This window comes from Rhizobium favelukesii (assembly GCF_000577275.2).
GTDB classification, from domain to species: Bacteria; Pseudomonadota; Alphaproteobacteria; order Rhizobiales; family Rhizobiaceae; genus Rhizobium; species Rhizobium favelukesii.
Genome location: NZ_HG916855.1, coordinates 1,026,120 through 1,256,805, shown reverse-complemented (window position 1 = coordinate 1,256,805; position 230,686 = coordinate 1,026,120). Strand labels below are relative to the sequence as shown.

At 58.1% G+C, this 230,686-nt stretch carries 192 protein-coding genes and 20 pseudogenes (1 of these 212 running past the window's edge); 87 read left to right on the top strand and 125 right to left on the bottom strand.

Going from position 1 to position 230,686, the window contains the following annotated elements:
* Positions 1-303 carry the end of a GlxA family transcriptional regulator gene (locus LPU83_RS69435; RefSeq protein WP_024315927.1) on the top strand. Its footprint begins 672 nt before the window's first position, so the window shows 303 of its 975 coding nt (coding positions 673-975); its start codon lies off the left edge, out of view; its stop codon occupies positions 301-303.
* Between the two features lie 59 nt (positions 304-362).
* On the top strand, positions 363-1,361 hold the full coding sequence (locus tag LPU83_RS69430; RefSeq protein WP_024315926.1) for an MDR family oxidoreductase: 999 nt from the start codon (positions 363-365) through the stop codon (positions 1,359-1,361).
* A gap of 38 nt (positions 1,362-1,399) precedes the next feature.
* Here the strand turns inward: LPU83_RS69430 and LPU83_RS73565 are convergent.
* The 17 genes and pseudogenes from LPU83_RS73565 to LPU83_RS74935 all read right to left on the bottom strand — a co-directional run.
* Positions 1,400-1,648: pseudogene (locus LPU83_RS73565) on the bottom strand (ArsR/SmtB family transcription factor).
* Positions 1,649-1,718: 70 nt separating this feature from the next.
* On the bottom strand, positions 1,719-4,667 hold the full coding sequence (locus tag LPU83_RS69420; protein WP_024315925.1) for a 2-oxoglutarate dehydrogenase E1 component: 2,949 nt from the start codon (positions 4,665-4,667) through the stop codon (positions 1,719-1,721).
* Positions 4,668-5,575: 908 nt separating this feature from the next.
* Entirely contained in the window at positions 5,576-5,806 is a 231-nt protein-coding gene (locus LPU83_RS69415; protein WP_157997405.1) for a hypothetical protein, read from the bottom strand.
* 68 nt (positions 5,807-5,874) lie between these two features.
* Positions 5,875-6,951: an alginate lyase family protein gene (locus LPU83_RS69410; protein WP_024315923.1), complete on the bottom strand. Its 1,077-nt coding sequence runs from the start codon at positions 6,949-6,951 to the stop codon at positions 5,875-5,877.
* Positions 6,952-9,684 carry a tetratricopeptide repeat protein gene (locus LPU83_RS69405; RefSeq protein ID WP_176703588.1) on the bottom strand — a complete coding sequence of 911 codons (2,733 nt, stop codon included), beginning with the start codon at positions 9,682-9,684 and terminating at the stop codon, positions 6,952-6,954.
* Between the two features lie 9 nt (positions 9,685-9,693).
* A complete protein-coding gene (locus LPU83_RS69400; RefSeq protein WP_157997404.1) occupies positions 9,694-10,329 on the bottom strand; it encodes an alginate O-acetyltransferase AlgF in 636 nt (211 codons plus the stop codon).
* Positions 10,330-10,334: 5 nt separating this feature from the next.
* Complete coding sequence (locus LPU83_RS69395; RefSeq protein ID WP_029710145.1) at positions 10,335-11,678, bottom strand: alginate O-acetyltransferase AlgX-related protein; 1,344 nt, start codon at positions 11,676-11,678, stop codon at positions 10,335-10,337.
* Positions 11,675-12,436 (bottom strand): SEL1-like repeat protein, encoded by a 762-nt coding sequence (locus LPU83_RS69390; RefSeq protein ID WP_024315919.1) that lies wholly within the window; start codon positions 12,434-12,436, stop codon positions 11,675-11,677. The genes LPU83_RS69395 and LPU83_RS69390 overlap by 4 nt, the downstream gene beginning before the upstream one ends.
* 4 nt (positions 12,437-12,440) lie before the next feature.
* On the bottom strand, positions 12,441-13,538 hold the full coding sequence (locus LPU83_RS69385) for an alginate O-acetyltransferase AlgX-related protein (protein ID WP_024315918.1): 1,098 nt from the start codon (positions 13,536-13,538) through the stop codon (positions 12,441-12,443).
* 7 nt (positions 13,539-13,545) lie between these two features.
* Positions 13,546-14,976, bottom strand: coding sequence for an MBOAT family O-acyltransferase (locus LPU83_RS69380; protein WP_024315917.1), 1,431 nt, complete (start codon positions 14,974-14,976; stop codon positions 13,546-13,548).
* 4 nt (positions 14,977-14,980) lie between these two features.
* Positions 14,981-16,501, bottom strand: a complete 1,521-nt coding sequence (locus LPU83_RS69375) for a right-handed parallel beta-helix repeat-containing protein (protein ID WP_024315916.1) — start codon at positions 16,499-16,501, stop codon at positions 14,981-14,983.
* Positions 16,494-17,936 (bottom strand): mannose-1-phosphate guanylyltransferase, encoded by a 1,443-nt coding sequence (locus LPU83_RS69370; RefSeq protein WP_024315915.1) that lies wholly within the window; start codon positions 17,934-17,936, stop codon positions 16,494-16,496. The genes LPU83_RS69375 and LPU83_RS69370 overlap by 8 nt, the downstream gene beginning before the upstream one ends.
* Positions 17,933-19,036 carry a hypothetical protein gene (locus LPU83_RS69365; protein ID WP_024315914.1) on the bottom strand — a complete coding sequence of 368 codons (1,104 nt, stop codon included), beginning with the start codon at positions 19,034-19,036 and terminating at the stop codon, positions 17,933-17,935. Before LPU83_RS69365 ends, LPU83_RS69370 begins: the two co-directional genes overlap by 4 nt.
* Before the next feature lie 16 nt (positions 19,037-19,052).
* Complete coding sequence (locus LPU83_RS69360; RefSeq protein ID WP_024315913.1) at positions 19,053-20,519, bottom strand: glycosyltransferase; 1,467 nt, start codon at positions 20,517-20,519, stop codon at positions 19,053-19,055.
* A gap of 9 nt (positions 20,520-20,528) precedes the next feature.
* The gene (locus LPU83_RS69355; protein ID WP_024315912.1) at positions 20,529-21,848 is read right to left on the bottom strand and encodes a nucleotide sugar dehydrogenase; all 1,320 of its coding nucleotides are present in this window, start codon (positions 21,846-21,848) and stop codon (positions 20,529-20,531) included.
* 246 nt (positions 21,849-22,094) lie between these two features.
* Positions 22,095-22,793, bottom strand: a complete 699-nt coding sequence (locus tag LPU83_RS69350) for a response regulator transcription factor (RefSeq protein ID WP_112334155.1) — start codon at positions 22,791-22,793, stop codon at positions 22,095-22,097.
* 581 nt (positions 22,794-23,374) lie between these two features.
* A pseudogene (locus LPU83_RS74935) lies at positions 23,375-23,543 on the bottom strand (3'-5' exonuclease); the annotation flags it as partial.
* A 162-nt stretch (positions 23,544-23,705) separates the two neighbouring features.
* On the opposite strand from LPU83_RS74935, the gene xth reads away from it, so the two are divergent.
* Complete coding sequence (gene xth, locus LPU83_RS69345; protein WP_024315910.1) at positions 23,706-24,497, top strand: exodeoxyribonuclease III; 792 nt, start codon at positions 23,706-23,708, stop codon at positions 24,495-24,497.
* A gap of 127 nt (positions 24,498-24,624) precedes the next feature.
* Here xth and LPU83_RS69340 read toward each other — a convergent pair whose 3' ends face one another.
* Positions 24,625-25,506: a hypothetical protein gene (locus LPU83_RS69340; RefSeq protein WP_024315909.1), complete on the bottom strand. Its 882-nt coding sequence runs from the start codon at positions 25,504-25,506 to the stop codon at positions 24,625-24,627.
* Positions 25,507-25,903: 397 nt separating this feature from the next.
* Here LPU83_RS69340 and LPU83_RS69335 point away from each other — a divergent pair, with 397 nt between their 5' ends.
* On the top strand, positions 25,904-26,737 hold the full coding sequence (locus LPU83_RS69335; protein ID WP_029710140.1) for a class I SAM-dependent methyltransferase: 834 nt from the start codon (positions 25,904-25,906) through the stop codon (positions 26,735-26,737).
* Positions 26,738-26,927: 190 nt separating this feature from the next.
* Here LPU83_RS69335 and LPU83_RS69330 read toward each other — a convergent pair whose 3' ends face one another.
* On the bottom strand, positions 26,928-27,569 hold the full coding sequence (locus LPU83_RS69330; protein WP_024315907.1) for a DUF1062 domain-containing protein: 642 nt from the start codon (positions 27,567-27,569) through the stop codon (positions 26,928-26,930).
* A 54-nt stretch (positions 27,570-27,623) separates the two neighbouring features.
* Positions 27,624-28,703, bottom strand: coding sequence for an IS630 family transposase (locus LPU83_RS69325; protein WP_037069542.1), 1,080 nt, complete (start codon positions 28,701-28,703; stop codon positions 27,624-27,626).
* A 631-nt stretch (positions 28,704-29,334) separates the two neighbouring features.
* Between LPU83_RS69325 and hflK (LPU83_RS69320) the strand changes: the two genes are divergently transcribed.
* Genes hflK (LPU83_RS69320) through LPU83_RS69305 form a run of 4 tightly spaced genes read left to right on the top strand, consistent with a single transcriptional unit; the run spans position 29,335 to position 35,349 of the window.
* Positions 29,335-31,371: a protease modulator HflK gene (gene hflK / locus LPU83_RS69320; RefSeq protein ID WP_024318340.1), complete on the top strand. Its 2,037-nt coding sequence runs from the start codon at positions 29,335-29,337 to the stop codon at positions 31,369-31,371.
* Positions 31,368-32,363, top strand: coding sequence for a protease modulator HflC (gene hflC, locus LPU83_RS69315; protein WP_024318339.1), 996 nt, complete (start codon positions 31,368-31,370; stop codon positions 32,361-32,363). Before hflK (LPU83_RS69320) ends, hflC begins: the two co-directional genes overlap by 4 nt.
* A gap of 2 nt (positions 32,364-32,365) precedes the next feature.
* The gene (gene hflK / locus LPU83_RS69310) at positions 32,366-33,406 is read left to right on the top strand and encodes a protease modulator HflK (RefSeq protein WP_024318338.1); all 1,041 of its coding nucleotides are present in this window, start codon (positions 32,366-32,368) and stop codon (positions 33,404-33,406) included.
* Positions 33,403-35,349: a heavy metal translocating P-type ATPase gene (locus tag LPU83_RS69305; RefSeq protein ID WP_029710439.1), complete on the top strand. Its 1,947-nt coding sequence runs from the start codon at positions 33,403-33,405 to the stop codon at positions 35,347-35,349. Before hflK (LPU83_RS69310) ends, LPU83_RS69305 begins: the two co-directional genes overlap by 4 nt.
* Positions 35,350-35,668: 319 nt before the next feature.
* Here the strand turns inward: LPU83_RS69305 and LPU83_RS69300 are convergent, their stop codons facing one another.
* The 5 genes from LPU83_RS69300 to LPU83_RS69280 are packed head-to-tail and all read right to left on the bottom strand — an operon-like array spanning position 35,669 to position 41,628.
* Positions 35,669-37,183 (bottom strand): ABC transporter substrate-binding protein, encoded by a 1,515-nt coding sequence (locus LPU83_RS69300; protein WP_024318336.1) that lies wholly within the window; start codon positions 37,181-37,183, stop codon positions 35,669-35,671.
* 19 nt (positions 37,184-37,202) lie between these two features.
* Positions 37,203-38,903 (bottom strand): dipeptide ABC transporter ATP-binding protein, encoded by a 1,701-nt coding sequence (locus LPU83_RS69295; protein ID WP_024318335.1) that lies wholly within the window; start codon positions 38,901-38,903, stop codon positions 37,203-37,205.
* Entirely contained in the window at positions 38,900-39,751 is an 852-nt protein-coding gene (locus LPU83_RS69290) for an ABC transporter permease (RefSeq protein ID WP_024318334.1), read from the bottom strand. The genes LPU83_RS69295 and LPU83_RS69290 overlap by 4 nt, the downstream gene beginning before the upstream one ends.
* Positions 39,748-40,686, bottom strand: coding sequence for an ABC transporter permease (locus LPU83_RS69285; protein WP_024318333.1), 939 nt, complete (start codon positions 40,684-40,686; stop codon positions 39,748-39,750). The genes LPU83_RS69290 and LPU83_RS69285 overlap by 4 nt, the downstream gene beginning before the upstream one ends.
* A gap of 51 nt (positions 40,687-40,737) precedes the next feature.
* Positions 40,738-41,628, bottom strand: coding sequence for a proline iminopeptidase-family hydrolase (locus LPU83_RS69280; RefSeq protein WP_024318332.1), 891 nt, complete (start codon positions 41,626-41,628; stop codon positions 40,738-40,740).
* A gap of 122 nt (positions 41,629-41,750) precedes the next feature.
* On the opposite strand from LPU83_RS69280, the gene LPU83_RS69275 reads away from it, so the two are divergent.
* Together LPU83_RS69275 and LPU83_RS69270 are read left to right on the top strand one after the other, a co-directional pair.
* A complete protein-coding gene (locus tag LPU83_RS69275) occupies positions 41,751-42,533 on the top strand; it encodes a LuxR family transcriptional regulator (RefSeq protein ID WP_024318331.1) in 783 nt (260 codons plus the stop codon).
* A gap of 53 nt (positions 42,534-42,586) precedes the next feature.
* Positions 42,587-43,501: a proline iminopeptidase-family hydrolase gene (locus tag LPU83_RS69270; RefSeq protein WP_029710438.1), complete on the top strand. Its 915-nt coding sequence runs from the start codon at positions 42,587-42,589 to the stop codon at positions 43,499-43,501.
* Between the two features lie 213 nt (positions 43,502-43,714).
* Here LPU83_RS69270 and LPU83_RS69265 read toward each other — a convergent pair whose 3' ends face one another.
* Entirely contained in the window at positions 43,715-45,259 is a 1,545-nt protein-coding gene (locus LPU83_RS69265; protein WP_024318329.1) for a Fic family protein, read from the bottom strand.
* Positions 45,260-46,316: 1,057 nt separating this feature from the next.
* On the opposite strand from LPU83_RS69265, the gene LPU83_RS69260 reads away from it, so the two are divergent.
* Positions 46,317-46,709, top strand: a complete 393-nt coding sequence (locus LPU83_RS69260) for a hypothetical protein (RefSeq protein WP_141652613.1) — start codon at positions 46,317-46,319, stop codon at positions 46,707-46,709.
* A 143-nt stretch (positions 46,710-46,852) separates the two neighbouring features.
* Here the strand turns inward: LPU83_RS69260 and LPU83_RS69255 are convergent, their stop codons facing one another.
* Together LPU83_RS69255 and LPU83_RS69250 are read right to left on the bottom strand one after the other, a co-directional pair.
* Positions 46,853-48,151, bottom strand: a complete 1,299-nt coding sequence (locus LPU83_RS69255; protein ID WP_024318327.1) for a cytochrome c — start codon at positions 48,149-48,151, stop codon at positions 46,853-46,855.
* Complete coding sequence (locus LPU83_RS69250) at positions 48,148-50,364, bottom strand: xanthine dehydrogenase family protein molybdopterin-binding subunit (protein ID WP_208247402.1); 2,217 nt, start codon at positions 50,362-50,364, stop codon at positions 48,148-48,150. Before LPU83_RS69250 ends, LPU83_RS69255 begins: the two co-directional genes overlap by 4 nt.
* A gap of 149 nt (positions 50,365-50,513) precedes the next feature.
* On the opposite strand from LPU83_RS69250, the gene LPU83_RS69245 reads away from it, so the two are divergent.
* Entirely contained in the window at positions 50,514-51,896 is a 1,383-nt protein-coding gene (locus tag LPU83_RS69245) for an IS701 family transposase (RefSeq protein ID WP_037068948.1), read from the top strand.
* Here LPU83_RS69245 and LPU83_RS69240 read toward each other — a convergent pair.
* The 3 genes from LPU83_RS69240 to LPU83_RS69230 all read right to left on the bottom strand — a co-directional run bounded on the left by LPU83_RS69240 (position 51,845) and on the right by LPU83_RS69230 (position 55,392).
* Positions 51,845-52,342: a (2Fe-2S)-binding protein gene (locus LPU83_RS69240; RefSeq protein WP_082321359.1), complete on the bottom strand. Its 498-nt coding sequence runs from the start codon at positions 52,340-52,342 to the stop codon at positions 51,845-51,847. The two genes, LPU83_RS69245 and LPU83_RS69240, sit on opposite strands and share 52 nt — an antisense overlap.
* 395 nt (positions 52,343-52,737) lie before the next feature.
* Positions 52,738-54,309 carry a Na+/H+ antiporter gene (locus tag LPU83_RS69235; protein ID WP_024315181.1) on the bottom strand — a complete coding sequence of 524 codons (1,572 nt, stop codon included), beginning with the start codon at positions 54,307-54,309 and terminating at the stop codon, positions 52,738-52,740.
* A gap of 222 nt (positions 54,310-54,531) precedes the next feature.
* Positions 54,532-55,392, bottom strand: a complete 861-nt coding sequence (locus LPU83_RS69230; protein WP_024315180.1) for an alpha/beta fold hydrolase — start codon at positions 55,390-55,392, stop codon at positions 54,532-54,534.
* A gap of 469 nt (positions 55,393-55,861) precedes the next feature.
* Here LPU83_RS69230 and LPU83_RS69225 point away from each other — a divergent pair, with 469 nt between their 5' ends.
* From LPU83_RS69225 to LPU83_RS69200, 6 genes are all read left to right on the top strand, one after another.
* On the top strand, positions 55,862-56,488 hold the full coding sequence (locus LPU83_RS69225; protein ID WP_024315179.1) for a hydrolase: 627 nt from the start codon (positions 55,862-55,864) through the stop codon (positions 56,486-56,488).
* A gap of 10 nt (positions 56,489-56,498) precedes the next feature.
* On the top strand, positions 56,499-56,972 hold the full coding sequence (locus tag LPU83_RS69220; protein ID WP_024315178.1) for a MaoC family dehydratase: 474 nt from the start codon (positions 56,499-56,501) through the stop codon (positions 56,970-56,972).
* Between the two features lies 1 nt (position 56,973).
* Positions 56,974-58,482: an MFS transporter gene (locus tag LPU83_RS69215; RefSeq protein ID WP_024315177.1), complete on the top strand. Its 1,509-nt coding sequence runs from the start codon at positions 56,974-56,976 to the stop codon at positions 58,480-58,482.
* Between the two features lie 14 nt (positions 58,483-58,496).
* Entirely contained in the window at positions 58,497-58,916 is a 420-nt protein-coding gene (locus LPU83_RS69210; RefSeq protein WP_024315176.1) for a hypothetical protein, read from the top strand.
* Positions 58,917-59,335: 419 nt separating this feature from the next.
* Complete coding sequence (locus LPU83_RS69205) at positions 59,336-63,409, top strand: trifunctional serine/threonine-protein kinase/ATP-binding protein/sensor histidine kinase (protein ID WP_040680959.1); 4,074 nt, start codon at positions 59,336-59,338, stop codon at positions 63,407-63,409.
* Positions 63,410-63,943: 534 nt separating this feature from the next.
* Complete coding sequence (locus LPU83_RS69200; RefSeq protein ID WP_024315174.1) at positions 63,944-64,582, top strand: response regulator transcription factor; 639 nt, start codon at positions 63,944-63,946, stop codon at positions 64,580-64,582.
* Here LPU83_RS69200 and LPU83_RS69195 read toward each other — a convergent pair.
* The 6 genes and pseudogenes from LPU83_RS69195 to LPU83_RS69170 all read right to left on the bottom strand — a co-directional run bounded on the left by LPU83_RS69195 (position 64,573) and on the right by LPU83_RS69170 (position 71,957).
* Positions 64,573-64,971 carry a response regulator transcription factor gene (locus LPU83_RS69195; RefSeq protein WP_024315173.1) on the bottom strand — a complete coding sequence of 133 codons (399 nt, stop codon included), beginning with the start codon at positions 64,969-64,971 and terminating at the stop codon, positions 64,573-64,575. The two genes, LPU83_RS69200 and LPU83_RS69195, sit on opposite strands and share 10 nt — an antisense overlap.
* Positions 64,972-65,045: 74 nt before the next feature.
* Positions 65,046-65,288 carry a DUF2188 domain-containing protein gene (locus LPU83_RS69190; RefSeq protein ID WP_024315172.1) on the bottom strand — a complete coding sequence of 81 codons (243 nt, stop codon included), beginning with the start codon at positions 65,286-65,288 and terminating at the stop codon, positions 65,046-65,048.
* A 34-nt stretch (positions 65,289-65,322) separates the two neighbouring features.
* Positions 65,323-67,586: pseudogene (locus LPU83_RS69185) on the bottom strand (CDC48 family AAA ATPase).
* Positions 67,587-68,475: 889 nt separating this feature from the next.
* Positions 68,476-69,681, bottom strand: a complete 1,206-nt coding sequence (locus tag LPU83_RS69180) for an MFS transporter (protein WP_024315171.1) — start codon at positions 69,679-69,681, stop codon at positions 68,476-68,478.
* A gap of 207 nt (positions 69,682-69,888) precedes the next feature.
* Entirely contained in the window at positions 69,889-71,100 is a 1,212-nt protein-coding gene (locus tag LPU83_RS69175; RefSeq protein WP_024315170.1) for an MFS transporter, read from the bottom strand.
* On the bottom strand, positions 71,097-71,957 hold the full coding sequence (locus LPU83_RS69170; RefSeq protein ID WP_040680957.1) for an MBL fold metallo-hydrolase: 861 nt from the start codon (positions 71,955-71,957) through the stop codon (positions 71,097-71,099). The genes LPU83_RS69175 and LPU83_RS69170 overlap by 4 nt, the downstream gene beginning before the upstream one ends.
* 183 nt (positions 71,958-72,140) lie before the next feature.
* Between LPU83_RS69170 and LPU83_RS69165 the strand changes: the two genes are divergently transcribed.
* The gene (locus LPU83_RS69165; RefSeq protein WP_024315168.1) at positions 72,141-73,637 is read left to right on the top strand and encodes a mechanosensitive ion channel domain-containing protein; all 1,497 of its coding nucleotides are present in this window, start codon (positions 72,141-72,143) and stop codon (positions 73,635-73,637) included.
* An 11-nt stretch (positions 73,638-73,648) separates the two neighbouring features.
* Here the strand turns inward: LPU83_RS69165 and LPU83_RS69160 are convergent, their stop codons facing one another.
* Together LPU83_RS69160 and LPU83_RS69155 are read right to left on the bottom strand one after the other, a co-directional pair.
* Complete coding sequence (locus LPU83_RS69160; RefSeq protein ID WP_024315167.1) at positions 73,649-74,500, bottom strand: LysR family transcriptional regulator; 852 nt, start codon at positions 74,498-74,500, stop codon at positions 73,649-73,651.
* Between the two features lie 13 nt (positions 74,501-74,513).
* Positions 74,514-75,092, bottom strand: coding sequence for a helix-turn-helix domain-containing protein (locus tag LPU83_RS69155; protein ID WP_024315166.1), 579 nt, complete (start codon positions 75,090-75,092; stop codon positions 74,514-74,516).
* A gap of 124 nt (positions 75,093-75,216) precedes the next feature.
* Between LPU83_RS69155 and LPU83_RS69150 the strand changes: the two genes are divergently transcribed.
* The 5 genes from LPU83_RS69150 (at position 75,217) to LPU83_RS69130 (ending at position 79,583) form a co-directional block, all read left to right on the top strand.
* Positions 75,217-75,930: a response regulator transcription factor gene (locus LPU83_RS69150; RefSeq protein WP_309475096.1), complete on the top strand. Its 714-nt coding sequence runs from the start codon at positions 75,217-75,219 to the stop codon at positions 75,928-75,930.
* A gap of 109 nt (positions 75,931-76,039) precedes the next feature.
* Positions 76,040-76,414, top strand: coding sequence for a response regulator transcription factor (locus LPU83_RS69145; RefSeq protein WP_082321356.1), 375 nt, complete (start codon positions 76,040-76,042; stop codon positions 76,412-76,414).
* Positions 76,415-76,450: 36 nt separating this feature from the next.
* Positions 76,451-76,726: a UBP-type zinc finger domain-containing protein gene (locus tag LPU83_RS69140; RefSeq protein WP_082321355.1), complete on the top strand. Its 276-nt coding sequence runs from the start codon at positions 76,451-76,453 to the stop codon at positions 76,724-76,726.
* A gap of 107 nt (positions 76,727-76,833) precedes the next feature.
* Positions 76,834-78,570, top strand: coding sequence for a ubiquinone-dependent pyruvate dehydrogenase (gene poxB, locus LPU83_RS69135; protein ID WP_024315162.1), 1,737 nt, complete (start codon positions 76,834-76,836; stop codon positions 78,568-78,570).
* Between the two features lie 125 nt (positions 78,571-78,695).
* On the top strand, positions 78,696-79,583 hold the full coding sequence (locus tag LPU83_RS69130; protein WP_024315161.1) for a helix-turn-helix domain-containing protein: 888 nt from the start codon (positions 78,696-78,698) through the stop codon (positions 79,581-79,583).
* A gap of 8 nt (positions 79,584-79,591) precedes the next feature.
* Here LPU83_RS69130 and LPU83_RS69125 read toward each other — a convergent pair whose 3' ends face one another.
* The 14 genes and pseudogenes from LPU83_RS69125 to LPU83_RS69060 form a co-directional block, all read right to left on the bottom strand.
* A complete protein-coding gene (locus tag LPU83_RS69125) occupies positions 79,592-81,247 on the bottom strand; it encodes an FAD-dependent oxidoreductase (protein ID WP_024315160.1) in 1,656 nt (551 codons plus the stop codon).
* Positions 81,248-81,331: 84 nt separating this feature from the next.
* On the bottom strand, positions 81,332-81,850 hold the full coding sequence (locus LPU83_RS69120) for a Dps family protein (RefSeq protein WP_024315159.1): 519 nt from the start codon (positions 81,848-81,850) through the stop codon (positions 81,332-81,334).
* Between the two features lie 29 nt (positions 81,851-81,879).
* Entirely contained in the window at positions 81,880-82,065 is a 186-nt protein-coding gene (locus LPU83_RS69115; protein WP_024315158.1) for a hypothetical protein, read from the bottom strand.
* Positions 82,066-82,181: 116 nt separating this feature from the next.
* The gene (locus LPU83_RS69110) at positions 82,182-83,282 is read right to left on the bottom strand and encodes an MBL fold metallo-hydrolase (protein WP_082321354.1); all 1,101 of its coding nucleotides are present in this window, start codon (positions 83,280-83,282) and stop codon (positions 82,182-82,184) included.
* Positions 83,283-83,313: 31 nt separating this feature from the next.
* The gene (locus tag LPU83_RS69105) at positions 83,314-83,994 is read right to left on the bottom strand and encodes a YoaK family protein (RefSeq protein ID WP_024315156.1); all 681 of its coding nucleotides are present in this window, start codon (positions 83,992-83,994) and stop codon (positions 83,314-83,316) included.
* A gap of 102 nt (positions 83,995-84,096) precedes the next feature.
* Positions 84,097-84,939 (bottom strand): alpha/beta fold hydrolase, encoded by an 843-nt coding sequence (locus tag LPU83_RS69100; RefSeq protein WP_208247368.1) that lies wholly within the window; start codon positions 84,937-84,939, stop codon positions 84,097-84,099.
* Positions 84,940-85,210: 271 nt separating this feature from the next.
* Complete coding sequence (locus LPU83_RS69095; protein ID WP_024315154.1) at positions 85,211-86,611, bottom strand: alginate export family protein; 1,401 nt, start codon at positions 86,609-86,611, stop codon at positions 85,211-85,213.
* Between the two features lie 67 nt (positions 86,612-86,678).
* Entirely contained in the window at positions 86,679-87,584 is a 906-nt protein-coding gene (locus tag LPU83_RS69090; RefSeq protein WP_024315153.1) for a hypothetical protein, read from the bottom strand.
* Between the two features lie 4 nt (positions 87,585-87,588).
* Positions 87,589-88,041 (bottom strand): DoxX family protein, encoded by a 453-nt coding sequence (locus LPU83_RS69085; protein ID WP_024315152.1) that lies wholly within the window; start codon positions 88,039-88,041, stop codon positions 87,589-87,591.
* A 10-nt stretch (positions 88,042-88,051) separates the two neighbouring features.
* A complete protein-coding gene (locus LPU83_RS69080) occupies positions 88,052-89,929 on the bottom strand; it encodes an amidohydrolase (RefSeq protein ID WP_024315151.1) in 1,878 nt (625 codons plus the stop codon).
* Between the two features lie 90 nt (positions 89,930-90,019).
* Positions 90,020-90,307, bottom strand: a complete 288-nt coding sequence (locus tag LPU83_RS69075; RefSeq protein ID WP_024315150.1) for a XapX domain-containing protein — start codon at positions 90,305-90,307, stop codon at positions 90,020-90,022.
* Between the two features lie 126 nt (positions 90,308-90,433).
* Positions 90,434-90,676, bottom strand: a pseudogene (locus LPU83_RS69070) (hypothetical protein); the annotation flags it as partial.
* Positions 90,677-90,989: 313 nt separating this feature from the next.
* Entirely contained in the window at positions 90,990-91,862 is an 873-nt protein-coding gene (locus LPU83_RS69065) for a helix-turn-helix domain-containing protein (protein ID WP_024315148.1), read from the bottom strand.
* An 87-nt stretch (positions 91,863-91,949) separates the two neighbouring features.
* A complete protein-coding gene (locus tag LPU83_RS69060) occupies positions 91,950-92,906 on the bottom strand; it encodes a helix-turn-helix domain-containing protein (protein WP_157997403.1) in 957 nt (318 codons plus the stop codon).
* A 265-nt stretch (positions 92,907-93,171) separates the two neighbouring features.
* Here LPU83_RS69060 and LPU83_RS69055 point away from each other — a divergent pair, with 265 nt between their 5' ends.
* Entirely contained in the window at positions 93,172-94,830 is a 1,659-nt protein-coding gene (locus tag LPU83_RS69055; protein ID WP_024315146.1) for a PAS domain-containing sensor histidine kinase, read from the top strand.
* 186 nt (positions 94,831-95,016) lie between these two features.
* On the opposite strand, the gene LPU83_RS69050 is transcribed toward LPU83_RS69055, so the two are convergent.
* Positions 95,017-95,892 (bottom strand): SDR family NAD(P)-dependent oxidoreductase, encoded by an 876-nt coding sequence (locus LPU83_RS69050; protein ID WP_024315145.1) that lies wholly within the window; start codon positions 95,890-95,892, stop codon positions 95,017-95,019.
* A gap of 85 nt (positions 95,893-95,977) precedes the next feature.
* On the opposite strand from LPU83_RS69050, the gene LPU83_RS69045 reads away from it, so the two are divergent.
* Positions 95,978-96,463 (top strand): MarR family winged helix-turn-helix transcriptional regulator, encoded by a 486-nt coding sequence (locus tag LPU83_RS69045; RefSeq protein ID WP_157997402.1) that lies wholly within the window; start codon positions 95,978-95,980, stop codon positions 96,461-96,463.
* Positions 96,464-96,612: 149 nt separating this feature from the next.
* On the opposite strand, the gene LPU83_RS69040 is transcribed toward LPU83_RS69045, so the two are convergent.
* Positions 96,613-97,644 (bottom strand): LLM class flavin-dependent oxidoreductase, encoded by a 1,032-nt coding sequence (locus LPU83_RS69040; protein ID WP_024315143.1) that lies wholly within the window; start codon positions 97,642-97,644, stop codon positions 96,613-96,615.
* Between the two features lie 360 nt (positions 97,645-98,004).
* Between LPU83_RS69040 and LPU83_RS69035 the strand changes: the two genes are divergently transcribed.
* The 3 genes and pseudogenes from LPU83_RS69035 to LPU83_RS69025 form a co-directional block, all read left to right on the top strand.
* Positions 98,005-98,292 carry a hypothetical protein gene (locus LPU83_RS69035; RefSeq protein WP_024315142.1) on the top strand — a complete coding sequence of 96 codons (288 nt, stop codon included), beginning with the start codon at positions 98,005-98,007 and terminating at the stop codon, positions 98,290-98,292.
* On the top strand, positions 98,292-98,729 hold the full coding sequence (locus LPU83_RS69030; RefSeq protein WP_024315141.1) for a DoxX family protein: 438 nt from the start codon (positions 98,292-98,294) through the stop codon (positions 98,727-98,729). The genes LPU83_RS69035 and LPU83_RS69030 overlap by 1 nt, the downstream gene beginning before the upstream one ends.
* A gap of 530 nt (positions 98,730-99,259) precedes the next feature.
* Positions 99,260-99,486, top strand: a pseudogene (locus LPU83_RS69025) (integrase core domain-containing protein); the annotation flags it as partial.
* Positions 99,487-99,709: 223 nt separating this feature from the next.
* Here LPU83_RS69025 and LPU83_RS69020 read toward each other — a convergent pair.
* Positions 99,710-99,985 (bottom strand): XapX domain-containing protein, encoded by a 276-nt coding sequence (locus LPU83_RS69020; protein ID WP_024315140.1) that lies wholly within the window; start codon positions 99,983-99,985, stop codon positions 99,710-99,712.
* A gap of 69 nt (positions 99,986-100,054) precedes the next feature.
* Positions 100,055-100,738: a hydrolase gene (locus LPU83_RS69015; RefSeq protein ID WP_024315139.1), complete on the bottom strand. Its 684-nt coding sequence runs from the start codon at positions 100,736-100,738 to the stop codon at positions 100,055-100,057.
* 700 nt (positions 100,739-101,438) lie between these two features.
* Between LPU83_RS69015 and LPU83_RS76025 the strand changes: the two genes are divergently transcribed.
* The gene (locus LPU83_RS76025; RefSeq protein ID WP_024315138.1) at positions 101,439-101,666 is read left to right on the top strand and encodes a hypothetical protein; all 228 of its coding nucleotides are present in this window, start codon (positions 101,439-101,441) and stop codon (positions 101,664-101,666) included.
* A gap of 67 nt (positions 101,667-101,733) precedes the next feature.
* On the opposite strand, the gene LPU83_RS69005 is transcribed toward LPU83_RS76025, so the two are convergent.
* From LPU83_RS69005 to LPU83_RS68975, 8 genes and pseudogenes are all read right to left on the bottom strand, one after another.
* On the bottom strand, positions 101,734-102,258 hold the full coding sequence (locus tag LPU83_RS69005; protein ID WP_024315137.1) for a GNAT family N-acetyltransferase: 525 nt from the start codon (positions 102,256-102,258) through the stop codon (positions 101,734-101,736).
* Between the two features lie 3 nt (positions 102,259-102,261).
* Complete coding sequence (locus LPU83_RS69000) at positions 102,262-102,561, bottom strand: type II toxin-antitoxin system TacA family antitoxin (RefSeq protein ID WP_024315136.1); 300 nt, start codon at positions 102,559-102,561, stop codon at positions 102,262-102,264.
* A gap of 518 nt (positions 102,562-103,079) precedes the next feature.
* Positions 103,080-104,015, bottom strand: a complete 936-nt coding sequence (locus LPU83_RS68995; protein WP_024315134.1) for a pirin family protein — start codon at positions 104,013-104,015, stop codon at positions 103,080-103,082.
* A 164-nt stretch (positions 104,016-104,179) separates the two neighbouring features.
* On the bottom strand, positions 104,180-105,055 hold the full coding sequence (locus LPU83_RS68990; RefSeq protein WP_029710045.1) for a LysR family transcriptional regulator: 876 nt from the start codon (positions 105,053-105,055) through the stop codon (positions 104,180-104,182).
* 40 nt (positions 105,056-105,095) lie between these two features.
* Complete coding sequence (locus LPU83_RS68985) at positions 105,096-106,127, bottom strand: LLM class flavin-dependent oxidoreductase (protein WP_024315133.1); 1,032 nt, start codon at positions 106,125-106,127, stop codon at positions 105,096-105,098.
* A 123-nt stretch (positions 106,128-106,250) separates the two neighbouring features.
* On the bottom strand, positions 106,251-106,745 hold the full coding sequence (locus tag LPU83_RS68980; RefSeq protein WP_231052094.1) for a nuclear transport factor 2 family protein: 495 nt from the start codon (positions 106,743-106,745) through the stop codon (positions 106,251-106,253).
* 21 nt (positions 106,746-106,766) lie between these two features.
* A pseudogene (locus tag LPU83_RS76020) lies at positions 106,767-106,861 on the bottom strand (MoaF-related domain-containing protein); the annotation flags it as partial.
* Between the two features lie 349 nt (positions 106,862-107,210).
* The gene (locus tag LPU83_RS68975) at positions 107,211-107,864 is read right to left on the bottom strand and encodes a hydrolase (protein WP_024315131.1); all 654 of its coding nucleotides are present in this window, start codon (positions 107,862-107,864) and stop codon (positions 107,211-107,213) included.
* A gap of 150 nt (positions 107,865-108,014) precedes the next feature.
* Between LPU83_RS68975 and LPU83_RS68970 the strand changes: the two genes are divergently transcribed.
* Positions 108,015-108,911, top strand: coding sequence for a LysR family transcriptional regulator (locus LPU83_RS68970; RefSeq protein WP_024315130.1), 897 nt, complete (start codon positions 108,015-108,017; stop codon positions 108,909-108,911).
* 86 nt (positions 108,912-108,997) lie between these two features.
* On the opposite strand, the gene LPU83_RS68965 is transcribed toward LPU83_RS68970, so the two are convergent.
* The 3 genes from LPU83_RS68965 to LPU83_RS68955 all read right to left on the bottom strand — a co-directional run bounded on the left by LPU83_RS68965 (position 108,998) and on the right by LPU83_RS68955 (position 113,106).
* Complete coding sequence (locus tag LPU83_RS68965) at positions 108,998-109,954, bottom strand: quinone oxidoreductase family protein (RefSeq protein ID WP_040680954.1); 957 nt, start codon at positions 109,952-109,954, stop codon at positions 108,998-109,000.
* A gap of 318 nt (positions 109,955-110,272) precedes the next feature.
* The gene (locus LPU83_RS68960; protein WP_024315128.1) at positions 110,273-112,036 is read right to left on the bottom strand and encodes a monovalent cation:proton antiporter-2 (CPA2) family protein; all 1,764 of its coding nucleotides are present in this window, start codon (positions 112,034-112,036) and stop codon (positions 110,273-110,275) included.
* Between the two features lie 329 nt (positions 112,037-112,365).
* Positions 112,366-113,106 (bottom strand): SDR family NAD(P)-dependent oxidoreductase, encoded by a 741-nt coding sequence (locus LPU83_RS68955; protein ID WP_024315127.1) that lies wholly within the window; start codon positions 113,104-113,106, stop codon positions 112,366-112,368.
* A gap of 171 nt (positions 113,107-113,277) precedes the next feature.
* Here LPU83_RS68955 and LPU83_RS68950 point away from each other — a divergent pair, with 171 nt between their 5' ends.
* The 5 genes and pseudogenes from LPU83_RS68950 to metG all read left to right on the top strand — a co-directional run bounded on the left by LPU83_RS68950 (position 113,278) and on the right by metG (position 118,975).
* Positions 113,278-114,171, top strand: a complete 894-nt coding sequence (locus tag LPU83_RS68950; protein ID WP_225040117.1) for an AraC family transcriptional regulator — start codon at positions 113,278-113,280, stop codon at positions 114,169-114,171.
* A gap of 606 nt (positions 114,172-114,777) precedes the next feature.
* Positions 114,778-115,614 carry an alpha/beta fold hydrolase gene (locus LPU83_RS68945; protein ID WP_024315125.1) on the top strand — a complete coding sequence of 279 codons (837 nt, stop codon included), beginning with the start codon at positions 114,778-114,780 and terminating at the stop codon, positions 115,612-115,614.
* Between the two features lie 132 nt (positions 115,615-115,746).
* Positions 115,747-116,097 (top strand): ethanolamine utilization protein, encoded by a 351-nt coding sequence (locus tag LPU83_RS68940; RefSeq protein WP_024315124.1) that lies wholly within the window; start codon positions 115,747-115,749, stop codon positions 116,095-116,097.
* Positions 116,098-116,130: 33 nt separating this feature from the next.
* A pseudogene (locus LPU83_RS68935) lies at positions 116,131-117,124 on the top strand (alpha/beta hydrolase).
* Positions 117,125-117,409: 285 nt separating this feature from the next.
* Positions 117,410-118,975: a methionine--tRNA ligase gene (gene metG / locus LPU83_RS68930; RefSeq protein ID WP_024315123.1), complete on the top strand. Its 1,566-nt coding sequence runs from the start codon at positions 117,410-117,412 to the stop codon at positions 118,973-118,975.
* 114 nt (positions 118,976-119,089) lie between these two features.
* Here metG and LPU83_RS68925 read toward each other — a convergent pair whose 3' ends face one another.
* Entirely contained in the window at positions 119,090-119,923 is an 834-nt protein-coding gene (locus LPU83_RS68925) for an enoyl-CoA hydratase/isomerase family protein (protein WP_024315122.1), read from the bottom strand.
* A gap of 126 nt (positions 119,924-120,049) precedes the next feature.
* Here LPU83_RS68925 and LPU83_RS68920 point away from each other — a divergent pair, with 126 nt between their 5' ends.
* A complete protein-coding gene (locus LPU83_RS68920; protein WP_024315121.1) occupies positions 120,050-120,436 on the top strand; it encodes a winged helix-turn-helix transcriptional regulator in 387 nt (128 codons plus the stop codon).
* Between the two features lie 536 nt (positions 120,437-120,972).
* Here the strand turns inward: LPU83_RS68920 and LPU83_RS68915 are convergent.
* Positions 120,973-121,548 carry a TetR/AcrR family transcriptional regulator gene (locus LPU83_RS68915; RefSeq protein WP_029710042.1) on the bottom strand — a complete coding sequence of 192 codons (576 nt, stop codon included), beginning with the start codon at positions 121,546-121,548 and terminating at the stop codon, positions 120,973-120,975.
* Between the two features lie 103 nt (positions 121,549-121,651).
* On the opposite strand from LPU83_RS68915, the gene LPU83_RS68910 reads away from it, so the two are divergent.
* The gene (locus LPU83_RS68910) at positions 121,652-122,338 is read left to right on the top strand and encodes a glutathione S-transferase family protein (RefSeq protein ID WP_024315119.1); all 687 of its coding nucleotides are present in this window, start codon (positions 121,652-121,654) and stop codon (positions 122,336-122,338) included.
* A gap of 93 nt (positions 122,339-122,431) precedes the next feature.
* A complete protein-coding gene (locus LPU83_RS68905; protein ID WP_024315118.1) occupies positions 122,432-123,400 on the top strand; it encodes an alpha/beta fold hydrolase in 969 nt (322 codons plus the stop codon).
* A 211-nt stretch (positions 123,401-123,611) separates the two neighbouring features.
* Here LPU83_RS68905 and LPU83_RS68900 read toward each other — a convergent pair whose 3' ends face one another.
* Positions 123,612-124,016 carry a hypothetical protein gene (locus LPU83_RS68900; RefSeq protein ID WP_024315117.1) on the bottom strand — a complete coding sequence of 135 codons (405 nt, stop codon included), beginning with the start codon at positions 124,014-124,016 and terminating at the stop codon, positions 123,612-123,614.
* A 199-nt stretch (positions 124,017-124,215) separates the two neighbouring features.
* Here LPU83_RS68900 and LPU83_RS68895 point away from each other — a divergent pair, with 199 nt between their 5' ends.
* From LPU83_RS68895 to LPU83_RS68885, 3 genes and pseudogenes are all read left to right on the top strand, one after another.
* Entirely contained in the window at positions 124,216-124,641 is a 426-nt protein-coding gene (locus tag LPU83_RS68895; RefSeq protein ID WP_024315116.1) for a MarR family winged helix-turn-helix transcriptional regulator, read from the top strand.
* 68 nt (positions 124,642-124,709) lie between these two features.
* Positions 124,710-125,603 (top strand): NmrA family NAD(P)-binding protein, encoded by an 894-nt coding sequence (locus LPU83_RS68890; protein ID WP_024315115.1) that lies wholly within the window; start codon positions 124,710-124,712, stop codon positions 125,601-125,603.
* Positions 125,604-125,810: 207 nt separating this feature from the next.
* Positions 125,811-126,075 (top strand): annotated as a pseudogene (locus LPU83_RS68885) (SDR family NAD(P)-dependent oxidoreductase); the annotation flags it as partial.
* Between the two features lie 270 nt (positions 126,076-126,345).
* Here LPU83_RS68885 and LPU83_RS68880 read toward each other — a convergent pair.
* From LPU83_RS68880 to LPU83_RS68870, 3 genes are all read right to left on the bottom strand, one after another.
* On the bottom strand, positions 126,346-127,371 hold the full coding sequence (locus LPU83_RS68880) for an ABC transporter permease (RefSeq protein WP_024315113.1): 1,026 nt from the start codon (positions 127,369-127,371) through the stop codon (positions 126,346-126,348).
* A 42-nt stretch (positions 127,372-127,413) separates the two neighbouring features.
* Positions 127,414-128,955, bottom strand: a complete 1,542-nt coding sequence (locus LPU83_RS68875; protein ID WP_024315112.1) for a sugar ABC transporter ATP-binding protein — start codon at positions 128,953-128,955, stop codon at positions 127,414-127,416.
* Positions 128,956-129,031: 76 nt separating this feature from the next.
* Positions 129,032-129,997 carry a sugar-binding protein gene (locus LPU83_RS68870; RefSeq protein WP_024315111.1) on the bottom strand — a complete coding sequence of 322 codons (966 nt, stop codon included), beginning with the start codon at positions 129,995-129,997 and terminating at the stop codon, positions 129,032-129,034.
* Between the two features lie 210 nt (positions 129,998-130,207).
* Between LPU83_RS68870 and LPU83_RS68865 the strand changes: the two are divergent.
* Positions 130,208-130,438: pseudogene (locus LPU83_RS68865) on the top strand (integrase core domain-containing protein); the annotation flags it as partial.
* 36 nt (positions 130,439-130,474) lie between these two features.
* Here the strand turns inward: LPU83_RS68865 and LPU83_RS68860 are convergent.
* From LPU83_RS68860 to LPU83_RS68835, 6 genes and pseudogenes are all read right to left on the bottom strand, one after another.
* Positions 130,475-130,786: pseudogene (locus LPU83_RS68860) on the bottom strand (transposase); the annotation flags it as partial.
* A gap of 264 nt (positions 130,787-131,050) precedes the next feature.
* Positions 131,051-131,323 (bottom strand): hypothetical protein, encoded by a 273-nt coding sequence (locus LPU83_RS68855; RefSeq protein ID WP_024315109.1) that lies wholly within the window; start codon positions 131,321-131,323, stop codon positions 131,051-131,053.
* A gap of 103 nt (positions 131,324-131,426) precedes the next feature.
* Positions 131,427-131,768, bottom strand: a complete 342-nt coding sequence (locus tag LPU83_RS68850; RefSeq protein WP_225040121.1) for a hypothetical protein — start codon at positions 131,766-131,768, stop codon at positions 131,427-131,429.
* A gap of 762 nt (positions 131,769-132,530) precedes the next feature.
* On the bottom strand, positions 132,531-133,343 hold the full coding sequence (locus LPU83_RS68845; protein ID WP_024315107.1) for a transglutaminase-like domain-containing protein: 813 nt from the start codon (positions 133,341-133,343) through the stop codon (positions 132,531-132,533).
* 96 nt (positions 133,344-133,439) lie between these two features.
* Positions 133,440-134,312: a transglutaminase family protein gene (locus tag LPU83_RS68840; RefSeq protein WP_024315106.1), complete on the bottom strand. Its 873-nt coding sequence runs from the start codon at positions 134,310-134,312 to the stop codon at positions 133,440-133,442.
* 8 nt (positions 134,313-134,320) lie between these two features.
* A complete protein-coding gene (locus LPU83_RS68835; RefSeq protein WP_024315105.1) occupies positions 134,321-134,632 on the bottom strand; it encodes a hypothetical protein in 312 nt (103 codons plus the stop codon).
* 1,162 nt (positions 134,633-135,794) lie between these two features.
* Between LPU83_RS68835 and LPU83_RS68830 the strand changes: the two genes are divergently transcribed.
* Both LPU83_RS68830 and LPU83_RS68825 read left to right on the top strand, forming a co-directional pair.
* Positions 135,795-136,070, top strand: a complete 276-nt coding sequence (locus LPU83_RS68830) for a hypothetical protein (RefSeq protein ID WP_141652557.1) — start codon at positions 135,795-135,797, stop codon at positions 136,068-136,070.
* A 587-nt stretch (positions 136,071-136,657) separates the two neighbouring features.
* A complete protein-coding gene (locus LPU83_RS68825) occupies positions 136,658-137,962 on the top strand; it encodes a mechanosensitive ion channel family protein (RefSeq protein WP_024315103.1) in 1,305 nt (434 codons plus the stop codon).
* Positions 137,963-138,258: 296 nt separating this feature from the next.
* On the opposite strand, the gene LPU83_RS68820 is transcribed toward LPU83_RS68825, so the two are convergent.
* From LPU83_RS68820 to LPU83_RS68805, 4 genes are all read right to left on the bottom strand, one after another.
* Positions 138,259-139,092: an FkbM family methyltransferase gene (locus tag LPU83_RS68820; RefSeq protein ID WP_024315102.1), complete on the bottom strand. Its 834-nt coding sequence runs from the start codon at positions 139,090-139,092 to the stop codon at positions 138,259-138,261.
* A 416-nt stretch (positions 139,093-139,508) separates the two neighbouring features.
* Positions 139,509-140,411 (bottom strand): hypothetical protein, encoded by a 903-nt coding sequence (locus LPU83_RS68815; RefSeq protein WP_024315101.1) that lies wholly within the window; start codon positions 140,409-140,411, stop codon positions 139,509-139,511.
* Positions 140,412-140,882: 471 nt separating this feature from the next.
* Positions 140,883-141,971: a glycosyltransferase family 4 protein gene (locus LPU83_RS68810; RefSeq protein WP_024315100.1), complete on the bottom strand. Its 1,089-nt coding sequence runs from the start codon at positions 141,969-141,971 to the stop codon at positions 140,883-140,885.
* 73 nt (positions 141,972-142,044) lie between these two features.
* Positions 142,045-143,388: an NAD(P)-binding protein gene (locus tag LPU83_RS68805; RefSeq protein WP_024315099.1), complete on the bottom strand. Its 1,344-nt coding sequence runs from the start codon at positions 143,386-143,388 to the stop codon at positions 142,045-142,047.
* Positions 143,389-143,682: 294 nt separating this feature from the next.
* Between LPU83_RS68805 and LPU83_RS68800 the strand changes: the two genes are divergently transcribed.
* Entirely contained in the window at positions 143,683-145,650 is a 1,968-nt protein-coding gene (locus LPU83_RS68800; protein WP_024315098.1) for a hydrolase, read from the top strand.
* A gap of 133 nt (positions 145,651-145,783) precedes the next feature.
* Positions 145,784-147,223: an oligosaccharide flippase family protein gene (locus LPU83_RS68795; protein ID WP_024315097.1), complete on the top strand. Its 1,440-nt coding sequence runs from the start codon at positions 145,784-145,786 to the stop codon at positions 147,221-147,223.
* A 12-nt stretch (positions 147,224-147,235) separates the two neighbouring features.
* Here LPU83_RS68795 and LPU83_RS68790 read toward each other — a convergent pair whose 3' ends face one another.
* The 4 genes from LPU83_RS68790 to LPU83_RS68775 form a co-directional block, all read right to left on the bottom strand.
* Positions 147,236-148,270 carry a glycosyltransferase family 2 protein gene (locus LPU83_RS68790; RefSeq protein ID WP_051166661.1) on the bottom strand — a complete coding sequence of 345 codons (1,035 nt, stop codon included), beginning with the start codon at positions 148,268-148,270 and terminating at the stop codon, positions 147,236-147,238.
* Entirely contained in the window at positions 148,267-149,931 is a 1,665-nt protein-coding gene (locus LPU83_RS68785) for a Wzz/FepE/Etk N-terminal domain-containing protein (protein ID WP_040680953.1), read from the bottom strand. Before LPU83_RS68785 ends, LPU83_RS68790 begins: the two co-directional genes overlap by 4 nt.
* A 5-nt stretch (positions 149,932-149,936) precedes the next feature.
* On the bottom strand, positions 149,937-151,955 hold the full coding sequence (locus tag LPU83_RS68780; protein ID WP_024315094.1) for a glycosyltransferase: 2,019 nt from the start codon (positions 151,953-151,955) through the stop codon (positions 149,937-149,939).
* A 191-nt stretch (positions 151,956-152,146) separates the two neighbouring features.
* Positions 152,147-152,860 carry a sugar transferase gene (locus tag LPU83_RS68775; RefSeq protein WP_024315093.1) on the bottom strand — a complete coding sequence of 238 codons (714 nt, stop codon included), beginning with the start codon at positions 152,858-152,860 and terminating at the stop codon, positions 152,147-152,149.
* 326 nt (positions 152,861-153,186) lie between these two features.
* On the opposite strand from LPU83_RS68775, the gene LPU83_RS68770 reads away from it, so the two are divergent.
* From LPU83_RS68770 to LPU83_RS68760, 3 genes are all read left to right on the top strand, one after another.
* Positions 153,187-154,257, top strand: coding sequence for a glycosyltransferase (locus LPU83_RS68770; protein ID WP_037070674.1), 1,071 nt, complete (start codon positions 153,187-153,189; stop codon positions 154,255-154,257).
* A gap of 153 nt (positions 154,258-154,410) precedes the next feature.
* Positions 154,411-155,673, top strand: a complete 1,263-nt coding sequence (locus tag LPU83_RS68765) for a polysaccharide biosynthesis/export family protein (protein ID WP_024315091.1) — start codon at positions 154,411-154,413, stop codon at positions 155,671-155,673.
* An 84-nt stretch (positions 155,674-155,757) separates the two neighbouring features.
* The gene (locus tag LPU83_RS68760) at positions 155,758-156,045 is read left to right on the top strand and encodes a hypothetical protein (protein WP_024315090.1); all 288 of its coding nucleotides are present in this window, start codon (positions 155,758-155,760) and stop codon (positions 156,043-156,045) included.
* On the opposite strand, the gene LPU83_RS68755 is transcribed toward LPU83_RS68760, so the two are convergent.
* Together LPU83_RS68755 and LPU83_RS68750 are read right to left on the bottom strand one after the other, a co-directional pair.
* Complete coding sequence (locus tag LPU83_RS68755; RefSeq protein ID WP_024315089.1) at positions 156,042-157,055, bottom strand: NAD-dependent epimerase/dehydratase family protein; 1,014 nt, start codon at positions 157,053-157,055, stop codon at positions 156,042-156,044. The genes LPU83_RS68760 and LPU83_RS68755 overlap by 4 nt on opposite strands.
* Positions 157,045-158,586, bottom strand: coding sequence for a GMC oxidoreductase (locus LPU83_RS68750; protein ID WP_231052093.1), 1,542 nt, complete (start codon positions 158,584-158,586; stop codon positions 157,045-157,047). Before LPU83_RS68750 ends, LPU83_RS68755 begins: the two co-directional genes overlap by 11 nt.
* Positions 158,587-158,873: 287 nt before the next feature.
* Between LPU83_RS68750 and LPU83_RS68745 the strand changes: the two genes are divergently transcribed.
* The 3 genes from LPU83_RS68745 (at position 158,874) to LPU83_RS68735 (ending at position 162,350) form a co-directional block, all read left to right on the top strand.
* Positions 158,874-160,019, top strand: coding sequence for a glycosyltransferase (locus LPU83_RS68745; RefSeq protein WP_024315087.1), 1,146 nt, complete (start codon positions 158,874-158,876; stop codon positions 160,017-160,019).
* A gap of 99 nt (positions 160,020-160,118) precedes the next feature.
* Positions 160,119-160,982, top strand: a complete 864-nt coding sequence (locus tag LPU83_RS68740; RefSeq protein ID WP_225040210.1) for a glycoside hydrolase family 16 protein — start codon at positions 160,119-160,121, stop codon at positions 160,980-160,982.
* Positions 160,983-161,033: 51 nt separating this feature from the next.
* Positions 161,034-162,350: a UDP-glucose dehydrogenase family protein gene (locus LPU83_RS68735; protein WP_040680951.1), complete on the top strand. Its 1,317-nt coding sequence runs from the start codon at positions 161,034-161,036 to the stop codon at positions 162,348-162,350.
* A 78-nt stretch (positions 162,351-162,428) separates the two neighbouring features.
* On the opposite strand, the gene LPU83_RS68730 is transcribed toward LPU83_RS68735, so the two are convergent.
* Positions 162,429-163,934: a hypothetical protein gene (locus LPU83_RS68730; RefSeq protein ID WP_024315084.1), complete on the bottom strand. Its 1,506-nt coding sequence runs from the start codon at positions 163,932-163,934 to the stop codon at positions 162,429-162,431.
* A gap of 402 nt (positions 163,935-164,336) precedes the next feature.
* Here LPU83_RS68730 and LPU83_RS68725 point away from each other — a divergent pair, with 402 nt between their 5' ends.
* From LPU83_RS68725 to LPU83_RS68715, 3 genes are all read left to right on the top strand, one after another.
* Positions 164,337-164,630, top strand: a complete 294-nt coding sequence (locus LPU83_RS68725) for an exopolysaccharide production repressor protein (protein WP_225040125.1) — start codon at positions 164,337-164,339, stop codon at positions 164,628-164,630.
* Positions 164,631-164,982: 352 nt separating this feature from the next.
* Entirely contained in the window at positions 164,983-165,138 is a 156-nt protein-coding gene (locus tag LPU83_RS68720; RefSeq protein ID WP_157997401.1) for a hypothetical protein, read from the top strand.
* Complete coding sequence (locus LPU83_RS68715) at positions 165,135-166,562, top strand: mannose-1-phosphate guanylyltransferase/mannose-6-phosphate isomerase (protein ID WP_040680949.1); 1,428 nt, start codon at positions 165,135-165,137, stop codon at positions 166,560-166,562. Before LPU83_RS68720 ends, LPU83_RS68715 begins: the two co-directional genes overlap by 4 nt.
* A gap of 313 nt (positions 166,563-166,875) precedes the next feature.
* Here LPU83_RS68715 and LPU83_RS68710 read toward each other — a convergent pair whose 3' ends face one another.
* Both LPU83_RS68710 and LPU83_RS68705 read right to left on the bottom strand, forming a co-directional pair.
* Positions 166,876-168,861 (bottom strand): CHASE2 domain-containing protein, encoded by a 1,986-nt coding sequence (locus LPU83_RS68710; RefSeq protein WP_024318895.1) that lies wholly within the window; start codon positions 168,859-168,861, stop codon positions 166,876-166,878.
* A complete protein-coding gene (locus LPU83_RS68705) occupies positions 168,861-172,631 on the bottom strand; it encodes a FecR domain-containing protein (RefSeq protein ID WP_024318894.1) in 3,771 nt (1,256 codons plus the stop codon). Before LPU83_RS68705 ends, LPU83_RS68710 begins: the two co-directional genes overlap by 1 nt.
* 112 nt (positions 172,632-172,743) lie before the next feature.
* Here LPU83_RS68705 and LPU83_RS68700 point away from each other — a divergent pair.
* Positions 172,744-173,282, top strand: a pseudogene (locus tag LPU83_RS68700) (Pycsar system effector family protein).
* Positions 173,283-173,795: 513 nt separating this feature from the next.
* Here the strand turns inward: LPU83_RS68700 and LPU83_RS68695 are convergent.
* Positions 173,796-174,731: pseudogene (locus LPU83_RS68695) on the bottom strand (HEPN domain-containing protein).
* Positions 174,732-174,963: 232 nt separating this feature from the next.
* On the opposite strand from LPU83_RS68695, the gene LPU83_RS73330 reads away from it, so the two are divergent.
* A complete protein-coding gene (locus LPU83_RS73330) occupies positions 174,964-175,113 on the top strand; it encodes a hypothetical protein (RefSeq protein WP_024318892.1) in 150 nt (49 codons plus the stop codon).
* A 350-nt stretch (positions 175,114-175,463) separates the two neighbouring features.
* Here LPU83_RS73330 and LPU83_RS68690 read toward each other — a convergent pair.
* A pseudogene (locus LPU83_RS68690) lies at positions 175,464-176,031 on the bottom strand (UPF0149 family protein).
* The gene (locus LPU83_RS68685; RefSeq protein WP_157997400.1) at positions 176,028-176,174 is read right to left on the bottom strand and encodes a hypothetical protein; all 147 of its coding nucleotides are present in this window, start codon (positions 176,172-176,174) and stop codon (positions 176,028-176,030) included. Before LPU83_RS68685 ends, LPU83_RS68690 begins: the two are co-directional and overlap by 4 nt.
* Positions 176,175-176,268: 94 nt before the next feature.
* On the opposite strand from LPU83_RS68685, the gene LPU83_RS68680 reads away from it, so the two are divergent.
* A protein-coding gene (locus tag LPU83_RS68680) for an IS630 family transposase (RefSeq protein ID WP_112334154.1) occupies positions 176,269-177,329 on the top strand; the annotation gives its coding sequence in 2 pieces (ribosomal slippage) (positions 176,269-176,761 and positions 176,761-177,329; 1,062 coding nt in all).
* Positions 177,330-177,354: 25 nt separating this feature from the next.
* Here LPU83_RS68680 and LPU83_RS74930 read toward each other — a convergent pair.
* Positions 177,355-177,630 (bottom strand): transposase, encoded by a 276-nt coding sequence (locus LPU83_RS74930; RefSeq protein WP_231052092.1) that lies wholly within the window; start codon positions 177,628-177,630, stop codon positions 177,355-177,357.
* A 272-nt stretch (positions 177,631-177,902) separates the two neighbouring features.
* Between LPU83_RS74930 and LPU83_RS68670 the strand changes: the two are divergent.
* Positions 177,903-178,067, top strand: a pseudogene (locus LPU83_RS68670) (transposase domain-containing protein); the annotation flags it as partial.
* Positions 178,067-178,651 carry a plasmid pRiA4b ORF-3 family protein gene (locus LPU83_RS68665; RefSeq protein WP_024318993.1) on the top strand — a complete coding sequence of 195 codons (585 nt, stop codon included), beginning with the start codon at positions 178,067-178,069 and terminating at the stop codon, positions 178,649-178,651. The pseudogene LPU83_RS68670 and the gene LPU83_RS68665, both read left to right, overlap by 1 nt.
* 231 nt (positions 178,652-178,882) lie before the next feature.
* Here LPU83_RS68665 and LPU83_RS68660 read toward each other — a convergent pair whose 3' ends face one another.
* The 3 genes from LPU83_RS68660 to LPU83_RS68650 are packed head-to-tail and all read right to left on the bottom strand — an operon-like array spanning position 178,883 to position 181,681.
* Positions 178,883-179,611 carry an ABC transporter ATP-binding protein gene (locus tag LPU83_RS68660; RefSeq protein WP_024318992.1) on the bottom strand — a complete coding sequence of 243 codons (729 nt, stop codon included), beginning with the start codon at positions 179,609-179,611 and terminating at the stop codon, positions 178,883-178,885.
* A gap of 1 nt (position 179,612) precedes the next feature.
* Positions 179,613-180,437 carry an ABC transporter permease gene (locus LPU83_RS68655; RefSeq protein ID WP_037071579.1) on the bottom strand — a complete coding sequence of 275 codons (825 nt, stop codon included), beginning with the start codon at positions 180,435-180,437 and terminating at the stop codon, positions 179,613-179,615.
* Positions 180,437-181,681: a glycosyltransferase gene (locus tag LPU83_RS68650; protein ID WP_157997399.1), complete on the bottom strand. Its 1,245-nt coding sequence runs from the start codon at positions 181,679-181,681 to the stop codon at positions 180,437-180,439. Before LPU83_RS68650 ends, LPU83_RS68655 begins: the two co-directional genes overlap by 1 nt.
* A gap of 328 nt (positions 181,682-182,009) precedes the next feature.
* Here LPU83_RS68650 and LPU83_RS68645 point away from each other — a divergent pair, with 328 nt between their 5' ends.
* On the top strand, positions 182,010-182,501 hold the full coding sequence (locus LPU83_RS68645) for an ISAs1 family transposase (protein WP_024318989.1): 492 nt from the start codon (positions 182,010-182,012) through the stop codon (positions 182,499-182,501).
* Positions 182,502-182,504: 3 nt separating this feature from the next.
* Here the strand turns inward: LPU83_RS68645 and LPU83_RS68640 are convergent.
* Positions 182,505-183,269: pseudogene (locus LPU83_RS68640) on the bottom strand (transposase); the annotation flags it as partial.
* 214 nt (positions 183,270-183,483) lie between these two features.
* On the opposite strand from LPU83_RS68640, the gene LPU83_RS68635 reads away from it, so the two are divergent.
* The gene (locus LPU83_RS68635) at positions 183,484-184,650 is read left to right on the top strand and encodes an FkbM family methyltransferase (RefSeq protein ID WP_024318986.1); all 1,167 of its coding nucleotides are present in this window, start codon (positions 183,484-183,486) and stop codon (positions 184,648-184,650) included.
* Between the two features lie 190 nt (positions 184,651-184,840).
* Here LPU83_RS68635 and LPU83_RS68630 read toward each other — a convergent pair.
* The 10 genes and pseudogenes from LPU83_RS68630 to LPU83_RS68585 all read right to left on the bottom strand — a co-directional run.
* A pseudogene (locus tag LPU83_RS68630) lies at positions 184,841-185,088 on the bottom strand (transposase domain-containing protein); the annotation flags it as partial.
* 189 nt (positions 185,089-185,277) lie between these two features.
* Positions 185,278-186,612, bottom strand: a complete 1,335-nt coding sequence (locus LPU83_RS68625; protein ID WP_037069090.1) for an ISNCY family transposase — start codon at positions 186,610-186,612, stop codon at positions 185,278-185,280.
* 138 nt (positions 186,613-186,750) lie between these two features.
* Entirely contained in the window at positions 186,751-186,912 is a 162-nt protein-coding gene (locus tag LPU83_RS68620; protein WP_244656178.1) for a hypothetical protein, read from the bottom strand.
* Positions 186,913-186,967: 55 nt separating this feature from the next.
* Positions 186,968-187,287: pseudogene (gene tnpB, locus LPU83_RS68615) on the bottom strand (IS66 family insertion sequence element accessory protein TnpB); the annotation flags it as partial.
* Positions 187,288-187,440: 153 nt separating this feature from the next.
* Complete coding sequence (locus LPU83_RS68610) at positions 187,441-187,746, bottom strand: hypothetical protein (protein WP_037069005.1); 306 nt, start codon at positions 187,744-187,746, stop codon at positions 187,441-187,443.
* Complete coding sequence (gene tnpC / locus LPU83_RS68605) at positions 187,746-189,311, bottom strand: IS66 family transposase (RefSeq protein WP_037069003.1); 1,566 nt, start codon at positions 189,309-189,311, stop codon at positions 187,746-187,748. The genes LPU83_RS68610 and tnpC overlap by 1 nt, the downstream gene beginning before the upstream one ends.
* A gap of 72 nt (positions 189,312-189,383) precedes the next feature.
* Positions 189,384-189,731 (bottom strand): IS66 family insertion sequence element accessory protein TnpB, encoded by a 348-nt coding sequence (gene tnpB / locus LPU83_RS68600; RefSeq protein ID WP_037069001.1) that lies wholly within the window; start codon positions 189,729-189,731, stop codon positions 189,384-189,386.
* Positions 189,728-190,111: an IS66-like element accessory protein TnpA gene (gene tnpA, locus LPU83_RS68595; protein WP_037068998.1), complete on the bottom strand. Its 384-nt coding sequence runs from the start codon at positions 190,109-190,111 to the stop codon at positions 189,728-189,730. Before tnpA (LPU83_RS68595) ends, tnpB (LPU83_RS68600) begins: the two co-directional genes overlap by 4 nt.
* Before the next feature lie 88 nt (positions 190,112-190,199).
* Positions 190,200-190,478 carry an IS66-like element accessory protein TnpA gene (gene tnpA, locus LPU83_RS76015; protein WP_082321349.1) on the bottom strand — a complete coding sequence of 93 codons (279 nt, stop codon included), beginning with the start codon at positions 190,476-190,478 and terminating at the stop codon, positions 190,200-190,202.
* Positions 190,479-190,652: 174 nt separating this feature from the next.
* Positions 190,653-191,765: a glycosyltransferase family 4 protein gene (locus tag LPU83_RS68585; protein WP_024319231.1), complete on the bottom strand. Its 1,113-nt coding sequence runs from the start codon at positions 191,763-191,765 to the stop codon at positions 190,653-190,655.
* A 249-nt stretch (positions 191,766-192,014) separates the two neighbouring features.
* Between LPU83_RS68585 and LPU83_RS68580 the strand changes: the two genes are divergently transcribed.
* A complete protein-coding gene (locus tag LPU83_RS68580) occupies positions 192,015-192,383 on the top strand; it encodes a phosphomannose isomerase type II C-terminal cupin domain (RefSeq protein WP_082321348.1) in 369 nt (122 codons plus the stop codon).
* A gap of 625 nt (positions 192,384-193,008) precedes the next feature.
* Here LPU83_RS68580 and LPU83_RS68575 read toward each other — a convergent pair.
* Positions 193,009-193,772: pseudogene (locus tag LPU83_RS68575) on the bottom strand (IS5 family transposase).
* 120 nt (positions 193,773-193,892) lie between these two features.
* Between LPU83_RS68575 and LPU83_RS68570 the strand changes: the two are divergent.
* The 6 genes from LPU83_RS68570 to LPU83_RS68550 all read left to right on the top strand — a co-directional run bounded on the left by LPU83_RS68570 (position 193,893) and on the right by LPU83_RS68550 (position 199,574).
* On the top strand, positions 193,893-195,107 hold the full coding sequence (locus tag LPU83_RS68570; protein WP_082321218.1) for an IS701 family transposase: 1,215 nt from the start codon (positions 193,893-193,895) through the stop codon (positions 195,105-195,107).
* Positions 195,108-195,711: 604 nt separating this feature from the next.
* Positions 195,712-196,485 carry a DUF899 domain-containing protein gene (locus LPU83_RS68565; protein WP_024318995.1) on the top strand — a complete coding sequence of 258 codons (774 nt, stop codon included), beginning with the start codon at positions 195,712-195,714 and terminating at the stop codon, positions 196,483-196,485.
* Positions 196,486-196,872: 387 nt separating this feature from the next.
* A complete protein-coding gene (locus tag LPU83_RS73325) occupies positions 196,873-197,022 on the top strand; it encodes a hypothetical protein (RefSeq protein WP_024318996.1) in 150 nt (49 codons plus the stop codon).
* A gap of 378 nt (positions 197,023-197,400) precedes the next feature.
* Positions 197,401-197,568, top strand: a complete 168-nt coding sequence (locus LPU83_RS73320) for a Thivi_2564 family membrane protein (protein ID WP_112334153.1) — start codon at positions 197,401-197,403, stop codon at positions 197,566-197,568.
* 353 nt (positions 197,569-197,921) lie between these two features.
* Complete coding sequence (locus LPU83_RS68555) at positions 197,922-198,167, top strand: hypothetical protein (protein WP_024318997.1); 246 nt, start codon at positions 197,922-197,924, stop codon at positions 198,165-198,167.
* A gap of 471 nt (positions 198,168-198,638) precedes the next feature.
* A complete protein-coding gene (locus tag LPU83_RS68550; protein WP_024318999.1) occupies positions 198,639-199,574 on the top strand; it encodes a HEPN domain-containing protein in 936 nt (311 codons plus the stop codon).
* A 503-nt stretch (positions 199,575-200,077) separates the two neighbouring features.
* On the opposite strand, the pseudogene LPU83_RS68545 reads toward LPU83_RS68550, so the two are convergent.
* Positions 200,078-200,182: pseudogene (locus tag LPU83_RS68545) on the bottom strand (integrase core domain-containing protein); the annotation flags it as partial.
* A gap of 582 nt (positions 200,183-200,764) precedes the next feature.
* Positions 200,765-202,693, bottom strand: a complete 1,929-nt coding sequence (locus tag LPU83_RS68540) for an adenylate/guanylate cyclase domain-containing protein (RefSeq protein WP_024319000.1) — start codon at positions 202,691-202,693, stop codon at positions 200,765-200,767.
* 228 nt (positions 202,694-202,921) lie between these two features.
* Here LPU83_RS68540 and LPU83_RS68535 point away from each other — a divergent pair, with 228 nt between their 5' ends.
* The 8 genes from LPU83_RS68535 to LPU83_RS68500 all read left to right on the top strand — a co-directional run bounded on the left by LPU83_RS68535 (position 202,922) and on the right by LPU83_RS68500 (position 212,123).
* Positions 202,922-203,827, top strand: a complete 906-nt coding sequence (locus LPU83_RS68535; protein WP_040680778.1) for a tyrosine-type recombinase/integrase — start codon at positions 202,922-202,924, stop codon at positions 203,825-203,827.
* A gap of 3 nt (positions 203,828-203,830) precedes the next feature.
* Positions 203,831-205,024, top strand: a complete 1,194-nt coding sequence (locus LPU83_RS68530) for an IS91 family transposase (protein ID WP_040680946.1) — start codon at positions 203,831-203,833, stop codon at positions 205,022-205,024.
* Positions 205,025-205,807: 783 nt separating this feature from the next.
* A complete protein-coding gene (locus LPU83_RS73635) occupies positions 205,808-206,005 on the top strand; it encodes a hypothetical protein (RefSeq protein ID WP_231052091.1) in 198 nt (65 codons plus the stop codon).
* A 3,855-nt stretch (positions 206,006-209,860) separates the two neighbouring features.
* Positions 209,861-210,124 (top strand): DUF982 domain-containing protein, encoded by a 264-nt coding sequence (locus tag LPU83_RS68520; protein WP_024316289.1) that lies wholly within the window; start codon positions 209,861-209,863, stop codon positions 210,122-210,124.
* 98 nt (positions 210,125-210,222) lie between these two features.
* Positions 210,223-210,486, top strand: a complete 264-nt coding sequence (locus tag LPU83_RS68515) for a DUF982 domain-containing protein (protein ID WP_024316290.1) — start codon at positions 210,223-210,225, stop codon at positions 210,484-210,486.
* 81 nt (positions 210,487-210,567) lie between these two features.
* Complete coding sequence (locus tag LPU83_RS68510; protein WP_029710178.1) at positions 210,568-210,750, top strand: hypothetical protein; 183 nt, start codon at positions 210,568-210,570, stop codon at positions 210,748-210,750.
* Positions 210,751-210,855: 105 nt separating this feature from the next.
* Positions 210,856-211,593, top strand: coding sequence for a hypothetical protein (locus tag LPU83_RS68505; protein ID WP_024316291.1), 738 nt, complete (start codon positions 210,856-210,858; stop codon positions 211,591-211,593).
* Between the two features lie 368 nt (positions 211,594-211,961).
* On the top strand, positions 211,962-212,123 hold the full coding sequence (locus LPU83_RS68500; RefSeq protein ID WP_157997398.1) for a hypothetical protein: 162 nt from the start codon (positions 211,962-211,964) through the stop codon (positions 212,121-212,123).
* Between the two features lie 238 nt (positions 212,124-212,361).
* Here LPU83_RS68500 and LPU83_RS68495 read toward each other — a convergent pair whose 3' ends face one another.
* A complete protein-coding gene (locus tag LPU83_RS68495; protein ID WP_024316293.1) occupies positions 212,362-215,247 on the bottom strand; it encodes a DEAD/DEAH box helicase in 2,886 nt (961 codons plus the stop codon).
* A gap of 468 nt (positions 215,248-215,715) precedes the next feature.
* Between LPU83_RS68495 and LPU83_RS68490 the strand changes: the two genes are divergently transcribed.
* Positions 215,716-215,943, top strand: a complete 228-nt coding sequence (locus LPU83_RS68490; protein WP_024316294.1) for a DUF6894 family protein — start codon at positions 215,716-215,718, stop codon at positions 215,941-215,943.
* Positions 215,944-216,263: 320 nt separating this feature from the next.
* Here LPU83_RS68490 and LPU83_RS68485 read toward each other — a convergent pair.
* From LPU83_RS68485 to LPU83_RS68475, 3 genes and pseudogenes are all read right to left on the bottom strand, one after another.
* Positions 216,264-216,470: pseudogene (locus LPU83_RS68485) on the bottom strand (Na+/H+ antiporter); the annotation flags it as partial.
* Between the two features lie 536 nt (positions 216,471-217,006).
* Complete coding sequence (locus LPU83_RS68480; protein WP_024316296.1) at positions 217,007-217,258, bottom strand: hypothetical protein; 252 nt, start codon at positions 217,256-217,258, stop codon at positions 217,007-217,009.
* A 54-nt stretch (positions 217,259-217,312) separates the two neighbouring features.
* Positions 217,313-217,789: an Hsp20 family protein gene (locus tag LPU83_RS68475; RefSeq protein ID WP_024316297.1), complete on the bottom strand. Its 477-nt coding sequence runs from the start codon at positions 217,787-217,789 to the stop codon at positions 217,313-217,315.
* A 610-nt stretch (positions 217,790-218,399) separates the two neighbouring features.
* Here LPU83_RS68475 and LPU83_RS68470 point away from each other — a divergent pair.
* From LPU83_RS68470 to LPU83_RS74915, 3 genes are all read left to right on the top strand, one after another.
* Positions 218,400-219,098 (top strand): glycosyl transferase, encoded by a 699-nt coding sequence (locus LPU83_RS68470; protein WP_024316299.1) that lies wholly within the window; start codon positions 218,400-218,402, stop codon positions 219,096-219,098.
* A 141-nt stretch (positions 219,099-219,239) separates the two neighbouring features.
* On the top strand, positions 219,240-219,422 hold the full coding sequence (locus tag LPU83_RS74920) for a hypothetical protein (RefSeq protein ID WP_024316300.1): 183 nt from the start codon (positions 219,240-219,242) through the stop codon (positions 219,420-219,422).
* A 27-nt stretch (positions 219,423-219,449) separates the two neighbouring features.
* A complete protein-coding gene (locus LPU83_RS74915) occupies positions 219,450-219,665 on the top strand; it encodes an acyltransferase (RefSeq protein WP_225040132.1) in 216 nt (71 codons plus the stop codon).
* Here LPU83_RS74915 and LPU83_RS68460 read toward each other — a convergent pair.
* The 4 genes from LPU83_RS68460 to LPU83_RS68445 form a co-directional block, all read right to left on the bottom strand.
* Positions 219,572-220,360 carry a hypothetical protein gene (locus tag LPU83_RS68460; RefSeq protein ID WP_024316301.1) on the bottom strand — a complete coding sequence of 263 codons (789 nt, stop codon included), beginning with the start codon at positions 220,358-220,360 and terminating at the stop codon, positions 219,572-219,574. The two genes, LPU83_RS74915 and LPU83_RS68460, sit on opposite strands and share 94 nt — an antisense overlap.
* A 257-nt stretch (positions 220,361-220,617) precedes the next feature.
* A complete protein-coding gene (locus LPU83_RS68455) occupies positions 220,618-220,812 on the bottom strand; it encodes a hypothetical protein (protein ID WP_141652576.1) in 195 nt (64 codons plus the stop codon).
* Between the two features lie 234 nt (positions 220,813-221,046).
* Positions 221,047-221,295: a hypothetical protein gene (locus LPU83_RS68450; protein ID WP_024316302.1), complete on the bottom strand. Its 249-nt coding sequence runs from the start codon at positions 221,293-221,295 to the stop codon at positions 221,047-221,049.
* Positions 221,296-221,363: 68 nt separating this feature from the next.
* The gene (locus tag LPU83_RS68445) at positions 221,364-221,777 is read right to left on the bottom strand and encodes a hypothetical protein (protein ID WP_040680945.1); all 414 of its coding nucleotides are present in this window, start codon (positions 221,775-221,777) and stop codon (positions 221,364-221,366) included.
* On the opposite strand from LPU83_RS68445, the gene LPU83_RS68440 reads away from it, so the two are divergent.
* The 5 genes from LPU83_RS68440 to LPU83_RS68420 all read left to right on the top strand — a co-directional run bounded on the left by LPU83_RS68440 (position 221,776) and on the right by LPU83_RS68420 (position 225,713).
* Entirely contained in the window at positions 221,776-222,015 is a 240-nt protein-coding gene (locus LPU83_RS68440) for a hypothetical protein (RefSeq protein ID WP_024316304.1), read from the top strand. The two genes, LPU83_RS68445 and LPU83_RS68440, sit on opposite strands and share 2 nt — an antisense overlap.
* Positions 222,016-222,194: 179 nt before the next feature.
* Positions 222,195-222,422 (top strand): hypothetical protein, encoded by a 228-nt coding sequence (locus LPU83_RS68435; RefSeq protein WP_024316305.1) that lies wholly within the window; start codon positions 222,195-222,197, stop codon positions 222,420-222,422.
* Positions 222,423-222,932: 510 nt separating this feature from the next.
* Entirely contained in the window at positions 222,933-224,036 is a 1,104-nt protein-coding gene (locus LPU83_RS68430) for a flavodoxin family protein (RefSeq protein WP_024316306.1), read from the top strand.
* A 9-nt stretch (positions 224,037-224,045) separates the two neighbouring features.
* A complete protein-coding gene (locus LPU83_RS68425) occupies positions 224,046-225,335 on the top strand; it encodes a cation:proton antiporter (RefSeq protein WP_024316307.1) in 1,290 nt (429 codons plus the stop codon).
* Between the two features lie 132 nt (positions 225,336-225,467).
* Complete coding sequence (locus tag LPU83_RS68420; protein ID WP_024316308.1) at positions 225,468-225,713, top strand: hypothetical protein; 246 nt, start codon at positions 225,468-225,470, stop codon at positions 225,711-225,713.
* Positions 225,714-225,750: 37 nt separating this feature from the next.
* Here LPU83_RS68420 and LPU83_RS68415 read toward each other — a convergent pair whose 3' ends face one another.
* The 3 genes from LPU83_RS68415 to LPU83_RS68405 all read right to left on the bottom strand — a co-directional run bounded on the left by LPU83_RS68415 (position 225,751) and on the right by LPU83_RS68405 (position 230,435).
* Positions 225,751-226,623 (bottom strand): alpha/beta fold hydrolase, encoded by an 873-nt coding sequence (locus tag LPU83_RS68415; protein ID WP_024316309.1) that lies wholly within the window; start codon positions 226,621-226,623, stop codon positions 225,751-225,753.
* Positions 226,624-226,632: 9 nt separating this feature from the next.
* Complete coding sequence (gene ligD, locus LPU83_RS68410) at positions 226,633-229,272, bottom strand: DNA ligase D (RefSeq protein WP_024316310.1); 2,640 nt, start codon at positions 229,270-229,272, stop codon at positions 226,633-226,635.
* Between the two features lie 77 nt (positions 229,273-229,349).
* The gene (locus tag LPU83_RS68405; protein ID WP_024316311.1) at positions 229,350-230,435 is read right to left on the bottom strand and encodes a YihY/virulence factor BrkB family protein; all 1,086 of its coding nucleotides are present in this window, start codon (positions 230,433-230,435) and stop codon (positions 229,350-229,352) included.
* Positions 230,436-230,686 lie beyond the last annotated feature (251 nt).

The following is a 230,686-nucleotide window of genomic DNA, read 5'->3' as shown; positions in this document are numbered from 1 at the left end:
AACATTGCCAATGATCTGTCGGTCGAAACGCTGGCGGCGCGCCTCGCGATGAGCAGTCGCAATTTCGCGCGGACATTCAAGCGTGAGACGCACATGACGCCTGGAGACTACGTCGAGGCAGCCAGGGTCGAAGCCGCGCGAAGAATGCTTGAAGAGAGCGATACACCTTTGAAAAGAGTGCCAAGCATGTGCGGGTTTGCAGATCAAAGTGGCCTGCGCCGGGCATTCATGCGGCGGATCAACGTTACGCCGATTGAATATCGCCAGCGCTTTCGTCCGGCCGAGACGGTCGCCGCAGCTTGACGACGCCGTGACGATGCCAGTTCCTCTGTCACTGAAAGTTATCGGAGCAGGAGGTTATTATGGACAGAAGCTTCACGGCGATGGTGATCGATACCGTGGACGGTAAACCAAAAGGTCTCTTCAAGGACCTCTCCATTGGTGATCTGCCCGACTACGACGTCCTCGTTGAAATCGCCTACTCGGCGCTCAACTACAAAGACGGCTTGGCGATCACCGGCAAAGGTCGGATAGCTCGACGAATGCCCATGATTGGCGGCATTGACCTTGCTGGGACGGTCCTGGAAAGCAGATCCCCGAAATGGCAGCCGGGTGACAAGGTCATCTTGAACGGCTGGGGGCTTTCTGAAACCGAATGGGGAGCCTACGCCCGGTATCAGCGCGTCAAGGCGGAGTGGCTGATCCCCCTGCCCGAGGCTTTTTCAATGCAGGAGGCCATGGCGATTGGGACGGCCGGCTATACGTCGGCCCTTTGCGTCGATGCACTCGAGAAATGGGGTTCGATAAAGCCTGGAGAGGGTGAAGTGCTGGTCACGGGAGCGGCCGGCGGGGTCGGCTCCGTGGCGATCGCGCTGCTTTGCGCGCAAGGCTACAATGTTACTGCGTCGACTGGTCGTCCGCAGACCCACGAGTATCTCGCCATGCTCGGCGCGACAGGGTTTATTGACAGAGCAACGCTTCAGGAAAAGGGCCCGCCTCTTCAAAAGGAACGTTGGACGGGCGGCATCGACAGCGTCGGTTCGGACACCTTGGTCAATGCGCTTGCTCAGACGGTTCGTGGCGGCGCGATCGTCGCTTGTGGACTTGCTGGGGGTGCAGATCTCAATGGCACAGTAATGCCCCATATACTTCGGAGCGTGACGCTGATCGGCATGGATTCCGTTGTGGCTCCGCTCGAGCAGCGCCTAGCGGCATGGAAACGCCTGGCACGCGATCTCGATAAAGAGAAGCTCAACAAGATGACAACGGTCGAACCAATGTCAAAGCTTCCGCAACTCGCCGAGGACATTATTGCGGGGAAAATTCGCGGTCGCGTCGTCATTGACGTCGCTCAAGTCTAGCCTGCGCCCCGCCTGCCGCCGGCACGGGACGCACAGCTTTATAGATCACGCATTAGCCCTTTTAAGAAAACCGCGATCGTTTCTTCGTTGCGCTTGTAGAAGATCCATTAGCCAATGCGCCTGGTGGTCACGAGTCCTGCTCGGCTCAGTGTCGCGAGATGACCGGACACGGTCGACTGCGCCAAACCACAACGCTGGAACTGGTTGGCGCAGACGCCCATCCCCACCGGATGCTCCTGAATTCCGAAGTGTTTCTCCGGCTCCTTCAACCACTTCAGGATGTCCATCCGTACAGGGTGTGCAAGAGCCTTCACGATTTTCAACTCGTCCAAATGTCTTTCCTCGAAATTCAAACGCTTACGGTGCGAAGGCCGTGTCCATGAACAAGCCGACCTCAGCGAGATGCCGGGACATCTGACCCGTCGCCGTCGATGCAGACGCCGGACGACCGACGTACTCGGGCCGATCCAGTGTTCCTCGAGCATGTCTTAGGGCCCATTCGACGTAGGGTTCGACAAACGACCAGGCGCCCATGTTCTTAGGCTCCTCCTGGCACCACACGATGCTCGCGGTGGGAAACCGCGCGAGCTCCGCTGCCAGCGCTCTAGCCGGGAAGGGGTAGAGTTGTTCGACACGCAACAGATAGACGTCGTTGATCGCGCGCTTGGATCGCTCCTCCTCAAGGTCGTAGTAGACCTTGCCCGAGCACAGCAGCACCTTGCGGATCTTGGCGTCCTTGACCAGCTTCGTCGAGCTCTCGCCGCCCATCTCGCTGTCATCACGCAGTATCCGCTGGAACCGCGCGCCAACGTCCAATTCCGATAGATCCGATTTGCACCGCTTGTGCCGCTGGAGGCTCTTCGGGGTCATGAGGATCAGCGGCTTGCGGAAATCGCGCGTCAATTGCCTTCTCAGAACGTGGAAATAGTTGGCTGGCGTCGAACAGTTGGCTACCTGCCAATTGCCTTCGGCCGAACTCTGCAGGTAGCGTTCCAGGCGAGCCGAAGAGTGTTCCGGCCCCTGACCATCATATCCATGAGGAAGAAGGCAGACGAGACCCGACATCCGGAGCCACTTGCGTTCGGCAGACGACAGGAACTGGTCGAACACCACCTGGGCCCCGTTTGCGAAGTCGCCAAACTGAGCCTCCCAGACAACCAAGGCTCTCGGCTCGGCAAGCGAGTAGCCATACTCGAAAGCGAGAACCGCCTCCTCCGACAGCATCGAGTTGAACGTCTCGCAGGGCGCCTGTCCAGGGCGGATGCTGCTCAGCGGCATGTAACGTGTGCCGGTCTCCTGATCGATGATCACTGAATGGCGCTGCGAGAACGTCCCGCGTTCGCTATCCTGGCCCGACAGTCGGACAGGATAGCCGTCGTCGGCCAGTGATCCGAGCGCGAGCGCTTCTGCCGTCGCCCAATCCATACCCTTGCCCGCCTCGATAGTCTTCCGCCGCGCCTCGATGAAGCGACCGACTGTCGGATGCACGTTGAATCCTTCGGGAAGGGTCGTGATCTTTTCCCCGATGGTTCTCAGCCTGGTCGTGTCGACGCCCGTCGGACTGTCGGGTTCCTCATCGCTCTCCGATTTGCCCGACCCGAGCCCGGCCCATTTTCCATCCAGCCAGTCGCCCTTCTTGGGCTTGTAGGATTTCGATGCTTCCAGCTCGGCGTCGAGATACTCAGACCACCTTGCGCTAGCGTCCTCGATTTCGCTCTTCCCGACGAGGCCTTCTAAGATGAGACGCTCCGCATAGATTTCCAGCGTGGATTTATGTGAGCGGATCTCCTTGTACATCGCCGGCTGAGTGAACGATGGCTCGTCGCCCTCGTTGTGACCGAAGAGCCTGAAACAAATCAGATCGATGACGACCGGTTTGTGGAATGTCTGGCGATATTCGATCGCGAGCCTTGCAACACGAGCCACCGCCTCAGGATCGTCGCCGTTCACATGGAAGATCGGCGCTTCGACCGTCTTCGCCACGTCAGACGGATATGGCGACGACCTGGAGTAGCTCGGATCCGTCGTGAAGCCGACCTGGTTGTTGATGATCAAATGAACCGAGCCGCCGGTTCGATACCCCTTCAGACCCGACAGGCCAAGGCTCTCGGCCACGACCCCCTGCCCGGCGAAGGCCGCGTCCCCGTGGATGAGGAGAGGCAAAACTGTCGCTCGCTCGACCGAATCGTTGCGCTGCTCCTGCTTCGCGCGAACCTTGCCTAGAACCACCGGATCGATGATCTCGAGATGGGACGGGTTTGCAACCAAGGACAGGTGAACCGTCTTGCCGCCGAATTCCCGGTCCGATGACGTGCCGAGATGATACTTCACATCGCCGGATCCCTCGACCTCGTCGGGGAAGAACGAACCACCTTTGAACTCGCTGAAGAGTGCGCGGTGAGGCTTGCGGATCACTTGACTAAGGACGTTTAAGCGTCCGCGATGTGCCATTCCGAAGACGACCTCGGCCACGCCGAGCGCGGCACCGCGTTCGAGGATTTCTTCCAGCGCAACGATTGTCGTTTCCGCACCGTCGATGCCGAAGCGGGTCGTGCCTACGAACTTCTTATTGAGGTAGCGCTCGTACCCCGTGACCTCGACGAGCTTCTTCAGAATTGCGCGCTTGCGGTCCGGCGTCAGCTCCGGAGTTGTGTTCCTTGCTTCAACGCGCTCTTGAATCCATCCTCTTTGAACCGGATCGGAAATGTGCATGTACTCATAGCCGATGGTACCGCAGTAGGCGCTACGCAAAGCCGCCACTATCTCTCTGATCGTAGCGCTCTCGACCCCGAGGGCGCCGTCGATGAACACCGCACGATTAAGAACATCGTCACCGAACCCGTATGACGTAGGGTTCAGTTCCTCATCATTCTCCGGGGCCTTTAGGCCCAACGGGTCGAGGTTGGCGTGGAGATGACCACGCATCCGGTAAGCGCGGATCATCGTCAAAGCGCGGGCGGTATCGCGGTTCACGGTGAGCATTTCGCTTTCGGACACGGCACCAGTTCCGGCCTTTCCTTGACGGTAAGCATCCTTGTCCGCCCGCGCCCAATCCCCGTCCAGGGCGGAAACCAGGTCGCCATTCAATGGAATGGGCCAATTTGCCAATTTCCAGGAGGCGCCCTCCACGGTGCGTCTTACGGCTGTTGCATCATCATCCAACGAGCTGAAAAAATCCCGCCACTCTGCACCGACCGAGCTGGGATCCTCCAGATAGCGGGCTTGCAAACTCTCGATGTAGGATGCGTTGACGCTATCGAGAAACGATGTCTGCGAGAAGATTTCATTGGCTGGTTGCCGATCGATCGCATGGTTCATCTCAGCATTCCTTGTCTTCCAATCATTCCAGGCACAAACGGCAGTGAATGAATGGCGGCTCTCTACAGTGTTGAAACAGGCAGCGCGGGACCACCACGCGGTCTCGATCGGCGATCTGCAAGCCAGACTGGCTTAAAGAGCCCATCTGCGCATCGCAGAGAGGAGTATAACGGTGGCGCGGTTGTCCGACATTGGAATGAAAGGGCAAAACCGGACAAACTTGGCTCATATACCGCCGAGGTCGGTGTTCGTGGCGTCAAGCCGCGAAGATCGCCGTTGCAAACAGCGCGCCTCATGCGACAAGGAGGAGGATCGCTGAAATCTGAGCGAATGCCAATTGTACGAAGGTGTCGAACGATCTGGTCCGGCGAGGCCCTGATCAGTTGGAACCCGAATCTCGCGGAAGCCGTCCTTCTCCAATAGCATGACCTACCATGATCCCAGCCGACCCTAAGGAGCCGCATCCAAGGGCACATTGAAGGAGTATCACGGCGGCGGCGTCGCGTTTGGCAGCCGGAAGGCTACGCGCTGCCAGTCGGTTCTGAGGGTCGCGACGCATTCTTTTGGAGCCTACCGCTCGCGGAAATCCGCGAGAGCCAGCGCGCAATCCTAGGCGCAGCCTAATTTAGTTGCCGCTTCTTCCGGAAAAGCACCCAAACCGCAGATGACTTGCGATCCGATCTCGGCGAGGACGCCAGGTCGTTGATCGCCTGCTCGCAGTTCGGGCAGTTTAGTTTTCGGCAACGGATGACCGGCTTTCGATTTGTCGGAACACGCGCTTGCGTCAATCGGTATCGCTGCTCGCGTTCGCGAGAGTGCATCCGGGCTTGGCTCGCTTGAGACAACAAGTCATGTCGGCACGCATGTTCCGCCTGTCCCACCCTCGGCATCCTCACCTAAAAAATGCATCCACGGGATGCAAGCTGCATCTTTCGGCGAATGATAATGTTCATGCTCTTGCCGGAGTTCTTTGCTTTCGTCAGCAGTTTAGCGCAAGTTTTCGGGCTAAGCTTGCCGTCAGGATTTTTCGGAGTTGTTTGCTCGGAGATTGTCGGGCGTGCTGCCATGCCTTGGGCGGCGACATATGCCGGCACGAAAAAAAAGGTGGCAAGGCTGATCACCAGCACATATCTAACCTTAAGCATTTGTGGGCTTTCTTATTCCTCGAGTGACGTGTGATTGATGACGAACTATCTCAATCCCCAGAGTATTGCTCGGTCAGATTGCCCCCAAGATTGGAGTTCGATAGTGGCCTGTACTTCTTAGCAAGGCGCAGTGCCCTCTCATCTTTTTCATATGTCAGATAAGGCTCCAGCCATGCGAGCTGAAAGGGCTCCAACGTCTCGCTGCCCATGGAAAAGGACTGCTCAGTTCCGGCCTTAGCCGCTGCGAGTTCCGGTTTTTCGACCGCCGAAAGCGTGAAATCCACGATCTTGGCAAGCTTTCCATCACACACGGCAAAGCTATCGGCTGAGTGGCCTTTCAGGAGTACTGCATTGACGACCAGGGGCGCCACCGCGTGCAATTGATAATGCAAGGCTTTGTCTCCTCTCTTCATTTCGAAGGGAAGCGCTCCAGCCTCGTCGGCCGAACAGACGACCATCTCCGTTGACTTCGCACCCCAGGCAACCTGCTCATCGTCATTTGTCGCCAGACCGATTTGCGCGACCGCAAGTCCGGCCCAGGCGCGAAGGTTGTTCTGCGACGCCATCGGTGGCGCGTCATTGTCGAAGAAGGATTCCAGCTTGCGGCCAAGGGACGCCAACCACGCCTCGATTTCCACTTTCTGCTTGCTCGGCGGTGGCGTTAGGGCCTTCGCTTCATTGTAGGCAATTGCGATCCCGGCCAGTCGCGGGGAAATGGCGAGCTTCGCATTCATCGTGCCGAGATCGGACAACGCGCCGGCATTTGCCCATGTAGCCAGTGCGGTATAGAGACACCGGCGTTTCTCGATGTCGGAGGGCTTGGTGGCAGACGATCCGTGAGAGAGTGCGGCTACTGACCTGACAAAGAGATCTATGGGTCGTAGGGCCTTGTTGACAGCTGCGTTGCTTTCCTGGTCAAGCTCCGAGCGGGACGCGTCACCCTTTTCATAACGGCTGCCAAGCTCAAGGCTTGTAACCGGCGTGGGCACTCTCGGGCACTTCTGTTCGGCCTGTGCAGGATGGTCGCAAACGGCGAGCAACCCCAGTGCCAACGGCGAAACAAGAGCACCCTGACGAAGCTTGCCAAGCCCCTTAATCCATACCGGGCGGGAAACATACCTTCTCATCTAGTTCACCTTCATTGCCATGACAGCCAGCATTTCGTTTGCTTGCTTGTTGCCGAGACGCGCTGCCTTTTCCAGCCAGGCCTTCGCCTGAGGCAACGACGGCTGCGTGCCTATTCCGTAGGCGTAGTTCTGCGCCAGCAGCACCATTGACTCCGCATCGCCTTTGTCCGCCGCCTTCTGAAACAGATCCGTGGCGTTTGTGGCGGCCTCCGCACCGGCATTGGTCGCAAGCTTCAGCTTTGCGAATTCGCGCATCCCGATAGGGTCGCCCGTATCTGCCGATCGTTTGTAGATCGACGCAAGATCAACGCGTGCCAAAACAAGTTGGTAGATGCTCTTGTGCGATCGCGCCAAGCCGGTCAGGCGGCTAGCAACCCGTTCGGCCGGAGCATGTTCGATAACATCGACCATCAGTTCGGTTGCTTTCTCAGGCGAGAACTGTTGGTTCTGTTTGTCGGTGTAGGTTTTCAAGAGGTGCTGCTCGGCCTTCGCGTCGCCACCACGAGCCGCGATTTCGAACAGGCGCATGGCGCTGTTGCGTGCCTCTGCCGATGCGACTGCAGCATAGGCTTCGGCCAACAGTCGTGCTCTCCACGGTTTTCCTTCCGAGAAAGCTTCGCCAACATCCATCCAGGCGCGCGATCTTATTGGCTGACCGAGATCCGAATAGGCATGCGCCATTGAAAGTGCCGAATCGAACGAGCAGTCCATGACGCTTTGAGCGCGCAGCAGGTAACCCTGTTTCAAATTGACATCGTTCACCTGCCGGGCCGCGAAAATCAGTGCGTCAGCATCCCCGCGATCGGAGATGGCCGGCAGGTATTGCTTGTAGACGTCAAGGGGCACAGCAAACTTTTCGGCAAGCAGTTGCATGGCCCTTCCGTTGCCGTTTGCAGCTTCCAAACGCAGGTTCTTTTCGGCTGAGGCCGCAAGGGTAGGGTCATCCCTGAACGAGGACAGGATCAACTCGCCAGCCCCGACCCGCGCAGCCGGGCTGCCCCGATCGGCAGCAGCCAGAAGTCGGTCGAGCGCGGCACGTTTCTTGCGGGCATCATCGCCCACCGCCTGCAGCATCAAGGCTGCAAATGCCGCCTCGGCGTCCGGGCTCGTCGACAAGCGCTCGTCCCACTCTTTGATAGCGTGAGCGTCCGTTCCAATTGCCTTGAGATACCAGAGGTAGGCAGCAATCAACTTTGGTTGGCCATTCAGTGCACCCGATTGAAGCAGGGCTGCCGCAGACGTGTTTGCTTGATGAGCGAGCTCCTCGATGTCTTCGACTGACCATGCGCCGCCCTGCGTTCCCTGGGCGGCGTTCGCCCAATAGGCCGCCTGCTCGAGGCGAGGTCCGTCGGGCGCGTGACACAAGTAGGCATCGCGCAAATCATTCATGGTGTCGGTTCGGCCGAAGTTGTCAAGAAGCGCCAATAGAAGGTTGATCCCCTCGTCGAAATTCCCCTCGCCTGTGCTGCCCATGCGAATGGCGGCCAGACTGTGCATGGACGTCATGTCACGACGCTCGGCTCCTTTGGCGAAGAGCTGGCTTGCCTCGTCGCGAGATTTCCAATAGCCGTCCGTCTCGATTGCAAGATTTGCCAGCCTGGCGAAAACCCAACCAGGCGCATCGTTTAGTGACGCGAGTTCGTTCAATGCTTGAACATACTTCTCCCGGGCGTCCGGTGCGTCGGAGTAAAGGTTTGCGAGCCTGATCAGACTGCTGCGATGACCTGATGCCACAGCCTGGCGATAATAGTACTCGGATTTCTCAAGATCTTTCGGAATGATCGCCCCGATCTCGTAAACGTGGCCGAGCTCGGACTGAGCGGCAACCACACCATGATCGGCCGCGAACTTGAGGTAGCGCATCAGGACTGCGTTGTCCTTGCGGATATCGGAGCTTTCCATGTGATAGCGAGCGACCTTCCAGGCGGCATTGCCGTCTCCGAGGTCGGCTGCAAAGCGCAACCACGCCTCCGAGATCGTGCGGTTCTGTTGAACCACTTCCCCCTTTTCATATTCTCTGGCAATGCGCGCGACCCGGTCGCAAATTCCACTGTCAAGTTTTCCGACCATCGCGCCGAAGGCCATTGTTATGGCGAGCGATGGGTCAACCGTCCAACCCTCGATGCTCTGTCCGTCGAGGTTTCGTTTGGCAAGCTGCAGGAGCGCATTTGGATTTCCGCCATAGGCGGCGTTGACGAGGTAGGAGAGCGCCTTTGTCGTGTCTTTCTGATCGGTAACGCCGTTCAGGATCAGCTCGGCGGCTAGGTCCAGATCCTTCGGCGTACTGGTTTCCGCGTGTGCGACGAAAGCCTCGATCGCTCCGGTGTCCTTCAGCTCATCGATCTTTCCCGCCCGAAGGTAGAGTGTGATCCTCTCCGCCTCCAAATCCTGTGGTTTCATGTCGGTGTTCAGGCCGGGCAGCAGTTCGATCATGCGTGCGATGACAGGAAAATAGAGTTCCGGATCGATGTCGCGAAGTCGTTGCGCCTCGCGCTGAACCAGCCACGGTGCCATCTTCGGAAGCGACTTGCGATCCCAGGAAAGCCATCGATCAATGACCTCTCCGTCCGGCGCCCGTTGAATACATATCGGCTTGACCTCAACCTTGGGCGGCAGGAATTCGATGGCGACTGGACCTGCCCGCACCTGGCCGGCGGTCGCTGCGAGCCATAGGCACGCCGCAACGGTCCCGACAAGCGAAGAAGGAATGCGTCGAAAGGCATGAAACGACATCATTGTCCCCTATTGGCTCAAGTGGTTTTCAGCGGCGACGACGTGGTAGTCGCCCTTGCTGCCTGAGAGAACGATGGAAAACCCCGCCCGTCTCTTCAGGTCGATCTTTTCGATTTCGGCGATCGTCTTGCCGTCGTGCTGGATAACGAAGCCGAGACTGAGCGGCGCTCTTAGAGATACGCTCTGAGAGGTTCCGGAGGCGACCGCCTTGAGTGCAGTTGCATTCGCAGCAGGCGCGACCAGATCGACTGTTTGCAGGTCAGTGAGATTGTAAAGATAGACCTGAGCCTTCGACGGGTCATCCTTGACGCCATCGACGTAAAGTTTCCCTTGTCCATCTGACAGCTTGGCATAGGTGTAGTATTTGCCGGGGTCGGCGGTCACCTTCGTGCTCTCTGAGCCGATGGACATGTCGACGTCACCAGGTTTGACGGTGACATAGGGTGACACCCCTTCGGTGAAATTTGCGACTTGAGCACCAGCGATGACGGCCGACGAGGCATTAATGTCGACAATGCGGATGAACGACCCGTTCGGGTCAACGGGCTTGCCGTAAAGCCCGGCGTCTTGCGCCAATCCCGTTATGGGCGTGGCCAAAGCCAGCATCGCGACGCAAAGAGCTGCACATGTGCGAGATATGATCATTTCCATCACCTTGCTTTAGGGCTGCAGACACTGACCGCCGCGGCATCGGCAGAAAGGCGGTCAAATTCGAGATTGATGCGCTGCGGGGCCTCACGGGCAAAGTAGCGAACCGGAAAATAGAAGCGGCCGGTCGAGACCATTCGGTCCGCGCGCAGAATACTGCTCTCGAACTGGTGGCCGTCGCTCAGCTCAAAACGCAGCGTCGCTCGCCGACTATGCGCATCGCCTGAAAACGCATAAATCACCGCCGAGTCAGAGACCTCGCCCTCACCGATGGCAACGCTGATCACATTGGCGCTGGGATGTGAAATTTTCTCACTATCGATCGTCCGGCAGCTTTGACGCGCCGCGGCCGAAAGCTCGATCAAAGGCGCATCGCCGAATTTGCCGAGATTGTTGTAGATCGGGTTCTCCCAAATCAGAAATCGGGGCCGGTTCGTCTGGAAGGCTTCCGATGTGAGATAGGACGTGATCGACCCGAACTGGTTGCCCCCTGAAATCGAATAGTTCGTCACAGGAGTTGAGAGGGCCTGCGAGAGAAAGCCCGCGAAATTTGAGGCAGGAAGATCAGAATAGCTCGTGCCGACCAGGGCGACGGTACCGCCCGAAGCGTCGTTGCCAAAGATGTCGGCTGTGGTGTTTTCGCCACCCGTCTCAAAGGTTTCGTACCCCTGTGTCTGCGGCAGGGGCAATGCATCCTTGCAGCCGGACTGCAGCAATCGACGCATCGTGGAAATGATCGACAAGCGCGTGGTCGGCTTTGTCTGAAAACTCGCTTTTTTGAGGTCGTCCGAACCTGGAAGAGCCCGGATCGCTGCAGCGATTTCCTCTGCGGACACGCGCGCACCCGACGATGTCCAGTGAAAATCAGCCTGGAAGAATGGCGGCTCATCACCGGCGTCTTTTCTTAGCCTTTCCAGCAGATCAACCGTAGCGATGCCATGATCGCGCAATCGCTTGATGACATCGTCATAGGCTCTTTTTGCAACGCCGTAGTCAAAACCGTAGTCACTTTTTGCAGTTTCGGGCAGATATTGCGGCAGGACGAGGCTTTTGGTCGGTATCGGAACAAAGACAAGCGTCGTTCCCCCCGCCTCAAGCGCCTCTGCGAGCAATGCCACTTCGTCGGCGGTGTGCTCCGACAGTTGCTGCTCCATGCGCAGGTCCGCAATGACGCGATAGAAAAATCCCTTCTCTCCCTCGACAACGGCAAGTTGTCTGTTGGTCTCAAGGCCTGCGCATTCGAAAGCAGAGGACGCGGCGTGGCCGGTCCCTGCCGACGCCAGCGCAATGGCGACTGCCGCCAAGATCCGGGAACACAAGGTCGATCGACTAATCCAGTGTATCATTGCGAAACCTCGACAAGGTTCGTTGGTTCTTTCTCCAACCGGCGCAAAACGGCGGCGGCGATCGCGCTCGTGCTTGGTTCAGCACTGTCTTTTGCGATCGTCAGGAAGTGCCTCGCCTCTTCCTTTTCCTGATCGCCCGCCAGGCCCTGGGAGATCATGGAGATCGCCAAATTGAGCGCAGTCTTCGAGTCACCCCCGGCGGCCGCCTGCCGCTCAAGGCGCAAGACCTCGTCGGGCTTGGCTCCGAAAGGCCGGCCACTCTTGTAAAATTTGACGAGTTGTGCGGCTGCCACGGGATTTCCACGGGACGCATGGTCGCGAAGCGTCTTTTCAGCCTGCGCAAGGCGGGGCTCACTGACTGTCTCTGAGGTTGTGCTGAGCAGTCGGGAAAGCGGAGCAACTGCTCCTGCGCGGCCGGTGCTAGATGCAATGGTGTAATAATGGATCGCGTCGGCCGTCAGTTTCGGATTTGCTGCAAGGCGTTTGGCGACGTAGATCGCCGCTACACCGTCGCCCCGGTCGGCGAGCATCTGCAGCTCTTTGTAGGAAACACGCTGGCGGGCAATCATCCGCCGACGGATTGCCTGCAAGGCGGGGTCCTTCAGTTGATCCGTTCTTGTAACGCCCTGATTGAAGCCTTGCCGATAGCGCTGATCCGCTGCCTTTGATTTCGGGTCGGCGCCCGCAGCCGCAAACGCAACACCGCATCCGTTATTGACGCCAATGCTCAGAGCGACCAGCAGTATAAGGAAGCGCATGTGTCTACTCCTCAGCAACGGGTGGAGGTGCATCCCAAAGAGCTGGCTCGGTCAAATAGCGAACCGGAAACTCCCAAAGCACTGTCGGTTGTCCTTGAATCTGCTGGCTGGTCTCCAGAAATTTATGCATGGGAACGACCGGCCCGCGGCCGATCTCGGCGACATTCAAGACGTTGGCGCCAAGCGCAGCTTCGAGATAAGCGGAAAAGGACCAGGTATCGTTGGCACTGTAGCTGGTGCCGACCAGAACGACGGGAAATGTTTCGTCCTGTCCCAGGATATCGATGATTGACCCTGCATCGTCCGGTGACGCAGTTTGCGGGGCGACGACTTCGTTCTTCAATCCGATCGACGGCGCCAATCTTGCACCGGTCACGAATTTGACGAGGTCGCCTTCAAGCGCCCGGTTTGGCTCGTCCTTGAGGACAAAATGCGTCTGTCCCACAATTCGCGAGGAAGCCGCGATCGCACCGGCGACAGCCTTGGCTCCCGCAGGCGTCCAATGCGTGTCAGTCTTGAGAAAGACGTTATCCTGCGGTTTTGCACGCTGTAGTGCTTCCCTTGCATCAACGACGTCGATCTGTGCCGCAGACAGTGCATCGATGAAATCGGTGTATCGACGCTCTGCGATCGAGGCATATCGCTGATCCGTCAGATATTCACGGTAAACGTCGCTCTTGGCAGGCAGCGGTACGACAATCAGTCGCTGACCTCGGGACCGTAGAGCTTCGGCGACCTTCGAAATCTCGCGAACGCCGCTCGAAATGCCGCTGTCAGCGTTCGCGGCGCCGCGAAATTCCTCCTCGGAAAACAACCATCCGTTTTTTCCAACGACCACTCCACGACGCCCTTCGCCGAAAAGGACGTAGCGAGCAGCGCCGACGAATTCGACCGCAAACTCGCGGTGTGGCAACTCGGTCTTGTAGACGGCCTCGAGCGTCGTTCCGATCAGCCCGTGGCTCAGTTGGCCGACGTTTGCGGGGAGCTGCGAAACAGCGCCGAGCAATTGGGGGCGAATGTCGACATTGGCAAAGACCCCATAGCCGAACAACATCACCGGAAGCAGCAGTCTGGCAGTTGTTTGTTTAGCGTTGATCTGCATTGGCGCCTCAAAACTGAAAATAGAGAAACGGCGAGTGGTTGGCCTCGGCAAGCTTCAGGATCGTTGCTGTTGCAAGCAAGGTCAGCATCAACGGCACTGTGATCGATTGACGAAGCGTCGCGGTTCCATCGGTACCTGGCACGGCAACCCCTGTCCGATCGAATGTCTGAAGATAAGGCTCGCTTGCAACGACTGCGCATCCGATGGCCAGAGTGAGCAGCCCTTCGTGAGTGATATCGAGGAGCAATTCCGGTCGCGCCCAAAACCCATTCAGCCCAAGCATGCCGGCATAAAGCTCCAATGCGACACCGACGCTCTCGGCCCGGAAGAGGACCCATCCCAACAAGACGATCAGCAGGGTGAGTGGCAGCGCTATCCATTTCGAGGTCGCTATCTTATTCCAGCCTGTGGCGCGTTCGAGCGCCAGCCAGCCACCATGCCATCCGCCCCAGAGAACGAAGGTCCAGTTGGCGCCATGCCAAAGCCCACCGAGGAGCATGACCAAAATCAGGTTGAGATAGGTTCGAAGAGGACCGAGGCGGCTTCCGCCGAGCGGAATGTAGAGATAGTCTCTCAGCCAGTTTGACAGACTGATGTGCCATCTGCGCCAGAATTCGGTGATGCTCCGGCTGAGATAGGGCATGTCGAAGTTCGGTGCGAAGCGGAACCCGATCATCAGTCCAAGGCCTATCGCCATGTCGCTATAGCCGGAAAAATCGAAGTAAAGTTGCATCATGTAGGCGATGGCGCCAAGCCACGCCTCAATCAGGGTCGGGTGACCGCTCGAAAAGATGCTGTCGGCGATCGGCGCAATCGGATCTGCAATCAGTGCTTTCTTTGCAAGTCCGATGACGAACAGGGCCGTACCGTCGCTAAACTTCTGGATGGTGTGATCGCGATGTTTGAATTGGTCGGCGAGATCCTTGAAACGCAGGATTGGGCCAGCAATGAGCTGCGGAAACAGAGCCTTGTATGCGGCAAGATCGATGAAGTTGCGCGTGGCGGGCGTTTCCCGGCGATAGACGTCGACAAGATAGCTGATCGACTGGAAGACGTAGAAGGAAATACCAATGGGAAGGATGAGGCGCCAGTGAATACCGAGCCCGCCCGCATCCGTCCCAACGAGAGCGGCGAAACTATCGATGAAAAAGTTCAGGTATTTGAAAACTCCAAGCACCGTCAGGCAGCCGGCGATACCAACGGCGAGCAGGATTTTCCCTGCGGGCCGGCCTAGATTGCGCTCGACTGCGATCGCAAAGACATAGACCCACACGGTTGTTGCAAACAGGAGTGCGAGGAAATCCATCCGCCACCACCCGTAAAAAATATAGGACGCAATCAGAATGGTAAGGGAGCGCGCCGCAATCGGGGTCGCGTAGTAGGCCAGCAGGAATGTCGGAAGAAACAGAAAAAGGAAGACCTCGGAGGAAAAAACCATGATTTCAGGGTCCCTTCTTGGCGATGCAAGCGGAAAAATCGACTGCGGAAAACTGGGAGAAGTCATCCGGAGCGGTTGGCACGGTTGCCTTGATCTTGAATTCACCAGGCTGGTCTGATGCAGCAAACTCCAGCAATCCGCCGAGGTTCGTTGCGAAGTCTCCGTCGGCGACGCGCGGCAGCTGTCGACTGAAGTCGTTTGCCAGAAGGCTGACTTCCCCAACTGCCGAGCCACTCAATCCGAAGCGATTGTTCACAAAGTTGTTGTGCGAAACGCGAAGCGATGAATGCTCGAACTGACCTGAAATCGCCAGGCCGGCGGAAGCATTTCCGAGGAGATCATTTTTCTCCACGTTGCCGTTGAGGACGGAACGCATCGCAATGCCACGGGAAAGATTTGCAAGCACGACATTGCGTTCGATCGCAACGCAGGCGGCACCATCCACGCTAATTCCGGTCAGCCTCGATCTGCCGACGAGATTGTCGGAAATCCTGACCTCGGTCGATCCGCCGTCAACAAAAATTCCGTTACCTGGACTGCCAATGATGATGTTGTGGGAAATGTCGAGATGGCTTGAACCATCGGTCACCTTGATGGCGTGCGTCCCGGATCGTTGCGACACGATGTTGTCGGCGATACGCACGTTGCGTGCCGCCTTGACCAGCACCGCTGTCTGAGGACCATCGACAAAGCGATTTCCGACGATGTCGAGCCCGCTTACGCCGGCAAGCGCGACACCAGCACCATCCTTGAAGATGTTATCCTTGAGTATGGAGCCCGTTACAGATGACGAAAACTGTTGATGTGTGAAGGCCACACCGCTTCCTTCCAGGAACCCGGGAAAGCCCAGTCCGGTGATTTCACTTCGGCTTACCAGTGTGGCTCCGCCGAAGGTTGTCAGCAGGAACGGCCGAAATCCGCTGTTCTTGGCGCCTGTCACACCAAGGTATGCGCCATCGATCTCCAAAACCCCGGTATTGACAACAAATGCGCCTTGGCTGCCGTCGACCGCCAACCTTTCGCCAGGGCCGATTTTCAATGCGCCGCCAGTCCAGATGAAGATGGGGCGATGGGCGACGTACCCCTCTGGACCCTTCTCGAGATAGTCATCAAAGCCCTTCGTTTGCAGGACCTGTCTGACGTCTTCGAGGCTGAATGAGCCGCTTTCGATGACGATTGCGGTAGCCTGAGGGGCCGGCTGGGCCTTTAAACTGGCTTCCACGAAACCCTGGCTTGCCGGCAAGCCGATCCGGCGCAGGAGAATATCGACCGGCGAACGACTAAGGCGTTTCTGGGTATCTGGGAAATTAAGTTGGCCGGCCTGACCTCCGGCCCGCGACGGTTCAATACCAGCCAGTTCGTGGGCACGCCTGAATATCTCGCCCGACGATACATCCAAGCGCTGCGTATCTTGCTCGAGACGGTCCAGCCCTGGCCAGTATGGGCTCTTCTGACCCGCCGTCGCCCAGGGTGAGCCCGCGAGGCAGGCGACAAGTGTCGCGATCGCCGCAAAACGACTAGGCATAATCAGCTGCCCTCACGTCGTAGGGGATGGTTGCAAAAGGCTGGCTCGGCAAGCCAAGGACGCTGGCGTTGCCACAGCTGATTTCAATGACCTCGGAAACGGTATCGGAGGTATTGACCAAGACCGCCTGTCTGCCCGTCGCAACCATGGCGGACAGGCCGGGGGTCAGCTCAGACTGCGTTTGGTCGCCGATAAGCCGCACCCCCCCGCGGATAACGGCCAGGATCCGAGACACGCCTTCCTCACCAACAAGCGTGACGGTCTTTCCGCCATCGACACTCAAGAGGTCCATGGCGAAACCCGGGCCGGCCTGCATCGACTTTATGGTGCCCCATTCGGTAACCTGGCTACGGTGGTTTTCCGCTTCGCGACGTTTGAGCGTTACGAGGTGCTCGACAATTCTCTTCACGTCCTGGGCGCTTGACTTGTTGGTGACGAGGAGTGCGTCGTCGGTATCGACGACCACCACATCGTTCATGCCGACAACTGCGACCAGGCGCTCTCCGCCTCGCACCAACGAGCCGCGCGTATCGAACAGGACGACGTCGCCGGAGGTTACGTTGCCGCTTTCATTTTTCATTCCGATCGAATGGACAGAGGTCCAGCCACCGACGTCGTCCCATTCGATTGCAGCGGGCGCCAAGGCAATGTCCTTGCAGCGTTCAAAGACCGCCTTTTCTGTCGGCTGGCTGTCTGCTGCGATAAAATGCCGTTCGTCGAGCAGTAGGCCAGCCTCGGTTTCAAGCGGTGAGGCGGACTGGAGAGCAGCGCTGACGGCAGCAAATGTCGACGGATCGTGACGCCGGTATTCCTCAATCAGCTTGCTCGCCCGAAACATGCTGATGCCTGATGCCCAGTACGCAAAACCGGTGTCGATGAGCGACTGAGCAATTGCTGTACTGGGCTTCTCAATGAAACTTTCGACGCGGTGCAGGCCGGGATAGAGATCGAATTGACCGCCATCCATGACGTAGCCATATCCCTTTTCGGCATAGCTCGGTTGGATGCCGAAGGTAACAATAAGCCCGTCCAATACTGCACGGTGCATTTGCGCAATGAGGCGATTGAGCTCGCCCTTGATGACATGGTCAGATGGCAGGACGACCAGCACCGCGTCAGGTTTGGCGCCAGCAAGATAGAGCGATGCAGCCAGCACCGCCGGGCCCGTGTTCCTCGCCACCGGCTCCGTGATAATGTGCGCTTTGCTCTGGATTTCACGGAGTTGACGCGCAACCGTCTGCACATGGCGGGATCCCACGCAGACGATCGGATCAGAAAACATATCGGCGCGATGGCGTTGAACCGTACTCTGAAAGAACGTCAAGGAGCCTTCGCCGTTGACCGGCTGGAACTGCTTTGGCTGGTGGGCGCGCGAAAGTGGCCAGAGACGAGTACCGGACCCGCCGCATAGGATCAGTGGATGAATGTCGCTCATTTCGTACCCCGGAAATAGGACAGGCTATTTGTCATGGCTCTCACCCATCCGGGCGAACCGTCCAATCGCACCACAACAGGCGTTCCAGGTGGCACGTCTGGCAGGGATTCAATGGGAACAAGCGTTACCGGCAGCAGATCACCTGAGGGGGCGCCGGCGCGATCGACAAGAACGTTGGCATCGACCTTCCTGCCATCGCGAGTCTCGATCTGCGCCGTTGCGCCCCCCGCCAATCGCCGCAACTCGGGCCCGGTCAGGCTCGATTGCACAACAAGTGGAGCCCCATGCTTGTTCACATTGAGGATCGGTTGACCCACGAGGACGGTCGCTCCTCGCTCGATCCCGGTCGTTTGAACCTCGCAGTCGCAAGGCATGCTGACCGTTACGGCAACACCCGTGGATGCCAGGATGGAATAGGCCGGTTTTCCACTGGGAGCACTGGGATTGATGAAGTCGACCTGGCCACTCGCCGTAGCCTTCATCGTTAGACCCTGACGCTGGACGAGGGCCGGCGCATTTACTTCCGTCACATAAAGGCGGTTGTTCAAGGCAGTGGCCGTCAACAATATGAGGGCAATCGAGGCCAGGCCAACGCTGAGCGTTCCAACTATTCTAGCCAACGCGGCGCTGCGTGGCGGCCGGACTGCGGCGGAAGTGGGTGCCTTTTCTTTCTGCCAGGCGCTCGTCGCGCCAATCAACCCATCGAAGGTCACGTGGTCGCCCGCTAGCCAGCAGTTCAGGAGATAGCGTATCTGCGGCATATGCTGGCCGGTCGGGTCCCGGAAGCGCAAGGCAATTGCTCCCGTTTCACTGTCGCTTGATGCAACGACGACGTCGATTGGCAATGACAGCGAAAATCCGTTGAAATTGAACCGAAAAAGAGCAAGTTTGCTGGCGCCCGCCCAATTTGCCGCAGCAATTCCGGCAATTCGCGCTCCCACCATTGAAAGAGTAACCCCTTCATAGGCGCGTCCATCGATCGCGACTGAGAACGGTATGCGCAGGCTCGGATGTTCATTCGCGTCGGCAAAATCGGGCGCCTCACCTGTATCCTTGTCCACTGAAAGCACTTCCTTTTCGCGATGGTCGATTGTCGTCATCAGAGATCCTTCCAGGTCACATTCTTGCGGTGGAAATCATAAAGGCTGCGAACAAGAGCCAAGCGCTTGCCAGCATGTGAACGTAGGTCGACGACAGGTTTCGCAGACGCTCCGACAGGGAGGCGGAGCGCCTCGCACGTCGTGCCGTGGACTGCCGGGTCCATTTTTGCCGATCGAGACGAAACAGAACGAAGGTTTTGACGAGGGCGCCGCTGATCTGGCTGAAATATAAAAGAAACGGGTATGTGATCGGAAAAGCCGGCCGGAAGGTCGTCAACAGGCAGCAGTAGATGTACCTGGTGAACATAACCCATGCCAGGTAGAGGGGCAGGACGAGTGGGCTGATCAGCACGGCCGACATCACCACGGTTGCGGGGCCGAACAGTGTTGTCCACATCGATATTCGCTGATCGAGCACCGACCACCAGGTGAACCACCCGACGCGATGGGGGCCAAGCGCCAACGCCCTGCCGTTCGTTCGAAGCATGTTGCCGAACCACCGCAGCATCAAAGCGACGGCGGAATCGACGAACCCGGGCTTCGGTTGGCTTTCCATCGAGACGGATCGGACGTCCGGGAGATAGGCCATTTCATAGCCACGCTTAAGCAGCCAGAACCACGTCGACTTGTCGTCTCCAGTCAGGAATTTCACAGTCCCGAGCCGCCAATGCGCCAGCCAGTCATGCTGCACGTTGTCAATGAAGTCTGGGTCGCAGGCGAGCGATGCACGAAAGATCGAGAGCCGTCCCGTTAGCGTCAGCACACGACCGGAAAGTCCCATGGACGACATCATCATATGTCTCTGGGTAAAGCGAAGATTGAACCAGTCGCGAAACAGACGAGATTCTTCGATTTCGCAATCCTCATCCGTTGTCACGGCACCTATTTTAGGATCGACAAAAAATGGAGCGCACGTCTCGACAAGATCTTCCGGAGGGCAGCTGTCACCGTCGATGAGGACGACGATGTCGTCGGGCATCGGGCATTGCCTGGCAATGATGCGCAAGGATGTCGCCAGCGCATCACGCTTGCCAGTTGCCGGTATTCGATCAATGATCAGCCGAACATGAGCGGTCCGGGCCTTCATCAGCGAATAGATTCGTCGAATGAGCCTTTCATCAGCAGTATCGACGATTGAGGCAACAACCGTTGCACCTCCTCTTGACGCGGCAGCAGCATTGAACAGGGAGCGATAGACCCGAGCCGTGACAGCGGTGTCGACCTTGTAGGTCGTCACCAGGAAGAAGGAATGAGCCGGGCGCTGCCGTTCCAGATATCTGCTGGTCACGGCAGCGCGCCGGCGCGGATGCACGATGTGAATGAATATCGTTGCGCGGACAAAGTTGATCGCGCCCCAGCCATATCGCCACATCCCCAGTGTTCCCATCGTCAACACTAGGCTGGCGTTTTCGGCGAGCCGATGAGCGGGAACCGCAACGGCTACGCTTAAGAAGACAAGGATGTAAAGGATATGGCTCAGCACGTTCAGCTCCTACCAGCAGATGCCTGCGTACAGGCCGCCGGAGCGCATCTTCGGATTGATGCGCGTAAGGTCGACAAGACTCTTGGTCGATGCCGCCTCTGTCAGAGGCTCAACTGCTTCCTCGTAGCGGTTGCCGACGAGCAGGATGTCAGCGCCTTCGATTAATTCATCAATCTCGTCGACAAGGCGCTCCTTGAGATCAGGAACAATTCCGTTCCCGCGTCCCGAGCCGCCCATGTTATGTGAGTATGCAACGCTGACACTCGGGTCGTAGACCCTAAGGTCAAAGCCCTTGGAAATGAGCCGCGAGGCGAGCTCAGCGAGTGGGCTTTCGCGCAAATCGTCGGTGCCGGCCTTAAAGCTGATCCCCACCATGCCAATCGACTTTCCGGGCGCATTCTCGACCATCGTCTCTGCGCGCTCGATCTGTCCAGCATTCGCGGTCAGAACCGAGTCGAGGAGCGGTGTGGAGACTTCCCGTTCGCCCGCCAGATGCCGCAGGGCGCGAACGTCCTTGGGCAGGCATGAACCACCGAAGGCAAACCCGGGTCGCATGAAATAGGGCGACATGTTTACCTTGTCGTCAGAACACAACACCTTCAGGACCAATTGGCCGTCGATCCCGCAGGCCTTGGCGATGTTCCCGATCTCATTGGCGAAGGTCACCTTGACAGCTCGCCAGGAATTGCTCGTGTACTTAATCATCTCCGCTGTCGCCAGCGGCACGACATTGCAGGCGCACGGCAGACCGGCGTTAATGTCGCGCAACAGCTGTTCCGTAACGGGATCAATGGTACCGAACACGATAAGGCCCGGATTGTAATTGTCGTCGATTGCTGTGCCTTCCCGGAGGAATTCGGGATAGTACCCGACACCGAACCCGTCGCCGGCGGTCAGTCCCGACACCTGCTCGAGGATAGGAATGCATTCGCTTTCCATGGTGCCGGGAACGATGGTCGAGCGCACCACAACGGAGTGAAACGTCGACTTTTGCCGTATCGCCGCTGCAACATCCTTGCAGGCCTGCTTAACGTAGTTCAAACCGACAGCGCCATCTGACGCGCTGGGCGTGCCGACGCAAATGAAGGTCAGGTCTGTTTCGGCAATGGCGGAACTGACGTCCGTAGTGGCGCTCAGGCGTCCACGTGCGACATTGCGCTCAAGCAGCGGCGTCAGCCCTGTTTCGACAATCGGTGCTTCGCCGGCATTGAGCTTGGCCACCTTGGCCGGGTCGACGTCCACAGCCACGACCGTGTGACCATCTTCCGCCAGGCAGGCCGCAGAAACCACGCCGACGTATCCGATACCAAGTATACTAATTCTTGCCATGACATGTTCCCCACGATTGCATTTGCTCGAAGTAGGCTTGACGTCACGACAGCGCGGTTCTCTGGCGCACCGCTATTTCCGTCAGGCACGTGGGAAGATTACGAAGGTTAATAAAGAATAAAAGTCAGGTAATTAAGAACAAATGTAGGGAAAATGGGAAGGAGGCCGGCAAAATATATAAACACAAATAGCCGGCTAAAGTAGCCAGCTCAATTTATAGCTATATTGTGTGAAGAATACTCAGTTCTAAATCTGATATATGTTAAACCATCCCCTTAGGGCGCCGTATTTAACGATGGACGCGCGAGTGGAGAGGCTGAGCTTATCGGAGCCGCGGGATTTATACGTTTCAACCGTTTTTGTGCTGAGACGCATTTCGGCGGCAATCTCCTTCGTGCTGAACCCATAGGCGATTAGTTTTAGCACGAGTTCTTCGCGCGCGCTCAGGCTGCCTTCGGGCAAACGCGATGGCGTGAGCGTGGCGCCATTAAGAAGCGAGTAGAAGCTGCGAATATGCAGGTCTGGTAGGCATCTAAACACCGACGGGCTGATGTGGTGTTGTCCCGCTGCAACGCGCGAGATCGCGGTATAGATATCTTTGCCATCGTCACTGGTAAAAATCACGCTTGATACACCGTCGACATAGACGTCCTGGATCAGATTCACGCTGGAGTGACTGACAGCGTAGATCAGGTTGAATGGATACTCCGCCTCCGTACTGGCAACACGCCGCAGGGCATTACCAATCCCGATGTCAGCGGAAGTGGCAATTTCGCATATGACGACGGCGGGCAATGTTCGGGCGACGAATTCGTGCAAAGACTCACTGGCGCGTTTCGCGTCAACGAAACACATGCCATGATCAACACACACGCCTGAACGAATTTTTTCGGATAGTTCACCGGATGTGCAAACTACCGAAACACGAATCCTTTTCGTTCCCATGAAAGTTCCTCAATTAAGACGAAACCTCCTCCCGGGCATTACTAATAGGAACTTACTGCATCTCCAGTACATCATGATGTACTGCCTCCATTGACATGCAGAAAGCTAGAGAACGTACCGATAGTTTTAAAAATTACTTAATATGTCAAGAACCATTTTCAATATTTCCGGCTTGTCGTTGTATATTCTTCAATGCGCAGATATCTAACTGATCGTCTATTTGGAATTCCTATGGAGGAATTGGGGCTAGATGGGTGATTACGGAAGCCGAATTGCGCGAAGATCCAGCTAATCCTCACCACTTTCGTGAGAAAGAACTGAATTCACAGCAGGGAAGAGGCACTCAAGCTCGCCGCGGGCTTCAGACGAGTGCAAACTATTCAGGACGACAGCCGCGGGGCTGCACTCGCGCTGGAGTTGAAGCGCTCGCAGCGCGCCGTCCAGCGACCATGGTCAACTGCCGATTGATGAGACCCATGGGGCCAGCCCAGTCCTAGCTCTGACAACTGGTTGATGCAGCGAGGCCTCCCCGACGTCGGTAGTGATATTGGTGCCCGAAACAACGGATAAACTGTCCGGCGTCACGACTTGAAGCGATCGACTGCGGTGAGCCATTTGATCGGCGGATCTGCTTCATCCCATCGATAGATTTCTGCAAATTCTCGTCGAGCATTTCCTCGGCAAGCTCAATCCACCAGGACTCGCCCGGCCATTGCTGACGTCGGACCAACGGCACCCTCGCGCCTTCAGGCTGTGGGCATTCAAGTCTCTTTGTCGAGCATCTCAACAATTCGATCGAAATGATCTGGCTGGTTCATGTTGGTTTCTTGGGCGATTTTTCCGGCCTGTCGTCGTGGTCAAGGAGAGAAAGGTGCCCTACCTGTCGCCTAGCCTCAGGCCCTCGGAGATTGAGTGAAAATAGCCACTTATAACGTCAACGGTATCAACGGCCGCCTAACAGTACTGCTGCGGTGGCTGAAGGAAGACCGCCCCGACATTGTCTGCCTTCAGGAACTCAAGACCGTCGACGAGAGATTTCCGCGCAAAGAACTTCGACGCGTTGGATATGAGGCTGTATGGCACGGCCAGAAGAGCTGGAACGGCGTTGCCATCCTGGCAAAGGGCACGCTGCCACTCTTGACGCGGCGCGGCCTCCCCGGCGATCCTGACGACACGCACAGTCGTTATATCGAGGCTGTTGTGGACGGCCTGTTGATCGGCTGCCTCTATCTTCCGAACGGCAATCCTGCTCCAGGCCCAAAGTTCGACTACAAGCTTCGATGGTTTCAACGCCTGCAGGCCTATGCGGCCGAACTGCTTGAGCTCGAAGTGCCTGCTCTGCTGATCGGCGACTATAATGTCATGCCGACTGATCTCGATGTTTACGCTCCGGAGCGTTGGCGAGACGATGCCCTGTTTCGCCCCGAGGTCCGGGCAGCCTATGCCGAGCTCGTCGGGCAAGGGTGGGTGGATGCGGTACGGCACTTATACCCTGAGGAGCGAATATATACGTTCTGGAAGTATTGGCGGAATTCATTCGAGCGCGACGCGGGTCTGAGGATCGACCATGTTCTGCTCAGTCCTGCTGTCGCTCCGTGCCTGCGCTCAGCAAGTGTCAGGCGGCGACCTCGTGGGTGGGAGCACACCAGCGACCATGCTCCGTTGATGGTCGAACTCGACCTGCCGAAGGCAGCCGGCCAATGAGGGACAGCGAGGCTGCGCTTGAAAGGATCATCGGCTACGGGCACACGCGCCACAAAGACACGACCGAAAAAGGGCAAGACGCCCGGGACTCACTCCTTGATGGGAAGGAAGCGCGTAAAATCCCGGCTCAGATTGAAGCGCCAAGCGCCACTCTTCGCTCCCGAGACCTCGCCCTGCGACGCGCCTCCCGCAATTCTTCGATCGTTGGTTGCCACCAACCACGACCATTCTCATATTCACCCGGCTCCTTTTTCGCGGGCCAGGTATGTATCAGCTCTTCAAGAGAGGCAGAGCGCCACAGTGCCCACACGTGTTCATCGCTCAGATCGGGATAGAGATCGGCCACGGTGGCGGCTTCTACCAGTTCGCCAGTCACCTCGCTGACCACGATAAGGCCGTAACTCCTCGTGGCCACCGGCCTGTTGAGCGGCGGCAAGTCGCTTGCCGGCACCGGAATGCGGTGACGTCTCCGCTCCGATGCGCGCTGCCGCGACCTTTTATCGTCGTCCGTTCCTTTACGAGCTTCGGCACGCTTGCGACGTTCTTCGGGCTCGTTGCGCTTGGCGGCTTCCTCTATGAGCTTCCAGCGGCGCACGAGGTCGTCATAAGAGGCAAAGGGTATATGCCAGACCCTGAGGTCGACATCCCAGCGCGCAAAAGCGACCTGTCGGAGCTCATCGACAATGGTTCGCGAATACGGCGTGCGAACACGAAAGCCGTCCTCTACCACATCCAGATACGGACTGAGGATCGGCTCGAACTCAAAGGCGTCGCGGCCCCTCTCATCGGCGAAGGCATCAGCGCGAGATGCTTCGCGAGCGAGCCACCGGTCTATTCTGCGGCGCGCGGTCGTTCCAGGCACAAACCAGGCTTTGCGTTCGTCGCTCCATCGAGCGCGCGGAAAGGTTTCCCGAAACCGCTGGACAGACATACGGTCGAACGGAAAGGCGACGGATTCACCCGGCCTGCCTCTATCGTCTTCGTGGCGCAACTCGGCTTCGTCACCCATGACGTCCTCTCAGGCATCGTAATAAGAACTCAGATGAAGTGACCGGGTTTCAACAATAATTTTGAAAATGCTGGCCGCGATTATACTTGTACCCGCGATGGTCTGCGCCCGAAAATTGGCGGTCGCGCTCCGACGGGGCCGGGCTTCATCACCGTCACCCGTCCTTATTTTAGTGTTTGCTCACACTAAGAAAGAAGCTCATCATCCCGCACGACTAAGCTGGGGATGACCGCGAGCGCTTTCTTTATTCGGAGACGAACCTTCCGGCTCGCCAACAAAGCGTTTGCGCGGGCGACTGGGAGTGACTGGAGACGCTCACGCGGTCCTGCCCGGGGATTGGCGGCGATGCCGATTTGAGTGGATACAGTTCGGCTGATTTCGTGAGGAGGAGCAGATTATGCAGAACATATCCGCTGCCAATGAATTGGCGTCCGGGCTGGAGGCCGTAAAGGCGCGACAGCAAGCAACTTGGGCATCCGGCGATTATGCAGTCATAGGCACCAGCCTTCAGATTGTGGGGGAATCCTTGCTTGAAGCAATGGACATCCGTTCGGGACAGAAAGTGCTCGATGTGGCGGCTGGAAATGGCAACGCCACGCTCGCGGCAGCGCGGCGATGGTGCGAAGTCACGTCTACCGATTATGTCCCGGCGCTCCTGGAGCGTGGGCGGGCCCGAGCTCAAGCTGATGGTCTGAACGTCAAGTTTCAACCCGCAGACGCCGAAGCGTTGCCGTTCGCAAACAACGAGTTTGACGCTGTCGTGTCGACCTTTGGCGTGATGTTCACTCCGAACCAAGATCTTGCCGCCGCCGAGATGCTTCGGGTGTGCAAGCCAGGCGGCAAGATCGGAATGGCCAATTGGACGCCCGGTGGCTTTGTCGGACAATTATTCAAGATCATTGGAAAGCATATTCCGCCTGCCGCGGGCGTCAAGCCAGCTTCGCTATGGGGAACGGAGGCTCGGCTCGCCGAGCTGTTTTCCTCCGGAGGCACAATCGCTGTAACGCCAGAAGTGTTCAACTTCCGCTACCGGTCGCCTTCGCACTGGATCGACGTTTTCCGCTCCTGGTATGGCCCGGTCCACAAGGCTTTCGCCGCATTGGCCGAACCGCAACAGCAGGAACTCGAAAGCGATTTGCGGGAACTGATCGCGCGTTTCAACAGAGCCGAGGACGATACGATGGTCGTTCCAAGCGAATATCTTGAGGTCGTGGTCACGGTCTTGAAATGATCGAAGCCGCTTGACCATCCAAAAGCCTCGTCGAACTCGCACACATGGTCGTTTCTTTAGAACGTGCAGAGTGCGAAGGAGCGCTTGCCTTCGCTGTCGCAGGCAGTGCGAATAAACGCCTTCAGATCACCTGACGCCGTCGCGATGTCCTTGCGTATAAAGGCCCAAACTCGGTCCCTTGCGTCCTTTGTTATCGATCCGCGATCTCGTCAATCGCCGGCGGTTTCCAAAACAGATCCCTATCCTCCAGATTGGATAGGTCTATCGCTATTCGAAGACCGTCTTTGATGCGCCGCCGCAGTATATCAGTGCGATCTGAATTCGCTTGAAGGAGTCCGGATTCATAGAGCGTGCGCAACCGAGAACGTGAAATTTGTAGCTCGGAGGCGAGCAAGCGATCCAGGCGCATGCTCGCCGAAAACGGAACCGAAAGCTCCATTTCTAAACGTATCCAGCCGGAATCTGCTCGCAGCAACTCCTTGCGGATTTCGAAGCTCGCAAACTCGTCGATCCGTTGAGACTTCTTCTTGAGAGCTTCCAGGTTGAATGTCTCGGCTCGAATCCAGTGCGGGTCGTTGGATTGCAGGGCTTCGAGAATAGCGGGTTCGATGTCGCGAACATTCTTGCGCTCGAAAATCGAACGGTTCCATGTCTTGTCGCAGGTCGTGCATTTGTAGATGAGCCATGCATCAAGCTTGCGACCATTGGCGTTGAGTCTGATCTTGTCGCTGCTTTGGAAGGCTCTCAGACCTCCGCATCCACCGCACATGATCCAAGGCTGCGGCGCGATTTTCGGCACAATGGTCCAGCGGACCTGAAGAGTGTTGCACATATCGTCTTGGTCTTCCGTTCGGAAGTCCACCAAGATGAGTGCATGATAAAGCCCCTAGTCGATTGATTCCAACACTTGGTGCCCTCGTCTGACGGCTGCGATGATGTCGTCAGGGTCTGCCTTCCAGATGAACGGCTTGGGCTGTTCGTTGTGCTCTTTGATAAAGCGGTTGATGGCTGCCTGAAGATCAACAACGGAATGGAAGACACCGTTTTTCAGTCGTCGCCGGGTGAGCTTAGCGAAGAACCCCTCGACGGCGTTCAACCAGGAACAGGATGTCGGAACGAAGTGGAAGGTCCAGCGTGGGTGCCGCGCCAACCAGGCCCGGACTTTGGGCTGTTTGTGTGTGGCGTAGTTGTCCAGGATGACGTGAACCGCCTTGTCCTTCGGCAACTGAGCCTCAATCGTGTTGAGGAAGCGGATGAACTCCTGATGCCGGTGGCGCTGCATGTTGCGGCCGATGACGGAGCCGTCGAGAACATTCAGGGCAGCGAAAAGTGTCGTGGTGCCGTGGCGCTTGTAATCATGGGTCATCGTGCCGGCACGACCCTTCTTCATGGGAAGACCCGGCTGCGTCCTATCCAGCGCCTGGATCTGACTTTTCTCATCGACGGAAAGGACAATCGCATGGGCCGGCGGCGAGACGTAGAGACCGACCACATCGTGAAGCTTCTCGGCGAAAGCCTTGTCGTTCGATAGTTTGAAGCTGCGCCACCGATGCGGTGCGAGACCATGCTCGTGCCAGATCTTGACGACTGAGGATGCCGCAATCCCCACAGCCTTTGCCATCGCACGAACAGTCCAGTGTGTGGCTTCCTGCGTGGGCGGCTCCTGCGTCAGGGCCACAACCCGGTCGACAAGGTCAAGCTCAAGCGGCGCAGTGCCGGGCGGCCGGCTCTTGTCGCGCAAAAGGCCGTCTACGCCTTCCGTCATAAAGCGCTCCTGCCAACGCCAGACGCAGGTCTTCGACTTGCCCGTCGCCTCCATGATCGCGACGGTTCCGAGACCCGCGTCGCTCATCAAAATAAACTTCGCCCGCCACACATGCTTTTGCGGCGAACTGCCCGCCGAAACGATTGCGTTGAGACGAACCCGGTCGTCAGCGGAAACCTCAAATGTGATACCTGTGCGCATGCCAGATCGTCGCATATGCGCGCAAAAATTGGAATCCTAAATCGGACTCTTTTGTCTCGATCAAACCACTAGGGCACGGTATGGCGTTGTTCGGGCGGGAAGAGCTGAGACAGCGGAGCTGCACATGGCACATGTAAACGATGCCAAACCGGTCTCATGCAGCCACCCGATGAACACAGCAATACGACGACAGGCTTGCGCTGCCGCACGTACGGGTGAATCTGGATTGAGACCGGTGCTTACTTGGGCAAAGTCGACCTCTGGATGCCAATGCTCTTCAACCAAAGTGATAACGAAACCGCTTCGGCAATTGAAGTCTCTCAATGAAATATCAATCGAGTTGAAACCGCGCTGCGGCATTTCTGCAACTTTGCGGCGTTGGTACATCTATAGCGCACGTCGTTCGGAGCGCGGATCTTATCCGAGTGAAATCCCGATGTCGTCCATCTGATCCGGCGAGCCGTGGCAATACGCCGACCTTGATCAACTAACGTCAGACCTTGCGGGCAGAAGGATGATACGTAATAACGTATCCCTGGATTTCGAGCCAAACGCTTCGAACATAACAATTGAAGTCTCTTATGGGGTCCGCTGCCAATTGATCGCAGCGCTAGCGAGGCAGATACAAAGCATGGCAACGCCTAAAACGAATTGCGACGAAACGCAGCGCCCCTCTGACTTCAAAGACCGCGCAGACTTCCAACTTGCGGCGGCTCACGCGCATGATCTTGCAAGTCAGGGCTTCAGCATGTCGATTTTCGCAGCTCTGCTGTTGTTCGGCGCTCTGATTGCCAACACATTCAGTCTGAACGCAATCTGGATCGCTTTCTTCTGCAATAACGCGGCTGCGCTTGTCCTGTTCGGTGCTGGACTACGATCCGCCTACGACGTGGTCCAATGGCGTCAACAGAAAGCCGGGCTGCCCAGCCGCCCGCTCGCTAGGCCGATGCGGTGGTTCGTCGCTTTCGTGAGTTCGCCGTGGTCGTTCCCGAACACGGAGGAGCCTGATCGCTTTGAGCGCTGGACCGGGAGTGCATTGTCCGTAGGCCAGGCGCTCTTCTTGCGCATCGGCGCCCGCCCGCTCTGGGTGTTCGGCCTTTCGCTGTTGGCATGCCTCATCGTGTCTTCCGACTGGACTTTGACGACGGACGACATAACGATCGGAACGCCGGCCTTCCTCATCGTCGCGGCCTGTCTGGCATTCGCCTTCTTTCTGCTGGTGACGGAGAGGAGGCTCGCCGCCATCGATGCCGAGGAATGGCCGGAGGCAAGCACAATTTCACAATTGGCACGCGTGCCGATTTTCGTGCTCGTCATGTCTTGCTTCTGCCTCTTCCTGAGCGCCCGCGGATCGGGATTGTCCGTCAAGCTCCTGGCGGCGCTGGGCGGCTTTATTGCTCTTGTCGGGCTCGAGTTTCTACTCCGCGCGATCGTCTCGATGTTCCGCCCGCAAAACAACAACCGCGAGCCGTCGTTGATCACCAACAGTCTTGTCGCGAACCTCCTTCAATGGCCGCCTCAGCCCTGGATTGGCATCCAGACGGAATTACGCACCAGGCACGGTATCGATCTTCGCCAGATTTGGGCCTTTTCATTCATTCGCAAGGCCGCTCCCGCAATCGTTCTCGGAACGATCGTTCTGGGCTGGTTGTTGAGCGGCGTCCGCGAGATCCCCATGACTGGCCGGGGCGTCTATGAAAGGTTCGGCAAGGCCGAGGCAATCCTGCATTCCGGTCTTCACATCGGCCTTCCCTGGCCGTTTGGCCGCGTCGTTCTCCTCGACAATGGCAGCGTGCACGAACTGGCCACCTCCGTCAGCACGGCGGATGGCAACGAGCCGCCGACGAATGCCGAGGGACCAGCGCCAGAAAGTGCCAACCGGCTGTGGGATGCCTCGCACATCAGCGAGAAATCGCAAGTCATCGCCAGCGGCACTGGTGGCAAGCAAAGTTTTCAGATCGTCAACATGGACGTGCGCTTCGTCTACCGCATTGGTCTTTCGGATCGGGCCGCGATGAAGGCGGCCTATCGGGTTGCCGATCTGCCAGGATTGATCGAGAGCACCGCAAACCGCGTCCTCGTGCATGACTTTGCCAAAAGGACGCTCAACGACGTCTTAAGCGAAGGCCGGTTGTCGCTGGCGAATGATGTTGCCTCGGCGGTCCAGAAAAATATGGATGAGCTGAACAGTGGCATCGAAATCCTGGCGGTCATCATCGAGGCCATCCATCCTCCCGCCGGCGCGGCCAACGCCTTTCACGGGGTCCAGGCGGCGCAGATCGGCGCGGAAACGCTGGTGGCCCGGGAGCGGGGAACGGCAGCCGAACAGACGAATGAGGCTCAATTGAATGCCAGCCTCCGACAGGACAGCGCCACAGCGGCTGCAAGAGAAAACATAGCGGCTTCGCAAGTCGCAAAGCTGCGCTTTCAAGCCGATCAGTCGGCCTACCGTTTGGCGGGGCAAGCATTCTTGACAGAGGAATACTTCAATCAGCTGACACTGGGGCTATCGCGCGCGAAGGCTCTCGTCCTCGATCACCGCATCGGCGCAAGCATCGCTCCGACCTTCGATCTTCGAAACATGATCTTGCCGGTCGATCCAGACACAAACCAAGACACACGTGCAAAGCCCAGCACCCCCTACCAAAGTGAAGAAACCAGCCCATGACCGACGCACATGCTCATCCGGACTCAGACCATCACGATCACCATTCTCACGATCGCGACGAGACCATGCCGTTCCGATGGTCTCGTCTGGTCGTCGCAATCGTGATCGTATCGATCATCCTGGTGGCCGCCTGCCTCGTGCAGGTCCAATCGGGGGCCGCGACCATCATCACCAGATTCGGCAATCCGATGCGTGTTCTGACCGATCCTGGCCTGGCGTTCCGGCTTCCCATTCCCTTGGAGAACACCATCAATGTCGATCTACGCGCCAGATCGACATCGAGCGGCCTTCAGGATGTCGGAACAAAGGATGGATTGCGCATCATCGCGCAGGCCTATGCGATCTGGCAGGTGCCGCAGGACCCGGATGCAATCAAGCGCTTCGTTCGCTCGGTCCAGAATCAACCTGATTTGGCAGCAGCGCAAATCCGCACGTTCCTTGGATCGTCGCTCGAAACTGCCGCCAGCAATTTCGACTTGTCGTCGCTGATCAATCCCGATCCCGACAAGCTCCGGATCAATGCGCTGGAAGCGCAACTCAAAGCCCAGATCACACAGCAATTGCTCGACACTTACGGCTTGCAGGTTGTCGATATCGGCATCGAGCGCCTGACCTTGCCCGCAGTGACGTTGAATGCCACGGTCGACCGCATGCGGGCCGAGCGCGAGACGATCGCCACCGAGCGCGCGGCGGTCGGCAAACGCAAGGCAGCCGAGATCCGCTCCGCAGCCGAACGCGACGCGAGAGTTCTGCAGGCGGACGCGACCGTGAAAGCCGCCGACATAGAGGCCAGATCCCGTGTCGAAGCGGCACAGATCTACGGGGCTGCCTACAAAAGTGCCCCGGAGCTTTATGAACTGCTCCGCTCCCTCGATACGCTCGGGACGATCGTCAATTCCAACACACGCCTTGTCCTGCGCACGGATGCTGCACCTTTTCGGGCTTTGGTCGATGGACCGCCCAAGGTCTCGTCAACAGGCGAGGCGCATTAGAGATGCGAACGACCAGGGATCGGAATTCGATGGCGCAGTACCAAGCTGTTCATCTGGTATCTTTGCTGTTATCCGCAGTCATGGTGCTCGCGGCCGGCGGCTGGGCGACATCCAATATCAGGGAGATCGCGCCACAAAACCGGGCTGTAGTCCTGCGCCTGGGCGCTTTGAACCGAGTGCAGGAATCCGGTTTGTTGTGGGCCCTGCCCGCGCCTTTCGAAAAGGTTTTGCTTCTTCCGGCGTCCGCCACCGTCTTGGAACACCCGATCAATGGATTGTTGCGCTCGCCCGCGGCTCAGATCGGCGATGCTGATGTCTCGACGCAGAGCGACGCCCTGGCGGGGTCAGGATATCTGCTGACGGCTGATGCCAGTGTCGTTCAGCTCGACGTCCGGGTCTTCTACAGGGTGACCGACCCGTTCGCCTACGCTCTACAGCAGGAGCACGTCCTTCCAGCGTTGGACCGCCTTGCCACCCGCAGTGCCGTTGTGATCTGCGCCTCAAGAGACCTCGACAGCATTCTAGTCGCGCGCCCGGAGCTGGTCGCCTCCGACAACGGCGTCGCCGAGCGGCGCGAACGTTTGCGGGCCGACCTGGTAAACAGCATCAACAGCAGTCTGAGCGCCCTGAAATCGAGGGGCATGGGCCTCGGGATCGAGATCGACCGAGCCGACGTGCAATCCGCACTTCCGGCAACCGCCGTCAGCGCGTTCGATCAGGTACTGACCGCAAGCCAGCAGGCAGAGCAGGCGATTGCGTCAGCACAAAACGATGCGGAGAAAGACAGGCAGGCCGCCGATCAGGAGGCCGACCGGATCGTGCAGGTGGCGCAGGCCCAATCCAGCGAACGGCTGGCAAAGGCGCGCACCGATACGGCCACCGCCATCGGCTTTGCAAGCGCTCAAGGGTCCGATAGCGATCCCGGTCTTCTCTGGCGCCTCTATCGAGATCGCGTTGCAAAGATCCTGTCACAGGCAGGCTCGGTGGTCACGGTCGACCCCGGGGACGACGCGCGCCTCATTCTGCAGGGAGCCGACAAATGAGTATCGCGACGGATCATTCGCATGGCTCCCATGGCCACTCGCACCACCATCATGGCCATGTGCTGAGCGCCGGCCTGCTGACGGCCAATGAAAAACAGGCAGCAGCCGTTCAACTTACCGCCGCCATGATCGCTTTGAGCCTGCTCGCTCTCGGGGTCGCATGGCGCTGGCTTGCACCGAACGAAGAGAGCGTCAGCCAGCTTCTGCTCGCGGCCGCCTCGCTCATCGTCGCGGTTCCAGTCATCCGGTCCGGTTGGCACAGCCTGCGCCATCCGAGCCTTCACGGCATCACCGATCAGTTGATCGCTTTGGCGATGCTGGCCGCCTGGGCGACAGGCGACCTTTTGACCGCCGCCCTTCTCCCGATCATCATGATTTTCGGACATGTGCTGGAGGAGCGCAGCGTCATCGGATCAAAAGAGGCGATGGATGCGCTAGCCCGCCTGACCCGCAACCATGCGCGATTGATCACCTCGGACGGTGGGATGCGAGAGGTCGATAACATCGTCCTGGAGCCGGGCGATCTGGTGGAGGTCAGAGCGGGAGACCGCATCCCTGCCGACGGTCGTGTCCGGAAAGGACAGGCAAGCCTCGACATCGCTCCGATCACCGGCGAATCCGTGCCTCTCGAGGTCTCTACCGGAATGGAGGTCTTCGGCGGTGCGATCAATCTGGACGGCCGCCTGGAGATCGAGGTGACCCGAACGGGCGAGCATTCCACCCTTGGGAAGGTCATTGCCCTGATGCAGCGCGCGGAAAACTCAAAGCCACCGATCACCCGGCTGCTGGAGCGTTACGCGCAGCAATATCTGGGTTTCGTCTTGACGGTGGCGGCCATCGCTTGGTTCCTTACCTACAACGACCAGATCATGCTGGCGATCCTGGTGGCGGCCTGCCCGTGTGCCCTGGTCTTGTCTGCGCCGGCAACGGCGATTGCCGGTATCGCTGTCGCGGCGCGGCACGGCATCCTCATCCGCAGCTCGGCATTTCTCGAAGAACTGGCGGACCTAACCTCCCTGGTCATCGACAAGACCGGTACCCTCACCTTCGGCCGGCTTCGGCTGCAAGAGATCCGACTGACCGGGAATGTGGATCGGGACGCCGTTCTGGCTTTGGCCGCATCCTTGGGCGCTGCCAGCAGCCATCCGGTTAGCCGAGCCATGGCTTCGCTCATCAGCCATGACGCATATTATCCGTTAACGAATGTCAGGGAGATCCAAGGCCTGGGTGTGGTTGCCGTCGGAAGCGCTGGCGAAGTCGCTCTTGGACGCCCCGAACTGTTTGAACACATCTGCGTCGGTGCTCCCTCTGTTCCTTTACACGACGGTCCGCTCGCCGGGATATCCATCGACGGAGACTTTGTCGCCTGGTTCCTCTTGTCGGACACCATCAAGCCGGAAGCCGCGGACGCAATGACGGAGTTGCGGGCGCTCGGGCTCAACCGTCAGCTTCTGCTGACCGGCGACCGTCAGTCGGTCGCGCAGGCTTTGGCGCGCGAGGTTGGCATTGATGACGTCGTGGCTCAGGCCCTGCCTGCCGACAAGCTGAAACGTGTCTTGAGCGAGACGAAAAACGGCTTCAAACCTCTTGTCGTCGGCGACGGGATCAACGACTCGCTCGCCCTCAAGGCCGGTGCCGTCGGGATCGCGATGGGCGCCGGCGGAGCGGATATCGCGCTGGCCTCTTCGGACATCATCCTGATTGGCAGCGATTTGCGACGGCTCGGCACTTGCATCCGCCTCAGCAGACTATGCCGACAGACTTTGAAAACCAACGTCATCATGGGCCTTGGCTGGACCATCGCGATCGTCGCATTGGCGGGATTTGGCTTTCTTGGAACGGCGGGAGCCGTCGTCGCGGCGATCCTGCACAATTTCAGCACCATGCTGGTGCTCGCCAATGCCGGCCGGATGATGAGATATGACGAACCACTGACGGCATGAGGCAAGATCTGCTTATATCATCAGCTCACCGCTTCAATTGAAATCGGGAAGTTAAGGCCATATCCGCCCCAGGTTCCGGGGCGGAATTTGAACTGCGACCCCAACGAAAGCTGTTGAGCTGAAAAGCGCTCAAAGAGGTTGCCAAAGGCTCAACTATGGCCACGCTCTCAAATCGGAGAAGTCACAGCAGGTGTGAGCACCGGTAGCCCTCGGTTTTCATATCCCGGTCCTCTGGCCCAAACTCTCCCATATGGAAAACATCTGCCTGCCCCCGCTGTCATGGCCCAGCCAGACGCCGAGGCGCCTGGCTGCTGCTTCATCAGTTTTTCACGGTGTCTTCGAGGAAGAAACGGCCGAGCGGGTTCTGGTAGAAGTTCTCGATGTTCTTGCGCGAGACGTTGATGTAGGGGCTGTAATAGAGGTCGATCCAGTGGACGTCGTCCTTGGCCGTCTTCTGGATTTCGACATACATGGCCTCGCGCTTCTTCGGATCGAGTTCCAGGCGGGCTGCGGCCACCAGATCCTTCACCTTGTCGCTCTTGTAGCGGGTCATGTAGTTCATGTTGGTGTCGTGACCGAGCACGAAGGTCGTCTTCTGGTCCGGGTCGAGAATGTCGTTCGTCCAGTACATGACCGAAATGTCGTAGTCGCCGGCAACCAGCATGTCCCAGCTCTGGCTCGGGTCTACCTTCTGCAGGTTGACGGTGACACCGGCCTTGGAAAGCTGCTGCTGCAGAAGAACGGCGATCTGCTCGTCGACTTCGTTGCCGGCATTCACCACGTAGTTCAACGCCAGGTCGGACGCGCCGGCCTCGGCCAGCATCGCCTTGGCCTTTTCCGGATCGTAGGGATACTGATAGTTGTCGTCGTAGTGATAGAGCGACCCCTTCGGGATATAGGAGTTGGCCACGGTTCCGATGCCGAAGGTGACTGTATCGACGATCGCCTTCTTGTCGATCGCCATGTCGAGTGCCTGACGCACCTCCTTCTTGGCGAGCGCGCCGTGCTCGTGGTTGATCAGCAGATGGTCCTCACGTGTCGACGTGTCGATCAGTACGTTGAGATTGGCATCCTTCTTCAGTTCCTCGACCCGCGAGAAGGGCACGAAAATCGCCGTGTCGAGCTGCCCGGCCTGCACGTTCAGCATACGGGTATTGTCGTCAGGCACCGAGATCCACTCGACACCGTCGAGCTTCACGCGGTCCGCCTGCCAAAAGTTCGGGTTCTTTTGGAGAATGACGCGGTCGCCGCGCCGCCATTCCTTGACGGTGAATGCGCCCGACGACGCGGTCGGCAATTCAGCAAAGGCGTCCTCACCAGCATCGACGGCCTTCTTCGACAGTACCGAAACGTTTGGAAGCGCCAGCGTTGACAGGAAAGGCGCGGACGGCGTCTTCAGCTTGACAGTGAGCGTCTTCGGATCGGTTGCCTCTGCGGTCTCGACGACCTTGTAGCTGTCGCTCCAAAGCGAAGCCTTGTTGTCGCGGATACGCAGAAGGCTGAAGGCTGCATCCTCGGCCGTGATCGGCGAACCGTCGGAGAATTTCGCGTCGCGGATCTTGAATGTGTAGGTCAGTCCGTCTCCGGATACGGTCCAGCTCTCGGCCAGACCCGGCTCCAGCTTGGTGCCGGTCTTGTCGACGCGGATGAGCACGTCGAAGACGTTGGAGAACACCCAGTTGTCGACGTTCTGGGCTGACTTGATCGGGTCGAACGTGGTCGAGTCCTCGCGACGGCCGATGCTCAACACGCCGGCAGCTTCGGCGAAGCTGGCGCTGAGACTGAGAGCAGCGGCAAAGGCCGCAAGCCCGATGGATTTCCACTTCCGGTTCATGATGTCGTTCCCTTCGTTCTTATGGAATGCGCTTGATGGATAGGATGTTGTCAGAGGCAGTTTGAATTTCGCCAAGCAGCGGCCTGTCCGGGTTGATGTCGGGGATCGCCGCCACCAGTCGAGCGGTGTAAGGGTGTTTCGGACGCGCGAAGACCTCTTCCGACGGACCGTCCTCGACCACCTCGCCGCGATACATGACGATCGTGCGCGCACAGAGATTGCGCACGATGGCCAGGTCATGGGCGATGAACAGCAGCGTCAGGTTCATGCTTGCTGCCAGCTCGCGGAACAGGTCGATAATCTGCGCCTGAATCGTGACGTCGAGCGCGGCCACGCATTCGTCGGCGATGATCAGCTTCGGATCGACGGCAAGTGCGCGGGCGATCCCGGCGCGCTGGCACTGGCCGCCGCTCATCGAGCGTGGCTTCCGTTTGGCGAACTCGCGCTCGAGCCCGACGAGATCCAGCAATTCTCCGATCCGCGCGGGGATGTCCGCCTTCGGGACCTCTCCACGTACCGCCAGCACCTCGCCGATGGTCTGGCCGATGGTCATCCGTGGGTTCAAGGCGTTGAACGGATCCTGGAAGACCATGGCCGCCTCGCGCCTGAGCTTCGCCAGGCTCGCGCTTTTCTGCAGGGCAAGATCGGCACCCTCGAAACTGATGTGCCCGGAGGAGATCGGCGTCAAACCCAGTATCGCGCGAGAGAGCGTGCTCTTGCCGCTGCCCGATTCCCCGACAATGCCGACCGTCTCGCCCGGCATGATCTGCAGGCTGATGCCGGAGACGGCACTGACGGTCTTTGCCGTACTTCCCCTGAAAAGGCTGCCGCCGACCGGAAAGCGCACATGCAGGTCGTCGATCTCCAGTATCGGCTTCACCGCCGGCGTCGTCGGCAGAGCGGCGCGTCTTGCCACAGGAGCGCCATCCGGCATCGACGGGTGGCTGTGAATGAGCTTGATCGTGTAGGGGTCCTGCGGGTGCGACAGGATCTGCCGCTTCGGGCCCTGCTCCAGAAGCCTGCCGTTGCGCATGACCGCGATCCGGTCGCAGGTTTGCGCTACGATGCCGAGATCGTGGGTGATGAGGATGATCGACAGGCCGCGCGTGTCGCGAAGTTCGATCAGCAACTGCAGGATCTGCGCCTGGATGGTCACGTCGAGCGCGGTCGTCGGCTCGTCTGCGATCAGGATTTTCGGATTGCAGGACAGCGCCACGCCGATCATGGCGCGCTGGCGCATGCCGCCGGAGAACTCGTGCGGATAACTGTCATACTGACGAGGCGGGTCTGGAAAACCGACCTGCGACAGGATCTCGATCGCGGCCGCACGGGCTGCCCTCCCGTCGAGGCCCTGATGATAACGGATGCCCTCGGCAATCTGATCGCCGATCCTCATCACCGGATCGAGATGGCTCGTCGGGTTCTGGAAGATCATGCCGATCTCGCTGCCGCGGATGTCGAGCATCTCGGCATCGCTGACGGCGGTCAGATCGCGCCCTTCGAGAAGGATTGAGCCGTCTTCGATCCTTAATCGGGAGGATGGAAGCAAACGGATTAGCGAGCAGCAGAACAGGCTCTTGCCGGAACCGCTTTCGCCGACCAGCCCGAGTATCTCACCCTTTGCCAGATCGAGCGATACGGCATCGAGCAGAGTGCGCGTTTCACCGTCGAGATGCGCCTTGACCGTGAGGCCGCGAACCGAAAGGACGGAGGCGCTCATTCATGCACTCCGAGCAACTCACCGAACGCATCACCGAAAATGCTGAAGCCGAAGGCAAGAAAGACGATGGAAAGGCCGGGAAACAACGTGATCCACCAGGCTGTGGTGATGAAGCTCTGGCCTTCCGCGACCATGACGCCCCATTCGGCAACCGGCGGCTGGACGCCGAGCCCAAGATAGCTGACAGCGGCGCCGCTGAGCAGGACGAGCACGGCATCGGACATCGAAAATACGATCGATCCGGCAATGGCGTTCGGCAGCAGATGGCGGAACATGATCCGCATGCGGCCGAAGCCGAGGCTGACCGCTGCCACGGCGTAATCGCTGTTTTTTAGGACAAGGATCTGCGCTCGGATCAACCGTGCGTATGAGACCCAGCCGACGAGAGCCATGGCGATGTAGAAGCTGCCGAGGCCCGGCCCGAGGATGGTGATGATCGACAGCATCAGCACCAGAAAGGGAAAGGCCATGATGATGTCGACGATCCGCATGAAGATCGCATCGACGATGCCGCCGAAGAAGCCCGCGACCGTGCCGACGACCGTGCCGATCAGGAACGGAAAGGCGACACCGATCACCGCGATCTGCAGGTCGATCCGTGCACCCCAGATGATGCGTGAGAGGATATCGCGACCGAAGTTGTCGGTACCGAGTGGATGCAGGAGAGACGGCAATTGCAGGCGCGCATTGCCGTCTTGAAGGATCGGATCGTACGGCGCGATCAGCGGCGCCGCGATTGCCACGAGAATGAAGAACAGCAAGATCGATGCACCGACGGTGAGCATGGTGCGCCTGCCCAGGAGCGTTCGCCAGCCCGCAGCGGAGGGTGAGACGGCCATCGTGCTCATAGCTTCACCCGCGGATCGGCCGCGACGGTGGCAATGTCGGCGAGGAAATTGACGAGCACCGTTGCACAGGCAAAGACCATGGCGACGCCCTGCACCACCATGTAGTCGCGCGAGAAGATGGCGCGAACAAGCAACTGCCCCATGCCCGGCAGCGCAAAGACGCTCTCGATGACGACGGTTCCGCCGATCAGCCAGCCGGTGTTGACGGCGAGCAGGTTGATGGTCGGCACCAACGAGTTCGGCACTACGTGACGCCAGAAGACGATGCGCTCAGGCATGCCGCGAGCGCGCGCTGCCGTCGCCACATCCGATTTCAGGGCCTCGATCATTGCCGTCCTGAGGCTGCGTGTCAGCACGGTCGACAGCGACAGCGCGATGGTGAGGCTCGGAAGAATGAGATGAGAGAGCTTGTCGGCGATCGTCGATCCGTAACCGGACACCGGCAGCAGGTCGAGCTTGACGCTGAACAGGATGATCAGCATTAGGCCAAGCCAGAAGGGCGGGAATCCGATGCCGAACGTCGAAATGATGCGCACGGCATGATCTGGCGCTCGCCCCGCGTTGCGCGCCGCGATTGCCGCAAGCGGCACGGCGATCACGACGGACAGCACGATGCTCGAAATGACGAGTGCGATCGTCGGCTCGATACGCGTCGCGATGAGCTTGAGCACATCGATCTTGTAGAGGATCGACTTTCCCATCTCGCCATTGGCGAGGTTTCTGAGGAAATAAAGATACTGCAGCCAGATCGGCTCATCGAGGCCATATTGGGCGCGGATATTGGCGATGGCCGTCGGCGTGGCGCGTGTGCCGAGCAGCACGCGCGCCGGATCGCCGGGAATCAGCCTCACCAGCACGAAGGTGATGATGCTGATGCCGGCGATGACCGGCAGGAACTGGAGAGGCCTTCGGAAAACGAACCTATAGCGATGCATGGCGATGCCGGTGCCTCCGTCGACTGATGCTGTCATCTGCAAGCTTATGCATCAGTTCGACCTGTTGCGTGCCAGGAAATCGAGAAGTGCCGGATAGTAGTCCGCCGGGTTTTCGTAGAAGGGCATGTGGCTTGCGTTGGCGAACACCTTCAGTTCGGCGTTCGGGATGGCGAGTTTCATCTTCAGCGCGCAGGCCGGCGTCAATTCGTCGTGCTCACCGCAGGTGATCAATGTCGGAACCGTCATGGACGGCAGATCCCGAACGCGGCTCCAGTCCTTCAGGTTGCCGGTATAGAGGAATTCGTTCGGGCCCTGCATGGTGCCGTAGGGGCCCATGTTCCAGTCGCCGAGCGATCGGCGAACAGGTGCGGGCCATTCCATCAGGCGGCACACGTGGCGATAATTGAGAATGGTGACGGCGGCGAGATATTCGGGGTGGTCGTACGTGCCCCGGGCTTCGTGCTTCTGCATCATCGCCACCGTTTCGGGCCCGAGTGCTGCGCGCAACCGCTCTAGTTCCAGGATCAGATGCGGCATGTCCGCAACGGTATCCTCAAGGATCAGCGTCTGCAGGTTGCCAGGATAGGTGAGCGAATAATCGATCGCCAGCCACCCACCCCAGGAGTGACCGAGCATGTGCACCTTGCCGAGCCCAAGCGCCTTGCGCACGGTCTCGGTCTCCTCGACATAGCGGCTGATCGTCCAGAGCGATGGTTCGGTCGGGCGATCCGACGCGCCGGTCCCGAGTTGATCAAAGGCGACGACGCGGTAGCGTTGATCGATCAGACAGGAATGCGCCTCGCGCAGATAGTCGCAGGGCAGTCCAGGCCCGCCATTGAGGCAGAAAACCGTCTCCGCTCCATCCCCGAAACTGTAGGCCACCACCTTGTGGCCATCGACTTCGATCTCAAGTCGAACATCGGGCTCGATCTCACGCCACATTGACCACTCCGACGAAGAAAATGCTTGCTTAATATTTGGGCACCGCTAATTTTTACCTCAAATGATGTCGGGCGCCAGCTATAAGAAGTGATAGGATCGGCTCGAGGCCTGTGGAGCCAGCGATGATTGACGAAATCGGCACGATCAGACGACAGTTCACCGATCATGAAACGCTGGACGGTCGGATCGACCAGGTCTTCGAAGCGATGAAGGCTATCGGTTTCGAGGCGCTGATCTACGATTATACGCCGGTGCCCTACGATCTCGACGGCGAAATCATGATTCCATCGCTGCTGAAACTACGCAACATTTCCGACGACATGCATGATTACTGGTTCAATCATGGTTATTTTCGCATCGATCCGGTCCAGCAGGTGGCGCTGCGCACGTCCACCCCCTTCTTCTGGAATTACGATGCGGAGGCAGACACACTGATCCGCCGTTTCATGACCGAGGACACAGCCCCGGTCGCGCGCTATCTAAGTGAAAGGGATATGTCGACCGGCGTTACCGTGCCGGTGCATATGCCGCGCGGCGACTATGCAACCGTCACCGGTGTGCGGTTCGGCGGCGACCGGGAATTCGAAAGGCACGCGCTGCGCTACATCGCCGACTTCAACCTCCTCGCGCACGTTTTCCATGAGGCCGCCTATTCGCTCTTCGATACGAAGACGTTCAGCACCGGCAAAGCAAGGCTGACGGAGCGCGAGCGCGAATGCCTGCGCTATTCCGCCGAGGGCCTTTCGGCCAAGGAAATCTCCCGCGTCATCGACCGCTCCGTTCCCACCGTCGTCATGCACCTCAACGCTGCGGCCAAGAAACTCGGCGCCAGGAACCGCACCCAGGCGGTCGTGCGCGCCACTCATTACCGGCTGCTCGAGGACCGCCCATCCTATAACTTGTGATAGCTGCCACGCCTCTTTCAGCCGCGTTATGCTTTTCCATCGATCGCCATGACATGGAGAAGCACGTGAACGCAATTGCGTCGAAGGAAGCCTTCCTGCCCTTTCGCGAATACCGAACCTGGTATCGCGTCACCGGGTCGCTCGACAGCTGCAAGTTGCCGCTCGTTGTCGCCCATGGCGGTCCCGGCTGCACGCACGACTACGTCGACAGCTTCAAGGGCATCACCGAGATCGACGGACGGCCGCTCATTCACTACGACCAGCTCGGCAATGGCAATTCCACCCGAATGCCGGAAAAAGGGCCGGACTTCTGGACCCCTGATCTTTTCCTCGAAGAATTGGACGCGCTCCTGAACCACCTGGGCATTCAGGATCGCCATGCCTTCCTCGGCCAGTCCTGGGGCGGCATGCTCGGCGCCGAGCACGCCGTGCGACGGCCGAAGGGGCTGAAGGCGCTCGTCATCGCCAATTCGCCGGCCAACATGCACACCTGGGTTGCGGAAGCAAACCGTCTGCGCAAGGGGCTGCCGCAGGATGTGCAGGACACGCTCTTGAAGCATGAGAAGGCCGGTACGATCACCGATCCTGAATATATCACCGCATCGCGGGTCTTCTACGACCGCCATGTCTGCCGCGTTTCGCCATGGCCTCCCGAAGTCGCGCGCACCTTCGCCATCATGGACGAGGACAATACCGTCTACCGCAACATGAACGGGCCGACCGAATTCCACGTCATTGGCACGATGAAGGACTGGACGATCGAAGACCGTCTGCATCTCATAGAAGCCCCTACCCTCCTGATTTCAGGCAAATACGACGAGGCCACACCGCTCGTTGTGAGGCCCTATGTCGACAAGATCAGGGGATGCGAGTGGGTGCTATTCGAAAACTCGAGTCACATGCCGCATGTCGAAGAAAAGGCGCTCTGCTTGGGAAAGGTGTCCAGCTTCCTTTCGCGCTTCGATTGAAGCGCCGAAGATTTTGCCGCCCCCCGCAAAAAGCGCGTCGTGTGCGTTTTCGGCTGTTTTGATTGCGGGCAGGATTTAATTATTACTTGCGCTCGCCGCAAGTAATAATGGTTGCAGGCTTGAGACGCGAAAACTCCCTTGTTTATCAACGCATTTCAGAGCGCATCTCACCATTTAGCAGCGATACAGCCGCTCTTGGAGGTTCGGAGGGCGTCAATCGTGCCGCTGTTCCGCGTAGAGCGCCTCGATCCTTGCAATCTCGTCTTCTGTCAGCGCGGCGAATTCCTTCTCCCGCGCCCGCTTCGAGAGCGTCCCGCCATTCTGACGCAGGAAGCGGAAAAGTAGATCGAGCAGACGATCCGGCATGTCGATCATAAGCGACAGGCCCGCCCTGAACCCGTCATAGGTTCTCAGGAACCTGGCCTCCTCCGGCAGATCTACATCGATCGTACGCGCCACGCATCGGAAGAGAAACTCCGCATGCGGCGTCGCATCAAAATAGCGGTAGAAATCCGCGGTGTCGTTCAACACCTCGACATTTCCCCGGTCGGTCGGCCTCCAGCGGACATGGGCCAGCAAACGCCGCGAGTAGCTTTCTAGTACGCGGCGATACTCATCGATGCGGTCGAGGATGACGGCTGAGACAGGAAAGACCAGCCCGGGCGGATTGAAGCCACGCTCGGCAAGCACATGATGGATGAGATAGCGGTGCAGGCGGCCGTTTCCGTCCTCGAAAGGATGGATATAGACGAATCCGAAAGCGAGCGCGGCAGCGGCAAGGACCGGATCGAGATGCCGGGCCGCCGGCCCCTGATCGAAGGCGGCCAACCCGTCGATCAGGTCCGGCAGATCCTCATGCCGGGCGCTGATATGGTCGGGGATCGGAGCACCGCTCACGCGGTCATGCTCACCGACGAACCCGCCTTCCTGACGCAGGCCGAGGTGAACGAAGCGGGCATCCCCAATGACGATGCGCTGCAATCGTTCCAGTTCCATGCGGTCCACTGGGCGGCGCCCCGCCTCGCCAATAACCTGGCCCCAACGCTGGATACGGTCCTGGGGCGGGTCTTCGCCCTCGATCTGGAAACTGGATCGCGAGTCCTTGAGCAGGAGGAAGGCGGCGGTGCGGGCCAGAAGGTCTGCCGGAGCCTCGGCGATCACGCGTCGGGCTTCCTCGCCCAGATTCCGGGCGACGAAGTCGTCCAGCTCCGGCGTGCGGAAAATCATCGGACACCAGGCAGGTGTTCCGGGCAGATTGTTTTTCACACGATGGCGCGAAGAGGTCTCACCCTCCGATGCCCATTGCTGTTCAGGATCGACGACAAGGGCATAGGTGCCGCGGGTGGCGTTGGGCAGATCGAGCGGCTGATCGAGCAGCCATTCGTAGAGGAACCAGAGCCGTCGCGCATAGGCCCCGGTCGGGGCCGCGCGAACGATCTCGACAACGGCTTCTGGACCCGTCGCGCGAAAGAGCATTTTCAGGACAGCGAGATCCAGCCCCTCGTAGCGCAACGCAAAGGTCAGGTGGCCGGTCAGACTGGCTTCGGGCTCATGGCGGGGCGTATAGAGTTTCCAGCCCTCCGCCTGATAGACCTTATGTCGGGGGCCAATCGCAGCGAGGGTGATGGGGATCGGCACGGCCAGATCGAAGGCGTCAATCAGAGCGGCATAACCGACCGGGACAGCCGTTTTCGGCAGCCAGCGGCCGTGAAGAACGCTGACCGGCCCTGAAAACGGCTTCTTCTGTCCCTGTTCCATGATTTTCGATGCTCGCGCCTGAGACCCATTAGGAAGAGCATCGCCTGAAAGACAATTACACGCAATGAATTTTGATGACTATGGCGCATGTGCGTGATTTTTGATTCTCCCCGCTTGATAGGTCTGCAACCATGGGTTTCCTCCCTATGCAGGTATTGCTGGCGGCTAGGAATTCCTGACAGTTGGATCGGCGTGTTTCCGTTTTACAGAAAGACGTGTTTGCGGGGGAAAGCCCTGGCCGGCGATGCGATCGCCCGCACACCCCCCATCTGCAGGGAGACCCCGCAGCGGGCCCTGAGAGGGAGGTGGCTTTACAAGATCGGACAGGCGAAGTGACTGCGAGTCTACCCCCAGTCGTCCCATCCCATTGAGTTGCTCCGCCAAGCGGTCCTTGAGGGGACACGCGGTATCGCCCATTCGGTGATACATCATAAAACGAACATCTGGTAACAGCGGCATGACAGGGATGAAGTGGCCGTCGATCGTAGTGCCTTAGCGCACCGGAGCGCAGTATTCGGCTACTGTAGCGTGGATTTGGTTGCGGGGGCCTGAACCTACAGAGACTTGTACATTGCAATATGAATGGTAGCGCCAAACCGGGAATCGTTTCCCTTTTTGGCGTAAGCTGAATTTGCTTAGCCTTCAACGGAAGGACTGACATCGGGCCGGGAGCGGACTGGCGGCTTCCCGAAAGCGTGGCCAGGAAAGCAGACATGCGTTTGCGTTCGAAACAGACGGTAGATTGTCCGGGCAGTTATTTGCGATGGTATTCCGGGACAGATCGGGCGGGCGGCGGATCTCCCGGACCGATAGATGCTCTCGAAAATCAGCGTCGGGTTACACTCGGTAAGGCCACGTTGATCACTCCAGAGCCCTCTCCTAAATCCCGCGGAGGACGTTTCAGATATGGGTCAAATCTTGATGGAAATATCGCGATCCGCCGGGTCAGCTCCTACTAGAAATCAACAAAAAGGCTGCAGAAAGGATGTGTGACGCTACGATGTCATTGCTCAGCGCGAGCGAACGTTAACTGCTGCAAGCATTGATCGATGCCAACGTGGAATTCGTCATCGTGGGAGGCACGGCAGTCAATGCACACGGATATCGGCGGGCGCGAGAGGACATCGACATTCTCATCCGTCAAACGCGCACTAACCTCGCACGTTTGATCGATGTGCAACTAAACTGGATCCGTTTCAACGATACGAAGATTGCTGCACTCGAAGAGGCAGGTGCCAAAACTCAGGACGGCCGACGGCGTCTCGATATCTTGACGGATTTTCACGGGATGGATCTGAACCAGATCTTTGAGACAAGAAAAATTATCGAGGTCGATGGGCTTCGACTACCGTTCATGTCGAAAGCACTGATCGTTGCGTCTAAAAGGAGCGCGATTGCGAGTGGAGAGCATACCGAGAACGACCTCGCCGATCTCAAAGCGCTCTCTTAGGCAAGGCGATCTATGGAACCCACGTGTCCCAAACAAGTCAGCAGCCTCACCAGAAAACGGTTGCGATCTCGTCAGTCAAATCATTCGAGCGCCTTTTTGAAGGCCCGCCGTTCTAGGATCGAGCTGACGACTAAGGTGGTTCTTTATCGCGCTTTTGCTACGTCGCTCGGCGTCACTTTCCCGTTCCGGCCTGCGAAGTGATTGATCACGTAGTTTGCCACCGCAGCTATCTCAGCATCGGAATAGGCTGCGGCAAAGTTTGGCATCGTCGTTGTGGGGTTGTGGGTTGAATCGGAACTACCCTGCAGAATGAGCCGGATCAGATTTGAGCCTGCGGGATCATTCACGCTATGCGATCCGGCCAGCGAAGCCCATGGCGCGTTTTGCCCAGAGCCATCAAAGCCGTGGCAGCTTGCACAAGCGCCCTCAAAGATCCGCAATCCGAGCCCGTCCTGCTTGTTCAGTCCAGGAGACCAAGCCTGAGCTGACTGAATAGCTGGCACCAGATTGTTCACCGTCACCTTGGGATAGCTGCTGGGCAGAGAACGCACCGTGCGAAGGTATGAAACGATTGCCTCGATATCCGATTTTGGAAGCCTGCTCAGGCTAAGGTCGATGGCTTGGCGCATCGACCCGGAAGCGGGACCATGCCTATGAACATATCCTTTTGAAAGATATGCGACGAGATCTTGGTCGCTCCAGCCACCGATTCCATTTTCGCGATCCGATGTGATGTTCCACGCTTTCCAACCATCGACGTCGCCGCCGGAAAGTGCTCGCGCTTGCTCCTTTTCGAACATGAGACCGCGTGGTGTGTGACACTCGCCACAATGTGCGAGCGCCTCCACCAGATATGCACCCTTGTTCCACCGATCGTCCTTATTGGCGTCGCGCTCAAACGGATGCCAAGGGACGAATAGCAGCTTCCAACCCCTCATGAGCCATCGCTGATTGAATGGGAAGGAAAGCTGCGCAGGCAGCGACGGATTTCGCTGCGGCTGCAAGGTCCCGAGATATGCTTTTACTGCCAAAATGTCGTCGGTCGACATCAACGCATACGAGGTGTAGGGAAATGCGGGATATAGATCCTCTCCATGTTTCCCCACGCCCGAGCGCATGGCGCGAACGAATTCCGCGTCGCTCCAGCTACCTAGACCCGCTTGCATGTCGGGCGTTAGGTTCGGCGAAAAAATGGTCCCAAATGGCAGTTTGAAGGCAAGGCCACCGGCAAACGGCTTGCCTCCGGGCGCGGTATGACACGCCTCGCAGTCTGATGCGGTGACAAGATATTTTCCGCGCGCAATGAGGTCCTCACCTTGAGGCTGAGAGGCGGTCGCTAAGACCGTGGGCAATCGGTGGGGCCAGAAGAAAAAACAGATAGCGGTCAGAACCCCTATTCCGGCAACCACGGCAGTAACAGCGAGAACACGGCGCAGCATCATTGTGACACCTGGTCGGTTTGCCCGGCGACGTGGCTTGTCACGAGGAGCGAACGGTCTATGGGCAATGATCTAAGTCTGACCCCTGTTGCCGCAAAGATCGCGTTCGTCAGCGCAGCCGGTGCGGAAACAGTTCCGACCTCACCCAGTCCTCCCGGGTTTTCTGTGCTCGGCATCACAAAGACCTCGAACGGCGGAACCTCGTTCATACGGATCTGCCTGTAATCGTGGAAGTTGCTTTGCTGAACCCGGCCATTTGCAAAGGTGATGCCGTTGTAGAGGGCCGCTGACAAACCGAACAGTGTTCCGCCTTGAATTTGCGCGACGATACTGTCCGGATTGATGGGCACCCCACAATCAACAGCGGCTGTTGCTCGCCGCAGAAGGACTACGCCTTGCTCACTGACTTCGACCTCCACCACCAAGGCGGCAAAGCTTCCGAAACTTTGATGCAGAGAAACGCCACGTCCCATTCGCGAAGGGAGCGGCTTTCCCCATTCAGATGCATCCGAGGCTTTTTCCAAGACTGCTGCAGCTCGGGGGTTTTGTGATAGCATCGCCTGGCGATAGGCAATCGGATCTTTTCCGGCCAAAGCGGACAGTTCATCGATAAAGCTTTCGACAACGAAAACATTGTGACCCTCGCCAACGCCGCGCCACCAGTTCAAAGCGACGGGGCTGTCCTGGCGAACCCATTCCCATCTGGCATGTGGAATGGAGTATGGCATATTGTCGGAGCCGACGAGCGCATCAGGATCAAGTTTTTCCGCTGGCCAAAGCTGTCGGTCGTAGTAGGGGCGCACAGTGGAACTGGTCACCCGATGAATGAAAGCCAAAGGCGCGCCGTCCTCAGCCAAGGCTGCAGAGACCCGATCATAATATGCAGGTCTGAACCGATCGTGCATGATATCCTGCTCGCGGGTCCAAATTATCTTGAGAGGGTAGCTCACAAGCTTGCCTAGGCGCGCGGCGTGCTGAATGGTGTCGACGGCAAGGCGTCGACCGAAACCGCCGCCGATCAAGTGGGGATGAACCGATACCTTCTCCAGCGGAAGGCCGACGATCTCCGAAACGACCTGGCGTGCAATCTCCGGAACCTGCGTACTGACCCATACATCACAGGCGTCCGGTCGAACGTGGATGGTGGTATTGATTGGCTCTAGCGCGGCGTGCGCCAGGTATGGCAGCTGATAGACGGTATCAATCCGCTTATGCGCTTTTAAGGCGGCATCGGGATCGCCAATCGCCTTTCCGATGATAGGCGTGGCTGTTGCGTTTTTCAGGCCGTCAATCAGCTCGGCCGATGAAAGCGATGCATTTGAGCCCTCGTTCCACTCCACCGCAAGAAGGTCCAGGCCCTTCTTGGCTGCCCAATAGTTGGTGCCGATAACTGCGACTGCGTCATCGATCTGAATCACGTCAATGACGCCCCACGAGGCCAAAGCCGCCGCTGAGTCGACTGTTTTCACGGTCCCACCTATCGTGGGACAGATGGACACGGCTGCAAACCGCATTCCCTCCACGGCCGCATCGATACCGAATTTGGCTGCACCGGTGGCCTTCTCGGGCGTATCGACCCGTTTGAGCGGCTTGCCGATGACCTTGAATTCGCGCGGTGGCTTTAAAGGAATATCCTGTGGAATATTCTGTTGACGCGCACCATCGACGAGCGATGCGAACACGGCTTGTCGGCCGCTGGGTTGGTGGGAAACAATAGCTCGGCTCGCTACACACTCCGCCGGGTTTACTCCCCAGGATTGGGCGGCAGCATTGATCAGCATCATGCGCGCAGCCGCGCCTGCCTTCCTTAAGGGCGTGTAGAATGCTCGAACGGACGTTGACCCGCCGGTGACCTGCCCTTTTAGAATAGCCTGATTGTATGCCAGCGGATCCGCTGGTGCGAGCGCCACCTCGATCTGATCCAGCCCGACCTCGAGCTCTTCGGCAAGCAACATAGCCTCGGTCGTTGCGATGCCCTGCCCCATTTCAGCGCTCGGAACGACCAAAATGATCCGTCCGTCGCGGGCGATCCTTATGAATCCGTCCGGAACAAAACCGTCGAAGCCGGCTGCCGCGGCGTCGAGCGCACCGCTTGCAGCAATTTTGTCTTCCGCGACCACAGCCTTTGCGGGATTGGACAACGAGAAGCCTATCAACAGAGAGCCACCGAAGAGAAAGTGCCTGCGCGTAAAGGTCGGAAGATCGTTCTCTCCCATGAGTGTTACGCCTTTCATCTCGCCTCCTTGATCTCGACTTTGTACAAAATCGGTGGTGATTTCGGGGGCATCTGAGCAGCCCTGGGTGAATCAATTCGCCGCAGGGTCCCGGCCTTGCGCCATTCGTTTGATCGGATTCGAACGAATGGATGAGCGAACAACATGATTGTAGCCGTGAGCCGGGAGACGCGGTCCCCCACATCCTTCGCAAATGGCTGTCGCCGTTTCGTTTCTGGTTTACCGCGCCAAGCTGGGAGCATCTGCTGGTCCTGGTGATGGGTGCGCTCCTTTCGCCTGGCAAGCGAACGGTGACGGCCTGCCTGCGCATCACCGGACGCGCGGAGGTAAGTAATTTTGCCGCCTATCATCAACTCCTCAACCGAGCCCGCTGGAACCCTCGCACGTTGGCGGCCCGTCTGCTGTCCATCATTGTTGCCCGGCTCGTGCCCGAGGGCCCTGTCGTGATTGGCATGGATGATACAATCGAACGGCGTTGGGGCCAACGCATCGCCGCGCGTGGAATTTATCGTGACCCGGTGCGCTCCAGCCATGGCCACTTTGTCAAAGCCAGCGGCTTGAGATGGTTGAGCTTCATGGTTCTTTCACCTGTCCCATGGGCAAAATGTATTAAAGCCCTGCCGGTGCTGACGATCCTGTGTCCCTCTGAGCGCCATGATCAGAAGAAGGGCCGAAAGCACAAGCTGCTGACTGATTGGGCAAGGCAAGGCGTCTTGCAGCTTTGCCGCTGGCTGCCGGGCCGCGAAATCATCTTTGTCGGCGATAGCAGCTTTGCCGTTCATACACTGGCTGCGGCTCTTCCCGACACGGCCACTCTCATCACGCGGTTGCGTCTGGATGCCAGTCTCTTTGCTCCACCAGATCAACGGCACGAACATACGCTCGGGCGACCGGCGCAAAAAGGCAGGCCATTGCCGAAACTGAAAACGCTCCTCAAAGACGCAAAGACCGAGTGGCAGCGCATCGTCGCATCGTCCTGGTACGGCAAGCAAACCGACAAAACCCTTGATGTCACATCAGGAACCGGCCTCTGGTATCGGCGTGGAACGCCCCCAAGACCAATTCGCTGGGTTCTCGTTCGCGATCCATCAGGCCGTCGTGAACCCCAGGCGTTCATGAGCACCAACGTCAACCTTGAGCCCGCTCAGATCATTGCCTATTTCGTTCGGCGCTGGCAGATCGAGGTCACCTTCGCCGAAACGCGAGCGCATCTTGGCGTGGAAACCCAACGGCAGTGGAACGACAAAGCCATCATGCGCACGACCCCGTCGCTGCTGGCGCTCTACAGCCTCGTCACACTCTGGGCATGCGATCTGCTCGGTCATGGCGTCCTTCCCTATGCCGCCGCCTGGTACAAGAAAACAGAGTTCACCTTCTCCGATGCCATCGGTGCGGTTCGCATGATCCTGTGGGATCAGGATATTTATCGACAGCACCCGCCAGACCCGGACATTCCTGAAACTCAACCAAGCCGCCTCAAGCGGATGACACAAGCACTTTGCTTCGCTGCATAATGTACAAAGTCGAGCTTGATAGCCTGGCGGATGCGGGGATAGGTGCAGCACCTGCAGATGTTTCCCGACATGGCGGCATCGATCGCAGCATCATCTGGATGTGGGTTTTTGGCGAGCAGCGCGGATGCGGCCATTATTTGCCCGCACTGGCAGTACCCGCACTGGATCACCTCAAGCGACAGCCAAGCGTTTTGGATGCGTTTGCCTTCGACTGTCGCCCCGATGGCCTCGATGGTGGTTACGTCGCCGTTCAACTCGCCAATCGGCACCATGCACGAGCGCGTTGGTTTACCGTCGATCTGTACAGTGCACGCCCCACACTGGCCGATTCCGCATCCGAACTTGGTTCCAGTTAGCCCCAAGAGATCTCGCAGGGCCCAAAGGAGGGGCATGTCAGGAGGACCGTCGAGATCAACAGAAGTCCCGTTAATGATGGCTGAAATCAAAGCTACACCTCATTCGAAACTTGTACGCGCCTTCGACCTCTTGCGAACACACGAACCCAGACGCGGGCAAAGCTGACCGGGCTGCCTTTCCAATAGGAATCTTGGCTTGAAGAATTACCAAAGCTTGCAGCGGAAAGAACTAATCCATCCGCATGACGAGAATATACCGTCGTATAGGGCCTACATTCGCGACCATCCAATACCTCGTCGAGCGCACAGGACTCCTCAACGCCGCGGCTAAATCCGGATCGTCATCAGTCATTGCAGCTAGTGGCTTAGGCGGCACTGCAGTCGCGGCTCTGCACCGTTTCGGGACGCCCACGAAACAGTGATATTTTCGGTACTCCAAATCAGCCACCGAAATGGCCGTGAAGATCACTACTCCGCATGGCTGGTTACTTTCGATTTTCCGCGGCGATTTCTTGGAGGTCCAGTTCGTGTTCGAGGTCGCGCATAACGCGATCACGTATCTCGCCGGATCTATACATCCGGATGACTTCCGCCCGGCCGGCCCTGATCGCTGCGAGAACCGCATCGAAGTGATCGGCTTTGATCAATTCATGCGTCCCCCGGTCCTCGAGGTACTGTGCGGCCGCCCGTGCACGATGCTCATACTGCTCCACCAAGCGAGGATGCTGTTCGCTTCCATCAGGCCTTCGAGAGAGGATTTGAACCGCACGATACTGTGCTTCGGCTACCTGCTTCCAAGCAGACGCATCATGTTCTTGGATGAGAATGTCATCCTGAGGATTGGCTATTTTTAGCAACCGAATGAGTGGAGCAAGCGTTATACCCTGCACTAACACCGTGAATATAATGACCGCAAAGGCGGCGACCAATACAATATCGCGACCAGGAAACCCGACCGGAAGTGACAGCGCCGCTGCCAGGGTAACGACACCTCGCATACCTGCCCAACCCATGACGATCGTAGCCGCCAAAGATTGTTTCGCTTTCGGCATCCTGCCGTTCCGCCTCACGACGGCGACAAACAGGTTGGAACCTCCCAGATAGACAAAGCGGGCGAATACAACAGTCAGCACAACTCCTGCGATGGGAATGATGTATTCGGGCAACCCGCTAATACGTTCGGAGACCCCTCGCAACGATAAGCCGATTAGGATGAATAGAAGCGATTCCATCAAGAACACGAGTGTTTTCCAAAAAGCCTGGCTTTGCACACGTGTTGATGCCGCGAACGCCTCGTGTTGATGCCAGCCAAGCAGCAACCCGGTCGTCACGGTGGCCAAAACACCTGAAACGCCCGCCGACTCGGCACTGATATAGGATACCGCAGCCAAAAGCAGAGTTGCCGTAATGATCAGTTCACTGTCTCGGAGCTTGCGAATGACGAGAAGCCCTAGCCAACCTCCCGCGAGGCCGACGAGCACACCGCCCAATGCTAGCCATGCAAATGACGCCACCGCCTGGGAAGCGCTGAAGCTTCCCGTTAAGGCCGCTGCCACCGCAAATCGCAAAAAGACCAGGCCGCTTGCGTCATTGAAGAGACTCTCTCCTTCAAGAACAGCGGTAATCGGATTAGGCAGATTGAGTCGTTCCAAGATCGCGCCAGCGGCTACCGCATCGGGTGGTGAAACAATCGCACCGAGCGCAAATCCGACGGCCAAAGGGAATTGCGGTAGAAGAAGATGAAATACGAAGCCGACACCTAGTGTCGTGAATGCAACCGCGCCCAATGCCAGAGACGCAATCGCCCAAAAATGTCTCCGGATCTCGCGCCAAACAGTGAAATAGGCACTGCTCATCAGCAAAGGCGGCAAAAAGACCACCATCACAAAATCTGGATCGATATCAATTTCGGGCACGCCAGGGACCAACGCAAGGGCCATCCCGCCGGCGATGAGGGCGACAGCTGGCGGTAACCGTAGTAGCTTCGCCAAAAGCTCCAGAACTAGAATGGCGGTTATCAGGATCACGAGGAACTCATATTTTGATTCAAGCGACAAACTGAGTTCCTCCGTTATTTATATTTATGTTGCGGCCGACGATGCTGCAGTCGACAGGCAATCTGGTCTTGCTCGCCGTCTTGTTGGCGCGAGCTAGGTTTCACAGCCTTGCACTTGATTGGCCCAGCACCTGCGGATTGACAATGTGAAGCGGCCTCTCTCCATTGAGAACGCGAGCCGACAGGCCGACGCAAACGGCGGCGATGTGGAACGACACCATTGTTAGCCGCGCCATGGCGCGAGGAAGTCGAACAGCAGTCGATTGACGGTTTCAGGTTGCTCTTCCTGGGGCAGATGCCCACATTCCTGAATGGCATGCACTTCCAGGTCCTCTGCCGTCTCGGCCCAAACCTTGGGCATATCAAACAACTTTCCAACGGTGTGGAAATCAGCGCCCCAGAGAGACATGACCGGGCAGGAGATCTTGATGTCGGCATCTTCAAGATCCTGAGCAACATCTTCCGGGTTGGCGCGATAGTCTGCCATGGCACCTCGAAGTGCGCCGGGCGCTTGGTATGCTCGCACATAGGTGTCGAATGCTTCTCCAGAGATCGTGGCTGGGTCATAACACCAATCGGAGAAGAAGTGCCGCAGCCAGATATGTTCTCTCCCTGCTATCAACGCTTCGGGCAAATCAGGAACGAGATGGAAAAGGAAGAACCAGTAAGCCTTTGCGATCCGGGCATCAATGTCGCGAGCGACCACTCTTGTCGGGACATTATCCATGACCACCAAACGGTCTATTAGATCGGGGTAGTCTTTTGAGAACCTGGTTGCCACGCGAGCGCCGCGGTCATGTCCCACTAGGGCGATTTTCGGGATATTAAGCGCCTGCATGAGTTCGCATAAATCACGAGCCATATTGCGCTTGTCGTAGCCGGTCGCCGGTTTGTCGGTTTCTCCGTAGCCGCGCAGATCAGGAGCGATGACCCGATAGTGTTGTGCGAGGACCGGCATTTGAAAGCGCCAGCTATAATTCGTTTCAGGAAAGCCATGCAGCAGGAAAACCGGCGGACCTTCACCTGCCTCAACAATGTGTTGTCGGATGCCATTGGCGTAAATCGCGTAGCTCTTCGACTTCATGTGAACTCTCCATCTGCCGGGACTGGTGCATTCCGTACCGCCGTTGCGCAAAACGTCGATCGCTTCCAGCTTCGGCGGAGCCAGCACTGAGCAGTGGGGCTCAGACGTACTCCACTCATTTGTCTCGAGCTTGTACAAACGATTGGGGCTTGAACGAATCCATGTCGGATTTCCGTCCACGGTGATAATGCCCACTGCGCCTCCGGCCGAACCGACCGCCGAGAGACCAGGTTAACAACCAGGTTTTTGTGAGCGATGTGAGGGCAATTCGACAAGTTCGAATGCAATCGACAAGATGAAGCGGGAGCTCCGATCTTATTTTCCGGCTTGAAAACAGCACCACCGGCGACGGCTTTTCATGGTCGAACCCGGCAAGGCTGATGATCGCAAAAGAGTAAGGGCAGCACGGACCGTGCTGATCTCGACCCTGCACTCGGTATCATTCTCAACAATCTCATGGAGTTCCGTCATGGCCAATATTCCCCTTCTCACTCCCGCTGATTGCGCGCTGGTCCTGGTCGACGAACAGGCGGGCCTCGCTTTTGCCGCCGGGTCGGCGGACCGGCAGTTGCTGCGCAGCAACGCCGTGGCCCTGGCGCGAACCGCAACCGCCTTTTCGGTTCCCGTCGTCGTCAGCACGTCTGCATCCAAGGTCTACAGCGGGCCGCTCATGCCGCCGCTACGGACCGTATTGACCGACGTAACCCCAATCGAGCGACGCAATATGAATCTCTGGGAAGACGATGCGGCCAAGGCGGCAATCGTCGCCACTGGCCGCAAGACGCTTGTCTTCGCAGGGCTGCTGACGGAGGCCTGTGTCAGCTTCCCCGTGCTGTCGGCACTCGCCGACAGCTACAAGGTTTACGTCGTCGCAGACGCATGCGGCGGCCTGACGCCTGCCAGCCACGACGCAGCACTTCGGCGATTGGAGCAGGCAGGCGCGATCATGACCTCATGGCTGCAGTTTCTGCTCGAGATGCAGCGCGACTGGACAAGGCACGACACATACGAGGCTGCGCGAAGCATCGTCGTCGACCACGGCGGCGGCTACGGCATTGGTCTCGACTATGCCCGTGACATGATCAAACCCGCCTGAGGAGACCACGATGAGCTTCGACTTCAATCCGACGGCATGGCAGATCGTTCCGGCTCGTGGTTTCGACCAGTTGAAGGTCGGCGAGATCTTCAGGGCGCCCAGCCGCACCTTGACCGATGCGCATGCCTCGGCTTTCCAGACGGTATCGTGCGACAATCATCCCATCCATTATGATACTGGCTACGCGCAGCGTTACGGCCATCCGGCACCAGTCGTTCATGGCTTGCAGGTGCTGGCCTTCACTGCGCCGGGCGCCACGCTGCTGCCCCATAATTTCGGTGCCATCTTCATCGCCTTCACTGAGCTTACGGCGAAGTTCCTGGTCGAGGTCCACGCCGGGGATACCCTCTATTCCGCGCTTGAGATCATCGAATTGACGCCGCTGGACGGCAAGGGCGAAGTCACCACAGATGTCACCGTCCATAACCAAAAGGGTGAACTCGTGCTGTCTGGCCGCCATAAATATCTGTTGCGAACCGCGTGAAATGGCGGACGATCGTACGAGCCAGGCTGCGAATATTGGCAGCATGCCGTCCGACAAGGCGTCGGGGGCAACGCGGTTCGTCGGCATTTTTCTGTCGGTGGCGCCCGCAATGTTCCTCGGATCGCTCGATCAAACAATCGTTGCAACGGCGCTGCCGGTGATCGCGGCGCAGTTCAGCAGCTTTGCCGACATTGCCTGGATCGTCACTGCCTATCTGCTGGCTGCGACCATCGCAGCGCCGATCTATGGACGGTTGGGCGATGCGATTGGGCGTAAGACGACGCTGATCGGTGCACTAGCGCTGTTTGTCGCAGGCTCGGTCGCATGCGCTTTGGCGCCGAGCTTCTCAACTCTGATTATTGCGCGCGCCGTGCAAGGACTTGGCGGTGGCGGATTGATGACGCTTGCTCAAGCGGTGATCGGCGCGGCAGTCAGCCCCCGAGAACGCGGTCGTTTTCAGGGCTGGTTCGGAGCTTTGTTTGCGCTGGCCAGCACGATCGGACCGGTACTAGGCGGACTTCTTTCCGAGCATGCGGGCTGGCGATGGATCTTCTGGATCAATCTGCCTCTGGGCGTTGTTGCCGCCATCGCCGCTTGGCGGGTGGAGGCCGATAGCGGCGAAGGCGAATTCTCGCCTGACCTCATCGGCACCACGTTGTTCGCAGCCGCTACGGTCTCGCTGCTGCTCGCGCTGAGCCTTGGATCGTCACTCGGCTGGGGGTCGGCGACGATTCTCCTCTTACTGGCATGCGGCGTGATCGGCTTGGGGCTTGTCCTGCCTGTGGAGAGACATATAGCGAAGCCTTTGTTGTCGCCGGATCTCATCGCACAGCCGGTGGTCTGGCGCGCTGCGGTCTGCGTGCTGCTGTTTGCAGCAGCACTTTTTGCCAGCTTGGTACAGGTTCCGCTGCTGCTGCAGCTTTCCTACGGAATAGGGCCGTCATTGTCGGGGCTGCTGCTGATCCCTCTGACGCTCGCACAAGTCGCGGTGTCGACCTGGGCTGGGACGCGCGTATCGGTCACCGGCCTGCCGCGCGGGCCGCTCATATGGGGGCTGGCCGTTGCGACGATTGGATTTGCGGCACTCCCCGCGGCGTTGACACTCGGGCCGATCGCCATCGCCGCAGCGTCTATCCTGTTCGGGCTCGGGCTCGGTACAACGATGCCCGCCGCACAGACGCTCGCGCAATGGGCTGGCGGAAGGAGCAGTCTGGGAGCTACGACGGCAACACTGTCCTTTTCGCGATCGGTCGGCGGCGTGATGGGGACGGCTGTTACAACGGCAATCCTATTGGCAGCAATCGAGCATTATGCTCCCGGATCGTCGTCGGGTGTTCAAGCCTTGATCGATGGCAGCGGATCGACCGGCGAGCCGCCACTGCCTGCGGAGGTTGTAATCGCAGCCTTTCGTTGGGTGTTCGGCTGCATCGCGCTGCTGACCTCTGCCGCCACGCTGCTGGCGTTCACGATACCCGTCGTGAATCTTTCCGATCGTGAACCGCAACTTTAACCAAGGAGCATTTGATGACAGACCTGCCTCCGCCGCCCCCTATCACCACTCAGGAAATTCGTATCGTCGACGCCCAGGGGAACCCACGCATTTTGCTGTCGGCGAAAGATGGCGTTCCTGTCATTCTCCTGATGCAAGAAAATGGCGACAACGGAGCCCGCGTCATGCTCGACACCGCCGGCCGTCCGGCGGTGTCGCTGGATAACCCGATATCCGGCGGACCGAGTGCTACGATGGAGATCGACGACAAGGGCGCACATGTAAAATTTGACCGCCCCGGTGGTGCGTCCTCGTATCTATTCCTCAACAATGCTGGAGGCTCAGGCATGGTGTTGATCGACCCGGAAGGTCGGCGGCGGCTCGAAGCGACCGTCGCCTCAGACGGCACCAGCACGATCAAGCAGCTTGGCGCAGATGGCAAGCCGTTGCCGTAGAGGAACAGCACACGTCATAAGCCGGCGGTGGATCCAGATCTCAAGCCCAATATCGTCAAATGGCAACGGCTTTTTTAAAGCCGCATGTTGTGCCGCTTCATGCCGCGCCCATCCGCACGCCGATTTGTGGGCAAAGTGTCTCCCGGCGATCCCGCGTGCTTCCGGGACGCCACGAATTTGATGCGCTCTGTCGGCGAAAAGACAAAAATGGCACTTCAGGGTCGCAATGATGATCCGCTTGAAGGAAAGTCTCGCATTTTGGCGCAAACTCTCGTCTTCAAACCAGGGGTTATTGGCGATGGGCTGCCGCGGGTGCTATGCGTTTCATGCCGCAATGCACAAAAGCGCGCACTTTCGATCGGAGTTCTTGGAGTTCCACACCTCCGGAGCTGGTCGGGTACGCACGAAGAAAGATTCGCATGGACATGCCTCGCATTATCGCCCGAGACCTGGAGTTGGCACTGCTTGAGCAGGCATATGCCCGGGTGTCGCGGACAGGATATTGCGAGATCGTCCTGATATCGGGCGCTGCCGGCGTGGGAAAAACCGCACTCGCACGCCAGTTCTTGTCGGAAAAACCTTCGGTTGCAATGGGAAAGGCCGGCCAGGCTCAGTCCCGCGTACCCTACTTCGCACTGCTCGAGGCGCTTCGGTCGATTTCGGCCAGCCCTCGCCGCGGCCTCCTTCATCCTGAGCTGCATTTAGCGGCGGAGATGCAAGTTGCGCCAAAAGAGCTGGAGACGATGGTATCGCTACCCTCGGCACAAGTTCAGGAAAACCTGCATTGCCGCCTGATCGAGGAATTCCAGCGCCATACCCGACCAGGCCAGCCACTCGTCATCTTTCTCGATGATCTGCAATGGCTCGACCGGGGTTCTCTCGACTTCGTTCAGATGTTTGCGACCAGCGCGCAGCAAGACATGCTGCTTGTCGGCACCTATTGCGACAGCCAAGTCGACGGTTCCCTCCACCGTCTTATAGAGCATCTACATAACGGCGCCTTAGCTGTTACCAAGATCGATCTTCTCGGACTGAGGCAGGAAGCCATCCGCGAGCTTCTGAAAAACACCTATCCCGAGGGGATGGCGTCCCACTTCGCGTTCGACATTCATGCCGAGACGGCCGGCAACCCCTTTCACGTCAGCCTTTTGGTCAACCATCAGGAGAAAAATGGCCGGCCGGACACCAGCGCAACACTGAACCAAGCCTTGCCTGCCCTCGATGACGATGCGCGTGACATGCATTCCCTCATCAGGGCCCGGATCGAGGATCTTCCCGCCACGGTGCGGCAAAGCCTACACCTCGCCGCCTGCATCGGTACGACGGCGAATGCGGCCCTCCTGGCAAAATGCCTCGCCGTTGGCGAGGAGGAACTGGCCGACACCCTCCGGCCTGCCGTCACGGCCGATCTCATCCGCCTGGATAAAGAGGCGTGGAGCTTCGCCCATGACACCTTGCAAGCCGAGACTTATGAATTCGTCTACGGCGGCTCCGCTGCGGATGATCATGCGTGCATCGCCAAGTCGATGGTGGATCTGGGTTACGCTGCAACGCACGAGCGCCTCCTGTCCTTGGCCGACCAGATTTGCAAAGCTGTCGACAGCGACCTTGCCGTGCGCGAGCGGTTCCCTTTCGCGGCCGTTCTTGCGAACGCGGCACGACTTGCCAGGCGTGTCGGCGCCCACGACAGTGCTTTTGCCTATCTGGACGCGGCGACCTGCCTGTATCGCGACGATGTGACATCGGACGCACAGATCTGGGAGTTGCGCGCCCTCAGATGCGAATGCCTTCTAGAAGACTTCGGCTCCAAGCTGGCGGAAAGTGATTTGGAATGCCTTGTCGCTGCAGCCACTACCGACCTTCAGCGAGCCCGAGGTCTGAGGATGCAGGCGGTCCTGATGACACTGCGCGGCCGGTTTGACGAGGCCGTTGAAATTGCCCTTTCTGGTCTACGCGAACTCGGCATCGAATTGCCGCGCAGTCCCAGCGAAGCGGAACTCGATCGAGCTTACGAAACTGTAAGCCGGCAGATCGATGAACTCGGCCCAGAAAGGCTGATCGACCTGCCTCTTCTGGACTCACCCGGCATCGAAGCGTCGATGGAGCTCCTCTCGACGCTGCAGTCATCCTTCTTCTCGAATGATGGGCTAATGTTCCTACATCTTTCAAAGATGGTCGAGCTCACTCTGCAGCACGGCGTAACAGGCTCTTCGTGCTACGCCCTGGCATGGTTCGGCGTCTCGATCGCAAGCCGCCACAACGCAAAGAAGCGCGGTGTGGAGCTTGCGCGCGCGGCCCTGGCGATCGTCGACCGGCATGGCTTTATTTCGTTCAAAACCGCAACCCTGGTCGCGCTCGATCAGGTGAGCGTCTGGACAATGCCACTTAGTTATGCGCTCGACCGTGCCCGCGAGGCGTTCAATTTCGGGCGAATGAGCGGCGACCTCAGCATGGCGTGCTATGCCTGCAACCACGTCGTATCCGACCTCCTTGCGATGGGCGAGAATCTGAGCCTGGTCGAGGACGAGATCGGTCGCGGTCTTGTCATCGCTCGTCGAACGAAGTTTCACGATGTGGAACAGATCCTGAAAACACAATTGGCCTATGCGCGGTCACTAACCACTAACGGCTATATGGCTGACAGCATCGCAAACTTCCACGAAGATACAGCGTCGACGGCCATGTCCCCGCTGATCTTCTGGAAGTATCTGTTCGAAGGCGTGTCGGCCTTCTTCCATCGGGATCTCGAGAACGCAGCAAGATCGCTGAAAGCAGCCAGCAGTTGGATCTGGGCAAGCCCTGCTCACATCCATCTGTCTGATCTCCATCTTTACTCCGCGCTGACAGCGACGGGCGCCGGCATTGACGCCAAAAAGGTCGCACAGTGCCATCGGGCCGCGATTGCCGGCTTTGCCGACGACAATCCATTTACGTTCAACAATAAGCTCCTCCTGATTGATGCTGAGATCGCCCGCGTCGAAGGGCGGGATACGGAAGCGTTGAACCTTTTCGAGCGGTCGGCTCAGGCGGCAAGCGCGGCGGGCTTCCTCCACGAACAAGGGCTTGCCCACGAGCTTGCGGCCCGTCACGCCCGTTCCAATGGTCTCGCTTTCGTATCACAGGCGCATGTCGAGGCCGCGCTCAAAGCCTATGGCAGTTGGGGAGCCACAGCCAAGGTCAAACGCCTCTCTCAAGACTTCGCCGTCGAAACCGGAAGAGCCGGACAGACGGCTGCGCCCGGAGCCGTAGCCTATCCGATTTCACCTGGCTTTGCCGAGGAGCCGGGGCTCAGGAAGCTCATTAAGCGGATCACGGGCGACGTCATGCAACGCACCGGTGCCAGATACGGCTTGTTCCTGTCGCCCGGCGCCCAGGGTTTCACAGTCGAGGCCAGGGCAGATGTGATCGACGGTGCGGTGCGGGTTGAGATTGATAGCACACCGCTCGACGCCGGCCAGGCTCCGCTGTCGGTCCTCGACCTCGCATTTCGCACCGGAAAGACCGTGCATTACGGTGACGCAATGAGCGAGGCGGGCACCGATCATCGGCACAGCCTTTCGATTCATCCGGCACGGTCGCTGCTCTGTTTGCCTCTGATGACCCAGGGCGTGATCGTGGCGCTCGTCTACCTGGAAAACAACGTCTCTGCGAATGTATTTTCGACAGGAGCTGCCTCGACGCTGGAGCTGTTTTCCGACTATGCGGCAACGTCGCTGCAGACATCCCGGCTCTTTGCAGATCTGATGGCGCGCAGTACCCGCCGGTTCCAGACGGAAGCTGCCCTGCACGCCGCTCGCGCGGAACTCATCAAGACCTCCCACCTACATGTGCTCGGAGGGCTTGGTGCATCAATCGCACACGAGATCAATCAACCGCTTTCCATCATCGTTTCAAACGCCGGCGCTGGCCTTCGCTGGATGAAAGCGAACCCGCCCGAACTGCAGGAAGTGGAGACAAACCTCACAGAGATCGAGAAGGCGGGACTGAGGGCCGGTGATATCATCAAAGCGGTGCGTTCGCTGGCCAAGGAGACTTCGGCAAATCTCGAATTGATCGAGTTGGACGGGATCGTTGCCGATGTTCTGGCTATGGTCGCTTCCGATATCGAAGAATCGGCGGTAGTGGTCGAGCGGATGCTGAATGCCGGTGCGACGGTCCTCGCCGACAGCGTTCAACTGCAGCAGGTCGTACTCAATCTGATTACCAACGCTTGGGAAGCCATGTGCCATCTCGACGGCAACCGCACACTCAGGATAACCACCTTCGTGCGTGATGCCTTCGTGGTCGCGACGGTAGAAGACAGCGGCGCTGGCATTTCGCCCAAGGATCGCGACAGGATATTCAGCCCCTTCTTCACCACAAAAGCGGCCGGGCTAGGAATGGGTCTTGCGATATGCCGCTCGATTGCCCAGGTGCATGGCGGCACGCTCGATGTCGCGAGCACGACCGCGGCCGGAACCATCATGGTCTTGAGTTTGCCGCTCGCCGCATAGGCCATGTTGACAAATGGTCGTGGCGCTTCGGCTTCGTGACCATGATCGGCTTGAAGGAAAGGCTCGCGTTTTGGCTGATACTCTCGTCTCGAAACGCAGGGTTATGGCCGTGCGTCGCTGGGGGTGCTAAGCGTCTCATGCTGCAACGCACAAGAGCACATATTTTCGATCGGAGTAGGCCGCATGCAATTCTTGCAGGTGATCGTCAATCTCGCTTTGAGTTCCGCCCGGACATGGCGCAAGGCCACGCCTGGAACCGCAGCTTGCCATTCGCAGCCGCCGCGAACAGGAGCCTTTTGTGAGCGTCTAAATGGAAGAAAGCGGTGCAGGCGTCGATCCCGAGATGCGCGACAAACTATTCGAGAGCTTTTAAACAAGCAACAAAACAGGCACCGGGCTCGGCTTTGCAATCTGCCGGTCCATCATCGAGGCACATGACAGCACGATCGAACTGCATCCTCTCCACATTTGGGCGCTCGCTTCGGCTCCCGCCTGCCTCTTTGTCCTGCTAGTGCGAAAGAATAGGATCAAGCAATGTCAAACACGACTGAAGGCCCGCTCATCTATATCATCGACGATGACGAGGAGTTACGGCTTTCGCTCGACAGCGTCTTCCGATCGGTCGGCCTAAAGACACGGTCTTTCGGGTCCGCAAAGGATTTTCTGGAGGCTAAGAGGCCGGATGTCTTGAGCTGTCTTGTCGTCGACGTCCGCCTGCCCGGCATCAGCGGTCTCGATTTTCAGGATCAGCTGGCGAAAAGCGGTGCTTTCGTTCCAATCGTCCTCATGACCGGTCACGGCGACATTCCGATGACCGTGCGGGCAATGAAGGCGGGTGCCGTGGATTTCCTGGCGAAACCGTTCCGCGATCAGGATATGCTCGACGCAGTGTCAGCGGCGCTACAGCTAGACCGAGAGCGACGGGCGGGCGACAGCGAACTAGCTGCGCTTCGCAACCGTTATGCCGAGCTTAGCCTTCGCGAGAAGCAGGTGATGGCGCTAGTGACAACCGGCCTCATGAACAAGCAGGTGGCGGGAAAGCTGTCGCTCAGCGAAGTCACCGTCAAGATTCACCGTGGTTCGGCAATGCGCAAAATGGAGGCCCGTACCCTTGCCGATCTGGTCAAAATGGCAGAACTCCTAAAGCTCCACGATACGCTCATTCAAAGCTGAAGGTCGTTCCGACCTGTTGAGTGCATGGCAAGTGCCCCGTCGAGATTGGCAGCGAGGACGTCGAGCGAGAAAGGCTTGGCGATGAAGGAGATCGCTCCACAGCCATAGGCTCTCTCCTCAAGGTGCGGATCGGTGCGGCCGGTCATCAGGATCACCGGCAATCCAGGCGCCACTTCGCGCAGCCTAAGGGTAAGAGCAAGACCACTCATCATCGGCATATGGATGTCGCTAAGCACGCAAGAGAACGTGTCGAGATCGGAGTGGTCGAGCAACTGGCTCGCCAAGCTGAAGCATTCCGCGCAATAGCCCAGCGACCGGACGAGACTGCTCAGGGCAGCAAGAATGTCTGCGTCGTCATCGACAATTCCGATCAATGGCCTCGACGGCATCGCGGTCTCCTTTGCACCGTACCGATGCCTCCAAGACTGGTTTCAGCTGTGGCCCGGCACATGCACTAACGGACTTACCGCCCATCGATTACGTCGGCTTCCGGGCGATCTCCGCCGGCGACATGTTCGGTGTGCCACGTGCCGTCTTCGGACTGGAAGGTGATTTCGGCGTCCCGGCCTTCGATCTGCTGCCTCCTAGCCGCGGCATGGGCTGCAGCCCGGGCGGCCTCGTGGGTTGGATAAGGCTCCGACCAGACATCATTCAGACGATAGGCCCAACCGCCATCATGGCGATCGATGTGATATGTAAGACGCATGGGAACTCCTGCTGAATTGTTGTCAGTGAATAGCCTAGCCAAGGGGGACGAAGCCGATCTGCTTGCGCTGCGGGCTTTCCTGCCTCAACGTACGCAGCATCTCCACATATTCCCGTTCGACTTCTGGAGTGACCGAAGCACGGACCTCCTGGAGGGCTTTGGCGAAATGCGAAGCGGCAACTTTGCTCACATCGAGAGATTCGCGCAACGCAATCAGACCGGCGCGCCGGCAGAGGTCTTCCAGATCGGCACCGGTGAAGCGTTGCGTCCGTTCGGCCAGATCGTCAAGATCGACATCTCCAGCGAGCGGCATCTTCTTGGTGTGGATGCCAAGATCTTGCGTCGTCCGCCACCGTCCGGCACAGGCACATAGACGAGTTCGTCGAAACGACCGGGACGCAGAAGAGCCGGATCGAGCAGGTTCGGCCGGTTTGTCGCCGCCATTACCACCACGCCCCGCATGTCTTCCAGCCCGTCCATTTCGGCCAGCAGCGTGTTGACCACGCGTTCCGTCACCGCCGGTTCTCCAAACCCGCCGCCGCGGGCCGGCGCCAGCGAGTCGATCTCATCGATGAAGATCACCGTTGGCGCCACTTGCCGGGCGCGTTCAAACAGGCGTGATACCTGCTGCTCGGATTCGCCATACCACTTCGAGAGCAGGTCCGATGATTTGGTCGCAACGAAATTGGCCTCGGCCTCGCGGGCAACAGCCTTGGCAAGCAAGGTCTTGCCGGTGCCCGGCGGGCCGAAGAGGAGGAACCCTTTGGCCGGACGGATACCAATGCGTTTGAAGGATTGCGGCGACCGCAACGGCAGTTCCACGCCCTCGCGAAGTCGCATCTGCGCCTCGTCGAGGCCGCCAATGTCGCTCCACCGCACGTCCGGTGCCTGAATCATGATCTCGCGCAGTGCGGAGGGCTGGATGCGTTTCATCGCACTTAGGAAGTCGTCCTGGCAAACGCTCAGCTTTTCGATCACTTCAGGAGGAATGCCTTCACGCAGATTGATGTCCGGCAGAACCCGGCGCAGCGAGTCCATGGCTGCCTCGCGAGCAAGCGCGCCAAGATCGGCACCTACGAAGCCGTAGGTCGTGCGCGCAATCTCGTCGAGATCGATATCGTCAGAGAGCGGCATGCCGCGGGTGTGAATGGCAAGCACCTCGCGCCGCCCTTTCTGATCCGGAACGCCGATGACGATCTCGCGGTCGAAACGGCCCGGACGGCGTAGTGCCTCGTCGATGGCGTCGCGGCGGTTGGTAGCGCCGATGACGACAATGTTCTGGCGCGGCTCCAGCCCATCCATCAGCGTCAACAGTTGCGCGACGATGCGACGCTCGACCTCACCGGTCACCTGCTCGCGTTTGGGCGCAATGGAATCGATCTCGTCGATAAAAATGATCGAGGGCGCATTCTGTGCCGCCTCATGGAAGACCTGTCGCAACCGCTCTTCCGACTCTCCATAGCGGCTGCCCATGATTTCGGGACCAGCAATGTGAAAGAAGTGCGCTTCTGTCTCATTGGCGACGGCGCGGGCAAGCAGCGTCTTGCCGGTGCCCGGCGGTCCATGCAGCAGCACGCCCTTCGGTGGATCGATACCTAGCCGCTGGAAGAGTTCCGGATGGCGTAGCGGCAATTCCACCATCTCGCGCACCTGATCAACGGAATTGCCGAGCCCACCGATATCATCGTAGGTTACATCAGCACGCCGCGCCTCCTTCGGCTCTTCGAATTGCGGTCGCAGCTCGACGACTGTTTCCTCGGTCATCTGCACAATGCCGCGGGGCTGTGTCGAGACAACGACGAGACGGATTTCCTGCAGGCCGTAGGCCGGCAGATCGAGCATATTGCGCACCATGTCGCCGGCGTCTCGGCCATTAACACGCTGCTGGGCAGAGGTCGAAACGACATCGCCCGATGTCATGGGCCGATGCTGGAAGGACCGCTTCAAGGCATCCCCAGAGCCTTGCAAGCGCAGGTTTTTCTGCGCCGGCGCCAGGACGACCTTGGTCGCCGGGCGAACGTCCGCTTTGCGTACCTCAACATAATCACCGCTCGACGCACCAGCGTTGACACGCTGCAGGCCATCTAGGCGGATGATGTTAAGGCCCTCGTCCTCACCGTAGGCGCGCATTGCCAGCGCCGCCGTATGGCGTTTCCCAGTGATCTCGAGGATCTGGCCCTCCTGGACGCCCAGTTGGTGCAACGCCGCAGGGCCGAGCCGTGCAAAGCCGAGGCCGGATTCTTGCGGCCGGATATTAGCCACTTGGAGCTTAAGTTGGCCGTCTTCGGACACTGCCATGATGTTTGCCTTTTCGAATGCTTGGGATGAAGGCGAGGCTTCGCACTGCGAGTTCTGCGGGATCATTCGAGCAAAGAAGCCGCGAATGCGACTGCCGGTCTTTTCCACGACAATGCGGACTGCGACCTCGAGCCATGTCGACCTCTCCTTTGTCGAAGCTATGCCGACCGATATCGAAAGACCTGTCTGCGGGTATTGTCGATTTCTCCGTTCCGTGGACATTCCTTCTGTCGAAAAAAGGTACAGAAACCTCAGGCAACCTGCTCTCATACCCATGTATGGGATTTCCCGACCCTAGTATGATTTTTGAAATGCGCTCTGGTTGATAGGGTCTTTACATCGCCTCAGACAGAGGCGTGTAGCGATCCTCCTCTCGCTACCTCCAGGCTTCGCATCCCCTCCGAAGCCTGCGGATCGACGATCCGCCAGACCGCCCGGCGGCCGCCCCGGGCGGTCTTTCTTTATCCATTGCGAGGAAAAGTACGAGACGAAAAGACGACTACGGGACACCCCTGCCAGAGACGATGCGGGCCCAGTTCAGAGGCTGGCAGTGAGCCTGCAACCCTGGGCGACGAAGTCTCTTCGGCCCCTCAGCCGATCCATCGCGAAGACATCAACCGCTTCCGTCAGATCGCTCTCGTGAGAAGGTTTTGATCAGGAATCGGCGAAAATATACCATCGCGTTTGACGTCGGCACGCTCACGGACAGTCACTTGGATCCACGAAGGATGTTGGCAGCCTATGGGCATTTTAATGTTGGAGAGATTCTTTTCGACAACCAGCGCCGCCACGCAACTCCTTGAGTGCTTGTGAACTTTCACATCGGCACCTTCGTACCGGAGAAGGAGGCGGCGAAGAGGCTTGTCAGCAGGCCTCGACTGTCTGATTGTCAATGTGCCCCGCCGGGGGCCGGGCGGGCGCGATGATCGATGATTCGCACGCCAAGCGCAATGACGGCAAGCGTGACCCCGAGCAGGCTGACACCCAGCCATTCGGCATAGCCCCATGCAGCAGTTGCCAATGCGGCACCGGCGGCACCCCCGAGAAACATCGACGTCATGAAGATGGTGTTCAGGCGGCTGCGCGCTTCCTGATCAAGTGCGTAGACGATATGCTGATTCGAAACGAGTGCGCTCTGGATGCCAAAATCCAGCACGATTACGCCGATAACGAGGGCGGCAATAGAGGCCCACAGCCCGAAAATGATCCAGGCAGCGAGCGTCAGCAAGGCACCGAGCCATACCACGAAATGCGGGCCGCGCCGGTCGGCGATTCGGCCGGCAAGCGGGGCGGCGAAGACGCCGACAGCACCGACGATACCAAAAAGGCCGGCGACATCAGCTCCGAGATTGAAGCGTGGCGTCTGCAGATAGAGCGCAAGGATCGTCCAGAAGGCCGTGAATGAGCCAAACAAGGCCGCTTGCATCAGTGCGGCCGAGCGCAGCGCCCTTTCGCGCTTCCAAAGATGGGCGAGCGAGCCGATCGCCATGCCGTACTGCATACGCGAGGTCGGCCGGTGTGCGGGAAGCGTGAAATACATAAGGACTGCCGCGCCGAGCGCGAGGGGGACGCCAATCCAAAACATGTCGCGCCAGCCTGCGTGTTCGCCTACGAAACCCGACAAGGTTCTGCTGATGAGAATACCGGACAGGACGCCCGCCATAACAGTGCCGATCGTCGCGCCGCGTTCTTCCGGCGCGGCAAGCGTTGCCGCCAGCGGGACGATCTGCTGGGCGACAGTAGCGCTGGCGCCGACGGCAAGTGATGCTGCGCACAGCGCCCAGGCACCGGGTGCAGCGGCGGCCACGGTAAGCGCTGCGGCCAGGATGACGAACTGCGCGATGATCAGGCGGCGACGGTGGACGATATCGCCGAGTGGCAGCAGAAAGAACAGTCCAAGCGCGTAGCCGAGTTGCGTCGCCGTGGGAATGAAGCCGGTGATCGGCTGATGCGCGAATTCGGCTTCGATGATGCCGAGCATCGGCTGATTGTAGTAGATGTTGGCAACGGCAATGCCGCTCGCCGCCGCCATGGCATACAGAGCCGGCTTGCCCAATCGGACGGAACCGGCTGATGGTTGAAGATTCGTTGTCATGGTCGTTGCCTTTCTAGGAGCTTTTAGCCCGAGGACAAGCCAGACCACGGCAACCCCTGAGACGTCATTTGTCGTTTCAAGAGCTTCACTCAGTTGCTTGGCTTGATGAGAATGTTCCGGTTATGACGGGCCGACGGCGACAGGTCTTGTCTCCGGCGGTTGATTTTGGATCGATCTGCGATTGCCGCACCTGCGGCCGGGTCTTTCTTATCGATGTGCCCGCGCCTGTCTGGCGGACGCCTCCCTGCGGCGCACCGTATCGAGAAGCAGTGTGACGACCGCAAGTGTCGCAACGGTCACGACGCCGACCTCAACCGCCGCGGCGAGACCGCTGGAGGTGGCGATCTTGCCAAGAGACAGCGCTACGACGGCCTGGCCAAGATACGCAATCAGGAAGAGCGCCGACAGTGTCGCGCCACGGTGGGTGACGGGAGCATGTGCGGTGATCAAGGATAGGCCACCGAGCAACAGCAGGCTGTAGGCCATACCAGACCCGGCCTGCGCAATCGTGTAGAGCAGGAGCGAATGAAGCACGGCTGCAGCCGCGAGCAACGCCGATGAGACGATAGCGATCACAATGCCCATCTGCAGCACACGGCTTGTCTGCATACGCCGCGCCGGCACGGTGACGAGCGCTGAAAAGACTGCGAATAGCGCTATCGTGCCGCCATTCACCAGCGCATTGACGGAGGCAATCACATCCCGCGCTACCTGCGCGCCAAGTGACAGCGTCATGGCTCCAAGCACGTAGGAAGCCGTTACGGCTGCCGTAGCCGTCACGAACGTCGAAAAGAACCCGTTCGGGATGGCGGGCACCCGTGGATGCCATTTCCCCGCCGCCCGCGACGAGGTGTAGTTTGGCAGCCTCGACGTGACGGCAAGCAAGACAAGCAGCACGAAGGTGAGCACAATGAAGTTCAGCCGGGTCGGCAAGGGTGCGTATTGGATAAGCGCGCCTCCGACAAGAGCGGCGGCCGTCATGCCGATGGCCTGGGCGGCGGCCGTTACACTGCCTGCCTGAGCGGCACGACGGGGCGCACTGAATTCGACGACAGCGGCGGCCGAAGGCCCTGCCGCTAGACCAACGCCGATCCCCATAAAGGCGCGTCCGACATAAATCCAACCAATGCCAGGCGCGACCGAGAAGATAAAGGAGCCAAGGGCAGAGGCCACAAGTCCCAGCATCATTGTTTCGCGCCGGCCAATATAATCCGAGAGATTGCCGAAGACGACCAGCACCACGACCACGAAGACCGGGTAGATCGCGAAGATCGCGGTCGTCTCGAAGGGCGTCAGATGCCATTGAGAAGCATAGAGGGGGTAAGTCAGCGCGGGAGCCGCGCTGGTCCAGATCGTGTGGGCAACAACGGCGGCTGCCGTTGCCAGACTTGCGTTCCGACCAAGGGTGCGTCGCGTCATGACGCGGACCTCACGGCACCATGGAACTGGTAAGTTTCGCCGTTCTTCGTCGCGCGGCCGACGCCCGGATAGGTCCAATGATAGCCGAGCAGTTTTGCGTTGTCGGCGACGGCGCGATCAAGCAGTACCCGGCGGGTTTCGCGTGCTCTGCCGGGATCCATGTCGAAGCCGAAGCTCCAGTCTGGATGCTCAAAGGAGACGATATCGCTTGCCGTCGCATCCACGGTGATGATGAGCGGTACATCGCCGTTCAGCACGAGAGATATGTGACCAGGCGTATGACCCGGGGTGGCGAGCACCTTTAGACCGGGTACGATCTCGTCACAGTCTTCGACTAGCTTTACTCGATCTGCAATGGCAGAAAGTTCTCGGCGGGCGCCGGCCACGAAGGGCTGCAGCACTTCAGGCAGAGCATCGGCTGCTTCCCCCATCCAGAATTCCCATTCTGTGCGCCCGACATAATATCTGGCGTTGGCAAAGCGGAGCGTCCCGTCGTCGCGGGTAATGCCCCACATATGATCCGGGTGAGCGTGCGAGATGATGACTGTCGTAACGTCATGTGCCTTCACGCCTATCGCGTCGAGGTTTGCTTCAAGTCTGCCCTCGCTTGGCTGGAAGCGGTTGCCAGCTCCGACGTCGACGATGATCATCTCGTTGCCAGTGACGATAAGGGGGATGTTGGATTGCGCTGCAGCCGTATTGTCGGCACCCTCCAGCCGAACCACAATCTCTGCCCTCTCGTCGGGATTGCCTTCCGGCGCGAAGATTTCGCCACCGAGCGTGATCGGGCCGTCGGACAGAACGGTGATGTCGAACTGGCCGTGGCGAAAGCTGTGAAAATCCAATGGCTGTGTCATCGCTTGAACTCCTGTTGTCTGATGCGACAGATGTCGTCGACGACAGCGCCATTTAAAACTGACGATTTTGGAATAAGGCCGTTCATTTTTGTAAGGCGCAAAACGCTAAAAACAGGCGAAGCCTGCAAGCCTGAAACCCGAAAATTCGGTACCCGGACCTGTTGCCACCAGCGAGATGGTCCTATGCAGTTCATTTTTGATCCCATTCTTCACATCATCGCCCTCATTGCCGGTCTGATTCTGGTGCAGCTTGCCCTATCGAGCCACGGTGTCCTCAGATTTGTCGGCAACTTGATTTTCTTTCTGCTGCTCAGCGCATTGCTGCTGATGAACGGTGTCGAGCCCTATTCCACCACACAGCCGTCGTCCGATCTTTGGCACAGGCTCTTCTTTGGGTTAGCTAAGGCGATCTGGTGGCTCGGCGGTGCGATGATGCTGGTAAGCTCGGTGCGCCTGTTCCTGATCTTCGAGCACCGGCCGCGGGAAGCAAGACTGGCACAGGACCTGCTTGCCGGGATCATTTATGTCGGTGCAGCCCTGTCGGTGGTCGCCTATGTATTCAGCGTCCCCGTCGGCACGCTCATCGCGACCTCCGGCGTCTTTGCCGTTATTCTCGGTCTTGCCTTGCAGAGCACCTTGTCCGATGTCTTTTCCGGCATCGCCCTCAATCTTGGGCGACCCTATTCGGTCGGCGACTGGATCATCCTTCCGGACGGTGTGCAGGGCCGCGTGATGGAGACCAACTGGCGTGCGACGCATCTTCTCAACGCCACCAACGACCTCGTGGTCATTCCCAACAGCATGCTTGCCAAGACCCAGCTCGTCAATTTCAACGGTCCCGACGAGACCCATGGCGTCACCATAGCCATCAAGTTGCTGCCCATCCGTCCGCCGGCTGCGATTGAGCAGCTTCTGGGGACCGTTCTCCTGTCGAGTAACCGCATCCTGCGCAACCCCGCTCCGCTTGTCGCGATCAAGGGCCTCGACAGCCACGGGATAGACGTTGAGCTCTCCTTCCGGGTGCACGACGCCGGCCAGGCTGCCGCCGCGACGAATGAGATCTACGATCTCATTTATCGTCACACGCAGGCCGCAGATGTTCCTCTTTCAGCCGCCGATCTGACGCTGATGCGACCGGTTTGGCAAACGTCCGCATCTCAGCCTGATCCCGCAAAGGCGCCCTGGCGTCTCCTGAAGGCGATGACGCTCTTCTCGACGCTGACGGAGGAGGAATTCGAAATTCTCGCCTCGTCGCTCGTCCGCCGGACATATGGAAAGGGAACCGAGATCATCACGCAGGGTATCAAGGCACCATGTCTTAACCTGATTCACAACGGCGTCGTCGTCGTTGAACGGCATGAGGCTGGCATGACGACCGAGCTCAACCGCCTATCCCCTGGCGATTTCTTCGGCGAGCGTGGCGTTCTGATTGGAGCGGAAGAGCCTGGAACAATCCGCGCGCTGACCTTCGTGGTAGCCTACGAGGTGTCCGCCGCTCCCTTGGCAGAAATCATGCGTAACCGTCCGGCGCTAGCCGAAGAGCTTGGCATGACTCTGGCACATCGCCTGGAAGACGAACGGCATCTTGCGGGTCTTGATGGACCCCGGACGGAACATCCCGAGAGCCTCGCCAGGCGGATTCGACATTTGTTTCAGCTGCAGCATCATCCGGTGATCTGATGGGGCGGCGCTCAACGCGCTAGTATCGATACAACCATGTCGACAAAGGCGCGCAGACGTCCGAGCCGCCGCAGATCGCGGTGATACCCCATCCAGATCTCGCGTTCGGGAGGATCGTCCGGCAGTTCCAATCGGCGCAGACCCGCGAGCCGGTCGCCAACGGGGCGCGGGAGGACCGCAAGACCCAATCCCTCTTCGCACAGATGCGCCTGCACATGGCGGCTGTTGCTTCGCAAGCCGACGGACGCATTGGGAAAACGGTCGACCAACCAGGCTGTATCGGGGAAACTGCCAAGCGACGCGTCCATGGTGATGAGCTGGAAGCCTGAACCATCACCGATGACCGGATCGACCCTGTCGCGCCGCATATAGACGCCGTAGCGCATTGTGACGAGGCGGCGCTGGACGATGTCCGGCTCGGCGAAAGGAACAATGCGGAAGACGAGGTCTGCTTCGCGATGGGATAGGCTGAACAATCTGGTGCCCGTCAAAAGCTCGACGAGGACGTCGGGATAGGCGGCGCGGTAAGCAGCAACGACCGGCGGCAGCACATAGCCGCCAAACCAGTCCGCCGATGAGATGCGCAGCAAGCCTTCGAGCTTGCCTTCCTTCCCCGCGAGCCGTCGCTCCATTGTAAGGGCACTCTCCTCCATCTGCTCAGCGAGCGACAGGACGGCGGCACCCTCGTCGGTCAGCACAAAACCGTCGGCGCTGCGCTGGAACAGGGTCTGGCCGGTTGCTTCCTCGAGCGACCTCAACCTGCGTCCAATCGTTGGGTGGCTTAGCCGCAAGGAACGGGCCGCCCCTCCCAGGGTGGAGGCGCGCGCAACGGCCAGAAAGATTTTGATGTCACTCCATTCCATGTCACGCCTGTCGTCAGGCAGAGAGCTGGAAAGGATTTGGTCGGGTGCGGTAGCGCCGCCAGGCACTGGGCGTGGTTCCCGTCATGCGGCGGAAGATGCGTGACAGATGCGCCTGGTCGGAAAGGCCGCAATCAAGTGCGATTTCGCAAAGCGGCGCATGGCTGTGCAGCATGAGGTACTTGGCATGCTCGACACGACGCGAAATGATATGATTGTGAGGCGAGCTGCCGTAACTTACCTTGAAGGCGGCGGAAAAATAGCTTGTGCTTAGCCTGACCAGTTGGGCGAGCTCGTCGAGCGAGATCGTCCGCGAAATATTCTCTTCGATATAGGCATCGATGCGGTTGACTTGCCAGGGGGCCAAGCCGCCCATCATGATCCGGTCACTTATCGGCACCGCGTCGGTCAAAACGAATGGGCCCAAAAGCGTCGAGGCCCTCTTGACGAGATCGATTGCCACGGCCTCATCCTTTTCGACGCAGGTAATGGCCCCCAGAAGCAGCCTTGATATTTCATTCGACATTTCATGGTTGACGTCGTTGATTTCAATCCGGGCCGTGGGACGTTCAAGAACGGCTGCGTTGCCGGGCATCTTGGATCTCCTTTGAAACATTTGAAGCGCTTTTGGCTCGTTCCATATTGAGATCAGGTCCATGTTCCGCGGAATCGTACTGTCATCGCATTTGCGCACACATCAGTTTTAACGCAGCATACCTATGTATGATTGTGAAGCTGAGCGTCCGTGGTTAGATAGATCTTTCAAGATCGCCCACGCCCTCAAAATTACACGCAATCAAAAGCGCTTCATGTCGGAAAGCCCACTCGTCCTGGTCCTTGATGATGAACAGAGTGTGCGGCAGTCGCTTGATAGCCTGCTGCGCTCTGTGGGCTATGCGGCAAAGACATTCGCCGTTGCTCAGGACCTTTACGACGACTCTTCCCTGCCGGATGCGAGCTGCCTTATCCTTGACGTGCGCCTGCCATTTATGAGCGGTCTCGATTTCCAACTGAAGCTGAATGAGAAAGACATCAACATTCCGATTGTCTTCGTCACCGGGCATGGTGACATCCCGATGACGGTGCGCGCCATGAAGGCCGGAGCGGCTGATTTTCTTGCCAAACCCTTCCGCAACCAGGATCTGCTCGACGCGGTGGCGGCGGCCATCGAGAAGAAGCGGCAGATGCATCGCCAGGATAAATTCGACAGCGAATTGCGGTTGCGCTTCAACAGCCTGACGGCGCGCGAGCAAGAGATCATGACCATGGCAACCGCCGGCCTGATGAACAAGCAGATTGCTGGCGAATTAAGCGTCAGCGAAATCACGGTGAAAATCCACCGCGGCAAGATCAGCCGAAAGATGGTCGCGAAAACTTTCGCCGATCTGGTGCGCATGGCGGCCGCCTTGGGCCTCTCGACGCAGGAAAAATAGGAGCAAATTGGCCGATAAACTCCTGTATAATTTCACTGGCGATTTGAAAAATGCATACTGAAGGCAATTCTCGAACAACCAGGTCCCGCAGAGATTGGCTTTGTCTCCCGTGAAATTTCCAGAGATTGTTTCTGTTATCGATGACGAAGGGACTGTTCGTCGCGCGACCAGTAGTCTGTTGCGGTCGCTTGGTTTTGAGGTACGTACCTTCGCATCCGCCGAGGAGTTTCTTCAGATCGGGGACGCTACGCGCTGCCTATGCATCATCTCCGATGTTCATATGCCCGGAATGAGCGGGATTGATCTTTACGAACGGCTGCGATCGCAGAATGTCGAAACGCCTGTTATCTTTATTACATCCTTTGCAGAAAAAGCAGTCAGGGCACGGGTGGGCGAAGACGTCTGCATCCTGCAAAAGCCATTCCGGGCCGACGCTCTCATCAGTTGCATCGCAAGCGCGAAAGCATCGCGGTCACAAGAATAGGAAGCCGCTTATGGTTCGCATTGCACACATTCGAGGCTGGTACGATCTGTCGCACCCCGCACTCCTGGCTGCCAAGAATGCCTCGAACAGGGTTTGACATGGGTGCATCTGAGACTTTGCCGCGAATGCGGCCATGTCGGCTGCGACCAGTCCATCAGAAAACATGCAAGCGATCATTTCCATGCCAGCGGCCATCCCATCATGGAGGACTACGGCCCACCTGAGGGTTGGGGATGGTGTTACATCGACGAGAAAATCATCGACCTGCCCGACCAGACGCCACAGACCGGTCACATCCCGCGCTACGTCTGAATCAGCCCGATCCTCAAAGACCAAGAGGTCGGTCCAAGACGCGATCTTCTCGCCACGATATCTTCATTTACAGCATATCTGTCTCGCTTAGATTACGGAGAACCACCATGTCGGATACGATTGCAGACCAGTTTGCCGCCACGCTTGCTGCAGCAGGTGTCCGTCGCATCTATGGCGTCGTGGGTGATAGCTTGAACGGCATTACAGATGCTATCCGCCGCCAAGGCGTCATCGAGTGGATCCACGTGCGCCATGAGGAAGCCGGTGCATTCGCAGCCAGCGCCGAGGCTCACCTGACTGGAACTCTTGCCGTCTGCGCCGGAAGCTGCGGGCCCGGCAACCTCCATCTCATCAACGGTCTTTTCGATGCTCATCGCTCCAAGGTGCCCGTTCTGGCGATCGCGGCCCACATTCCGTCCCAGGAGATTGGTTCGGGCTATTTTCAAGAGACCCATCCACAAGATCTCTTTCGAGAATGCAGCACCTATTGCGAACTCATCTCCAGCGCCGACCAAATGCCGCGTACCCTGGAAATCGCCATTCGCCACGCAGTGGGCGATCGGGGTGTTTCGGTCGTCGTCATTCCGGGGGATGTGGCGCTGCTAAAGGCTGTTTCACCCACCCGGCCAAAGCCGCAGGGGCTGCTGCCACGCCAAGCCATTGTCACGCCCGCACCAGACGACCTTAAGACCCTGGCTGCACTTCTTAACGCCGGCAGCAAAATCACGATGTTGTGCGGTTCGGGCTGTGCCGGCGCCCATGACGAAATACTGGCGCTTGCCGAGCGGCTTAAGGCACCGATCGTGCACGCGTTGAAGGGCAAGGAGCATGTGGAATACGACAATCCTTACGACGTCGGCATGACGGGTCTGATCGGTTTCGCCTCAGGCTATTACGCCATGACCGACTGCGACACGCTTCTGATGCTCGGGACCGATTTTCCCTACCGACAGTTCTATCCTCGCGGCAAGGATGTAAAGATTGCCCAGATCGATATCCGTCCCGGCCATCTCGGACGCCGCGCGCCGGTGGATGTTGCATTGGTGGGCGACGTCCGCTCCACCGCAATCGCCCTCCTCCCCCTTCTCAAAGGGGGCAACGACGGCAAGCATTTGGACAAGGCGCTCGATCATTACCGCCGCACCCGCCGGGATCTTGACGACGCGGCCGTCGGCAAGCCGGGCGGTAAGGTCATCCACCCTCAGCAGATCGCCAAGGCGCTGAGTGACCTTGCCTCCGATGACGCGATCTTCACCTGCGACGTTGGCCTGCCGACGGTGTGGGCGGCGCGCTATCTCACGATGAACGGCAAGCGACGGCTCGTTGGTTCCTTTTGGCATGGCTCGATGGCCAATGCCATGGCGCAGGCTATCGGAGCCCAGTCGACATTTCCGCAAAGACAGGTCATTTCGATGTCCGGCGATGGCGGATTTGCGATGCTGATGGGGGATTTTCTGAGCCTTGCTCAGTTGAAGCTGCCCGCAAAAATCGTTGTGTTCAACAATTCAACGCTGGGATTTGTCGAAGTCGAGCAGAAATCAACCGGCTTTCTGCCGACCGGCACAGGGCTAGAGAATCCTAATTTTGCCGCCATGGCGGAAGCGATCGGCATCAAAGGCATTCGGGTGGAGGATCCAGGCGACGTCGAGGCGGCCGTCCGCGAAGCGCTTGCCCATGACGGCCCGGTCCTCATCGATGCTGTGGTGGCACGCACCGAACTGCCGATACCGCCATCCATCAACGCCGAAATGGCAAAAGGCTTCACACTTTACATGGTGAAGGCGGTGTTCAATGGTCGAGGCAACGAGATACTCGATCTTGCCCGGGAGAACCTGTGGCACTGAGACATCCAATAGATCCCGATAAGTTCGGTCCGTCTTTGACATCGTTCCTCTAATGTGGGCAATTGGACCCATATCATCAACGGCTAAAGGTAGCGGTGACGGCTTTGGAACAACGGGACCTCGGCATGAAATCTCCGGCCAAGACCGACGCTTTCGGATGTCAGTTGGGCAAACTCGACGACGACAGACAAATTGCGGGCCGCAATATAAACTTCTATCGCAAGGCGTCCGATGCAATCTCCCTTGGCCAAGTCTCGACATCGGCCAGCGATCGCGGATACCTGATCGGACTGTCGCTGATGGGCGGCCACAAACGGCGCATTTTTAGCGAGCATCACGCGACGTTTTACGATTTTGAGGAAAATTCGATCTACCTTCGGAATTTTGCCGAGGATTACAAAGCCGACCTCAAGGGATCATTCAGTTTTATTCTGATGGAAATTTCGTCGGCTGATCTGGAGCGGATCGCCCATGGTGCCGACGTCAGCGGCATTCCTGATCTAACAGACGCTATCGCAAAGCCTGATCCGGTCCTGGGCGGGCTTGCGCGCGCGATGTTTTCTATCCAGGAAAGAGCGGTTCTGACAAGCCCCCTGCTGGTCGACCAACTTTCAGCGGCGATTGGAATCCATCTTCTGCAGACCTACGGAAACCGTCCTACGCCCCTTAGCGGCCGGCGCCTGCTGCTGTCGGCTTCGCAAGAAGCCAAGGCCAAGGACTATCTTGCCACCGCTCTTCCCGGCGAGGCATCTATCGATCATGCGGCAGACGCGTGTGGGCTGTCGCGCGTCGCCTTCATCCGCGCCTTCCACCTGACGACGGGGCAGAGCCCGCATGACTGGCTGATGAACCACCGGATCTCCAAGGCGCGGACGATGCTGCTGGTGTCAAAAATGGCACTCAGCGATATCGCAACAGCTTGCGGGTTTGCCGACATCGCGGAATTCACTCGAATTTTCGTGAAGGCAACGGGAATTGCACCCGGTGCCTTTCGTCGTGCCCGGCTTTCCTGAGCTGTTTTTCATCCTTGCAAGGCGGAAAGGTACTGATGAATGGCGGAAATGACGACCGACCCCTCTCCGACAGCCGATGCAACGCGTTTCACAGATCCGGCCCGAACGTCACCAACGGCGAAGACACCTGGCTGGCTGGCAGCGTAAGGGCTGATGTCAGCGCCGTCCGCAACAGTATAGCCGGTCTGTACGAAACCGCTGCGGTCGAGAGCCACGCAGCCGTTCAGCCATTCCGTATTGGGTGATGCTCCGATCATCACGAAAAGGCTCGTCGCCGGACTTTTCTCCGACTTTCCCGTGCTGCGGTCGATCCAGCTCACAGCTTCCAGCGACGTCTCGCCGTGCAGTGCGGTCACTTCGCTATGCTGATGAAGGGAAATGCGAGGAGAACGCTCGATCCGTTGCACGAGGTAGTCCGACATCGTTGACGAGATGCCGCCACGCATCAGTATGTGTACCTGTCGCGCCGTTCGCGACAGGAAAATGGCGGCCTGACCGGCAGAGTTACCGCCCCCGACGATAACGATGTCGCGCGCAACACAGAACTGTGCCTCCATGGCTGTCGCTGCATAATGGATCCCGTGGCCTTCAAAGCGATGATAGTCGGGCACATCGAGCTTGCGATAACGGGCGCCGGTCGCAATGACGATGGAGCGGGCGTTCAACCTCCTTTCGTCGCTAAGCCCGACCTCGTAGGGGCCGACGTTGCAATCGAGCGAGACGGCGGAACGCGACACACAAAGGCGCGCGCCAAATTTCTGCGCCTGGATATGAGCGCGACCAGCCAGCGCCAATCCGGAAATGCCGGTTGGAAAGCCGAGATAGTTTTCGATTTTCGACGATGTGCCCGCCTGTCCGCCCGGCGCCATGGCTTCCAGGACGATGGTCTTCAGCCCTTCGGAAGCGGCGTAGACGGCCGCGGCCAGACCCGCGGGTCCCGCCCCCAGCACCGCGACATCGTATACTCTGCCCTCCTCGGGCGGTTCGAAGATACCGAGTTCTTCGGCCAATGCTTCGTTTGACAGCTGGGACAGGACCGTGCGGTCCGGCTTCACCAACACCGGCATATCGGTTTGCGTGACGCCAAGAGAGGATAGTGTTGCACCACAATCGGGTTCGAGCTCGGGGTCGAATACGGCCACGGGGTAGAGATTTCGCAGCATGAAACGCTGCATGCGGAGCAGTTCGCCATCGTCACGATGACCAATGAGCAACCCGCCGCCCTTGCAGTGACGCACAAAGCCGGCACGGCGCAGGATATAGGCGCGAATAATGGTCTCGCCGATCTCGGGCTCGCCAGTCATGAATGATCGGAAACGATCATGGCCAATACGGATGAAACGGGACCCCGCCATCGCAAGACCTGAAAAGAGAATGCTGCGGTCGTTGAACAGATTCTGCTCGCCGCTGAACTGACCGCGGCCATAGCTGAAGAGATAGTCTTCACCCTTGATCGGGTGGCCGGCAAAGATCTTCATCTCGCCAGCGAGCATCAGGAAAAAGTCGATCGCGCGATCGCCACGCCGAAAGAGATACCGATCCTCTTCGACCGCTTCCTCGTCGCCGTAAGACTTGATCCGATCGATCATCTCCTCCAACAGCGCGGGAAACGTCTGTGCGGGACGCAGCCAGGGATCCGTCGGATCGGGAACTAGGTCGTGCATGGCATCTGTCCTTCATCGCTCCGGCAAGTAAGACCCGCAACGATACGAGCGCCCTGGCCGGCACCGTTGCGGCATCGCGTCCTGTCAGGAATTGGTCCCGCGCAGAATTTCGAAGAGGAACCAGACGCGACGTTCGCCTTCATCGATCCAATTTTCGAGAAGGCTGGCGGTTGCGACATCGGAATGCTCGTCGCAGGTATCGTGCAGCGAGCGCATGCTGGCCACCAGCGCGCCGTTGTCATCGCGCAGCTCGGCCAGCATCTCGTGCGGATGCACGAATTCGGCGTCGTTGTCCTTGATGCGCTGGAGACGAGAGATCTCGCCGATCGAGCGCAACGTCTCACCGCCCAGCTTGCGGACCCGTTCGGCGAGCGGGTCGGTGATTTCGAACAGCTGGTCGCCATGCTCATCAAGCAGAAGATGGTAATCGCGAAAATTGGCACCAGACATATGCCAATGGAAATTCTTAGTCTTGAGATAGAGGGCGAATACATCCGCAAGCAGCGCCGTAGCGCCGGCCGAAATATCCTTGACTGCCTCCTGCGACAGCCCGGTCGGGGTCTTCAGCGAGGCACTACGGCGGGATTTCACACTGTGCTCCATGGAATTTGTCCTTGTTGGATGAAAGTTGATCAGGCCGTCCGCCCCGAGGCGAGCGGATCGCTGGCACGGAAGGTTTCCACAAGGGCCTCGTCCAGGTCCGCGTCCGCTTCGGTTTCAGCGATCGGCGGAAGTTCTGCGCTTAGATCAACGCGTTCGGGAAGGGATTCAATCCCGTCGCGCACGATGCGATCGATCTCAAAGACTTTCCCATTCATGTCTCGAATTTCCTTCTGAGGTTTCGCGGTCATGATACGCCCAGCCTGGATTGCTTCTTGTACGTCCCGTTCCTGTTTGGACGGTCTCCGCGCCAATGCCAGTATCTGTGGGTCAATCACTTGGTCTTGACGGGACCAGCCTCGTAATTTGCAGGAATCCATTCAAACCGGCCGTCATGGGCACCGACATGCCCGAGCGCCGGGAAAGAAATGTGCGCCGCCCCGATCCAATATGCGTTGCGGGCCGCATCTGAAAAGATCGCCACACGCTCGCTCTCGGCTTCCTTTGCGTCGCTGTCATAGGCGACAGTGACGTGTGGATCCGGGAACTGCACCGGCGCGACATGAACGACGTCACCCCATAAAAGCAGCTTCTCGCCATTACTTTCCACGGCAAAGAAGCTGTGACCGGGCGTGTGGCCGGGGCCGGGCAAGGGTGTGATACCGGGAACGAGCGCCGCGCCATAGTCGAACGGCTTGAACTTGCCGGCGTCGATATAAGGCTTAAGCGAGGCCTTATCCCGCTCGAACATCGATTTCAGCAACGCGGGTGCCGCGACCTCGTTCGCATCGCTCAGCCAGTAGTCCGCATCCGTCTTGCTGACGCGCACCACGGCATTCGGAAAGGCCATCTTGCCGTTCGGCGCGATACCACCGACATGGTCGGCATGGAGATGGGTGAGGTAGATTTCGTCAACCTGCTCGGGCTGGTAGCCTGCAGCCTTGAGATTGTCGATCAGATGGCCACAGCACTCCCCGTAGAGCGTGCCAGCCCCGCTGTCGATCAGGATGAGCTTTGAACCGGCATTGACGAGGAAGGCATTGATGGAGCCCTCGACGGGCGCGACAAGCTTGCGCTCGGCAAGCAATGCATCCGCCTCACCCGGTGACGCCTCGTCGAGTGGAACGACCTTGCCATCCGCGGACAGTTCGGATTTCGTCAGCACCGTGTGCACCGGAAACGGATGAGTGCCGTCAGTCAGCGCCGTGATTTCAAACTGCCCAAGAGCGATCCGGTAAAAGGCAGGCGGCTGTGTGCCGGCTTTGGGGGCCGCGGCATTCGCCGGTTCAGCTGCGAGTTCAAACGCAAATGCAAGCAGGATAGAGACCGCCAGGGCCAACACCAAGGAGATCAGCACGTCGAACAGATCTACTGATCTCCGGTTCTTCCGCGCGGCGGTGCGAGCGGTGCTCGATGAATTGATGTCGATACCCATCTTATAGTCCTCGATGTTTGAAGTTGAAGTCTCAATCGCCCTCGGGCGTCGCTACGTTCGCCACAAAGGCAAGGGCTGCAAAGATGACGGGCACGGCGAAACACCATATCGGCGACAGGATGTAGGCTGCCGCGGCAAGCGCGCAGCCGAGCGCGAACACAAGGACACTCAGGCTCATCCGCTTCAAACGGGCGATGGCGGCAGACTTGTCTTCGCCGCCCGTTCCGGCCACGAGGTCCGCCAAGTCGAGCATGATCTGCGTGGTGGTACCCGTCATCAGTGTTGAAGGCGGCGATTTTGCAAGATGAACCCGGTGGAGCCCGTTCTGGATCGCCATGGCGGCTACGAGGACCATACCGATTGCAAGCGTCGTGCCACTATTGGCATTGTCGAACGGTCCATAGACGAGGGCGAGGGCGAAGGCCGCAATGAGCAGGATGAACTTGCCGACCAATAGCGGCCGCAAGACCGGCAACCCTTTTTGCTGCAACAAAAGCCCGATGCTCCGCGACAAGAAGACAACCACGCAGAACATCGGCAGCGCGAGCAGTTTAGCGAGCCCACCGCCCGTCCCCATGGCAACAGATGCACCAAGCGTCACGAAGTTTCCCGTCACATGGGCGGTGAACAAGCCCCCGAGCGCCAGGAAGCCGACGGTGTCGACATAGCCGCCATTGAGGCTAAGAAGAAGGGAAAGTGGGATGATTCTCATAACATAGGCCCCCCATGGATTGTCCCGGGATGCCCCAGGGCATCCCGACCGAAAAGCCTGCCGTTTTTCCTCGATCGAAGCGGCAGGCCGTCATTCGAACCATCAGGCCTTTACGAAGGCGAGCAAGTCCGGATTGATCACATCGGCATGTGTGGTCAGCATGCCGTGCGGGTAGCCCTTGTAGACTTTCAGGGTGCCGTTCTTCAGCAGCTTGACCGACAACTCGGCAGAGGTGGCAATCGGCACAACCTGGTCATCGTCTCCATGCAGGACGAGTGTTGGCACCGTAATCTTCTTCAGATCTTCGGTCTGGTCGGTCTCCGAAAACGCCTTGATGCCATCGTAATGAGCCTTCGCGCTACCCATCATGCCCTGCCGCCACCAATTCTGGATAACACCCGAATAGACTTTAGCATCCGGACGGTTGAAGCCATAGAATGGGCCCGAGGGGAAATCGATGAACAATTGCGCTCGGTTATCAGCAACCGCTTTGCGGATCCCGTCGAAGACTTCCATTGGCAGGCCGCCGGGGTTAGCGTCAGTTTTCAGCATCAGCGGCGGGACGGCGCTGACGAGAACGGCCTTGGCCACTCGGCCTTGCGGCTGGCCGAAATTGGCGACATAGCGGGCGACTTCGCCGCCTCCGGTCGAATGGCCGATGTGAACGGCGTTCTTGAGGTTCAGATGCTCGAATACTGCCGCCGCGTCGGCTGCATAGTGGTCCATGTCATGACCGCCACTCACCTGCGCCGACCGGCCGTGACCGCGACGGTCATGGGCGATGACGCGATAGCCGTGCCCAAGGAAGAACAGCATCTGGGCATCCCAGTCGTCGGAGGACAACGGCCAGCCGTGATGGAAAACGATAGGCTGAGCGTCTTTCGGACCCCAGTCCTTGTAGTAGATCCGCACGCCGTCTTTTGTCTCGACGAAATTATCAGTCATGTACGACATTCCTGTTGAATGGCCCGCTATTGGGGCGGCTTTGTTTTTCGAAAGAGCAAGCGACGGCATGACCATGGCCGCCGGGATGAGAGCCCCGGCGAGGAGCACATGACGGCGGGCTAGAAAGAATTCTAAATCATTTGGCATGGATGGCCCTTCTTCGAGAATGGCCGATCGTTGCACCAGCCAATTCTGAACACCTGTCTAACGCGCGCCCGCAATACCCTTCTTGTCGATTTGAGAGATGTTTGGATATTCCAAGGGTTGATCATCACCAGGAGAATTTCAGCTCCGCACCGAGATAGTTGCCGTCATGGCCGCCGGCACGGCGGATGGCGTTGCCAGCCTCGAAGTGCACTGCCTCGATCGCGCCCGAAAGATTCGGCGTAAAGGCATAATCGGCACGCAGCTGTGCGTAGGCGCCCGTCCACCGCCCGCCCTTGCCCGCTGTGCCGGACACCGGTTGGTTCGGCTGCACATAGATTGCATCGGCCGCCGTCTGGCGCCACTGCAGGCCGATGGCGGTGGTGATCGTCAGTTGGTCGGTCGGCTTCACCGTGATGGAAGGCTTCAGGTGAATGAGATTGGCGTAACCGGTATAACCCGCAAGCGAGAAGTAATAGCCATTCGGAAACAGCGGGTTGAACGTTCCGAGCGTCCCATCGTCGGGATGGCTGTCTCCGGACGCCGCGTCAAACTGCAGGCCGATCCGCGGCGACCAACCAAGATCCTCGAATGTGTAACCGGCACGCGCGCCCACAGCCCAAGCCCGAATGTCCTTGTTGCCGACCGTTCCGAGCTGACCCATGCCCTCGAGATCCCAGTCGAAACCGGCCGCATTACCGGCAAAACGCGTGTCGAAGATTTGGCGATCCTCTTCGCCCGACCCATCGAGATAGTGGGCGGCGTCGCGATGATAGACCGACCAATAGGCCGAGAGTTCGTTTGTGCCGAACACCTGTCTTTCGATACGAAGCGTGCTGAACCGGAAGGCCCCGTTGGATGTGTCATCGAAGGCCTGTTCGTCCGAATATTGCACTGGCTGACTAACAAAGCCAAGGAACCGCCAAGGCCCGGTTTCCCAATCCGCCCAGACGGCATCGAAGGACTGACGCACATTCGGACCGTCACGCGAAGAGACAAAGCGCTGCAGGTCGAAGGCAAAGTCCTGCCGCCCGATCCGGGCCTTGAAGGTGCCGGCATCGAAATCGTGGGAATACCCGATAAACGCCAGCCGCAGATCCACCTTGTCGGCATCGGCCGGGCCGATATCCTGTTTACCAAAGGCGCGGTCGTCTTCGAACTGGGTAAATATTTGCCAGTCGTCGTAGAGGTGAAGATCGATATGGAACTGGGCGCGCTCGATGACATAGCTATCACCTCCTGCACCCCCGATGCCGAAGCTCGGCGTGTGGTTGGACTCGAACCGTTCCCGCACAGTCGCGCCAAAGGAAATATAGCTTTCAGGATCAATAGCCGACAAGGGCACGTATTTGAGAGCGTCGAGCGGCTGCGTGCGCAAGGCAGGATCAGCGAGCACCGACCAGTCTTCCTGCCAGCGATTGGATTTGATCGCCGGGCGCTTGGCGTTGCCGTCGGCCTCGTCGGCTGCCGCGCCAGACGCGGCAAGGACGGTCGCGGCAAGCAGCGACAGGAATGGATGCGCTTGCATGGCAGTCTCCGGAGAATGTGAGGAAAGACGATGCCGCCTGAACGGCGGCATCGGGTCTGTGGCAAAATCAATGTGCAAGAGGAGCGTGGATCTCAGCGACGTAACCGCCAGGGAATTCCACCATCGCCCCTTGCCGGTCATCCGCACGATAGGGATCTACGATCAACCGGGCGCCATTGGCCTTGGCCTTGTCCAGCGTGGTGGCGAGGTCGGAAACCTCGTAACCCGTCGTTTCGTGACCGTAGGGGTACGGAAGATGTCCATCGGTGACCAGGACGATCATACGGCCATAGATCGAGGAGATACGGATGCGGCGGTAGCTGTCGTCCGGACGGCCGATCTCGATGCCCGGCGCTTTGCGGCCGTCTGAGATGACCTTGCCTTTGGAGAAGCTGAGGAATGCCTTTACAAAGGCGGACACGGCATCCGGTGATACGTAGACGCGGTTTTCTGGCACGGTCGCGAACGGTTTGTAATCCGGCTGCTTGTTGTGCCAGTAGAGCTGCATGTTGACGCCGCCCGGCCATTGGATCACGGCGTCGCGGCCGATCGGATCCGGGAACCTGTCCACAAGCACGATCGCGCCGGCGGCCCGAGCGGCGGACAATGCCTTGTCCATGTCGCGCACCAGATAGCCTGTCCGCTCTGATCCGAAAGGATAGGGGATCGGTGTTGTGAAACCGAACAGCGAGACGGTGCCGAACGGCGTCTGCAGTAGCTGGGATGTCGTAGTACTAGGTGTCGGTGTCACCGTCACGGTGACCTGCTTGGTGCTCTCGCCGCCAAAGGTGCCGAGGAAGCTCTTCGTGAACTCGTCGGCCGCCCTTGGATCGACGTAGACATGCGTTGTGTCGTATTGGGGGGCGACGCCGAGTTGTGACGTGTTTTCTCGTGCCAGCGCCAGCTCGCCTGCCGCCGGCAGTATGGAAAGAGTGGCGACCAGACTTAGAGTTGTAAAAAGGCTCGATCTCATGTCCTCAGACTTTCGTTTTGACAGGATGACGGGAAGCAATATCGACCAGCGCTACGAAAATGAACGCGCCAGCGAGGCCGAGATGTTCGAAGAAGCCATTCATCGCCATGGAGCGCTCCATCCCCGGTGGCAATACCCAGAAGCGAAGAGCAAGTAGTGTGGCCATGATGGTAAAGCCGGACAGTGCGAATGCAGCCGCCCAACGATAAATGCCGGAAAGCACGAGCGCCGACATGGTGAGCTCGAAGATAATGACGATGATGGCGAAGACCGGCGCCGGCGAAAGCCCGAAATGGTTCATTTCGGCAATGGCGCTGGGGAAATCCACGATCTTGACCAGCGGTCCCTGAATATAGGCCGAGCACAGCGCGGCGAGCGCAAGGAAGCGCAAGGGAGCCGAGGTTATAATACGGAGCATTGCCGGTTGAGCTGCGGTTTGTCGCGAGACGGTTGTCATATTCGCCCCCTCACACGGCCCAGCAGGCACAGCCGAGCGCACCGAAGAAGCCCTTGAGGTCTGAAATCGGCAGCTTGGCGGTCCAGGCGCCGGCATGATCGTGACCATGGACGTTGCAGTCGTTGGCGCAACCGCACATCGAGATTGCTGTTCTGCGAAGCGACCTCTTACCCGCACCTTCGGGCTCGCCCCAAGCCGCGTAACCGCCGAAGGTGCGCACCGGGGACCAATCCGGCATAGCCGGCGGCAGAGGGCTTTCATCAAACTTGGCGAAATCCCCTGCCCCATATACGATCTTGCCGCCGACCATGGTAAGATCGGATGTGAGGAAGGAAATCTCGTCTTCGGCACAGGCGAAGAAATCCTTGTCCGGCACGATGAGATCGGCGAATTGACCCTTTTCGATGCGACCTTTCTTGCCTTCCTCGTTGGAGAACCAGGTCACGTTTTCCGTCCACATCCGCAAAGCGGTCTCGCGGTCCAGGCAATTGGCACGAGGGTACAGGCTCATGCCGCCGACGGTCTTGCCGGTAATCATCCAGGCGAGAGAGACCCAGGGATTGTAGGAGGCGACGCGGGTAGCGTCGGTGCCGGCAGAGACCTTGACGCCCTTTTCCAGCATCTTGGCGACCGGCGGCGTGGCTTCCGCGGCCCCCAGACCATAGCGCTCGACGAAATATTCCCCCTGATAGGCCATGCGATGCTGGACTGCGATGCCGCCGCCAAGAGCCGCAATGCGATCGATCGAGCGGTCGGAGATCGTCTCGGCGTGGTCGAAGAACCAGTTCAGGCCTTCGAGCGGAATATCCTGGTTGACCTTTTCGAACACATCGAGGGCGCGCGAGATGGTTTCGTCATAGGTGGCATGCAGCCGCCACGGCCAGCGGTTCTCGGCAAGAATACGAACCACCTCTTCCATTTCTCCTTCCATTTCCGGTGGCATATCCGGACGCGGCTGGCGGAAATCCTCGAAATCGGCAGCGGAAAAGACCAGCATTTCGCCGGCGCCATTATGGCGGAAGTAGTCATTGCCCTGCTTGTATTTGACCGAGCTCGTCCAGTTGAGAAAGTCTTCCTTCTCGCCTTTCGGCTTCTGGGTGAAAAGGTTGTAGGCAAGCCGCACCGTCATCTGGTTCTCGTCGGCCAGCTTCTGGATGACGGCATAATCATCCGGATAGTTCTGGAAACCACCGCCGGCGTCGATCACGCCCGTGACACCGAGACGGTTGAGTTCGCGCATGAAATGGCGAGTCGAGTTGATCTGATACTCGAGAGGCAGCTTCGGTCCCTTGGCAAGCGTGGAGTAGAGGATGCCCGCATTGGGTTTGGCGAGCAGCAGTCCCGTGGGATTGCCGGCGCTATCGCGAATGATCTCGCCGCCTGGTGGGTTCGGCGTGTCCTTGGTATAGCCGACAGCGCGCACGGCGGCGCCATTGAGCAGAGCCCTGTCGTAGAGGTGCAGTAGGAAGACCGGAGTGTCTGGAGCGACCGCATTGATTTCTTCGATTGTCGGCAGGCGCTTCTCGGCGAACTGGTGCTCAGTGAAACCGCCGACGACGCGGACCCATTGGGGCGCCGGCGTAATGGCGACCTGCCGCTTCAGCATATCCATGGCGTCGGCAAGAGAACGAACGCCGTCCCAGCGCAGCTCCATATTGAAGTTCAGCCCACCACGGATCACGTGGGTATGGTTGTCGATCAGTCCCGGCAACACGCGCTTGCCCTTGAGGTCGACGATCTTGGTCTTGGGGTCTGCCAATGCCATGATTTCCGAGTCATGGCCGACGGCGAGGAATTTGCCGTCCTTGATCGCGACGGCGCTGGCGGTCGGATTGGCACGGTCGAGAGTCGTGAAGAGACCATGATGGAGGATTAGGTCTGCAGTCATAGATGGTTCTCCGGTTTGGGCCGAGGCCGAGACGGTGATGAAGCAGCGAAAGTGGTTGGATGCCGGCCGAGATGGTGCCAGGCGGCGGCGTCAGCCTGCGATTTCACTCTTTGCAGGCGTGGCTGCCGCTTTCGTGGCGCCATTGTCGCCTTTAGGAAGGTGGCCGAACACATGCGGCTTGACCTGATTCAGCCAGGAAACCGCTGCTGGCTCGTTGTTCCATAGGGTCTTTGCCAGCGGCAGGATCTGTTCGCCCAGCAGTATGCCGAGCAGGCCGACCAATGCCACGACGGGCGGTGCCGGGGACCGGACATTCAGGAGGCTATAGACGATGCCCACCAAAAGGCCGGCACCAAGAGAAAACAGGTAGACCTTCACGGGTACACCCTCCAATAGGTTAGGGCCGTCCCGTTCAGGGCCGGCGGATGATCAGGTTTTTTGGGCTCAATGCGCTTTAGAGGCGCCGACCGTGGTCTTGGCGTAGATGATGCCGAGACCGTAGGAACCGCCGTAGTTCTTGGCGATGCCGGTGGTCATAGATGTCGGCGCGTGCCCGGTCGCGCTGCAGTTCCAGACCCCGAAACCCTTGGCCCCATGTGCGACAAGCGCTGCATTGTTGTGCAGGTTCACCGCATCAATGCTCTTCGTCGCAAATGACATCTGCGACTGGAAATCGATCATGATCAGTGTGTGATCCATCGGGGTGACGAGCTTGGAGCTCGGCGTCGGAGTTGCTGTGATGGTCATATTTGCCCTCTCGGCTCAGACACCGGAATTGCGTTGACGAGGCAAATATGAAGGAGAAGCGGGCGGCCATCTTGTTAACAAGTCTGGCCATTTGGATATTCCGATTGTGCTGCGAACGCAGCAGATCAGCATAGTTAAGTGGTGCGATCACACCGCAGACACGGCGCGCCATCGCCTTGACAGCATTCGAAACGAACGAAAGAGACGAGAAAACACCGAGCGATCGGCCAAAAGGATGCAGAACAGCATTTCGGCAAGTATTAGACTGGCGCGTCTTTCAGGAAATTCCCGGATGAGCATAAAGCTCTGTCATTCAACGGCTATGCTTTCGCCAGTGTCCGGGTGGCTCTCCCACGACTTCTGAGAATATCCGAGTCATATGACTTTGATCCGCAAATCCGCAGGCGGTTGCGATCTCGGCAATCGGCATGTCTGATGCCAGAAAATCCTTGGCACGGGCGACGCGATATTCGATCAACCAGCGGTAGGGAGGTTTACCGAAGGTTTCCTTGAAGGCTTTAATGAAATAGCTCCGTGAGAGATTGCAGGCCTCCGCAACCTCATCGATCGAGACTTGGCTGTTGACATGGGCAGAGAGGAACTCCGTCGCTCGCTTCTCCTGCCATGGCGCGAGCGTCCCCTTTCGGTGCGACGGAAAATGTAGCCCACCATAGTTCTGGGCGAGATGCGTCATCATGGCGAGTACGATCTGCTCAAGGAACAGTTGGCTTGCTGTTTTCGGATTGTGGAATGCCGGCAGCAACGCCTGGGCTAGACCTAGGATCACATCGTCCCTGGTGCCTGGCTGGCAGCGGATGTGGGTAAATTCGGGTCGTCCGACCTCGAATGCGAATTGGCGGATATAAGAGAACGGAATTTGGAATCGCACGTTGTCGAATGGTGAGAGATGGTGGCAGCGCCATTCGTCACGCAGATCCGTGATTGCAAGCGTACCTCGCTTGTGGCCCCCGTCATGGACCAAATTTTCGCCGCGCCACAAGCGATGATGCGAGAAATCGACCAGTTGGGTGATGACGTTGAAGGCGTCGATGCGTTTGTTCACGGCGCGCGGCGGTAGGTCATGACCGTCATAGTTAAGCCGCGTGATGGTCACCGCCGATCCCTGCAGGACGGACTGGCAGGCCGCCAGCGCGCCACCAGCCGAATATTCAGGGTTAATATCCACGACATCCCCATCTCGTATGATCGATCACGCAACTATAAAAGTCCCGCGGTAAATTGCACCGATTTTTTTCGCAGAAGCCTGCAACGACTAATGGATCCATCCGCTTCGCCAAGCGGTCGGTGTGAGGCCCGTATGTCGCACAAATGTCTTCGTAAAATGGCTTTGATCGCAGAAGCCGCATTGGCCTGCAATCGCCTTCAGCGCGTAAGAACGATTTGCCAGCATTTCCTTAGCCCGCTCGACACGGATTTTCAACAGCCATTGATGTGGAGTGAACCCGGTCGTTTTCTTGAAGCGTTGCGAGAAATGATTGGCTGAAAGACCTGTAGCCGCCGCTATGGCCGTGATGGAAAGATCGGAACCGAGATTGTTACGCATGAAGGTCTTTGCCGCATCCTCCTGCCAGGTGGCAAGAGGAAGCCCCGCGGCCGTAAAATGGGTTTCCTCCAAATCCACTTCGTGACTATGATAGTCGTGCAGCAGATGCGCGCAAACCGCCACGGCCATATGTTGGAGCAATGCGGAGGACGCGAGCTGCCCGTTGCCGAAGAGAGGAACGAACGCAATACCAAGATTGCTGATGACCGGGTCGGGCTCGCCTCTCTGGCAGTGCAGGCTTCGAAACGACGACGCGGTGGAGAGTTGCGACACTTCCTCGAAAAGGGGCCGAGGCAAGGTGAAGGCCAATGAGCAAAGACTCGAATGGAGTGCGATCGAAGCGCCATATCGCATGTTGATAAGGCAGATCGTTCCTGGTGCAAAGCGACGGACCGGTGATCGAGAACCGTCGCGCCCAATGTCGGCGTGAGCGGTATTCTCCAGATAAAGCATCAGGAAATAAGAATCCGAGGGCGGCATTGCGATCTCGACCACTTCGCCATTGGCGACGGCACGATCGATTCTGGTTACGGAAAAAAGGGCCGACCTCACCGGCACTGTTTTCAAGCATGGCGCGTTCGGAATGCCGAAATAAGGTCCAACGCCATCCAGGGACTGAGAAATCCGGGTCACATATTTTCTCCTCGCCGGGACTTGCAGCGCCAACGCTTGCGGCTGACATAGTCTACGAACGCAGACATGATAAATTGACAGGTTTATCTGCTGTCCTAAGCCATAGCCTGTACAAGGTTTTTTCCATTGTACAATCCTCCTTCCTGCAGTCCATCGGCCCGGGCAAATAGAATACAGCCGCAATCGTGCAAAATAGGAGACCATTCTTCAAGAACGGCTTGCAAGGGCGCGCCATTATGGCGAGCGTTCGTCGTCGCATGGACGTTCTAGGCGCGTGCGCCCATAATGGAATTAGGGGTTGAATATCGAACCGGCATATCAATCTCAGAACGTCGGTAGTGACTTCACGTCCGTAAGGATGCTGCAGCGCTGCCGTCTCGCCGGCGCGGCAGCGATTGGTCTGATCATCTTCCTGGTCGATGCCTTCACAACGCTCGGAAGCGCCGTTGCTGTTCTCTATGTCCTGGTGATTGTGCTTGCCAGCGAACTCGGTGATAGCGCCGCGATCAAGCGCTCATCGGCGATCTGTGCTGGCCTAACCGTCGCCGCCTTCCTTTATGTTCACGGTTTCAACGCCGAAACCCAAGCGTGGCTCCGACTTTTGTTCAGCCTTGCAGCGAACGGCGTCACCACCCTGCTCCTGCTTCGGCGTGGTATCGACATCGCCAGGCGACGGGCGTCTGAAGCGGCGCTGAAGGCGAGCGAGCACCGTTACCGCACCATATTCGAGACGCTGGCGGTTGCGATCTGGGAGCATGATTTTCGCGAGGTGAAGGAGGAGCTCGAAGGACTGCGCGATCGGGGCGTTCAAGACGTCCGCCGCTACATTGCCGATCATCCGGACTTTGTTATCAACGCCCGCCGGAAAGTGCGCATAACCGATGTGAATCAGACGGCGTTGACATTGATGGGGGTCCCAACGAAAGAAGAGTTCTTTACGCATCTCGACAGCTTCCTGCCGGAAAATGATGAGAGCTTCGCGCAATGTTTGGTCGCGATCGACGAGGGGCATCCGACCTTTCAGGCGGAGACGAAAGTGCGAACTCGTCAAGGTCGCCTGATCCCCGTCATCGTCGCCCTTAGCTTTCCGCCGAATGGTGAGGGTCTCGATCGGATTCAAGGCAGCATCGTCGATATCACCGAACGCCTCGAATTTCAGGAAGCGCTGGAACATTCGCGCCGCGAGCTCGAACATGCCTCGCGCGTTGCAATGATCGGCGAAATATCAGCCTCGATCGCCCACGAGGTCAACCAGCCGCTGTCGGCCACTATAAGCTTCATTCAGGCCGCCCAGCGCTGGCTCGACCGGAAAACGCCGGACCTGGTAGAAGCCAAGCTCGCGCTGCAGGACGCGCTGTCGGCGACCGAGCATTCGGCAAATGTCGTCAAGCGTGTGCACATGCTACTCGGCAAGGCCAAGTCTGAAACCGGCGAAGTGGCGATCGAGGCGACGATCTTAGACGCCTTGCGCCTGAAACAGCCGGAACTTGGTACCCATGGTACGCGCGTCATCTTTAATCCGGCAGCTGAAGCGATGATTACGCGGGGCGATCGCATCCTGTTGCAACAGTCCTTCCTCAACATCATCAGCAATGCCATGCAGGCGATGGACGCTACACCAGCCGGACATCGCATATTGACGATAGAAACCGAGTCCCGCGATTCCGAAGTCACCTTCAGATTCATCGACAGCGGACCGGGCCTTGGCGATCAGGTCGGTGATAGCCTGTTCAAGGCCTTCACCACGACCAAGCCGAGCGGCATGGGTCTTGGCCTTGCCATATGCCGGTCGATCGTCACCGCCCATGGCGGGTCGATCTCCATTCGCAACCGGCTTGACTGCAACGGCGCGGTCGTCGAGATCTCGCTGCCGCGTTGCCTCCTGGACACTCTGGATGCGCCGAAAGACACCCCTCTAAGTGAAGCTGGGCAAGCCCGCCAGGCGCAAAAGGCTTGAGAGCCGACTGGCGAGAAGGCCAGCACGACAAACGACGTCATCAGCCGTCGAATGCACCCGCAGTTCTCACCAGCTTTCGAGACGGCCTGGGGCAAGCAGCACAAAGCTGCCCTCCCCGGTGGCAACTGCCGCCAGCTTACACAAGGTGCGGGCCGTTCCAACAGGCAAGATATCCGGCTAATTTTATCAAAATGAGACGTCGAATGCTTCGACAGCCCTTGCGGTAGAGTCCCATAATCTTCGTCGCGCATCGACATCGCCACCCGGTGCTTTTAGGATCAGGGGCGCGGCATTTTTCACCGAGAAGTACCCGCCAGTAACTTCGGCAAATATTCGCGCCATGGCGAGCGCAATGATGATCCCTGCACCACGGTTCGGATCGCCGACACGCAGGAAATTGAGGAACCGTTCAAGCGGCGCTGCAAAAGAAAGTTCCCGGCCAAGCCCCGTAACGTTGAAACCAGGATCGAGACAATTGGCCGTCACCCCGGTGGATGCAAGCCGGCGCGCCAGTTCCATGGAAAACATGACGTCCATCAATTTAGTGCGTCCGTAAATAGCGGAAGACCCCAGCCGGGTGAATGGGGTGATGTCGTGGAGGTCCGCGTCAGGCGTGAGACCCTTGGAGCGCCGGGAGGCCTCCGACGCAACCGTTACAATCCGGGATGGGGCAGAGGCCACAAGACGATCACTCAATTTTGCCGTTAGGAGCCAAGGAGCAATATAGTTCACCGAAACCATTTCGGGAAAGCCGTCCGACGTGACACGCTGCTTAAAGGCGTGAATCCCTGCATTGTTGATCAGGACATCGATACGCTCATACTTTGCGCCAATAGCTCTAGCAGCCTCCGCGACCGTGCTCAGCCGTGTGAAGTCGGCATAGAAAAAGTCGATCCGAGCATCGGGTATCGTTTGAAGAATATCAAGGCGCATCGCTTCGGCCTTGGCTTGGTTCCGTGCGATCAGGATCAGATGGTTGCCCATTCCCGCAAGCTTGATGGCGGCGATGCGGCCGATGCCGTTTGTGGCTCCGGTCATCACGACCGTCTTGGGATAGGACATGGTTGTTTCCTGGCTGGATAGTGGACTAATATCAACCAACTCATAGATCGATAGTTGACATTAGTCCATTACAATGGGGACGAAGATGACGAAAGACAGCAAGGTCGTTCCGATCGAAAAGCGACAAGACAAAATGATGCGCCGCGAAATCGTTGTGCGCGCATTGGGCGCCGAATTGAGTGCCCTGATAACCGCTTCTCGCGCCGTCACGACCGAAGCAGCAAATAGTCTCCAACCAGGAGTGTCCGGGTCGGCGTTCCAGATCCTGCAATGGCTACATTCGTTCGGCCCGACGAAAGCAAGTGGGATTGCCGACGCATTGTCCATGGATAGAAGCGTCGTCAGTCGACTTGCAAAGGAACTCCGGAAGCATGAGTTGATTGAGTCTGACCCTGAGAAGGAAGATGCAAGGAGCGTCGTATACAGAATTGCCGCGTCGGCTCGCGACAGGATCGCTGATGCGATTGCCCGCAAGGGCAGTCACTTTGAGATGCGTGTCAACCAGTGGCCGGAGGCAGACATCGTGCAACTCACGCGGTTGCTGCACAGGTTGAATGAGCGAATCCTATGATTTGAACTATGTCTGGCAGCAAACGCGCCGTGGGATCGGGGGAGGATGTCCGGCATGCCGGCTTTAAGGGGATCGCCTCCCGACCCATGTCTTGTCTTCCCAATATGGAACACGATATGCGGGAGCCCAGCCTCACGCCGCAAAGACGCTCATGCGAGCAGGTTCCTTACCTGCGGGATTACCTTGTTCGCGTAGAGCTCGATGCTGCTTAGCAAGTTTTCATGCATCATCGGACCGGCCGAATACTTCATTTGGAACCTGGATAATCCTAGGCCTTTCACGGTTTCAGCGATCTTGCGTGCAACTGTACCTGGAGAGCCCGCATAAAGTGAGCCGTGCTCGATTTCGCGCTCGAAATCCACCTCTGTTACTGGCGGCCACCCGCGTTCCTGGCCTAGACGATCTCGGATTTTCTTGAAATGCGGAAATAGTTCCCGGCGGGCCTTCTCATCAGTTTCTGCGACATAGCCAGGAGAATGCACGCCAACCTCGCGCGCCACTCGCCCGCTTTCGGCAACCAGCTTCTGGTAAAGATCGACATAGGGACGAAATCGCTGAGGATCGCCGCCAATGATGGCCAACATCAGGTGCATGTCGTAGCGCACCGCCCGCGTCACTGATTCAGGGGTTCCGCCAACGCCAATCCACGTCTTCAGAGAGCCTTTTTCGATGGGAGGGAAAATTTCCTGGCCTTTTAGCGGTGGACGCCAGTTGCCTTGCCAATCAACGATCCGGTTGCTGGTGATAGCTGAATACAAATCGAGCTTTTGCTCGAACAACTCTTCGTATTGACCCAGGTCGAATCCGAAGAGAGGAAAGGATTCGATAAAAGAGCCGCGGCCTAAAATGACCTCCGCCCTTCCCTGCGAGATCGCATCGAGTGTAGAAAAGCGCTCGAAGATGCGTATTGGATCGTCGGAACTGAGCACGGTCACGGCCGAACCCAGGCGGATGCGACGGGTCCGCGCGGCAATCGCCGCGAGCGCCACTTCGGGCGCAGAAATAGCAAAATCAGTACGGTGGTGCTCGCCAATGCCGAAAAAGTCTATGCCAAGTCTATCGGCAAGTTCGGCTTCTGCGATGACGTTGCGAATGACCTGTGCCTGAGGAAGAAATTTTCCGTCAGGTGCCAAAGTGACATCTCCGAATGTATCAAGTCCAAACTCAACGTCTTTGCTCATTTGCCCTGCTCATTTGTGGCCGTGCGGGTTTGCGCGCTATTTCGAATGGCGTGATGGGCACCCGTAAAAATCCCTGAAGGTCAGCCATTTGCTCGTCTCATGTTCCGGTACTGCGTATCGAAAAGGATGCGGATCTTATTGTCGATTTGAGCGCGACTTGGATAAATCCTGCGCCGCGTTGTGAGCCCTACTGGCCTAGTCGCGGTTCCCGCTGCGGAACTCCATCCGGAGTCTTCCGCACTGTTTGCATGGGCGACGCTCCAACGATGGAATGTGCAAAGTCGCATTCAAATCGACAAGACGCGGTGCGGCTTCTAAAGCAGACTTATCTGTACAAAGGGCCCCACGAGGAACGAATAAATGTTGATTAAAACAACGCCGACACGCGGCTCGGAATTGATCACCCCGAAAGATCAGACACTTGTTCCAACCGCCTTCGGGTCCCAGGTGTCATTCCCAACCAAATCGATCGTCCCTATCAATCTGCGCAACCAACCAGCCCTAATATCGAATGCGGCTGTGGGCTTTGGCGTTCACTCAACCACCATGGCACCGGCGAAAAAGAACTTTTCAGGATCGATATTCAGCCAAATCACCGATCTCAAGGGCTTGGACGGCGCGCTCGAACGCGTGTGCTGGGCTGTGTGATGATGAGCGATCACCGGAAAGACGATACGCCGACCCTCGTTGCGCGTACGCTCAATAATCCTGTCACGCTGCTGATTGCGCGTATCTGTGTCGTTGCTCCTTTTCTAGGCGCCGGACTTGTCAAGCTTCTCGACTGGCAAACTGGCGAGGCCGAGATGCTGCATGTGGGGCTGCATCCCGCATGGCTTTTCAACCTCGCAGCCCTCACCACCGAGCTCGGCGGTTCGATCCTGATCATCCTCAACTGGAAAACCTGGCTCGGCGCCGGTGCCCTTGGTGTGTTTACGGTGTTGACGACCTTTCTTGCCCATCGGTTCTGGATGTTCCCCGAGCCGGCGCGCTCCATGCAGTTCAATAGCTTCCTGGAACACGCGACCATCAGTGCCGCGTTCATCTTCGTCGTTGTCGCCGGATTGCAGCGCCGGAAGGGCGACTGATCGTGAAACGTCGACGTCGCCCCTTCGATGCGCCGCTGGCGCCATATCGATCGGAATGTGCCTTCTTGTCATCGGCACATTCTGGCTTCGGGAATCGGCTCCGTACAGCAAAAGGCGGCTAAGGGTGGACAACGGCGCGTATTGATACTTCCGGTTCACCGCGTGTGGGGTATTGGGCATCCAATAGGATATCGAAAAGATAGTCGCCAACGGGTACCAGGTGCCTGCCGATTGGAATACAGCAGTCCGGCAAGATCGCCTTGCTGAACGTTCTGGCCCTCTAAAGGCCGGAAGAGATCGTTCTCGATGGCAATGGACGACGCCCGTATGATCGCGAAACTTCATCAGCGGCGTCTAGGTCGTCTGCAAAGCATAATCGAAGCGCAGTGGCAGTCAGCGCACCTCGGTAACGCTGCAACACGCTTCAAACCTCTCTTGCCGCAACGGCTGGTCCAATCAGCGACAAACATGGCGTCAGGATTGGGTCGAAAGTGCCGGTATCCGGTTCGCCGCCGTTGCAGCATAGAGCCAGCTACGACAATGCGCTCGCCGAAACGATCAACGGTCTCTACAAAGCCGAGGTCATCCACCGGCGTGGACCATGGCGGAGCTTCGAAGCGGTGACGTTCCCCACCCTGAAATGGGTCGACTGGTTCAATCATCGAAGGCTTCTTGTGAGCCCATCGGAAACATGCCGCCGGCAGAAGCTGAAGAGCAACACTGCGCCATCCTGGACGAACCAGCCATGGCGGCATAACTCAAACCAAACCGCCTTATCTATTCGGCGCGGTCATGCTGCGAGAAACTCCAACCCATGCCTCGGCGTTGAAGCCTGATTGGCAAAAGTATAGGCGGCCCGCAACCGGACCGCCCATGCGCTAATATCCTTGACGGACCTTGCTTCGTCAGGAGTTGCAATCAGACCACTATGCAAAATGGCGTCTGCTGCGATGCGGTAATGTGCTCCTGCATGAAAACCCTCAGACCTTCTCCGAGGAGATTGCCGATGCGTCGGAGGGTTTCCTACCGGCGGGTAGATGGCCGAACATGTGCGGCTTGACCTGTTGGAGCCAAGACACCGCAGTCGGCTCCCTACGCCAAAAGGTCTTGATAACGGGCAACACCTGCTCGCCGACCAGAATGCCGAGCAGACCGACCAGAGCGATGACAGGAGGTGCCGGAGAGGGGACGTCCAACAATCCATAGATGACCCCGACGAGAAGTCCGACGGCCAGCGATACGATATAAAGTTTCACCTTATTGCTCCTTGGATTGTGGACGCCGCTCCCAAGCTAGAAAACCACCTTTGGGTGGTTAACCGCTGCTCAGCCAGCTACCACAGGTTCGAGAACTGGCCCATGAGCCACGCGTTCGGGCGCCTTGTGAACCATGGTATACGCGTAGTCGACGCCCATCCCGTAAGCACCTGAATGCTCTTTCACGATGTTCATCACCGCATCGTAGGTTTCCCTGTGGGCCCAATCTCGCTGCCATTCCAACATGACTTGCTGCCAGGTCACAGGGACGACGCCTGCCTGTATCATTCGCAGCATCGAATAGTTGTGCGCGGCAACCGACGTTCCCCCGGAGGCATCTTCGACCATATAGATCTCGTAGCCGCCCTCCCGCATGGCGGCGAGTGAGAAGGAATTGTTACAGACCTCCGTCCAGAGCCCGGAAACAATGACTTTCTTCCGACCCGTTTTAGCCAAGGCGTCCCGCACCTTCTGGTCGTCCCACGAGTTCATCGAGGTCCGTTCCAGGATCGGCGCCTCCGGATAGACGGCAAGAAGCTCCGGAAACGGCGGGCCGGAAAAGCTTTTGGATTCAACCGTCGTTATGATCGTAGGAACGTTGAAAACCTTCGCGGCTTTTGCCAAAGCGACGACGTTATTTTTGAGCACCTGTCGATCGATCGATTGAACTCCAAACGCCATCTGAGGTTGCTGATCAATAATGATCAACTGGCTGTTTTGTGGGCTAAGCTGTTCTAGCTTTACATTGTCCAAGATTGCCTCCATTTGGCTGTTGGAACGGTTAAGACAAAGCGTTTCCGCTTGGTATGATCCATACGGCGACGTGGTACGTGCGTTCACGTACTTCGATCCGCTCGTATAGGCGGTCATCGCCACGATTCTTGCTTTGCCAAAGCAAAGCCTGAACCGGCGAATGGCATAAAGATCCCTTGCTCCCGCGCAGCAAAGCGTCGAACAAGTGCTGGTCAGAGGCTTGAAGCTGGCGTTGGAACAGCTGGAACCGTCACGAAGTGTGGTCCTCACGGCAAACGTCAGAACCTGGTCGACCGTGAGAATATGACCGTCAATGAGCTTCGCTTCTTGTCGGCATTAGCGGCGATTTGGATTTTTCAATTTTTTCCCGCAGGTCCGCTTCGTTCACTCAGGCTCGCGGTCAGCGAGACCTGTTTGCTAAGACGTGCTGATTGGACGGTCTGGCGCTGAGAATGGGATTTGCTGGCGGAGGCGGTGGGGCGATTGCCGGTTTCGATAAGCTTGAACTTATCACGCGCCTATCAAAGCCGGGCCTTACAATGGATTCCCTGTTACGAGACAGGGTGCGCGGCGATCGAGCTACCTCAAGCTCGTCATGCACGATCGGCCTTCCCGGGCGTTTAGTTGAAGGCGCGTCTTTTGTGACGTGGTGACCAACCATGCGCGAGGTGGGGACGGACCAGAGTTCCGCATGCGACCTATGCATATCGAAGGCAGCCACCTTTTCGCCGACTGCCCGTTCGCGGACATTTGCACCGATCGAGATAATGGTCCCGACAGCGGCATCCAGAACCTGCATATTTATGGCGCACTCAACCCGTCACGGAAACCCGATCCGCAACTCTGCAGCGGCCATGCCGTGGCCAGCACCGTCGAACCACAAAACCTGCCACCGACACTGCAGCCATCAGCGAAGGAGCGACCGTAAAGTTCCATCATCAAATGCGTTCTTTTTGGGTTTTTTGCCGAGTTGCCTGAATTGCGAAGACTTCAGGTTATGTGCCTCGCTCTTGCTGCCGCGCTTCCGCCAGCGATGCGGCGATTGCAGCGATCGAGCGAAACAGCACGAGCGGGTCGTCCTTCGAGGGCGTGAAACCTCGGCGCTGCCAGAACTGAGCCGCTTCGTGATCGACGGCGTTGACCATTAATGCCCGTCCGCCAATGAGAACTGCGGCCTGAACGCAGCGCTCAAGGGCATGTTTCACCAGACCTGTGCCGATGCCGCGCCCGGCCCATTCCGTATCCGTGGCAAGCTGGCCGAGAAGAAGACAGGGAACCGGATCGGGCGGTTGCTCTGTGCGGATCGAGCGCGGCAGGATCGAAGGAATGACGGCCGTCGGCGCCAGGCCGTAATACCCGACGACTCGCCCGGCCTCGCGGACAACGAGAATCGCCGTGAAACCCTTTTCCTGATTGGAAAGAGCGCGCGTCTTCAGCCAATGATCGAGCGTAGGCTTGCCGCAGGAGAACTCGGAAACATCATGTCCAGCGGTAAGAGGTTCGGGAACCGATAAAGCCACGGCTCACCGCTTCGCGACGTAGCCTGGTTCCCACGCCGCGGGCCGCTTGGCCAGTTTCACCATCTCGGGAACCGGAGCAGCCGGGCGGGACAGGACGTCCATGAAATCGGCGAAGCCTTCGGGGCTCATGCGGATCAGTCGCTGTTCCATGACGATTTCTTCGGCCGCGCGCACGGCTGCATCGCGCACGAAATCGGTGCGCGACCGGCCGCGCAGCGTGGCGGCTCGATCGATCATCGCGACGTCCGCTTCGGGCAGACGCATCGAGATCGGGTATTCCTTGCGTTCGACGGTGGTGGCCATGACTATCTCCTTGAGGGCAACATAATGACTTGTAGCGCCAAATGCAATACGCTATTGTCGGCCTTGTTCGAGGCCGCCCTGCCTTGATGGAAAAGGCGAAGGGACAGCCACCGAGGAGTTCACATGCGCCAGGAGCCGATTTCGCGGAGATTTCCGTTCTGGTCGCTTCCCGTCTGGCCAAACCAAGTCGAGATCGGTCCAGTCGTTGCAAAGGTGGTAGGCGAACACGAGGCGCTCGAACTCGCTGCCGCTCAAATCTTCGAAATGAATCGGCCGGACCGTCCGCGCTGTCGTCACCTACAACCTCCCGGCTCCCAGGGCTATGGAGCGGGGTGATGGGTAACCTATTGGATCACCGAGGATTTTGGGTCCGATATTGGTTGCGGGGGCAGGATTTAATCTTAACTTGCGGTCTCCGAGCACCCCGAACCCGTTACTTGAGCTTCTGATTGCCGAGAACCGCATCGGCCTTTTTCGCAGCGCTGCGTAAACATGGCATCCTAATTCTGCACTCCCCATCACTCTGGAAGCGGAATGTGCTCATCCCGGTCGTCGACCGGAAGATCGAAGCGCCCCTCGCCCCAGTTCTGTGCCCGCCATTCAGCCTTGGCTTCCTCGATACGCTCCCTAGATGAGGCGACGAAGTTCCACCAGATGTAGCGTGGGCCGGAAAGTGTCGCCCCGCCTAAGATCATCAGCCGCGCGCCTTTTTCCCCGGCTGCGACCGTGATCCTGTCGCCAGGACGAAACACCATCATCTGGGGTGCTTCGAACTCCCGGCCGGCGATCGAGATCGAGCCTTCGACAATGTAGATGCCCCGGTCCTCGTGATCGTCCGGCATCGGCAGGCGAGCGCCTGCTTCAAGCCTAACATCGGCATAGAATGTCTCGGAAAACATGGTCGCGGGAGCGAACTTGCCATAGGCGTTCCCGAGAATGAGCCTCACCGACACACCATGGTCCTCGATCATCGGCAGCGTCTCCTTGCCGTGGTGTTCGAACATCGGCGTCATGTCTTCGTGGCTTTCCGGCAGAGCCAGCCAGGTCTGGATCCCGAACAAGCCGTTCGGCCCCGTCCGCGCCGCTGCGGATGTCCGCTCGGAATGAGAAACACCTCGCCCTGCGACCATCCAGTTCAACTCACCGGGACGGATGATCTGGTCAGCCCCGGTGCTGTCACGGTGGTGAAAGTCACCGCGATACAGATAGGTGACCGTGCCAAGACCGATATGGGGGTGCGGCCGAACATCGATGCCCTGGCCGGTCAACAGCTCGGCCGGGCCAGCTTGGTCGAAGAAAATGAACGGTCCGACCATCTGCCGATTCGGCGCCGGCAGGGCGCGCCGAACCTCGAAGCCGCCAAGGTCACGGGCCCGAGGAACGATTAGGGTCTCGATCGCGTCGATGCCGACCTCGTCAGGACAGCCTGGTTCGATTGCAGGGTTCCAACTCATGCGCATTCACCTCCTCCGTTTGGCGCTCTCGTGCCTGCGTAGAGCGCAGCGGTCGTTGTATGGCCCAAGTGACTAACGGGAGAGCGCCCTCACGACTAGTTGAGCGGCGCGATGAGCTGTGTCGCAAAAAGCGGAACGCGCAGTCGATTGTCAACACGCAGACCCTACAAATACGGATTTCTTTCGAATGCTTCGATCAGGAACTCCGAGAGGATGCGCACTTTTCGCGCCGGGTGCGGGCTGGGTGGCCGCACGACGTAGACCCCACCGACCGGTAGCGGATACCGGGTCATGACTGGAACGAGCGCGCCGGACGCTAGATATTCATGGGTAACACAATCGGGAAGCCACGCTATACCAAGCCCTGCTGCGGCCGCACTGGCGAGCGCCGCGCCGTTGTCGGAACTGAAGCGACCCTGCGGCTGCACGATGACAATCTTCTCACCATCCACGAACCGCCACGTTTCGGCGCCCACGAGGGCTTGGTGAGCGACGATTTCGTCCGGCGTTTCAGGCGAACCATGCGTTCTGATATAGTCCGGGCTCGCTACCAGCTTGCCGTAAATCTGACCGACGCGTCTTGCAATCAGGTTCGAGTCGCGTAGGGCGCCGACCCGGATCGCGCAATCGTAGCCGTCCGCGATCAGATCTACGAAGCGATCGCTATAGTCGGCATGGATCTGAAGCTGCGGGTGGTGTCGTGCCATCTCTGCAAGTACGGGCGCAAAATGTAGCGGGCCTGATGTGAGAGGGACGGCCACCCTCAAGCGCCCGCGAAGGTCACCGTCGGGCAATATCGTTTCCCGTGCGATGTCGATATCTGCACAGACCCTTGCTGCATAGTCCCGAAACGTAACGCCTGCTTCCGTCAGGCCGGCGCCACGGGTCGTTCGTGCAACAAGCTGGATGCCGAGCGCTTCCTCAAGCCGTATGAGGCGCCGACTGACCATTGACTTGGAGATTCCCAGTCGACGTGCCGCGGGAGAAACGCCCCCGGCATCGGCAACTTCGACAAATGTCCGCAGATCCTCGATGTCCATTTGGCGTTCCCCGCTTTGCGATACAGCTTGGCCTCCATGCCTATCGCACGGCCCTCACGATTGGCGCGACTTCAGTGCCGAGAAGTTCGATCGATGTCTTCATCGCTGCCGTGTCGAGAGAGGCTGTGCTCATCTGGAAGGTGATGCGCGAAACGCCGCCAAGCGTCTCACTGGCCTGCAGCATCTTGGCTGCGACCGTCTTCGGGTCACCGACAAGGAATGCGCCCTGCGGACCTGCCATAGCTTCGAACTGCTGGCGCGTCGGCGGTGACCAGCCGCGTTCGCGGCCGATTTTCGCGGTCAGATGCGCCCAGCCGGGAAAGAAGGCATCCCTCGCTGCGGCGCTGGTCTCGCCCACGAATCCCATCGCGTGGACGCCGACCTTAAGCGTCTCGGGGCTGTGTCCCGCGCGCTTGCCCGCTTCGCGATAGAGATCGACAAGCGGACGGAAGCGCTCGAAGCTCCCGCCGATGATGGCGATCATCAGCGGAAGGCCAAGCGAACCGGCACGAGCGAAGGATTGCGGCGTGCCGCCGACGCCGATCCATAATGGTAGCTGTGGTTGATGGGGACGCGGAAAAACACCTTGCCCTTTGAGGGCCGGACGGAAGCGACCTTCCCATGTGATATTCGTCGTTTCGCCAAGCGCGAGAAACAGGTCAAGCTTTTCAGCAAACAGGTCGTCATAGTCGCGTGTGTCCAGACCGAACAGCGGGTAGGCCTCGACGAAGGAACCCCGGCCGACAACGACTTCCGCACGGCCTTTGGAAATCAGATCGAGAGTTGCGAACTCCTGAAAAACCCGCACCGGGTCGGCTGCGCTCAGAACGGTCACCGCGCTCGTCAATCTGATCCGGCTGGTCCGGGCCGCTGCCGCGGCCAGAATGACAGTCGGGGCGGAATCGAGAAACTCGCCGCGATGATGCTCGCCTATGCCGAAGACATCGAGCCCGATGCGGTCCGCGACGACGACCTCCTCGATGAGTTCGGCCATACGCTCGGTCGCCGAAGGAAGCTTGCCTGTGGTCGGATCCGGGAGGATGGCTGCAAAACTGTCGATACCGATTTCCATGTAGGGTTCTCACAAATGTTTTAGTTGATGCCGACGACTGATGCCCGAAGCTCGCGGTAGCGAGAGTAGTTGGAGCTGAAGTCATGGCCACCGACACGATCGGGCTTGATTATTTGGTCGTACCTACGTGCCCATGGAAGGTGCCGTTTCAGCGCGGATTACCCCTTCTCTCGGATCGAACATCGAGATGCCGCCGAAGGCTGTCGTTGCCGGAACCTCGCCCTGCAGCACATCCCAGTGCTTGGCGAGCCTGCCGCCTTCGACCCTGAAGAGATCGATCACGACCTGAGGCTTCTCCGCCCAGCCGCGGATGCGGCCGTGAATGGCGACGAAATCACCTTCTGCGACGATCAGACCAGGCTCGTAGTAGACATCCTTGGGCAGATTGGCGACGAGCGCCTGCAGTGCAGGCCGACCTTGTGGAATGTTGGGATTGTGCTGGACATAATCCGAAACGTACAGCCGCTCCACCACCGACGCGTCACGGCGCTGAAACAGCGACGTCATCGCCTCGAGCACAAGCGCCTTGTTTCGAAAGGGGCGCTGATCCGAGATCTGGTCAGCAGCCCGCGTCATGGCGATCGTTCCGCTCATGCGCAGGAACTGGCCGTCAGCCAAGGTGGCATGCGAGTGGATAACGCCGCGATCGTAGTCCTGAACGTTCGTGACCGCGCCCCATCCTTTTCCTGCCAGCTGACAGCAAAGATGCCGTTGCCAAGGGGTACGACTTGAATGTCGACGGTCTCGGTCCGAGCGAACGGCCCTTCCTTGATCTCGACCTCAGCTGCGTGACTGAGAGTAGCGTCTGGCTGACTTTAAAGTTCGGATAGGTGACATCCATCTCCTGTCCGATGGGAAAGCGCTCCACCGACATCTTCATGGTCCTTTCTATGAGGCGATAGATAGCCAGGCTGAGCCGGCTGCAGTCGCGGGTAATGGCTGGAGGAAATGGTCGTTGATCATGCCGGCTGCCCTGCATTCGGACATGGGCAGCCGTCTTGTGGGAGCGGGGATGACGCAGTTCGATAAGCAGTCAGCGTGTTGGCGCTGGATCGATCAAGACTTTCGTTCCCCCCGCCCAGATCATCCCGCGCTGCTCGGCACAGGCGTGTTGAGCAACTGCTGCTCCCACAAATAAGCGATGCCGCTACCACCGGCATGCTGCACGACCACGTCCGTCATCTTTACGGCAGTGTCCATCCGCGCCCAATCGCGCTGCCATTCAGACGCAACCGCCAGCCACGTCATCATGTTGGCGCCGGCCGCGATCATGCGGTGGATGGCGACCTCATGCGCTTCGACCGATGTGCCGCCCGATGCGTCTGTTACGACCGTTACATCCCAGCCTTCGCCAAGGGCCTGGATCGTCGGCATGGCGACGCAAACTTCAGTCCAGAGGCCGGCAATGATCAGCTGTTTGCGGCCGGTCGCCTTAACCGCATCCACTGTCGTCTTATCTTCCCACGTGTTAATGAACGTCCGGTCGATTATCTCCTGGCCTGGGAACACATCTGCGATTTGGGGGAACAGGTTACCACCCCGCTCGGCGATCACGGTCGTCAGGATCGTGGGGACGCCGAACGCCTTGGCTGCCTTAGCCAAACCCACAGTGTTGTTGATCACCATCATCGGCTCGTGGCTGTTCAGGTTCGCAAGCTGGTAAGGCTGGTGGTCGATCAGAACGAGTACGGAGTCTTCGGGGCGGAGAAGTGAGTCAAGGCCGTTACGAAAGGTCATGTTTTCATCCTATGTTGGCGGTATTGAAGCGCGTTTGCTCAAAAGACATGCGCCCTCCGAGGCGCTGCCTGGGACAAAACTTGTCATTCCCGTTTGTGATGCGGTAGTCCTTGACTGTGCTAAGCTGTGTCGCAGAATGAGGAACGCTGAGTGGATATCGAAGATCTCCGGACATTCGTCGAAGTTGCTGATGCGGGAGGCGTCACTTCGGCCGCGCTGCGGCTTGGCATCTCCAAGTCGATGGTCAGCCGACGGCTTGTGCGGCTTGAAGCGGAGCTTGGTGTCCAGCTTCTAGCCCGATCCACACGCGGGGCTTCTCTGACAGAGGCAGGCGCAACCTTCCGGGACTACGCAGCAAGGGTTTCCGCCGAGATAGATGTGGCGAGGGAGACCATCCTGCCCACTGGTGAGCTTCGCGGTCGCTTGCGTGTAGCAGCGCCGCTTTCCTTTGGGCCGACGCATTTCGCGCAAGTACTTGCACAAATGGCGCGTCGCCATCCTCATCTCCAGATCCAGACCTGTTACAGCGATCGCTTCGTGGACCTCATCGCAGAAGGATATGATTGTGCGATCAGGGTCGGCACTCTTCAGGACTCTAACCTGATCGCAAGACGCGTCGGTCCCCTCTACGGGAATTTCGTCGCAAGCCCGGACTACATCAAAGCCCATGGCTCTCCGGAGACACCGGACGAGCTTGTTGCCCATCAGGCTCTCATGCAGGGAACGGAAACCTGGCAAGTGATGGATGGAGACAAGGTGATAACCGTTCGCCCACAGGGACGCTTCAAGGCCGACAACGGGGCCGCTCTCGCTGCCGCCGCAGCAGCCGGATTGGGCATCGCCGCGCTGCCTGACGACCTTATCAAAGATTATCTGGACTCAGGCGAGTTGGTTCCGGTCATGAAACGCCATCCACCGCCGCCGGCGGGAATATATGTCGTCAGACCGCCCGGGCAGCATCCTACAAGAAAAGTCCGAGTGCTGACCGAAATGCTGATCGAGTGCTTTGACCATGGCCCGGCATTGCCGAAGACAGCTTACCCGTAGTATCGCAGCACTCTTCCCAACGACGTCCGCGATGCCTCGCCGAGCGATCAGCAACTGCATCTTGAGATCACCAGATCATTCGGAAATCAGGGCACCATCACAACGCGCCCCAACGGCTTGGCTGTCTCCGCATATTCATGTGCCTTTGATGCTTCATGCAACGGAAACACGCGATCGATCACGACCTCCATGCGCCCTTCGGCCACGGCCTCGAGAAGTTGGCTGACGGTCCTGTATACGGCCGGCCTCTCGAAAAGCGGCCCCATGAACACGCCGTGAAGCGTTTGATTGTTCTGCATCGGGAGCCAAAGATCGACATCAAGGCCGCCACCGCCTGCGTTTCCGACGAACACAAGGCGCCCCTCGGGAACGAGTGCGGACAGCGAGGCCTGCAAGGTCGAGCCAACCGGATCGATGACGAGATCCGCCCCCTTGCCACCAGTCAGCCGAAGTACCTCCTCAACGACGTCTTTTTCCAGGCGATCGATGACATGTGATGCGCCGAGCTCAGTCAGGCGCGCCTGTCGTTCGCCGCCACCGGCCGCGGCGATAACGGTCGCCCCCGCGTCACGCGCCAGTTGGATGGCCGCCAGACCGACACCGCCGGCGGCAGCCTGGATCAGGACTGTTTCTTTTTCGCCCAGGCCGCCTTTGGTGATCAGGCAGTGATAGGCCGTTCCGAAGGAAATCGGCAGCGAAGCGGCCTGCGCCATTTCCAGGCCAACTGGAACCAACCATGTGCGCGAGGCGGGGACGGACCAGAGTTCCGCATGCGACCCATGCATATCGAAGGCGGCCACCTTTTCGCCGACTGCCCGGTCGCGGACATTTGCACCGATCGAGATAATGGTCCCGGCAGCGGCATAGCCAACGATCGAGGGAGATTGCTGCGGGGTCGATCGGCGGTTGATCAGGTCCCCGCCCTCAATCGAAATGGCCTCGACGGAAATCAGGACATCATCTGGCCCACAGACGGGATCGGGCACATCGGCATATTTCAAGACCGTTGGAGGGCCAGGGTTGTTATAGACTGCGGCTTTCATGTGTTTTTCCTTTGCGAAGAGTGAAGCGTGCCCCGCTTGATACGGAAATCACTCGGTCCCGCTTCGATCAGGATATCGGCGCCGCTCTCCTCTATGAACGCGGATCCCGACAGCCCGTCCCACGCGTGCCCAGTTGTTCTTCTTCAAGACCATCCGTGTTTGTCAGGCCTGACCGCGATCCACAGACCGCGACCAACCGGACATCCGCTTCGTAAACTTGGCGATAGCGCATCCGCCGGGACAGAAGCAGGCTCGGCTCTTTTGCCTTTCGGCACCTCAAGCACCTGCACGCCGATGCGACGGAGTACCTGCCGCTGTCTATTTCGACACGGCAACTCCGCTTAGCGGCTCAGGAACGGGCCGGACGTGCAGGCGGTCCTGGCCGGACATGGCGTTACCCTGCACCTGCTCGGACAGTCGCTCGTTGTCCCGTTGACGGACGTCTTCGGCGGCTTCCTCCACGTCAAGCTCGGCATAGCCCAATGCTCGCAGGCCCTCCGCTCCCATCATGTAGGCGGATTCGACCGTCTCGCGGATCTGATAGTCCACGCCGGCGCGGATCAGGTCCACCGCATGGCCGCGGTCATAGCTGCGCACGAGAATCTTTGCCTGCGGGAATTCGTGCTGCGCCAGTTCCACCATCTGCATTGCGGCCTTCGGGTCGTCGATGCAGATCATCAGTGCCTCGGCGGAACCAGCACCGGAATGGCGCAGAGTATCGAGCCGTTTGCCGTCGCCGAAAAAGACCTTGAACCCGAACCGTCCAGCTTCACGGATCCGGTCGGGGCTCATATCAATCACGGAGAGCCTGACTCCCTTGGAAAGCAGCAGTTGCGAAGCGATCTGCCCGAAGCGGCCGAAACCGATGATGAGCACCCTTCCATTGAGATCCCGGGCCGCCTCAACGCCCTCCATAGATGCCTCGCTTCGTAGAAGCCAGTCTGCCGCAATCATGAGAAGAGGCGCCAGAGCCATGGAGAAGATCACGACGGTGGTGAACAGTACGTTCTCGCGCGCATCAATCACGCCACCTGCGGATGCGGCGGCGTAGAGCACAAAGGCGAATTCGCCGCCTTGCAAGAACATAGAGGTGCGGTGCAATGCCTGATGACTGGAACTGCCAAATGAACGTGCTACCGTATAGACCACGGCACCCTTTGCAATGGTGAATGCGACCAGCATGGACAACAGGAGCCACCATTCCGCGGCAACGACGGAAAGGTCGAGCGACATGCCGACGGCCATGAAGAACAGGCCCATCAGCAGGCCACGAAACGGTTCGATGTCGCTTTCGATCTGGTGCCTATAACTGGAACTCGACAGCATCACTCCGGCAAGGAATGCGCCCATTGCCATGGAAAGGCCAGCGCCGGCCATCAGCAATGCTGCTCCAAGCACCACCAGCAGCGCGCCCGCCGTCATCACTTCGCGCGTTCGCGCACGCGCCAGCAGGGCGAAGAACGGGTTCAGGCCCCATCTTGATACCCCCAAAAGAACCAGCAACGCGCCAAGCGCCAGCAAAACGTCCATCCATTCAGACTGTCCCTGGGACAGAGGCGACAGAAAGGCGACCACCGCCAGAAGCGGCACGATCATCAGGTCCTCGAAGAGGAGGATGGAGACCGATTTCTGGCCCTCGGCACTCGAAATCTCGCCGCGGTCCTGCAGGACCGACATGATGACCGCCGTCGAGGAAAGGACGAAACCTGCCCCGGCGATGAAAGCCACCGGGCCGGAAAGGCCAAAGACCAGCATGCCCGTCAGCGTCAGGGCTGCGGTTGCCGCCGCGACCTGCACGAGGCCCAGTCCGAATATCTGGCCACGCATGGCCCACAGCTTGTATGGGCGCAACTCCAGTCCGATGACAAACAGGAACATCACCACCCCGAGTTCCGAGAAATGCAGAATGGACAGGGCATCGGTGAACAATCCGATCACCGACGGACCGACGAGCACGCCGGCAGCGAAATAGCCCAGAACCGAACCGAGGCCGAGCCGCCGAAACAAGGGCACCGCGACAACGGCCGCCCCCATCAGGACGATCGCAGGCCCGATTGTCTGCCCCAAGCTCGCTTCAGCCATGCATTCGCCCTTCCGATCTCACATACTTGAGAAACCGGGCGCCGGCCAAAGGTAGACCACGCCCCGCCATTCAGTTTCTCCACCGCGTTTGGTATCGTTGCTGTTTTAGGCTGAATAGTCTCCACATTCGCAAAACCATGTCGCAAAAAGTGGAACGCAAAATCCCTGGCTTCAGCGTTACAACTCTGCAAATAGTCGCGAGTACAGCGATAAGAGTTGAGATGACCTACTTTACCACCAAGGACGGCACCCGGCTTTTCTACAGGGATTGGAACACCAGCCAGCCTTCGCCCGACCTTCATCGAGCGACCACCAACTGCATTGCGCTTTCATGAAAGCGCGCCGCCGTCCACAGTGAGGATCGTCCCGGTGATCTGCCGGGCGGCAGGCGTCGCGAGAAAGGCGACCGCGGCTGCGACATCTTCTGGCTGATTGAAACGACCGAGGGGGGTCAGGCTACGCTGGTAATCCGCAGATTCGCCCGTCTCAGGATTCGAGTCGGTATTTGTCGATCCCGGTTGAACGAGATTGACCGTTATGTCCCGAGCACCCAATTCGCGCGCAAGACCGCGATTGAATGCTTGAAGCGCACCTTTGGTCATATAGTAGACCGTGCCGGGTGCGCCGACGATACGATCCGCACCCGCTGAACCGATGGTTATGATGCGACCGCCTTCCTTGAGGTGGGGAATGGCCGCCTTCGACGTGAGCACCGGCCCGCGCACGTTGACCGCAAGCAGCGCGTCGAGATCCTCGACCGTGAAATCGGCAATATTGTTATATCGTGCGATCGCGGCATTGTTGACGAGGATGTCGAGACCGCCCAGTGCGCGGACGGCTTCGTCCACGGATCGCTGTATTGCGGCTGGATCGGCGCTGTCAGCCTGGATCGCGACGGCCTTGCGCCCCTTGCCTTCGATCGCCTGAACAAGTTGCGCCGCGCTGTCGGCTGATCGCTCATACGTTATCGCTACATTCGCCCCCTTCTCGGAAAGCGCGCGTGCAATCGCTGCGCCGATGCCGCGCGACCCACCCGTCACCAGAGCATTCTTCCCAGCCAGTTCCTGCATAATCCGAACCCTTTCAATGTCGTGTCGCCCTGATGCGCGGTTTCGAGGCCCATTCCTCTCGGTACCGAAGATCACGGCAGTTTTCCTTCGTTGAGCCTGAAGATAGGCAGACATGACGGAGGCCACATTCCCGATTCTCTCAGAGACTTGCCTGATCCTTCCAAATCACTCATGCTTGAGGTGATGGCAGATCCTGTAAAACCAACCACTCAGCTGCTGAACGACGTTACTCCCTTTGTTGCGCGACATCGGGGAACTGTTGGCCTCCCGACTTCCGTTCCACGCCTGACGCTATGGACAAGCACACGCGCCACGTCACCCACACCGGCCGTGTTCGAACCCATGTTCTACGCCGTTTTACGGGGCACCAAGGTTTTGACCATGGGCGCCAATCGCTTCGAACTGCTGGCGGGTGCCTGCGCCGCATCGTCCTTCGGCCTGCCCTATATCCACCAACTGACCGGCGCGACGCCCGAGCTCCCTTACGTCGGTATCAGCCTTCATCTTGATATCGGCATGCTCACGCGCGTCATGCTCGATATGCCCAAACAGGAGGATCGCTGGACGTGCGCGGTCGCGGCAGGCGATCTGAATGGCAAGGTCGGCGACGCGTTCGCTCGTCTCGTGGGGCTCTTGGCCACGCCCGATGACGTCGGCGTGCTCGCACCGCACTACGAGTTCGAGCTTTACTATCGTCTGCTACAGAGCTCTATGGGCGATACGCTCCGTCAGATCGGCCAGCGAAACGATCGGTTTCAACAGCTCAAGACTGCGGCTGACTGGCTCGCCGCCAACCACAGCGAACCCGTTGTTATCCCCGACCTGGCGGCCTCTTCCGGCATGAGCGTCACCTCTTTTCACAGGCACTTCAAGGCTGTCACAGGATTTAGCCCGCTGGCCTTCCAACGTCATATACGCCTGCTGGAAGCTCGAAAGCTTCTTGCCGCTGGGAGCTCAAATGTATCGCGCGTGGCATATGAGGTCGGCTACACAAGCCCGTCGCAATTCAGTCGAGAGTATAAAAGCATGTTTGGCACTGCGCCCGTGGCTGACCTGCAACGCTGAATCCTGCCGCGCCCGCCTAGGATAAGTGCAAAGCTCTGCAAGATAGACTGGTTGAAGAACATTATCAGGGTCCCGAGTTAGCCGGAGCCGTGAACTCTTGGTGCATCAGCTCGATCCGTGCCCAGACAAACGAACAACGATGTCGGCGATCCGACTGCATGATCTGCCGGTTCGGAGGCGCGAGGGGCCAAATTCCTTTCGGCGTTCCTCGTTCAGCGACACAGCTTCGCGCGACGGTGCACTACCGCGTCTCCGTTCGAAATGACATCAAGGCTCAGGCAGCATTTGGGAGCATATCTGCCGGCAAACCTACAAACTCGAAAGCCAGCCAAGGACACACTCAACCTTTTAGCCGCACATCCACTTGCTGCGCCATCGCCGAGACCGTCATGGAATGCTGGACAGAGCTCCTTCGTGAGCAACAGCCACATATTGATTAAACCACGGAACGTCTCCATGCCTCCAATCTCAACCCCAGGCCTGCCGCTCAGCGTCGCGATGCTCTGATCTCGGCCGCGGCACTTGCAGCGTGCTTAACATTACTGCCGGGCACCGCGCGTGCCGCGGAACCTGTCACAATCAACACCCCAGAAGGAAGAACTCACCATGGGCTTTGTCACGACCGACGATAATGTTCAGATTTTCTACAAGGATTGGGGTCCCAAGGACGCCCAGCCCATTGTATTTCACCATGGCTGGCCGCTCAGTTCCGACGACTGGGATGCGCAGATGCTTTTCTTCCTGTCGAAGGGTTATCGCGTCGTCGCACATGATCGGCGCGGGCATGGACGATCGGAACAGGTTGCCGAAGGGCACGACATCGACCATTACGTAGCCGACGCCTTTGCCGTAGCCAAAGCCTTGGACCTGAAGAACGCAGTTCACATCGGCCATTCGACCGGTGGCGGCGAAGTGGCGCGGTACGTCGCGCGACATGGCGAGCCTGCGGGCCGGGTGGCCAAAGCCGTTCTCGTCGCCGCAATTCCACCGCTGATGCTGAAGACCGACGACAACCCCGAAGGCACACCGACGGAGGTCTTCGACGGTTTTCGGTCGGTACTGGCCAGCAACCGTGCACAGTTCTTCCGCGACGTTCCGTCAGGCCCGTTCTACGGCTTCAACCGCGAGGGCGCGACGGTCTATGAAGGCGTAATCCAGAACTGGTGGCGGCAGGGCATGATGGGCAGCGCCAAGGCGCACTATGATGGCATCAAGGCCTTTTCGGAAACCGACCAGACAGAGGACTTGAAGGCAATCACTGTGCCGACGCTGGTGCTGCACGGCGAGGACGACCAGGTCGTTCCGATCGCCGCCTCGGCTTTGAAGGCGGTCAAGCTTCTGCGGAACGGCTCGCTGAAGACCTATCCCGGTTATTCTCACGGCATGCTGACCGTCAATGCCGATGTGCTGAATGCGGATCTCTTGAAGTTCATTACCAACTGAGAGCCTGTGGGACGGAGCGCCCGGCTCTGTCCCACAGTTCAGTCGAGCCATCGCCTTTCCCCGTCCCGCAGTTGGGGTCCGGAGGAGCATGCCGCATTCAGTTCCCCAAGCCAATCTCAAAGGAGTCGGTCCATGACCATTCACAAGTTCACCATTGCCGACGCAGCATTCCAGCGCTCGCCAGGGCAGGACGGTGACATCTTCACCGGCAACCTCCTCGATCAGCGCCACGGCGGGCCGGTCACCATCGGATTCGGGCGCTATGGGCCAGACCAGATACTGGAGGAGACTATGACCGTGCACGACACAATGGTGATCCTTGAAGGAAAGATCACCGTCTTCGACGCTCACAAATCGGTGACGGCTGGTCGCGGAGAAATCATCGCCATGCAGAAAGGCGACAGGGTGACTATCCGCTCCCACGAGGCAGGGGCCGTGACCGCTTATGTGACCTATCCTCATTGGCAGCAGCCGGAAGCTTGATCGGCAACGTGTTGCGTTTGGAAATCTATTTCGATTTTCTCTCCATCGAAGGCTGCCGCCACGCCGCGCACGGAGGATCATAAATCGCCGAGCATCAGTCCCGAAGCACAGGCTATGCTGCGCGCTGCTGTACGAGATGACGGCACACCGCTCAATGCGCTTTACCCGATACCGGCACCGGAGGATCAGGAGGCGTGGCGCCGGCTGCAGATCGCAGCCGACGCACATTACGCCGACGCTCTCAGGGGCACCACGGATGAGACGAAGGTCGCAATAGAAACCCTACGCCTGGCACGGCAACCGTTCACGTCGCGACGCCGGACAGTCTTCGGTTCAGAGATTGCGTCTTTATCGATCTGCATGGCGGCGCGCTGGTTTTCGGCGGTGGCAACGCCTGTCGCTGGAGCGCCCGGCTGCAGGCAGACCTGCTTGGCATGATCTGCTATGGTATCGACTATCGGATGCCTCCGAATCATCCCTATCCGGCAGCGCTTGACGACTGCATGGCGGTCTACCTACACGTGGTCGATCGGTATGGGGCCGACCGCGTCGTGCTTGGCGGGCGTTCGGCCGGCGGCAATCTTGCCATGTCCACTATCCTGCGGGCACGCAACGAAAACCTGCCGTTTCCGGCAGGTGCCGTATTGCTGTCCCCGGAGTTGGACCTGACGGAATCGGGCGACAGCTTTCAAACCAACCGGACCGTCGATGCCGTGCTGCCCAACTCCCTGATGTCGAACAATCTGCTTTATGCGGATGGGGCAGACCTGTCGCATCCATACCTATCCCCGCTTTTTGGAGAAATGTCGGCCGGGTTTCCTCCAATATTTCTGCAAAGCGGGACGCGCGACCTGTTCCTCACCAATGCGGTGCGACTTCATCGCAAGCTGCGGCGCGTAGGATCTCCGGTCGAGATGTGTTCGAGGCGATGCCGCATGGAGGATTCTCTGGGCCTCCGGAAGATATGGAGCTCGCGGCGGAAGTCATCCGTTTTGTCATGGAGTGTCTGCCGGCATCCGTTCGCTGACGATCGACACCTTGCGTCGGGGGCTGGAATTGGTGGCCTGTTGCGGAACGGACCAACCAGCAACATGATTGCGGGATCGCCTCTCAAGTGCGGCCTTGCTCCCGTTGTTGCCAGATGATAGCAGTGACAACATGAACAGAAGTTTCGCCAACTCCACAATGATGATGCTGCGCTCCTAGCGTGGCGGATTTTGTGCGCTTCTGATGCACCTTAGACCGCCCTTGAGGCGGTTTTTCATTGGTCGATCCGCCTTGAGGGACATTCAACCTTCACAAGGATATGCCAATGAATGACACGACGACTTACATCACCACCTCGATTCCGTACGTCAACGCCGCACCGCATGTGGGTTTTGCGCTCGAACTCGTGCAGGCCGATGCCTATGCTCGCCATTCCCGACTTCTCGGCAAAGACGTTAGGTTCCAGTGCGGTACGGATGATAACAGCCTGAAAAACGTTCGCGCTGCGGAAGCCGCGAGACGCCCGGTTGCCGACTTCGTCGGCGAAAATGCAGACCGCTTCGAAGAGCTTGGCAAGCGCCTTCACATCTCAAACGATACGTTCGTTCGCACATCCATGGATTCAAGACATACCGCCTGCGTCCATTCCCTGTGGAACGCATGCGCCGAGAATGGCGATGTCTATAGAAAGGCCTATGAGGGCTTCTATTGCGTGGGCTGCGAGCAGTTCTACGACCTAGCGGATCTCGATGACGGCCGATGCCCGGAGCACGGTCTCCCGCTCGAAATCGTGAAGGAGGAAAACTGGTTCTTTCGCCTGTCTCGTTACGGCGGCCGTATCCTTCATCTGATCGAGACCGACGAATTGAACGTCGTTCCGGTGAGCCGGCGAAACGAGATACTCGCCTTGCTCCGGCGGGGACTCGAGGACATCAGTGTGTCGCGCAGTGCGGAAAGAGCACGCGGCTGGGGTGTTCCCGTGCCCGGCAGCAACGAAGTTATCTATGTCTGGTTTGATGCCCTGGCGAACTACCTGACAGGCCTTGGTTACGGCTCCGACGAGGCGCTGTTCCGCCAATTTTGGGCACGGCAAGGCGAGCGTACCCACTTCGTCGGAAAGGGAATTTCCAAGTTCCACGCAATTTACTGGCCGGCAATACTTCTGTCCGCTGGTGTACCACTGCCGTCATCGATCTTCGTTCACGGCTACCTGACGGTCGACGGGCGAAAGATCGGGAAATCGGCCGGCAACGGCATTAGTCCCGATAGCCTCGTAGAAAACTATCGAACTCCGGACGCACTACGCTATTACCTGCTACGCCATATCCGTTCGGCTGATGATGGGGATTTCTCCGCACAAAGGTTGGAGGCGGCATGGTCGGGAGAACTCGGCGGGCAGCTTGGGAATCTCGTCAATCGGGTTCTCGGATTACTGGCGTCGTCCTTCTCCGGCGTGACGCCAGCGGTTCCCGACACCGCGCTTGTCCGCGAAGCAGCCGATCTTGCCGGGAAAGTCCAAAATGCCTTCGACAACTACGAACTTCATCTCGGTCTGGCAGAAATCTTTTCCTATCTAGGGTCCGCGAACAGGGAGTTTACGCGAAAAGCACCTTGGTCTGATGCCAAGGCTTTGATCAGCGGGCTCGAGGAAACGGAGCGACAAATAGTCTCGGATCGCCTCGGGGCAGCTCTGGCAGAGCAGGTCTATGGGCTTGCGATCGTCGCTCGTTGTTTGCTCCCGTTTTTGCCGGAGGCCGCTTCCAGGATACATGCAAAGCTCGGAATCTCGCTCCCCGCACATTATAGTACCCCTCTTGTCGTCAGCGGAGCGAGGACGATTTCAGGAGAGATTCTCTTCCCGCGCCAAACAGTGGTGCAAGCCAGGTCGTGATGCAGCAGCCTTAGCACTTCCGAGGCGCACATGCGCCTTGCAAGGGCCATCCGAAACCGCTGTGGCGAAATATTTCGCCATAGCGGTTTTGCGGTCTTGCGTCAGTCAAGAACCTCAAGCCTCCAACGCACGGAGCAAGCTTTCCAGATTTCGCTCACCGTCCTTGGTCTGTGCGCCAGCCTTGAGCCCGCCCCGAATGAGCTTCTCGGCTGCAGGACGTTCGAAGAGCCCTGCCCAAGCGTCATGCTCGCGGCGAAAGCCTTCCCGCAGGTCTACGGGAGGCAGCGCCTTCCTGGCCGCGGCGATGACGCCTTCGGGCAAGGCGGCGATATCGCGCGCCAATCGGTTGACGAAGCCATCGAGTTCGGAGGCCGGAAGCGCCCGGTTGATCCATCCGTAACGCTCCGCCGTCGTCGCGTCCATGAGGTCAGCGCCGAGGATCACTTCAAGAGTCCGGCCGCGCGTCATCCGACTGGACAGGTATTGGGTGGCGCCACCGCCGGGCGTAATCCCCATCAGGGCCTCGCATTGAGCAAGCCCTGCCCGCCCTTCGGCGGCAAACACCATGTCGGCGGCTGCGACAAACTCCGCTCCGCCGCCGCGTGCCAGCCCGGCGAGTTTGACGATTGTCACCTGCGGCTGTTCCCGAAGAAGTTCGCCGAACGCCTGGAACGGATTGAGGTCTTCCGAAGCCTCGCGGGCAATCTCGTCGAAGGCATGCGGATCATCGATCAATGTCATATCGACATGGGCAATGAAGAACTCCGGATCGGCGCTCTGAAAAACCAGCACGCGGGTGTCCGGTTCATTACGAACGGAAAGGAGAAATCGGCGGATCTCGCTCATCAAGGGGACGTCGAGAACGTTTACCGGCGGATTGTCGATCGTGATCGTCGTAACGCCGTCTGCCCGGGAAATCCGAAGCCGGCTGAAATCAGTGTCTGTCATACGTAAAATCTCTATTCTCGGGAAACTCTGGCGCTGGTGTTTCGCGCCATTGACCTTAATGGTATTCATTGGATACCTGACGTCAATTACGCACCTGAAGCATCCCAGGGATGCCGGAGGATACCGATGAATGAGTCGACAAGTGAAAACGACCCGATCTATCGTGCCGACTGTCCGAGCCGGGTGATCCTCGACCAGATCGCCGACAAGTGGTCGATGATGGTGCTGGCGGTACTCAGCGAACCCCGGCGTTTCAACGCCATCAAGCGTCGCCTCGATGGCGTCACCCAACGCGTGCTGACACAGACGCTGCGCAAGCTGGAGCGCAACGGGATGGTAACACGTAGGGTTCTGGATGGACGCGTGCTCGGCGTCGAGTATGCGCTGACGCCACTCGGCCGATCGCTGCAAGGGCCGTTCTCGATCCTGTTCGACTGGACTGTCGAGAACATCGACGTGATTCAGGACTGCCAGCGCAGCTATGACGCGCGCGAAGATCGCGCCGCGACCTGAACGGCGATTCGCGGAGATACCAATATTGCACGCCAGCGCGCGAGTTGGATGACCTGCCCTCGTGCGAGATTCTCGGCTTATTTAGACGCCTGGCAACCTTCAGACCACCGCATTGCCCCCGCGGAATTTGGAAATTGCTTTTTGTGCCGGGGATTTAGCGACTAATCGCAGTGTTCTTGCGTACAGGATCGTAGCTTTGAGTAGCGTGGCGTGCTGTCGAGTGGTTGCGGGGGCTCGCAACACCCTTTCTTGCGATTAGTTGAACAGACAATTCCCACGCTCGCCGCGTAGCAGACCTCAAAGGACAATCTTGCTGTAGGAATGATGCCTCGCGGACCGTCGCGAGCGGAAGGGCGAGTTCGGGACGTCGGTGGCCCATATCTCGGGTAGAACGCTTTAGTCCGAAGATGAAGCCTCGTTCTCTTTGAGGTCGGTGTCATTCATCGGTGGGTAGCACGATCTGACCAAACTCCCGCGACGATCGGCCTCGCTCAACCAACCCGGCCGGCCCAATCCCATCAGACACTATCAGCCGATCATGGTATAAGACCCGCCTTCCGATAGGCTCGGATCGTCCGGTCATAGATGGCGATGTCCCGGCAACCACGCGCGACGAGTTGAGCCCCTTCGATCGCAGCAAAGATGGCCATCGCGTGTTCGCGCAGGTCCTGCTCGCTTTGCGAAGGCTTTGCCCATGAGAGCACCCTGGCAAGCCAGTCAACGTTCATCTCGGCGAATTTATCGACCTCGGTCCGGACCTCCGCAGGAAGGTCGTCAAGTTCCGCGCTCATGATGCCGCACAGGCACATGCGGTTGTCGTTGGCCAGGGCAGAGCGAAAGATCTCAGCGTATCTGTCCATGCACCAAGCCGCGTCCACAGACGTCGCTAGTAGCTCCGCCAGAAAAGCCGCGCCTTCCTCGGTATAGCGACGCGCCAATGCAGCGCCCAGGTCACCCTTAGTCGGGAAGTGGTAGTGCACGCTGGCACTTTTGATCCCGACCTCTTTCGCGAGTTCGCGAAAGCTGAGCGCATTGTAGCCATGCGACTGCACCGTCGCTCTTGCAGCCGCCATGACCGCCTCGCGCATATCCGTCTTGGTTTTTGCCATCATCGCTCCGCACCTATCACTCGATAGATAGTTGTTGACGCCGGAAAAGGGAAGAGCTAAATAGCGCCAGCAATCTATCTATCGATAGACAGACAAGGAGTCTCCCATGAAAATCTTCGATCGCCCCGGCTTTCCCAATCCGGCCCGCATCCGCATCGTGCTTGCCGAGAAGGGCCTTGAACCGCAGGTCGAGTTTGTCTCGGTCGACCTCATCGCCGCCGAACATAAGCAACCCGCCTTCCTCGAAAAGAACCCCTCCGGCGTGCTGCCGGCTCTCCAGCTCGACGATGGCACCTACATCAGTGAGGCCACCGCCATCACTGAATATCTCGACAATCTTGACGGCGATCCGCGGCTCACCGGCAAGACGCCGAAGCAAAAGGCCGTCATCCACATGATGCAGAAGCGGGCCGAGACCGAGCTGCTCGATGCAGTCGGCAATTACTTCCACCACGCAACGCCGGGTCTGGGCGCCGAGTTGCAGGTGTTCAAGAGCCCTGAATGGGCTGGCCGCCAGGAATGGGGCAACCGCCAGCGTGATAAGGCGCTCGCCGGCATGAAGTATTTCGACGCGGTGTTGCAGGACAGTTCATTCGTCGCCGGCGATGCATTCTCGATGGCCGACATCACTGTGTTTGCCGGGCTGATGTTCGCGGATGCAGCCGGCATTGCCATCCCTGAAGACCATTCCGCGCTTCATTCCTGGCGCGCAAAGGTCTCTGATCTGCCGAGCGTCAAAAACCGGAGCGGCCAGATGTTCGTCACTCAGGATCTGCGCAGGCTCGGCTTCTAATCCACGCGAAAGCGGTTCGAACACCGCCGGACGCGTCAATCAACATTCGCCACTTACGCTGTCCAGGCAGCATATTCTTCATGGAGTTTACTCATGTCTACGATTACGACACCCGACAACGCTTTCCGGCGCAACCTGTTGAAAGGGGCCGCCATCGCCGGCATCGGACTGGCGGCGGCCGGTGCCGCCGCAACCCCGGTGGCAGCAAAATCACCCGCGTCAGCCCGTGCCGGCAAGCCGACGGGCGATCATCTCGTCACGAAAGACGGCACCAGCCTTTACTACAAGGACTGGGGCACCGGGCCGGCCGTGGTGTTCAGCCATGGCTATCCGCTTTCATCCGACGCGTGGGAGGACCAGATGTTCTTCCTGCTGCAGAACGGCTATCGCGTTATCGCCCACGATCGTCGGGGCTTTGGGCGCTCGAGCCAGCCATCCAGCGGCTACGACTACGACACCTTCGCCGACGACCTTAACCAGTTGGTCGAGGCGCTCGATCTGCGCGAGGCGACCTTCGTCGGCCACTCGATGGGCGGTGGCGAGGTCGCACGCTATGTCGCGCGTCACGGCCAGAGGCGCGTCGCCAAGGTCGCCTTCGTCTCCTCGGTAACGCCCTTCCTGCTCAAGACCGCGAACCCGAACGGTGCGCCGAAGGAGCAGTTCGATACGTTCCGCGCAGCCGTGCAGGCAAACCGGTCGCAGTGGAATCTCGACGTCACAATGCCGTACTACAGCTTCAATCGTCCGGGGGCACACGTCTCGGAAGGCCTGCGGGAGAGCTACTGGCGGCAGGGGCAGGCCACCGGCTTTCTTGCCGCCTACCATGCGCTTGGCGCCTTCTCGGAAACGGATTTCCGCGATGACCTGAAGAAGATCACCGTGCCGGCGCTGGTGGTCCACGGCAGTGACGATCAGATCGTACCGCTGGAGATCTCCGCGAAGTTGACCGCCGGGCTCGTTCCTCACGCCAAGCTCATCGTTTACGAAGGCGGCTCGCATGGATTGCTGCATGTGGACAAGGACCGCTTGAACGCCGACCTGCTGGCGTTCCTTCGCGGTTGACGCTCCATCGTCCAAAAGGCCGGGGGCCGGACGTAGCCTGGCTCCCGGCGACTTTGAGCGCCCTCGCACCGTTCTCCAACGAGACGGCGCGACGATCGGTTCAGAGCCGATCGGGTAGAATAAGACCTGACACGAGACATCCGGTCGCCGTCGCGGGGGCATTCCCCGGGGCGACGGGAGTCTTACTGTGAACGAATCCGATCCTGGCAAATCAGGATGTCGCGATCTCGTTGACCGACGCGTCGTAAAAGAGATCGTCACCAAACTCCTGCCCGACGATGCCCCCCAGTCCTGCCGACAGTGACACCGCGGCGTCCAAAGGCGCAAACGTCATCGTCACGCGCCGCACCAGCCCGGCCTCGTCGCGCTCGATGACGCCCACCGCTTCCAGATCGAGGCCGGTGCGAAGTGTTGCCTGATATTGCACGAAATGGCGCTGACCGATCGCACCATAGAAAGTGGGCGTCTGCGAGGCATAGAGCGTGCCGACGACTTCGACCAGGCGCTTGACGTTGTCCCGACCCGAAACCGGACGGCGCATAACCGTCCCTCTTAGTTCGGCGTCATCGGCAAGATCATCCAGGAATGGGTGCTTTTCTCCGTTGCTGCTCGACATGTCGTTTCTCCGGATGGCGTGATTCCTGGGGTGGCCGCGTGAGCGCGATCCAAACTCAACTCCGACATTGCGGAACATAGTGTGTAATTGCACTCCAAGCAATGAACCTTGGAACCGGATTGTGCCGAGTCTGGCACGTGTCGGTCGATCGCCGAGGTTCGGACTTGACACTGTGCAATTGCACATTTAGATATACCCCATGCCGACACCCACTGGTCCCCATCTCTGTTACGCCCTCGCTGCCCGCCAGAACGCGCGGCATCTGAGCCGTCTTTATGACAATCATCTGGCACCTGCCGGTCTGTCGGTTTCGCAGTTCTCGATTCTGTCGCTGCTGGAAGACTACGTGTCTCTGAAGATTACCAGTCTGGCCCAGATGCTGAGTATGGAGCGCACGACGCTTGTCCGCGCGCTGAAGCCGCTGCAGGCGGCCGGATGGGTTGTGGCCGGTAGAGCCGATAGCGGCCGCTCCTTCGATGTCACGCTTTCCCCCTCCGGCGTCGCAAAGGTGGCGGAGGCCGTTCCCCTTTGGGAAAACGCCCAGGCCGCATTTGAGCGGGAGGTCGGACAAGACCGCGCCGTGCGCATGCGCGATGAAATCCTGGAGCTGAACCTCGGGGGGTAGCTCCCTTTTTTTACCCAAAAGTGTGTAATTACACATCTTATGATGCAGCCATAAACAAGGAGATGAAAATGACCGACAAGTTCCTCGTTACCGGCGCGACCGGTGAGACCGGCCGCTACACAGTCCAACGCCTGCTCGAAAAAGGCCATGCCGTCCGCGCGATGGTTCATAAGGAGGACGAGCGCGCCGACGCGCTTCGCGGCGAAGGGGCCGAGGTCGTGGTTGGCGACCTTTTCGAGCATGATGACGCGATCCGCGCCGCAGCCGGCACCACCGCCGCCTATTTCTGCTATCCCGTCCGTCCAGGCATCATCCAGACGACGGCATATTTCGCCGATGCGGCCAAGCGTGCCGGGCTGAAGGCCGTTATCAACATGTCGCAGATCTCGGCGCGCGAAGACTCCAAGAGCCATGCAGCGCGCGATCACTGGATCGCCGAGCAGATCTTCGACTGGTCGGGTGTTCCCACCATCCACCTGCGACCGACCTTCTTCTCGCAATGGCTGCTCTACCCGTTTGCACGCAAGACGATCGTCGAGCAGAGTATCATCGACCTGCCCTATGGCGCTGGTCGCCATGCCCCGATCGCGGCCGAGGACCAGGCCCGCCTGATCGCCGCGCTGCTGGCCGAGCCGGCCGACCATATCGGCAAGACCTACAGGCTCCATGGGCCGACCGAACTCGACCAGCCGGGCATCGCTGCGGCCATCAGCGAGGTGCTCGGCCGCAAGATCGGCTATCAGCCGCTGACCATCCCCGCCTATCGCGAGCGACTCGAAAAGTTCGGCTTGCCCGAGTTTCTGATCCAGCATTTTTGCGCGATTGCCGTCGACTATCAGAATGGAATCTTCTCAGGCGCCGACAAGATCATCGCCGAAGTAACGGGCGTGCCGCCGATGACCGTTCAGGACTTCGTCACGTCGCACCGGGCCGCCTTCAATAGTCTCGACGCGGCGGCGTGAAGCCGCTCTGGTTCAATCGCCGTTGAGCCTTCCCGGCGTGAATCTTCGCCTGAGGCGAGGAAGCCGAAGCGCTTCTCGTCCGACTACCATCTGATCGCCCGTCCAACGGTGCATCTGCATCACCGAGCCGAAGGCACCGGCTCCATCCAACAAGCCAGTGGCGGCGCGATGAAAGCGCTGTCCAAGCAACCTTCCAGGAAAAGCAAGTTGAACATCGACCTTTCCGGTAAAGTCGCCCTCGTTACAGGATCGACCGAAGGAATCGGATTTGCCATTGCCCGCGGGCTCCACCAGGCCGGTGCAGAAATGATTATCAACGGCCGCACCCAGCAAAAGGTCGATGCGGCGGTGACGCACCTCAGCAGCCGTGTCCGTGGTCATGCGCTCGACCTCCCTGGCGCCGAGGGATGTGACGCCATGATCCGAGCCGAACCCCGAGCCCGACATTGTCGTCAGTAACCTCGGCATCTTTCCTGACTGAGCGACTAATGATCGCGGCTGGAGAAAACGGGGGAGCACCAGATCGTAGAGGAGAGTAGTTGCGGGGGGCGCACGACGGAACGGGAAGCCCACCGCCCGTCGAATACACATGTCGACGCAAAAACCTGGTTTGGGTTCAATAAAATGGGTGACGCCAGTCACTCCGGGTCAATACTCGGTGCAAGAAGATCAGAATGAGTTGGAATTGGCATGAGATCGGCAAGCAGAGCGGCAGCCTTATACGCTGGTCTCATCCACCGGCCTAGTCCTGATTGGCAACCACCGGCAATGTGCCTTCGTCCGGAACGCGCGCTTCGGTCTGCCGGGCGGCAGAGACGAGGCGGCGCTGTGCACGGATCGCGTTCCATTGTTGGTCGATCAGGACGCCAATAAGGATCACGCCACCCATCACGGCGAAATTCAGCGATGAGGGGATGCCGAGCAGATTCACGAGGTTCTGCAACTCCTGGAGCAGGACCGTTCCGAGCACGACGCCAACGATCGATCCCTCGCCACCGCGGAGCGAAAAGCCGCCGAGTACGGCAGCGGCAATCGCATAGAGTTCATAGAACTGGCCATGGCTGGCCGGCGAGATCGAGCGTGTGTACATGGCGAAATAGATCGCCGAAAGCGCCGTAAGCAGTCCGCAGATGACATAGGCCGACATCACCATCCGGCCGGTGCGGATACCGGAATAGCGGGCGGCCTCCTCGTTCTTGCCGATCGCGTAAAGATAACGCCCAAAGACAGAGCGATGCAGCACCACCCACATGACCACGGAAATGACGACGAGCGCAATGAAGGTGTTGGGAACGCCGTAGAACCGTCCGGCGGTCAGAAATTCAAGGTCTGGGAAATTTTGGCCGAACGCAAAACCCGCCGTTCCGTCGGCCGTATAGAAGCGCGCCGCCCCGCGATAGATAAGGAGGCCGCAGAGAGTGACGACGAAGGGTTGCAGGTTCAGCCGGGTGATCAGCCAGCCGTGAATGGCACCTATGGCCGCGCCGAGCACTAGAATGAGTGGTAGCGCCAGCAGCCATGACATATCCTGGACCGCGACGAAATCGACAAACAGTACGCCAAGAAGCGCTACGAGCGAGCCCACGGAAAGTTCGATACCGCCTGTAATGATGACGTAGGCCTGGCCGATCGACAGGATGCCGAACAGGCCGATCAGGTTGGCGGTATTCGCCAGGTTGATTGGCAGCAGGAAGCGCGGATTGATGATGGCGACGACGATGCCGACGACGACGATCAAAAGCAGCAGTCCAAGATCTTTTTTGATCATTCGAGATCCATTCCCCGATACCTAATTATATCGCCGCAGCGGCTATTTTACGCCTTTGCCGACAGCAAGCAAAAGGACGCTTTCCTGACTGAATTCGTCCTCATCGAGAATGCCGGCGATCTGGCCCTCATGCATGACGGCAATGCGGTCAGAAACGCCGATCACTTCTTCCATGTCGCTGGAGATCATCAGGATCGCGACACCGGCATCGGCAAGCGCCCGCATAAGGCCGTAGATCTCGTTCTTCGCGCCGATATCGATGCCGCGTGTCGGCTCGTCGAAGATCATCACCTTCGGGCTCATCGACAACCATTTGGCAAGCACCACCTTCTGCTGGTTGCCGCCAGACAGAGTGCCGGTTCGAGTCGAAACGGAGGGCGTCTTGATGCCGAGGCGAACGCGCTGCTTTTCGGCCGCCGCCGTCTCCCGCTCGGCGGAAAGCATGAAGCGGCTGGCGAGCATGGGGAGATCTGCAAGGGTTATGTTCTGGGCGATCGGGAAATCAAGAAGAATGCCGTTGCGCTTGCGATCCTCCGGCACCAGGAAAATGCCGCGAGCAACGGCGTCCCGCGCGGAACGCAGCACAATTTCCTGTCGGTCCTGCAGAACGGCTCCGCCGTAACTCCGGTCGATGCCGAAGAGTACCCTTGCGAGCTCGGTGCGGCCCGACCCGACGAGGCCCGCAAGCCCCATGATTTCTCCATACCTGATTTCAAGATCGACGGGGCGGCCAGGATAGGCCGCGGTGCGCACGCCGCTTGCCTTCAGCGCAACCGAGCCGGGCAAGCGCTGTGGCTTTGCAGTACGGGCCGCAAGCACCCGGCCGATCATCAGCTTGACCATTTGGTCGTGGCCGATGTCCTTCTTGGCGAGCGTACCCACAAGCGCGCCGTCGCGGAGTACCACGACCCGGTCGGCCACGCGCTCAACCTCGTGGAGACGATGCGAGATGAAAATAACACTGATGCCATCCGCCTTCAGCAATTTGATGATGCTGAGCAGCCGCTCGGTTTCCGCCAGCGGAAGGCTGGAAGTGGGTTCGTCGAAGATTACGAGCCTCGCGTTGATAGACAGCGCCTTGGCGATTTCCACCATCTGCTGCTCAGCAAGCGAAAGCGACGCCATGGGTGTGTCGGCGGAAAAATGCGCGCCCACGCGCTTCAAGAGCGGCTTCACCATGTCCCTTAGTCGATCGCGATCGACGAGCTTAAAAGGTCCCGCCTTCAGCGGTTCGCGCCCTAGGAAGATATTGGCGGCAACGTCGAGATTCTCAAAGAGGTTGAGTTCCTGATGCACGAAGGCGATGCCGGACGAGATGCTCGATTCCACAGTGAGGAAACGAAGCTCTGCCCCGTCGAGCAGGATCTTGCCTCGGTCGGGTGCGATCACGCCGCCGAGAATCTTCATCAGCGTCGATTTTCCAGCCCCGTTCTCGCCGACAAGGCCGATGACCTCGCCAGGCACGATGTCCATTGAGAGGCCCTCGAGTGCAACGACGCCGGGATAGGTCTTGCCAACTCCGGAAAGCGAAAGGAACGGCGTTGAGGGCGCGTCCGATGACGGAATGTCGGAGCTATGATTCATCGCCTGTCCATGACTGCTAATACTGTTGGCGTGATCCCTTCGCGGCAGCGGCGAGTGCCGCCGCCGCGAAGGCGGGTTATTTTCCAGTCATGGCCTTCAGGTTGGCGGCATACTTGTCAACGTCATCCTTGCCGATGATCACCGTGGGGATAATGATCAAGCCGTTGGCGGGAACGCCGGACTTGTCCCCCTTGAGGTAGGCGGCCATCAGTTTCATGCCCTGATAGGCCCATTCGAACGGCTGCTGTACGACGGTTGCGGCGATCGTGCCTTCCTTGACGCCGCCGAGCGTGATCGGGTCATCATCAAAACCGACGACGGTGATCTGGCCGAGTTTGCCTGCGTCGCGCAGCGCCTCATAGATGCGCGGGGTGTTGTAGGAGTAGAAGCCGACCATGCAGGTCAGGTCGGGGCTGGCTACCAGCGCGTCCTCGACGTTCTTCTTGGCACGGGTCTGGTCGATGTCGTCACCGCGAACATCGACAAGCTCGATCTTGGTGCCCTTGAGCCCCTCCTTCATGCCTTCGATGCGTTCGCGGGCGTTATCGGCGCCCAGCAGACCGACGAAGCCCATGCACTTGCCGCCATCCGGCATCGCCTTCTTGGCGATTTCGGCGGCCTGCTTGCCGGCGTCGACGTTCGAAGAACCGATATAGGCGACGCGGTTGGTCTTCGGCGCGTCGCTGTCGGTGGTGAAGAGAGCCGTCTGCGAGCCGATCTTGTTGAGGCCGTCCGTCTGGGTCTTGGGATCGACGGCGGAAACCATGATCCCCTTGACGCCGGCGCTGACGAGATCTTCCATGAGACGCTGCTGAATGGCGACAGCCGCCTGCTCAGGATACTTCAGCTCCATGGTGTAGTCCGGCATTTCGCCCTGCGCCTTTTTCACCCCCGCCTCGGCGGCTTTCCAGAAGTCGGACGCCCCGTTGACGACGAATGCGAGCGTCGGCTTGTCGGCAGCATGGGATGTAGCTATCGGTGCCACACTCAGCATCAATCCGGCGAAGAGCAAGGCTGCATTTTTGCGTTTCAGCTGTTTCATAATACACCTCCCGAGGGCCGCAGTTGCGAGGGCCCATTCGCGACTTACGGCCGGCCGGATGCGCGCCCCCTCCAAGGGCCCGTCGCGAAGTGACGTGTGGCATAGGTGCCGATCGCTCCCCGACGGTATACCAGAATCTTAATTAGTAAATAGTAATATGAATGTGGGCCGATACATGTTGATGCTAGGTCAAATCCGCCCAAGGCGGCACAAATGCTAGACGAGTTCTTGAATGAAACGCTGTTCTCGTCACTGACCACACTCGATCAGCCCAAACTGGCGCAGCGGTTACAACGATCATCGACCGCATTCCGGCTCGGCTGGCTGACAGCTGCTGAGTTCGCTCCGACGATCAATCCGCGACATGATGCGGTGCTGCGTGGCCGAAATGGCTCCGCACCGCAACCCGCCGCTACCGTCCCAAATGCAGCAACCAGAAATGGCCATCCGAAGGCCATTCACTCGGCTGATAGTGGTCTAGTCGCCCGTTTTCGTGGTTCGAATCATATCAAGCGGCCTCGGCGAGCTTGTATGACCAGGAATGACGGGATGGCGATTGACGTCTTCGATACCGGCCATAATGCGTTCCTTGAGCTCATGTTTTGAGGTCACCCGGATGTGACGCGGGACGGAGCGGGCGAACTTGGAGAAAAAGCCCTCGATCAGGTTGAGCCAGGAGCCGTATTTGGGCGTGAAGGTAAATTCGAAGCGGCCTGCCGGTTGTTTATCGAGCCAGGCTCTGGTTTCTTTCGAGATGTGTGCGGAATGATTGTCGAGGATCAACTTGATGGCGGTGCCGACCGCTTGGTTTCCTCCGCTCCCGGCGAAGCCCATTCCTCCGGAATCCAGAAGACAATCGAGCCGGCTTTGAGGGCGGCGGGGCTGATGAAATGAGTCGTTGAACGCCGATACTGGGCGTCGGCAGCAACTTTGGCGCTATCTAAGCCAGCCCATCGCGATCAGGGTCAACCATAGCGCTCGTCTCCAAATGGGCCTTGGCTATGCCGCCCTCCGCGCGGCAGCCTCAGGGTCCAAGTTGAACGCCATGGTGAATCATCGCCGATCGGTGTCCTTGAAGGCAACTTTCCTGTTATGAACATCCCGCGCCAATTCAAGCTCCTTCATCGTTGGGAGCTCGTCGGTCGGCAGCTTCCCCTCCGCCGCGACATCCTCTGGTATGTCGCCGTGTCCGCTGCGCAACGTTGCACGAGCGTCTGAAGCTTGAACAATCAATTCCTCAGCTGATGGGCTCGCTATCGGACGGTTTTCATTAGCACTACGATTCCTGCCGAAAGAGGCCGGTTTGGTGATTTTATCCTTGAGCATCGGTCATCCGTCGATCCTGTTTGACTGATCGCGACCGGACCGTTTTGCGCTCGTGGCATGACGCCTTCCATTCAAGCTCCGCGATCCTTCCAAGGCTATGAAATTAGCCAGCGCTTCCAAGCGCAATCTGGCATGCCTGCGCAAGGTCTGCATTTGGCTCGCTGCTGCCAAGCGGCGTTGCCCAGCCTGCCTTCTTGATAACGTCGCTACGCCCGTATGTGCCGGCTGCTTTGAGTGCGGCCATGATCTCTGCCGAAGCCGGATCCGTTTTCGCCCGCTCGAGGCAATAGGGCGTCAGCGCAGCCGCGATGGCCGAGGTTCGCTCGATCCCGGCGGCTTTTTGAGCACTGCCATTGGTCACCCACCCGCCCCATGTGAAGCCGACGATCGCAAGTGCGACCGCGCCGCATAACGCTCCCCATAGGCCGGGGCGAAGCCAGGTCATGTCTCGCATGTCCATATCCAATCTGAGTGAAAACACGCAATATTGCGCAACATCACAATAACACACTAAAGTAATTTAGGTTTAAATTTTATTTATTATTTTGTTTTATTCGCAGATCTTCCAATTAATTTCTACCCATAGCGACAAATTGTAAGTTTATATCTTTTGTTTTTCCAGTTTCGTACTTGTCAGGTTAATTTGAACGCAATGTGGTCCAATCGTCATTTTGGCCATAAGGCTGCTTGGGGCATCTAAAACCCTTGATCGCCACCTTCCGAATTCCGATTGGCAATGCCCGATACCACCGGCCGGATGAAGGCTTGTATCCGCAGCGGTTCACAGCCTTCACTTGGAGTCTGTCGCCATGTCAGCGCACATCATGAGCACCATCGTACATTTCTCGGTCCCGTTCGCATTGCCCGACATCGATGAAACGCATCCTGCAGGGACGACAAGATCGTGCAGGATGACAACCGTCGCATCGGCGTGTCGCAGACGCCGATGCGCGTGGTCCTGAATACCTGCTTCGATAAAGTGCGCGAAATAGCTCGCGGTAGGCTTTCAAGCCGGTTGCCTCTCACGCCACGGCACCGTCGTCTCTTTGCTTTCCATAGAGTCTCGACTTCTGCTTGACGCGAATTTCCAGAGGGCTGCCTTCGGGTCCGTTCCGTATCGAACTGCCCAATCGAATCATTCGCCTCGCGGCGAATCCGGTGGCCACTCGTCGGAAGCGTGATGTGCGTCTCCGACGTGTACAGCAGATCAGCCTTGCTGCACTTCCTCGGTGATCACCTCGAAACGGGAAAGCTTTGCCGGCCCGAACGCCGTCGACAGGGCCACATCCGTCGCGTCGCGCCCGGTCGCCATAAGGATACGTCCGATGCGCGGCGTATTATGCCGCGCGTCCACCGTATGCCAGTGACCGCCGAGATAGACCTGAAACCAAGCGCTGAAGTCCATCGGATTGGGATCGGCCGGCACGCCGATATCTCCGAGATAGCCTGTACAATATCGCGCCGGGATGTTCATGCAACGGCACAGCGTAATGGCAAGATGCGCAAAATCCCGGCAGACACCAGTCCTGTCGGTGAACCCGCCATATGCCGTTCGGAGCGGATCGGCTTTCAGGTAATTGAAATTGATGTGATTGTGGACGAAGTCGCAGATAGCCTGCACGCGCCGCCATCCGAGTGGCGTCGACGAGAAACGTCCCCAGGCAAAATCAGCGAGCCTGTCAGTATCGCAATAGCGGCTACCGAGCAGGAAGACCAGCACCTCGTTCGGCAAGTCGTTGATCGCATGCTGAAAGGCGCCTTCCGGGACGATATCCGGCTGCCCACTATCATAAATCTCGAACTCCGTGGAAATCGTCGTCAGCCCCGGCGGAGCGACAATGCGGCTGCAGGCATTGCCGAACACATCGGTATAGTACCAAGCCTCGATTTGCCTGTCGAAGGTCAGTATCTGATCGCTGAGAAGATCGACACGACGGGAGGGATGAATGTTCAACGCCATCAGCATCGGGGTCGGCTGTGTACACTCGTAGCCTATATGGAATCCGGCATGTATTTTCATCCTATATTCCTTATTGGAGAGATCGGTCATGCACGGAACGCAATTGCCAAACGTAGACGGCACTGTGGAGTTCCGTGAGTTTGCCCCCGTTGCAGTTCATTGGGTCGTAACGTTGACCTGCACCGTCATGCCATCGAAGTCGGAAACGCTGCCATCATAGCTGCCGCTCAACGGAACCGCCTGGCGGGGGTCACGTGCGACGGCCACGCGAATAAGATCGCGATTGCCGACGATGCCGTTCGTCGGATCGAACTCGGTCCAGCCTGCGCCGGGAAGATAGACCTGGCACCAGGCATGTGTGGAGCCTCCTCCAAGCGTGGTGCTGCCATCGCGGTCGGCGACGTAGATGTAGCCGGTAACGAAGCGCGCGGCGAGTCCCAGCGAGCGGACCGCCTCCATCATCAGCAATGCAAAATCGCGACAGGATCCTGAACGCAGCGAGAGGGTCTGAACCGGCGTCTGTGTTCCGTGTTCAAGGCGGCGGCGATAGGAAAAGCTCTCGCTGATGGCATAACAGAGTGTCATCAGCAGATGGCCAGTTTCCGTCGGCTGGCCGTAACGGACAAACTGGCGGGCCCAACGTCCGATCTCGTCGTCAGAATCGCGGTAGTGACGCTGAATTGCCGGCGCGAGATCGGGAACCTCGTCCGCATCGTAGGAAAACGGGTAGGTCAAGGCGGCACTATCAATCTGGAAATCGAGTGCGAGTTGAGGCGTATGATCGAGCGTGATCCGGGTTTCGAAACGCAGCTCGCGGGCCGAAGATGCAATATCGACGAGCGCGACACAGTTGCCGAAAGCATCATGAATCCATCGCACACGATGCGGCTCCGGGTCGATCGCCAGGGATGTGTCGATAAGCCGTTGATCAAAGCTGTCGCGGGGCCGAAACATCACCCGGTGCTCGCCAAAAGCAACTTCGCGGAAATAGCGATAGGAGGTGACGTGACGAACGGAGAAGATGCTCATGGTCGCGCCTACCCGCAAACGGGACGTTCTCCCCAGATGTCGCGAGCCGCCTCCGCGCTCTCGGCCAGAAGGGACGGATTCATGACCGCCGCGTATCTGCCTGCGTGCTTCACAAGCGCCTCCTCATAGGCTTCGAGAAAGCGCTCTATGTCGAATCGGGTTTCGCTGGCGATATACACAGGCCAATACAGAATATCCCGGTCATCAACAGACGTCAGTTCGGCAAGTCTGTGCGCTTCTATTTCGAACGTTCCGTCGCGCATTTCGGAGTGCATTCCGAAATCGTCGACGATCCAGTGATCGTTTTCCATGGCGTCCATGACCCTTCAGTATCCAGGGCGAGACGGCGGCGGCCTGGATCAGGTTGGCAACCGGCCCAGATAGCAATTGGAAAACGCAGCATCGGGATCAGAGATCCGTCCGATGTCATAAACAATGTTCCTGCACACGACATCCGCGATCACAAGCGGCCACTTGCCTAGATGAGAACAGGTCGCATCAAAAAGTTACATGCCTTCGTAGCGCGCGCTCCACCTCGGCTCGCAGGCCGTTATCTTCAATCGTTGCGAGAGATTAGCGGCAGCGTCCTTCGAACCGTCGCTTCCAACAGCTTCCCGAAGCCGGCACTGTGCGCTCATACGCTAGAGCAGTCAAAACGAATGCGCGTCGGGCGGCCAAAGCGTTCAGAGGCATATGAGACAACTCGTATTAATAACCTGCTTAGCGCCATCCGAAGGCGCTTCTTCTCGACTTCGGCAGCACGTTTCAGGGCGCTGCTGATCAGGGTCCACACACGCTTGCCGCTACCGAAAGGACGACATCATGTCCTCCGACATCCATCGTCAAATATAGTCGGAAATTCTGGGCAAGCTCTATCCGGCGGGCATGATAAGTCGGTCGTTATTCACGGCGTGGCGCACGGATACCGTTCCTGACGCATGGAGACAAAATATGCAATAAATTACGTCACCTAGTTTCCATGTTGGTGGTCCGCGCCGCGACGCAGAGTGTTGTTGTGTAATGATAAGATCGCCCGGAACGATTGTGATCTCAGCAACAAATGCAGGATGGCGCGAGGGGGAGGCAGCGCTGGCGCTGGCGGATGCGGCCGAGCGCTATGTACTTTATCTGGCTTCCCCTGTTCGGCTGTTCCTTTTACCCGCAAATTCAAACGCGCCCACGGGCGCAGACTGAGTAACTCTCTATGCCAGAAGCCTCCTGGGAAGCGTGACACAACCTTCCTCGATACGCCGAGGTCGGCGGTCCTGAATCTCTGAAGCAAACACGCCCTCACCCGAGTGCAATGGTCGTTACATTGGTCAGTTCGGCCCATGGTGGTGGACCCTGCGGGTATTTCGCGCGCCTCATATTGTATTGCTCTTGGATCAACGCCACTTGTTAATACGGGTCTGCACCCGACGGACATAGGCATTTCTTCTGGATCCGATCGGACATCTCCCTGCTCAAGCTGGAGACAATACGATGGATCATCTGCGCAAAATTACCGAGATGAATGTAGACGAGCGCCTTGCAGTTCTTCAACAACTCTCGTCGCAGCTGAGATCTAGGTCGAAAGAATCCGTCGCGGCTGACGACGGTATCATGCAACAGAGATTGGACGAAATCGGGCGCATCGTGCAGGCCCATTGCCGTCATGTTGCTGGCAATAACGCGGTCGATTCCGCTCAGATCGTCCATCGAGCCATATCTGCCCTCGCTGCTTGTCAGTTCAGCAGCCAGCAAAGCTCGCGAAAATAGGCAAACCCAGCGTAGCGGCATATATCGGACCGTCGGAAAGGAGGCAAGATTCCTTACAGTCAAAAGAAATCCGGCCAAGCAAAGGAAGAGACAGCGTTTATCCAAAGGGTGCTAAATGAGGCTGGGTACACCGGACAGCTCACAGCCACGAACAGTCAACAGTCCGATGTGGCGGCGCGACTGTTGATGAAATTGTTCAGGGAAGGTGTCACAGATCGTGGTGCCTTGGCCGGCAAACGTCGAAAGCACTTCGGATATGTGCCGGTCGACACACTGCTTTACAAACCAGTCAATAAGAATCGCCGAGCTATTCAGGGTACCGTTCCAGCCGCTACGCGTTCATTTTCCTGACCAACCACAGCGGCATAAGCCGGTGGTTTCCTCGTTGGCGTCGGCGGACCAATGGAGGATGACACGGCTCATCAGTCGCGACGGTAGCGGCGCATCCTTCTTTTCCGCGGCATCTGAAGGCTTTAGGGATTGCCCAACAATGCCTGCTAGAGCCGCAGCGGCGCAGATGCTCCGATTCAGATCGGAAAATCAGCGGTGCCCAGGAATCTGAAAGCACTGGTATAAGGGGAGTAGTGGTGGGTTTCGAAGAGGTCTTCAGAGAAGCTGAGGTTTGGGTCCGGACGGTTCTTCTAAATGCATGGACACTCTACCAGTGCGGGTTGATGGTTCTGGGCTTCCTGCTTTCGACATTCGCTGCAAAACGCGTAGAGCCAATCTTCGAAGCGCGAGCGCGCAAGATCAGGGGAAACCCGGACCTGCTGCGCGTTATTGTCGCCTTCCTTAGACGCTTGCGTTGGCTCTTCCTGATCGTATGGTTGTGGCTCGTGGAAGGCTTGCTATCGCGCTATGCGTGGCCCTCCCATCGATGGCTTATCACAACGGCGCTGGCACTCACGGCTGCATGGTTCGTCGTAGCGGTGCTGACGAGGATCATTCGCAATCAGACGCTCGCACGCGTCGTTGCGATTGGAAGCTGGTGCTACATCGCCCTTTACACGGTTGGGCTCGATGGCCCGGTCATTGCGGGTCTCGACAGCGCTGCGGTGAAAATCGGTGCCGTAAGATTCTCACTGCTCTTGATCATGGAAGCGATCGTTCTGGCGGTTGCCCTGATTTGGCTCGCCGTACTGGTTGGAAACGTTTCTTCTCATTGGGTTCAGCGGTCCACCGACCTTTCGCCCTCGTTCAAGGTACTCATCAGCAAGCTCATCAAGATCGGTTTGATCATATTGGCAGGGGCGATCACACTATCGACCACGGGAATCGACCTTACCGCCCTGACGGTGTTTTCGGGTGCGGTGGGCGTCGGTGTCGGGTTCGGTTTACAAAAGGTCGTGTCCAATTTCATCTCCGGTGTCATCATCCTGCTCGACAAGTCCATCAAGCCAGGCGACACGATCTCACTCGGCGAAACGTTCGGCTCGATCAGGGATCTGCGCTCCCGTTTCGTCTCGGTGATTACCAGAGACGGCAAAGAATATCTTATACCGAATGAGGACTTTATCTCGCAGCAAGTGGTGAACTGGTCGTTCTCCAGCGACTACGTCCGTATCGAAGTCGATTTTGGAACGTCCTACGACAGCGACCCGCATGATGTCGTGCGCATCGCAATAGAAACGGCAAAGAGCATTCCTCGCATCGCCAACACCTATTCCGCGCCGGTGTGCTGGATGACGGCCTTCGGATCCTCTTCGCTCGATTTCAAGCTGAGGTTCTGGATTTCTGATCCGAGCAACGGGCTGACCAACATTCGCGGCGAGGTACTCATGGCGTTGTGGGACGCCTTCAAGCAAGCGGGGATTTCGGTTCCCTTCCCGCATCGCGAGATCATCATGAAGACGCCTGTCGAAATTGCTCGACGCCCCTCTGAACCGGGATAGAGCAATGGGCTTTTCGGGGACGCGCGGCAAGGTCACACGCTTGCAAGTCGATGTTTTTCAACCGCCGCTTCTGGTATCCGTTCGAAAATGAGAGGGCTATGCAGACGCGCAACGGCAACCTGCAACAATGGCTGGCGCGAGATCTCCTGCCGCTTGCCATCCCCTCGCGCCGAGAAGGACGAGAGCAAGAGACCCCTTGCCGGCCCGACGGTGTAGCGAGCCTCCTGCAGCCAAAGCCAACAAGCCGCGCCACCCGTGCGCGAACAAGACCAATCCCATTCACGATCAGAACGCCGTTACGACGCCGGGGCGACGACTTCCTTTTTCCGTCCGTCGCGCAGCCTGGCAGATGTGTACCAGCCATCCCACTGCGAGAATTGCTCGAAGACGCGGCGATATCCCTTGCTCTCCAACAATTTCTGTATCGCGGCTTCTGTCTTAGGATTGTTCTCTACCGATATCAGGTCGAACCTGCGGTCAAAGCTGAAGGCGGACAAAATATCGAGTTCGCTGCCTTCCGTATCGATCGACAGATAATCCACCACAGGTGGCGCATGGTGAGTTTCCAGCAAATCGTCCAGCGAAATTGTCTCTACCTGTATTTGCCTTCCCGTTCTGCGCACCTCGGAGAAATGATCCCCTTGAGAAAAATCGGCAATTGAACTCAGTTCCGGGTCGACGTCGTCGGTGGCTATAAAGGTGACCGTGTTATGGGATTGAGATGAGACGCACCGATGGTCGATAGAGACATTTCTATTTGCGGCCAACTCCGGATGCCAAATAGGGTTGGGTTCAGCGAGGATACCGGACCAGCCGAATTGCTTCTCAAGCAACCAAGTATTGCTATTTTTCAGACCATTCGTCGAGCCGAACTCGACGAAAAAGCCATCTCGTTTCTCGGATAACTCGTAGCAAACCCACAGGTCCTGTAAAATCTGTGCTCTCGACCAATCCCGCCGTGACAGGCAATAGCTGATAAAGCTGACGTCATCATCCAATATGAGGTCAGCGACCTCTGGCCTGTTGAGGCGAATTGCATTGAATACTGCTTTCTGCAAATTCTTGTTCTGGTGCAATCTGTTGAAGATCATCGCCATACTCGAAAGTGCAAACTTTCTTGCGTCCAGCATATTGCCTATCCGTTTTACGCGTTGAGCGACATTATCGTCGCGTAGTCTTTTCACATCAATGACCGTCCGCGGGTGGTCGCAGGGGACAGAAAGGCACCTGCTGTCAGCCACGAAAGCAACCCTTGCGGATGACCCTTCCCGTTCCGGTTTGTCCAGCGGCTGTATTGGAGCAGTATGCATGCTGCCGACCCGTCAGCCCGTGCCCGCTGAGTGTTGGCCCAAACAGGCCCGAGCGAGCCGTTCGAAGTGAGCGCGAACGTCAGCGACGCCGATCATGTCATCGATGTTCATGCCTGCCTGATATTCAATCGCGTTCATTAGCTTCCCTCTTCTGGTCGAGCATGATGACGCCCGCAAAAATCCGACAGCTGTCCGCGACCGGACGTGAAGGGCGAGACGACGGCGCACGGTCACCGTCAACTGTTCTGCGCGGGATGGTAGTGACGCCAGGTCCTGCCGATGCTGGGTATCAACTGCGCCATGACCGCTTTGATGCCGAGCGCCTGTCCGGACAACCGCATGCGGTAATTTTCGGTCATATGAACCATCACATTCTCCGGATAGATATCTCGAAAGAATGAAAGGCCTCCAGTCTCTTCGAGCTTCTGGTGGAAGAAACTGCCGGCCGGTGGTGCCATGTTCTTCCAGTATCCCATCTTGGAAAGGATGTTGTTGAACAGATGGATGGTCGCGGCGCCGCGGCACTTTTCCCTGCATTCGTCGGCAAATTCCCTGAGGAAGATCTTAAACAGGTCATAATGTTCAATCGGGTAGAAGACCGAGTGGCTGGTTGTCTCGATTTTCTCGTGAAGTTCGTTGACAACCTGCGTCAGCAGAATCGGCCCGGTCTGGCCCCAAACGAGGTTCCTGCCAGCAACAGCCATGGATTGTTCAATGAGCTTGTCCAAGGTGTGCTGTGATCTAATGTAGAGGACGGCGTTGTTCAGGCCGCCTTGCTCTTCTCGCACGACGATGTCATCGGGCAGTTCGTCCGGAAGCCTTTTGATCATAAGGACGTCGAGGTCGGTCCACACCAGACCGCAGTCCCTGATCATTTTGTAGCGAAACAGGTTGGAAAACGGCGTCAGATGCGGTTTGCCGTTCAACAGGAAGCGTTTCGTCAATTCTTCTGGAAAAAGGTCCGCCGCGTTGCGCAGCTCCACTCCATCGGGGGCATTTTCGATCGGTTTATATGAAAAGAGTACAAGGCGGTAGCCATGCCTGATAAACGAATGAGCGCACGCCTGCTCAAGCGCATCAAGGCGCCCTCCGTACCAGAACGTTCCGAATGTCCTTGGGTCAGATGGCTTCTCCAGCATATGGGTTCCTTCCGATCGAGCGAGATATCAAACCGGTGTTTCAAACAGAAAGCGAAGTCGTAACGCGAAGGGCGCCGCAACGTTCGTTCAAGACGGCCAATGCGCATTGCAGGAGCCGCACCCTAGGCACATTGTCGCCGGAATGGTCCGGGCGCGAACCACTCCGTATCGGGGATGTGGTATTTCGCAGCTGCGTCAAATTTGTCTGACACGGGGGTCGCAACTGTCGCAATTGCGATCTTAGTGTTGGCGATAACCTTGCGATTTTCCTCCATATCCACGGTCGTTTCGTTATTTCGCGGCGAATAGAAGTAATGGAGTCCACAGAAGGCATTATGTTTCTAATTTCGGAACGATCTCACAAAACTAACTACATTGCAGTGCAGCATATCGACTAATTATCGACCAATCTACTGATATATTGTGAAAAATATTTATCGCACCGCACGCCATGCCGGCGGCAAGTGGAATCTACTTCCCTTCAGCAGCCGCCATCTTCACCCGCCTTGGAACCGCCGCCGCTAAGTATACCTGCATCGTCTCGCGGGCTACACGGTCGATCGTCAGGTTCTCAATGCGCAGTTGGCTCTTGACCTTCCATATTGCGATCTGTTCAGGCACCCGCAACAGGTCAGAGATTGCATTTGCAAGCGATGACGGATCGTGCGGCGGCACAAGAATTCCCGCCTTGCCGTGCTCCAGCAGTTGCGGGATGCCATCCACTTCCGTGCCTATTATCGCGCAACCTGCCTCGCGTGCCTCCGACAGGACAAGGGGCGCTGGGTCGGCATGCGAGGGCAGGACGAAAATGTCGGCCGCCAGCATATACGGATAGGGGTCCCTCGCGGACCCAACAAAGGTGACAGCGGCTGCGCAGGCGAGAGACGAAACCATTTCCTCGTAGGATTTTCGAAATGGACCGTCGCCGACGACATAGAGACGCGCTGCTGGAAAGCTCTCGTGGACAATATCGAACGCATGAAACAAATCCGGCAGGCCCTTGCGAGGGTGGAGCCCACCGACAAAAAGAATGCTTGGCGACTGCAGCGCCGCCGGCTCCTCCATTCGCGCTTCCAGCCGGCTCGAACCAATTGTGCCGTTGAGGACAACGTGCAACTTCGAAGCGGAAACACCCCTCCTTTGCATTGCTGCCCCGACAGCGTCGCTCACGGCAATCACACGTGTTCCCAATCCCATTAACGTCGCGCTCTTTTCGAATTCGTTATGAACGGTTGTGATGAGAGGTATCCCCGCGATCTTGCAGATCGGGAATGCCAGGACAGCGCTGGTCATCATATGCGCATGGACAACCTCGGCTTTAAATTCGCGAATGTGACCGCGCAGGCAAAAAAAGGCTTTGGCCAGGCTCGGGATACTTCTCTTATGATCGACGCGCACGGTCAAAACGCCCTTGCTGTGCAAGAGTGGGTCAAAGTCCCCTCCTCCGCTTGCGATGCAAACGTCATTCCCGAGCGCGGCCTGAGCACAGGCCAGATCGACTGCGGCATGAACATGCCCGTTCTGGCGCTGGGTATGATTGAGGATATGCAGGATCCGCATCGTTCGTCATGTCCTTCGCGCTCCGGCAAGCCGAGCTCGCCTCTTCTTGCATTTTAGGTGTCGACAGTCCCTGTCAATTGCCGCGGTTGCCGCCACTCACCCCGATTGCGGCCTCCACCTCCATCGTCGACACCCTGGCGGTCGGCTGGTAGTTGAACCCGCCCTGGCGCCCGATGGACTCGATCCCGAACATACGGAGCTTGGCAATCGCGTTCGCGGCGTTCTGGGCGGCCCCTTTGCTGTAGATCGGATATGCATTCTCAAGCACTTGACTACCCTCGAGCTTGAGGTCGCCGGCAAACATGCCGTTGCCACATGCGTGTTGCCGAAAATCGGCCTCGGCCTCGTCAATCGTCCCGACGTGACCGGCAATCACCTCGACGGCAAAATACTCCCGCCCGTTCACCCGGCCGTAGAAATCCGAATAGACCGTCAGTCGCTTCCATGCCCCGGCGTGCGAAAAGTTGTAGATGATCGACTGGGTGAATCCACGCTCGCCCGAGAAGCTAAAGTAGAGGGAAATGAGGGTGATGGTCTTGAGCACTGGCAGCGACGCCATCCCGCAAAGCCTTTCGGCAATGGCAATCGGCACGGTAGAGACAATGCGCTGAGCGGACACTGCGCCGCCCGCCAGTGAGAGCTCAAAACCGCTCGGCACCTTTTCTATGCCACGCATTCCCGCCGCCAGCCGGAAGACGACGCCATCACGCTCGAGACGACGGGCGGCCGGCTCGTAAAGGGTGGCAAACCCTTCTTTTGGCCGGGCCATCTGCCGATTTTTCGGGCCCGCTGCACGCCTCCTTTTGAAGGCGCGCCTCGTCAAATTGATGACTGATGCATATTCGCTTATCCATAGCATCCGCTTCCTGGCCAGATCGAGATCGATGTCTTCGGCGGCAAGGCCATAGAAGCGTTTCATATAGGTCTCCAGGCCGGATCGGTGAAGCAGGTGGCCGCCGATCCAGTAACGCGCAAAATCTCGCGCGTTGCTCATGCGCCGCAAGAAGACCCGGGCGAAGAGTACCGACGCAAAGATCCTAACCAGCCCTGCCGGACCCGCTGCCAGAATGTCGTCACGGATGGAGATGGGATAGGTGGTTATCTTGCCCTGGGGATTGAGACGCCCCCAGCTGGGATCAATCGGCACGTAATGAGGCAGGAGTTCGGGGAAATGCCGAAGTAACGGTGAGTCGTCTTGGAAAATGAGGCTTCCAACGTCGAAAGTATATCCCTCTGGGGATGTCCAATCCATGTGGTTGCCGCCCGGAGTGCCATAGTCATCGACGACGACCACCCGCTCGCCCCCGCTTGCAAGAATGGACGCTGCAACGAGCCCGGAGATCCCCGCGCCGAGAACGATCACATCGAAATGCTGGACTGCGGACAGCTGCGTCGCCTGATGGCTCGCGTCATCCATCGATTTCGCTCCATATGCCCTCTTTGCTGCAATGCGACATTAATATCTATTTTCGCGCGAGTCGATGACGCAAAGCAACAAATCTGTAATTTATTCTAACTTTCGAATATTTTCAGGACGATAGTCATACTTTTCAAGAACAATGATCTTTTCGTCTTGCTATAAATCAATCGATGTTGTTACATACCTTCGGCCCCTCACTCGCGGGTGCAGCATTTTGTCCTTACGAGCACCACGCTGTATGTGCCTGCGCTTGCAGACGGGACCAGATTGATCGATGGCAAAGGGTATGCAGTGTTACGGCAAAACCTCGATCTTCTTTGCAGCCCGTTGAACGGGATTGGCCTGATTTCCACCGACGTGTTCGACACGTTGCTGCTGCGTCAACCGAAATCACAGCGTTCGCGTGTGATGGAGGGAGAGCGACGCTTCGCACGCCTGTTGAAGCAACGAGGATACCATGCCAGCGCCGAGGAACTGTTTCGGGTGAGGTTGCTCGCCGAGAAGTTTGCATATCGGGCGTTGAACGTCGGAGGCGGTGCGGGAGAAGTTCGCCTGTCGGACATTATCGCGCGGCAGCTGGCAATCCTCGGCCTGCCGCCAGAGCTGTTGCACGCACGCATCGGCCTTGAGATAGACATCGAGAAGGGGTCGCTTTCGGCCAACGGCCCGCTGGCGATGGCGTTGCGACAACAGCGCCAGGCGGGCATTAGAGTCATCGCCGTCTCTGACACCGGCCTTCCCGCCGACCAGCTCTGCGAATTGATCGCCCACTTTCATGGCCCTGGTCTCATCGATAAGGTCTATTCGAGCGCTGAGGTTGGAGCGAGCAAGCGCTCCGGGCGACTGTTTTCTGCCGTCCTTGCCGCCGAGAACATTTCCCCCTCGGGAATGCTGCACATCGGGGACGACCATATTGCCGATCACGCGGTGCCTCAAACGATGGGTATCCATACCGTTCATATGCCCAAGGGCCTTATCCGGCGCTACGCCGCGCGCGCCGATGGCGCGCGTAGCGAGGCAATCAGAGGCTTTCGCCGTCACCTTGCGCTTTCTGGTCCGGCATTTCGTGCCGTGAGTGACAGGAATTCATTCGGTCGTGAGGTTTTTGGACCGATCGTCGCGCAATTTTGCCTCCATATCTGGCTTTACGCAACGCAGGCCCAGGCGCAGGGGGACTGCGCGCTGGCCTTCTGCGCCCGAGGGGGCATTGGCATTCGCCAAGCATTTGAAGCACTCCTTGCAAGGTTGCAGCTTCCTCTCGACATCCGGCGCGAAAACATCCTCGTTTCGAGACTGGTTGCGGCACGCACAGCGCTGGAGACGCGCAACTGCGCCGTTCTCGACGAGCTTGGCCGGGAATTTGCAAAAAGCAGCTTTGCGCAGGTGGCGCATGCATTGGGCGGCGCCACATACGAATTGCCGCCCAGTTGGGACGCGACGTTTGCACCGGCGCACTTCTTCGAGATGTTGAATAGCCCTTCCGGCCTGCCGGTGCTTGAGGACGTTGCGCGACAAAACCAGCTCTTCAAACGTCATCTCGACATCAGCTGCGGCCCCGCGACACGTATCATCCTTTGCGACACCGGACTCTATGGCAGTACCCAGCGGCTGCTGGCCGCGGGGCTTCCAGAGCGGCATTTCGAAACCGTTCAGTTTGCCCGCTGCAATTACAAGGGGTTAAGCGAGGACCATTTTCCTGATGTGACCGGACTGGTGGTTGAGGCGAACCTCTATAATCCGCTTAAGATCGAGACGGTTGTCCTGCGCTACTGGCACATCATAGAGAGCCTCTTCGAGCCGGCGATCCCTTCGGTGCGCCACCTGACGGAGCGCGAAGATGGCACAGTATCTGGCAACGCCGGTGCGATCGCTCACGATGTCATCGATGCCGCGGCAGGCAACCCGCTGCTTTCAGGTGTTTTGGATTATATCGACCATGTCGAGAGCGGCGCTGAGGTGATGCGGCAAGCCGACGTCGCGTGGCTGCGGCTGAAGCGCGCAATCACCAACCCCAGTTCCTTTGACATGGTGGCTCTCGGTGTTGGACCGCGCTCGATCGATTTCGGCCGAGGCGAAAGCGTTCACGTGTTGGCGCAGACGGATCGGACAGGCCTTGCGAAGCGGCTGAAATCGACGAAGTCGCAGCTTTGGCGGGAAGGCGCCATTGCGCGCGACTTTCCTCGCATGAAGTCGGCCCTGCTTGCTGCGCTGGAACTGGCGCATATCCTACGAGGAGTGTCGGCACATCTTTATCGATGAGCACCGTTGAGGAGCGGTTCTGGCTCATCGTACCCCGCTTTCAAGGCAAGACAGACGTCATAAGGGAGGTCAGTCGGGCTTTGACGCGGAGCTGCCTGCTCGCCGCATCAGGGCCGAGGTGTTGGAGTGTGTAATGCTGGCATTTAAGGCTATACAAGGAGCCGGGTGGCTTGTCTTCTCGCGCTTTGTTGGGCGCATCATCGACTTCTTCACGCTGCTCGTTCTCGCGAGAATACTCTCACCGGCGGATTTCGGCCTGGCGGCGCTTGCAACCTCTCTCGTCGTCATCGTCAATACGGTGCTGGAAATTCCGGTAACACAGGCGCTTGTACGGCTGCCCGCTATCGACAAGAGCCATCTGGATACTGCGTTTACCGTCGGACTGATCAGAAGCGCTCTCATTGCTGTCATCGTTCTCGCAGCCGCCTGGCCGTTTGCATTCTTTAATCACGAGGCGATGCTCCTGCCACTCGTTGCCGTTCTTGCGCTTGGTCCGATCTCCAGAGGGCTTGTGAGCCCCGCAATGGTTCAATTCGCGCGCGAACTCGGCTTCCGGCAGACGTTCATCCTGGAGTTTTCCGGCAAGCTAATCGCGAGCATCATCGCCACGCTCATTGTCCTTTCGGGCGGTGCTTATTGGGCGATCGTTGCCAATTTCGTGATCGCTTCGGCCGCGTCCAGCATCGTCTCCTACGTGCTCGCCCCCTATCGACCTGCCCTGTCTTTATCCCGGTTGACGGACTTTGCCGGCTTTATCGGCTGGTTCAGCTCCGCGCAGCTGATCTCGGCACTCAACTGGCAATTTGATCGGTTTTTGATCGGATCGCTTGCAGACCGCTCAACGCTCGGACGCTACGCCGTTGCCAGCGACGTATCCGTTATTCCAACGCAAAGCATCATAGGGCCGGCCTTGCAGCCAGTGATGGCAGCCTTTTCGCAGATCAGTCATGACCGCGTACGAACCAAGTTCGCCTTTCTCAAGGCTGCTCGGTTTGCCATGCTGATCTCTGTACCGGTCTGCATCGGCATGTCCTTGACTGCCGACCTCGCGACCGTGCTTTTGCTCGGGCAAAAATGGAGCGAGGCGGCTCCAATCCTGAGCCTGCTTGCCCTTTCGGTTGTGCCGATACCCTATTTCCAGACGCTCTATTCCGTAAGTCTCGCGCTCGACCGACCAGTCATCATCTTCCGCCTCAACGCGGTCGACCTTGGCATCAGGCTGATGCTGCTTCCGCTCGGATTTTACCTCGACTCGATAATGGGTGTGAGCGTTGCCAGGATCGTACTGTCGTCGTTGATGTTCGCGTTCTATCTGGGCGAGACGCGAAGCCTTCTTGCCCTTGGCATCGGGGAGCAATTGGGCAACCTTTGGAAAGTCGCATTTGCATCAGCCGTGATGGCGATCTCGGTGCTGTTTCTTCGCGAGGGCCTCGCCGCACAGCAGTTACATCCCGTGGTAGAACTGGCGTTCGTGGCGACGATGGGCGCGGCTGCCTACACCGGAACATTGCTCCTTCTCGGCATCAGATTGATTGCCGGACGCGGGCACCTTGAGCTCGTCGACAGGAGCTGAGATCGCGCAACCTCAAAGCAGCGAGCGTATGAGGCCGGTCATCGAACGCTGGTTGGTATTCAGCCGGTACGAAAGCCCCTGCTGGGCGCGCCGAACGGGCAGGATCGCCGTCAGAACCAAGAAGGCGACAAGCGCGGCCCTGGTTTTGATGGATCCGTCGTTTTCCCAGACACGGAGGAGCAGGCGAACCAGGTTTCCGATCGGAACGGATCGGCCCTCTGCGACAGCCAAATAGAACGATCGCTCGAGATAGAAATGCGTGTCTTCGGCCCGGGCAAGATTTTCCGCCTGCGCCATAGGCTCCAGAATTCGTCGCAGGTGATCCATTCGGGCCATAAAACGCGTCAGCTCGCGCCGCAGCAATTTCGCGTCAAGGGGGCGGCCGAGGCCCGAATCGTTTCGGTCGTGAACCCTGTAACGGCCGAGTGCTTCCGACAGGCTGACAACGTCGCCAAGGAAAGGCACGACAAAGAGAATGACGCCATCAACGGCGTTGTCATAGTCGGCCTCGTTAAGGAAACGGCAGGCGTCGCGGCGAAAGACATTTCCCGATGTTGGCGGGGAAGCGTAGGTCCCTGTTTTCAAAACGCGTGAAGCGAGTACGTGGCGGTCGCGAAAGGCGGCCAATTTGGGAACCGGCTGTCCAATGACTGCGCCATTGCGATCGATGCGCACCAGGGGAAATTGCAGCTTTGCGACCCGATCGTCGAGTTTTTCAAGGATGATGGCCAGAGAACCAGGCTGCAACTCGTCGTCGGCGTCAAGAAAAAGGACAAACGGTGCCCGCGTCTTGCTCAGACCATAAAGACAGGCCGCCCGTTGACCACTGTTTTCGATCCTGTATGCGCGCACATCGTGTTTTTGAATCACACTCCAGGAGGTGTCGGTCGATCCGTCGTCGACAACGATCAATTCACAGTCGTTACACCTCTGATCAAGGACGCTCCTGATTGCGAGCGACACGTATTCTGCGTAGTTCCAGCAGGTGATGATCACGGCAAGCCGCGGCACCGCCACGGCTACGTCCGTAATGAAAGGCTCGGTCATGAACGCGCCTTGTTGATGACTGTCCCCACCACGTTGGCGCCTGCCCGGCGCAGGAGCCGAATGCAGTCTCCTATTTCATCGATCGTCGTCTCGCCGGCCAACGCCAAGACAATCACGGCGTCAGCAAAGCTTGCCAGAGCCAGAGCATCCATTGAACCCTCAAGGGGTGGTAGATCGAGGACCACGTCGCCCCTTTGGCGCGCAGCATCGATGATTTGCTGAACTCTCGCATCACGGAAATCGGCAAAAAGGTTTGCGTTGGTGTCCTTCGAGTGGATCGGCAGCACCGAAACCCCACCGACTTGATCGAAGGAAAGCTGACTGAACAAGATATTGGCGAATGCCGCACCGGCCAGCGATGTCGTTGGCGGGACTGAACCGTCCAGTGCGACTGGAACGTCGCGCGTTGCCGCCGCCTGGAAGAGCGTGACGCTCCGGCCACTGCGGCTCATCAACTGGGCAAGAGCGGTGGAAAGTGTGCTTACACCGGTTCCCGGCGTCCAAGACACAACCGCGACCGCAATGCTTCGATCGTTGCGAAGGCTTGTACAGGCAATCTCGATCGAGGTGCGAAGGTCGTGAATCGCTGCAACAAAGCGTTGTTGCCGCGGGGTGTCGACGCGCCATGGTATCGCATTGGCGCCTGGAACATCCGGCACCGAACCGAGGCAAAGTGTGCCTGTATCACGCGAGAGATCTTTGGCATCGCGCACCCTCCGGTCAAGCGCGAGATTGACCGCGATGAGACCCAGGCCGCCGAACAGTCCCAGTACGCCGCCAAGCGCTAGAATCAGGGATTTGCGCGGACCTGAAGGGCTTAACGGTGGAAGGGCTGCACCAATCACTCGGGCGTCCGCGTCTGGTATGGGGATCGCTGGCAGGGCTCCTGCGTGCATACCCTCCCGAGCTGCGTCGACCTGCAAGGCAAGGGCATCCAGACGCCCCTGCAGTGCATCCGTCCCCGCCCGCGCCGTTTGCTCCTTGAAGGACACGGCCTGAAACAAGTAGCCTGACACCACGCCATTGGCGACACGCGCCGGCAGAGTCGGGTCTGCGGCAGAGTAACCGATTTCAATGACGAAGGATTGGCCAACGCGCCGCACATCGAGGCGTTGTGCGAAATTTATGAAGGCGGCGCGTTCGGCATCGTTTGCAAGATCTGCGGCTTCGCCCGACCCTCGCGACACCTTGCCCGTCTCCAGTCCATCGGCGGGGCGAAATAGCGTCCGAACAAACGACATAATCGGGTCGAATGGGCCGGGCGGGCGCGGTCCAAGTTCCGGCGTGTCCTTCAAGTTGAGGCTTTCGAACACCGCTGAAAGCAGCCGCTCTGATTTGATGGTTTGCAACTCGCTGTCCGCACGCGTGATATCCAAGCTCTGCTGCGCCCCCCACTCCTGGCCGGAAGCTGCCGATTGGCGCGGCTCAAGCAGGAAGGTTGCCGTGGCATTGTATGTCGGCGGCAGCGAGCGCGCATAAAGACCCGCCAACAACAAGCCGGCAAGCGTACAGGCCAGCAGGGGTATCTTGTAGCGATAGCCAAGGGCAATGAGGGCGCGAAGCAGGGCGATTGGGCCATCTTCGGGACCCTCGGGTTGAACCTCGTTGAGCCGCAAGAGCCGAGCTGTAGGATCCAGGGGCCGCGGGTTGTTAAACATCATTGGGCCTAATGCCTCCGTCCGCGCAGTCTGATTGATTTTCTTGGTAAGATAGCGGCCGCCCGTTCCGGCTCCAGTCGCCCCCGCAATATGTCTGCGATCGCCAAAAGGTTGCCCTTGACGCGTCCCTTCCGGTCGATGAAGGGCTCCGGCCAGACGGCTCGGCCGAAGTTGCTTGCCGTGTTGCGCAAAATATGGTCGGCGACATTGACAAGGGTCATCGTGCCCTTGCGCATCATGTAGAGTGGATTGACAACCTGCGAGTAGCCAAGCCGCTCGCCGCTGACCCTGCCATTCTTGGCGCCCATATGCGCACCGTATGCAAGCGACCACTTGATGAGACGGCCGCCGCCCTTTGCAACGGTCGCCGAAAAATCGCGATCTTCAAGCCAGCCGTAGAGAACAAGCCGCTCATCGAAACGTATCTCTTTGATGGCTGAAACGCGGAATGCCATATTGCAGCCGTAAGGACTGTAAGGCTCCGTCCACCGAGGTGTCTGCCGTCCGGCCGCCGCGACGAGACGGACCGCCTCGTCAAAACCAATCCCTGGTCCCTTGATGCCATCGGCAACGACGTGGCCCGTGAACCCGACCACCTGGCTCTCATCGCGGAAAACCCGCGCCGCCGAAGCCAACCAGTTTGCGTCGGCGACGAAATCATCGTCGAAGAACGCCACGATCTCAATGTCTGGTTCAAGGCTGGCCAGGCCGGTATTGCGCTGGGCAGCAAGCCCTGCCGGGCCGGTCACCACCGTGACGCCGCAAAGCGAGCCAAGATCCCCGGCGTCAGCGAGCTCGACGCATGACACAATGACAGCCGCCGGTTTCAGGCTTTGCGTCGCCACGAAATGACGCACCGTGGCCGAGACGATATCAGGTCGGCCGCGCGTGGCAAATATGACGGCGACCTTCGGTGTCGATGGCCGCGCCGGCGCGTAGGTTGGCAGATCTGCGCCGGGCGATTTCAAAAGGTCCAGATATCCGCTTGCGGTTTGCCTCCAGGAAAATCTTTTCACCTCTTGGCGCCCGCGCCCCACGAGATCGTCGCGAAGGTCTTTCGATTGTGCAATCGCGTGAATCTGATGAACCCACTCGTCGGGCTCAAACGGCGTGGCCAGGAGTGCGGCATCGCCGCAGACCTCCGGCATGCTTGCGCAATTGGATGATACGACGGGGCATCCTCGCGCCATCGCCTCAACGATTGGAAGGCCAAACCCCTCCGTCAGCGAGGGAAACGCCAGACAGATGGCATGGTCGAGGAAATAGGCAAGATCATCGTCCGATACCCTGCCGGCAAAGTATACATTGGGTCGGTCTTGCAGGGCTTCCGGCGCGAAGATGCCATCGCCACCGCCGGCAATGATGATATCGATGCCGAGCTCATCCAGCCGCGGGGCGACATTGATCAGCAAGGCAAGATTTTTGTGGCGGGCCCGAGATCCAAGAGCGAGGACGAAAGGGCGTTGCGCATTGCGAGAGACGACCAGGGCCGGTGCCGCAGTCGAAAGAGCCGGGTTCCACCGCAGCGCATGCTCATGGCCGTTGGGCAAGATGGCAATATCTTTGAGCGAAACCGGCAAATGGCGGGCGATCTGACGCGCCGCCGCCTGCGATACGGTTGCGATGCGAGCTGAGCGGCGGGCCAGAATCGGCTGAAGATTATGATAGACGGCCCGAAATGTGGGGCTGTAGCTGCCTGGCGTCGCGAAAATATTAGCATCATGGATACAGACAATTTGGTCCCGTATGATGGCCGGGGCTGTATTGCACAGGTTCAGCAGCCGTCGCCCCCTGGCATAATAAGGCAGCTCAAACTGCTCCCAAGCGTGCCCCGTCCCGCGGCCTGCCCTGACAACGGCCAACCGTGAAAATTCCAGATCCTTTGCGCTCCTCGGCGCCAGGACGCTCGTTTCGATGGATGCGGCAGACTCGTCGAGAGCATAAAGGACGTTGCGAGCATAGCGCTGCACGCCGGTCATTGTCTGTGCAAGGAAGCGGCCGTTGGTCACTGTCGCGGCATCGCTCATCGCAACACACCGGGCCAAGGAAGACGTTGATGAGGGTATCGCACCAGCAACTCCAACGTTAGAACCTGCATCTGGGCAAGGGGCTGCCCAGGAAGCACGGAGAAACAATACACCACCGCGCTCGGGCTATCGAAGCACGTTGAAAGAAATTGAAAGTAACAAGGGCGCGGACGCCGCCGCGCCTTGAGGCCTCAGTAGCTGCCGCGCGAGCGCAAAACGGCCGGGATGGTCTTCATCATGATCGCCAGATCTCCGCCGATCGTCTTTTCCCGGACGTAGCGGACATCAAGTTGCACCCGTTCACGGTAACTGGTGTCGCTGCGACCGCTGACCTGCCACAGGCCTGTCAGACCCGGGCGAACCCTGATGTAGTCGGCAAAGTGGACGCCATAGAGCTCAGCTTCGCTTGCGACGATCGGGCGTGGACCAACGAGGCTCATCCGCCCCTGAACCACATTCAGCAGCTGTGGTATTTCGTCGATGCTACTCTTGCGAAGCAAGGCACCGAAGGGCGTGATGCGCGGATCGTTCCTGAGCTTGCGAGTGGTGTTCCACTCTTCCTTAAAATGCGGATTGCTCGCGAGATGGTGCGCCAGCACCTCATCCGCGTTCCTGACCATTGTCCGGAACTTCAGGCAAGGAAACATCACACCATTCTTGCCGATCCGCCGATGCGCGATGAAAATCGGCCGACCCTGCAATACAAGCAAGATGGCGATGACCATCACGATCATTGGCGATAACACAAGCAGTCCAATAGCGGCAAAGCTGGCATCGATGGCGTACTTGCATACGGCGGAAGCACCGTTCTTCACCGCATCAGTCTTCCGCGAGCCCGCCCCGCGATTATGCTGGCGCGTCTTGCTGAACCTGTCGAAACCTCGACCGAGATCAATGTCACGCATGTGCGTACTCCCCATTAAAGAATAGGTCTCGGGCATGCAGAAATGCCGAACCGGCATGCATAAGGACGTTAACAACTATTAAACGAATTGACAATAAATTTATTGCATTGCACTATATAACGGTGCGAGGCGGCCAAACGACAGCATTTCGGACAAAAATACTGTCTAGTTCCACAATACGACCCATTTAAGATTACATAGAAACACTTAGGACGAACTGCCTCCGCTTTTGCGCCCTGCAGTAATACCGCCTGCAGCAATACCGATTGTGTCAAGTCGTGGAGCGTGGCGTGCGAGTTGCAATCATACATTACTGGCTGGTGGGAATGCGTGGCGGCGAGAAGGTTCTCGAAGCGCTATGCGACATCTTCCCGGATGCCGACATATATACGCATGTGTGTGATCTCTCGGCGATTTCGGACAAGCTGAAGGCCCATAAGATCCAGACCACCTTTATTGGCGCACTGCCTTACGCCAGAAAAATGTACAAGAAGTATTTGCCGCTGATGCCAATGGCACTCGAGCAGATCGATCTTGGCGCCTACGATCTTGTGATCAGCAGCGAGTCTGGACCGGCAAAAGGCATCATCCCGACCTCCCCGGCGCTCCACGTCTGCTACTGCCATTCGCCGATGCGCTACATCTGGAACATGTACAACCGATATTATGACAGTTCCGGCCTCATGACACGCCTGATGATGCCGCCTCTGGCGCACTATCTCAGGACCTGGGATGTCGCAACGGCCAATCGCGTCGATGATTTTGTCGCGAACTCGGCAACTGTTGCCCAGCGCATCAGGCGCTATTATCGCCGTGATGCTTCGGTCATCCATCCACCAGTCGATACGGCTGCCTTTGCTCCGGTTTCGCGCTCCGAGGTCGGCGACTATTACCTGATGGTCGGCGAACTCGTCAGCTACAAGAGACCGGATTTGACAGTGGAGGCCTTCAACCGCCTGAAAGCCAAGCTCGTCGTCATCGGCGGTGGCGAAATGCTCGAGCGGCTTCGGCGGATCGCAGGTCCAACCGTGACGATCTTAGGTTCGCAGCCGTTCGACGTTCTCAAGCATCACTATGCGCGTTGCAAAGCACTGGTATTTCCCGGTGAGGAGGATTTCGGGATTGTCCCGGTCGAAGCGATGGCCAGCGGCCGACCGGTTATTGCATTTGGGCGTGGAGGCGCGACCGAAACCGTCGTTGCCAACAAAACAGGCGTCTTCTTCGCAAATCAGACGGTGGAAGAACTGATTGATGCGGTGGAGCGGATCGAGCGATTGGATCTCAATCCCGCAGATGCCGTGTCGCGCGCTGCAGACTTTCGCCGCGATGTCTTCATCAGCCGCTTCCGCACCTTCGTCGAGCGGGCCACCGGCACCGAGCTTGCGCTTCCCGCCTAACGGCTGAAACGCACGAGGAATTTAATGACTGCGTCACGGAGTAGAAGCATGCGACACCGATGCCCGAGATGGTTTGACGAATGTCTGTGGGTGTTCAGACCATTTGTTCGCTGGGCGGCAGCGGCATGCCTGATCTTTTGCACGAACACGGCAATGGCGGCAATGGCTGACGACTACATCCTCGGCCCTCAGGACATATTGAAGATACGCGTTTTCGAATGGCGACCAAGCACTGGAACAGCGTTCGAATGGGTGCCGCTCACAGGCGATTTTTCTATCTCGGCGGCTGGAAATCTGTCGCTTCCGATCATCGGCAACGTTCCGGCGGCGGGCAAGACACTGGAACAGGTTTCCGCGATGATCGGCGAGAGGCTCCAAAATCAAGTTGGGCTACAGAAGCGTCCCAACGCCGCGGTGGAAATCGCGTCTTATCGGCCGTTTTTTGTCACAGGCATGGTCGCCACTCCCGGGAAGTACAACTTCAGCCCGGGATTGACTGTCGAGCAGGCGCTCAGCATGGCCGGCGGCATCGGACCGGTCGATGCGAACGTGATAGGATTACAACGCCAAGCCTTGGCTGGACGCGGCGATCTGCGGGCGCTGCAGGCAGAGCGCCTTGAACTCATTGCGCGCCAGGCGCGCGTCGACGCAATTCTCGCGAATGCCACAGACGTCACCTTTCCTTCGGAACTGACCTCTGAGCTAGGGCAGCCCAGAATTGCCAAGATGATGAAAGACGAGCAGGCGCTCTTCGAGATGCGCGCCCGTTCGATGGAGACCGAGATCGATGCGCTCAATCGGGCGAAATTGCTTGCGGTCAACCAGATCGATGCTTTGAAAGCGAAGTCCGCCTCGCTCGCAAAGCAGATTGAGCTCGCCAACAAGGATGTTGGATCCGTCAACAAGCTGGTACAGCAAGGGCTGACCGTATCGGCTCGCCAACTGGGGGCCAATCAGAACCTCGCCGAACTCGAAAGCCGCAACCTCGACGTCTCGCTCGCCATTTTGAAGACACAACAGGACATGACCAAGGTCGATCAGGATATCGGCGATGTACGCAACCGCTATCGGATCGATGCGCTCACCGAAGCCGCCCAATTGCGTGATCGTTTTGCTTCCAATGCCGAAAAAATCGCGACCGAGCGCGATCTTTTGAGAAACCTGGAGGTGCGAGCCCCTTCCGCGATGGCTGCTCTGGAGGAAGACAAGGAAAGCTATGGCTTTATAACGACGATCAACCGCGTCATCGACGGCAGCGTGGAAAATCTTATTGTCAGCGACAACGACCCTGTGTCACCCGGCGACGTCATACGCGTCGAACGGCGAGAGCAAACGTCCCCCGCCGCGAGCGTTGGCAGCAACGAAGAGGCTGCCCCGGGAGCTGGTCGTCGTCGCGTCGCGCGTGCCGGCGAATAAGGCGGCCTCAATTCAGACTTGCGTCCGCCGCGCATATATCCGATGATAGGTGCCGGGGTATGGGATGGAGGTCGGAGCAACCATATGGCGTGGGCGCTTCTTGTTTCTTTTGTGATCGGTGCGATCTGCGCCCTGCGCATGCCAATTCTCGTTTTCACCCTTGTCGTTGTTGCCGTGATGATTGCCTGTGTCATCGCCAGCTATTCCACGGGGAGCACTTTTCTGCACTCGATTGGATGGGGATTGATCTTTGCCGCTGTCCTTGAGGCTGGCTATCTCTTTACTCACGGTGTCCTTTATTTCCTCTATGCCCGGCGCGCGAACAATGAGCGTACGTCGCGCAAAGTTCAATCCAAGTATTCTGCCGATTAAGCAGGCTCTTCACCCAGTCCCTGCTGCGGGCGATGGTGCGCTTCTAGGCGCAGCTGCCCCAGCGCAAGCTCTTCGGCTTTTGCCATTCCAAACCGAAACCGATAGCCCGCGGCCTTGAGCCTTTCGTTCGAGAACCGCATTCGCCAGAGCGGGCTTCTCAATGGAAGCGTTCGAAACCTCAGGAAGTCGTGCAGCCAATCCGCAATCCAGGGAAAGGCGACTGTGCGAAAGCGCTGATCGCCGGTGACTGCGAAGGCTTTGCGCATGAAGTCAACGTGGCGGGGTGCCGGATAGTCGTCTTCCGCCAGATTGTAAACGCTGACGCTGCCGGGTTGTGACTGCCCTGCAATGCCGCGACACACGAACCAGATCAACGCATCGGAGACGTCGCCGACATAGATGTGATGGGCATGGCGGTGAGCAGCAAGCATGCGTTTTACCGGGTTCCAGTCACGCACACTGATCATCTGGGAAATATCGACCACGACGGCTGGACGAAGGATCACATAACGAACCTTTTTAGCCACGTCGCGCAGTGCCAATTCGCCGGCAAGCTTGGTGCGTCCATACTCGCGCACATAGTCAAGTGCCCAATACTCGGATCGTACGTCTCGATCAGGCGTCAGAACTTCGGATTCCTCGTCTACGTTGACTGAGCGGCCACTACCGTAGACCGACACCGAACTCGCGTAGCAGAATACGGCAACATTCGCCCGCTCCGCAGCAGCGGCCAGGGCTCGTGTCGCCTGAACGTTGACCTGCTTCATTCGGTCCTTCTTGCCGAGTTCAGCTGCAAGGTGAATGATGGCGTCGCAGCCAGCGACGAGGTCGTCGTAGTTAGGATTTCCGAGAAAGTCGACCTTTCGCCAGTCCACCCCTTTGCCCTCGTCAATGGCTCGTGGGCGCGACGTGGTCGCCCGGACACGATAGCCGCGCTCGAGCAAATCGGCCGCCACAATCCGCCCTATGCGGCCCGTGGCACCGGTCACGAGAACTGTATTAGCCGGCATTGGCGGTCACCTTAGCTGGCACCGATCTTGTCATCCTCGCCTTCAAATGATCAGCCAGTCGAACGGCCATCGCGACAATCATTTGCGTCGGATTGCAATGACCTGCTGTCGGGAAGACAGAACTGCCGGAAACGAAAAGTCCTCTTACGCCATGAACCTCACAATTGGCGTCGACGACACCTTTGCCGGGATCGGACGACATACGCGTCGTACCCGTCGGGTGGGCGACATCGACAAAGCTTGGAGGGATTTCGGCCCTGTCACGCACCCACTCAGCCAGCGTTGGTTCCGGTAACCCTAACCTGGCCAATTCGGCTGCCACGAGTTCGGCCATCCGATGCAGCGTACGGGCCTCATCGGGATGGCTGCGCCAGTCAACCTTTGGCAGCCTCATGCCAAGGCGATCGCGCCGATCAGACAGCGTGACGCGACTGTCTGCATCCGGGACCTGCTCGCACATGCACTCCAGCGTCAGGTTCTCCAACTTGCGCGGAACACCATTTCGAGCCCCGAAGTAGTCCCTTGCTCCACGAATGATCAGCCCGCTATTGACGATCAGGCTGATGGCGTCGCGCGGCAATCGCGGTGAGCGGCCGGCAAAGCGTCTCAAAGCGTCCCAGGGATCATCTGGCGCGATATCCTCGCCAAGCCATGCGGCGCAGTTAAGCAGCGCTTCCCGTCTCTGGATGTCGGGGCTGAGCCTCAGGCCGGCACGGAAGAAACGACCCTTGACATTGTAACGACCAAAACGGCGCTGCACGGCTTCGGAGCCGGCCAGCTTGAAAAATGCCGTTGATCCGCGCAAATGATCCATAAGATAGCGCCCGACCTGGTCGCGATCATTGCCGAGAGCGGCACGAGCGCCTTTCTTCGAATTCAGGAGGATGCGGGCATTCTCGATACCACCGGCACAAAGCGCAATCGCTGCGGCGGCCAGCATGTGCTTGCGCCCGTCAAGCGTCGAAAATTCGAGGCCGCGCACAGCCGACGCCGCTTCGTTCGCCACGATGCGCTGCACGGTCGCACCCGTCACGAGGGTAATGCTTGCGCCGAGACGTGCCGGTAGATGACGCCCAAAGCGCATATATTCGAATGGATAAGATTCAGCATCGTCCCGGCTGAACTGCCAGAAAAACGGCAGTAGAAATTGTGGGTCGACGTCCGTTCCAGGTGGCTTTTTGTTTGCAATATCCCAGAACCGCTGATCGCTGAAACCGCTTCCGACGGCGAGGCCAAGGTGGTCGGCACTTCGATCGAGATAGGGGATGATTTCCGGCATTCCGATCGGCCAACCCGAGAAAGGCACCCACGCGCGCTCCTCGAAATCAATCGCATCGAAGCCGGCGCATCGCCCGCCCCACGTGTGCGAACTTCCACCGAGGATGCGGTTGCGAACCGACCACTGGTCTTTTGCGCGCGGCCGCCCGACATTCTCAATGTCATCAAGGGCGTCAATGTCGGACTGACGTTCCAGTCCGCCGCTTTCCAGAAGAACGACCTTCAGGCCCGAATTGGAAAGCTCCTGTGCCATTGTGCTTCCTGCCGGACCAGACCCGACAATGCACAAATCACATTTAAGAAAGGGAAGTACAGTTTCCCCGCCCGCCGACTGCAAATCAATAATAGCCATTGTACTGCGCACCTTTATTGTTGCATTTTGCACTGCAATGAATAAGTATTCCGGCAAGCCAACAATATTTCTTCGTTCCGACAGTCAAATGACAGCGGCTCGATCAAGGGCGTTTCCTAAGCATTTTCTGACATAACTTTCCTGTACCATAACTACGCAAATCGATCGGTTCAAGAGGACGTAGAAAGATGGAAGTAGCAGCTGACGCGTTGAGACAGAGTGAAGCTGTTCTGCCCGACGCCCGCCGCAAGATTCTCTACATCCAGCCTGGCACGCATTCCTTTGCGGGAATTGAGCGCGTCGTGGATACGATCTGCAGCAATCTCACTGAAAGATATGGCAACGATTTCGAGGTCGACGTGCTCTATACGACGAGCCACAAGAACCGACCGGCGACGCGCATGTACAATGTCATCGATCGACGTCCGCGCAGTCGACTGGAGCTGATGCAAACATTTAGGGACGTCATCAGGAGCAAGGATTACAGCCTTGTCGTGGTGCCACAGATCGAGCCTGCCGTGATTGCGATGGCCTCATGTATCGGCCTGAGGCGTAATTTTGCCGTTCACCTGCATGGCAATCCGCGACGCGAACGCAGCCACATGAAAGCGCGCGTCCTGTTCTTTCTCATGAAGGCTTTTTTTCTGCGGCGCGCCTCTTGCGTATTCGGGACGTCGCCGCGACAGCTCGAATCTTTCAAGTTAATGTTTTCCGGCCCTACTCCGCTTTATTGGGTTCCAAATCCGGTTCGCAAATTCGAAGGCATCGACAATGACGTCGCTCGCGGGGAAGGTGGTCATGTGACCTTTGTGAATGTCGGTCGGTTTTCTCACCAAAAGGGCCAGGACATCCTGCTCCATGCCTTTGCCGAACTTTATAAGGTTCGCAAGAACGTCAGGCTCAAAATAGTCGGACATGGCGCAAACGAACCAGAATTGCGGCAAGCGATCCGACGGCTTGGTCTTAACGAGGTCGTGACCATTGAGCACCATCCGGACAACCCTCAACCAGCCCTGACGACAAGCGACATATATGTGTCCACGTCACGCTGGGAAGGCTGGTCACTTGTGATTTGCGAGGCATTGCGTTTCGGCCTACCCGTCATTGCCACAGATTGCGACTTCGGGCCCAGCGATATTCTGACCGATGAGCGCCTTGGACGCTTGGTGGCAGCCGATGGTGGCAAGGCGCTTGTCGACGCGATGGTCTATTATTGTGATCATCTCGATGCAGAAAGGGCAAGCGCACGCTTCCGGCAAGCGTTTATCGACCGCTTCAGTATCGAAAACGTCGTGGACATCCACGCCAATGCGCTGCGCGCGGCAGCACGCTAGTGCGCAATGAACTCCCAAGCGATGAGGTTTCAGATGCAGGAATCGAGCTTGTCCCGACGACACTTCGTCAAGGCGTCCACTGTTCTCTTTGGCATCAGCATGGGCCTGCAGTATCGATCCGCGCGCGCGATGACGACGGATCCGACGGATGGCAAAAAGCTCGTCTTCGACGATAATTTCAACACGATCGACTGGTCGATCTGGAACGCAGGCCCGAAGGCAACAACCCATGACCCCGGCTTTTACGGCCGTTCGGCATTTTCGCGCAAAGACGGCGAGGAAGGTTTTAACCCATACGCAATCGTCGACGATCCACAGGCGACGGACGGCAAGGCGCTGCAAATATCGGCCAAATACATCGGCAGGAGCATGTCGGTTCCTAATTACTACGGCAACCTGCTCAGCGAATTCCAATGGATATCGGGCAACCTCCAGACCGGCCGCAGGGACGGCGTCGTCAATAAGGGATGGCGCACGGGCTACTTCGAGGCAAGGATGCTGTTTCCCAGGCATCCGCTGACATGGCCGGCTTTCTGGCTCATGAACGGCCACAGTATTCTGGCGCCAAAGACCAGCATCGAACTGGATGTTGTGGAGCACAAGGGGTGGGAACCCACTGTCTACGGCGCCTATTTGCACGAGTGGGGTGACCCCGGACAGCATCATGAGGGTACAGGCGTGACGACAGACGTCGATATGACGCAAGGCTATTGCCGGTATGGGATACTTGTCGACGAAACAAAGTGCGTGCCGTATTTCGAGAGAAAGCCGGTCATCGACACGCGCACGGGTTTGCCCGCCAATTGGCCGATTCACCGTTCAGCTGAGCTCGACGTCGACGGCGACGTATTCTGGCCGCTTCTGACGCTGGCTCTTCGCAGCGACGTTCCCTACCCGCAAGACTTAAAGCCAGATCAATTGCTCACCGAGATGCGGGTTGATTACTTCCAGGCCTATCAATAACGGCCGGCACACCGCTCAATTGCACCGATCGCTGTTTCAGGGAATAGATCCATGCGTATTGTGATGATTGGCTCGGGCTATGTCGGCCTTGTCTCCGGTGCCTGCCTCGCCGATTTCGGCCACCATGTCACCTGTGTCGACAAGTCCGCCGCAAAGATCGACGCCCTCGAAGCCGGAAAAGTTCCGATCTTCGAACCCGGTCTTGATACCATCATCGAGCATAACCGCAGCGCCGGTCGCTTGGATTTTTCCAAGGAGCTGGCGGCATCGGTTGCGAATGCGCAGGTCGTCTTCATCGCCGTCGGCACGCCGTCGCGGCGCGGCGATGGCCATGCCGACCTGAGTTACGTCTATGCGGCCGCCCGCGAGATCGCGGCGGCGGTCTCCGGATTTACCGTCGTCGTCACCAAGTCAACGGTTCCCGTCGGCACCGGCGATGAGATCGAGCGCATCTTCCGCGAGGAATTCCCCGAGAAGGATATTTCCGTCGTCTCCAATCCGGAATTCCTGCGCGAGGGCGCCGCAATTACCGACTTCAAGCGCCCGGATCGCATCGTCCTTGGCACCGACGAGCCGCGCGCCGTGGAAATCATGCGCGAGGTCTATCGCCCCCTCTACCTCAACGAGGCACCACTCTACTTCTGCGAACGCCGCACCTCCGAGCTGATCAAGTACGCGGCCAACGCCTTCTTGGCGATGAAGATCACCTTCATCAACGAGATCGCCGACCTTTGCGAGCAGATCGGCGCCGACGTGCAGAAAGTGGCCAAGGGCATCGGCATGGACAAGCGCATCGGCGACAAGTTCCTGCATGCCGGCCCCGGCTACGGCGGCTCGTGCTTCCCCAAGGATACGCTGGCGCTGGTCAAGACTGCGCAGGATTATGACAGCCCGGTTCGCCTCATCGAGACGACGGTCGCGATCAACGACAACCGCAAGCGTGCCATGGGCCGCAAGGTCATCGCCGCCTGCGACGGCACTGTTCGCGGCAAGAAGATTGCGATCCTCGGCCTGACCTTCAAGCCGAACACCGACGACATGCGCGACGCGCCATCGATCACCATCATCCAGGCGCTGCTGGACGGTGGCGCCAATGTCCACGCCTTTGATCCGGAAGGCATGGAGATGGCAAAAGAGGTTGTGGCCCCGATCACCTACGGCAACGACCCCTACGAGATCGCCGAAGGTGCGGAGGCCATGGTCATCGTCACTGAATGGGACGAATTCCGGGCGCTCGATCTCAAGCGGATTAAGTCGCTGGTGAAAACCCCGACGATCGTCGACCTGCGCAATATCTATCCCGTCGCCGAAGTGACCAAGCATGGCTTTGCCTATTTCGCTATCGGAAAGAAGAACGAGAAGCAGTAGCGATGCGCCGAAGGCTCCCGGAGCGCGACCTATCCGAAAATTTCATCCGCGATCTGTCAGGCGCCAAGCATGTCAGTGTCACGTTCGATCGGGCGCGGCGGCCAAGGCGTGGTTGCTTGAGCTGCCTGATCCTGGACTGACTGTCGGTGGCCGCGGCCCAAAAGCGTTTTCGAGATCAGCCGGCTTGCCGGATCCCCCTCGAAGAGACAGGAGGGGTGCGGGCAAACGCGCCTGCGCGGGATTGCAACTTGCCAGGCCGGCGAGAATGAAAAAGTGCAAGCCAAGATCAACCGTGGGGCCGGCCACGCATGCTCCAACGAGAAGACACAGGCACCCATTGCGCGAGGCCAGCCGCACATCGGACTCAAACGTTCGCGCGGGGCCAGGCAACCGCACCAGGGCCGATAACGTGAACAACAGGAAAAACAGCGCGCCCGGCACGCCAACATTGGACAATACCGCAATTGGGAAGCTCGAGGTTCGCGCCGTGCCCAGTCCGACCCCAAGTCCGGACGAATCCCAAAAATTCTGCAATCCGTAGGTGTTCCAAGATCCTCTCTCTGCCGCCGAATTCGACGTCGCCTTGTTCAGCACCAGCACGTCAACGTAATCGCGAATGTCCTGATAGAGGTCCTGATGAAGGATCACGAAGAGTGCAATCACGACCACGATCGCAGGAGCTGCCAGCACGAAGGCGGTGGCGTGACGGCTTCCGTACGAGACACCGCACCGGAAGAGTGCTGTCCAGTAAAGGATCACCAGGCAGACCGGTGTTGCGACAAGCCCGGTGGAGGACGTCGACAAAACGATCAGAACGAGTGACGCAAAGGCAAGCGGGCCTGTCCAGGTGTTCTTTCTCGCACAAAGCCACAGTGTCCCGGTAAAACCGAGTGCGCCCAGAGTCGTCCCCGCGAAAGCCGATGCCTCGGGGAACGAGCCAACGATGCGCTTCATGCCGTTGACGCTGTCATTTTCATGGAATGTATACTGCGCATTGCGCATGAATTGGAGCAGTTCCTCGGTCCCGGTCGCGTTCGTTGCCAGGTCAAGCAAAGCAAACAGCACGTTGAAGGCGGCATAGGCGATAAGCCCAGTGACGAGTGCATTGAAGCCCGCTCGCGTTGACCCGACCGTGGCAATTAACAAGAAACAGATAAGGTCCGCGATCAGATAGATCGTCTGCGTGAAATTGCTGGATACGGGTCCGAGCGGAACGGCGCCGCGCGTCGACGGGTACTCTGATATGCCAAGCGGAATGATCAAGCTTTGTCCGGCAAGCAGTCTTGGCAAAAAATAGGCAGTCACTGCTCCGTAAACGACAAGGCACGCCAGCCAAAAGCCCGCTTTGCCGAAGCCGAGCATTTTCACCGCGATCTCGGAGCGTGCCTGATTGGCAAGAGTTGCCACGGCAAGAAACAGCAGAAACAGGTGCGCAGGTGGAATACTTGCCGAGCCGGCGATAACCGCCGCGGCCGATCCGAATATGGTCAATACCACGAATATCGTGGCGATTGACGCGTATCCGAGTGCGAGGCCGAAAAGGCCTAACGCCAGCGTGAATAGTCCTATCGGCTCAACGCTCATCCTCTCTCACCGGATGTTGACGACGTTGCTATGTTGCAATGCACACTATGCGCGTTGCTCGAATTTGAAAAGGTATAAATTGTGTTGCTACAATTTATAGACGCAAAAAATCGAAGGCAAGCCAAAATTGGATAAATCATTCCTTGGCACGATCAATATTCAATCACCACCAAGCAACAATGATCAGAATCTTTCCGCGTTGACATCTTATTGATTTCGCATTTATATTTATAACTACGTCATCTTGCAAGTATACAACATCGATATTCGTTGTCGGATCGCACTGCTTTATTGTTCTGACGGAAAGAGATGTGGTGACGAACGACGACCACCGCTGTGCTAGGAACGACCACGGGTCTTCAAACAGCAAAAATGATGCTCTGCACCATGGAGGACTTCGCGATGCCAAGCTCTGCGCCCCACGTCCCAAAGAACCTGACTAGAGGAATCGAACAAGGCTTTAAAAGCGATACGACCAAGCTGGCTCGCTTCACGGCGATGATGCGTGCGCCAGGCGTCTATGTCAGAATGCTTCTCGTCGTGGCCGCGTTCTGCCTGTTCTGCTACCTTCACTACGACAGTGTCACCACGACACTTTACTACGGCCTCATTTGCCTCGTCCTGATGCAGGTAGGCTACGTCGGCGGCGTGTTATATCTCATTTGGCATGAAAGCGCCCACCGTCGCGGGAAATAGGGCCTGGTTGGGCAAAACGCTCGATAAGCGTGGATCCCATCGGAAAGAAACATATCCGGTCCAGGAAAAGATGCGTCGAGACGCTTACCGGCCATGAAATTTAGAGAAAGGGGACTTCACGGTCTGTCTGGCTCAAGGCGCGAGCTTCGGGACTCTATGCCACGGCCTGGTCGCTGCCTGCTTGACCATGGAGTGGCATGCCTCGGCGAGGCCATCGTGATTGTCAAGGACGCCGGGGATTCGAGCCCTGAAATTGCGGCAGACTATGCGATGCGCTGGCGGTCCCCGGCTTCCACGTTCGCGACACTTTTTCAACGCCGGCACTCGCCCTATACGGCATGCAGGTGGCGGAATGCCTATTGCAACGGGCTCATATACTTCAGGCAATCGCAAAGGCATAAATTTCTACCGACCGGACGGTGAGATCGGCAAGCCCGATGAGACGGCGATCGCCGCGGCCAGCGAGGTCTGCGGTAAATCAAAAGATACTCAAGGACACTCCAAATGACGAAGAAGATCGTTCCCGTGATTATGGCTGGCGGTAAGGGCACGCGCCTCTGGCCGCTGTCGCGTGCTGCAGCACCGAAGCAATTCATACAGTTTATCGGCGACAAGACACTTTTCCAGGAGACACTGCAGCGCGTGTCCGATCCGGCGCTCTACGAGGCTCCTGTCGTTCTCACCAACGAAGAGTTTCGCTTTCTCGTCGCCGAGCAGGCACGCGAACTGGACATTGGCCTCGCCGCCATTCTGCTCGAACCGGTCGCCCGCAACACCGCTGCCGCCGTTGCAGCGGCTGCGACGCTGGTGAGCAAACGCTTTGACCAAGACACAATCATGCATGTGCTTGGCTCCGACTATGAGATCGTCGCCGACGACACCTATTTTGACTGCGTCCGCATCGCAGCTGCGACAGCCGCCGAAGGCAAGCTCGTGACGTTCGGCATCCAGCCGACCGAGCCGGCAACCGGCTACGGCTATATCGAAGGCGGAGAAGCGCTGACGACCGGTGCAAGGGTGGTGGCACGCTTCATCGAAAAACCGCCGCTCGCCAAGGCGGAAGAGATGCTCGCCGCAGGCAGCTTCTATTGGAACTCCGGTATGTTCATGTTCTCGGTTTCGTGTCTGCTCGATGAATTGCGCACCCACGCTCCCGAAACGATAAAGGCGGCCGGAGAGGCCGTCGCAAACGCCAAGACAGATCTTGATTTTACGCGCCTCGATCGGTCAGCGTTTTCCGCCGCGCCGAACATCTCGATCGACTACGCCATCATGGAAAAGACGAGCAACGCCGCCGTCGTCCCCTCGCCCTTCAAGTGGTCCGATCTCGGCAGCTGGGATTCCGTCTGGAAGAGCGGCAGCCGCGACGAGCATGGCAATGTGGCGGCCGCCAATACGACCGTCGTCAATACCAAGAACTCGCTCATCATGACACATGGCGTGCATCTCGCCGTCCAGGGCATGGACGACATCGCCGTCATCGCCAGCGAGGACGCCGTCTATGTCGGCCGGTTGCAGGACAGCCAGGACGTTGGAAGCATCGTGAAAATGCTCGCTGCCGCCCCATCGACATCGCAGCTGACCGAGACGCACCCGACCTCCTACCGGCCGTGGGGTGGCTACACGTCCGTGCTGAACGGCGACCGCTTCCAGGTCAAGCGCATCTTCGTCACGCCGGGCAAGAAGCTGTCGCTGCAGAAGCACCATCACCGCTCCGAGCATTGGATCGTCGTCAAGGGCACGGCCGAGGTGACGATCGGCGAAAACGTGCAGATGCTCAGGGAAAACGAATCCGTCTACATTCCGCTCGGAGAAATCCATCGCTTGGCCAACCCCGGCAAGATCATGCTTGAACTGATCGAAGTCCAGACCGGATCCTATCTCGGCGAAGACGATATCATCCGCATCGTCGACGAGTTCGGGCGCAGCTGATCGGGGCGTGCGAGTAGCCAGAAAATCGCTGCCGTCTGCCGTGGCACATCAGGAAAACAAGGGGTTTATTGATACGATGGATAACCAAGAAGTATGCGGCCCGCTCTCCTTGCCCACGACAATCTTTCAGTATGCGATTGCTCGCCTCGAGCGAGAGTGGCGCTTTTTCGATAAAGACCGAAAGAGAGGTCAATCGCAATCAGCGATCAAAATCAACACGCACCTCCACAGTCTGGCCATATCGAGGAGGCTGAGGATAGGCCGCGTTGACCACTAAAACGCCGCGGAGCATGCATTCTATGAAATCTTGCCATTACTCGTCCAACGGGCGAACCAACTCGCTCCGTATGATCGAGTAATATAGACGCAGAGAAGGAATTGCCGTCCCTAGCCTATCAAACGACGTATCGAGTGGCGTCAGCGTCTTGTTGTACTTCGCCACAAGAAGAGCTTTGTGAAGTTCCAGGTCGTCCGGATGAACAGCTTCGATTATCGTGAAAATCGGCGAAGGAACGGTTCGTCCCTTGACGATGATCCGGTCGAGCTCGACGACAGTGTACATGCCGGCGACACGGCGCGCGGTCTCCTCACCGAGCAGGAGGGCCACACCGTAATTCTTGGACGCACCTTCCAGGCGGGACGCCAGATTGACAGAGTCGCCGAGGCAGGAGTAATCGAACCGCCGATTCGAGCCCATGTTGCCGACCACGCAATCGCCGGTATTGATGCCGACGCCCATCTTCAGCACGTGCAACGGTGCACCGCTCACTTTCGCTTCTGCTTCGAGCTGCTTGTTGAGCGTTGCTATGGCGGCCTGCATCGCCAGTGATGCCTTGACCGCGTGAAGCGCATGCTCGGGATCATCGAGCGGCGCATTCCAGAAGGCCATGATGCAGTCGCCCATGTATTTGTCGATCGTACCGCCGTGGTCCATGACGACGTCTGACAGCGGCGTCAGCAGCCGGTTGATCAGGCCGGTCAGCTTTTCCGGATCGTCCTTCATGGTTTCGGCAATCGTCGTGAAGCCACGTACGTCGGAAAACAGCACCGACAGCGTTCGCCGCTCGCCGCCGAGCTTCAGCTGCGACGGATCGTCCGACAGTCTCTTCACGAGGTCCGGGGAGATGTACTGCGAGAAAGCCCGCGTAATTCGCTGCTTGTTCCGGCGTTCCTCGGCGTAATCGAGACCCGCCTGACCGAAGGCCACGGAGACATAGGCGACGGTCGGCCCAAGCGGCGACACGAAGATGTGGCCAAGCCGCACGCCGGCATAGCAAAGGGCGGTAAACGCGCAGATCGCGACGAACGTTGCGACGAGCGTCAGCCAGCCGGTCGACTTCCAGACCGTTGCGGCGGCAAGCAGGGCGGCGACGAGGATGAAGCCGGCAAACGGCAGGGTGCCGGTCTGGGCGATCGCCAATTGTCGGCGGAGATTGTCGTAGATGGTTGCCTGGATCTCGACGCCGGCGGTGAGCTGGCCGGTGTGCATCGTATAGGGCGTGGCAAAGGCGTCGGCGCCCCCCTTGTCGATCTCCGGAGCGTTCTGCAGGCTGAGGCCGACCAGCACCACACGATCCTTGAAAATCCCTTCGGGCAGGAAGTTTCTTGGATCGAGCGCCTGATAATATGAAACGGTCGGATAGCTGCGCGCCGGTCCGAAGGACTGGATCATTGCGTTTTGCGGGATCGTCGTCGTCTCGTCGCCGGCAGCCCTTAGCAGGGTGACGGCAAAGCCGTCGTCGTAAAACGGGAGGGCGCGGAAGACGGCATCGCCACCAAGCTCGATCGAGGCAATGCCCGTTAGCGCTCCGGCAGCCGTCAGTTGCGGCAGCGGCGTCGCCCGCACGAGCTGATCGGCTTGCGACGTCTCAATCAGCGTTTCGTCACCTGCAAGCACGATGTCCGGGCCAACTGTCTCGGTAATCGCCGCGTCATTTTCGGGCGTCGAAGGCTCGGCCATGATGATATCGAGGCCGATTGCCTTTGCGCCGGCTGCACGCAATTGCCGGATCAACTTAGCATGCAGGACACGCGGCCACGGCCACTGCGCATTGATGGCCGCGAGAGACGGCTCGTCGATTGCCACGATCACCGGCCCGCCCTCCGGCGGCCGCGGATCGTCGACCGTCGACAAATAGTCGAACGACTTGAGTTCCACCAGCGGCCAGGCCGGCAGGCGCGAAAGCAGAGAGATCCCGATCAGCGTGACAAGCACGAGCACCAGCAGCCGGAGACTGCGGCTGCTGAACGGCCAACCAGGAGCATGTGACGACGAACCAAGGGGCGAGGCTGCGTTCATCAGAACCGGACTTTGAACGTGCCCTTTACGGCACGACCCCAGCCGGGAACACCCGGCGATATCTCGAAGTCCTCGTCAAGTAAGTTGAAGGCTGCCAATTCAAGAGCAAAGCGCTTGTCGAACGGCTCCCAAATCATGTTGGCATCAAGGGTCCAAAAGTCATCAAGCTCTGTCCCGATGTCGTCGCCGTCTCGTTTGCCGATATAATTGGCCGCGATCGTCGCTTTCACCTTCGCTTCATTGACCCAGGTTAGCGCCACTTGGCCTGAATTGCGCGGGATGAATGGAAGGGCACCGCCGAAGTTAGCGCTTGTTTCATCCTTGTTTTCCGACTCCATGCGAGCGTAGGTCGCTGAAAGACCGAATCCATTCCCCAGCGCAACATTTGCCGTGATGCTTGCCCGGTCAATGCTCCCTCGTTCCAGAGGCAGGCTGTCAATCGCCGGCAGCGCCGTCAGCGGCAACCCGATCGTCATGTCATGCAATTCCTGGTGCTGGTAGCCCATGGACGTGAAGAACTGATCGGTCCATTGGGAATCCCATTGCAAAGCGACGGTATCGACATAGCCATCAATTCCGACCGCAATCTGATTGGGCTGCAGCCCGACAATGCCGATCGGGGCAAGTGTCGGCACGCCTGTTTCGACGCTCTGGCGCATGAATGCAGCGCGTAACCACTGGTCCTCGACCGGTGCCCAAGCCACGCCCAATCGCGGCTCCAACCGACTGACGTCAATACCATCTCCATCCAGCAGCGTGGCATGGAGAGCATATTCCGCCTTCAGGTCTGGCGTAATCTCGTGCAGCAGGTCTACGTACGCACGCGCCAGATTTGTTCTATTGGACGCTTCGTTCGGGCCGTCCGTGATATCGGGGATAAAACCCGGGACCAGCTCATAAAGCTCATTGAAGGTGCTGCTATGGGTGTCAATCCATCCTCCTTCGATACCGTATCGCCAGGTCAAGCCGTTGTCAGTGCCAAGGCTATGGCTGACGGCTGCGACATAGCTCTTGGAGGACAGGCTTTGCCGGGTTTGCCCAAACGGCAGCAAGTCCGGCGTCGTCACCCCGAATATGGGTGATTGATCGAAATCAAAGTCGTTTGCGCTCTCCGACTTCACCTCTGAATAAAGAAGCGCGGCGTTCACGATATTTCGGTAGCCGAAGGTGTGACTCCAGCCGACACCGCTGTTGAGATTATCCAGACTGTTATGCTGACTGCGATAGAAGGGCAGTTCCGCTGGTGCCAACGGCACCCCGAAAAGAGGAATGAAGAGCTCTGCGTTGAGCCGGATCGAAGCCGATGGATCGAGCGTCAACGAATTCAGGTCGAAGTCGCTGCGGCCCTGATTGACGAACGCGACCACGCGATCCTCTGGGGTGGGAGTGGCCGTTATATAGCCGTTGGCGCTCAGCAGTTTGGTCTCGGTGGAAAAACTGCCGAAGTCTGCATAGCTTCCTTCAGCCGGTATTTCCTCCCACTCGAAATTGCCGAAGAAGCTGATGGGTATTGTCTGGTTGGTAAAGCCTTGGATTTCGGCTTCACCAACGCGCCCAGTGTGACCCCCGACGCTATTTATGCCGCCGCCAACAGAGCCTTCGATGAACGGCGTGCGCAGCAATGTGGCCGATCTCGACCGGCCTGACAACATGTGCGGGTCGAGCAACAGTCCTTGAAACAGGGAAGAAAAGCTCGTTGCGTTGCTCGTGTTTTCGATCACGCTATCCCCGAAGGTGATCGCATTCTTGAACGGGTTGATACTGCCCTTGAGCGCCTGATCCGCAAAGCCGCTGCCTTCGAACGGATCAAAAACCGCATCGCCATAATACCGCCCCCAGGCATCCAGCCCCTGCAGACGAAAGGCGTTGTTGAGCGTGGAGCCGGCATCCTGGTTTGCTCCAAGCGCGCTGAAATCTCCCCCGCGGGCGCGGGCGCGCCTCAGAAATTCTTGGGCGTTTGCGATCGCTCCATCAGCGTCGTAGTCGTCAATGGCAACCGCGGTTCGAAACGCTGAGATGACGGGATCATTCTTATCCAGTCGATCGGCATTTTCGACAGCCTGATTCGAAGGATCCCGCTCGCCTCTTTCGTAGTGGCCTGCCGCGAGCATTAGCTGCGCTTGCGAGTAGCCCGGATTGGCCGTCGACGCCGCAAGAAGGTCGTCGATCGCCTTTTCTCGTTCACCTGATTGCAGATAGTAGCGTCCGCGCGCAAGAAGTGCCACGTCGAAGGCTGGATCAGCGGCCAATGCCAGGTCGACCTCGCGCTTCGCTTCCTTCATACGCGACTGATCGAGATAAAGGACAGCGAGATTGGCGTGGCTGATCGGGTCGTCCGGATCGAGTTCAATCGCCTTCTTCAAGGCAGCTTCCGCTTCGCGGCTGGCGCCCCGGGCAGCCTGAAGCAGACCGAGATCGTTCCATGCCATCGAGGAGCCCGGCGCCAATTTGATTGCGTCGTTCAGGTCTTCCAGCGCTGCCTCAAGATTCCCCTCGAAGTCGGATCGAAAACGAGCACGGGCCTGAAGTCCATCGGGATCGTTCGGGTCTATGGAAAGCGACCGCTCAACTGATTCCTTCATTTGGACGCGGTCGTTGATCAGCAGCGCGAGTTGGGCACGCAAGGCCGGCAGGCTAGAATTTGCTGGAAAGCGCGCTTCCGCCTCCCTCATCGTTTTGATGGCAGCGGGAATATCTTCGAGGAAGCCCGCGGTATAGGCCTTCATCACCGCAGCGTAGGGACCGGTGACGTTGGAAGGTGGCTTCTCTACATGGTTGGGGTCACGCAACGATCGCGAATAGTAGCCTCCGTAGGCAGCGATGCTTCGACGCTGCGGATCGAGCGCCGGCTCAGCGCGCGAAAATAGTTCGGCCGCTTCGTCGTAGCGTTTCTCTGCGCCCGCGATCAGGGCTTCGATCAAATCGGCACGGGCGCGTTGGCTGGCTGAAAGTTTGAGCGCCCGAGCCTTGGCCAACGACTGAAGCGCCTGCTGACGCCCATCGAACGACATTTGTACTTCGGCAAGTGTCAGCCAGTCCTCTGACGTTCTTGCTTCCGGCGCCTTGGCCTCGATGCGGCTGCGTTCGGATCGCATTTTTTGCATCGGCAGGGGCGAAGCTGGCATGAACGTAAAGCCGCTGCGCAGTGTCAGATAAAACAGCATCTGCTCGCGATCGTCAGGGGTAACGATGACCAGCTTGCGCGGTGCCTGCCCAATCGTCGCGACCGCCGCTTCGCCTTGTGCGACCTCGACACTGCCGTGCTCGTTCTTGAGCTCGACCCGTCCCTCGAGCACGATGAGCGAGGTCTGATCGCCCTTGACCGTCAGCGTCCAGTCGGTGCCGCGGATGGCGGCGGCTGCAGCCGGGGTTTCGACCGTCAGGCCCTGCCCGCCGCGCTGGGCACGGCCCCACATGGTGCCGGACTGCAGGTTCAGGATCGTATCGCCCGTAGCCCCCATCTGCCTGACCTGCAACGCCGAATTGCGGCCGAGGCGGACCTGAGTGTGATCGGCAAAGAGGATCGCGAGTTGGCCGTTGGCATTGGTGCGCAACACGTCGCCGCCGAGCAGGTCCTGGTGCAGTGACACGTTCTGCCAGTTGCTGAGGTCGACGAAGCGAACTTCCTCGCCGATCTTTTGGTCGATGACGGAGCCGGCGGCGCGCGCCGTTCGCTGGATAGGCTCCGCCGCTGCTGGCTGCGTCAGACATGACGCAACCAGCGCGATCGCTGTGCCCCCGCACGCGTATCTTGCAAATATACCCCTCATGTCGCAAGGATTTGTCTGCCTATAGTTGAAAAGTCAAGCGGGGACAAGGAAGTTCGCTTGCTTTGTGCGACAAGTGTAATATCAGAGAAACACTTTGACGCGGGGGCGAGACGTGAGCGATTTTGAGAATGCCTCAGATTTTCTGAGCAGTTCACCTTCAACCGAGGACGTTGGTTCCGAATATTTCGACCATATCAAGAAGATAACGATGTCTTTTACGACCAAATCAAGATTTCCGACCAGAAGGCTGCCTATATCTTTACTTTCATGCTTGCCTTTCTGGTAACCTCAAGCGAGGGGCGCGAGGTCTTTACCTGGAGCCGGTACGCGCAGGGAACGCCGCAGGGCATCCTCTTCTCCGGCGCGCTGGCGGCGGCTTCGATCTTCTCCGTTCTCACCGCAATTCTGGTGGTTCTACCTCGTCACGTTCACTCCACGACCTCACTGTTTTGGGGAGCCTGGCCGAATCATCGCGAGTATTTTCGCGAAGCGGCAATGCGAAGTGATGCGGGCTATCTCTTCGAGCAGTACATGAAGAACGCCGATATCCTATCCACCATTGCGCGGGGTAAATATCGGTTTGTTGCATATTCCTTTCGGGGCCTCATGGTGACCGTGATCGCCTATGTCCTCTTATTGGTGAGCACATAGCTCTCCCAGCTCAACCAATGAGAACCCCTCGTCCACTTGCAGTACGAGAGCCGCGATCGTGCTGGAAAGGTCGGTTGCGAGAGCCCCGTTAGCGCCCCGGAAGCCTTGACTCCAGAGCTTGTCCAGGCAACGCTTGCGCTCCTCGAACATCTTCGAGACGCTGGTTTCAATTCTTAGTCGCATGGATCAGCACCCTTTTTTTCGGCTGGTGCCAACCCAGCTATGACAGTTTTTCAAGTCGCGAAAGGGAGAATTTGACGACAATTTTCAAGGGTGGTTTTACCCCTTGTTCAGGGCGATTTGCGGCGCGTTAAACCAAAGCTGACGCGACCGGTGCCCCCTCTCGTGCCCCTCGGCCTTCCGTACTCTCTACGACCCTGCACGCGGCTGTTCGAATTTCTCAACAATTTCAATACGGTTCCATCCTGATCGCCGCCTATCTCAAGGTCCATACCAGGGGAAATGAATGAGCAATCTGAACGGCATTTACCTCGCGACCGGCGCTTTGGGCGTCTAAATGGAAAGCCGTTCCCGGCAGACCGCCTCGACAACAGCTTGGAGCGCCTTCACGCGCTCAACCAACCATGCGAGCTCCTCGTCGGCAATTTTGTATTTCGACGAATATCGGGCCTCCACATAGGCGCGAGACAGCAACTCGAAGCAGCGACGTGAGAACCGGCTGCCTCGCGGCCAAGCGGCGATTAGTCGGTTGTCTGCTCCCTCGGCCTGAGAGCGCAACACTTTTATTCGATGCGATTTGGAGCTGTAGAGGGTCAGTGTAAGTAGAGCGCAGTGGTAAGCACATTCGGTGGCTTGATGCAGCATGAACACCCCGTGGCGCCAGATGTTTCTTTCGAGCATCAGTTCGGCGCCAGTGAGTGCCTCTTGAGACAGCTGATACCACTGTTCGAAGTAAATCTTCGCTTCGTGCTACTCCGCTTCTGCCGTCAGCGGCTTCGGCTCCGCCAGCGGATGACCAGGCTGCTCGTAGAGGACGATGCCGTCTCTGGCGATGTCGACGAAGAAGGGCCGACCACGGGCGAGTTGATCGTTGACGTCCTGGAGTGTGTGGATGATCGGGACGACCGGCGTTTCGATGCGATGGCCGATCTGCTCTTTCAACAGCTGCTCTTCGATGCCTTGCCAGAGGTCATGCTCGTCGGCAAAGGACTTCTTGTTGACGACGATCAACAGGTCGTAATCAGAGCGGTAGCCGCTGAGGCGATCCTCAACCCAGACACCCCGGCTATAGGACCCATACAGTATGACCTTCAGGATCCGGCCGGCGCTTCTCTTCTCCGACAGCTTGCTTGCCTGAAACGCCTCGACCTCGGCAAACAGGATCTCCATGATGCGCGCCAACTCGCGCCGCTTCCTGTCCGGCAGGTGCTCAATGTGATCGGTCCGGGTCAAAGCAGCGTCGAAGCCTTCGGTGTGAATCGCATCCATCGTAGCGGTTCCATCGTGATTGCACACCCCAAACCTTTTACGCGAAATTTATTATCATCACAATTACAAGATGGATAATTCTGGCGGATACCTATGCGTGATCACCGACGTGGCGCTTGTCGGTGAGTCGGTTTCGCAACGTTCACTTTGACTTTTGCTTGTCCTGTCTCTGCGACGCCGTTGCCATCCTGATCGCCCAGCCTATTTCAGAGAATCCAGCCAGGGGAAATGAATGAACAATCGGAACGGCTTTTACTTCGTGATCGGCGCTTTGGTCGTGTTGGTCGTCGTCATGGGCATCTACATTCTCCGCGAAGAGAGCAAACCCAAAGGCGTCGATATCTCGATCGGCGAAAAGGGCATTTCCGTCGAAGAGAAGTAGCCTAAGCCACCTTTCTCTGCACGATGAAACGACGTTCGCTTTGTTCGGATCGATGGCGATAGCGTCAAATTCGGCGTGGCGGCGACGAGATGGCAATGACTTACGGCACGATGAGCCCGACCGACAAGACGCATGTTTGCCGGTTTGTAATCCGGATCATCGTGCCGCTCACGGGGACCCATGTGGCCGGGTACCTCTGTTTTGTTCCCTCTCCGCTAGGAAAGTGCCAGACGTTATGATGTCACCTGGAGACGGGAGTAGAGCATTAGCGACTGTTTCGGCCCCCTTTCCGTGAGCGCGACGAACAGCCCACGGCTTTCGGCGTTGACGGAATCGCAACAGCACTTCAGTCAGAACTTTTGCTTTGCCCGTTTTGGCATGAAGTAGGTTCGGATATTGACGAGCGCTTCGGCGACGGCAGCAGCATCCTTGTGGGTAGCTGGTCCTTTTGTCTCGCTGAGTTTGCGGATTGGCGCAATGATATCGCCAGTGACGGCATGACCGCGAATGACGGGCCCGCCACAGCTTCGGCGCGAATCCGGTTCCCATCAGAAAGCAGACGTCCCAGTCCATGGCATCAAAGGTCTGATCATCGATCCTGGTGAACCGGGGCCGGTGGTCTTTCGGTGTTTCGGAAAGGCTCGCCGAGATGCGGTTATATTCTGCAACGATCGAATGCACGGCCCGATGTTCGGTTGTTTTCATCGGCAGGTTCAGGGCATCCGGGCTGGTCAGTTCCGGGATCCATTGGCGTGGGTCGATAAACCTCGGTCCGATGATGAGAGCAGTGAGATAGCCATCGAGACCGCTCATTGACCAGATTGGCGATGCCGGACGACGTGCCCTCAAAAAGGCTTCGAACGCCTCGTCGTCAAGCTTCGGTCGTGCAGTCGTCGTCCCCTGGCTCTTCTGTGTCATGCCGCATGCCGCCCTTGATCTGTCATCGCCTCTCGTTCAGCCTTCCAGACCCAGGGGAAGAGCGTCTCCATCCGGTTGGCGGCTACGTTGCCCGAGATGATGCGCTCGAGCACAACCGGCTTGGAAGCAATCAGGATCCGCAAATCCGATCTAATACCAGCGAGCGCAGAGTGCGACTCACTTGGGATTCCCGAATCGGTGAAAATCTGAATCCATGGGGCAAACGGGAGGTTTGCAATGGGTTCGGCGATTGCATTGCGCGATGATTTTGATGGTCCTGCTCTGCGGCAGTTCGCGAAAGGGACCAAGGATGCCGCTCAAGCGCGGCGGCTTCTGGCGTTGGCGGAAATTTATGACGGCGGCTCGCGTACAGATGCGGCCCGGATCGGGGGCGTGACCTTGCAGATTGTTCGCGACTGGGTCGTTCGTTTCAATGAGCACGGGTCGGCCGGGCTCCTCAACGGCAAGGCTCCCGGCAATCGGCCCAAGCTGAATGATGATCAGCGCCAGGCCTTGGCCAAGATTGTAGAGCGTGGTCCGATCCCGGCTATCCACGGTGTCGTTCGGTGGCGGCGCAAGGATCTGGTCCAATGGATCTTCCAGGAATTCCGGATCTCGATGGACGAGACCACGGTTGGTCGCGAATTGAAGGCTCTCGGCTTTGCCAAGCTGTCTGCCCGGCCGCGCCACTACGCCCAGAATGAACCCGAAGTGGACGCTTTTAAAAAGAGTTCCCTGCCGCATTGGCAGCCATCAGAAGCAGCCTCCCGAAGAATACCGAGATCGAACTCTGGTGGGCCGACGAGGCGCGCATAGGTCAGAAAAACAAGATCACCCGCCGATGGGCTCGCCGTGGCACCCGACCTTCAGCGCCGCTGGATCAACGGACGATGTGGGCGTACATCTTCGGTGCCATCTGCCCCAAGAAAGGTAAGGGCGCGGGCCTCCTATTGCCCTATTGCGATACCGACGCCATGAATCAACATCTGCTGGAAATCAGCCAGGCAGTCGATGACGGCGCTCACGCGGTCCTCATCCTCGATCAAGCCGGATGGCACGTCACGCCGAAGCTCAGCGTCCCTGACAACATCACATTGCTGTTCTTGCCGCCGCGTTCGCCTGAATTGAACCCTGTCGAAAACGTCTGGCAATTTATGAGGGACAACTGGCTGTCGAACCGCATCTTCACAGACTACGAGGACATCGTCGCTCACTGCTGTGTCGCCTGGAACAAACTCGTCGCGCAACCCTGGAAGATAATGTCCATTGGACTGCGCGAGTGGGCGCATCGGTTTTGATCAATGCATGTTGGTATAAGCGCAATCAAGCCGAACCCCGTATCGCGCTGAACACCGTCCGCAACGTATGCTCATCAACACCGCCGTCGATAACGACACAGGCGCCGTTAATCTCAACGCGAACGGTCAACATCTTTCCGAGAGATGGTTGAGGCTGTTCGTCGCCAACCTTCACGACCGGCACGAAACGCATCTCCTGCTCATCCGATGCGCTTTCGCGGGCGCAGCGACGCCAATAGTGCAACAGGCCTTGACTGACGCCGTATTGACGCGCAACGGCAGAGATATTGGCGCCGGGCACAAAACTCGCCGCTGTGATCTTCGCCTTGTCCTCCGGGCTCCATCGACGGCGGCGATCCTCGCCGATGATGACTTCGACACGACGTGACGTCGATCGAGCCCGCTCTGCATTACCTTGCGCATAGTGCTGATGACTGTCATCAGCACTATGCGCACAACTTGCTCGTCGCGCTCGATTGGCACCAGATCCATCATTCCCACCTCTCAATCTCGAAAGATCGGGATTATGCGCGAACTGAAATTCAATGAAATGTGGGGCGCTCGCAACGCTTACTGTACAGCTTGATCGTCACCGCGAAAATGAACCGTATTGATCCGCAGGCCTGGCTTGCCGACGTCCTTGCCCGGATCGCCGATCATCCGGCAAACCGAATCGATGAACTGCTTCCTTGGAATTGGACAAATACCGTGACGACACCCTTACCGCAGGCGGCCTGATGGCTGCCTCTCTCGTCCGTTTGAAAGTCACCCTCGATGACGTTGAACCTCTGGTGATGCGGCGCGTCGTCGTACCGTTCCGCATTCGGTTTAACCGGCTTCATGAGGTTCTTCAGGCGGCTTTCGGGTGGACCAGCAGCCATCTCGACGAATTCCGCATCCGTGACGTCGGCTTCGGCCTTCCCGACGGTGGTTTTGACGAACCCATCGACGCTCGCAAAGCGACACTTCTTTCTGCCATCGAAGATATCGGCGCGAGATCGTTCAAGTACCTCTATGACTTCGGCGATGGCTGGACGCACACCGTCAAGATCGAAAAGACCTTTCCGGTTATCGCTGGCCTCGATGATCCTATCTTGCTGGATGTTGTCGGGCGGTGTCCTCCAGAGGACGTCGGCGGCCCTTGGGGATATGAGGAGTTCCGCGAAGCGCTTGCCGACAAAACTCACGAGCGCCACGATGAGCTTCTCGAATGGTGGGGCAGCGCGGACTACGATCCGACCACAGTCGATGTCGTCAACCTTCGCAAAAACGTGGATGCGCTAGCCGCCAAATGGAAACGCAAAGCACGCAAGAAAGCCTGAACCTGCGGTCCTCGGCGAATGCTTACGACTTGTTAACTTCCTGTATCGAAACTACGATCCGTAGCTTCACCTCTTTGCTGAAACGGCGACGCCGACCAGTGTCGACGATCTCAAGACGGTGATCACGCTGACTGTCAGTATAGATGTCCATACAAACAGTCAGCCACGTCTCCGGACATCTCTCAAGACGGCCTTCCGCGTATGCGTACGGCACCACCGCCGATAAACCTGTTAAGCTGGACTACTAATACTAAGCGCCGAGGCTTCGTCAGATATGATTTTCCCGTTTTGCAAAGTCAGCGTCCGATCGGTCATTCTCTGCAACAGTTCGGCATTGTGAGAGGCAAAAAGAAATCCTTCATTCTTTTCGATATATTTCTCTAGTCTGTTGTTTGCTTTTACCTGGAATGCGTGATCAGCAACACCAATCCACTCGTCCAACAGCAGAATGTCCGCTGGCTCCACAGTGCTCATCGCAAATTGCAACCGGCTTTGCATGCCAGGTGAATACGTTCCAATAGGCATATCAAAGAATGCGCCCAGTTCTGAAAATTCCGCGACGTCTGCGATATATTCATCTACCGAGATGCTTTTAATCCCGAGCAAAGAGTATCTCATCCGCACATTCTGTCTTCCAGTTAAAGCAGGAACAGTCCCTGCTCCAATTGTTAGCAATGTTCTTATAGAGCCTCGAACCTCTATAGACCCTCCAACGGCCGGAAGCATTCCTCCGATCAATTTTAAGAGGGTGGTTTTTCCATTGCCGTTTCCACCGACGATTCCCACGCGCTCGCCACGCCGGACTTCAAGTGATATCTTATCCAGCGCGCGTAAAACCAATGAGCCGTTTACCTTTTGGATTATCCTGGGGTCCGCCCCCAGAGCGCCTCCCTTCACGCCGCGTAGGGGGATTTCGACAGATGCGTCTCTAATACGAACGACAATATCGGCCTCAGTCATATTAGGCCATCCACCGATATACGACAAGATCACGGTTGGCACCAAAAAGCGCTTTGGACAGCGCGAGTCCACAAACAATAAGGACGAAACATACGCAATAGGACGCGACGGGAAAGGAGCTGTCAACAATGGGCGCGCGAGCAACTTCAACTAGGTGATATACGGGATTGAAAACCACTACCCACTTATGCGCCTGCAAGCGATCTGGCGCCCACAGAATGGGCGTCACTAAGTACACAGCGAACAATATTTGCGGCAGAAAGCCCCGCAATAGTCGGACGCGGTCAAACACATATGCTAGTGGTAGCGACCAACAAATCATCACTAAAGTAAGTAGACACAAGCCTACAGAAAAAGCCAAGTAATTAGTCTGCAAGACCATGACGGGATTGATAAAGGCAATAATAATGAATGAGGCAACAATTTTCAGTAGCAGGGCAATCACAAAGTCATATGTTGAAACTAGATTGCTTATGTAACCCGATATATTCGGAAACGATAAGTAACGTGCAGCTTTTTCGTTAGCATAAGAAATGTCCGAAACAAAAATAGAGATGCCTTGCCAAATTGAAAAGGAAATCGCAAAAAAAGGTATAAACGACTTCAGAGGCTCGTGGAAAACAAGCCCCATGACCGTTCCTAATAGGAGGACATGAATTAGCACCGAGATAAATGGGGCGACAAGCCCGAGGCCTGAATTGCGCTTATTCTCAGCGATATCCGCAAGGTGAAGTTGCCAGGCCAATTCGCGTTGAGAATACAACATCCGAATGTCTGTCAAAAAATCTCGTTCGACCCACCGCCAATTGCTGCTTTTGATGGCCACTATTTCACCTGCAACAGTCGATTCGCAGCAGCAAAATAAGCTGCCGCCCTCTGCTCTACGTTGAATTTATTCAAATAGATTGCCCGGGCGGCTACGCGGGATGGATCATCGCCTTCGCGGTTGTTAAGTTTCTCAGCTAATTCAATGTAATTGCCGACTTCGAAAAACGATATTGCACCAGGCTGATAGCGGTCGAGCTCACCAAAACATTTGGTATGCGAGCAGTACAGAGGCCTGCCCATGTCGAGCGCCAGAGCGGCTGGCCCCGACGAAGTCTGACCGACTTCCGCATATGGCAAAACGACAGAATCGCACGCCAGCATAACGTTGTTGAACTCATCGTTATCTAAAGCTCCACAAAAATGAACTCTATTTTTTAACGTGGGCTGCTGCTCTATTTCCTTGATCAACTTGGTTATATACGGCTGCTCTACTTTTCCTCTCTCAATACCCTCCGGATGCAGGCCACCAACAACCAACAAATGGTGATCGTCCGGCAACGACTTTAATGCCTTTATTGCGACCTCGATGCCCTTGTAAGGTGACAGGAAACCGAAGCAACCCAACAAAACTCCAGAACTTATATTTAGCCGTGAGGCTACTTGTTGCTTGGCTAAATCATGATCCATGCCATGGCGGACCGCCTTGCTAACGAACGCGAGGGGTCGATGTGTAATCGTATCAGACGCAATGCCTAGGAATCCAAAGTTTTTGGCCTCACGCGCTGTCTGTACGATATGGTGGAATTTTTTCGGATTTCGGCGGACTGTAGCGAATAGACGATTAAACACATAGTCACCACGCCAGTCTCTCAGATAATTAATTAAACCGCTGCGGCTAAGGCGGAATCGTCGCGCTTCCAAAGATGGAACCGTGTGGTAGGTTATTATAACCTTTTTGCTGCGCCGTATGATCGCATGAACGTTCCGCCAAATTCGCCGTGGTGTGAATCCGAAGAGACCGGGCTCAAGTTGTATGTTTACAATGTCAGCCCGCCCCACTTTTAACAAAAGTTGTTCGAATTCGGCGGCGGCAGCTTTTCTAGCGTATGGCGACTGGGATCTAAGAAGATCAACCGGAAGCGCTGCGATTTCGATATCGAAGTCGGTTTGCTCACGAAGCGGGAGCTCTAGAAATTCGACGTATTGCGCTATCCCGCAAGCTCGGTGATAGCTTGAAACGACCAAAAGCTTCGGCAATCTAGTCGCCGACGGGATCTGCGAATTGATTTTCGTTTGCTCCACAGCCATTTCCTTCTTTGCCTAGTCTCCGTAAAAAATGGGACAGCGCCACACCCCGCAGATATCCCAAACTGTAGTTGTTTTAGGTAAGTCAAAACTCCTAGAACTGGGGGCTCTTAGACAACCGCATCCGGTAAGTCAATAACATCCCACTGGGTTGGCAGGGCAATCGGGTGAATCCCCGGCGTGACATGTGTCTGATGGTCTGAATCGATGGCTGCCATCTGATTCTGGCTTCGGAGAGACGATGTGGCAGGGGACGTGACCGAGGAAATGGCCGACTTATCGGTCTACGAGGGCGTGGTTTTTCTGGAGCATTTTAAGGGGTTGGATGCAAAGCGGCAAGGTCCGTTATCCTCTGGACGAGATTCTTCTTCTCTGTCTGGCGGCTGTGATCTCGGGCGCCAAGACGATCTCTGCGATCGCGCGGTTTGGCGAGATGAAGCTGGCGTTTCTTCGCCGGTTCAAGCCGTTCAAGGATGGCACGCCGGCGCGCGACCATCTCGGCGACATCCTCGCCAGCCTGGACCCGGAGGTGTTCCAGTGGTGCTTCGCCGCCTGGGTCTCGGCGCTGATCGGCGCGCCCGTCGAGGCGATCGCCATTGATGGCAAGACGCAGCGCCGGTCCGGCTCGAAGGCGAAGGGACAGGCCGCCGCTCACAACGTGACGGCGTTTGCGGCGCGTCAGCGCCTCGTGTTGGCTCAAGTCAAGGTCGATGCGAAGTCGAACCAGATCACCGCCATTCCTGCGTTGATCGGGATGATCGACATGTCGGGTGCTGTTGTCACCATCGACGCGATGGGTTGCCAACGGGTTGGTTGAACCGATGGCTTCGTCGTCAGGGAAAATACCGACAATCTCTGTCCTCCGTTTGATTTCTCCATTCAAGCGCTCAATTGGATTCTGCGCAGCTTGATCCAATGCTGTTTGGGAAAGGTCATGTAAGCGAGCACGTCCTCTTCAGCATTGTCCATGAGATGGGCGAGTTTCGGCACGTTTGGTCTGATCTGATCGGCGACGTTACGCCACTGTAGACTGGGGGCTTCCAGGATGTCCTGTGCGGATACCGTAGCAATGAATGCCGAGACGACACGCCTGCCGGGCATTGCGCATGAAGTGAACCCCGCCCGGCATCTCTGCCAAGCCGTGCAGAGGAGCTTGGAAACAGCCGCTTTGATGCCCTCGTGAGCGTCGGAGACGGCGAGGTTGACCTCTCGCAGACCGTGCCGGGTAAGCTTGCGCAGGAACCCCGTCCAGATCGGGTCGGCCTCAGACGCGCCCCCATGACTTTCACCAGATCATCGACCGAGCGGGTCGAGACACCTTGGACGTAGGCCTCCTGGATGACGGCGGTCAGGGCCTTCTCTGCCATGCAGCGCGGCTCGAGGAAGCTTGGAAGGTAACTGCCGGTGCGAAGTTTGGGAATCCGAGCTCAACAGGGCCAGCCCGCGTCTCCCAGTCGCGATCGTGATAGCCGTTGCGTTGAGCAAGTCGAGAGTCATTCTTCTCGACATAGGCCGCACCGGTCTTTGCCCCGACCTTCAGCGCCATCAACTTCTCAGCGGCAAAGCCAATCATCTCGCGCAGCAAATCTGCATCAGAACTCGTAAGTCCATCATGTCATTGATCCAGGCTGCGCTCGATCAACCCCACCCTACCGGAAAATGCCGATGACGACCGCTGTCCTGCTACATCACCTCCGGGGACGTCATCGCCGCAACGTGATTTTGGCCTTGGAAAAAAGTCATCACAGTCGTAAACATTCGCTAGTTGGCCGGGATCCGGGGCACCCAGGGAGAAAGTCGTGTTCAAGAAATCAGAGCAAGGAAATACCGCTTATTTCACCGAATTACGTGCTGAGTTAGAAAACCTTAGTCCAGATACAGTAAATAAGATCATGGTTCATGTCGACTATCTCGCGCGGAAAGCAAATTTAGTTCCACACGCAATTTTGGAAGGTCGCCATTTTAATGTTGATCGCCAGGTCGAACAGGACGCTATTCGTAACATCGATGCAATACTGAGACCGACGAACGTAATCGACAACAGTGGTAACCCTCATATGGCTACCTATATTGGCGATGGTCTGTGCCTTGTGCGAACGAAGTGGGACGGGCATGTCGTGGTACCCACGTTCAACGTGGATGTAACAATCGGAATTTTGCGCGATGGTATACACGAAGCTTGGACCACAAGAGTTGTCCAAGAGCTTCTACGCGAAGGGCAAACCTATATAAATGTGGGGGCTAATTTTGGTTACTACACTTGCCTAGGCGCTAGAATTGTTGGCTCTACGGGAAAGGTCATATCTATCGAAGCAAACCCTCATGTCTTCTGCGTCCTGATGAAGACAATCATGTACGGTGGTATTGTAGATCGCGTCGATGCTTACAATAGAGCTGCTTACCTCGTCTCTAATGAGACGCTGGACTTTACCTTCGACTATCAATTCATCGGGGGCGGGCACCTTAGTGGTCCGGCCGAAACGGCAGATCAATCCGACAACCCAATGTGGTCACCAGAAAGCCTGCCGAAACTTCTTGATGAGAACGGAAAATGGGTTTCGAGCCGAGGCCTCATGAATTCCTTTCACGTGCAAACGTTACGTCTGGATGACGTGACTAAGGATCTAGTGGCGGACCTCATACATTGTGACGTTGAGCAGGCCGAGCCATATGTTTTACTTGGCGCAGTCGATTTGATCAGACGGTCGCCTACCTGCAAAATAATTTTTGAGTGGTCAGGCTACGCCTACACAAGCGGAAATCACCGATACCAGTCTGCGGTCAATGACATGCTGAGTTTTTTCAACGAACATGGCTACCGCATACGTCAAATCCGACCTGTCGTTGGCGAAAATGGAGAAATTAGTGTTTCTGAATATCTAACGGCGGAGGAGTTTCTTAGCGGTAAGCACGGCGACTACATTGCTTTGAAGCCCAACAACGACCCTTGGAGCCGCACAATGTAGGTATTGCAGGGCTACCCGTGCCCACAGGCAGCCCATCAAAGTTTGTGCGGGAAAAAACGGTCGAAGTCATCGCGCAATGGAATTCCCAATGTCATCCGCAAACGTAAGACCCTATGTCCTTCGGGCCGGGGTGGCTTGCCCTACACTGCCTATGCGAGGGTTGCTCGGATAGGTCGAGCCGATCCTCCTGGCAGGAGGACAAGCCGTGAAGCACAACGCGCTCGCGCGGCAGATGCTCCGGAAACGGTTTGCGCGATGGACGCTTGCGCTCAAAGGTTTGACTGTCGATGATCGTGCCGCCATCTCCGCGGCCAGTTGGTCCTGGCTGGCGTCGGCCTCCAGCTCTTCGAGCTGCAATTCCATCTGTTCGAGAAGGCGGGCCTTTCGCTCCGAGCGGTTGCCATGGATGTCGCGCTTGAGCTTCTCGATCTCTAATTTAGTTTCCGTCCATAAACGGCTGGTTTTCTTGTGCTTGCAGCGCGTTTGGGTTCCGCTTGGTGGCCGCTTTGAAGCCATGCGGTGTGGCTCATGGGTGCTAATTGCGGCGGCCAGGATTTCTGGTGGAAATGCGCGCATTGGGAACTGCCGGCGTTCCGCCGGTCCGGTTTTGGCTGGCGACATGGGATGTCAGTTCGATCTGAGGCGGGCGAAGAGGGCGAGATTGTAAGCGACCACCGAGGACCAGACATAAGTCTTGAAGTGGTCGAGCCCACGCCAGGTGCAGCGCCCCAAGCCGTAGGCGCGTTTGAGGCAGGAGATGCCGGCCTCGATGCCGGCGCGGAAGTTGCGTAGCTTGCGATAGACCCAACGGCTTTTGACCATGTCTTCGATCTTGAGGCCGCACTTCTTGTGGAAGGCCATGTCTCGCACGCCCCAGGCCTTGGCTCCGCTCAGATTTTCGCGGCTGGCATAGCCGCCGTCGGCGGCGGCCTGCCGTGGCGGCTCGCCCCAGATGCCAATGTGACGCTCCAGCATCGGCAGCAAGCGCTCGCTGTCGGCCGGGTTGCCGGCTTCGACGACGAGGTCGAGGATCAGCCCGCTTGTGCCGGTGGTCAAATTGATCTTATGGCCATACTCGACGTCGCGGCTGCCTTTGACGATGATGTCGGCATGCGGCTCGAACAAACTGACCAGCTTGTCGCCAGCCGGCACCGCCTCGCCGGCCAGGACCCGCCGCTCGGTCTGGGCGATGATCCGTTCGATCAGCGGCTTATAGTGGCGGACTTGGGCCTGCCAGCGTTCGACCGCCGGGCCCGCCGCCAAGGGCAGCTGCGCCGCCGCCTGTTCGAGATAGCTCAAGGTGGTGCGCGTGATCCTGAGCAGCGCGCGATAGTGCTGAACTCGTTTCGGACGACCGCGGGTAAATTGGATCGCCCGGGATCGCTTCTTCGCCGCGCGGCAGTGATCGTGCCATAAGATGGCGCTGCCCAAGGAAGCCGCCTGCTGCAACAGCCGCACCATCACCCGCACGCAGTCCCACAAAAGACTGCTGTCGCTCGGTTCGTGCATCAGCGCCGAAGTGACGGTGCTGTCGATGCGCACGACCTTGCCGCGTTCCACCTTGTCCTGCCGGGCGCTTGTCAACAGCACGCGATTGATCGCTTCAAAGGTCCCGGCCCGGATCGCGCTGATCGTCTTGTGCAAGACCGACTTCTTCGGGCTGCACCCCCATGGCAGCCGGGCAAAAGCCCGGAACGAGGCGGAATCTTCCAGATGAAAGGCCAGCTCCTCATAACTCAACTGACGGTGTTGTTTGAGCAGGGCGCAACGCAGCACGGCCTCCGCCGGCAGGCCCTCGCGGCCGGTCTCCTTGACGCCGTGGCGGCGCAGGTCCTGCGCTACCAGCCCGAGCAGATCACGATGCTCATCCAGCCATTGCGACATGGCTTTCAGCTCGCGGCCGATCTCGTGTTCGGCGAAAAGATCGAATATATTGGATTGGACGGTGCGTTCTTGGCGCATTGTCGGCTCCGGCGGTTGCGGGTTTGTCTTTAGAATCAATGGCTTGATCTAAAGTGTACCTGAAACCGCCGGGCTTTGCCCGCGGCAATATCGCGATTCCTCCAATAATTTCAGCGGTTTACCGTTTGTGGACGGACACTAATTTAGTCTCAGCCGGGCAATCAGCGCATCGGAACGGGAGTTTACAGCTTGCGCACGAGCAGCAACAGCCTCGGCTTCACGACGGGCGGCGCGCTCGGCGAGGATCATCGCGTGAGCGCTGGCAAGGTCGTCGGGAAGCTGATCGTCCGCTTCGGTCATGGCAAGATGGAATCATATTCGGCCTTGCCTTTCCAGCCATTTCCGCTACCCAGCCTGGACGCCAGGTTCTTTGCGGCATCGCCAGTCAATCCCTTCAAGCAGATAGCCGAGCTGTGCAGGAGTTATGACCACCGTGCCGTCAGCCGCTGACGGCCATATGAAGCGGCCGCGCGTGAACAGACAGGCACCTTGGCCGTCGTGCCAGATTACCTTGATCAGCCCGCCCCGACGCCCACGGAAGCAGAATAGGTGGCCGCCATGCGGATCCCCCTTCAGCGTCTCCTGCACCATCAACGACAAGCCGGGGAAGCCTTTCCGCATGTCTGTGTGTCCCGTCGCCAGCCAGACCTTCACGCCGCTCGGAACCGGGATCATCGCCGCTCGACCACGTCGAGGATCCGAGCGAGCGCTTCAGTATCGACATCGCTCTCCACACGAATGCGCCGGCCGCGGCCAAGCTCGATCGTCACAATGCTTATCTTCTGTGAGCGTCCGGCGAACGCATTTTTTGCGTCTACGAGGCGCGGTTTAGGACTTGCGGCTTAGTTCATCTGCCATGACGCGCTCGATCATCTCGGGATCGCATTGTTCATCGACGAGGAACTGGCGGATTCCACCATCCCACGTCCGTATGTCGGCCAGGAGATCTCGAAGGTCGTCAATTCCATTTTCGGTCAGGCCTGTTGTGCCATCTTCACTGCCATCGCGGACATATACCAGTTCGCCCTCGGCGATATTGTCTGAGTTGGCGGTCACCTCCTCGATTAATTCGAGGTTCTCGCCGATCATGCCGGCGACTTCTTTCAGCGTATAGATGAACCTCGAGCGTGCCATCACGCAGCCTCGTATCGGTCTTTTGCAGGCGCCCACTGCCACGGTAGCAATTCCTGGAGCCGATCCTTTGGGTGGCTCTGTATCCGGGTCAGGACGTCTGTGAGATAGACCTCCGGATTGTGGCCATGGAGTTTGGCAGTCTCGATGATGGTCAGGATGTTGGCGATGCGCTCACCGCCCTTGTCTGACCCGGCGAAGAGCCAATTTTTTCTTCCGATTCCAAGCGGACGCATGGCTCGTTCAGCTATGTTGTTATCGATTTCGACACGGCCATCATCGATGTAAACGCTCAACGCTGCCCATCGCGAGAGGGCATATCGCATCGCTTCAGCCAGCTTCTGCTTCTGTGGCAGCGTCGAAAGCGTCTCTTCTATCCAGCTCTTGAGGTCCTCCAGAAGGGGCCTGGCGTGTTGCTGGCGCAGTGTACGCCGCTGGTCAGCCGACATGCCGCGGATACGATCTTCGATATCGTAGAGCGTACCGATGCGCGACAGCGCTTCGTCAGCGATTGGAGATGGCTTCAGCTTGATCACATCGTGGAACTTGCGGCGTACATGCGCCATGCACGCAGCCTCGATGATCTGGTTGCCGTAAAGCTTCTTATAGCCACCATAGCCATCCGCGTGCATCACGCCGCTGAAGGCAGCGAGATGGTCGGCTGGATGCGCGCCCTTGCGGTCGGGGCTATAGTAGTAGGCAATGGCTCTTGGAGTGGGATCTTGATAGCCGCTGCCATCGAAGACATAGACCCAGACCCGCCCGGTTTTTGTCTTTCCTCGCCCAGGGTCGAGAACATCCACCGGGGTATCGTCCGTATGTATTCGATCGACCGCCGCGATATGGGCTCTAATCAGCAAGATGAGAGGAGCCAGCAGAACTGACACGCGGCCGACCCAGTCGGCCATCACGGATCGGGAGATATCTATCCCCAGCCGGTCGTACATCTCGGATAGACGGTAGAGCGGGATGTGATCGTCGAATTTGGCGACCATGATATGGGCCAGCAACCCCGGTCCGGGCTTGCCGCGTTCGATCGGCAGGGTCGGCATTTCGCCTGCCACCGTCGTATCGCAGTCCCTGCAGATCATGCGCTTTTCGACGTGGCGGACAATCTTGACGGACGCCGGCACGTGCTCCATCACCTGGACCACCCTGTCAGCGGCCTTCAGGAACGATGTACCACCACAGGTCGGACAATTGCAGGGTGCCGCATAGACCAGTTCTTCGGTTGGAAGACCATCGGGCAATGGTTTGCGCTTCGGCTTATCCGGTGCGTCGTCCAACTCCGGCAAAGGAGCTTTCCCGGAGCGAAGCTCGGCCTCGGCACGGGAGGCTTCGATCTCCTCCAGCATCAGCTCGAATTGCTCGATCTTGCGGTCGATCTTTTCCGAAGAAGCGCCATGCTGCCGATGGCGGAGCAAATCCAACTGCGCGCGCAGGAGCCCGATAATGGAGTCTCGCTTGCTGACTTCAGCTTCTTGGCTCTCAAGTTTCGCCGCCTGTTCAGCGACGAGAGCGCGCAAAACAGATAGCTCGTCCTGACTGTCCAGCGGCGTCGTTTCCATACCCGCATACGTAGCCGATTTGCGCCGGAAACGCTAGCATTATGCCTCGGATGTCATTGCAAAATATAGCTTTTAACCCGTTCGACCGGGAGCGGAAGTCCACGCAGGTCGGCGCCAGTCGATCCCCTCAACAAGCATCGACAACTGGGCTTGCGTCAGATGCGCAACCCCTTCTTTCGCCGTCGGCCAGGGAAAGTATCCGCGTTCCAAAATTTTGTAAAATAGGCAGAACCCTTGGCCATCCCACCATAAAAGTTTGATCCGATCAGCACGTTTTCCGCGGAAGCCGAAGATTGCGCCGGAACCTGGCGCCTCCTTGATAACCGTCTCAACGAGCGCCGACAGTCCATCAATGCCACGCCGCATGTCGGTCACTCCGCAGGCCAGATAAACCCGCACATTTCCCGAAGGCCCGATCATGCTGCCTCCACACAAGCGACCAGCGACGATAACACCTGGAGATCCATGTCCGCTGCAATTCTTAGCAAGCGGCCATTCCTCAGAACGATCTCAACGTCTTTACACTTCGACCGAACACCGCTCTTCTTGGTATCGTCGCTGTGGCTCGCCGATGCTCCGATAAGCGAGACCGGAATGAATGCGGTCTCCGGAGATTTCAATTCAGGTGGAAAGAACTTCTTTCGCCAGGCGTATATCTGTTGCGGAAGGACGTCGTGCCGGCGCGCTACGTCGGAAACGCTCCCATCCGCACTAAACGCTTCTTGCAAAATCGAAAGCTTCAATTCTGTGGACCATCGACGTTGTCGCTCCGTACCCGTCAGGATCTCAACCTTGGCCATTCATACCCTGTTACGTCACAAATGATTCATCTGTGTCGTAACTTGCGCCAATTCCCCGCCTGACCAAAATCCCCTCACCGGACGCTCACTATCTTCTTGCGGTCGAGGGTGGCAGTGTTGTCTCCACCGGATCAGGCGCAGGCAAGGCCGTGACTTCTACGGGAATGAGCTGCCGCGCTGGCGGCGGTGCGACCTGGCAAAGTTCTTTGCGCCACCGGAACAACTGACTCGCGTGGATGCCCGCCGACCGGGCAATCTCAGATACGCTGGCATTCGGCTCGAGGCAGGCCGCAACCAGCCGCTCCTTCTCCGCGCGAGACCAGCGACGACGGCGCTCCACAGAGGTGATCACTTCGATTTGCTGCATTGTCAGAGGACTATTCCTAGTGCTTGCACCAGGACATCCAACGTTCCGCCTCACATCACAAGACGGCCCTCACCGTGGGGTTACCCGCAAACCTCCGTTTGCGACATAGATTCAGAATTCAACTGATTTGGAAACCGCGAAACGAGTCAGAGACCGCTCACGTTGGTATAACATCTATCGCCCCACTATATCGCGATAGACAGAAGCATAGTCGGCCGTCATCTGGACTGCTGTAAATTTCTCCAAATAAGCCGCCCTGGCCTTCTCTCCGTAGCCAAGCGCCTCTTTCCGGCGCCTAGAGAGGCGGATCATTGCCCCAGCTAACGCATCTGGGTCATTTGGCTTCACAACCACACCTGTTTCACCGTGAACGTTAACAAAGCTAGTCCCAGTTCCTATTTCACAGGAGATCATTGGTTTCCCAAACATCGCCGCTTCGACAAGCGATAGGCCAAAGGCTTCAGACCGCAAATGAGATGGAAAAACGAGGCCGGTACTTAGCTCGAGAAGTGCGGCTTTGTCTGCATCCGGCAACGCTCCAAGAAAATGGACATTTTCAAGGCTGTGCTCCTTTGCATAGGCCTTCAACGACGCTTCCATTGGCCCCTGCCCAATTAGCAGGATATCATGGTCTGTCTGCTTTGCAGCCTCCAAGAGTATGTGCACACCCTTGTAGTAGCGAAGGACACCAACAAAAAGGAAAAATGGCTTCGGAAACCTCTGGCGCCAGCGTGCCTTCACATCGTCAGAAGCGCGCGGGTAATCCCCTTCGTCCAGCCCCAGCGGGATGACCGTGGTTTTGCTCCTATAGCGCTGCAGCACGTCGCTGGTCGCCAGGTAGTTCGGTGACGTGGCCACAATCCTGTCAACACTTGTTAGAAAGCGATGCATGAGCGGCCTATAGAGCTGCAAGAGGATCCGCTGTTTGACGATATCGGAGTGGTAAGTAACGACAGTCGGTTTTCTCAGGCGCGAAGTGAGATGGACAACATCCATTACCGGCCAGGGAAAGTGGTAATGCACTATGTCGGCCCTGTCGCTTAGTTCGCGGAACCGTCCAAAGACCTCCCAGGAAAAGCCCGTCGAGGCAAATTCAAAATCGAGCTTGGCTTTGTGAGCGATATGACCATCAAACTCCCGGGTGTTCTGCTCAGGCATGCTACTCAGCGAGAGCACGTCGGATTGGATCCCGTATTTGGCGGTTCCCTTGGCAATTGCGTGGATTGTCCGCTCAACTCCGCCAAAAGTATCGGGCCAATAAGTCTTGAAGAAATGTAGAACCCGCATCTCACTCCAACGCCGGATCATATAGGTCCCCGGCCTTCGCTCTGTTTAAATCATTCCGCCGGCATGGCAGTCATCGGATACGCCCTGCCTTCGTAGCCTCAACCGACACAGAACGGATGGCGTGACCCTGAAGGCTCATATAAACAAAGGCATGGAAAATAGCAGCCCCTTATTGCGAACGGTGTAAAAGGCCTTAAAGAAGCAAATGAAGCAGTTAGGTGCCGGCGATATACGCTTGGGGAGCAATGCATGCGGTTGGGTAGCCTCTACAAAATTGGCGACAATGATCAGCGTCCTTGGGGCACTTGGCATGTCTTAGATATTGGCGAGCGCCATGTCGTTAAGCGCATCGTAGTCAATCCTGGTGAGCGGCTTTCCCTCCAATACCACAATCACCGATCTGAGCGTTGGACGGCAGTTTCTGGTCAAGGCGTTGCCGAAGTCGATGGAACGCATCACAGCTTTGAGCTCGGACATACGGTCGATATCCCACTCAAGGCAACACATCGCGTCTCGTGTACGGGGAATCAGCCGCTCGTCTTTATTGAGATCCAGTATGGTGAGCTACTAGATGAGAACGATATCATTCGCCTTAGCGATGACTATAGCCGGGCTTAACGACCCTCGTTCTCGAAGCAGTCGGGCCCCAAGCGGCTTAACAAGGCCAGGCACCATTGGTGAGGCATCGCTTCGACGTAAAAAGTCTGGTATCGAGGGGTAGCAGACACCCACGGTTCATTTGAAGATTAAACGCGCGGATCATTTTTCTGTCGTTACAGCCCTTCCGGTCAAATTTCAAACATGTGTTTTGCTAGCTTTTTAGCAATAGGAGACTCGAGTCTCTGATCATCCTTCCGTCGCATGGTTTTGGTAATGGAGTTCTTGGAGATCGTATTGCCGATCGGTGTGCGCTGCGCGTTCATCGCTCGAAGCGGGGAACTAACAAGTCAGATGGGTGGGGCGAAACCGCTTCACAAAATTCATATCTCTATGCCCCACCAATGGCCCGCACCTGCTTCCTTTTAGTTGAGATCACGCAGTATTATCCTCATAAGTTGCTATGTCGGCGCGAATGATGCGCCAGCGGCTGTTTACCACAGCTTCCTCATGTCTTTGGCACCTCCGATGGAAGCCGCAGAGATTCACAGGGTATCTTGCCTCCCTCGACCATAGTGCGGATTTCGGATTAACGGGACACTGATTCCGCCAAATCGCGGACATTTGATTTCGCTAGGGCGTCGACTCATAAACTCTGACACCAGATCCGCGCCGCGACAAGTTTGACAGCGGCGAGATAGTTTTCCGGGCGCTTGTCGTAGCGTGTGGCGATACCTCTGAACTGTTTGATCTTGTTGAAAAACCGCTCCACGAGGTTTCGCTGCCGATAAACCCAGCGCGAGAATGAGAAGGAGCCCGTCCGATTTGCTTTGGGCGGGATGTTGGCCCAGGCTTTGCGCGCGGCCGCCTTAGCCCGGATGGCGTTACTGTCATAGCCCTTGTCGGCAAGCAGGATGTCGCCTTCGCCGAGGCTGTCAGTCAGCGCATCGGCTTCAGTGCAATCAGCAATCTGCCCGCCGGTCAGGCGGAGCGTGACGGGCCGACCTTCAGCGTCGACGAGCGCGTGGATTTTGCTCGTGAGCCCGCCGCGGGAACGTCCCATGCCACCATCGTCTTGATCCCCTTTTTTCCCGTGGCCGCGTGCTGGTGAACGCGAACACAGGTCGAGTCGATCATGACGATGTCGCCATCGTAAGCTTCTGAAACCGCTTCAAGAAGCCGATCCCAGACACCAGCCTTCCGCCAGCGGACGAAGCGGTTGTAGCAGGTGGTTGGCGGCCCATACCGCTCAGGAACTTCCGCCCAAGGAGAGCCTGTTCGGAAGCGCCAAAGGATGCCATTCAACACCCGTCGGTCGTCGACACGGGGAACGCCGCGCGGCTTGTTGGGAAGAAGTGGCGAAATAATCGACCATTCCTGGTCCGTGAGTTCGTAGCGGCGGCGTGTCATCATGGCTCCTCATTCGGAAGCCTTGAATCACGAGGCACGCAAAACGCCAAGAACATTAATGGGTTTACGCCCTAGCATTACAGTTGCATATCTATCTGTGGTCTGAATCTATGGGTCTCCATGATTCGGAGGTCATGGATGACAGGTGCATCAATCGAGACGACGCTTGAGCTTTGGGCATCATCGTTGCGCGACGTGAAGGCTCGCATGCGCAGACTGTTTACGCAGGAGCGAGTTGCAGCCTCTGCGAACCTTTTCCTGGACGGCTTGCTGGGTGACGAGCGGCGTAAGACAGGTTGGATGCGTGCTGAGGCGGCCGGTGATCCCGGCCCGTGGCGGCAACAAGCCATTCTGGGGCGCGGGCGCTGGGACGCGGACGCACTTCGCGACATCGTGCGAGAGTATGTCGTAGAAAACCTCGCCACGGATGATGCGGTCCTGGTCATCGACGAGACGGGCTTCCTCAAGCAGGGCAAGACATCGTGCGGTGTTGCACGTCAATATACAGGTTCGGCTGGCAAGATAACGAACTGCCAGATCGGTGTGTTCGCCGCCTATGTGTCCGTTCGCGGTCATGCCTTTATCGATCGGGCCCTGTACTTGCCCAAAAGCTGGACCGGCGATCCGGCAAGGCTGGCAGCAGCTCATGTTCCTCAGGCTACAGCCTTCGCTACCAAGCCAGGCCTGGCTGTCGAGATGATACGGCGTGCGCTGGCAGCCGATGTGCCGTTTTCATGGGTGGCCGCAGATGCGGTCTATGGCGTCGGGGACGTTGAAGGGACCCTGCGTCGAGCCTGCAAAGGCTACGTTCTTGGGGTTAAATCGGACCACCATTTCGGCTCCTGGTCGGGTAAGCCTCCGGTCGCCGGCACAGCGCAGGAGATCGCCCGTGATCTCGATTCAAGTGCATGGCAGCGTCTTTCCGCCGGTGAGGGCACCAAAGGCGCGCGGCTTCATGACTGGGCCTACTGTGAACTCGCCGATCTCGATGCCGACGAATACAACGAGACGACATCAGGGCTTTGGACCCGTGGCCTCCTGATCCGGCGCAATATCAGCGACGGTGATCTCGCATTCTTCACCACATGGTGCCTGGCCGGGACGGACATCCAGACGCTCGTTTCCGTTGAAGGCCATCGCTGGGCGATCGAAGACAGCTTCGAGACCGCCAAGAACGAGCTCGGACTCGATCACAATGAAACCCGGTCATGGCATGGCTGGCATCGCCACGTCTCCCTCGTCATGCTTGCCTTCGCCATGATGGCGGTGATCCGGTACCGCGCCAATGACGCGACGCCCCCAAAAAGACCGCGGATGCCGACCATCAGGATTTGATCCGCTGGTCTATCCAGGAAGTCCGGCGCATCGCCATCAGACTCGCCCAGCGTCGCATAAACCCCGCCTACGTCATCGCATGGTCATGCTGGAGACGCGCCCATCAGGCGGCCGCTCGACGAGCTCATCTCAAAACTAAAATGCAACTGTAATGCTAGTTCCCGGACAGTTTGTCGGGATCGAGCTTCATCCACCTGGTTGGTAAGGCCGTTGATGAAACCGAGTGGCGGCCCAGGACCCATGCGCTACCGACCTCCAGGTGGCAGTTACCAACCAAACCCGGATTTTTCGGCGCAGTACCCGCTCGTGAAGTTCTTCCGACTTGGTTTGTTTTGATCCTCAACCGGCTGAATGGACCACAAGGGCTCGGCGCGGCAGGTGGCGAAGGGTAATTCTTCAAATTGCCGAGCGCGAGGGCGTCCACCCGTGCAACCGCAGGCGTGGGCGACGGGGTCAAGAGCGGCATGATACCCGCCACACTTGTTACTCCCACCATTCGCTTTTCGGTGCCAAACTCCCTCGCGGTTAATCGGAAGCGATGCGCAATGAAGAGCGACGCTTCAACCCGGAGGCGCAAGAATTCCACTCAGGAGGTTTTAAAGCCATGACTATATCAGTCGAGAACACGGACAAGCGCGGCCAACCCATCATGCACACGCCGCCGGTCGTATCGCCGCAGGCTTGGGAAACAGCTCGCGAACAGTTGCTCGTCAAGGAAAAGGCCCAGACGCGCGCCCGCGATGCCTTGGCTGCAGAGCGGCGGCGAATGCCATGGATGACCGTGGAGAAGCCATATGTGTTCGAGGGCACCGCTGGCAAGGCCAGTCTGGTCGACCTCTTCGAGGGTCGACGTCAACTGATCGTCTACCGAGCTTTTTTCGAGCCCGGCGTCTTTGGTTGGCCCGACCATGCCTGCCGGGGATGTTCCATGGTAGCTGATCAGGTCGCCCACGTCGCTCACCTGAACGCCCGCGACACCACTCTCGTCTTCGTCTCGCGTGCGCCCCAGGCGGACATCGCGCAGTTGAAGGCGCGGATGGGGTGGGAAATGCCTTGGTTCACGCTCACGGACACCTTCGATGCGGACTTCGGAGTGGACGAGTGGCACGGCACGAACGTTTTCTATCACGATCGCAACCGCGTATTCCGGACGTATTTCATCAATAACCGCGGCGACGAGCAGATGGGCAACACCTGGAACTACCTCGACATCACGCCGCTGGGCCGACAGGAGGTGTGGGAAGACTCTCCCGAAGGCTACCCCCAGACGCCAACCTACAAGTGGTGGAACTGGCACGACAGCTACGTCGCAGATGCAGCCCCCGACAAGAAATGGGTTGAGGTGTCGGACGCCGGAGAGGCAGCGTTCCGGAACTAGCACTGAGCGCAAAGTCCTGATCCAGTGGTTGGGCTTGCCGGCGTGATCGTTGCCGAAAATGTCTTGGAAAGGCACGCTGGGACTTTAATCGGGAAGCTTACAACCAGCTTGCGCTTCGGCGAGTTGGGCGCGCATTGGCGTGCCAGCGTGCCTTTCCATTCGCCCGGCCGTCCTTGCTGTTTCGCCTTGGGATTCTCTTGAGTCCCAGGGCAGGAGACGAAGCCACGATCCGAGGTCCTGTGCGTTGACGTGCGCGCTGGCTGGTTGCCTTTCTTGGAGCACGCGCAGGATTCAGAACTTTGATTTTTGCCCTGTCCTGTCAATGCGACACTGTTGCCATCCTTATCGCCCCGCCTATTTCAGGGAGTCTATAACCTGGGGAAATGAATGAACAATCGGAACGGCCTTTACTTCGTGATCGGCGCTTTGGTCGTGTTAGTCCTCGGCATGGGCATCTACATTCTCCGCGAGGAGAGCAAACCCAAAGGCGTCGAAATCTCGATCGGCGAGAAGGGCATTTCGGTCGAGGAGAAGTAGGCTAATCAGCCACCTTTCTCTCCACGATGAAACGACGTTTGTGTGCCGTCACATTGTTCGGATCGGTGGCGACGGCGTCAAACTCAGCGTCGCTAGCGAGGGCGATGTCACCGATTTACGGCACGATAGCGAGACCAACGAGATGTAAATTTACCGGTTTGTGATCGCGATTATCGTGCGTCGACGTAGCGCTGGCCTTTGATCATCGCGACCATTATCAGTCGGGTCTGTTCTGTTCCGTCGCGGTCTAGATACCCGGACGGCTTCAAGACGGGAGTAGAGCATTCGCGACCGTTTCAATCCTCCCCCTTTCCTTTAGCCGCCTGTCCCATAGTTAACTTCCTGTATCGAAAATGCTTTCCGCCATAGGAGTGGAATATGGGTGCATCCATATTGATCGGAATTCTGATCACGTTTCTCGTAATCGTCCTTGTTCTTTACCTCGTGCAGCGACTTCCTATCGACGGCCGGATGCGCCAGATTGTTCAGATCATCGTCATCATCATCGGCATCGTGTCGCTGCTGAAATATCTTGCAGTATGGTAGACCAGAGTAGCCGGACTGCGGTCGGGCTGCGGTGCTGCCAATAAACGAGCGCTGTGCACGTATCGTCGTGCCTACCTCCGTGCCGAGACAGACCTGAAACTCGCTAAGGACAATCGAGCGTCAGCAACAGAGTAACCGTCATCCCCGACGCGTTCGAGCGATCGGCATCGGTGAAATTCACTGCACAACCTTAAGTTCAATTCAATTGCGAGGGACACACTCTCCGAATAGATAGGTCCCACTAGACTCTTGTTCGATTCACAGATCGGACGGCAAATGGCATTATATAAGTGGTATCTAAAGGAGTGTCGCACACGGAGTGAGAGGTCAGTGCGTAGTAGGACATAATCCCCATGGAAAGCCGCAGATACAACCTACATAAGAACCTCAATATCTACTGGACCATCTTCGACGGGACGACTGGACAGAAGGCGGTGGTTAATGGGTTCGTCAGGGACATGCTCACCGCCGAGGAAGGCGATGAATTGGTCGGCATGCTAAACCGGATCGATGAAGAAAGACCGCCGTCGTTCTACGCTTCGCTGACGGTCGACATCCGATCTCCGAACACTCCCTTCAATCCCCTGGGTGGAGCATGACCTCGCCACTGGAAGAGCTGATGTGCGGCTGGCTCTCTGGGTGATTCCAGCTCGTTCCCTCTCTAGCCATCCATCATGATTTATGTGCGAGTGCGAAAAGCCGCGCTCTGGCTCGCCACCTAGCCTCCAACCGCCACGCATCCGTAGGGCCAGCTTCTCCTTGGGCATAAGAAGCCGAATAGGTCGAGGCAGGTGGTCTGGAAGCGATGGACGAGGTAAGCCGATCGCCCCAGGCAAGCGTTGCCAAACAGCGAACCAACCGAGTTTCGATTGGAGAAATTTTGTCACTCAACGATTATACCTACCCAGGCTGCCTTCATGATCTGCACCAGATCGTTGAGGTGGTCAGCGAGAAGCCGTTCGGCCTTTCGAATTTCGATTTGAGCGGGGTTTCAATCCATCTTTTGATTGTATCGTCAATGTATCTCGCGTAAAAGGTTTAGAGTGTGCAATCACGATGGAACCGCTACGATGGATGCGATTCACACTGAAGGCTTCGACGCTGTTTTGACCCTGACCGACCACATTGAGCACCTGCCGGACAGAAAGCGGCGCGAGTTGGCGAGGATCATCGAAATCCTGTTTGCTGAGGTCGGTGCGTTTCAGGCAAGCAAGCTGTCTGCAAAGCGAAATTCCGGCAAGATCTTGAAGGTGATACTGTACGGTTCGTATGGCCGCGGTGACTGGGTCGAGGATCGCCTCAGCGGCTACCGCTCCGACTACGACCTGTTGATCGTCGTCAACAAGAAGTCCTTTGCCGATGAGCATGAACTCTGGGAAGGCATCGAAGAGCAGCTGTTGAAAGAGCAGATCGGCCATCGCATCGAAACACCGGTCGTCCCGATCGTCCACACGCTCCACGACGTCAACGATCAGCTCGCCCGCGGTCGGCCCTTCTTCGTCGACATCGCCAGAGACGGCATCGTCCTCTACGAACAGCCTGGCCATCCCCTGGCAGAGCCGAAGCCACTGACGGCGGAAAATGAAAGAGAGGAAGCGGAGCAGCATTTTGAACGCTGGCTGCCTAATGCATCCTATTGCATCACTCAGGCGGAGAACGCAATTTCAGACGGCATGGTCAACCATGCGGCATTTGACCTTCACCAAGCGACGGAACGATTTTACCACTGCGTCCTGCTCACGCTAACCCTCTACAGCCCCAAATCACATCGAATAAAGGTGTTGCGTTCTCAGGCCGAGGGGATCGACAGCCGACTAATCGCTGCTTGGCCGCGCGACAACCGGTTCTCTCGTCGGTGCTTCGAGCTACTCTCGCGGGCCTATGTGGAGGCGCGATACTCTCCCGAGTACACGATCACCGGTGAAGAGCTCGCGTGGCTGTTCGAACAGGTCAAGGCCCTACAGGCTCTTGTAGAAGCAATTTGCCGGGAACGGCTTTCCATGTAAGCGTTTTGTGCGCGGGTCACCGTGAAGCATATGCACACTCGAAACGAGGCACACCTGCAAGGGTGCCACGCGAAGAGAAGAACTGACCGTTGCGCGCCTTCCCAATTCAACGTCGTTCTCACAGGTGAGGATTGCGTGAACAGCCAGCCAGCGCGCGTCGTCGGAAAGCGGCGGCGCCACGTAATCGAAAAAACGCACCAACATGTCTTACTTTATATCTTTCTAATTTAGCACTTGCTAGCCATCTCCCAGCAACTATGTGGGAGGAGATAAGTATGCAGCGAGTTGAACCGAATTGTGCCGGCACCGGATCCCTGACCCGTGTGTGGTCGGTCAAGGATTTCTCAAAACGGCACCGACTTGACGAGGGAGAAGAGGCTCGACTTTTACAGCTATTTGGAGCATTCGCTTCCGCCAGCGAATTGCTGTACAACGCAACACGAGAGCCGCGATGGCGGTAGGATCGGGACAGTCCCCGCATCGATAGAGAGTCTCGAACGTCCGCTGCGGGCATCGTCGAGATCGGAGAACAGTCTCTCGTTGAGTGGCTCGTCGCGGAGCCGGCCGTTAAAGGACTCAACATCGCCGTTCTGCATCTGATTTCCGGGCGATGTATTCGAGCGACGAGATGGCCAGAAATGGTGCAAATCGTCCGCCCATTCTGCGATGACGCCAGACCCGGCAAAGCTATGCCAGGACCCGCGCCACAACCGGCTTCGACGCTGCGCAAGATGAGAGCTCGGCGTGTTCGTCAGTTGCATCCGCGCCAAAACATCCAACGCGCTAATTCTTATGCTCATTCGAAAAACGCTTCGGAACAAAAGAGAGAACTTTCAGCCGCAGTGTCTGAATTGCGACCTTGGCGCGACCTCCGTTCCGACACTGAAATCCTTCGTGAAAACGCGCTGACAAGGTTGCGAGTTGAGAACCCGAGCGACCAGGTTCGCACTGCTCCAGCTTTGGTCAACGAGACGCCGGCTGAGCCACAAAACATCCACAGGGCAGTCGTCCGTATAGGGGAGAAAGCGGATACGGATATATGTCGGTCAACTCCAGGTCGGCGTGGATCGCCCAAAGCCGGGGCGCCTCGCGCAGCGTTGCAACCATTTGTGTCATCGCGCCAAACCCTCAGCGACAGCACTCGCCGGGGCGGGGCGATCAGCGGCTCGCGCGCGTTGCATAGGGCTGTTCTATGGCTGCCCGAGAGGCTTCGCCGTCCCCGCCTCGCATTCCGGCAGTCGCACAGGTTTGGCGAGTTTCGCCAGCACCTCGGGCTTGGCGCACGCCGGGAAGCCAGCTAGCGGCATTGTCTCTATGAACCGACTGCGCTCCATTGTGCTCAGGCCGGGTTCATTGATCATGCTCTCGACAGTCAGGTCTGGGTGATTCTTGAGAGCTTCTGTAACCGAAGCATTCGCCTCATCGGTTCGACCGAGTGCCGCGAGGGAACTGCTACGGACCACCCAAGTCCACTTTTGGTAGTTGTTAGGCGTCATGCGCTCCAGCATCTTCACCGCGTCCTCATACCGGCCCGCCATAAAATAAGCAGGTGCGAAGAAGTTGGACGCCCACATCGGATAGTTCGGGTCCAGCCTCATTACCTGGTCGACCATTTGAGCGCCGCGTTCGGGTTCACCGAAGCGTGCGGCAAAGCCGGTATAAAAAGTCAGGATTTCGGACGAACCCGGAGCTAGACGAAGGGCCGTGTCCAGCTCAGACTTGGCGCGGCCCATGTCGCCCTTATTAGCAAGGCTCATACCAAACACCGCATGTGCTTCAGCGTCGCTCGGATCAAGCCGCACCGCGCGTTCGGCCACATCGGCGGCCGCCTTGCGGTTGCTCTCGGGATTAACGCCAAACACACCCATTAGATCATGAGCATGGTAAAGTTCTACCCAGGCCCGTGCCAGCCCCGGGTCCAGTTCGACGGCGCGGTTGAGAAACGTGATGGCCTCCTCGTCATCGGCTTTGGTGAGCTTTTCAATCTTCTCGGACCCGAGAAGATAGTAATCATAGGCATTCAGGTTTTCAGGCCGTTTACGTTTGGCTGCAGCCCGCCCGGCCTCTTGAATCAGTCCCACTCCGCCGCCGAGGCGGTTGGCGACCTGCTCTGCGATTTCGGTCTGAACGGCGAACACGTCCTCACCGGGCCGGTCCCAATTCTCCGACCAAAGATGGTGGCCGGTTTTTGCATCGATCAACTGTGCTGTGATCCGTACCCGGCCACTCTGCCGCTGTATCGAGCCTTCCAGTACAAAGCCGACATGGAGCGCACTTGCGACCTGGCGGGCATCCACCGGCTTGCCTTTGTAAACTTCCGTCGAATTCCGCGCCACCACCTCGAATTCGGGAAACCGCGCGAGATCGGTGATGATGTCCTCAGTCAGGCCATCGGCCAGACGCCCGCTAGCCTCGTCGCCGCCATAATTGTTGAAGGGCAGCACCGCCACCGACGGCTTGGCGCTCAAAAGTTCGGGCTGCAAGAACCACCAGACCCCGCCGCCCGCCAGAGCCAGCGCCACGATCGCCGCCGCAGCCGTCTTGGTCCAGCGCGGCATCATTGCGACAAGCGGGCGACGCGCCCGTTTGCCATCGAGTCTCAGCCGGTACATCCGCACTGGGCGACTGATGTTCTTGACCTGCTGCTCGCCGGCGAAATCGAGCGGCCAGTCGAGTTTGCCCTGGAGATGATCGTAGGCCGTGCCCGACACCATCACGCCGCCCGGCTCGGCCAACTGCTCCAGCCGCGCGGCGACATTCACGCCATCACCGTAGACATCGCCATCCACCAACGCCACATCGCCCAGATTGATCCCGACGCGGAATACGATGCGCTCAGGCTCCGGTAGGCCGGCGCTGCGGGCCGCCACGGCATTCTGAAACTCCGCGGCGCAGGCAACCGCATCAACCACGCTGTTGAAGGCGACGAGCGCGCCGTCGCCCATCAGCTTGATAACGGTGCCATGGCGCTCAGAGATGGCGGGATTGATCAGGTCGGCGCGGATGGCCTTCAGTCGCTTGATGGTGCCGGCCTCATCGGCCTCCATCGCCTTCGAGTAGCCTACCATATCCGCCGCCAGGATCGCCAGCAGCTTCCGGTCGAGCGCGGGGATACTCATCATTGTGACCCTGCATGAACACATGAACATGCAATATGCCGGGAGTCTACACCCATCGAAGCGCCGCAGCTAGCACACCGCCAAAACGGCATGTCTGCTTTTGGCACCATGCACGAACCCGCTTCGCGGGAGGGCGTGCGCGGTGAGGTTGGTGTGATTATCTGAAGTTCTGGGCAGGCTGTTGGTGTTGCCTGACCATTGAGTTCCCTTCAACGAGAGGAACGTTCAATGGCCAGCTTCTCCAATGATGCCCCGACCACCCCGCTTCGCCAGCGCATGCAGGAAGACATGGTGATGCGAGGGTTGGGATCCCACACTCAGCAGGACTACATCCGTCATGTCCGGCGCTTCGCCACGTTTCTTGGGCGTACCCCTGACACCGCAATGGTCGAGGACATACGACATTTCCAGTTGTATCAGCATGAGAACGGTGTGGGTCCGGCCACGATCAACGGCACGGTTTCGGCGCTACGCTTTCTGTTTGCGGTGACGCTAAAGCGGCGGGATCTGGCGCGAGCGCTGGTGATAACCCGCAATCCACGCAAGCTACCCGATGTGCTGAGCATGGAGGAAGCTGCGCGGTTGCTCGAGGCGGCGCCAGGCATCAAATACAAAGCGGCGCTTGGCGTGGCCTATGGCGCGGGCTTGCGCGTCTCCGAGGTCGCGCATCTCAAGGTCGATGACATCGACTCGACGCGCATGCTGATCCGCGTTGAACAAGGCAAGGGACGCAAGGATCGCAATGCCCTGCTTTCTCCGCAACTCCTTGAACTGCTGCGACTGTGGTGGCGCGAAGGAAAGCGGCGCGGCGTGATGCTGCCTCATGGCTGGCTGTTTCCGGGGCGCAGTCGCACCGACCCGATCTCGTCGCGGCAACTGCATCGCGCGGTTCAGGAAGCTGCGGAGGTCGCCGGCATCCACAAGCGCGTCAGCCCGCATACCCTACGGCACAGCTTTGCCACCCACCTTCTGGAGGATGGCACCGATATCCGCGTCATCCAGGTTCTGCTCGGACATAGCAAGCTGGAGACGACCGCGCTCTATGCGAAGGTCTCCACCCGGACTATTCACGCGGTCGCAGGGCCCCTCGACCGGCTGATGGCGCTGATGGAAGGCAAAACGCCCGACGGCTGAGCCATGCGCACCTCGATTGAGGTCGCCGATATCTTCCGTGTTGCCGGGCCGACCTATCGGAAAGCCCATGGGGGACACCTCAGCTTGGCCCAGTTCAAGGTGATGTCGGCGGTCGAGCACTGCCGCACCGCTGCATTGGGCGGCCATGTCGAGGCCTGCGAGGATTGCGGAGAGTGGCGCATTGCCTACAATTCCTGCCGGAACCGGCATTGCCCGAAGTGCCAGGGCGCCGCCGCACGCACATGGCTCGCCGAGCGCGAGGCTGATCTCTTGCCGGTCGGATACTTCCATGTCGTCTTCACGCTGCCTGCCGAGATCGCCGCGATCGCCTTCTACAACAAGGCGCTCGTCTACGACCTTCTGTTCAAGGCCGCATCGGAAACGATGCTGACAATCGCCGCCGATCCGAAGCATCTCGGCGCGCGCATCGGCATGACCGCCGTGCTGCACACATGGGGATCGGCCATGACCCATCATCCCCATGTTCACATGATCGTGCCAAGCGGCGGCATCTCCCTTGATGGGTCACGCTGGATATCGTCACGTCCTGCATTCCTCTTGCCGGTGCGTGTGCTAGGCAAGCTCTTCCGGCGCTTGTTCCTCACGAGACTGCTCCAACTCCACGATGCCGGGCGGCTCGCCTTCTTCGGTTCGGCTGCGCATCTCACTGACCGTCGGGCATTCGTACGGTACCTGTCGCCGGTGCGAAAGAAGCGTTGGGTCGTTTATGCCAAGCCGCCCTTCGCGGGACCTGAGGCGGTTCTTGCCTATCTGTCACGATATACGCACCGGGTGGCCATCTCGAACAGTCGTCTGATCTCGTTCGACGAGACCGGTGTCATCTTCCGCTACAAGGACTACCGCCGCGACGGCCGCGACCGGCAGCAAATCATGACGCTCGCGACCGTCGAGTTCATTCGCCGCTTCCTGCTCCATGTCCTGCCGCGCGGGTTCCACCGCATCCGGCGATACGGTCTGCTCGCCGGCAGCTCCCGAAAGATCAGCATCGCTCGCGCCCGCGAACTCCTGAACGCTGTCCCGCCGCCCGCTGACGACGCAACCGATGAGCCGAACGATATCCGCCCGCCATGCCCATGCTGCGGCGGACGTATGATCGTCGTCAAGGTGTTCGAACGCTGGCGGCAACCGCGCGGACCGCCAGATAAGGCAACAACGAACCGGGAGAGTGCGTCATGACCCGGCATGGCAGATCCATTCATATGGTCCACTCAAAACAGAGCCGGCCAACGGGAGGGCCTGCGCCAGTCCGAATGGCGCTGGCTTCCAACCGGCCAAACGCTCTCCCAATCACCACGAAACTCTCGGCCGTCACACCCGAAAACACCAATCTTCACCCGCTGGGACCGACAAGCGACGCTGCGAGCAGCGGCCCGCCGGAAGATCCGATACACAAAACCCCATAGCTCACGGAATGCCGACCGCGGGTTCCTGCATGAGAGGCTTTCGTACGCCTGACGGCACCCGAAACCCTTCACCATCGCGGAATTGCATCGCAAGGCGCTTAATAGTCAATCACGGTCCGAGACCGGACCTTTCAGTCCTTCGCGGCAGGAAACACTCAACTGCAGACTCTCGAACCTGATCCTCTTCGCGATGTTTCAACGACATCGGAGTTCTCATCTTCATCTTGTAGGGTGCACCAGATGGCGTAATCAGAACCGCCGGAACTCTCGTTGCCGCTGGACCAAAAATCCGAGCGGCCAACGGCCCGAAGGCCAAGCAGGGACTTCAATCGCATCAGGGATAGCGTGCTACAGCTCGCAACGCCTGGCGCATGGCCGAAGACCGTTACGATCGGCTGCTGGAACACAAGAGTTGCGCTCTGGAACTAATCCCGGATAGCGGCGTTTCACCGAGGATGTCACACCCCCACGACATCAAGCCCAGATGCCTGAGGCTCTGCGTCCTTCCGTTCGCAGAGCCTCATTCGTGACTGCTTGGAGATGGAGGGCCCACGCCTTGGATAGCTTTCGCTATGGACTGGCGGCCCTTCTAGTGCGCTGCCCACATCTTCGTGCCTATGCCCATATCGCACACTGGTGGACCGAAGATATCGAGAATTACGGCGACGCAGTCAGGTTCCGCGACAAGCAGCGTGCTGAGGGTGGCGATAGGATGCTCCTGGAGGAGTACGAGCGGCCTATGCATTCAGCTTGAGGAGGAGCTGCAGTCCTATTTCAACCCTCTCCACCCTCGACCTGCCGTGACGAACTCACTGCCCAGCCCGCCGTCATGAACGCATGATGGTTGCTATGCCCATGACGCTCTCCTTGGCGCTCCTAGAACGACTTCAGGTAAACCCTCCTTGAGCGGACCTCTCGTCCTGCTATTAAGGGCAGGATGCATTGAGGGGCCAGGCTCGACAGCACCCAGCTGGTGAACCTCCCTCGATTTTCTTCTTACTTTTGGGACTTTGGTCCGTCTAGCGATGCCTGCAGATAGGCGTAGGCTATCGTTGTTCTGTCTCTGGCGAGCGGGACAAGAAGGGAAGCTTCCGCCCCATGCGACCACGTTGCAAGCTTAGCCCGCCGGAGGCTTCCCTTTCGATCACCTTCCTTGAACGGCGGCTTCATTCTTTCTGGCTGCCGAAGGCCGGTTCCCGCTCGAATCGGCGACCCCGCGACGTCCCTGGCTTCCTTTAGCCTGCTCGATGAGCAAGACGAGCAGCCGGCTTGAGGCCCTTCGCGCTTTGCTATCTCCTGGGCGACGCTCAAGGAAAAGATCAGCTGTCGGATCTTCGTATCGGACATTCAGCCTCCTCTCGGCGGCAGAATCTAATGGCCGTTCGCGCCAGGGCAATACCGCCATCGAAGCCGGCGCAAGAACCAAACGGAGATGATCCGGCCCATCGCCACATGCGCGCCGGCCGAACGGGTCTGGCAGGTCGAACTTCCTCTTCGCCCGGGTTTCCATGGCGCCCGGCACAACGAGCTTATCCGGCACGATGGGCGGAGATGAGCCCGCTGCCGACGCGCCCGACAGCGGCAAGAGTTCGGCCGGGCAATGCCGCACGCGTCTTGGCCCGAAATCGCCGTCCGCAATCAGTCCCTTGACGCGTGAAGCTCTCCGATGGCTGTCGGCTTCAGGCCCCAGTGCGACCAGCGCTAGCGCAAAACGCGCGACGCGATCGTCCGAGCCGTTCATGCCACCGTTGATGGTGTTGGTCTCGATATCGCCCTGGCGCCGGCGAAGGGATTGAGGTTGCGGCTTTTGAATACGAGAGCGCACCAGCCCTTCCCTTTGGGTCGGTATTGGGGCGATCCGGATTCGCGACGACATCGGTCGGGTTAAACCCTTCTCTACGCACCAATCGCAGATCGCCTGGTCAATCGCCTTGCCGCGAGCCGCATGCCGCTACCGCCCATGTGTTTCTTGCCGTCGCCGTCGAGCGCTGGCCTATTGCCGGATCCGCCCGCGAGTCGTAGCGGGATCTGCGCCGGCATCAGCCCCCAAATGAAGTCGCCACTTTCATGCATCAGCTGAGACGCGATGCACGCTATCCATGCCGAACTCGTCGCGCTAACGATCGAGCGACAGAAGAACGGATTTCATGCCTTACATTGACAGGCTTGAGGGCGGCCGAGCGCATATGCGGAGCTGCGACGAGTACGTTCATTCAAAGTCTCCGATCTGCGGGTTTGCAATGGTTAGTCGATGGGGCTTGAAATCACCAGACACCGCCCTCTATGTCCGGCGAACTGGAGGGGATGGATTGACGTATGATTGGACAGGTGCGCGGACCCGCAGGATCCGCCGCATCAAGATTCTGGTTTGCGCAGCCGTTGCGGCGGCTGTCTCGGTATCGGTCTTGCTCAAGATCGGCGGAGTGGATATTAACTGATCGTTAATGCCATCACTGGAGTGAGGTGGCGCGCATGCGTTCGATTGGGGCATCCTGATTACGACCGCATCACCCCTTAGTGCGGATCGAGGACCCGGCAGGCGGACCACACGAGGCCAGTTCGCCGGGTCTTCTTTTCAATTACTGATAGAAACACCTACGGCGTCAGTGCCATGCGTGCTTGTACCTCACTGAGCGCGGCCGAGGTGTGGCCGGTTTCCTGTAACAGTGCTGCGAGGTCCGCAAACCTCACGCGTGCCACCTCCCCACCAAACTGCTAAGCCCACCTATGCGAACGAAGGCGTCACGTTCCGGCTGCAGAAATCATATTCTAGAAGGGCTCGCAGAATTCCCCTGTGAGCAGGGCTAGCACACGGCTCGTCGAATCCCCTTGGGCCTTGCCTGTCTCTGTCTACGGCCAGGCCGCTGCATCAGCGGCGGCCTCGGCATCCTTGTTCGTCGTCGCCCTGCAATCGCGGCCTGAGTGGCGAGACGTGCCGTCTCGATCGCGCCGCCAATGACCTGCCGCTGCAAGAAGGCGTTGGGACGACAGCTGCGACGTCGCCGAGCGTCGGCACAGCAATTGCTATGTCAGCTGACAGGAAAGGGAAATCGGAAGCTTCAGGGGCTCCGCCGATTCGGTTACGGCGATCTTCTGCTTCGCCTCATCTGCCTTCTGATGGTCATCGCTCCTCCAGCGGCACCTTCAGGCGCTCGTTCTCCGCCGCCACGTCTATTGCGGCCTCCACAAATGGGCGCGAGACGGGCCCGGTGAGACAGGCATCGACGGCAAACCGCTGCAAGAATTCCCCGGGATGGAGATGTTCCGCTCGGCCGGAACTGGCTGAAGACTGACGGCCCAAGAGGCGGCCGACGGAAACGAAGCTGGCATGGACCATGTGTTCGGAAGCGACGGCTGGCGCATCAATTCCTTCAATAGCGAAAGAAACCTCCCGTTTGGCCGAAGCCCATCAAAAGCAGCGGCTCGAGATTGTCGAGCGCCCAGCACACGCGATGACGAAGCGTCTACGCTGGAACTTTCTTGATGCAGCGTTGTTTGACTCATCGATGCCACCATCCGGCATTCGCTCCTGGTGAAGAGGCTCTGTGACGCCACCCCGCGCAGGGCCTCTTTTGCTTAAATGGCAATCGTAATCGCCGCGGTCGTCGCCATCGAAGAGCTTTCGCCCAAAGGGGCGCATGGAGCGATCCGCATACTGCAGATCGACATAATCACGAGCTATCTGCCGACATCCTCAGTAGAGGGGCCATGACGTTTCAACCGAAAATTCTTCATCCGGATGCTTTCGAAACACTTGTCGGCCGCCTGACAGCGTCGAGCCAAAGCTCGCAAACGAAGCGCGAAAGCCCGACAAGCCGTGCACATCGCGCCGGCGAAACAGCCTCGTCATTACTGCTCACGATCTGCCTTGGTCTCCTCGAGCTGATCGCACAGCTGGGCAATTTCGCCGCTAATTGCGACCGTCGTCCCCAACCTGTCAATCTTGCCGGCCTGCTCATCAAAGCGTCAATGGATGAAGCAAGGCTCTCATGTGCATGGGCTTTCTCGTTCTCCGAAATCCTCTCGAAGATTTCCGATCCTTTCAAATGGCCGCAACGGACTTTTCACCGCGTCCGGGGGCGCAGAATATCTCCGCCGCGGTCGCCATACTGCTTGACGTCCGGCATGTGGGACTTGCTGATCGGAGATCTCTCCAGGCCACAACCTGTTCGGCAAACGGGCGATCTGGATCACCTTCGACTTTATCGCCCTCTTCCATTATGGGCTTCGGATGCCATATCTCAGAAAGCGAAGCATTGCCCAAATGACGTCGATGACGGGTTCGGTAAATCCAACGAACTCATTCATCTCGCAGCTCCACTTCCTTTGAATGGAACGATGTAGCGCCGGCGTCGATTGGGTTTAAATGACACGTTCGCGATTGAAGCGCGGCTATGCTGGTCCATCCCCGCGTGACTGCAGATCTCCACCACGTCTCGCCAACCCGGTCACAGCGCGGGATTGTCGCAGTGCCACGAGGTCGACCATATCCGGCACAGTGCCCATGCCACGCGAGCGTGAGACAGCCGCAGTACGTGGCCCGGCTTCCCCGACATGGCACGATTTCTGCAGGGTTACGAATGTATTTAACGCGTGGAGACGGAGTGTAATGGTTCGGGGCACAAGTGGAGAGTTTGTCCCTCTGATGCTCGTGATGAGCGGCCCGGAAAAATACAGGCTGGTGAGATCGATCGGAGACGCCGCCGACGCCCTTATTCGTGCCTGGCCAATTGACGATGGCGAGGACTACGTCGTCGCTGTCAGAGCTTGCCTGGACGCGCTTCATGGAAAGATATCCGCGCGCGATGCCAGAGAGGCGCTCATCCGCGCCGCCGAGGAAGCAGGCATCTCGGTCATTACCGTCGTTCACTGAAGCATTCTACGGCAAGTAGTCCCTCGCGCTGCTCGAGCAACAACTGGAACGGTTATTGCATGAACACTAATATTCAAATGCAATGGGGACGAAGTGTCATGAGTTTGAACGCATCGCATCAGTTTCCTGCTGTTCGTCTCGTTATGAACGGCGCAGAACGATACAGGTTGATCAGGACGGTCGCCGACGTCGCCGAAGTCCTGGTGAAGGATTGGCCCTCCGACGATGGGGAAGAATACATCAACGCGCTTGTCGCCTGCCTGGACGCCTACAAAGAGACCATTCCTGCGCTTGCGGCGCGAGAAGCCTTGATCCGCGCGGCTAACGAGGTGCGCATACCGCATTTCACCCTTGTTTGCTGACCTCATGGTGATGCTCCTTCCGATTTTAATCGGGAACAATCCGGGCCCGAACACCTTGAGCTAGACGAAAGGGAGAACTTTATGACGATCATACCCACGGAGCCGAACCCGGCACCGATGCCGGGTCCGCTTCCCGGTCTGCCACCGGAGGTTCCGCAGCCTCCGATCGAAGAGCCCGATCCGGACGTGTTGCCGGACGAGGTTCCGAATCCCAATCCAGACGAAAATGACGAGCCGCCGAAACATATTTGTCATCAGAGGTAACTAGTTCGAGCGTTGTTACGCCACAATTTTCACAACCGTCTTGCCTTGGTAACAAACTGGTCATAGCCTGACGTGAGCGCTGTTCTGTTCACGCCAGGAGCGAACATGATTGATGACGCTACAATCGACGCGCGCTTACCAGTCTTGTCGGACGGCGCAATCCAGCAGATGTTTGCTGAAATCAATACCAAGGGTTTCTGTTGCATTCCCAACTACATAAATGCAAACGACCTGAAGCGAATGCAGGTTTTTGTATCCCGGGCGGTTGCGAGTTCTCAAAACGAGTATGTGGTCTTCCGTGGGAGCGACGCCGTCTCGGGCACAGGAATGGACGAACTGGCAACATCCGCCGAGTTTACGAGCATTTTCTCGCGGCTATACACGCTTGCCTTCGGCAATACGCCGCCGCAAGTGAAGTTCTACCAGATTCTGCGATGCCTTACCGGCAAGGGTGCAGCCCGTAACTCGCTGATATTTCACTATGATTCTTATCTTATTACGGCCCTCATTCCGGTGACGATACCAGGCACGGGCAAACGAGGCGATTTTCTCCTGTTTCCCAATACGAGAAAAGTGAGAGCTTTTTATGCCAGAAACCTGCTCGACAAACTCTTGCTAGACAATCGCATAACGCAGTTCATGCTTCGCAAGCGGGCGCGGTCGCGAAATACATCGCTCGTCAGAGTTCACATGGTTCCAGGCAGCCTTTATTTGTTCTGGGGTTACCGAAGCATCCACACAAACGAACCGTGCGATCCAGAGTCGGTACGCGCGACAGCGCTCTTCCACTTTGCAGATCCTCATTCTGACAGTTCGCTAAAAGCGGGCTTACGGCACGCTTAAGCCTTCTCTGCCCGGCGTCTCGTATCAATCGGCGTCCGAATTCGCCGAGAGGCGGATAGTGGCACCGCGCGGACGGCACGGGAGGTTCTCGATAAACCCGAAGGCCGATGCGATGTTCGAGCACGCCTCGATTGGCGAAACGACCGGAGAGCCCTGGATCCGGCTAGCGGTCGCCCAAGCGACTGTGCTCCGACGATAGACAATGAGGCTGACGAATTCGAAACGAATGGTTATGAAGAGGAGGCGTAGCCTGCCTGGCGGAAATCCGGTCCCGTCGAGACCATCTTCGGGATTTCGGGGTCAATTGGTGTCTTCACCCCAAAGGCGACGGCCGGCGCATCAAGAACGAGCATTTTTCAAGGAAGAGCATGAACACGGCATTTCAGGTCAAGCTTCTGAAGGACCATCGCACCTTGGCACGACAGAAACTGACGACCCTTGGCGCGGACGATACCAAGCGTCCGCTCTATGAGAAGCGCATCGCCGAACTCGACGAAAAGATCGCGGCACTCGGCGGAGATCGGGACTAGCTCCGTTTGCCATCAAAGGTGATGACCAGCGATTGCCACCCGTGTTCCTCACAAACGACAGGAGTGTCGCAGCAAACGCATGGTCCTTGCCGCCGGCCGAAAAAGGATATCCGGCGGAACCAAATACCGGAACGCTGCGCAGGAATAGGACCGTCGACCATCGAAACCACCGGCGTTTTCCCATTGGGATCGAGCGGGAACCTTCGCACTTGCGGTCAACGAAAATTGCTTTGGCAACTCAAACGACACGAAGGACAGGTTTGCGCGGCTGCGAACTGAACATTGCCCTCGCCGCATCCGCCTCGATCAGCCAACGATCGTTCGTGCCGAGCATCCATCGATCCCGCCGTTGGTCCTGAAGCCAATTGGCACGGTTTCCAATTATGTACAGTCGCCGACGCGCGCGCGTGACGGCGACATTCATGATGTTTGGTGTTTCCAAGGCCCACTGGATGCTGCTGAGACGCTTGGCGCCCAGAATAAGAAGCACCGTCTCAGCCTCCTTTCCTTGAAACGAGTGCACGGTGCCGACCGATCTGTCGATCCATTCCTCCACCAAGGCCGGGGCAAGATCGCCAAACACCTCTGGCGCATCATCCAGGAGCCGCTGCTTGAGCCCTATGGCGACCTTTCTGAAGGGTGAGATGAGGAAGAGATCCGGCAGCGTCGGCTCACCGCGCTCTGAAAGCTGGAATTTGATGTAAGAGGAAACGATCTGCCGGGCCAACGTTCCCTCTTCTGGAACGTAGAAGTCGTTTGGCATCTCGGAGATACCCGCGACATTGATCCAAGCACTCGGGCCGAACATCGGCCGCCGGATGGCGAGCCGCGCTTCCCTCTCCGTCGTCTCATGACCGAGTACCATGGACTCGTCGTAGGCCAGCCCATTTGCGATCGAAAACATCGGCTCTGCACACCGTCGATGGACCTTCAATGGAGCTCCGATCCATTTGCCGTTTCGATTTGCTCCAAACGGGTTGATCCTGTCAGCCAAGGTTTGGAGCGACGTCGACTTGCACCGAAACGCCGGCGGGACGCCCAACTTTGCCGCCAGGGCATTGTCGACCGCAGTGCTAATCGTGCAGATCGGTTCGATCTGAAACGGATCACCAACGACAATCGCACGCTTGGCTCGCGACACCGCATCGATCGCATGATGGCTGCATGCCTGCCCCGCCTCATCAACGATGAGCCACGGTATGGCCCCTCGGTCAAAACGTCCGAAGGTGCTGGCAAAAGAAGAAAATGTCGATGAAACGACGGGAACGAGAAGGCTGAAGGTGCCCCATAAATGTCCAGCGATCGAGGCCAGCTGTCCGCTGCCTTTGCCCGAATTGAGCTCGATCCAGGCTGCAAGGTTCGGCCCGATGCGCTCCCATGCATGATAAACGAAAGACTGGTGAAGCTTCATGGCTGCAATGAAGAGCTCGGCTCGTGCGCGCTCCAGAGCAGCCGATGTTCCAACGAGCATCTCGGCCCTGGCATGTGGCTCCGCATTCACAAACGCGCTTTGGGTGACGACAATACCGAGTTCTTCGACCACCTCGTCTATCTGCTCCGTGGCTCGTGCGAGCACGGCATCGGAGGCCTGCGTCCTATCAGGACGTTCGAAAACAGCAAGAGCACCGGCATGAGTTGACGACCTCAGCGTTGGAACCGTCGCTCCCGGCACCGTCCCGACCCTGCTGTGGATCGAACGCAATCCGTCTGCCGCAAGCAATAGCTCGTTCAGCCGAACGTGTGCGGCTTTGATCTCCTCGACCTTGGCGCTTGCCGCGGCATACTCGTCTCGAGCGACTTGCCAATCATCGACATCGCAGTTTTCAAAGAGAGCGGCACCCTCAAGCGCCTCGGCTATCGATGCCGCACAGCGATCTCTGTTTTGTCGATTGCCGAGCGGCACTGAAATCGAACCCCAGGCGCTGGACATCACGCGGTGCTGCGCCATCAGGTTCTGGGCAAGTCCGGAAAGGTAACTCAGCCGGTCACCGTACCTCTTCCCGATCTTTTCGCGCTTGGGCAATTCGAGGGTCAGGTTTGCGACAGCGCCGTTGTTGGAGCTCGCCACGGCGATGAGGAAATCATGCAGAGCATGATCGATCATGAACTGAGCACCGCCCCCGCCCACAGGCGTAAAGGCAGTCAGGGGATCGTCATAGCGTCGCAGGATTTCGGCACGCCGCGCAATAATCTCGGCGACAACATCCATCAGCAACGTTGTCTTACCCGTGCCGGGCGGCCCGTTTATCGAGAAAACCCCGCCATTTTCCAAGCGCGCAAACAGCTCGTTGACTGCGACTTGCTGCTGTGGCGAAAGAGAAAAGTCAGACGGCCAGCGAGCAGATGGATAGCGTTCGGTCCGCAAGGTCTCCAAGACGACAGCGTCCTCGGCGGCGTCGAAGTCGGATGCAACAGGCGGCATCGTCAAAAGGTCCCATGCTGCGCCTATGATCACGCCGTCTTCCACATCGGATCTAAGCTCGCGAAGAAGATCTGGGTAGACGCTGCTGAAAACTTTCGAATCCCTGACTTTTCTCGTCGGCTTGTTCTGGACGATCGGCTTGGAGCGGGTAACGACAATACACGTCATCGCTGCGCGGATATGGGCCGGCAGCTGCAGGACCAAGAAGGCACGGTCGGCAAGCGCTGCGGCGATAGCCAAGGGCTTGGAACGGGCTTTCAGTCTCGCTTTGAACTCCGTCTCTAATGCATCCGCATACTCGGAAAAACTGATGTCTGTCGTATCGAGTGCTGCAGCCAACTCATGGAGAAACCGACTGACAACAAGGGAGCCCTTTTCCGCGCTTCCCTGGTCGGATACTGCAAAAACGCCCGCAAATGTATAGCGATCTCCCTCGGCATGGCTGTCTTCAGGATCTTTGGCCAGTGGCGACCAACGGCGAACCAGGATTTTGTCGCACGCATCGAGGTTGGTGATGCCATAGCGGACAAAATGACGAACTGACCGATCGCTGTCTGCCTTCGAAGGCCATGGCACGTTCTTGTCAACGATATGGGATACGGTCATATCGACACTTCGTTCGCCCTCATCTTCGGCGATCGGCGCGCTGTAGCGCTCAACGTGCTCCCAGTATTTCAGGACGCGCAGCGCTTGCTCATGCATCCGTCAGGACCACGATTGATTTGGAAACAGGAGCAAGTGAGCCCTCCCATCCGAAGTAAAGGATATTGCTTTCCATAAAGGCACGGCCCCCATCGCGTTCCGGCACAGGGCCTCTTAAAACGCGCTTTTTAGAATTTCTCAGGAAGCTGCCTCTCGATCGGTGGATTGTTCCGAATCGAAACACAGGCACTCTGCGAACTGCAGTCTCTTCGCAGGGCCTGACTAAATCGTTAGCGATGCTGAGTTGACGGGATGGGAGGGGTTCATCCTCCGTAAAATTCAACCACGAGCGCGTTCGCAGCTTCGCCTTCGAGGCAACCGACGCTGCAAAGCGTAGACGATGAGCAGCTCGCTGAGGCCGTCAAATATCTCGGGCTCTTCCGTTCAGTTATCCGGGATCGTAAATCCTCCACGCGGGAACTTGCAGAACTGAGCCGCATTGACCGTACAGGCAGTGCGGAGGCAGCAATGCATGGACCGAAACTCAAGCGTTTCTTCTTCCACGTTCGAAAAGGGAAAGAACTCGTTCGGGATCGAGAAGGGGCCCTATTCAACGACGTCGGCGATGCCATCACCGAAGCCCTGATCTGTGCGAAGACGGGGCGAGGCCATAAAGGCAACGTCGGCTCGACAGGAAAGGCTTTCGAGATTACCGACGAGACCGGAAAACTCCTGGCGACCGTTCCGATAGCGTAATTAATCTTTGAAAACGCTCAGCAGAACGTCGACTTCTATCGTTTTGTCGCGGTCGAGAAGTCAGAGCCTTGCAACGGGATCGACGGGACGTTGCGGCCGAGTGGAACCAGTGCCCCTGCTTGGGCGCGCAGGTGGCGCGCTCACCTAGTGTCTCTCCGACAAGACGCAGCACAGAATTATCCCATATCTTGGACGCGCAAGAAAGGCTTACGACTTGGCCGAAATCGCGCTTAGCTCCTCGAGATCGAGATCACGTTCCAGTTCCTGCAATGTCTCGTCATCGATCTCCCCGGCTCGATGGAGTCGGATGAGCTCCCGTCGTCCAGCAATAGCGGCGGCAAGAAGATGACGAGAACCAGCGCAGGATCGGCAGTGATCGCCGGCAGTCCCGGCAGAAACGCAAGCAGCGCGCCACGTGCGAGCAACGCGACGGACGGTGGGAGTCCCAACTTTTGGGCGGCGTAGTGGAGCGCGAGGATTGCAAGAAACATCGCGATCACCAGCTCGAACAAGTGAGTTCCATCCATGCTTGCTTCCCCACGGCCTTTATTGCGACCTAGGTTTCTATCAAAGGACGTACCCAGTCAAAGTGCAACTCGGTTCGGGAGCAAAGGCTAGGTGTCGCGGGGCATATGAGAGGCAGCGCGACACCAACGAGCGGCGAGCGCAGCGTGTCTGCCTTAAGGTGACGGCCGTGCGCGTTTGCCTCTCGCGGTTCGTGCGGCCTTGGAGCTTCCCCTATGTGTCCTGCAAGTTCTCGCGTCGCGCTGAACCGCGGGCCTGTGGCCAATACCGGAATCTGGAGATAGGGCGTGGTCTCGTGCTTGCCGGAAGCTCGAGACAGCACCGCATCATCGGCCGGAAGCAAATGCCCAAGATGCGGGCTCCGACCGACACGCCCACCTGATCGCGCGGATAAGAACTTCACACCACTATAGGCAAAGGCTTCCCACGCAACCGCATGCCCAACTTCGCCCTGAACGCACGTCGCCTGCGATGGCAGCATCCCTTTGAGAAAGCCACGAGGATACGGCCGCCCGGTTATCGCGGGCGACCGGCGACATTATCTTGGTGGGGCCGCCATCGGGTGGTGGCGTCCAAACAGGCCTCGCGCGTTCTCGACCATGACCTTGAGGTGCAAGCGATCACGCACCCCCTGCTGATAGAGATCGATCACGATGGCAGCGATGCGTCCGGCTTCTTCCGAGTCCTTGGCCACCCCGATCTCCTTCAGCAGTTCGTCGAAGACGCACTGGCAGGCGGCGAGGTCCTGAGTATCGAAAAAAGCCAGCTCTTGAACGTCGATCGTCTTCATTTTGAGGTACCCTATTGAGCGATGCCGCCGTGGTCGAGCGGCGTATCCAGTCGTTTAGGCGACCTGTTGCGCTTCAGCGTCGATCTGAAGCGGGGTTGTCTGGGGCTGACTGCCGTCGCCGATCGCGATCTTACGCGGCTTCATTGCTTCCGGGATTTCGCGCTTCAGATCGATGCTCAGAAGGCCATTCGTCAGCGAGGCGTTCTCGACCCTGACATGGTCGGCCAGCTCGAAGCGTCGTTCGAACGCACGCCCGGCAATGCCGCGGTGCAGGTAGTCCCAGTCTTTCTCCTCGGGCTTCTGTCCCGTCACGATGAGGACGTTGCGCTCCTGCGTGATGTCGAGGTCGGCGCCGGCAAAGCCGGCCACTGCCATCTGGATGCGGTAGGCGTCCTCGCTCGTCTTGACGATATCGTAGGGCGGCCAGGCGTCGATGGCCTGCAGGCGCTGGGCGTTGTTGAGGAGATTGAAGACACGGTCGAAGCCGATGCTGGACCGATACAGCGGTGCGAAGTCAAATTCGTTTCTCATAACCAAATCCTCCGTAAAGCGAGATGGAAAGGAGACGCGTCGGAAACCTGCGTCCCCGGCTTTCCGGCCCCCTATTGGGCTGCCGGCAAACATCGATTTGGTTTGCGTTTTTTTCAGATTCAAGAGCGTCTTCAAAAAAAGTTCTGCGACCTCTCCGAGAGGATCATCGGAACTCTGCTAAATGCTGAAAACGTTGAAACAATTTCTCACGCTGCCTGGAGTTTTCTTCACCTGTCGGAGGTTTTCAGGAGATCTGCATGTGACAGATGTCCGGCACATCTGGGCCACGTCCCAGGACGCGATCGAGGCCATCTCGGCATTGCATATCCTTCGCCCCATCGAAATTCGCGCACCCCGACGACGTGATTGCAGCACCCGGCATGTCGACGCAGGAAAAGCACGCGACCCTCACCTCATGGGCATCCCAGCTGTCTTTCACTACGCACCTCCAATTCATAAACAGCCGCATTATCCTGCACCCGCGCAGCCCTTATCGGACGCGTACCACAGCTTGCCGTCTTGCGTCTAAGCGCGACAATCAGACTTGACCTTGACTTTGTAAACGTTCGTCGTCCACCTTCAGCGCGGCGAAGCTCAAGGGAGAAGGTTTGTGGCTGAACTTTCGGTCTACATCGGGTGGGATTCACGCGAAGACATCGCTTACGAAGTTGCGAAAGCATCGCTGCTCGAACATGCGTCGATCGATGTCGATGTCTTTCCAATCAAGTTGCAGGAGCTTGTTGAACGCGGCGTCTATACGCGGCCTGTCGATCCGCTCGCGTCTACAGAATTTACCTATTCCCGCTTTTTCACTCCATGGCTTGCCGACTATAGCGGCTGGGCACTGTTTTGCGATTGCGATTTTCTGTTCTTTGGGGACGTTGCTGACTTGCTGCAGTATCGCAATGAAAATCACGCCGTTGCATGCGTCCATCATGACTACACGCCAAAAGAAGGCGTAAAAATGGACGGAAAGATCCAGACAAGTTATCCGCGGAAGAACTGGTCGTCATTCATGCTCTTCAATTGCGGCCATCCCTCCAGCCGTAGATTGACCCCAGAACTCATCAACGCGGAAACCGGCGCCTTTCTTCACCGTCTTCAATGGGCCGATGACCGCGAGATCGGAGAGATTCCGGAAGAGTGGAACTGGCTGGAGGGCTGGAGCTCAAAACCGTCCACGGGCTACCCGAAGGGTGTCCACTACACCAACGGAGGCCCTTGGTTCAGCAATTGGCAGGATGTCGACTATGCGCAGCAGTGGCTTGATAAAGCGCTCGCGATCGATCCCAACTTCACCCCGGTGTAAGCAGTAAACCTTGGCGCGCTCGTCAAATTTTTCTCGGTTTTCTCCGGCGGGAGCCTCACGATCGGAGCTAGACCCAAAATGCTATATTGGCCGCGTTTCAGGTGGCGGAAAGGAACGATAGCAATCGGCGATCGCGTATCGATGCGCTACGGCGTCGTGATTGACGCCCTGAGCGGACGCGTCGAGATCGGAAACAATGTTTCGCTTAACGGCTTTGCGGTACTGCTCGGCGACGGAGGCATCCGCATCGGCAATGACGGATCGCAGCGCAAACCGCAATTGTGTCCTTCGAGCATGGTTTCGATGATCCAGCCGCACCCATAAGACCAGCCGTTACGCAAAGCACAGGTCGTGATCGAGGACGACGTTTGGATCGGGGCCGGCGCGAAAATTTTGGCGGGGGCTCACATTAGCCGTGGCTGCGTAATTGGAGCCAATAGCGTGATCAAGGGAACGACGGTTCCAGGTGGCATCTACGTCGGCGCACCGGCTCGACTGGTCAGGGCTGCGTGGCCGTTGAATCCCAACGAACCCTTGACAGGCCAAAGCGCCAGGTTCGTGGACTGAGCGACGTGCGGGTCCGCCGTAAAGACCGGCAATCTCTGCTCGCTGAATATCTGTAACGCTTGCAGATCGGTTTCCCTGTGCATGCGAGAAAGATTCAGCGAATTGTACTTGTGACCTTTCGAGAGTGGATCGATCCCGGTGAGGATGACATTTGCCGCCCCGCTGTTGATTGCCAGAGCTGCCCCGACGATGCCATTCGACCACTTGCCCTCTCCTTCCAACTCCAGATTCAACCGTCCTGTCATCCGATGCATCAGCGCCATGCGCTCATGACGGCTGATCAGCATCAATTCGTCGTAACGGTAGTCGAATGCGTCAAGCCCTCTCAGGAGCCGGTCGAGCTCGTGTCGCCAATTGAGGACGCAAAGTAGACCGGTTTTCGCATGCTGGAGCACTCTGCGAACCTCGACGGCGGCCGGATTGGGTCCTTCAATTTGATTGAACTGCATCAATGTCACGTCGGGCGGCTGAGTCAACCAAGCCTCAGCAGCCACCTGCGAGGCGTTTATCGTCAATACGCGAAATGAATCGTCCCAGCCGTGAACCTTCGTGGAAAAGGGCGCGGAACCCACGACAACGACGTTTCTTCCGAGAAGAAGCCGCTTTAAATCGGGAACTCTGGGCGCTGCCAGCCGATACCTTAACCAGCGGTTTAAATAGCGCTTACCGCGTACCAGCTCTTCCAAGTATGACATGTTCCCCCACCCAGAGCTTGTGGATTACACTCGTACTCTTCATTTTAAGTTCGGCTATTCATGCAAATACATAGGGCCACGCTTACGAGCTAATTATTATGATGACCATGTAAGTCATCGCCATAATTGCAAGAAGCAATCCGGGTCGCAACATACCGCTCTCCTAGTGCACGAGCCGATCCGAATAACCCTTTGATATTGCCGGTTGCACGCCCTGCCCCCAGTTGCGCCGCCGACAACAGCACCATTCGCACAGACTATATCTCGTCACGGGGATTTCGTATCGATAACCGACGCTGCAACCGGGCACTTGCGCCGATGTCATCTTCGATCGCAACGATGGCAACGGTCTTTCCGTATCGCGCCGAAAAATAATCGCGCTCTCTTTCTGCCTGGGCCAGGCTTCTGGCAATCATACAGATTTCAGACTCACGAACTACCGCATATTGCATAGTCGATGTCCTCCGCTTCGACGGCTCGACACCTAGAATGGCCCACTTTGTTTGAAAAATCAACTTTACGGCGAGAGGGAGGCCATCGGAACAGTGCGGTGCCCAACCACGAGTGATGACAGGTTCCAGCCTTAGAAATAACAACAACCGCCACCCCGATTAAGCAGACAGCGGCCTTGCAACGGAAGCAGTCCCCTCCACTGATGCCGGCTTCGTCTCCATGCGTCGCGGCCCCTACTGCAGGGTCGCGTGAACCGTGTACCCATGAGCCATCTCCGGACGTAGTTCGAACATCCGGCGGAGCAGCCGCGCTGCATCGTCCATGATGAAGACGAGGTCTGTAAGGCGCTCGAGCTCCGTATGAATTCGATATGCCTCGACGTCGTCGAGACGTCCAGTTGCGATCAGCCTTTTCGCCTTTTCAATCAAACGTTCCGTCCGGGCCACGATGTCCAGGCTGTTGCGTATAATGACGTCGAGCATACGTCTCCCCTCGCTTGCGAAACACAAGCGTGTCGGAGAATCGATCAACTCGCAATCCCCCAATCCAGCTAAAGACGGTCGCGGATACGGTCGTACAGATCGCGCATTTCGTCGAGCGCCCGCTCGTAACGCGAGCGAGGCGTGGATGAGCGCAGTCCAGCGATCGCAAAGGCGAACGCCCCGGCGACGGCCGCGACCGCCAGGAGTGATGAAACAGGATAAAGCTTAACCGTTGCTTCGGTCTGCCGTGCGGCCTGCATTGCGCCACCCTTTACCGATCGCGCGGCGGCGGAAATCTCGCGCCGCAACGACTCCATCTGCCTGCGCAGGGCGCGGATTTCTTCGCGAGGATCATAGTCCGGCTGCGGTGGGATGCCGACCGAGGCAGTGCTCGTGTCGACGATCGCCTTCGGGACCGGCTCGCCGATCTTGGCACCTTCGGTAACCGCCGGCGCGGTTGCGGTTCGTTTGCGAGGCGGCATGTCGGTCTCCGTGATATTATTACCTGTTTCTACATTAATTGGAGCAGCCGGTGCGGCCTTCAAGCGCAATCGCCTTGAGCTTGAAGGCGAATTGCTACTGCACGCGCTTCAATGGCGGGCGTTCACGCGCATGGAGCACGAAGGTTTCGATCAGCACCGTGGCGACGTCGATGGAAGCGAAACCAGCGACGTCAGGAGCATTTCACTGCTCCCGCAAGACCGTCTCCAGATCGTCTGAGACATAACCAGGGCGGCTGCGGCTCTCAGGGTCCTCGACCTGTCAAAAGTTCTTCCCGCTTCTCGCGACGGCGTCCCTTCGCTACGGAATTTTTCGATGGAACCTTGCCTACAAGCATCCGGAACAATGACACCGCTCGGCTCGTTTTCTTCCTGTATCGCTAAAAAATCGAGGCGACCATGTGGGTCATCATGATCGGCGCCGTTCTCGTGATCGGCGGGTTTCTTTACCTCTTCCGGCAAGCACTCAGCAGGCGACTGAGTGAACCTCACCAATTGGCGCAAGGTAGCCAAACGCTCGAACCGCAGCATCAGGGACTGCGCTTTCTCGGGCTATCAAAGAACTGGCCGGGTCTAATGATCATCGCTCTCGGCGCGCTGCTATTGGCTTTCGGCGGATATTTGTGATGGATCGCCGCGCTTGACCACTTTGCCCGCCCCCATCGACTATCCACGGTCCGTGCGCATGGCGCGCAAGCGCGCCTGTGCGCTGGTCATCGGATGATCAAAAGCACTTGAGAGGAAGGCGTGGCTGAGAGCGGTCGCGTTGGCGTTCGGCACGTGGACGGGGTGGCTCCTCAGTGGAAAGTAGAGGCTTTCAATGCGGCGCCTTGGCCACCAAAATGGTTCATCAGAATGGTCTAAAAAGAGCTTGCACGAGCAAGCAGCGATCGTTACTCTTTGCCTGTTACCGAGTGGTAGCGCTCTATTGGACCTCAATCGCCCCGCCAACCAGCGGGGTATTTTTTTGGCCAGCTGACCTTCTCCCCTCGGCCATGTCACCGGGCAGGACATACAGGTCGGCCTGGTGGGCGCCATTGCAAGCGTCAACCATGCGTCATCGTCTTTTGTTGGTTCAACATCCGGAACGCTGAACAGGCCGATACGTTATTCGGTTGATCCGATGATGGAGTCCCCATGTCAGCCGCCCACGCTTTGCAGAAGGCCGATCTCGAACCGCGCAAGGGCAGCCCGAGCCCGCGCATTGACGAAAACGAGTTCAAGCGCCGGTTCCTCAATCAGTTCCAGGATCTGGCATACGAGCCGCTTGAAGCGGAGCTTTCAAAAGTCGCCGCCGCCGCGTGGGATGCCTACGATCACTCCCGCAAGAGCCCAAAGACGCGCAAGGCAGGCTTTGAATTCGCCGACCCCCAGTATGAGCTCGCCATCGACTGGCTGGCTGCGCGTGACGCGATAGGCGTTGCGCAACAACGCCATGACGATCCGGATGGACCGGCCCGCTTCCTTCTCATCAATGGCTCCTCGCGCAGCGAACATACTTGCCCCGGTGAGGTCTCCAAGAGCTATCGGATGGTGGAGCTGGCAAGAAATGCTCTCAGCCGCGACCCTCAGGTTGAAGTCGAGCTGCTCGATTTAAGCCGCGTCGCGTCCGAGTACGGTCGTCAGATCCACCCCTGCAAGGCCTGTTTTTCGACGTCCGCCGCGCTCTGTCATTGGCCCTGTTCCTGCTATCCCAACTACTCGCTCGGGCAGATCCATGACTGGATGAACGACATCTATCCGATGTGGGTCGCCGCGCACGGCATCATGATCGTAACGCCGGTCAACTGGTACCAGACATCGTCGCCACTAAAGCTGATGATCGATCGCCTCGTATGCGCCGATGGCGGCAATCCGGATCCGACCAGCACCCACGGCAAGGATGCGAAAGAGGCCAAGGAACTTGAGATGCAGGGCTGGGACTATCCCCGTCACCTGAAAGACCGGCTGTTTTCCGTCGTGGTTCACGGCGATACGGAAGGTGCCGAAAACGTTCGGCGAAGCGTTTCCGATTGGCTGAAATCCATGGATCTGGTTCCTGCAGGTGCGCTGGCCGAGGTCGATCGTTACATCGGCTACTGGGAGGCATATGCAACCAATCACCTGTCGTACGAGAAGGATCAGGCGATACAGGAGGAAATCCGCAACGCGGCGCAGACGCTCTATGACGCCGTCGTGGCAAGGCGACAAGGCAAGCAGGTGACGGCAGGCCGCGATTTCAAACAACCGCGTCAGAAATAGGCGCAGGCAATGAATTCCTATATCGCGACGCTCTTCATCCTTGGCGTGATCATACTCCTGACGGCCTGGCTTCCGCTTGCGCTACGCCGACTGCCACTGTCCCTACCCATCTGTTGTATCGCAATCGGTGTCGTTCTTTCGTGGTCGCCGTTTACACCCCTTCCACAATCGAACCCGCTTGAAAACATCGTGCTGGCCGAGCGCCTGACCGAATTCGTCGTCATCGTTGCCTTGATGGGCGCGGGATTGAAAATCGACAGACCGCCTGGTTGGCGAAGCTGGGCGATCACGTGGCGGCTACTTGGCGTAGCCATGCCACTTTCCATTGCTTTGATCGCGTTGCTTGGTTGGAGCGTGCTCGGTTTTGGCGTGGCCTCCGCGCTGCTTCTTGGGGCAGCACTTGCTCCAACCGATCCGGTCCTGGCCGCAGATGTTCAGGTCGGGCCGCCCCAGACAGGCGAGGAAGATGACATCAGATTCGCTTTGACCTCCGAGGCAGGTTTGAACGATGGCCTGAGCTTTCCGTTCGTCATGGCCGCTATCGCGATCGCCTCACAGGCGGGACCGGGTACCGGTTGGCTTTCCCACTGGCTCGCCGTGGATGTTTTCTGGAGATTGACGGCAGGTGTCGCCATGGGGTGGCTTTCCGGGCAGATCCTCGGCTATCTGACCTTCAAGGTGCCGAAGGCCGGGCGGATCGCCAGGACAGGTGACGGATTGGCAGCGCTCGGCTTCACATGTCTTTCGTATGGTGCAACCGAACTCATTCATGGATATGGCTTCGTCGCCGTTTTCGTGACGGCGCTCACACTTCGCAACGTCGAAAGACACAGCAGCTACCATGGCGACCTTCACGATTTCGGTGAACAGATCGAACGCCTGCTGATGATGCTGTTGCTGGTCTGCTTCGGCTCTACGCTTGCTGAAGGATCGCTGCTGTCGCTGGTCGACTGGCGTGTCGCAATCGTCGCTGGCTTGACGCTGATCGTGGTTCGTCCGCTCGCGGGATGGGTCAGCCTGATCGGCAGCGGGCACCGATCGGCGGAGAAGCTGATCGTTTCGATCTTCGGAATCCGCGGCCTCGGTTCGATCTACTATCTCGCCTATGCCTCCGGGAAGGCTCCGTTCGAGCGCCTTGAGGTGATCTGGGCCACGGTCTTTCTGATCATTCTGATTTCCGTCGTGGTGCACGGCGTTGCCGTGACACCTGTCATGCGGTGGATCGATAGTGAAAGAGGTGTCGACGCCATGCGCCCGATCAAGGCACGAGAGGGAGGCGGCGAACGCGTTTCGCGTTGACGAGAGCAACTGGCAACACTGTCCAGCGTTTTGCTGACAGTCGGGAGGCCGGATAAAGTCGCTCGCGCCTTGCGGAAACCTTGGGTCGGATTGCGCGTTTCCACGGCAACAGAAACGAACGGAGGAACGCTCATGAAACTGCTTCACGACTGGCTTGACGACCAACTCGAGGAACTTGGTCAAGCCGGCTACGAAAATGACACGTCAATGTTCGAAAAGCATGCCGATTTGCTTCGGGCGCAGGCTGCGGCGGACGGGTACGACGTCAGCGAACTGAACGAACTTTGCGGCGGCGATATCGCAGCGTTTCTGCGAGACCGCCAAGCCGCCATGAACGAGGCTGATATGGCCGACAAACTCGCTGACGATGACGCCTAGCGAGGTGAATGGCGATTTATAATGCGGAGCGACGACGTCATCGCGGCGCGGCAATCTCCATGAAGTTTTTGATTGCCGCTGCCAATGCAGCCGGATTTTCTTCCGCGACATGATGACCGCTGTCGATCCCAAAGCCGGTCACGTCGTCGGCCCAGCAGCGCCAGATACTGACCGGATCGCCATAGATTTCCCCAAGGTCGTCTCTCAGCGACCACAAGCAGAGCATCGCAGCGCGGATCCGGCGACCGGCTTTGCGGTCTTCGCGATCGTGAATATGATCGATCCGCAACCCGGCGCGATAGTCTTCGATCATCCCATGGATGACGGCCCGGTCATGGATGCAATCAAGCAAATCGTCATAGGCTTCCGCGCCCATCAGATCCGGGCTCAGTTTGTCATACCATGCCGTCGGATTGGCCGTGATCGCGCGCTCCGGTTTCTCCGGCTGCGCGAAAAAGAACCAATGATACCATGCGTTGGCAAACTTCCAGTCGGCCCGTTCCAGATGTTCCAGAACCGGCAGACCATCGATGGTAACCAAACTGCGCACGGTGGCCGGATGATCCATCGCCATGCGAAAGGCAGTGAGGCTTCCCCTGTCGTGTCCAACCACGTGGAAGCTATCATGACCAAGAACCCGCATCATTTCGACAAGGGCATGCGCCTTCGACCGCTTTGAAGAATGTCGGCTATCGGGGCTGTCGGGAGGGATGAATGATTGGCCGAAGCCAGGCAGGTCGGGGCAGACCACGGTAAAGTCGGGCGACAGGCGCTCAGCCACCTTGTTCCAGGTCATGTGTGTCCTTGGATGGCCATGGAGGAGCAGGATTGGCGGCCCTGCCCCGCCTCGGCGAACGCGAAGAGTACCCCTGCTGATCTTGATCGCTTCCAAAACGAACCCGTCGAACATCAGCCGGCCTCACGCCAAATTCCGGGTTTTGCCGAGCCGCTTTATGGCTTGCTCCAGCGGCCGCTCGCAATCGCAGTAATCCTCCCATGCTGATGTCTTCGTCAGCAGGCGCGGTGCCGTTCGAACGGTGAAGCGTCTGGGATCGAGATCGGCCTTCACCTGTGCCCAGGTGAGCGGCATCGATACCGTGGCGCCGGCCCTGGCTCGTGGCGACAAGGGAGCAACCGCGGTGGACATGCGATCGTTGCGCAGGTAGTCGAGGAAAATTCGACCGGTCCTCAGGCTTTTCGTCATTTTCACCAGATAGAGATCCGGATTGTCGCGCGCCATTTGCCGGCATACATCATATGCAAAGGCCTTTGCTTGCGGCCATGAGAGAGCCTTTCGCTTGGTCGCGGCAAGCGGTGTGACGACATGCAGCCCCTTGCCTCCGGTGGTCTTGCAGAAGCTCACCAGGCCCAGTTCCTCGAGCCTGTCCTTCATTTCCCGGGCGGCGGCAACGACAGTCGAGAACGCGACGTCAGGTCCCGGATCGAGGTCGAAGACCAATCGTCCCGGGACTTCCGGCTTACCCGGTTGGCAATTCCAGGGGTGGAGTTCGACAGCGGCAATCTGGGCGACGGCCGACAATCCCTCCAGGCGATCAATCTGGAGATAGGGCTTCCTGTCGCCGAATACCTCGACCAGCTCCAGGAGGTTCGACGTGCCCTGCATGGCGTGCCGCTGAAAGAACTGCTCGCCGTTTATGCCATCTGGCGCACGGATGATGGAGCATGGTCGACCGGCAATATGCCTGATGAGCCACGCACCGACCGCCTCGTAGTAGCGAGCCAGCTCTTCCTTGGTCACGGGGCCATCGTCGTTGGCATCAGGCCAGAGCGGCTTGTCGGGACTGGAAATCAGCACGCCCATCACCTCGACCTTGGCGTTTTTCCCGCGACCCTGTCTGGCGGCGGGCCCAGGCTCTGGTGTGACCGTACCAGCGGCCGGGGCTGGCAGATCGACTTCGACTTCGCTCGCAGGCTTGTCTTTGCGCAGAGCCTTGAAGGCTGCCTGACGCACGAGGCCGTCTGCCGTCCATCCGGCGAATTCAATCTCGGCAACAAGCTCGGGCTTGACCCATACGACATCGCGATCTTGCCTCGGCGATCCGGTGCCGGTAAAGCTCGAGCGGGCCGTCTCCAACGCCTCGAGCTCCGGCAATAGCCCTTCGAGCTTCTTTGCTGCAAAGCCGGTTCCCACGCGACCGACATAGATTAGATGGTCTTTGCGATAAACACCGACCAGTAGCGATCTGAACCTGCCGTTGATCCTTGCATAGCCGCCGATAACGACCTCATGCCCGGCACGACATTTCGATTTGGCCCACGTATGGGTGCGCCCTGATTGATACGGTGCGTCGGCCCGTTTCGAGACGATGCCTTCGAGTGACAGCTTGCAGGCAGACTTCAATACAGCGTCGCCTCCGGTCTCGAAATGCTCCACAAAACGGATCCGGGGATTGCTCGGAGCGTTATTCAAGAGGGTGGCGAGACGATCTTTTCTGTCGCTCAGTGGCCGCGCGCGAAGGTCTTCGTTGCGGTCGAAAAGCAGATCGAATGCGAAGAAAACAAGATCTCCGGTCTTGCGTTCGGAAAGCGCGGCTTGAAGTGCGGCGAAATCTGGCGCGCCCTGTTCATCCAGCGCACAGATCTCGCCGTCTAAAATGGCATCTGGAAGAGCCGAGGCGCCATCCGCTATTTCGGTGAACTTTGCTGTCCAATCTAATCCTTTCCTCGTCTTCAGCGTGACCTCGTTATCAAACACCCGCATCTGCACCCTGTAGCCGTCGAATTTGATTTCATGGACCCAATCGGCTCCAGACGGCGGGCGTTCCACCGTCTCACAGAGCTGCGGCGCAATAAAGTCCGGCAGTTCGGCGGGCGCATCCTCTGTTGGCCGCTTGGCGTTTTGCCTCTTGGATCTGCGAGGGTCTGCAGGCGCGCCGCCATCGCTTCCCCACACGGCGTCGGCGCGCACTTTTCCTCCTTTGACGATGAATGCGGCCGGTTGTCGACCTTTGCCCGAGGCAATCGCTTCCATGGTTCTGCCCGATGCCACCGAAGTCTGGTTCTCCTCCACAATGTCGGAGCCATGGTCTTCCAGAGCAAACGCGTCACGATGTTTGATCAGCAGCCAGTTCGAACGGTTGCCCCGATCTCGATCGTTGCGCATGCGCACGAGAACGAAGCTTCCTTGCAGGCGTTGGCCATCGAGCCTGAACTTCAACTCGCCCTTTTCCAGCGCCCGCTCTGGCCCTTTTTGCCCCTCCGGTTCCCAGTAGCCGCGGTCCCACACCATGACCGTGCCGCCACCATACTGGCCCTTGGGGATCGTGCCTTCGAAGTCGCCGTAGTCGAGCGGATGATCCTCGACCTCAACCGCAAGGCGCTTGTCACGCGGATCAAGCGACGGCCCTTTGGTGACCGCCCAGGATTTGAAGACGCCGCGAACTTCGAGCCTGAGATCGTAGTGCAGGCGGGAGGCGGCGTGCTTTTGAATGACAAAGCGTCGGCGGCTGGCCTTTTCAATCGGCGTGTCGCCACTCGGCTCCGAAGTCTTTTGGAAGTCTCTTTTGGCTCGATACTTCGATAACGTGTCAGTGGCCATGGCTGCTCTCGAAGGTGACCTCGTTTGAGTGAAATGCCGCTTCGCGATGGTGGTTCCATGGGCTTCTTCGCCGTTGGCTACTTCAGGCGGTCCGCCGTCTCGCCGAGCGAGTCCGCGACATACGCACCGCGCGATCCCATCGGCAGCTCGGGCCCGGTGGTGGTGTCTTTCGCGGTCTGGTGTTCCAACTCTGCATTCAGTTCGCCGCCGACGATCAGGATCACGATCGAAAGCCACGTCCAGATGAGGAATGCGATAAGCGTGCCTAGGGTCCCGTAAGTGGCGCTGTAGTCGGCGAAGTGGTTCATGTAGAACGAGAAACCGACCGACATGGCAAACCATGTCAGCGTCACGAGCACCGCACCCCAGGTCATCCAGCGGAATTTTGCCGGCTCCCGGCTTGGGCCGAAGCGGTAGACGGCGGTCACGGTTGCGCCGACGATCAACAGAAGCACTGGCCACCTTAGCAACAAGGCCATATGTTCCTTGAACTGATCGAGCCACAGGTAGGAAAGCACCGCCGGCATCACAGCGACCAGCCCGATCATGATCGCCGCGCATAGCATTGCACAGAGCGTAAAGCACAAGGCGATTGCATTCAGTTTGACCAAGCTGCGCTTCTCCTTCTCTTCGTAGGCGACATTCATCGCATCAAACACGACCAGTGTGCCGCTGTGAGTGCTCCAAAGGGCAATGCTCAATGCGACGATGAAGGTCACGCTGAGCGTGCTGTTGCGACTTTCGACCAGGTTCTTGATCTGATCGGAGATGATGTCAAAGGCGCCCGGCGGGAGCAGGCCGGCAAGTTCACGAAGATGATCAGACATTGTGACAGGATCGGCCATCAGACCATAAAGTGCGACCAATGCCGCAAGCGCCGGGAAGAGGGCCAGCAACAGATAGAATGTCACCCCTCCAGCGATCAGCGTCACGCGGTCGTCGGACACCTCTTTGACCACGCGAAAGAAGACGTCACGCAATCCTTTGATCGGTATGGCTTCTGGAACCGCGGCATGTCTCCCGCGCCCAGGCTCCAAAGGATCGATCGTTCGAACCCCAGCCGGATTGAGATGCGACCTGCCGAGAAGGATTGCGCCGCTCACGGCCGCGATCAATAAGACCGTAGCGGTTGACACCCTCTGGGACGGTGGCCGTCTTGGCATCGGGCAATTCCCGTTTCTCGCCAAGATTAACGCAGCTGTTCCCGAAAGGATGCGTTTGATCATCCATACAATTGCTGTCCCCCGAGGCGCTTGCCCGGTGTCGGCGTCGATATTGTCTTTCCTACCGGTCGAGACGCGGCGGACGGGCGCGCCGGGCCGATGGAGCGCCGGTGATATTTGCCACCCCTGAGATCGCTTGAAGAATCGTGAAGCGACAGCGTCGGGCGCACGAAATTGCTTTCCTCTCCCTT

What these genes read in the sequence shown, in the direction of transcription:
- LPU83_RS69430 (WP_024315926.1), top strand. Translation starts at nt 363, where the DNA reads ATGGACAGAAGCTTCACGGCGATGGTGATCGATACCGTGGACGGTAAA.
- LPU83_RS69410 (WP_024315923.1), bottom strand. Translation starts at nt 6,951, where the DNA reads ATGAGAAGGTATGTTTCCCGCCCGGTATGGATTAAGGGGCTTGGCAAG.
- LPU83_RS69405 (WP_176703588.1), bottom strand. Translation starts at nt 9,684, where the DNA reads ATGTCGTTTCATGCCTTTCGACGCATTCCTTCTTCGCTTGTCGGGACC.
- LPU83_RS69400 (WP_157997404.1), bottom strand. Translation starts at nt 10,329, where the DNA reads ATGATCATATCTCGCACATGTGCAGCTCTTTGCGTCGCGATGCTGGCT.
- LPU83_RS69395 (WP_029710145.1), bottom strand. Translation starts at nt 11,678, where the DNA reads ATGATACACTGGATTAGTCGATCGACCTTGTGTTCCCGGATCTTGGCG.
- LPU83_RS69390 (WP_024315919.1), bottom strand. Translation starts at nt 12,436, where the DNA reads ATGCGCTTCCTTATACTGCTGGTCGCTCTGAGCATTGGCGTCAATAAC.
- LPU83_RS69385 (WP_024315918.1), bottom strand. Translation starts at nt 13,538, where the DNA reads ATGCAGATCAACGCTAAACAAACAACTGCCAGACTGCTGCTTCCGGTG.
- LPU83_RS69380 (WP_024315917.1), bottom strand. Translation starts at nt 14,976, where the DNA reads ATGGTTTTTTCCTCCGAGGTCTTCCTTTTTCTGTTTCTTCCGACATTC.
- LPU83_RS69375 (WP_024315916.1), bottom strand. Translation starts at nt 16,501, where the DNA reads ATGCCTAGTCGTTTTGCGGCGATCGCGACACTTGTCGCCTGCCTCGCG.
- LPU83_RS69370 (WP_024315915.1), bottom strand. Translation starts at nt 17,936, where the DNA reads ATGAGCGACATTCATCCACTGATCCTATGCGGCGGGTCCGGTACTCGT.
- LPU83_RS69365 (WP_024315914.1), bottom strand. Translation starts at nt 19,036, where the DNA reads ATGACGACAATCGACCATCGCGAAAAGGAAGTGCTTTCAGTGGACAAG.
- LPU83_RS69355 (WP_024315912.1), bottom strand. Translation starts at nt 21,848, where the DNA reads ATGGCAAGAATTAGTATACTTGGTATCGGATACGTCGGCGTGGTTTCT.
- LPU83_RS69350 (WP_112334155.1), bottom strand. Translation starts at nt 22,793, where the DNA reads ATGGGAACGAAAAGGATTCGTGTTTCGGTAGTTTGCACATCCGGTGAA.
- LPU83_RS69340 (WP_024315909.1), bottom strand. Translation starts at nt 25,506, where the DNA reads ATGGGTGACGAAGCCGAGTTGCGCCACGAAGACGATAGAGGCAGGCCG.
- LPU83_RS69335 (WP_029710140.1), top strand. Translation starts at nt 25,904, where the DNA reads ATGCAGAACATATCCGCTGCCAATGAATTGGCGTCCGGGCTGGAGGCC.
- LPU83_RS69330 (WP_024315907.1), bottom strand. Translation starts at nt 27,569, where the DNA reads ATGTGCAACACTCTTCAGGTCCGCTGGACCATTGTGCCGAAAATCGCG.
- LPU83_RS69325 (WP_037069542.1), bottom strand. Translation starts at nt 28,703, where the DNA reads ATGCGCACAGGTATCACATTTGAGGTTTCCGCTGACGACCGGGTTCGT.
- hflK (WP_024318340.1), top strand. Translation starts at nt 29,335, where the DNA reads ATGGCAACGCCTAAAACGAATTGCGACGAAACGCAGCGCCCCTCTGAC.
- hflC (WP_024318339.1), top strand. Translation starts at nt 31,368, where the DNA reads ATGACCGACGCACATGCTCATCCGGACTCAGACCATCACGATCACCAT.
- hflK (WP_024318338.1), top strand. Translation starts at nt 32,366, where the DNA reads ATGCGAACGACCAGGGATCGGAATTCGATGGCGCAGTACCAAGCTGTT.
- LPU83_RS69305 (WP_029710439.1), top strand. Translation starts at nt 33,403, where the DNA reads ATGAGTATCGCGACGGATCATTCGCATGGCTCCCATGGCCACTCGCAC.
- LPU83_RS69300 (WP_024318336.1), bottom strand. Translation starts at nt 37,183, where the DNA reads ATGAACCGGAAGTGGAAATCCATCGGGCTTGCGGCCTTTGCCGCTGCT.
- LPU83_RS69295 (WP_024318335.1), bottom strand. Translation starts at nt 38,903, where the DNA reads ATGAGCGCCTCCGTCCTTTCGGTTCGCGGCCTCACGGTCAAGGCGCAT.
- LPU83_RS69290 (WP_024318334.1), bottom strand. Translation starts at nt 39,751, where the DNA reads ATGAGCACGATGGCCGTCTCACCCTCCGCTGCGGGCTGGCGAACGCTC.
- LPU83_RS69285 (WP_024318333.1), bottom strand. Translation starts at nt 40,686, where the DNA reads ATGCATCGCTATAGGTTCGTTTTCCGAAGGCCTCTCCAGTTCCTGCCG.
- LPU83_RS69280 (WP_024318332.1), bottom strand. Translation starts at nt 41,628, where the DNA reads ATGTGGCGTGAGATCGAGCCCGATGTTCGACTTGAGATCGAAGTCGAT.
- LPU83_RS69275 (WP_024318331.1), top strand. Translation starts at nt 41,751, where the DNA reads ATGATTGACGAAATCGGCACGATCAGACGACAGTTCACCGATCATGAA.
- LPU83_RS69270 (WP_029710438.1), top strand. Translation starts at nt 42,587, where the DNA reads ATGGAGAAGCACGTGAACGCAATTGCGTCGAAGGAAGCCTTCCTGCCC.
- LPU83_RS69265 (WP_024318329.1), bottom strand. Translation starts at nt 45,259, where the DNA reads ATGGAACAGGGACAGAAGAAGCCGTTTTCAGGGCCGGTCAGCGTTCTT.
- LPU83_RS69255 (WP_024318327.1), bottom strand. Translation starts at nt 48,151, where the DNA reads ATGATGCTGCGCCGTGTTCTCGCTGTTACTGCCGTGGTTGCCGGAATA.
- LPU83_RS69250 (WP_208247402.1), bottom strand. Translation starts at nt 50,364, where the DNA reads ATGGGAGAGAACGATCTTCCGACCTTTACGCGCAGGCACTTTCTCTTC.
- LPU83_RS69245 (WP_037068948.1), top strand. Translation starts at nt 50,514, where the DNA reads ATGAGCGAACAACATGATTGTAGCCGTGAGCCGGGAGACGCGGTCCCC.
- LPU83_RS69230 (WP_024315180.1), bottom strand. Translation starts at nt 55,392, where the DNA reads ATGAAGTCGAAGAGCTACGCGATTTACGCCAATGGCATCCGACAACAC.
- LPU83_RS69225 (WP_024315179.1), top strand. Translation starts at nt 55,862, where the DNA reads ATGGCCAATATTCCCCTTCTCACTCCCGCTGATTGCGCGCTGGTCCTG.
- LPU83_RS69220 (WP_024315178.1), top strand. Translation starts at nt 56,499, where the DNA reads ATGAGCTTCGACTTCAATCCGACGGCATGGCAGATCGTTCCGGCTCGT.
- LPU83_RS69215 (WP_024315177.1), top strand. Translation starts at nt 56,974, where the DNA reads ATGGCGGACGATCGTACGAGCCAGGCTGCGAATATTGGCAGCATGCCG.
- LPU83_RS69210 (WP_024315176.1), top strand. Translation starts at nt 58,497, where the DNA reads ATGACAGACCTGCCTCCGCCGCCCCCTATCACCACTCAGGAAATTCGT.
- LPU83_RS69205 (WP_040680959.1), top strand. Translation starts at nt 59,336, where the DNA reads ATGGACATGCCTCGCATTATCGCCCGAGACCTGGAGTTGGCACTGCTT.
- LPU83_RS69200 (WP_024315174.1), top strand. Translation starts at nt 63,944, where the DNA reads ATGTCAAACACGACTGAAGGCCCGCTCATCTATATCATCGACGATGAC.
- LPU83_RS69195 (WP_024315173.1), bottom strand. Translation starts at nt 64,971, where the DNA reads ATGCCGTCGAGGCCATTGATCGGAATTGTCGATGACGACGCAGACATT.
- LPU83_RS69190 (WP_024315172.1), bottom strand. Translation starts at nt 65,288, where the DNA reads ATGCGTCTTACATATCACATCGATCGCCATGATGGCGGTTGGGCCTAT.
- LPU83_RS69180 (WP_024315171.1), bottom strand. Translation starts at nt 69,681, where the DNA reads ATGACAACGAATCTTCAACCATCAGCCGGTTCCGTCCGATTGGGCAAG.
- LPU83_RS69175 (WP_024315170.1), bottom strand. Translation starts at nt 71,100, where the DNA reads ATGACGCGACGCACCCTTGGTCGGAACGCAAGTCTGGCAACGGCAGCC.
- LPU83_RS69170 (WP_040680957.1), bottom strand. Translation starts at nt 71,957, where the DNA reads ATGACACAGCCATTGGATTTTCACAGCTTTCGCCACGGCCAGTTCGAC.
- LPU83_RS69165 (WP_024315168.1), top strand. Translation starts at nt 72,141, where the DNA reads ATGCAGTTCATTTTTGATCCCATTCTTCACATCATCGCCCTCATTGCC.
- LPU83_RS69160 (WP_024315167.1), bottom strand. Translation starts at nt 74,500, where the DNA reads ATGGAATGGAGTGACATCAAAATCTTTCTGGCCGTTGCGCGCGCCTCC.
- LPU83_RS69155 (WP_024315166.1), bottom strand. Translation starts at nt 75,092, where the DNA reads ATGCCCGGCAACGCAGCCGTTCTTGAACGTCCCACGGCCCGGATTGAA.
- LPU83_RS69150 (WP_309475096.1), top strand. Translation starts at nt 75,217, where the DNA reads ATGTATGATTGTGAAGCTGAGCGTCCGTGGTTAGATAGATCTTTCAAG.
- poxB (WP_024315162.1), top strand. Translation starts at nt 76,834, where the DNA reads ATGTCGGATACGATTGCAGACCAGTTTGCCGCCACGCTTGCTGCAGCA.
- LPU83_RS69130 (WP_024315161.1), top strand. Translation starts at nt 78,696, where the DNA reads ATGAAATCTCCGGCCAAGACCGACGCTTTCGGATGTCAGTTGGGCAAA.
- LPU83_RS69125 (WP_024315160.1), bottom strand. Translation starts at nt 81,247, where the DNA reads ATGCACGACCTAGTTCCCGATCCGACGGATCCCTGGCTGCGTCCCGCA.
- LPU83_RS69120 (WP_024315159.1), bottom strand. Translation starts at nt 81,850, where the DNA reads ATGGAGCACAGTGTGAAATCCCGCCGTAGTGCCTCGCTGAAGACCCCG.
- LPU83_RS69115 (WP_024315158.1), bottom strand. Translation starts at nt 82,065, where the DNA reads ATGAATGGGAAAGTCTTTGAGATCGATCGCATCGTGCGCGACGGGATT.
- LPU83_RS69110 (WP_082321354.1), bottom strand. Translation starts at nt 83,282, where the DNA reads ATGGGTATCGACATCAATTCATCGAGCACCGCTCGCACCGCCGCGCGG.
- LPU83_RS69105 (WP_024315156.1), bottom strand. Translation starts at nt 83,994, where the DNA reads ATGAGAATCATCCCACTTTCCCTTCTTCTTAGCCTCAATGGCGGCTAT.
- LPU83_RS69100 (WP_208247368.1), bottom strand. Translation starts at nt 84,939, where the DNA reads ATGACTGATAATTTCGTCGAGACAAAAGACGGCGTGCGGATCTACTAC.
- LPU83_RS69095 (WP_024315154.1), bottom strand. Translation starts at nt 86,611, where the DNA reads ATGCAAGCGCATCCATTCCTGTCGCTGCTTGCCGCGACCGTCCTTGCC.
- LPU83_RS69090 (WP_024315153.1), bottom strand. Translation starts at nt 87,584, where the DNA reads ATGAGATCGAGCCTTTTTACAACTCTAAGTCTGGTCGCCACTCTTTCC.
- LPU83_RS69085 (WP_024315152.1), bottom strand. Translation starts at nt 88,041, where the DNA reads ATGACAACCGTCTCGCGACAAACCGCAGCTCAACCGGCAATGCTCCGT.
- LPU83_RS69080 (WP_024315151.1), bottom strand. Translation starts at nt 89,929, where the DNA reads ATGACTGCAGACCTAATCCTCCATCATGGTCTCTTCACGACTCTCGAC.
- LPU83_RS69050 (WP_024315145.1), bottom strand. Translation starts at nt 95,892, where the DNA reads ATGTCCTATCCCAAGACGGTCGTGATGACCGGAGCCACAAACGGCATC.
- LPU83_RS69045 (WP_157997402.1), top strand. Translation starts at nt 95,978, where the DNA reads ATGACGAAAGACAGCAAGGTCGTTCCGATCGAAAAGCGACAAGACAAA.
- LPU83_RS69040 (WP_024315143.1), bottom strand. Translation starts at nt 97,644, where the DNA reads ATGAGCAAAGACGTTGAGTTTGGACTTGATACATTCGGAGATGTCACT.
- LPU83_RS69035 (WP_024315142.1), top strand. Translation starts at nt 98,005, where the DNA reads ATGTTGATTAAAACAACGCCGACACGCGGCTCGGAATTGATCACCCCG.
- LPU83_RS69030 (WP_024315141.1), top strand. Translation starts at nt 98,292, where the DNA reads ATGATGAGCGATCACCGGAAAGACGATACGCCGACCCTCGTTGCGCGT.
- LPU83_RS76025 (WP_024315138.1), top strand. Translation starts at nt 101,439, where the DNA reads ATGCATATCGAAGGCAGCCACCTTTTCGCCGACTGCCCGTTCGCGGAC.
- LPU83_RS69000 (WP_024315136.1), bottom strand. Translation starts at nt 102,561, where the DNA reads ATGGCCACCACCGTCGAACGCAAGGAATACCCGATCTCGATGCGTCTG.
- LPU83_RS68995 (WP_024315134.1), bottom strand. Translation starts at nt 104,015, where the DNA reads ATGAGTTGGAACCCTGCAATCGAACCAGGCTGTCCTGACGAGGTCGGC.
- LPU83_RS68990 (WP_029710045.1), bottom strand. Translation starts at nt 105,055, where the DNA reads ATGGACATCGAGGATCTGCGGACATTTGTCGAAGTTGCCGATGCCGGG.
- LPU83_RS68985 (WP_024315133.1), bottom strand. Translation starts at nt 106,127, where the DNA reads ATGGAAATCGGTATCGACAGTTTTGCAGCCATCCTCCCGGATCCGACC.
- LPU83_RS68975 (WP_024315131.1), bottom strand. Translation starts at nt 107,864, where the DNA reads ATGACCTTTCGTAACGGCCTTGACTCACTTCTCCGCCCCGAAGACTCC.
- LPU83_RS68965 (WP_040680954.1), bottom strand. Translation starts at nt 109,954, where the DNA reads ATGAAAGCCGCAGTCTATAACAACCCTGGCCCTCCAACGGTCTTGAAA.
- LPU83_RS68960 (WP_024315128.1), bottom strand. Translation starts at nt 112,036, where the DNA reads ATGGCTGAAGCGAGCTTGGGGCAGACAATCGGGCCTGCGATCGTCCTG.
- LPU83_RS68955 (WP_024315127.1), bottom strand. Translation starts at nt 113,106, where the DNA reads ATGCAGGAACTGGCTGGGAAGAATGCTCTGGTGACGGGTGGGTCGCGC.
- LPU83_RS68950 (WP_225040117.1), top strand. Translation starts at nt 113,278, where the DNA reads ATGCTTGAGGTGATGGCAGATCCTGTAAAACCAACCACTCAGCTGCTG.
- LPU83_RS68945 (WP_024315125.1), top strand. Translation starts at nt 114,778, where the DNA reads ATGGGCTTTGTCACGACCGACGATAATGTTCAGATTTTCTACAAGGAT.
- LPU83_RS68940 (WP_024315124.1), top strand. Translation starts at nt 115,747, where the DNA reads ATGACCATTCACAAGTTCACCATTGCCGACGCAGCATTCCAGCGCTCG.
- metG (WP_024315123.1), top strand. Translation starts at nt 117,410, where the DNA reads ATGAATGACACGACGACTTACATCACCACCTCGATTCCGTACGTCAAC.
- LPU83_RS68925 (WP_024315122.1), bottom strand. Translation starts at nt 119,923, where the DNA reads ATGACAGACACTGATTTCAGCCGGCTTCGGATTTCCCGGGCAGACGGC.
- LPU83_RS68920 (WP_024315121.1), top strand. Translation starts at nt 120,050, where the DNA reads ATGAATGAGTCGACAAGTGAAAACGACCCGATCTATCGTGCCGACTGT.
- LPU83_RS68915 (WP_029710042.1), bottom strand. Translation starts at nt 121,548, where the DNA reads ATGATGGCAAAAACCAAGACGGATATGCGCGAGGCGGTCATGGCGGCT.
- LPU83_RS68910 (WP_024315119.1), top strand. Translation starts at nt 121,652, where the DNA reads ATGAAAATCTTCGATCGCCCCGGCTTTCCCAATCCGGCCCGCATCCGC.
- LPU83_RS68905 (WP_024315118.1), top strand. Translation starts at nt 122,432, where the DNA reads ATGTCTACGATTACGACACCCGACAACGCTTTCCGGCGCAACCTGTTG.
- LPU83_RS68900 (WP_024315117.1), bottom strand. Translation starts at nt 124,016, where the DNA reads ATGTCGAGCAGCAACGGAGAAAAGCACCCATTCCTGGATGATCTTGCC.
- LPU83_RS68895 (WP_024315116.1), top strand. Translation starts at nt 124,216, where the DNA reads ATGCCGACACCCACTGGTCCCCATCTCTGTTACGCCCTCGCTGCCCGC.
- LPU83_RS68890 (WP_024315115.1), top strand. Translation starts at nt 124,710, where the DNA reads ATGACCGACAAGTTCCTCGTTACCGGCGCGACCGGTGAGACCGGCCGC.
- LPU83_RS68880 (WP_024315113.1), bottom strand. Translation starts at nt 127,371, where the DNA reads ATGATCAAAAAAGATCTTGGACTGCTGCTTTTGATCGTCGTCGTCGGC.
- LPU83_RS68875 (WP_024315112.1), bottom strand. Translation starts at nt 128,955, where the DNA reads ATGAATCATAGCTCCGACATTCCGTCATCGGACGCGCCCTCAACGCCG.
- LPU83_RS68870 (WP_024315111.1), bottom strand. Translation starts at nt 129,997, where the DNA reads ATGAAACAGCTGAAACGCAAAAATGCAGCCTTGCTCTTCGCCGGATTG.
- LPU83_RS68855 (WP_024315109.1), bottom strand. Translation starts at nt 131,323, where the DNA reads ATGCTCAAGGATAAAATCACCAAACCGGCCTCTTTCGGCAGGAATCGT.
- LPU83_RS68850 (WP_225040121.1), bottom strand. Translation starts at nt 131,768, where the DNA reads ATGACCTGGCTTCGCCCCGGCCTATGGGGAGCGTTATGCGGCGCGGTC.
- LPU83_RS68845 (WP_024315107.1), bottom strand. Translation starts at nt 133,343, where the DNA reads ATGAAAATACATGCCGGATTCCATATAGGCTACGAGTGTACACAGCCG.
- LPU83_RS68840 (WP_024315106.1), bottom strand. Translation starts at nt 134,312, where the DNA reads ATGAGCATCTTCTCCGTTCGTCACGTCACCTCCTATCGCTATTTCCGC.
- LPU83_RS68835 (WP_024315105.1), bottom strand. Translation starts at nt 134,632, where the DNA reads ATGGACGCCATGGAAAACGATCACTGGATCGTCGACGATTTCGGAATG.
- LPU83_RS68830 (WP_141652557.1), top strand. Translation starts at nt 135,795, where the DNA reads ATGGATCATCTGCGCAAAATTACCGAGATGAATGTAGACGAGCGCCTT.
- LPU83_RS68820 (WP_024315102.1), bottom strand. Translation starts at nt 139,092, where the DNA reads ATGCTGGACGCAAGAAAGTTTGCACTTTCGAGTATGGCGATGATCTTC.
- LPU83_RS68815 (WP_024315101.1), bottom strand. Translation starts at nt 140,411, where the DNA reads ATGCTGGAGAAGCCATCTGACCCAAGGACATTCGGAACGTTCTGGTAC.
- LPU83_RS68810 (WP_024315100.1), bottom strand. Translation starts at nt 141,971, where the DNA reads ATGCGGATCCTGCATATCCTCAATCATACCCAGCGCCAGAACGGGCAT.
- LPU83_RS68805 (WP_024315099.1), bottom strand. Translation starts at nt 143,388, where the DNA reads ATGGATGACGCGAGCCATCAGGCGACGCAGCTGTCCGCAGTCCAGCAT.
- LPU83_RS68795 (WP_024315097.1), top strand. Translation starts at nt 145,784, where the DNA reads ATGCTGGCATTTAAGGCTATACAAGGAGCCGGGTGGCTTGTCTTCTCG.
- LPU83_RS68790 (WP_051166661.1), bottom strand. Translation starts at nt 148,270, where the DNA reads ATGACCGAGCCTTTCATTACGGACGTAGCCGTGGCGGTGCCGCGGCTT.
- LPU83_RS68785 (WP_040680953.1), bottom strand. Translation starts at nt 149,931, where the DNA reads ATGATGTTTAACAACCCGCGGCCCCTGGATCCTACAGCTCGGCTCTTG.
- LPU83_RS68780 (WP_024315094.1), bottom strand. Translation starts at nt 151,955, where the DNA reads ATGAGCGATGCCGCGACAGTGACCAACGGCCGCTTCCTTGCACAGACA.
- LPU83_RS68775 (WP_024315093.1), bottom strand. Translation starts at nt 152,860, where the DNA reads ATGCGTGACATTGATCTCGGTCGAGGTTTCGACAGGTTCAGCAAGACG.
- LPU83_RS68770 (WP_037070674.1), top strand. Translation starts at nt 153,187, where the DNA reads ATGCGTGGCGGCGAGAAGGTTCTCGAAGCGCTATGCGACATCTTCCCG.
- LPU83_RS68765 (WP_024315091.1), top strand. Translation starts at nt 154,411, where the DNA reads ATGGCGGCAATGGCTGACGACTACATCCTCGGCCCTCAGGACATATTG.
- LPU83_RS68760 (WP_024315090.1), top strand. Translation starts at nt 155,758, where the DNA reads ATGGCGTGGGCGCTTCTTGTTTCTTTTGTGATCGGTGCGATCTGCGCC.
- LPU83_RS68755 (WP_024315089.1), bottom strand. Translation starts at nt 157,055, where the DNA reads ATGCCGGCTAATACAGTTCTCGTGACCGGTGCCACGGGCCGCATAGGG.
- LPU83_RS68750 (WP_231052093.1), bottom strand. Translation starts at nt 158,586, where the DNA reads ATGGCACAGGAGCTTTCCAATTCGGGCCTGAAGGTCGTTCTTCTGGAA.
- LPU83_RS68745 (WP_024315087.1), top strand. Translation starts at nt 158,874, where the DNA reads ATGGAAGTAGCAGCTGACGCGTTGAGACAGAGTGAAGCTGTTCTGCCC.
- LPU83_RS68740 (WP_225040210.1), top strand. Translation starts at nt 160,119, where the DNA reads ATGGGCCTGCAGTATCGATCCGCGCGCGCGATGACGACGGATCCGACG.
- LPU83_RS68735 (WP_040680951.1), top strand. Translation starts at nt 161,034, where the DNA reads ATGCGTATTGTGATGATTGGCTCGGGCTATGTCGGCCTTGTCTCCGGT.
- LPU83_RS68730 (WP_024315084.1), bottom strand. Translation starts at nt 163,934, where the DNA reads ATGAGCGTTGAGCCGATAGGACTATTCACGCTGGCGTTAGGCCTTTTC.
- LPU83_RS68725 (WP_225040125.1), top strand. Translation starts at nt 164,337, where the DNA reads ATGCCAAGCTCTGCGCCCCACGTCCCAAAGAACCTGACTAGAGGAATC.
- LPU83_RS68720 (WP_157997401.1), top strand. Translation starts at nt 164,983, where the DNA reads ATGCCTATTGCAACGGGCTCATATACTTCAGGCAATCGCAAAGGCATA.
- LPU83_RS68715 (WP_040680949.1), top strand. Translation starts at nt 165,135, where the DNA reads ATGACGAAGAAGATCGTTCCCGTGATTATGGCTGGCGGTAAGGGCACG.
- LPU83_RS68710 (WP_024318895.1), bottom strand. Translation starts at nt 168,861, where the DNA reads ATGAACGCAGCCTCGCCCCTTGGTTCGTCGTCACATGCTCCTGGTTGG.
- LPU83_RS68705 (WP_024318894.1), bottom strand. Translation starts at nt 172,631, where the DNA reads ATGAGGGGTATATTTGCAAGATACGCGTGCGGGGGCACAGCGATCGCG.
- LPU83_RS73330 (WP_024318892.1), top strand. Translation starts at nt 174,964, where the DNA reads ATGAACAATCGGAACGGCTTTTACTTCGTGATCGGCGCTTTGGTCGTG.
- LPU83_RS68665 (WP_024318993.1), top strand. Translation starts at nt 178,067, where the DNA reads ATGGCTGCCTCTCTCGTCCGTTTGAAAGTCACCCTCGATGACGTTGAA.
- LPU83_RS68660 (WP_024318992.1), bottom strand. Translation starts at nt 179,611, where the DNA reads ATGACTGAGGCCGATATTGTCGTTCGTATTAGAGACGCATCTGTCGAA.
- LPU83_RS68645 (WP_024318989.1), top strand. Translation starts at nt 182,010, where the DNA reads ATGCAAAGCGGCAAGGTCCGTTATCCTCTGGACGAGATTCTTCTTCTC.
- LPU83_RS68625 (WP_037069090.1), bottom strand. Translation starts at nt 186,612, where the DNA reads ATGCGCCAAGAACGCACCGTCCAATCCAATATATTCGATCTTTTCGCC.
- LPU83_RS68620 (WP_244656178.1), bottom strand. Translation starts at nt 186,912, where the DNA reads ATGACCGAAGCGGACGATCAGCTTCCCGACGACCTTGCCAGCGCTCAC.
- LPU83_RS68610 (WP_037069005.1), bottom strand. Translation starts at nt 187,746, where the DNA reads ATGGCACGCTCGAGGTTCATCTATACGCTGAAAGAAGTCGCCGGCATG.
- tnpC (WP_037069003.1), bottom strand. Translation starts at nt 189,311, where the DNA reads ATGGAAACGACGCCGCTGGACAGTCAGGACGAGCTATCTGTTTTGCGC.
- tnpB (WP_037069001.1), bottom strand. Translation starts at nt 189,731, where the DNA reads ATGATCGGGCCTTCGGGAAATGTGCGGGTTTATCTGGCCTGCGGAGTG.
- tnpA (WP_037068998.1), bottom strand. Translation starts at nt 190,111, where the DNA reads ATGGCCAAGGTTGAGATCCTGACGGGTACGGAGCGACAACGTCGATGG.
- tnpA (WP_082321349.1), bottom strand. Translation starts at nt 190,478, where the DNA reads ATGCAGCAAATCGAAGTGATCACCTCTGTGGAGCGCCGTCGTCGCTGG.
- LPU83_RS68585 (WP_024319231.1), bottom strand. Translation starts at nt 191,765, where the DNA reads ATGCGGGTTCTACATTTCTTCAAGACTTATTGGCCCGATACTTTTGGC.
- LPU83_RS68580 (WP_082321348.1), top strand. Translation starts at nt 192,015, where the DNA reads ATGCGGTTGGGTAGCCTCTACAAAATTGGCGACAATGATCAGCGTCCT.
- LPU83_RS68570 (WP_082321218.1), top strand. Translation starts at nt 193,893, where the DNA reads ATGATTCGGAGGTCATGGATGACAGGTGCATCAATCGAGACGACGCTT.
- LPU83_RS68565 (WP_024318995.1), top strand. Translation starts at nt 195,712, where the DNA reads ATGACTATATCAGTCGAGAACACGGACAAGCGCGGCCAACCCATCATG.
- LPU83_RS73325 (WP_024318996.1), top strand. Translation starts at nt 196,873, where the DNA reads ATGAACAATCGGAACGGCCTTTACTTCGTGATCGGCGCTTTGGTCGTG.
- LPU83_RS73320 (WP_112334153.1), top strand. Translation starts at nt 197,401, where the DNA reads ATGGGTGCATCCATATTGATCGGAATTCTGATCACGTTTCTCGTAATC.
- LPU83_RS68555 (WP_024318997.1), top strand. Translation starts at nt 197,922, where the DNA reads ATGGAAAGCCGCAGATACAACCTACATAAGAACCTCAATATCTACTGG.
- LPU83_RS68550 (WP_024318999.1), top strand. Translation starts at nt 198,639, where the DNA reads ATGGATGCGATTCACACTGAAGGCTTCGACGCTGTTTTGACCCTGACC.
- LPU83_RS68540 (WP_024319000.1), bottom strand. Translation starts at nt 202,693, where the DNA reads ATGAGTATCCCCGCGCTCGACCGGAAGCTGCTGGCGATCCTGGCGGCG.
- LPU83_RS68535 (WP_040680778.1), top strand. Translation starts at nt 202,922, where the DNA reads ATGGCCAGCTTCTCCAATGATGCCCCGACCACCCCGCTTCGCCAGCGC.
- LPU83_RS68530 (WP_040680946.1), top strand. Translation starts at nt 203,831, where the DNA reads ATGCGCACCTCGATTGAGGTCGCCGATATCTTCCGTGTTGCCGGGCCG.
- LPU83_RS68520 (WP_024316289.1), top strand. Translation starts at nt 209,861, where the DNA reads ATGGTTCGGGGCACAAGTGGAGAGTTTGTCCCTCTGATGCTCGTGATG.
- LPU83_RS68515 (WP_024316290.1), top strand. Translation starts at nt 210,223, where the DNA reads ATGAGTTTGAACGCATCGCATCAGTTTCCTGCTGTTCGTCTCGTTATG.
- LPU83_RS68510 (WP_029710178.1), top strand. Translation starts at nt 210,568, where the DNA reads ATGACGATCATACCCACGGAGCCGAACCCGGCACCGATGCCGGGTCCG.
- LPU83_RS68505 (WP_024316291.1), top strand. Translation starts at nt 210,856, where the DNA reads ATGATTGATGACGCTACAATCGACGCGCGCTTACCAGTCTTGTCGGAC.
- LPU83_RS68500 (WP_157997398.1), top strand. Translation starts at nt 211,962, where the DNA reads ATGAACACGGCATTTCAGGTCAAGCTTCTGAAGGACCATCGCACCTTG.
- LPU83_RS68495 (WP_024316293.1), bottom strand. Translation starts at nt 215,247, where the DNA reads ATGCATGAGCAAGCGCTGCGCGTCCTGAAATACTGGGAGCACGTTGAG.
- LPU83_RS68490 (WP_024316294.1), top strand. Translation starts at nt 215,716, where the DNA reads ATGCATGGACCGAAACTCAAGCGTTTCTTCTTCCACGTTCGAAAAGGG.
- LPU83_RS68480 (WP_024316296.1), bottom strand. Translation starts at nt 217,258, where the DNA reads ATGAAGACGATCGACGTTCAAGAGCTGGCTTTTTTCGATACTCAGGAC.
- LPU83_RS68475 (WP_024316297.1), bottom strand. Translation starts at nt 217,789, where the DNA reads ATGAGAAACGAATTTGACTTCGCACCGCTGTATCGGTCCAGCATCGGC.
- LPU83_RS74920 (WP_024316300.1), top strand. Translation starts at nt 219,240, where the DNA reads ATGCGCTACGGCGTCGTGATTGACGCCCTGAGCGGACGCGTCGAGATC.
- LPU83_RS68460 (WP_024316301.1), bottom strand. Translation starts at nt 220,360, where the DNA reads ATGTCATACTTGGAAGAGCTGGTACGCGGTAAGCGCTATTTAAACCGC.
- LPU83_RS68455 (WP_141652576.1), bottom strand. Translation starts at nt 220,812, where the DNA reads ATGCAATATGCGGTAGTTCGTGAGTCTGAAATCTGTATGATTGCCAGA.
- LPU83_RS68450 (WP_024316302.1), bottom strand. Translation starts at nt 221,295, where the DNA reads ATGCTCGACGTCATTATACGCAACAGCCTGGACATCGTGGCCCGGACG.
- LPU83_RS68440 (WP_024316304.1), top strand. Translation starts at nt 221,776, where the DNA reads ATGTCGGTCTCCGTGATATTATTACCTGTTTCTACATTAATTGGAGCA.
- LPU83_RS68445 (WP_040680945.1), bottom strand. Translation starts at nt 221,777, where the DNA reads ATGCCGCCTCGCAAACGAACCGCAACCGCGCCGGCGGTTACCGAAGGT.
- LPU83_RS68435 (WP_024316305.1), top strand. Translation starts at nt 222,195, where the DNA reads ATGTGGGTCATCATGATCGGCGCCGTTCTCGTGATCGGCGGGTTTCTT.
- LPU83_RS68430 (WP_024316306.1), top strand. Translation starts at nt 222,933, where the DNA reads ATGTCAGCCGCCCACGCTTTGCAGAAGGCCGATCTCGAACCGCGCAAG.
- LPU83_RS68425 (WP_024316307.1), top strand. Translation starts at nt 224,046, where the DNA reads ATGAATTCCTATATCGCGACGCTCTTCATCCTTGGCGTGATCATACTC.
- LPU83_RS68420 (WP_024316308.1), top strand. Translation starts at nt 225,468, where the DNA reads ATGAAACTGCTTCACGACTGGCTTGACGACCAACTCGAGGAACTTGGT.
- LPU83_RS68415 (WP_024316309.1), bottom strand. Translation starts at nt 226,623, where the DNA reads ATGTTCGACGGGTTCGTTTTGGAAGCGATCAAGATCAGCAGGGGTACT.
- ligD (WP_024316310.1), bottom strand. Translation starts at nt 229,272, where the DNA reads ATGGCCACTGACACGTTATCGAAGTATCGAGCCAAAAGAGACTTCCAA.
- LPU83_RS68405 (WP_024316311.1), bottom strand. Translation starts at nt 230,435, where the DNA reads ATGCCAAGACGGCCACCGTCCCAGAGGGTGTCAACCGCTACGGTCTTA.